Origin of the sequence: Parapontixanthobacter aurantiacus (assembly GCF_009827635.1) — a bacterium.
Classification (GTDB): domain Bacteria; phylum Pseudomonadota; class Alphaproteobacteria; order Sphingomonadales; family Sphingomonadaceae; genus Parapontixanthobacter; species Parapontixanthobacter aurantiacus.
Genome location: NZ_WTYW01000003.1, coordinates 56,665 through 287,350, shown reverse-complemented (window position 1 = coordinate 287,350; position 230,686 = coordinate 56,665). Strand labels below are relative to the sequence as shown.

Here is a 230,686-nt window from a genome sequence, read left to right as displayed (position 1 = left end):
TCGGTTCGTTGATCGTGGGAAGTGCGGTCGGCGGACGCATTGCTATGAACGGTCTGACGACGACGGCGCTGCTCCTCGCCTGTATTGGCGCGGTGGCACTCGTGACGACAGCGAATTACGTGGGGAAACACGCGCTGGACTGATTTCGGGTTCGATAATTGGGGCTTATCATTAATCAAGGCTCATGGTATCCGGGCCGCTCGTTGAAAGGGGAATGCAATGAAAAAGATCTTTACTCTCGCATCCGTTGCCGTTCTCGGCCTGTCGATCGCTGCATGCGATGGCCCGACCGAAGAAGCCATGGAAGATGAAGGCGAAGCCATGGAAGCTCAGATGGACGAGCAGGCAGAAGCTCTCGACGCGCAGGGCATGGAAGCTGAATCGGACATGATGGAAGATCGTGCCGACGCCGTCGAAGATACGATGGAAGAGCAGGCCGATACCGTTGGCGAGGAAATGGACGGCAACGAAATCTGATTTCGTCTACGTTTACGAACAATCGAAGCGGCCTCGGAGCAATCCGGGGCCGTTTTGTTCTGGCGTTTTATGGAGCGGTGCGCGTCCGATCTACGCGCTTAGGGGCGGCTTGCTATTCAGACAGGTTTCGCGCCACTCCCGCGACCACCCCGCAGCAAATATTCCTGCGTGCCCAGATGGACGACATTGTCCACGTCGATCACTGCGGAATTTGCGTAGGTGAAGGATGGCGACAAGCTGCGATAGAGGCGGTCGAAGTCCCGCTCCACGGTCTTGCGGTAGAGGTCTTCGTAGCTTTCGATCACGAAATAGGTCGGTTGCAGATCGCTGATTACGTAGTCCGTCCGCATGACGCGATCGACATTCAGCATGATGCGATTGGGGCTTTCCGCCTCGGTTGCGAAAACCGCCTCGGTCGGCCCTGAAAGGATACCAGCTCCATAAGCGCGAATTTCGCCCTCTTCCTGAATGAGGCCGAATTCGACCGTGTACCAGTAGAGCGCGCCAAGGGCTTTCAGACGGTTGTAGCGCATCGCCTTCCACCCGGCTTTCCCGTATTCCTGCATGTAGTCGGCGTAGACCGGATCGGTCAGCATCGGCACATGGCCGAACACGTCATGAAAAACGTCGGGTTCCTGGATGTAATCGAAAGTCTCGCGCGTCCGGATGAAGTTGCCCGCAGGGAAACGACGATTGGCAAGATGCCAGAAGAACACGTGATCCGGTATCAGCATCGGGACTGGAACGACGCTCCAGCCCGTCATCCGGTCGAGCTCTTCGGATATCGCCTTAAATTCCGGCACGCCGCCACGCCCGAGGTCGAGTTTTTCCAGCCCTGCGAGAAACGCGCTCGCCGCTCGGCCAGGCAGGACGCCCATCTGCCGGGCGAAGAGATCGTCCCAGATGGCGTCATCCTCGGTGTCGTAATGCGTCTGCTCGGGTTCGAGCCAGTCGTCACCCAGATGATCGGGCTTCTTGAGAGGGGCCGTAAAGACGTCGGCGGGCATGTCCGGCAGGACGGTAAAATCCTGCGTCGATGCTTCGAAAATGGTTTGATCGTGTGTATTCATATGCTTGGCGAAGATGATACCACGCGCGACCGCTTCTTCCAAATGGCGTCAGCGTTTGGCGGAGAAGCGAGATGGAAAAGTTGAAGCGCAAGCAATACGAGCGGTTGCTTGAACCGATGAACATCGGACTGATGGCTATGGCCCGCTGGGTAAGAGAAACCGGCGCAAGAGTCTGCGTCCTTTTCGAGGGGCGCGACACGGCAGGCAAGGGCGGTGCAATTCGGACTGTCTCGCGATACCTCAATCCGCGCGAATGTCGCATCGTCGCCTTGCCCAAACCAACCGATCGCGAGCGCACGCAATGGTATTTCCAGCGTTATGCCGCGCATCTTCCTGCAGCCGGAGAAATCGTGCTGTTCGATCGCAGCTGGTATAATCGCGCCGGTGTCGAGGCGGTGATGGGCTATGCAAGCGAGGATGAGGTGGGCAGGTTCCTGGAAGAAGCGCCGGTCTTCGAGAAGATGCTGACCGATGACGGGATGCTGCTCGTCAAATACTGGCTGACGACCGATCAGAAGCAGCAGGAAGATCGTCTGAAAGAGCGAAGCGAAGACCCGCTCAAGCGATGGAAGCTGTCGCCGATCGATCTGGCCGCGCGCGAGCAATACGATGCGTACACGCACGCGCGGGAGCGGATGCTGCGCGCCACCGACACGCCGCACGCGCCATGGACGCTGGTCGATTTCAACGATCAGAAGCGCGGACGACTGACCCTCGTTCGCGATTTGCTGGACCGCATCCCGGCTACGCGGGTCGCGACGCCGCAGTTCGATCTTCCGCCGCTGGATCATGTGCCCGCAGCCGAGAGCTACTCCGTCAAACGGCCGATATCCGACTTTCCGGTCGAATAATCGTTCGCGAATAGCCCGACTTATATCATGAGGCGCGCTTCGGCCTTCGTCACTTGTCGTCCGTCCCCGGCGAAGGCCGCGAGCTCGATGGTATCCTCACCTGTTCGCCGTAACACCAAGTGAAGTTCTTCCCCGGCGATCGCCGGGGACAATCCCCGGAATGAAAATTCGGAAAGCGTGTTATCGCCGAATTTTGACTGCGCGAGATCGAGCAGCATTGTCGCAATCAGGGGACCGTGCACGACGAGCCCGCGATAACGCTCGACGTCCTCGGCATAGGGCCTGTCATAGTGAATGCGATGTGTATTGAAGGTCAGTGCAGAATAGCGAAACAGCAAACGCTCGTCGGGAGTGATGACATGATGCGCGTCCCAGACCGCTTCATCGAAGTTAGCGTCGTTGACTATCGCAGGCGACAAGGGGGCATCGGATGGCGCAGCCTCGCGATAGACGAGCGTTTGTCTCTCTCTCACGGCAAGTTCGGCATCGGCGAGCGTGTCATGCTCGATTTCGACGAAAACAAGAGGTCCAGTCGCACCGGACTTTTTCTCGATCGAAACAATGTGTGAAACGCGTTCGATCTGCGCTCCGATGGTCAGGGGCGAATGAAATTGAAACCGGCTGCCGGCCCACATCCTGCGCGGCATCGGAATCGCCGGCAGAAACGAGCTACCATCCTCAGTCCGACGCGGATGCCCGTCATCGCCAAGTTCCGCCGTCCTGGCGTCCGGCGTCGCAAGACACAGGTGAATGCCTTGGGGCATCGTGCCCTCGCTACGAGCATCCTTGTCGAATGTCGCGAGCCAGCGCGCTGCCAGTTCCGTCGTCAAACGGTCGCGGCGAACTTCCCTGCGGCCGATCCAGTCTTTCCAACCGGGCATGGCGCTTGTCAGACGGCGCGCTCGAAGACGGCGGCCATGCCCTGACCACCGCCGATGCACATGGTTTCGAGCCCGAAGCGAACGTCGCGCCGCTTCATCTCATGCGCCATGTCGGCAAGAATACGAATGCCAGTGGCACCGATCGGATGGCCGAGGGAAATTCCCGACCCGTTCACGTTCAGCATCTCGCGACGGCTATCGTCATCCGACCAGCCCCAGCCTTTCAGCACGGCAAGAACCTGCGGCGCGAAGGCCTCGTTCAGTTCGACGAGCCCGATATCGTCCCAGCTCATTCCGCTGCGATGGAACAGGCGGTCGACAGCGGGTACGGGACCGATTCCCATGCGCGAAGGATCGCAACCGGCCGCTGCCCAGCCATTGAGCCACAGCATGGGTTCGAGGCCGAACTCCGCCAGCTTGTCCTCGGCCACGATCAGGCAGGCTGCCGCGGCATCGTTCTGCTGGCTGGCATTGCCGGCGGTGACGACCGCATCGGGATTGTCCTTGCCCTCGATCGCGCGAAGGCTGCTCAGGGTCTCCATGCTCGCATCCTCGCGGAACCCTTCGTCCTTTGCGAACATCAGGGGATCGCCCTTGCGCTGCGGGACGGGGACCGGAACGATATGCTCGTCGAACTTCCCTGCTTCCCAGGCCGCCGCGGCGTTGCGGTGCGAGCGGACGGCGTAGGCATCGCTCGCTTCCCGGCTGATGCCGTAATCGCGCGCAAGGTTCTCGGCCGTTTCGATCATTCCGCTGATGACGCCGAACCGCTCGATGGGCTGGCTCATCAGCCGTCCACGCGTAAGCCGGTCATGCAATACGAGATCGCCGAAGCGCGCTCCCTTGCGAATGTCGGTAGAGTAATGCTCGACATTCGACATGGACTCGACGCCGCCCGCCAGCACCATGTCCGCCGCGCCCGTCTGGACCATCATCGCCGCGCTCGCGACGGCCTGCAGGCCCGAACCGCACCGCCGATCGAGCTGGTAGCCCGGTACCGAAATCGGCATTCCCGCGGCCAGCCATGACCAGCGCCCGATAGCCGGCGCTTCACCGCTGCCGTAACCTTGGCTGAAAACGACGTCGTCGACGCGTTCGGGATGGATACCCGTCCTCTCCACCAGAGCCTTGATGATGATCGCACCGAGCTCGCCTGCTTCGAGCGGGGCGAGCGTCCCCAGGAACTTGCCTACCGGGGTACGCAGGGGAGAAACGATTGCAGCGCGGCGTAGATTCATCGATTGTCCTCGAAATTATGCTCGTCGCTCTTCGCGACCAGTTTCCTGTCGATCAGTCGGGCGATTTCTCCCGACGCCAGTCCCAGACGCTCTGCGAGAACTTCCTCGCTGTGCTGGCCAAGGAAGGGCGCTGGCTCGGGCGGTTGGCGTTCCTGCGAAGGCAGGTTCGCCATCGATCCGGCGGCGGGATATTCGAACCCGCTCGGATTTCGGGGCGAGGGACCGAAAAGCGGGTTGTCTTCGACCAGCCGCTTGTCGCTCGCAGCTTCATGCATCGTGCGATACTTCTCGAAGGTCGCACCCGCTTTTGTGAGGCGGTGAGCCAGCTCGGCATAATCGAAGCGATCGGCGGCGTTCTGAAATATCGCGAACAGGGCATCGCGATTGCTGAACCGGTTATGGTCGCTCTTCGCGAAGGATACGCCGCGTTCCGCCTCGAGCGCCGCAATATCGTCCGCGACGTCGAACGCCTCGATCATGGCGCGCCATTGCTTGTTCGTCAGCGCCGCGACCATCATGCGCTCGCCGTCGCGCGTTTTGAAATCGCGGCCCAGCGCGCCCCAGATCGAATTGCCGAGCCGTTCGCGGTTCTCCCCACGGTAGAGCATCTCGGCCATCGCGCCGCTATTCGCGACCGTTGCCATCATGACGTCGCCGAGCGGGACACGTACGTGATTGCCCTCGCCCGTCCTTTCGCGATGCCGCAGCGCCGTCATCAGCGCGAATGCGCTATAAGCGCCCGTCAGGAAGTCCCAGGCCGGCAGGATCTGGTTGACCGGCGGCGCGGTGTCGCGATCCCACTCGTCAGGACCGGTCATGAGGGGATAGCCACTCGCCGCGTGCACGGTGAAGTCCATCGCCTGCCGCCCGTCATACCAGCCCATAACGCGCAAGGTGATCATGTCCGGTCGCCCTTCGACAATACGCTCATGCGAGAGAAAACTCTTTTCGGGGACATTGGTGATAAGCTGGCCGGTTTTGCGCGCCAGTTCGACGACGAGTTCGCGCCCCTCTTCGCTGCGCATGTCAATCGCGACCGACTTCTTCGCGCGATTGAGATTCTCCCAGGTGAGCGAACGGCCTTCCTCCGTCACCTGATAGCGATTGTAGTCGAGCCCCCCGCCAATCTGGTCGATGCGGATGACCTCGGCTCCCATCTGCGCACAATAAAGGCCGGCAGTCGGCGACGCGATGAAACTCGGCACCTCGATGATCGAGAGATCGGGCAGCAGATTATACATTCAGCAGCACCCGTACGCGCACTGCCGGTCCCGAGCGGCGTCCGCGATCGCCATTACATATTGGCATATTCGCGCAACATCCGCTTGGCGATCTGCAACTGCAGGATCTGCGTCGTGCCTTCGTAGATGCGATAGATGCGGGCATCGCGGAAGAAGCGTTCCGCATCATATTCGGCAAGATAGCCGGCCCCACCATAAATTTGGACGACGCGGTCCACGACCCGCCCGCACATTTCAGAAGCGAACGCCTTGAATGCCGCGGCGTGCTTGATCGTATCCTCGCCCCGGTCCACGCGGGCTGTGACGTCCGCCATCATCGCTTCGGCAGCGTAGATTTCGGTCCAGCTTTCCGCCAGCATTTGCTGGATAAGCTGGAAGTTGGCGATCGGCTCTCCGAAAGCCTGCCGCTCGTTCGCATATTTAAGCGCGCTGTCGAGGGCGCGGCGCGCATAGCCGGTCGACGCTGCGCCGACCGAAATGCGGCCGTTATCGAGGCTCTGCATCGCAAAGCGGAAACCCTGCCCCGTCTCCCCGCCGAGCAGGGCATCGCCCGGAACGTGGACGTCGTCGAGCATGACGTCGGCCACGTGGCTGCCCGCCTGGCCCATCTTCTCATCGGCGCTGCCGACCGAGACGCCGGGCGTGTCCATCGGCACGATGAAGGCGCTGACATGCGCGTTTTTGGGTAGCGCGTCCTTTTCGGTGCGTGCCATGATGAGCCCGACATCGGCATGAGGCGCATTGGTGATGTAACGCTTCGTACCGTTCAAGATCCAGCCATTGCCGTCCGGGTCGGGCTTGGCGAAAGTCTGCATCGCCGCGCTGTCGGAACCGCTGCCAGGTTCGGTCAAACCGAAACACGCGACTTCGCCTGCCGCGATGCGCGGCCACCATTCCGCCTTCTGTTCGTCCGTCCCGCCATTCTTGATGGCGGAATTGAACATGCCGACATTGATCGAGAAGATCGAACGGAAGGCAGGCGCTGCATAGGCAATCGTCCTGACGACTTGCGCATATTGCCGCGTATTGAGGCCCGCGCCTCCGTAGTCTTCCGGCACGGTCAGGCCGAACAGACCCATATCCTTCATTTCCGAGAGAATATCCTCGGGCACCCGATCGTTTGCGATGACTTCCTTTTCCGCGGGCAGGAGACGCTCGCGCACATAGCGTTCGAGCTGGTCGATGAACTGGTCGAAAGTCTCGCTGTCCATGCCGTTCGCGCTGACGGTCTCGCTCATGCGGGGTGCACCTTCTTCTTGCTACTCGGTTTCTTCGTCGCCTGCCGTAGCAGGGGCGGCTTCTGCGGCTTCGTCGGCGGCGTCGCTCGCTTCGGCGTCGGTGGCTTCTGCGCCCTCTTCGCCTTCTTCGACTTCGCCCTCGTCGACACCTAGATCGGTGTTTGCCTCAGGGTCCGCGACCGGTAATTCATCCACGTTCGACAGCGCGTCGAAGGCGGGAATTTCGACCGTATCGGCTTCGGCCTCCGTGGAAGCGTCTTCCGAATTGGCGCAGGCACCCAAGGCGAGGACCAGCGGCAGCGAAAGCGCAGGGATCATGTTGAAACGCATTAATATTGCTCCGTCGAACGGGACTACCTGAAAACTGGGTATGCAGGCAATCCTCTAGGTGAGGGGGATAGCGGCTGCGCAAGGCACGTGCAATGCGCCGCCGGGTTGAAAGTTGCTTCGAACAGACGGCATGGTCCACTTGTCATCGCGAAGCCTCATTGGTGCCGAAAGCTGCCGGAAAGGAAACTTTCCCACGGGGTGGTTCGCCCGACAGGACGAGGCACTGAAAATAACGCGGCTCAGGTCCAGGATAGCGAAGTTCGGGATCGTGCTCGAAACCGAAGCGCGCATAATAGTCGGGGTCGCCGAGGAGCACGATACCGTTCGCCCCATCCTGTCGCATACGCGCGATCCCGCGCAGGATAAGCGCGTTGCCGATGCCCGTGCGTTGGAGATCGGGCTTGACCGAAACCGGACCGAGCGCGAACCACCGCTTGCTTCCGTCGCTGATCGTCACCGGAGAAAAGGCGATATGACCGACGATCCGCTCCGCATCCTCCGCAACGAGCGAAAGCACGAGGTCGCCACTTTCCCGCAGTTCGTCGACGATCCGCGGTTCGTTGCCATCGCTTTGCGGCTGTCCGGCGAAGGCCTTCGCCGTCAGCGCGTGAATTGCCGCGTGGTCGGCAGTATCTTCCGGGCGGATCGTAAAGGCGCTCATGTCAGCAAATGTCCCGCTCTGTCGCGTTTCGTCGCCAGATACCGTTCGTTGTGCGGATTTGCAGGCAACTGGTGCGCGATGCGTTCTATCACGCGGATGCCGCATTCTTCCAGCGCGACGACCTTCGCCAGGTTGTTGGTCAGGAGACGAACGGACGACACGCCGAGCAGGTCGAGCATCCGGGCGGCAACCGGAAAGTCGCGCGATTCGTCCGGCAGACCGAGGCGGTTGTTCGCATCCACGGTGTCGAAGCCCTGATCCTGCAGGCGATAGGCGCGCATCTTGTTGATCAGCCCGATGCCGCGACCCTCCTGCCGCAAATACAAAAGGATGCCCCACCCGTTTTGAGCTCCGGCTTCGCTGGCCATTGCGTGAAGCGCCGCGTCGAGCTGCGGCCCGCAATCGCATTTGAGACTGCCCAGGATGTCGCCGGTCAGACATTCCGAATGAACCCTGACGAGCGGCGGGCGGTTCGCATTGCGCTCTCCGATGACGAGCGCGACATGCTCGCGCAGGTCATGCGCGCTGCGAAACGCGATGATTTCAGCATTGTCGGTCGCCGCTATGGGAAGGTGCGCACGAGCCGCGATCCGAAGCGTATCGAGGTTGTGCCAGGCGGCAAGGTCCGATGCCGATAGCGATACCGCTTCACCTTCCGGTTCCGGTTCGATCAGAAAGGCCGGGAGGATGCCGGCAATGCGTGCAAGTTCGAGGGCCGCCTGCGCCTCTTCAGCCCAGTCGATGGAAAGCGCCTTGAACGGACCTTTCAGCGGATTGGCAAGGTCAGCGGAAGGGTCGGCAATGGCGAGCGCCTGCGCCAGCAACAGCGGTTCGGCGGCGCGCATGGCGACGGGCGCCTCCGGGACCGCGGCGGCGCTCTGATTGGCGAGTTTGAGAGTTACGCCGCGCGCATGCGAAATGAGCATTCGATCGGCGCGTACGTCGCCGGAGGCCGTCTCTGCCGCGAGCAGGGGCGGCGCCCGCCCGATCCGGATCGGCCAACCGTGCCGCAGGGCATCGACGCCCTGTGCCGCCCGGCGGGCGGGGGAGGGCGGTGCTTCGCTCAGAGCGAGAACTCCGTCGTCAGCGGAATATGGTCGCTCGGCTTCTCCCAGCTTCGAGGGTTCTCGTGAATGTGGTGGCCGGTTACCTGCCGCGCGAGTTCGGGCGATGCCCACATGTGATCGAGCCGCCGCCCGCGATCGCCCTTCGTCCAGTCCTTGGCGCGATAGCTCCACCAGCTGTAGTAGCGTTCCGGTGCCGGAACTTGTTCGCGCCCGATGTCGCTCCATCCGTGCGCGTCCATGAACCGCTGGAGGCTGTCCACCTCGACCGGAGTGTGGCTGACGACCTTCAGGAGTTGCTTATGGCTCCACACGTCGCTTTCCAAGGGAGCGATATTGAAATCGCCGACGATCAGCGAAGGTCGATCAACGGTCTCGGCCCACCGCGTCATGCGCTCGATGAAATCGAGCTTCTGCCCGAATTTCAGGTTCTGCTCACGGTCGGGAATGTCTCCCCCGGCAGGCACATAGACGTTCTCGACGATCATTCCCCTGCCCGGTCCGAGCAGTTCGACACCGATATGACGGGCCTCGCCATTGTCCTGCCAATCGTGGCGCGAGAATTCGCGAAACGGTATGCGGCTGACCGTCGCGACCCCGTGATAGCCCTTCTGCCCGTGCACCGCGATATGCTCGTAACCGAGATCGCGAAACGCCTCGAACGGGAAGAACTTCTCCTCCGTCTTGATCTCCTGCAGGCACAGGACGTCGGGCGACTGCTCCTTCAGGAACCGCTCGACAATGGGCATGCGCAGGCGGACCGAATTGATATTCCAGGTAGTGACAGAAACCATAGGCCGGGCGTTAAAGACTGCACAACGCCCTGTCCATCGAAGGCGTCCATCGAAGGCGCGGCTGCCGAGAGAAATTTGGTCGCCGAACGAAAAAAGCCCCCGCTCCGGGGGCAAGTGGAGCGAGGACTTTCTATCTAGCGTTCGTCACGCTGTACAACTCGGCTGGTGATGAAATCGGATAACAGGGGAACCCGATCCATCGCGTCGTTGCAGGTATCAATCTAGGCATCAATCCCTGTCTGATAAGTGAATGACTCACGTATCTCGTCGCAGGGAAAGCACCGTTTGTGCCCCGTGCGTTTACCTTGGTCGACGAGAGGAACGGCGGGGATCGCGGAAGGTAAAGGCGTTGTCGTTAACGGCGACCCCATAGCGGTGATTGCGCAACCGGACAGTGGTCCTGTGATTCTGCGCATCGAGCGCGACCCAATGAGTCAGCTTGAGGCCGCCCGGTGACTTTGCATCGCGCACGAAGATCATGGTGATGGCGCCGAATTCGGGGCGATCCTTGTCGCGCACTTCGATGCTGACCACGTCCGGATTGCCGGTGCTGACGACCTTCCCGTATTGCTTGACGTCGCGCGAGGGATCTAGCAGCGCGCCGAGCGGAGATTTGCTGATCGGCCAGCGCTGGACCTGATCGACGTCGTAATCGACGAGGTAGAGCGACTTGCCGTTCGATACGACCAGCATGTTCGTGCCGCGTTCGTATTCGAAGCGGATCTTGCCACCGCGTTTCAGGGTCAGGACGCCGTTCACGCTTGCGCCGCTGCGGTCGGTCTGGCTGAAATCGGCCTTCATCGTGGTGATGCCGCGCAGGGCCGTGACAGCGCGATCGAGATCGCTCGACTGCGCATGCACCGCAGTTGCAGGCAGGGCGACGACTGCGGGAGTGCCGAGAACGAGAAGCGCGGCCATCGCCGCGCGCGACGGTTTGAGGAAGATCGAAGGCAAGTGTTTCATGCTCCAATTACTATGGCTGGAGCGTTGAACCATCCGTGAACCGGGCGGGTTCCGACGGTTCATCGAGTGGAAGCGCCGACCGCCCCGATTGGGGGCGATCCGGCGAAGCGATCACTTGATCTTAGCTTCCTTGAACTCGACGTGCTTGCGCGCGACGGGATCGTATTTGCGGAACGTCATCTTCTCGGTGATGTTGCGCGGGTTCTTCTTCGTCGTGTAGAAATAACCCGTATCCGCGGTCGAGACGAGCTTGATCTTGACGGTTGCTGACTTCGCCATGGCGTATTCCCAGATTTGAGCAAATAAGGCGACGAGCGCCGGAAAAAATTCAAGCGGCACAATCGCGCCGCTCCCAAGGTCTGGGCCATTGCGGCAACAGCGCCGCCGAGTCAAGCGGTTTGCAGAAGGCAGGCAGGCTACCAGTCGACCTTGCCGCGCTTCGCCTTGACCTCGCCGCGTGCCTTCTTCTCCTTCAGCCGCTTCGTCTTGCCCAGCCGGTTGATCCGCGTCTTCGCACGGCGCGGAGGTTGCTTGTGCGCTTCCTCGAGCAGTTCCTGCAACTTCTCGCGCGCCTCGGTGCGGTTCGCCTCCTGCGTGCGATGCCGGCTGGCTTTGACCAGCAGGTCCCCGCTCGCAGTCAATTTGCTACCGGCGAGATCGCGAAGTCGCGCGAAGACACGCGGCGGCAGGCGCAGCTTGTAGATGTTGACGCGCAGCTGGACGTTGGTCGCGACCTTGTTGGCGTTCTGTCCGCCCGGACCGCTGCCGGCGGTGAACTGCTCCTCTGCGAGGGCATGGGCACGATCCGTCAGGCTGCGGTCCATCGGTCCATGTCCGTAAGGCCCGCCGCGCGGCATACATTGAGAAAATCGGCGGGAAGCGGAGCGGAAGCATGGATCGGCGGCTTCTTTTCCCGTGTCACGGTGAGCGCACGCGCATGGAGCATGGTTCGCTTCGCCGCCCCTTCCGAAACGCCGTAGACGGGATCGCCGACGAGCCCGGCACCGAACCCTTCGAGCGCATGAATGCGTATCTGGTGGGTGCGTCCGGTCACGGGTCTGAAGGCGAGGGCCGTAATGCCGTCGCCGCGCTCAAGCACTTCCCACCGCGTGACAGACGGTTTGCCACTCGCACTGCCGACCATGCGCCAACCGCGCTCCGCCGTGCTGGTTTTCGCCAACGGTATCTCGACCGAACCGTAATCGTCCTCGACCTCACCGGCGAGCAGGCCGAAGTAAAGCTTCTCGACCCGCCGTTCCTCGAAGGCGAGGGCGAAGCGTTTCAGTGCCTTGGGATTGCGCGCGAGCAAAAGGCAGCCGCTCGTATCGGTGTCGAGCCGATGGACGGGGGCGGGCTGACGCTGAAAACCGAGCCGCAAATGGTCGAGGTGTTCCGCGAGGCTCGGGCCGCCCTTGCGCGGAGGATCGACTGGCAGGCCCGCCGGCTTGTCGATGATCAGCGCCTCTCCATCCTCGAACAGGATGGGCAGTTCGGTTTGCGCGGTCACGATGTCATCAGCCTGGCGCGCATCAAGCCGCGCAGCGCGTTGCCAAGAAAGAAACCGTCCGCCAGATCCTCGATCCGCACTTCTTGTTCTCGCGCTTCGCCCTTTTCGATGAGGCTGCGGCGCAAAATGCCTGGCAGCAGGCCGAGACGGGTGGGCGGCGTACCGAGAACGTCGTCCTCGCCGCGCACGAAAAGGTTCGTGATGCTTCCCTCGGTCAGCAATCCGTCCTCGCGCACGAACAGCGCCTCCTGAGCGCCGCAGTCTTCCGCGATCTGGCGGGCTTCGTCGTAGAAGCCGCGATCGCTCGTCTTGTGACGCAGGCGCCAATCGTTCGGATCGACGGGCAGGGGCAGGACGATGCACTTCACGGGATCGGGCCATTCGCGCGCTTCGCTCAGCGGGCGCGCTTCCAGCGCCATCGTGCCCGGTCGGCCAGCGAGCAGCCGGATGCGGCAGGGTTCGTCGAGATCGAAACTCAGGGCCTGTATCTGGTTGCGTCCCTCGTGGCGGTCGAACGCAATGCCCAGTTGCGTCGCGCTCTCTTTCATGCGGTCGAGGTGCATCTGAAGATTGGCGATGCCGACATCGGGGTCGAACCGCATGGTTTCGATGAGGTCGACGTGCGGGGCGCAGAATTCCGGCGAACTGGCCCGTGCGAACTCGCCCTTTACCAGACACTCACGCCATTCGGTCAGCGGATCGCTGTCCGCAAGGATCGCGGAACCGACGCCGAGGACCGCCTTGCCGCGATGGTTCTCGACCGGGGTGAGACGCAGGGTACGGATCGCGACATTGAAAGCCGCGCTCTGCCCCTTGCCATCTTGCGCAGCGTCGATCCGTCCGATGGCCCCGCAATAAGGGCCGCGGGCGTCCCGTTCCACCTCGGCGATCAATTCCATCGCGCGAATCTTCGGAGCGCCCGTGATCGAGCCACAGGGAAACAGCGCGCGGACGAGGTCGAGGGCGGACGTGCCCTGCTCCAGATCGGCGTGCACGGTCGTCACCATCTGGTGCACCGTGGGATAGCTTTCGACGGAGAAGGCGTCCGTGACCTCTACGCTGCCCGCATGCGCCACCCGAGAGAGATCGTTCCGCAAGAGATCGACGATCATCAGGTTCTCGGCGCGATCCTTCTCGGAAGCGGCTAGCTCCTGCCGCATCGCTTCGTCCGCTTCAGGATCTTGCGAGCGCGGCCGCGTGCCTTTCATCGGCTTCGCCTTGATCTGCCTATCCTTCAAGGAGACGAACAGTTCGGGTGACAAGCTTAGGATCCAGTGCGTTCCGTCGAAGATCAGGCCGCCATAGCCCGCTTCGGAGGGCGGGCGCAGCGCACGGTACAAGGCAACGGGATCGCCGGTATAGCCACCCACGAGGGGGAAGGTCAGGTTGGCCTGATAGATTTCACCCGTGCGGATCGCATCCTGCAATCGGGCGACATTTTCGCGATACGCGCCCATCGAGATTTGCGGCTCGAGCGGTCCGACGCTCGGCAGGATGGCATCGTGATCGCAGCGCGCGAACAGCCAGTCCTGCATCTGCGCGGCTGGTATCCGTTCTGGTTCTGCAAACAGGCCCAGCCACACTAGCGGACCAGCCCCGCCGGTGCGTTTCTCGGCCAGCGGGCGCAGCCGCTCTTCGAGAGCGAGCCCCGCTTCATAGGAGATATAGCCGGCCAGCGAGCCACCCTGTTTCGCCAAGGCCTCGTCCGCTTGCGCCAGTACGGAAGCGACCTCGTCCGGACGACGCGCGACGAAGACCCGTTCGGGATCGCTGTAGAACAGCGCGTCGCTTGCCCTTGCGCTGCGCGCATCGTCGAGCAGGACCATGGGTGTCGTGACCGGCATTGCCCCATGCCATACCGACCATGCGCCGAATTGGAAGCAGGCAATTCCGCAAGCGAAGCGGTCCCGCTTGACCGGTCAGAGGGGCTTGCGCCAAGAGATGCGAGGAGACGAGCGAAGCTGGACGAAGGGGGCTAACGCCGAGATGACGCAGATTTTCCTTGGAGCCGCTGCAAATGGCGAGAGGCAGGTCCTGGACCTTTCGCGCGCGAACCGCCACGGCCTCGTCGCAGGGGCAACCGGAACCGGCAAGACCGTTACCTTGCAGGGGTTGGCCGAGAGCTTCTCCGCAAGCGGCGTTCCCGTATTCGTGGCCGACGTGAAGGGCGATCTGTCGGGTATTGCCATGCCCGGATCGCCGACGTTCAAACACGCCGACAAGCTGGAAGAACGCGCCGCCGAACTCGGCATGGATGACTATGCCTATTCCGACAATCCCGCGATTTTCTGGGATTTGTACGGAGAGCAGGGCCACCCGATCCGCACCACGGTAAGCGAGATGGGACCGCTGCTCCTGTCGCGTCTGCTCGATCTCAACGACACGCAGGAAGGCGTGTTGCAAATCGTCTTTCGCTATGCGGACGAGAACGGCCTGCTGCTGCTGGACTTTGCAGATTTGCAGGCGCTCCTCCTTCATACGGGGCAGAACGCGAAAGAGTTGTCGGCCCAATACGGCAACGTCTCGAAGCAGTCGGTCGGTGCCATCCAGCGGCAATTGCTGTCCTTCGAAGCGCAGGGTGCCGATCGCTTCTTCGGCGAACCGGCGCTCGAGATCGCCGATTTCCTGAAAACGGACGAGCAGGGGCGCGGCTATGTCAACGTCCTTGCGGCAGACAGACTGATGCGCAGTCCCAAGCTCTATGCGACCTTCCTGCTATGGCTGCTCGCCGAATTGTTCGAGAGCCTGCCCGAAGTCGGCGATCCGGAAAAGCCCAAGCTGGTCTTCTTCTTCGACGAGGCGCACCTGCTGTTCGACGACGCGCCCAAGGCGTTGCAGGACAAGATCGAACAGGTTGTCCGCCTCATTCGCTCCAAGGGCGTCGGCGTCTATTTCGTGACGCAGAACCCGATCGACATTCCCGAGGAAGTGGCAGGCCAGCTTGGCAACCGGGTGCAACATGCGCTGCGCGCCTTCACGCCCCGTGACAAGAAGGCGATCCGTGCGGCGGCGGAGACTTTTCGGATCAATCCCGAACTCGACGTCGAGGAAGCGATCACGCAACTGCGCGTCGGGGAAGCGCTGGTTTCGACACTGATGGAGGATGGTGCGCCTTCGATCGTCCAGCGCACCCTCATCAAGCCGCCGCGTTCGCGCCTCGGCCCGGTGACGGCGAAGGAGCGGGCGATCATCCAGTCGATCTCTCCCCTGGAAGGCAAATACGATACGCCGGTCGATCGCGAAAGCGCGGCGGAGGTTCTTGCCGCCAAGGCCGCCGATGCGGAGGCGACCGCGAAGGAGGTCGAGGCGAAGGGCAAGGCCGAAGTGGAAAAGCGCGAGCGAAAATCGCCCTCGCTCTGGGAAAAGGCGGGCAAGGGTGCAGCGCGGGCGGCTGCTGGATCGGTCGCATCGATCGCGGTCGCCGCCGTGCTGGGCAAGAAATCGAGCGCCGACCCCATCCGTACCGGTGCGACGGCGTTCGTTCGCAACCTGCTCGGCGGGCTGATGCGTTAGGCTTCAGGTTCGTCCGGCATCGGCGTTCTGGCAGGCGCCGTGAAGCGGACCGTCAATTGCCCGTCTGGTAGCAGAAGACGTTGAGCTTGTTGCCGTCGCGGTCGCGGAAATAGGCTGCGTAGAAGCCGTCATCGCCGCGTGGTCCAGGTGCTCCTTCGTCGGTCCCGCCCAGTTCCAGCGCCTGGGCATGAACCCGGCGGACCTGCTCGGCGTCCTTGGCCAGAAGCGCGACCATCGTGCCATTGCCCACGCTTGCCTCGCCTCCGTCGAAGGGCTTCGTCAAGGCAAGCCCGGCCTGCTCGCTCGTCATGTCGCCCCAAGCGATGAAACTGTCGAATTCCATCATGCGTCCGAAACCGAGTTCCTTGGCTATGGGATCATAGAATTCGGCCGCGCGTTCGAGGTCGTTCGTTCCGAGCGTGACATATCCGATCATGTTGAAGGCTTCCTTGCTAAACGAATCGCGACCGATGGGAACATTACAGGAACACGCCGTGTCCGCCAAGCTGTCGCTCAGCGGGGGCGGGCTCGCTCATATCGGCGCGCATTGGTCCTTCAGCCAGTCCTTCACCGCGCCGTCCAGCTGCGGCGAAAGGATGTCCCATACCTTGCGATGGTAATCGTCGAGCCAGTTCCGCTCGGCTTCGGTCAGCATTTCTGGCTCGATCAGTCGCCGCTCGATCGGCGCATAGGTCAGCGTCTCGAAGCCGAGGTAATCGCCTTCCGCCCCGTCGATCTCGCGCGGTTCGATCAGCACCAGATTCTCAATCCGGATGCCGAATTCGCCTGCCTTGTAATAGCCCGGCTCGTTGGAGCAGATCATTCCGGCGCGCAGCGGTTCGCCGGTCCCCGCCTGTCCGCCGTTCGGCTTGGCAATGCGCTGCGGTCCTTCATGGACGCAGAGGAACGCGCCGACGCCATGACCCGTGCCGTGGGCGTAATCGACTCCTGCGGCCCATAGGAACTGCCGGGCAAGCGCGTCGATCTGGCCGCCCGTCGTGCGATCCGGGAAGACCGCCTCGGCGAACGCGATATGACCTTTCAGGACGCGGGTGAAGCGGTCCTTGTGCTCGGCGGTGGGCTCGCTCCCCTCGGGCGTGTCGATCCAGACGGTGCGCGTTATGTCGGTCGTTCCGTCGAGATACTGCCCGCCCGAATCGCACAGGAAGATGCTGCCGGGGGGGATCGGGATGTTGCTGTCCTCGTCCACCTTGTAGTGCGGCAGCGCGGCATGTCCCGCCGCGGCGGAAATCGTGTCGAAGGAAGTATTTTCGAGCGCGCCCGTCTCCTCGCGGAATTGCTTCAGCTGCGCGGCAGCGCCCAGTTCGTCGAGTTCGCCCTTCGGTCCCTCGACCGAAAGGAAGTGAAGGAACTTGGCGATGGCGGCCCCGTCGCGGGCCTGTGCGTCGCGATGCCCCTGCTGCTCAACCGGGTTCTTCAGCGCCTTGGGCAGGATGGTCGGATCGGTCTTGCGGGCAATGGTCGCGCCAGCCGCTTCGAGCGCGTGGAAGATGCCGGCAACACTACGTTCGGGATCGACGGCGACGGACTTCCCGCCCAGTTCGCGCAAGGCCGGAATGAAGTCGCCCCGGTCGCGCACCCGCACCGCATTGCCGAGATGCTGCGAGAGTTCGCTCGTCACCTTTTCCGGCGCGATGAACAGGTCGGCCGTTCCGTCCTTGTGCGCGATGGCATAGGCGAGGGCGAGCGGTGTGTTGTCGATATCCGCTCCGCGTATGTTCATCAGCCAAGCAACGGAATCGAGCGCCGCGATGACCGTCGCGTCGTGATCGTTGCGCTTCAGCCAGTCGGCGATCTCGGACCGCTTGTCGGCAGAGGAGCGTCCGGCATAGTCGTCCGGCTGCGGCACGGCGGGGGCCATCGAGGTTTCGGGCCGGTCCTCCCAAACGGCATCGACCGGATTGCTTTCTACCGGAACGACCTTTCCGCCCTTCTTCGCGAGCGCGCGTCCCAGCGCATTGGCGAACGCCTTGGTATGCAGCCAGGGGTCATAGCCGATCCGCGCACCTTGGGCGGCGTGCTGCGCGATCCATTTGGCGGGGCTGCCCGCAGGCGTTCCGACGTAGTCGAACAATGCTTCGTCGACCTGCTCGCGGACCTGCACGGTATAGCGGCCATCGACGAAGACGGCGGCACCCTTGCCTTCGTATTCACCGGCGAGGACGACCGCGCTGCCAGCCGATCCGCCGAAGCCGGTCAGCCATTTGAGGCGCTGCGCATAATTGCCGACATATTCGCTCATGTGCTCGTCCGAGATCGGCACGACGAAGCCGTCGAGTTCGCGGGCCGCCAGTTCGCGGCGCAAGGCGGCGAGGCGGGCTTCGTAAGGTTGCATCAGCATATTCGAATGATCCTGCTATGGTTTTACGTCCGCACTTGTCTTATCGGATGCGGAGCCGTGTTGGCGTGCTCCCTCTACCATAGCAGGGGAACGCCTTGTTCAACAGGGGGCGCCGTCCGCATGAAAATCTCCGCCTACGCCCTGCTCGTCGCAGCAGGCCTTTTCGCGGCGCCGCCGCTCACCGCCCAGCCAGCCGAGGATCAGACCGACTTGACCGAGACCCGCGTTTCGCCGCCCGTCGCAGAAAAGCGACCCCATGAATATACGCGCCACGGGATCACCATTTCCGACCCCTATCACTGGATGAAGGACCAGTCCTATCCCACGATCGACGATGCCGACGTCATCGCGCATCTGGAGAAGGAAAACGCCTATTTCGAAGCGCAGATGGCGCCGCACGAACAGCTCGTCGAGACGATTTACGAGGAACTGAAGGGCCGGATGAAGCAGGACGATTCCTCGGTCCCGCAAAAGGATGGCGACTGGCTCTACTGGTCCAGCGTCGAGGAAGGGAAGGAGTATCGCCTCCACTGGAGGAAGCCCGTCGCGGGCGGTCCCGACGAATTGCTGCTCGATCAGAACCAGCTTGCCGAGGGCAAGGATTATTTCCGCCTCGGCGCATTCTCGGTCAGCGACGACGGACGCTATCTCGCCTATTCCTACGACGATAACGGATCGGAGCGGTTCACCGCACGCATCAAGGATCTGCAAACCGGCGAGCTGTTGGACGACGTCATCCCGGAAACCCTGTCCGGCCTCAACTGGGTCGCGAACGACAGTGCCATCCTCTACGGCAAGGCGAACGAGAACTGGCGCGTCGACAATGCGCGGCTTCACCGGATCGGCACCGACGTAGCCGAGGACATCGAGATCTATCGCGAGGAAGACGAGGGCTTTCGCGTCGGAACCGGCCTGACCGCGCAGGAAGACTGGATCGTTATCGCGACCGGCGACAACGAGACGAGCGAAGTCCGCCTCGTGCGCGCCGACGATCCGACCGGCGAGCAGATCCTCGTAAAACCGCGCCGGAAGGGCATCGAATACGATGTCGACGTGCGCGGCGACACGCTGTTCGTCCATACGAATGACGAGCATGTCAATTTCCGCGTCGCCACCGCCCCCCTCGACAAACCGGGCGAATGGACGACGCTGATCCCCGGCTCGGACGAATTCTACCTGACCGATTTCGACCTGTTCAAGGACTTCTACGTCACGGAAGGCCGCCTTAACGGCCTCGACCAGGTGCAGATCCGATCTTACGACGATGCAGGCCGCTTCATTCCGATCACCTTTCCCGAGGCGAGCTACGTGACCGGGCTCAGCAACAACCCTGAATACGACGTATCGAAGCTGCGTCTGTCCTACGAGAGCATGGTTACGCCCGGTTCGGTCTATGATTACGACATGGCGAGCGGCACGCTCGAATTGCTGAAGCAGGACGAAATACCGAGCGGCTACAATGCAGCGGACTACGTCACGGAGCGCCTGACCATCCGAGCCCGCGACGGGGCAATGATCCCGGTCAGCGTCGTCCGAAGGAAGGACACGCCCGGCCCCGACGCAGGGGGCGCCCCGCTGCACCTCTATGCCTATGGCGCCTATGGCTACGCCGTGCCGCCGGGCTTCTCGACTTCGCGCCTGTCGCTGCTAGATCGCGGCATGTCCTATGCCATCGCGCATATTCGCGGCGGCGACGATCTGGGCCGCAACTGGTATCTGCAGGGCAAGATGAACGCGCGGACCAACACGTTCAACGACTTCGTCGACGTGGCGAAGGGCTTGGTCGAGCAAGGCTACACCGCGAAGGGCCGGATCACCGCAAGCGGCGGCAGCGCGGGCGGCGAACTGATGGGCGTAATCGTCAACACCGATCCCGAACTGTGGGGCGCGGTCGCGGCACACGTGCCCTTCGTCGACGTCCTCAACACGATGCTCGACGAGAGTCTCCCGCTGACGCCGGGCGAATGGCCGGAATGGGGCAATCCGATCGAATCGAAGCAGGCCTTCGCCTACATCCTGTCCTACTCCCCCTACGATCAGGTCGTGGCGCAGGACTATCCGCCGATGCTCGTGACTGCCGGGCTCAACGATCCGCGCGTCACTTATTGGGAGCCGATGAAGTGGGTCGCGAAGCTGCGTGAGGTGAAGACGGACGACAACCTCCTCCTGCTCAAGACCAATATGGGCGCAGGTCATGGGGGCAAGTCGGGCCGCTTCCGCCGCCTCTACGAGCAGGCGGAGGAATTCGCCTTCTTCCTGACGCAACTCGGGCTGGAGAAGTGAGCGCGGCGTATACCCGCAACTTCACTGCAGAAACCCGGCACATTGACGAGCTCGGCCATGTGAACAACACGGTCTGGCTCCAATGGGTGCAGGATATCGCGACCGAGCACTGGAATGCCGTCGCCGACCCCGAACACCGCGACCGCTTCGTCTGGGTCGTGACGCGGCACGAGATCGACTATCGCGGCAATGTGCGCGAGGGCGAGCGCGTTGAGGTGACGACCTACATCCCCGATCCGCCCAAGGGGGCGCGGTTCGACCGCTGCGTCGATTTCCGTGACGAGAGCGGCAAGGTGATCGTCGCCGCGCGCAGCACCTGGGCGATGCTGGAACGCGCCAGCGGGCGGCTCGTGCGGATCCGTCCCGAGGTCGCTGCGCCGTTCATGGCGGAGAGCGACTGAGCGCTCGGCCTCATTCGGCTGCGACGCTATCCTTGTCGGGGAAGGTCTCCAGTTTGAGCACGTCCCAGTTGCGCGCGATCATGCGGTTACGGCCCGACCGCTTGGCTTCGTAGAGAAGCAGGTCAACCCGTGAATAGACGTCCGAAAATTCGAGGCGGTTGTCGGCCTTTTCCGGGAGGGTCACCGTCCCCATGCTCGCCGTTACAGGCATTTCGAGATCGTGCATTTCCTCCGCGACGCGCACGGTGACGCGCCGCCTCAGCAGGTCGGCCCGCGTCACCGCGTCCGAACCGCGCAGCAGGATGAGGAATTCCTCCCCGCCCATGCGAATGGCGATGTTGTCTCGGTCGCCGCGCAGCACCTGGCCGATGATCTTCAGGACCTGGTCGCCGACGATGTGGCCATGCACGTCGTTCACGGTCTTGAAGTGGTCGATGTCGAGAATTGCCACCGTGCGATAGTCGCAGGACTGCAGATCGTGCCAGCGGCTGTCGAGCGCGCGCCGGTTATAGAGGCCGGTCAGCGGATCGCGCTCGCTGCGCCGCGAGAGGACGTCGGCCTCGAGGATGGCGCTGTCGCGTTGCCGCTTCATCACGAAGAATCTATCGGCCACCGCCCAGGAAGAGATGACGACCTGCCAGAGCAGGCTGACATAGAACCACGGAAGGAAGTCCGAATAGGCGTTTGCGCTGCGCATCGCGTTCAATATCTGGAGAAGGAACAGGGAAAGCAGCGGAATCCAAGCGGCGAGCTGGAGGATGACCGAACGGCTCCCGCGCCGATACGCATCGGCCAGCATGGCGCAGACGAGCAGCGCTGCAGGCACCATTCCGATCGTATGGAACGCCGAGCCGAAGGGTTCGAGGAAGGGCGGATCGCCCGCATAGATCACGCTCATCGCGATGGTCCACCCCGCGACATAAGGGGCGATCATACGGAATTGCGGCGTCAGCTTGTCGCGTTCGATGAAGCGGCTGGTTAACATGACGGCGAAGGCGACGACGAGGGCCATGTTGATGATGTTCGCGATGCGCCAGATGTCGACCGGGAGCGGCACGAACACGTTGATGAGGCCACTGCGCAAAAGGACGATGCCGGCAAGGCTGATGCTGAACAGGGCATACCAGATCAGGAAGGTTTCGCTCAGAACGCGGAAGAAGCCGAGATAGATAAGCGCAGGAATGACGACCATTCCCACGAGCGCGGACAACAGCATCAGTTCGATGAGGCGGGTGTCGTATTCCGCCGGATCATTGAGCGTGATGGCGCTTTTGAGGATGGTTGGCGGATGACCGCTTCCCTCGATCGCAGCGATTACCACCCGTGCTTCACCGCCGTCCTGCGGCAGCCCGGCCACCATTTCCGGGCCTTCGTAGCTCGCGGTCAGCTTGTCGCCCGCATAGGTCGTGCGCCGCCATTCCCCCTCGGCATTGCGCGCGGAAACGGCGACGCTATCGACCTTGCCGAGCCGCATCGAAAGATATTCGGCGTTACTGTCCGCCGGGAGCCGGAAGACGACGGTCCAGTCGCCCAGCCCGGAGACTTCCTTCGCCGGTACGCAGTTGCCAGGCTCGGCATCGGCGGCAATGCGCTCGATATCCGCCAGCGATTCGTGCAGTCCGGCAAGAAAACAGTCGGGTTCGACGGTGGCGGCTGAGGCCTGAGTCGCGAACAACCCGCATAGCGCAAGCGCCACGGCAATCGCCGCCTTGCGAAGTGCTGCGGGCACTACTGCAAAACTGTCGAGCGTCGGGCGCATGAGCATTTCATAGCGCCGATTCCCTAGGTTTGAGTTAAATTTCTAAAATTGTATGAATGCGACAAGTTAATCCGTCGGGATTAGAGAAGCGACGCAACGGGAACGTAGTCGTAACCCTGTTCCTGCGCGACCGCTTCATAGGTCACGTGTCCTTCATGGACGTTGAGACCCGCGGCGAGATGCGGATTTTCGCGCATCGCGTCCTTCCAGCCCGACCGCGCAATGTGCAGGGCATGGGGCAGGGTGACGTTGTTCAGGGCATAGGTGCTCGTCCGGGCGACGGCGCCCGGCATGTTCGCGACGCAGTAATGCACGATCTCGTCAACGACATAGGTCGGCTCGGCATGGGTCGTGGGCCTGGAGGTTTCGAAACAACCGCCCTGGTCGATCGCAACGTCGACCAGCACGGCGCCCGGCTTCATCGAGCCGAGCAGTTCGCGCGTGACGAGCTTGGGCGCGGACGCGCCCGGAATGAGGACCGCCCCGATCACGAGGTCGGCTTCCGCGATCGCTTCCTCCAGATTGGCGCGGTTGGAAAAGCGCGTGCTGGCACGGTTCTCGAAAAAGGTGCCGACCTTGTCGAGCACTTCGGGATCGCGGTCCATGATGACGACCTGCGCGCCGAGACCCACGGCCATCTGCGCGGCGTTGAAGCCGACGACCCCGCCGCCGATGACGACGACCTTGCCGGGCATCACTCCCGGAACCCCGCCGAGCAGGACGCCGCGTCCGCCATGCGCCTTTTCCAGCGCGGTTGCGCCTGCCTGCACGCTCATGCGGCCGGCCACCTGGCTCATCGGTTTCAACAGGGGCAGCGTTCCGCCCGGTCCGGTGACGGTCTCGTAGGCGATCGCGGTGACGCCTGAATCGACGAGATCCTTCGTCTGGGGCTCGTCGGGAGCAAGATGGAGGTAGGTATAGAGGATCTGGCCGCGGCGCAGCATGGCGCGCTCCTCGGCCTGAGGTTCCTTCACTTTCACGACCATCTCGCACTCGGCGAAGATGCGCTCCGGACCCTCGACGATCGTCGCACCCGTCGCGCGATATTGAGCGTCGGTCGCCCCGATGCCGAGCCCCGCCCCGCTCTCGATCCAGACATCGCTGCCATTCGCGACAAGTTCGCGCGCGCTTTCCGGGGTCAGCCCGACGCGATATTCGTGGTTCTTGATTTCCTTGGGGCAACCGATCAGCATGACGTCTCTCTTTCGGGGGAGGCCAAGCCGTTACAGGTGAAACGAACCCGCTTCAATGGGCAACATCATCTGTGGCGCAATAGGCGCAGATCGCCCCTAAAGCGCTGGCGTTTACCTTGTCCTTCAATATTCGGGGGAGAAACGACGCGCCAATTTCCGCCATTTCGTCATCTGTTTACTTGGTTGACTCCCGTAATGAAACAGGAAGCCTTCACTATCTCTATTGTCGGTATTGCGAAGTAGAAGTAAACAAATCCTTACGAGAGAACCGTCTCGATGAAGGGAACCAACCTGATGAAAAACCTCAGCCTAGCCTTGCTGAGCGCCCCGGCAGCCATCGCGATGATGGTCCCGGCCAGCGCTGCCAATGCTGCAGAAATCGTCCTGACGGGCGACGACACGCAGCTAAGCGGTAAATTCTCCGGCGTCGTGAAGGGCGCGGGCGAATTCACCCGTGAATTCACGTTCGAATTGCCGACCGACGGAATTACCAGCACTTCGATCACCTCGATCGCCGTCAACATGATGACCAATCTCGACTTCACGTCGGTCCTGCTGAACGGCACGCCGTTCATCATGTCCGCCAACGACACGTTCGAGTTCGGCGGCCTGACGCTTGCCACGCTCGCCGGAACGCAGACGCTGACCGTCAACGGTATCAGCGGCGGCAATGCGAGCTTTGCGGGCACAATCAGCTTCGCATCGACCGCTGCCGTGCCGGAACCGGGCACCTGGGCACTGCTACTCGTCGGCTTCGCAGCCGTGGGCGGAGCGATGCGGCGCCGCAAGCCGACCGTCGTTAATACGGGTCTCGCCTACGCCTGAGGTTGTTTCGAGCCCGATATATAGGGAAAGGGCGCCATCGCGGCGCCCTTTTTCATATCTGCTATCGGTCGCTGGAAGCGTCAGTTGCCGCGCAGTTCAGCCCGGCGCATGAGCAGGCGCTGCACGTCCCGCTCCAGTTCGGCGATGTCCTTCACGGTGCGCGCCATGTCCTCGCGCTCGTCCTCCAGCTTGTCGCGCGCGTCCTCGAAATCCTCTTCGGCTTCCTCGACGTCATGCTCGTCATCGGCCAGCTCCTCGCGGAGTTTCTCGCGCCGCTCGCTCAGCTTGCGCGCCTCGTTGTTGAGCTTTTCCCATTGCCGCAACTGCTTGTCGTCCAGTCCCTTGGGTGCCTTCGCCGTGACGACGATCGCTGTTTCGCCCTCGGCGGGCTGGGCGGCGGTGAGAGCACTCGTCGCGAGGAGCGGGGCAGCAAGAAGATACGTCGAAAGTCGCATGATGTCTCCGGTGAGGTGGTGGGAATGGCCGAGATGGAACCCGGCCGCGTAGCACCCGCGCTGGACGGGGCACTGCCGAAATAGGAACCGAACCCGCCATTTTCAAATTGCAGGCCGGTTTCAAACGCCTCGCCCGGAACGAAGCGGCCCGCGACCCGCTTTGTCTGACGATGATCATCGAAAACGAAGTGCTGGATGCCATGCTGCGCGGCGTAGTGCTCGCCATGGTCGCCCTGTTATGGGTCGTTTGCCTCGTCCGGATCGTCGGCCTGCGCTCCTTGTCCAAGATGACGAGCTTCGATTTCGTCATGACGGTCGCGCTCGGCAGCCTCGTTGCAGGTGCCTCGCAGGCGAGCGACTGGCTGGCCTTCCTTCAGCCCCTGACCGGGATGGTTGGCCTGTTCCTGATGCAGTGGGCGACCGCCTGGGTCCGCAAGCGTTCGGACGGGTTCGAACAATTCATTCAGAACGAGCCCGTCCTGCTGATGCGGAACGGCGAGTTCAATCGCGATGCGCTCAAACGGACTCGCGTCGCCGAAAGCGACTTGCGGGCCAAACTGCGCGAGGCGAACGTGCTCAGGCTGGAAGACGTTCGCGCGGTCGTGCTCGAAACGACGGGTGACGTTTCCGTCCTGCACGGCGACAATCTGGAGGACACCCTGCTCGAAGGGGTCAGGTGCGACGTCTGACAGGCCGGTGCGCGGCCCGCGCGTGCCACGAAAAAGGGGCGGACCAAGCGGCCCGCCCCTTTCGTTGTTCGCAGTGCTGAACGCTCGGCGGCTTACAGCCCGTCGACACTTTTGCTGACGAGGATGTTGACGGCCACGCGGCGGTTCTGCGCCTTGCCTTCCTCGGTCTCGTTATCGGCCATCGGATCGGCCTCGGCCATGCCGGTCGGGGTGAGCATCCGGTAGGGCTCCCACCCGCACGCCTGCTGCAGGTAGTTGACGACCCGCGCCGCGCGTCGCTCGCTCAGCTGCTGGTTGTACTCGTAATCACCAACCGAATCGGTGTAGCCGACGACCAGCATCAGTGCGTTCTCGGTCGCATCGGCTTCCGCAGCGGCGGAGCAAAGATCGGCCTGCGCTTCGCTCGACAGGTTCGCCTTGCCCGTATCGAAGAACACGTTGGTCGTGCCCTTCACGTTGTATTTGTCGATATTGGCGACGCGTCCGCGCAATGCTTCGGTCGCGGCGGTCTGCTCGGCAAAGCCCTGCGCCGTGCCCTGATTGATCATCGCGGCGGTGCGCAGATCCTTGGACTTCAAGTCCACCCGGCTGGCGATGAGACTGCGCGCCCAGGCGACCGTCTCGACTTCGACCGGCAGGCCGTTCATCAACTGGTCGGCGGTGAGCGTGTCGCGGCCAAGACCGAGGAAGCCGCCGCTCGACTTGATTTCCGTGCCGTCGCTCAGCGAAACGACCGCGGTGGAACCATCGGAACTCGTGATCTGGATCTTGTTGTCGTTGCGGGCGGAGATGATGCCCTCGATCGTCGGGCCTTCCGGATAGCCCGACAGGTCGGCAGGAACCGCGCCATAGACGGTTCCGAGCACTTCGCCGTCCTGCGACTGCGCTTCGTAATCGTCTTGCGCGTCGTAACCGTCCTGCTGGGCGGAAAGGCCGGCGGGCAATGCAACCGCGAGCGCGGCCAGCGGAACCAATGCCCGGTGATATTTCGATGTCATTGTCATAAAGCTACTCCTTCAATCGGTCACAGCCGGTCGAGCGAACTCGCACCGTCAGTCCCTTGGCCGCCTCAGGCGTCGCCGACTGTCACCCCTTCTCAAATGACGATGCACGCGACCCCGGCGGGACCGCGTGCGAACAACTCACCGCTCTGCTGTTCAGCTTAACCTGTCGGTCGCATGAACGCTCCCCCGAGGGGGCAATGGGCTCGGTATGTCGGGCAATTCGCGCGGCGAACCGTTCAACACGCTTTCGGGCGGAAATGTGGCAGAAGTGGATTCGCTAGAGGACGTTGCCGTCCTGATCGCGATAGATTTCGCGGCGACCGACATGGTTCGCCGGGCCCACGAGACCTTCTTCCTCCATGCGCTCGATCCATTTTGCCGCCGTGTTGTAGCCGACGCCCATCTGGCGTTGCAGCCACGAACCGCTGGCCTTCTGGTTCTCGATCACGATCTGGCAGGCCTGCCGGTACTTGCGCTCATTGGGATCGTCGGACGCGGTCAGTTCGTCCTCGAAGCCGAGCATTCCGCCATCCTCGGGTTCCTCGGTGACGGCATCGACATATTCGGGCTTGCCCTGAGCCCGCCAGAAATCGGCCACCCGCTCGACTTCCTCGTCGGACACGAACGGACCGTGGACGCGCACGGTTGCGCCGGTGTTGGGCTTGTAGAGCATGTCGCCCTTCCCGAGCAGCTGTTCCGCGCCCTGTTCGCCCAGGATCGTGCGGCTGTCGATGCGGCTCGTCACCTTGAAGCTGATGCGGGTCGGCAGGTTCGCCTTGATGACGCCGGTGATGACATCGACGCTCGGCCGCTGTGTCGCCATGATGAGGTGGATCCCCGCGGCGCGCGATTTCTGGCTGAGCCGCTGGATCAGCACCTCGATCTCCTTGCCGACCGTCACCATGAGGTCGGCGAGTTCGTCGACGATCAGCACAATCTGCGGCAGCGCCTGGTAGTCGAGCTGTTCCTCTTCGTAGAGTTCCTCGCCCGTTTCCGGGTCGAACCCGGTCTGGACCCGGCGTCCCAGCGGCTTGCCCTTGGCCGCGGCGGCCTTCACCTTCTCGTTGAAGGAGTGGAGGTTGCGCGAATTGACGCTCGACATCATCCGATAGCGGCGTTCCATTTCCTCAACCGCCCATTTGAGCGCGCGCACCGATTTCGCAGGTTCGGTGACGACCGGCGAAAGCAGGTGCGGAATGTCGTCATATGTCTTAAGTTCGAGCACCTTCGGGTCGATCAGGATGAGGCGACATTCCTCGGGCGTGAAGCGATAGAGCAGCGAGAGCAGGATGGCATTGAGCCCGACCGACTTGCCCGAGCCGGTGGTCCCGGCAACCAGCAGATGCGGCATGGCGGCAAGATCGGCGATGATCGGCTCGCCCGCGATGTCCTTGCCCAGAATGATCGGCAGGCCGCCCTTCGCCTCGACGAAATCGGCGCAGGCCGCGAGTTCGCGATAGGCGACCGTTTGCCGGTCGGCATTGGGCAGTTCGATGCCCATCACGGTCTTGCCCGGTATGGGGGATACGCGCGCGGATATCGCGCTCATGTTGCGGGCGATGTCCTCGGCCAGCCCGACGACGCGGCTCGCCTTGATGCCGGGGGCAGGCTCCAGTTCGTACATCGTGACGACCGGGCCGGTTCGAACGGCGGTGATCTCCCCCTTCACGTTGAAGTCGTCGAGCACGTTCTCGAGCAGGCGGGCGTTACGCTCCAGCGCCATCTTGTCGAGCTTCTTCGCCGATTGCTTCGGCACTTCGGCCAGCAGATCGAGGCCCGGCAATTCGTAGTCGGCGAACATATCGCGCTTCGTCTGGACCGGTTTGACGGGGGCGCGGGGCGGGGCCGACGGGTCGGAAATTTCCGGCGCGCGGCGCGGCGCGGGCGGGGCGAGCGATGCCTCATCGTCCTTCTCCGCCACTCGCTGCTGTCGCCGGGCGGGGCGGACCGGCGAGCGGTCCTCTGCATCATCCTCGTCGAAAACGGGAAGGCTCTCGCGTTTCAGGAAGCCGGGCAGGGTAAGCCACTGGGCCCAGTCGATGGCGAAGACACGCGTGACGAGGGCGAGTGCGCCGGCAAGGCTCGCAAGGCCCAGACCGCCGATGATCCAGACCCGTGCGCCATCGGGAAAGCGACCGGCGATCGCTTCGAAGCCCGCCGCGCCGAGCAATCCGGTCAATCCGCCGAGACCCGCGGGCAGCCCCCATCCGCTCGCATCGGACAAGAGCGAGAGGACGATGCCGAACAGCGCGACGGCGAGCAGCAGCATGAGGAAGGGGCGCCACCACGAGCCGTGCGTCGCGCTCTCGTCGTCGCCATCCGTCTCGACCGCGCGCCATAGCCGCCGCGCGGCGACATAGATGAGCGGCAACAGGAGGATGGCGGGCCAGCCGAAGACGAGCAGGATGCGCTCTGAGGCCCACGCGCCGCTCGCACCCATCCAGTTCGCGATGGCGGTATCGGCGGCGGCGGTCGATCCGCTCGGGTCCGTCTGGGTGTAGCTGGCGAGCGACAGCGTCAGGAAGGCGAGGAGCAGGGCGAGCAGGCCCGCTCCGATCATCTGCATCGCGCGCGCCGCCGAGCGGCGGAACGCTGCCCGCCAGTCGGTCTGCTTTCGTGTCGTCATCGCCCGCGAGGCCATGTTCAATTTCTCGCCGTCCGTCCTTGTAGTGTCCCCGCCCCGGACAATGCACCGCGGGCGGGCGATGCGTCAAGGAAATGGCACGGCCAGCCCGTCGATCGCGCCCCACCTGCGGCATTTCATCGCGGCTGCCCGCTCTCGCGTCATCCCGCCGAGCGCGATGGCCGGCATCGTGGCCTTTGCCGCCAGTTTTGCGAAGCCCTCGGGACCGAGGACGGTGCTGCCCGGATGCGATCGGGTGGCGAAGACCGGCGAGATGAAAACGGCGGCGGCTCCGTCCGAATTCGCAGCTTCCATTTCGGCCTCGTCATGGGCTGTCGCGAGATAGGGAAAGGCGGGTAGCTTGCCGGTCGCTCGCACACCGTAAACGCCGTCCAGACATCCTTGAGGGGCATCTTGGTGCCATTGTGGATCATCGAGGATCTTCGCGGAAACGGCGATGAAATGACCATGCTTTCGAGCAATTTTCGCCAGTATTTCAAAGCGCTGGCGCCGTGCCTTAGGCTCCAGATGGTAGTGCCGGAAGACGAAGCCGGAGTGGCACGGCAGGTTCGCCAAGGCCTGTTCGAGCGCGGCGTCGTTGCGCTCGTCGGAGAACAGCCAGAGGTCGGGAAGGGTCTGGATTGCCATGGCGTTGCCGCTATAGCCCTCATCCCATGGAAAAGCAGCAAAACCCGCTAGAAACCGTGCATGCGAACATCGCAAAGGCCTGCAAGATTGCGCGCCGCGATCCGGACGAAGTGACGCTCGTTGCCGTGAGCAAGAAGCACGATGCCGCCGCGATCCGCCCTTTGCTCGAGGCGGGGCAGCGCGTCTTCGGCGAGAACCGCGTACAGGAAGCGCAAGCCAAGTGGCCGGAATTACAGGAAAACTTTGCTGACACGAAGCTGCATCTCGTCGGGCAACTGCAGTCGAACAAAGCGGAGGACGCCGTCGATCTGTTCGATTGTATCCATTCGCTTGACCGGATGAGCCTCGTCAAGGCACTGGCCAAGGCCTTCGACAAGAAACACAAGCGAATAGAATGCTTTATCCAGGTCAATATCGGTAGCGAAGAACAGAAAGGCGGCTGCACCATTGCCGATTTGCCGAAGCTCGTCGCAGCCGCGCGCAATTCCGACATTCCCCTCGCCGGGCTGATGTGTATTCCCCCGCAAGATATTGAACCTGCGCCTTTTTTCGCGCTGCTCGACAAGCTGGCCGAGGATAATGGCCTGTCCGGGCGCAGCATGGGGATGAGCGGCGACTACGAAACCGCGATCATGCTCGGCGCGACGCATATCAGGGTCGGCACCGCGCTTTTCGGCCAGCGCGCCTGATTGCACGCCCTGATTGCACGTAAAGAAAAAGGGCGCCCCGAAGAGCGCCCTTTCCCGATTTCTATGTCTCGTCAGATGCTTAGAAGCGTCCGCGAACCGTCACTCCGTAGGTGCGCGGCTCGGCGAGATAGGCCGAGTAGGTTTGCTGCGGGGCGACGAACGGCGTGTTGAACGCGACCTGCGTGTAGTCGACGTCGAACATGTTCTGCACCCAGCCCTCGATCGCGAACCGGTCGGCGATGTTGGTGATGCCAATGCGGCCGTTGACCAGCACGTAACCGTCCTGTTCCTTGCCATAGAGGAGGTCGGAACCGGTGTTGTAGTCGCTCGTCAGGCGGGCGTTCAGATAAACGAGACCGCGCAGACCGCTCGTGCCGATTTCCGGCGTCCAGGTGAAGGACGAGGTACCCACGATTTCCGGCGCGTTCGACAGGTTGTCACCCGGCAGCAGACGCAGGGCCGGATCGAGCGGAACGCCCGTGTCGTTGCCGACCAGATCGTTCTCGTAAGCCGTGTCGGAGTAGGTCAGGCCGAACGTTACCGCGACTGCGCGGACCGGGTTCAGCGTTGCTTCCATTTCGACGCCCTGCGCGATGACGCCGGGAACCGTGTCGTCGGCGGCGCAGGCACCGGTCGTCGGGCTGGCATCTTGGTCGCCGCCACCCAGATCTGTGCCGCAGGCATTGACGTTCTGCACGAGGAAGACCGATCCGTTGAAGGTGTTCAACTGGAAGTTCGAGAATTCCTGCCGGAACGCCGCGACGCTGAGGCCGAATTCACGGGTCGAGTACTTCATCCCGATTTCATAGGCGCTCACCGTTTCCTCTTCGAACTGCAGGTTTGCAGGATCAAGAGCGGCGACGTTGAAGGTGACCGGGTCCGACAGAGCTGAACGGTCGAGGTTGAAACCGCCCGCCTTGTAGCCTCGCGAATAGCTGCCGTAGAAAAGGAGGTCGGGGTTCGGCTTCCAGCTCAGGATACCCGTGCCGGTAAACTCGTCCTCGTCCCGCGTGTCGGACAGCGAAACGCCGTTCAACTCGGAGGTGGAGTTACCCTGGCACGACAGGGAGAGAATGCCCTGGAAGAATGCGGATGCGCTCAGGATCGGGTTCAGCAGCGCGCGGTTCGTGGCGCAAACCGTGTTGTCGTTCCCGAACGTTGCATCGAAGTCCTTGGTTTCGTTGGTGTAACGAAGGCCAAGGGTCAGGTCGACGGTATCGGTAATGTGGAAGATGTTGTGCGTGAAGAACGCGAAGTTCTCGCTCGTTTGGTTGTAGACATCACCCGTGCTGCCTGCATCACTGATCGAGGCAAGGTTGTTCAGCGCCGGAACGACGAGCGGCGTTGCCGCTCCGAAGACGCCACCGGCCTGAATCGCGCCGAAAGCGACCGGATCGAAGCAGTTTGCCTGTGACGGATCGGCGACCGTGCGACCGATTGCAGCGCCCAGCGTGGGCTGAAGTGCGATGGCAAGACGACACGAGACGAACTGTCCATACTGCTCACCGAAGCGCAGATTGTCGCGGACCTGCAGGTCCTCGTTCGCGTAGTATCCGCCGACGAGCCAGTCGAGCCGGTCGTTGAAAGCGGTGCCGTTCAGGCGAACTTCCTGCGTGAAGGTCTTGAACTGGCGCGCTCCTGCGAAATCGCCGGGTGCGCGGTAAAGGATGTCGACCTGCGTGTAGTCGGTATCCGAGCCCTGCGTATTCTCGTATTCGCGATAGCCTGTGATCGAGGTGAGGGTGACGTTTCCGAATTCCCAGTTCAGCTCGCCGGAAATACCGTAATCTTCCGTGCTGCCTTCGTAGGAGCGCCCGGGTGTCACGTAGATGTCGCGGTTGAAGGTCGATTGCGTCAGCGCGCGCTGATCCTGACCGAGGCCGATCAGGACCGGAACGATCGGATTGCTCGTGCTCGTCAGGGCAGGGGCTCCGGGCTGAGGCCGCGTGAAGGGGTCGAGACCCGGCGAAACACGCGCAAGCGGTGCGAATTCCGGCTGCACGAAGGTCGCGGCGCAGCACGCCTCGTCCTTCTTCGAATAGTCGCCGACGAGGCGGAAGGAGAGGTCGTCGGTCGGTTCGAACAGCAACTGTCCGCGAACGAGGTAGCGATCGCGATTATTGATGTCGGTGTCGTTCACGACATCGTTGTAGAAGCCGTCGCGCTTGAAATAGACGCCGTCGATACGCGCGGCCACCGTGTCACCGATCGGAGCGTTGATGCCGGCTTCGGCGCGGATCGCGTCGTAATTGCCGTAGGTGAACGCGCCATAGGCTTCGAAGGAAAATTCGGGCTGCGCGGTATAGACGTTGATAAGACCGGCGGAGGAGTTACGGCCGCCCAGCGTACCCTGCGGGCCGCGCAGGATCTCGACCCGGTCGAGCGGGCCGAGTTCGGATAGCGCATTGCCCGAACGCGAGCGATAAACGCCGTCAACGAACACCGCGACCGAGCTTTCGAGGCCGGGGTTGTCGCCGACCGTGCCGATGCCGCGGATACGGGCCGAACCGTTCGCTTCGTTACCGGTCGAGGAGACGAGCAGCGACGGCGCGACCTGGTTGAGTTCGCGGATGTCGCTCGTGCCTGAATTCTCCAGCGTTTCTGCCGAGACCGCGGAAATGGCGACCGGCACGTCGGCCAGCACCTGTTCGCGGCCCTGTGCGGTCACGACGATGACGTTTTCCGTATTGACGCTCGCATTGTCGACGAGGTTTTCGTCGGCGGCGGGTTCGGCATCCTGCGCGAAAGCAGGGGTGGCGACAAAAGCCATGCCCGCTCCCAGAACGGCGAGCGCACGCAGGAACAAACTGAACGATTCATACTCAAACTCTCCCAAAAAAGTCGTGCGCCCACTAGGCGGTAAAGCGAGGGCTGAACAGGTGGAGTTTGCAGGATTTTCGTGGGGTGTGGCGCTTTTGCGTCAGGCGGATTCCAGCTCTCGCTGACGCTTGTCGCTGGCCGCTTCGAGCAGCGCGGCCTCGATATCGGCAAGGCGTTTCTTGTCGACGATCTTGTCGCCCACGAGATCCGTAACGTAAAACGTATCGACCGCTCGCTCGCCATAGGCTGTGATGTGGGCCGACTGCACGATGAGATTGCCCTCGAACAGCGCGCGGGCAAGGCGGTTGAGAAGCGCGGACCGGTCGCGCGCATTGACTTCGATGACGGTAAAACGACGCGACGCCGTGTTGTCGAAGAAGACCTGTGGGTTCACGTCGAATGCCGCGGCTCGGGTCCGGGGAAGCGGGCGTTGAGCGAGCTTCGGCGCCAGTTCGATGCGATTGGCGAGCGCATCGCCGATGGCCGTCTCGATCCGCTCGAGCTGGTCGTCCTCGCCGAATGGCTGGCCGAGCGGGTCCTGCACGAGGAAATTGTCGATCGCCCAACCCTTGCGCGTCGTATGAATGCGCGCGTCGATGATGTTCGCTCCTGCAAGGTGAATGCCGCCCGCGATCCGGTAGAACAGGCCGGGATGGTCGGCGGCGATGACCGTGACGAGGGTCGCGCCGCGCGCTTCGTAGAATTCGCAATGGACCGACAGCTTGTGTCCCGCTGCCTTCGCCGCATCGAAATGCACGAGGTTGAGGGCGATCACGTCGTCCGGCTCCGCGATCCAGTAGGCATCGTCCAGTTGCGCGGCGGATTGCTCGATAAGGGCGCTGCGATCCCCCAAAATTTCGGCGACTGCCTCCTTTTTCGCATCCACCTGGAGATCGCGCCCGTCGCGCTTGTGGCCGAGGCGGAGCCGCTCCTGCGCGCTGTCGAACAGCTGGCCCAAAAGCTGCCCTTTCCAGCTGTTCCAGGTTCCCGGCCCGACCGCGCGGATATCAACGGAAGTCAAGATCGCCAGCTGACGCAGCCGTTCGATGCCCTGAACCTTCGCAACGAAATCCTCGATCGTCTTGGGATCGGTCAAGTCGCGTTTGAATGCGGTCGCGCTCATCAACAGATGCTCCCGCACGAGCCAGCTGACCAGTTCCGTCTCAGAAGCGGTCAGGCCAAAACGCGGGCATAGCTTTTGCGCCACCTCCGCGCCGAGCACGGAATGATCACCCCCACGCCCCTTGGCGATGTCGTGCAGCAGTACCGCGACGTAGGCCGCACGGCGGGAGCCGACCTTGTGGATGAGCTTCGTGCTGCGCGGGTGATCCTTGCTGAGATCGCCCTTCTCGATGCGGTTCAAAAGACCGATCGCCCGGATCGTGTGCTCGTCGACGGTATAGTGGTGATACATGTCGAACTGCATCTGCGCATTGACCCGGCCAAAATCGGGGACGAAGCGACCGAAGACGCCGGTTTCGTTCATCCAGCGCAAGACGGTTTCTGGATCGTTGCGGCCAGTCAGGAGGTCGATGAAAAGGGCATTGGCGCGCGGGTCCTTGCCCACCTCCTGCTTGATGAGGCCGTTGTCCCGATCGATGAGGCGCATCGTGTCGGGATGAATTTCGAGCCCCTCGGCTTCGGCCAGCTGGAATATCTCGATAAGCCGCACCGGGTCCCTCTCGAACCAGTCGTCGCCCGGTGCCGCGATCCTGCCGCCGAAAACCCGGTAGCCTTTGAGCATTCGCGGCTTGGGACTGAAACCGGCGAGAAGGCCGGTGCGACGCCGCTTCTGCGCGAGTTCGTCGTCGATATGCGCGAGGAAGACGCCCGTCAGGCTGCCCACCCGCTTCGCCTGGAGGAAATAGAATTGCATGAACCGCTCGACCGGTGCCTTGCCGGGGCGTTCCGCGAAATTCATGCGTTCGGCGATCTGCCGCTGGAAATCGAAGGTCAGCCGGTCCTCGGCGCGGCCCGTCAGCGTATGCAGGTGACAGCGTACCGCGAGCAGGAAGTTTTCCGCCCGGCGGAAGCTGCGATATTCCTCGCGCGTGAGCAGCCCGACATCGACCAGTTCGGACGCACTGCGGACGTTATGGATGTATTTGCCGATCCAGTAGAGCGTCTGCAAATCGCGCAGACCGCCCTTGCCGTCCTTCACATTGGGTTCGACGACATAGCGGCTGTCGCCCATGCGCTTGTGCCGTTCGTTGCGCTCTTCCAGCTTTTCCGAGACGAACTGCCGCGCCGTTCCGCGCACCACTTCGCTGCGAAAGCGCCGCGCCCCCTCATCGTAAAGCGCTTGGTCGCCCCACAGATAGCGCCCCTCCAGCATGGCTGTTCGCACCGTAAGGTCCTGCTTCGACATGGTGATCATCTCGTCGACCGTGCGGCTCGAATGTCCGACCTTCAGTCCGAGATCCCACAGCAGATAGAGCATCGTCTCGATGACCTGCTCACACCACGGCGTGCGCCGCTGCGGGGTAACGAAGGCGATGTCCACGTCCGATTGCGGCGCCATCTCCGCCCGCCCGTAACCCCCCACCGCAAGCAGGGTAAGGCGCTCGCCCGGCGTCGGATTGGACTGCGGCAAAAGGTCGCCCGTCACATGATCGTAGATGACCCGGATAAGCTGATCGATGAGGAAGCTATGGCCGCCAGCACATTCGTGCCCCGCCGAAGGCTTGTCCAGCAGCCGCTCGGCCAGTTCCTCGCGCCCCTTTTCCAGCGCTTCCTTCAGCCGTTCGACGATCGCGGGCCGCGCATCCTTGCCGTCCTCCGAGTGGAGGCGACCGATCTCTTCGGCAAGCGCGCGCCGGTCGATGATGCGGCGCTGATTGGGGATGCGAGTACGGTTCATCGTTCTTCAGACAGGGTCAGGTCGGCGCATAACGCTTGCGCACGCTGATCTTGTCGATCTTCTGCGTGCCGAGCCGCGGCAGGGCGCTTTCGGACCGCCAAATCTTCGCAGGCAGTTTGAATTTCGCGATGCGTCCTTCGAGGAAGGCGAGCAACTCGTCGGGCGACAGGTCGCTGCCGTCCGCCGCGTAATAGACCGCCGCCGGGACTTCGCCGAACTTCTCGTCCGGCAGGCCGAAGACCGAACATTCCGCAACGTCCTCGTGCGCGTAGATGGCGTCCTCGACCTCGATGCAGGCGATGTTCTCGCCGCCGCGAATGATGATGTCCTTCTTGCGATCTACGATGAACAGGTAATTGTCCTCGTCTAGATAGCCGAGGTCGCCGGTACGGAAATACATGTCGTCGGTGAACGCTGCTTCGGTTGCCTCCTCGTTATCCCAATAGCCGAGGAAGTTGGCCGTGCTGCGGATGCAGACCTCTCCCACCTTTCCGTGCCCAAGCGGTTTGCCGTCATCGTCCAGGATCGCCAGATCGACGATCGGCCGGCTCGGCTGTCCGGTGCTGCCGGGCTTGGCGAGGTAATTCTCGTTGAGATTGCCGCAGCCCACCGCATTGGTTTCGGTCAGGCCATAGCCCAGCAACGGGAAGCCTTCGGGGAATGCGTTCTTGATCTTCGTCACGTGCTCGGGCGGACGCGGCGAGCCGCCCGCCGCGAACGATTTGCAGGACGACAGATCGAACTGGTCCCGGTCGGGATGGTTCGCCATTTCGTAGCTCATGAGGGGCACGCCGACGAAGTAGCTGATCTGCTCTTCCTCGATCAGCCGCATGGCCTCGCGCGCATCCCATTTCGGCATGAAGACAAGCTTGCGCCCGATCGCGATGCTTTGCAGGAATAGCGGTATCTCGCCGGTCACGTGGAACAGCGGGACGGCGACCAGCGAACTCGGCGGAGAGGTAGGGGCCTCGTCGCGATGTTCGAGCACCTGCAGCATCATTGCCGTCTGCGCGATGTAGCTCATAATGCCGTGCAGCACGCCGCGGTGATCCGAATAGGCTCCCTTGGACGTGCCCGTCGATCCCGAAGTATAAAGGATCGTCGCCAGATCGTCCTGCGTCAGGTCGGGCAGGGCGACCTCGTCCTCGGACCATATTTCCGACAGGCCTTCAGCAGGGGAACCGCCGTGTCCAAGGCTCACGATCTTCGCCGAATGCTCGGTCCCTTCGAGGCGTTCGATCCGCGCGTCGTCCGCGAGGACGATGCTGCATCCGGCGAGCCGTATGCCATAGGCAAGCTCGTCGCCTTCCCAGAACCCGTTGAGAAGGGTCGCGCACCCTCCGGCCATCACGATGCCCATATAGGCGAGCGCCCAGTTTGCGGAATTGCGCGCCGCCAGGCCGATGCGATCCCCCTTGGCGACGCCCTGCTTCGCGACGAGCCCGCGGGCGACCCGCAACGCCGCGCCATAGGCTTCGCCGAAAGTGAGGCGGACATCGCCATCGACAAGGAAGGTCGCGTCCTTGTGCTCGTTGCAGTAATGGGCGAAGTAATGCGCCAGGCTTGGCGGGGCGTTCTTGAAGGACGGCATCGCCACGCCACCGCGCTCGAACGGGACCGTTTCGAAAATCTGCCCCGGTGCGGTCAGTCCGTCGGCGATCCGGTCCATGAGCTGGTCGAGTTCTGTACGCATCGTTCTGGCAATTCCTCTCCGAATTACCGGGCGGCGCGAAACTTCGTGGCTTTCGTCGCTACCCGGCGCAATAAAGGTTTTTTCCCGCGGCGCCCTATGCAATAGGCCGTCAGACCCGATTGCCGCCCCGGCTCGTTACCGACCATCTAGGGATTGAATACCGTGCTGTCACTATTGGCCGACGCTTCCGCCGCGCAGCCCATCATGTGGGAGAATCTCGGTCTGACGAACGGCATCGATCTCGGCTTCTTCACGCTCCGCTTCTATTCGCTGGCCTATCTTGCCGGCATCCTGCTCGGCTACTGGCATCTTTCCAGGATGATCAAGGCACCCGGCGCCCCGATGGCGCAGGTCCATGTCGACGACCTGTTCTTCTATTGCACGCTCGGCATTATCCTTGGTGGCAGGCTCGGCTATGCGGCTTTCTACAAGCCCGAACTGTTCACCGGGTTCACGCAAAGCGAGTTCGTCAGCTGGGATCTCCTGCGCCTTTGGGACGGCGGGATGAGCTTTCACGGCGGGGTCATCGGCGTACTCGTCGCGATTACCTGGGTCGCACTTCGCAACCGGCTCCCGTGGCTGCGCGTCTGCGACTATATCGCGGTGAACGTGCCGTTCGGAATGTTCTTCGGGCGACTGGCGAATTTCGTGAATGGCGAGCTTTATGGCCGTCCTGTCGAGGGCAGCTTGCCCTGGGCGATGATCTTTCCGACCGACCCCGACCAGGTCGCCCGCCATCCCTCGCAGCTTTATCAGGCAGGGCTCGAAGGCCTCCTGCTCATGATCGTAATGCTGCTGGTGTTCTGGAAAACGCGGGCGCGATATCGTCCCGGTCTGCTTGTCGGGCTGTTTACCGTCGGCATCGGCATAGCCCGCTTCATCACCGAGTTCTTCCGCGCGCCCGACGCGCATCTCGTCCAGGTCGTCGAGGAAACGGGGCTATCACGCGGGCAGTGGCTGTCCTTCCCGATGATCGGGGTTGGTCTCGCCGTCATGGTCTTCGCCCTTGCTCGCCCGCCGGTTGCCGGTTCAAGGGTCTCGGGCAAGCCGCGAACGGCATGAGCGAAGACGATCCGCGGGATCTTACACGGCGTTTCGCCCGGCTCATAAGGCGGTCCGGACCGCTCTCTGTCTCGCAATATTTCGGAGAGGCGAACGCGCGCTACTATGCTTCGCGCGATCCGCTGGGGGGCGAAGGCGACTTCATCACGGCCCCGGAGATCAGCCAGATGTTCGGCGAAATGATCGGGCTGTGGTGCGCCGATCTATGGCAACGTAGCGGAAGTCCCGAGAAGATCGCCTATGTCGAGCTCGGACCGGGGCGCGGCACGCTGGCCCGCGATGCGTTGCGAGTGATGGAGCGGTTCGGGCTCGTCCCCGACATTCACCTTGTCGAAGGTTCACCCCATTTTCGAAAAACCCTGCTGGAAAATGTTCCACGGGCAACATTGCACGAGGGTCTGGACGACTTGCCCCATGACCGCCCTATCCTATTGATAGCGAACGAGTTCTTCGACGCTCTGCCCATTCGACAACTGGTGCGCACGCCCAAGGGGTGGCGCGAGCGGATGATCGGCCTCGAAGGCGAGAAGTTCGCCTTCGTCGCCGGGGACCAGCCCCTAGAAGCGGCCATGCCCGAATCCCTGAAAGCCGCAGAAAACGGGGCGATATTGGAGGTTTGCCCCGCAGCGACCTCTTGGATGCGAGAGATCGCGGACCGCCTCGATACGCAAGGGGGCGCGGCTCTCGTCATCGACTACGGCTATGACGCGCCGCAGTTCGGTTCCACCCTGCAAGCGATCCGCAAACACGGGAAAGTCGACCCGCTCGAGGCCCCCGGAACGGCGGATTTGACAGCTTTGGTGGACTTTTCCGCGCTCCGCGAGGCAGTCGGCCACAATGGCACCGAGAAGGGGTCAAGCGATGCCGAGAGCGAGACAAAGGTCAGCAAGCGGTGTTTCACGACCACCCAGGGCGCCTTTCTCGAGCGGCTCGGCATAACTGCGCGGGCAAATGCGCTGGCGAAAGCCGATCCAACACGCGCGCAAACCATCGCTGCCGCCCATCGGCGATTGTGCTCGCCTGACGAGATGGGCGAGCTGTTTAAGGTGATGGCGGTGGTCTCTCGTTGGGAGGAATGGGCCGACCCCGCGGGCTTTGCCTAAAGCCCGATCTTCTGCGCCAGAGCCTGCGCCGCCTCAGCGGGGGTGCGCTTGTCGTCCTGCCGGTCGACCGAGTAGTTCGCCTCCCGCATAGCCGCCACGTCGATCGCCCCGATCAGCGGCTCCAATGCTGCGACCAGCCGCGCATCGTCCCTGCGCTGCGGCGAGAGCAGCACGATCGCGTCGTAATTGGGGAACGCTCCGCGCGGATCGTCGAGAATGACGAGGTTGTCCGCCGCGATCCGCCCGTCCGAGGTGTAGGCGCCGATCACGTCGACATCGCGCGAGCGCAGCGCATTGTACATGAAGGTGGGAGAAAAGGTGCGCTGCTCCATCGGCGGCAAGCCGTAGGCATCGCGCACCGCCACCCATTCGGGCCGCTCGAAGAATTCGGGGTCGCCGCCGATCGCCAGTCCCCTGCCACCCGCGGCGAGATCCGCGATGGAGGTGAAGCCGCGCGCCGCCGCCTCGTCGCTGCGCATCGCGAGGCCATAGGCGTTCTCGAAGCCGAGCCGCCCCAAAACGCGCGTGCCGCTGGTTTCCTCTTCCCACCGGACGATCGCATCGTACATTTCCTCGCGCGGGGGATTGTCCTGCCGCTCCATCATGTTCGCCCAGATCGTCCCGGTATAATCGACCAGCACGTCGATCTCGCCCGATGTGAGCGCGTTGTGCGCGACCGCCGAACCCAGTCCGTCGCGATATTCGACGGCATAGCCCGCTTCCTCTGCCCGGTCGCCGATCAGGCGAGCGAGGATATATTGCTCCGAAAAGCCCTTCGCGCCGATGACGATGCGCCGGTCTCCATCCGAGCCGCCCAAGGGAGCGAATTGCGCGAACAGGGCGAGGGCCACCCCGGCGAGCACGACGGCAAGCCCACCGCCCCACATCGCCCTGCTGCGGCGCGCGAACCCCTTCTCGATGAGGCCGAGCAGCCCGTCCGCCAGCAAAGCGAGACCCGCCGATGCGATACAGCCCGCCAGCACGAGCACCCAGTTCTGCGTCTGCAATCCGGCGAAGATCGGATCGCCGAGGCTCTTCTGCCCGATCGTCGTCGCCAGCGTCGCCGCGCCGATGGTCCAGACCGCGGCGGTGCGGATGCCGCCCATGATGTAGGGCGCGGCCAGCGGTGCCTCGACCAGCCGCAATTTCTGCCAGGCGTTCATGCCCACGCCGTCGGCTGCTTCGACGACGCCCGGATCGAGATTGGCCTGCGCCGTCACTGCATTGCGCAGGATCGGCAGCAGCGCATAAAGCGCGAGCGCCAGCAGTGCCGGCAGGAAGCCCAGCGTCGGCAGACCTTCGCCGAACAGGGCGCGCAGGCTCAGCAGGACGGGAAAGAACAGGGCGAGCAGGGCAAGCGCGGGAATGGTCTGGACGAGGCTTGCGAACCCCAGCGTCACGCGGGAGACGGTGGCGGAGCGGGATGCCCAGACGGCGAGCGGCAAGGCGACCGCTATCCCCGAAGCGAGGGCCGCGGCGCACAGGACGACATGGGCGGCGAACTCGTCGGTCAGGTTGGCGAGGGCATCGAGGATGGCGTTCATCGCGCTATGCTCGTCCCGACAATTCGGCCAGCTGGCGGGCTTGAGCGCGCGGCACGGCGACAAGGGCCTGCGCGATGTCGCCGCCCTCTCCGGCAAGCAGCGCGGCGGGCATTTCGTCGGCCACGATCCGACCGGCATCCATCACGACCACGCGATCTGCGAGCAGCAGGGCTTCCGCCATGTCGTGCGTGACCATCACGCTGGTAAGGCCGAGCCGATCGTGCAGCGCGCGGACCCGTTCGCCCAGCGCGTCGCGCGTGATCGGATCGAGCGCACCGAAGGGTTCGTCCATCAAGAGCAGTTCGGGATCGTTCGCCAGAGCCCGCGCGACGCCCACCCGCTGGCGCTGACCGCCGGACAGCGCGTCGGGCATTCGCTTCGCCATTGCAGGATCGAGTTCGACGAGTTCGAGCAGTTCCCGCGTTCTTTCCGCCCCCAGCCGCTCCCCCGACAGGCGCGGACCGATGCCGATATTCTCGGCAACGCTCATATGCGGGAACAGGCCGATCTGCTGGAAGACATAGCCGATGCGCCGCCGCAGGATCGCCGGCGGCAGCCCGGCGACGTCCTCCCCGGCCAGCAGCACTTCTCCTTCGCCCGGAATAATCAGGCGATTGACGGTTTTGAGAAGCGTGGATTTGCCGGAACCGGATGCACCGACCAGCGCGACGTATTGTCCTTTCGCGATGGCGAGCGAGACGGCATCGACCGCCCGCACCTCACCGAAATCGCGCGTGACGTCCCGCCATTCGAGCACGGGCGGCGGGGCGTCCGGCTCGCTCAGGAGGTTTCCGCCGCTTCGCCGCCGCCGTCCTCCTCGCCCGTATCGGGCGCAGCGTAATCCACCCGTTCGAGTTCGATGCGAAACTCGTCGCGCACGCGTGTCGCGGACAGGGTGTCGCCGCGCAGCGCGCCGGTGTTCCAGCAATCGCCGCGATTGCCCTCTTCCTCGGGGAAAAAACACAGCGTTTCACCATCGCTGAATTCCCAGGTCCCCGTCTGATAAGGGTCGCCGTTCCTCAGGTCGCGATAGGTTCCGTCGGGATCGAAATAGGTCGTGAAACGCGCCCCGTCCTCTGAAATGCTGCGCCATGCCGTATTCTGGAATTGCGTCACGCTTTCCGCTTCCTCGACCGGCGCGGCGTTTTGCCCGGAACCGGCGACGGCTGCTGCCGGGGTTGCGGGCACGGGCGGTTCGCTCGCTTCATCTTCCTCGACCGCGCAGGCACCGATGCTCAGGGACAAGGGCAGCAACAGGGCTGCTGCCGCGCTGCGCAAAGGCTGGCGGGAGTTACTTGGGCGCAATGGACGCTGCCGGAAGCACGAGTTTCACGTCGAGGCCGTTCTCGTCGAAGATGCGGGTCATGCGGCCGCGCAACTGTCCCTCGACCGAGGTCCTCAGCAGCCGAGAGCCGAAGCCTTCGCGCGGGTTATCCTCCGCACCGCCGGGGGCGATGCCCGGTTCGCTCCAGCGCAGGACGACGGCGTCCTCGCGCCCGATCGTCATGCCCTCGACATCGTCGTCCTCGGCGCCGCGCACGTCCAGCGTCACCTTGCCGCCCTCGTTCGACAGGGCGCCGTATTTGGCGGAATTGGTGGCGAGTTCGTGAAAGATGAGGGCGAGCGGCGTTGCGGCTTCCGGCCCGATCGGCAAGTCTTCCTCGCTGGCGAAGACGATCGCCGGTTCGCCCGCGCTTTCGTAGGGGGCGAGCAGGTCGGTCAGCAATTCGCGCAGGCTGTCGCCCTTTCGCCCGGCGACCGGATTGACGTAGTCATGCGCCCGGCCGAGCGACTTGATCGTGCCGGTCAGTTCGCCCGCGAAATCGCCGAGGTCGTCCCGGCCTCGCGTGCGCAGGGCAATAAGGCCGGAGATGACGGCAAAGATGTTCTTGATCCGGTGCGACAATTCGCGGGCGAGCAAATCGCGCTGATCGGATTCGCGCTTGGACGCATCGATGTCCGTCAGCGTCCCGAACCAGCGTTCGGCATGGCCGGCGGAGTTGTAGACGGGAACGCCGCGCACCAGCATCCAGCGATATTCGCCGTCGGCGCGCTTCAGCCGGTATTCTGTCTCGTAAGGTTGGGCCTCGCGCCGTGCCTCTTCCCATTTGTCGAGCCAGGCGTGCTTGTCGTCCGGATGGAACAGGTCGTGGCGCGGGACGTGGCGCGTCTTGTCCGACAGGCCGATGAAATCGTACCAGCGCTGGTTGAAATAGTCGAAGCTGCCATCGGGGCGGGCGGACCAGGCGATGTCAGGGATCGAATCGGCAAGCGTCTGGAGCTGTTTCTCGCTCCGCTTCAGTTCCGCCTGCTGGGCGAGTGCTTCGCGCCGATGACGCAGCCGCCGCATCACGGACGCGGCCATCACGAGCAGTCCTTCCTTCTGAAGGTCGGTAAGGCCCTGCGGACGCGGTTCGGTGTCGATGACGCACAGGCTGCCGAGCGGCGCGCCCTCGTGACTGATGAGCGGCGCCCCGGCATAGAAGCGGATATGCGGATGGCCGGTGACGAGCGGGTTCGTCTCGAAGCGTTCGTCCTCGCGCGCATCGGGCACCACCATCACGTCGGACAGCAGCATTGCATGGGCGCAGAAGGAGGTCGGGCGGGGCGTCTCGTTTTCTTCCAGTCCTTCGCGGGCGAGGAACCGCTGCCGCTCCTCCTCGACGAGGCTGACGAGGCAGATCGGCGCGCCGCACAATCTTGCCGTGAAATGCGTGATCTGGACGAGTTCCGGGTCGTCCTCCAGCGCATCGAGTCCATAGAGCTCGAGCACGGCCTTGCGCTTCGCCTCCACCGTTTGCTCGGGATCGGGCGCCTTGCCCTGGGGCCAGGGTAGGAGGGTTTCGTTCAGCATATAACGCACGGGCGCTTCCATAGCGCCTGCATCGGGCGGCGCAAAGGTTTTGCCGATGCGCACCGCCGCCGCAGGGCACGAGAGGCGGTTCAAGCGAGCCGCGGGCGGGGCGGACCGCATTGCGGGCGGGGCGTAGCGCGCGTCGAACGATGCGAAACATCTCGCTATTTTCCCGCCATGTCCTTAATTGCCGGGGCTTCATGCCGGAACCTGCCGACCCCTCCCGTGACCGTTCGCCGAGCCTCGTCTCGCGGCTTGTAAAGCAAGTCATTCTCGGCCTCTTTCGCCTGAAGGGCTGGCGCGCCGTGGGCAGCGGGCCGAGCGTCGCGAAGGGCGTCATCATCGCGGTGCCGCACACCTCGAACTGGGATTTCGTCTATTATCTCGGGCTTACGCATTCGCTCGGCATCAGGGCGCGCTTCATGGCGAAGGATTCGCTGTTCACCGGCGCGATGGGCGGGTTCATGCGCGATATGGGCGGCGTGCCCGTCGAGCGGGCGAGCAAGCGCAACATGGTCGAGCAGATGGTGGCGGAGTTCGCTGCGCGCGACCGCTTCCTGTTGACGATCGCCCCCGAAGGCACGCGCAGCAGCGTCCTGCAATGGAAGACCGGCTTCTACCATATTGCCGTGCAGGCGGGCGTGCCGCTCATCCCCGGCTTCGTCGATTATCGCCGGCGCGTCGGAGGGCTGGGCGAGCCGATCGCGGTGACCGGCGACTACGCTGCGGACATGGCGAAGGTGCGTGCCTTCTACGAGCGCGAGGTGCCTTACCATCCGCTCTATCCGGGGGATGGACGGTGACGGGTGCACTCGTCGTCACGACCATTTCCCCGCCCAATGTCGTCCTTCGCGCTCTGGCGAAGGGAGCAGGCGACGCAGGCATGCCCTTCATCGCCATCGGAGATGCGAAGAGCCCCGGTGATTTCGCGCTGGAGGGCTGCGACTATCACTCGCTCGAACGGCAGAGGACGCTCGACTTCGCCACCGCGGTGCTCGCCCCGACGGGCCATTATGCGCGCAAGAACATCGGCTATCTCGTGGCGATGGCGGGCGGAGCTGACCACATCGTCGAGACCGACGACGACAATTTCCCCCTCGCTGCCTTTTTCGAACCGCTGCCCGAACATTGCGAGACCGGCGTGCTGGCGGGAACCGGCTGGACGAATATCTACGGCGCATTCGGGCGGAGCGATGTCTGGCCGCGCGGCTTCCCGCTCGATGCACTGGCCGGCTCGCAACCTGTCTGGCCGAAGGACAGCTGCACCGTTCACGCGCCCATTCAGCAGGCGCTGGCGCAGGACAATCCCGATGTCGATGCGATCTATCGCCTGACGCGGGCGCTGCCGGTCGCCTTCGATGAGGGGGAGCGGCGGATCGCCTTGGGCAAGGGTAGCTGGTGCCCCTTCAACAGTCAGGCGACCGTCCATCACCGTCCCGCCTTTCCGCTTCTCTATCTGCCGGCCCATTGCAGTTTTCGCATGACCGACATCTGGCGCAGCTTCGTCGCGCAGCGCATCGCGTGGGAGAACGGTTGGCACGTCCTGTTCCGCGAGCCGACCGTCCGGCAGGAACGCAACGAACACGATCTGATGCGCGATTTTGCCGACGAGATACCGGGCTACCTCGCCAATCGGGCGATCGCGACGATGCTCGAGCAATTGCCGCTCGAACAAGGAGGGGCCGCCATCCCGACAAATCTGCGGCGCTGCTACGGCGCATTGATCGAGGCGGGCCATGTCGGCGAGGCGGAGATGCCGCTGCTCGATGCCTGGCTCGATGATTGTGCAGGGCTGTCGCAAGGATGACGGGCGCAAGCCGGATCTGCCTCATCCACCTGTTCAATCACCGTTTCGAGCGGGTCCTTCCCGTCCTCGACCGGATATATGGTGAGCGTTTCTCCCACCGCCACGCGATCATGCCGTTTGCCCGCGAGCCGAGCGAGAACGTCACGCGTGTCTATGAACTGGGGCGCAATTTCAGCGGACATATCGCGCAGGCCGCCCGTGATTTCATCGAACCCTCCTTCACCCACTATGTCATCATGGGCGACGATTTGCTGCTGAACCCGGTGCTCGACGAAGCCAATCTGCTGGAGCAGTTGGGGCTCGAACCGGGCGAGGGATACATCAAGAATTTGCGCGCCGCCGATGCGCTGCGCAACGAATGGATCTGGCCGGGGGAGGCAGCGGCCAAGTTCCGCCGCAATGCGGTCGCGCTAGACTGGCAGGACCTGCTACCTTCGCCTGCCGAGGCACGTGCGAAGTTCGCGGCGCTCGGCGTAAGCGTGCCGAACGGACCGCCGGGCGGCGTTCTCGACGCAGTGAAGGCTCATGCCCGCTTTGCCGCGAAGAGCAAGTGGGCGATGCTCGAAAGCGCGACCATGCGGCATGGCGCTGCGGATTACCCGCTCCTGTCGGGATATTCCGACTTCATCGTCGTTCCGGCTGAGGCCATGGAGACGTTCGCCCATGTGTGCGGCGTCTTTGCCGCGATGGAGATCTTCGCGGAAATCGCGGTCCCGACCGCGCTCGCCCTCGCTTGCGGAGAAGTCCGCACCGAACTCGTCCCGAATTATCATTTCCATGATCGCAGCGCGCCGTTGCGGCGACCCGATGCGATGAGAGGTGTGGAATTGTGGACCGACGAGGATTCCGCTGGATTCGCGTCTCTGCTATCCGCTCCGCTGGAACGGATTTTGGCCGGGTTTCCAGTGGATTGTCTTTATATCCATCCGGTGAAGCTCAGCCGTTTTGCCTGAAGGCGGGGGGTCGAATACCGCACGGGCGCCGAGGCAGGAGTCGCAGAACAACCCATGTTGTATGATCCGGACATCGCCGCCGCCGCACCGATGCGGCGCGCCGCCCCGCGCCGGAAGCCGGTTTCGCTGCTCGTCTTCGGCCTAAATTACACACCCGAACTGATCGGGATCGGACCCTATACGACGGGCCTCGCCGAAGAGATGGCGCAGCGCGGCCACTGCGTGCGCGTGGTCGCAGGCCAGCCCTACTACCCGCGCTGGCGGGTGGAGCGGCAACTCGACGGCGCCTGGGAAACGAGCGAGCGACGCGGGGTCGAGGTAACGCATTGTCCGCTCTACGTTCCCAACCGGCCCAATGCGGTGCGCCGCCTGCGCCATTATGCGAGCTTCGCCGCCGGTGCCTTCGTGCCGATGATGCGCGCGATCAAGCGGGAACGGCCCGATGCCGTGTTCGCCGTCGCACCGTCGCTCGCGGCCTTCCCCGTCGCCTGGATCGCGGCGCGGCTGCGCGGTGCGTCGCTCTGGCTGCACATTCAGGACTTCGAAGTGGACATGGCCTTTGCCACCGGTCTTCTTCACTATCGCAAACCGCTCGGAAGGATGGCGCGCGCTTTCGAACGCTTCATGATCGGACGCGCCGACGTGGTTTCCTCGATCAGCCCCAAGATGTGCGAGCGGCTCGTCAAGATGGGCCTGCCACAGGACCGGGTCGTCGAACTGAGGAACTGGGCGAACCATGCCGCCGCGATCGAGCGGGCCGACGGCTCGCGCCTGCGCCGCGAATGGCGGCTGGAGGGCAAGACCGTCGCACTCTATTCCGGCAATATCGGCGCGAAGCAGGGGCTGGAACTGGTCGTCGAGGCGGCACGCGCCCTGCAGGACAGGACCGACATCGTCATCCTCGTCTGCGGGGAAGGGCCGAACCGTTCCGCCCTGAAGCAGAAGGCGCATGGCCTTGCGAACATTATCTTCAAGCCGTTGCAGTCGCCCGCAGGCTTTGCGGAAATGATGGCGATGGCGGACATTCACCTTCTGCCGCAGGTGGCCGATGCCGCCGACCTCGTCCTGCCATCGAAGCTGCCCAACATCCTCGCCTCTGGCAGGCCGGTGGTGGCGACCGCGGCGGCGGGGACGGGCCTTGCAAGCGAGACGCTGGGCTGCGGCCTCGTCGTGCCGCCGGGACGCGCGGGCGCGATCGCCGATGCGGTGCGGCGGTTGGCCGACGATCCCGAATTGTCGGAGGCGCTGGGCGCCGAGGGCAAGCGGCGCGCGGGCCTTCGCTGGTCGCTCGGCCATGTCGCGGAGCGGTTCGAAAAGCGCTTGCTGCGCGAGGCGCGCCGCCGCGATCAGGCGAGTGTTTCGGCGAGCAGCGCGGCGATCCCGGCGCAGTAATTGTCGAAGGAATAGCGGCGCGCATCGTCGGGTGCCGCTTTCCGAAGGGATTGGAGGCGCGCGCGGTCATGGACGAGCGAGAGGATGGCTTCGCGCAGCGCGTCCGTATCAGGTTTGTCGAGGACGATGCCGCTGCGCTCGGTCGCGCCGAGACCCGCTGCCCGCGTCTGGATCACGGCGAGGCCGCTCGCCAGCGCTTCGAGGAGGACGATGGCCGACCCTTCGAAATAGCTCGGCAGGACGAGGACATCGTGCCGCTGCATGATGCCGGGGATTTGCGTGCGCGGAAGCGAGGGGATGTGGGTGAAGCGATCCGCATGGCGCGCGACCATGCGCGGCGGCAATTGCATGGCGCCGACCATCGTCAGGCTGGCCTCGGACGCGGGAATGTCGGCCAGCGCCTCGAGGAGGAGATGTGCGCCTTTCCTGACGCCGATCTGTCCGACGAATAGCAGTCTCATGGGCGCGTCAGTGGCTGGGGCGGCAATCGCGGGGGCCGGGGCGAAGAGGTTGCCGTCATAACAATAGGGCAGGAGGCTAGTTTTTGGGGCTATGCCGGGAACGGGGGAATGGCGGGCGAGCGAAGCCGCGACATGGGGGCTACCGCAAAGGATTGCGTCGGCGGCGTCGTATTCGGCATCGTTGCGCGCGATCGTCTCAGGCGAGACAGGCCGGTCGGTAGCCGCGAGCCAATCGCCGTGACGCTCCGCAATCTGGGCAAGGAGCGCATTCCACTCGCGCCAGTCGGCAATCGTGCGATCGAGAATCCGATACGTGGAGCGCGCCGCAGGGCTTGCGAACACTTCCGCAGAGCAACCGTCAAAGCCCCAGACGGCATCGATCGGTTCGCGGGAAAGCCACTCGATAACCGATTCGGCAAATCGCTGATTGCCCCGCCTGTCGATCCGATGCGCCAGTTCCCCCAGCCCTGCCCGCCGCGCTGCACGTTCCGCCCATTCGTGCCAACCGGCGGTTCTGACCAGCGTATCATCGAGTTCGGGATGCTGAAGCCGCGCAAGTTCCGCTTCGAGACGCGATCCAAGGCCGGGCGGCGCAAGGCGAATCATTCGTTCGAGCATGCCGCCCTTCCGCGCATACAGGCCGGTCGCATACCAGGCGAGGGACCCCAGCCGCTGAAGCGCGAGCGCGGTCGTCCTGCTGTGCTGGGTGCCGGGATGGAAAAGGGCAATGCGCGACATCGGGCACGACCATAGTCGGGCGATACGCGCGGACCTATGGCGAAGAATTCGTTTTCCTACACGGCGGTTCCAGATTAACCGGATTGGCTCTTTAGAACGTCAGGAGCCAACCAGATGCTTGATAAAACCCCCGTGAAGGCACCCGGCGGCTTCGCCCCGGCCTTCGCCCTCGGCCAGGCCGATGCTGCCGGCAATCTCGTCCTCATCTCCGCCGACAATCCCCTGCCCGTCGCCGGAGCGAGCGGTCCGGCCGCGACCCCGCCACCGCCCGCACTCGAAGGCGAAACCTCGCAATCGCTGCTCGCCGGACCGTTCGATCCCGCACCCGGTCGCCCGGTCTATCTCCAGCTGGACGGACAGTGGACGGGCACGGTACGCCTGTCGCGTTCGGTTGACGGCGGAGCCAGCCGACACCCGCTCACCCTCGCCGGAGCCGATTGGGGCGTGTTCGTTGACAATGCCTGCGAGCCGGCATGGGAGGAGTATGAGGCAAGTGCCGCCCTTTATCTCGACATTGTGCTCAACAGCGGCGCGCTTGCTTATCGGGTGTCGCAATGAGCGCGCTCGCACTGCCCGCGCTCGGTCTGGCGCAGCGTGCCGTCACCGCGATCCCGGCGCTCTATGCCGATCTGGCCCGGCGAGCGCCCGACGCGTCGATCACCACGCTCGACAGCACCGGGCATAGCGTCGCGGGACGGGGCGCGGCGCGCTACATAGCGGACGCGCTGTGCACCGAAGAGTTGCTGGCTGCGCATCCCCGCTTCGTCTTTCGCACAGCGAATGGGCGCATTTTCCGCCTGCTTCCCGAAATCGGTGGGCTCTCGGTCGAACAAGGGGGTGCAACGGGCGACGGCGTCACCGACGACCAGCCGGCGATCCAGGCAACCATCGCCTATGCCGAAGCAGTGGAAGCAGGCGAAGTCCGGTTCGAAAGCAAGCGTTACGCGGTCCATTGCCCGGTGCGAACCAGCCCGGTTTCCCGAACCCACGCGGCGGACGGCCATCCCTTGGTCGTAAGCCGCTCGCTCGCCCTGCGAGGAGTAGCCGCGCAGCGCAGCGTTCTCGATTTCAAAGGCGTCGATGGCGCGGACCCCGAAACCGCCTGGCAGTCCGTCCCGACCAGCGACGGCGATCCGACCCTTGCCGTGTGGCGGGGCGGCGGCCTGTTCGTGGCGGGCGATGTCGGCTATCCGGCCCCGGCCGAGCGCAAGGTCGCCCGGCTCGAACTTTCGCGCCTCGTCTTTCAGGGAAATCGGCGGCATACCGGGCAGTATGCGTTCCCCGCCGATCCGGCGACGGGCGACGGCTGGGACGTGACCGACCGCGCCGTGTGGGTGCAGGATTGCTACGTCGGTGAGATCATCGCGCGCGATTTCGACTGCATCGGCTGGAAGGGCGAGATGTTCTATCTTGCCGGGGAACTCGATGCAGTGGAACGGGTCGAGCTCGATCGCTGCCGCTTCGTCACCGGCAATGCGAGCGGCTTCAACCCCGGAGTCAACGCGGCCGTCCTGGCGCGCGATTGCGAATTCGGCGACTGCTTTCAGGCGCAGGAGGATACGGGCAAGCTGTCGGCGCGCTATGTCGGATGCGTCTGGCGCGACTGCGACCATATCGGCCTCGGCAGCGGCCCGACGAGCGTAGCGCGCTACAACTACCTCTATCCGACGCGCGACGAGAGCGGCGCGATGCCGCTGACGGTGCTGGACAATTGCGAGTTCCGCAACATCAATCAGGTCATCCTGCGCAGCTGGCTGCATGGCCGCGTGCGCTCGGTCGATACGGGAATAGCCGTCGATGCGAACCAGTCGATGGACGTGTTCGACATCGACCTTGAAGTGGATGCGTGGCTCGACCAGGGCAATATCCTCACCGCCTTCACTCTGATCGGGCTCGACAGCCTGACGCAAGCGGTTCCCGGCGCGCCCGAGGGCACGTTCAGGCAGCCGCCGGCTCATATCCGGGCGAGGGTAAGGCATTTTCGCACGGCGCTCGCCGCGCGCGAAGGCCGCCAGTGGCGCGCGCCCTATTGGTCGGGCTATGTCGGCAAGGCCTGCCGACTGGAAGTGGAAGGCGATTTCGCCAGCCAGACGACGCCCAACGGCGGGCAGGCACCGCTTTCGATGCCTTACGTCGTGCTGCAACCGGGAGAGCCGACGACTGCCTATACCAGCCACGCCTATTTCATCGCCGATCCGATTGCCGCCAATGGCGAGATCGTCCCGTCAGGACCGGTCATTGCGGTTGCTGCCGCCAGCGATGCGACGTTCGAGATGAGCCTTGCGCGTTGGCCGGTCGCGGGGCCGGATTACGGCTATTACGAGGGGCAGAAGCTGCGCCTCGTCAAGAATGACGGGCAGGGCGTCATCCGTTTCCTGAAGGGAGCGGCTCCGGCGAATTTTGCCGTCAATGCGACGCGCGACCTAGTCGCCGCGCATGACTGGATCGAATTCGTCTACAATGCGGGCATCCGCCGGTGGGAGGAAGCGGGCTTCTTCTCCGCAGCCTGAGGCTCGGGTGGGGCGGCTGGCATCGTGCGAGCCGCCCCATTCTCCACCGACCTATTTCATCACCCAGCCATGGCTGACGAGGATGGACTGGCCCGTCAGCGCGTTGCTGTCGAACCCGGCGAGGAAGATCGCGACGTCGGCGACGTCCTTTACCGTCGTGAACTCCTGATCGACCGTGTTGCCGAGCATGATGCGGTTGACGACCTCCTCTTCGGAAATGCCGAGATCCTTCGCCTGCTCGGGTATCTGCTTCTCTACCAGCGGCGTCTTCACGAAACCGGGGCAGATCACGTTGGAGCGAACGCCGTGCTTCGCGCCCTCCTTCGCCATGACACGGGCAAGACCGAGGATGCCGTGCTTCGCCGCGACATAGGCGGATTTGAGCGGGCTCGCCTCGTGACTGTGGACCGAACCCATATAGATGAGCGAGCCCGAGCCCTGCTCGTACATATGGCGAACCGCCGCCTTGGTCGTCAGAAACGAGCCGGTGAGATGAATGTCCACGACCTTGCGGAACTGATCGAGCGGAAAATCCTCAATCGGGTGGACGATCTGGATGCCGGCATTGGATACGAGGCTGTCGAGACGGCCAAAGGTCTCCGCCATCTTGTCGGTCGCTTCGTTCACCTGCGCCTCGTCGATGACGTTCATTTCGAAGGCAGCCGCATCGCCGGCGCCCTCCTGCTTGATCGTCTCGACCGTTTCGGCGGCCCCGTCCATGTCGATGTCGCAAATACCGACCTTCGCGCCTTCGCGGGCCATCGCGCAGGCGATCTCGCGACCGATCCCGGAGCCTGCTCCGGTGACGAGGGCGACGTGCCCGTCCAGTTTCGCGTGATGGCTCATGTGCTTTGGTCTCCTGCCTTGCTGGTTTGCTTGTGGTGGATCGGGATGCCCTCCACCCCGTGCCGGGCCTTTATGCGCCGGGCCCGGTCGAGGTCGTAGATGGCGATCGCCTCATCCTTCGTCGGCGGCTCGCGCCAGTCGTTATTGGCGAGAACCTCGCTCGCATCGTCATGCCCCTGCTGCCAATGGCGCAGCATCGAGGTGCGCGAGAACTCGTAATCCTTCGACGCGCCGATGAACCCCTCGTGCCGGTAGATGAGATGGACGAGGGTGACGCGGTGATCGGCGGCGAACGCTTCCGCCTGCCGTACTTCGGGCGTATCGCGAGCCTCGGGCGGCAGCTTGTCGATGACCTGGCGCAGCACCGTCTTCAACGCGTGCCTTTCGCGAAAGGCATCAGTGTTCATGCGCGTCCGGCTGGAATAGGTGATGTCCTTGCGCCGCTCCTCCACGTCGATGAGCGTCTGCGGCAGCGGACCGCGAGCGGGGAACAGGTCCACTTCGAAGACCAGCGTATCGCCCTCGCATTCGCGCAGGACATGGGCGAGCGGCGTATTGGATACGAGCCCGCCGTCCCAGTATTTGCGTCCCTCGATCTCGATCCAGGGCAGGCCCGGCGGCAAGGCGCCCGATGCCATGATATGCTCAGGCCCGATGGTCATTTCGCGATTGTCGAAATAGGTGAAATTGCCGGTCTCGACATCGACGGCGCCAAGGCTGATCCGCGCGCTGCCGGGTGCATTGAGCAGGTCGAAATCGATATGCTGGCAAAGCGTCTCGACGAGCGGGCCGGTATCGTAGATACTCGTCGCCTCAGCGCTACCGGGAAGGGCGGACAGGTTCAGTGGCCAGCGCGGCGCGAAGAAGCCGGGCGCACCGCCCGTCAGGCTGGCTGCCGTGCCGAGGACGGAGGCGGCCTTGACCCCGAATATGCCGCCGAGACCCATGCCCCAGTCGACATCGCCGTCCGGCGGGCCGCTGGTGATAAGGTTCCAGAAACTGCGCAGCTTGTCGCAGCGTTCCTCGGGCCGGTTGCCCGCGATGATCGCGCAATTGACGGCGCCGATCGAGATACCGGCATACCAGCCGGGTTCGACGTCGAATTCGTGAAAGGCCTCATACGCCCCGGCCTGGAACGCGCCCAGTGCTCCGCCGCCCTGAAAGACGAGCGCAGTCTTGTCGTAGGCGCTGTTGGGATGATGGTGGGGCAAGTCGGTTGTCTCTCCGGCAAGGGGGCTGCAATCGGGTCTGTGTCACCGCGCCGTCGCGCGTGCAAGCGCCTCGCGCCATCCTGCTCCGCCCGCTCGAACGGATGGTGCGCGGTCGGCGTTCCCGAACGGTTCGTCCTTTAGAGCGCCTCCGCCGCCGCCGCGGCGCTCGCCCATGCCCATTGGAAATTATAGCCGCCCAGCCAGCCCGTCACATCGACCGCCTCGCCGATGGCGTAAAGGCCGGGCACACGTTTCGCTTCCATGGTTTGAGAAGACAGTTCCGCCGTGGCGATGCCGCCCGCGGTGACTTCGGCTTTCGCGAACCCTTCGGTCCCGTTCGGGCGGAATTCCCAGCGTGCGAGCCGTTCTTCGGCAGCGCGCAGCACCTTGTCCGGCACGTTGCCGAGTTCGCGCTCGATCCCAAGCCGTTCGGCAAGAATGGCGGCGAGGCGTTCGGGCAGGGCCTCGCGCAGGATCGCCTTCATGCCGACGCGCGGGTTGTCCTGCTTCGCCTCGATCAGCCAGCCGCGTGGCCGGTCGGGCAGGAAATCGACCGCGACGGCTTCGCCGCTGCGCCAATAGGAACTGATCTGCAACATCGCCGGACCGGACAACCCCCGATGCGTGAACAGCGCCGCCTCGCGGAAGCGCACCTTGCCGGACCATGCGTCGATATCGGCGGAGACGCCCGATAATTCGCGGAAGAGAATGTCCTCGCCGCCGAGGGTAAAGGGGACGAGGGCGGGGCGCGGTTCGACCACCTTGAGGCCGAACTGGCGGGCAAGGCCGTAGGCGAAGCCGCTCGCGCCCATCTTCGGTATCGAGGGACCGCCGGTCGCGATGACCAGTGCGCGGCCCGCGTGATGGCCGGCATCGCTTTCGACGAGGAAACCGCCATCCTCGCGCGTGACGCGCTCGATCTGTTGATCGTAGAGTATGTCGACCGAGCCGCCCGCCACCTGGGCTTTCTCGCATTCCGCAAGCAGCATTTCGACGATGGCCTTCGCCGAGCCGTCGCAGAACAGCTGGCCCAGCGTTTTCTCGTGATAGGCGATGCCGTAACGCTCGACCAATGCCACGAAATCGCGCGGGCCGTAGCGCGACAGCGCCGACTTCGCGAAATGCGGGTTGGCGGAAATGAAGCGCTCCGCCCCCTTGGCGCCGCCGGCGTTGAGATTGGTGAAGTTGCACCGCCCGCCACCGGAAATGAGGATCTTGCGGCCCGGCACGCTGGCTCGCTCGAGCACCAGCACGCGCTTTCCGCGCTGCCCGGCGCGCGCCGCACAGAAGAGTCCGGCGGCTCCGGCGCCCAATACGATAGCGTCATAGATCATCGATTTGCCGGGACGACTTCGGAACTAGCCACCTCTTCCGCAATGGTCAGCGGAACGCCCTGATATTGCGCGCGTTCAGCCATGCGGGAGAGGTTAGAAGTCGGTAGAGGTGGAAAATCATGCAACAGGAACAAATCCTCGTCATTGCGGCCGTCATCGCCGTCATCGTGTTAGCCATCGTCATCTGGTATGTCTTGAAGAAACGCCGGACAGAAGCGCTGCGCGACCGGTTCGGAGAAGAATACGACCACGCGGTGCACGATCGCGGACGGCGCGAGGCGGAGGAGAACCTCGCCGAACGCGAACGCCGTGTATCGCAGCTCGACATCCGCCCCCTGACCGCGGACGAGCGCGACCGCTACACGCATGAGTGGAAGGAAACCAAGAGCCTGTTCGTCGACAGTCCGGCCGAAGCGGTACTGCGCGCCGACCGCTCGCTTGCCGACATGATGAAGACGCGGGGCTTCCCGATGGGCGACTTCGATCGCCGTTACGAAGATCTGAGCGTCGATCATCCCGATGTGGCGCGCCACTATCGCGAAGGCCATGCGCTCACGGTCCGGCACAATGAGGGCAATGCCTCGACCGAAGATCTGCGTCAGGCGATCAAGCATTACGAACTCCTGTTCGAGGAACTGGTGCGCGACGCGGGCACGGACCACGATCACGATCATGACCGTCACGCCGTCGAGCATCACGACCACGACCTCGACCATGATGACCGCCCGCGGGAAGGCGTATCGACGCGCGACATGGCGCATGACCGGCACGACGGCGTTTCGCGCCGCGTCGGCGATGGCGTTGACCGGCCGCGCGACCTCGACGAGCCGCGCCCGACCGTGCCGGCACGACCGCGCAACTAAAAAGCAGTGAACGGGACGAGGGGCGGCAAGCGCTGCCCCCTTTCCCTCCGGTTGCGGACACGGTTACTGATGCGGCAGGGGGCGAACCGTCGCGCCGCGTTCCTCCTTCAGGATAGTCCAGCCTGCGATGAACAGGCCGGCCAGTAGCGGCCCGGCGATAATGCCGATAAGGCCCATCGTGGCGATGCCGCCCAATGTCGTGACGAGGATGATCCAGTCGGGGATCCCCGTATCCCTGCCCACAAGTATCGGGCGCAGGATGTTGTCGGACAGGCCGATGACGAAAATGCCCGACCCGATCACGACCAGCCCCTGCCAGATCCCGCCCGTCGCCAGCAGCCATATGGCTACCGGGAGCCAGACGATCGCCGGACCCAGGGCAGGCAGCAGCGAAAAGAGCGCCATCAGAACGCCGAACAGGATGGCCGAGGGCACACCGACGATCCAGAAGGTGATTGCGCCAAGCGCGCCTTGCACCATGCCAACCACGATCGAACCCTTGATGGTCGCGCGCACGATGGTCATGAACTTTTCGAGCAGCCGCAACGCGATATCCTCGTCGATCGGCAGGGCCGCCACCACCTTGGGTGCGATTTCGTGTCCGTCGCGCAGCAGGAAATAGGTAACGTAGAGCCCGACGCCGAAGGCGAGGACGAAGCCGAACGCCCCGCCGCCGATCGCGACCGCATAGCCCGCTATCGCCCCCGCACTGGCGCTGACAAATTCCTGCAACCGCTGTTGCAAGGCCGCGGTATCGCCCCATCCCGAACTGTCGAGCTGAGCCTGGATGCTGGCGGGAAGAGCGCCCTGTATCTGATTGATGAAAGCGAAGACGTCGATATCGCCGCGGCGAAAGGCGAGATAGATGTTCACCGCCTGATCGAGGACGATGCTGCCGATGACAAGCAGCGGCAGCAGGATCGCGAAGAAGATGATCGCCAGCGTCGCCAGTGCCGCCTGGTTCGGCCAGGACGGCCTTTGCCTAAGGATGCGCTGGAACAGGGGTTGAAACATGATCGCCGCCAGCGCCGCCCACAGGATCGCGCCGAGGAACGGCCCGACGACATACAGAAGGCCGACGGTGACCAGCGCCAGAAACAGGAAGAACCCGCCCCGCTCGATCCGCTCGCGTTCCGCCCTCATCTTTCCCCCGGTCGCAGGCCGGATGCAGCAGTCAAATCCATCGCCACCCCTTCTCGCGGCTCTCCATAACGGTTTGCAGCGGGCAAGGGAAAGCAAAGTTGCAGTTGCCGACCGCGAAGGACGGCGACGAAAGCAATCTCAGGCTATACGCTCATAAGTGAACGCAGGGCTGTCGGCTGAAGCCTATTCCCGTGCCGAGCGGCCCTCCGCCCAGGCCGCATACTGCCGCTCGGTCAAGGCGACGAGATCGCCCATCACGACCGGCATGTCGATCAAATGGAGCCCCCAGTCGGGCAGGCGCTGACCAGCGACGATAACGTCTCCGGCAATCGTGTCGGTTCGCGGGTCGGCGGGGTCGGCATTGACGTTCATCGCCAAATAGGAGGCACCGTTCTCGTTCACGCAGCGCGTGCCGACGAGCCCCGGCACGGAAACGAAATTGGTGGTCGGTTGCGGTTCGCCCTCGACCCAGTCCGCCTGCGGGTTGCTGGAACTGCTGATGCCGTTGGCGGCGAGGATCGCGTTCGCACTTTCCGCATGACCGAGCAACGCGGCCGGATTGACGCAAAGGACATTCATTCCTTCGCCCGTAGCACGGCCGAAGCGCGTCTGCGCAGGCGGCGGCATCTCCTCGCGGAACGTGACGTAGCCAATGACGCAACCCGCCTGATCGGCGCTGGTGCAGGCCGGCATCCAGGGATAGTCGCCCCTCGTCCCGTCGGCGCTGCGTTCGACGTTATAACCGATCGGCATGGCCGAGATAATCAGGTCGCGCTGCGCCGGGTCGGTCATCTCATTGAGTAGCTGGCCGAGCATCCGGCTGCCCTGGCTATGGCCGATAAGGACGACACCGGGACCCTCATTGTCGTTGGCGAGGTAATGCTCCCACGCCGCCTTGACGTCGCCATAGGCCATCGCCCCGTCGGCAGTGAGCGGCTTCCCGGCCATCACGTCGCGCAGTGCAGCAAGGGTAACCTGCCGATAGAGCGGAGCGTAGACCTTGCAATGTTGCCGGAAACGGGCGGCCTGCGCATGGGCGACGCTCATTTCCTCCGCGCCGGCGATCATGTCGCTATTGGGTGTCGGATCGAGCGAGACCGTCGGATAGACATAGAAGCAGTCGAAAGCCGGGTCGGCGTCGGGAACCAGCGGCTCGACGCGCGAGGCTCCGTCCGCCTCGATGACCGTGACGCTCTGGTCGCTCGCACAGGCATCGAACCGGTCCGGCAAGCAGAGCCAATTGGCATTATTTGCGTAGTCCACCGGGACGGCAGGCGCTGCAGAGGGTTGCTGCGCATGGGCCGACATGGCCAGTCCGGCCGTCATCAGCATGGACGCCAAGGCATATTTCATCGAACTCTCTCCCGAACCGTTTTGAAAGCGCAGTATGCGCGGAGGTTACGGGGAAATAAAGTCCGAATTCGAAGGACGGTATGGGCGTGCGTCAGACCTCGCCTTAGGCGGCGCACACCCGAATTACCCTGCAATCAGCTGGTCGGTTGGTCCGGCGCGCACTCAGATGTCGAGATTGGCCACGTTCAAAGCGTTGTTCTGGATGAACTCGCGGCGCGGCTCGACCACATCGCCCATCAGGCGGGTGAAGATCTCGTCCGTGACGTCTGCATCCTCCACTTCGACCTGCAACAGCGCGCGGTTCTCCGGATGAAGGGTCGTTTCCCAAAGCTGATCGGGGTTCATCTCGCCCAGACCCTTGTAGCGTTGGACACTGAGACCCTTGCGCCCTGCGGCCAGCACGTTGTCGAGCAGACGCGTCGGGCGCGTGATGGCATCCTCGTCGCTCGCGGCGGAAGCAGCCCCCGTCGGACCGTCGCTTTCCTCGGCGGGCGTCTGGGTGCCCCCGTCTTCGGCCTGTTGCTCGACTTCGCTCGCCTTCACGAGACGTATGGGCTGCGCATAGACATCCGCGAATTCGCTCGCGATCCGGTGCAGCTTGCGCGCCTCCGCGCTGGCGAAGAAGGACGCTTCGATGTCGAAGACGTCGGTGACGCCGCGCCACTTGCGATGAAACTGCACAAGGCCGCTGTCGCGAATGTCGACCGACCATTGCGCGTCGTCATCCGACATGGCGAGCCGCCGCGCTGCCGCTTCGAGCGCGCCACGCCGTCCGTCGTCGGTCAGTTCGGGATCGAAGGCGCCGGCCAGCGCCGTCTGTTCGATGATGGCGGTGTCGTATTTGCGTGGCACGAAGCCGAGGATGCCGCGCATCTGCAGCGCATGATCGACCAGGCCGCGCAATTCGCCTTCGCCGCGGGGTTCGCCGCCCACTTCGAGGATGCGACCCTGTAGCCCCGCATCGACGAGATAGCGGTCGAGCGCCGGGTTGTCCTTCAGATACATCTCGCTGCGGCCCTTGCCGACCTTGTAGAGCGGCGGCTGCGCGATGAAGAGATGACCTGCCTTGACGATCTCCGGCATTTGCCGGTGGAAGAAGGTCAGCAAAAGCGTGCGAATATGCGCGCCGTCGACGTCGGCGTCGGTCATGATGACGATCTTGTGATAGCGCAGCTTCTCGATATCGAACTCGTCGCGAATGCCCGTTCCCATCGCCTGGATGAGCGTGCCGACTTCCTTCGATGAGATGATCCGGTCGAAGCGAGCGCGCTCGACGTTCAAAATCTTGCCCTTGAGCGGCAGGATGGCCTGCGTCTTGCGGTCGCGGCCCTGCTTTGCCGAACCACCAGCCGAATCGCCCTCGACGAGGAACAGTTCGCATTTGGAGGGATCGCGCTCCTGGCAATCGGCCAGCTTGCCGGGCAGGGAAGCGACGCTCATCGCACCTTTGCGGCTCATTTCGCGGGCGCGTTTTGCCGCTTCGCGTGCCGCGGCTGCGTCGATCACCTTCTGCACGATCGTTTTCGCGTCAGCCGGATTTTCTTCCAGCCATTCGGTCATCTTGTCGCTCATCAGGCTTTCGAGCGGCTGGCGCACTTCGGAGGAAACGAGCTTGTCCTTCGTCTGGCTGCCGAACTTGGGGTCGGGCAGCTTGACAGACACGATCGCCGTCAGGCCTTCGCGCATGTCCTCGCCGGAGAGGCTGACCTTCTCCTTCTTCAACAGGCCCGCGCTGTTCGCATAATTGTTGAGCGTGCGGGTCAGCGCGGTGCGGAACGCGGCGAGATGCGTGCCGCCATCGCGCTGCGGAATGTTGTTCGTGAAACACAGCACGTTCTCGTAATAGCTGTCGTTCCATTCGAGCGCGACGTCGATGCCGATCCCGTCCTTCTCGGCAGCAATGGCGATCGGCTCGGCGATCAGCGCTTCCTTGTTGCGATCGAGATAGCGCACGAAGGCCGCGATCCCGCCCTCGTAGAACATGTCGATTTCCTGGACATCCTCGTGCCGCCGGTCGCGCAGCAGTATGTGGACGCCGGAATTCAGGAAGGCGAGTTCGCGATAGCGATGCTCGAGCTTCTCGAAATCGAATTCGATGACGTTCTTGAATGTGTCTTCCGACGCCTTGAAGGTAACGCGCGTGCCTTTCTTGAGGCCGTTCTCGTCGCCATTGTCCGCGACCGGCGGGGCATCGCCAACCACGCGCAGCGATTCGACGGCATTGCCGTGCTCGAAACGCATCCAGTGTTCCTTGCCGTCGCGCCAGATGACGAGTTCGAGCCATTCCGACAGCGCGTTGACGACGCTCACGCCGACCCCGTGCAGGCCGCCCGATACCTTGTAGGCATTGTCGTCGCTCGTATTCTCGAACTTTCCGCCCGCGTGAAGTTGCGTCATGATGACCTCGGCAGCCGAGACGCCTTCTTCCTTGTGCATGTCGACGGGAATGCCGCGGCCATTGTCTTCGACCGACACGCTGCCATCGGCATTGAGTTCGATGAGGACGAGGTCGCAATGCCCGGCCAACGCCTCGTCGATGGCGTTGTCCGAGACCTCGAACACCATGTGGTGCAGGCCCGAACCGTCATCGGTATCGCCGATGTACATACCGGGGCGCTTGCGTACGGCGTCGAGCCCCTTCAGCACCTTGATGGAATCTGCGCCATAAAGGTTGGCGTTCGCCGCTTTTTTCGGCGGCTGTTCGGGGGCAGGTTGCGTGTTCTCGTCCATGTCCACGATATAGGCATTTTTCCGCGAATTCCCAACATAATGCGGGCTTTTTCCACCACCGGACATCGTGCGACTTCGCTTGACGCAAGTGACCCGGTCAGCGCAAGGACATTGTCATGCTTTCGATCCTCGACATCTTCCGCATCGGCATCGGCCCATCGAGTTCGCACACCGTCGGACCCATGCGAATCGCGGCGATGTTCGTACGGTTTCTCAAGAAATCCGGCAGGTTCGACGCGACTGCCCGCATTGCCGTCGAATTGCAGGGCTCGCTTGCATTGACGGGTGCCGGGCACGGCACGATCGGCGCATCAGCGCTCGGCCTGATGGGCCATCGCCCCGACCGGCTCGACCCCGACAAGGGCGAGGCGGACCTTGCGGCAATGAAAGCCAGCGGAAAGCTGATGCTCGGCGGAACGCGCGAGATCGCCTTCGACATGGCGCGCGACATAGACCTGGCCGGACACATCGTGCCGGATCTGCATCCCAATGGCATGCAGCTGCGCGCCTTCGATGAGGCGGGCGAAATTCTTGCCGACCGCCAGTACTTCTCGACCGGGGGCGGGTTCGTCGCCACCGAAAGACAGTTGCGCGAACCTGCCAAGGGCGACCGCATCGCGAGCAAGATCGATGTGCCGTTTCCCTTCGTCTCTGCGGAGAAGCTGCTCTCGCTATGCGCCGAACACGACCTTGCAATCCACGAGATCGTGCTGGCGAACGAGGATGCCTATCGACCGCGCGAAAAGACGATAGCAGGTCTCGATGCGATTGCCCGCGCGATGGAGGACTGCATCGACCGCGGCCTCGAACGGACCGGCATCCTGCCGGGAGGGCTGAAGGTGCATCGCCGTGCTCCCGGCCTGTGGGCGCGTTTGCAGGAAGCACCGCAATCCAACGAGCGCGAGCAACTGTTCGACTGGCTCAATTGCTATGCAATGGCGGTGAACGAGGAGAACGCCGCCGGGGGCAGGGTCGTGACGGCACCGACGAACGGAGCCGCCGGTATTTTGCCGGCGGTCATGCGCTTCTACTGCGTGAACGAGACCGACGGACCCTGCCGCGAGAGCCGTCGCAAGTTCCTTCTGACGGCGGGCGCGATCGCGCTTCTCTACAAGCAGCGAGCGAGCATTTCCGGTGCGGAGATGGGGTGCCAGGGCGAAGTGGGCGTTGCCTGTTCGATGGCGGCCGGCGGGCTGGCGGCGCTGTGGGGCGCGACGCCGACGCAGGTCGCCAGCGCGGCGGAGATCGGCATGGAGCACAATCTCGGCCTGACCTGCGATCCGGTCGGCGGACTGGTGCAGGTGCCGTGCATCGAGCGCAATGCGATCGGCGCTGTGAAGGCGGTGAATGCAGCGCGGCTTGCCCTGCATCGGGAGGAAGCGGAAACCTGCGTCAGCCTCGATCAGGTAATCGAGACGATGCGCCAGACCGGTCTCGACATGTCCACCAAGTACAAGGAGACGAGCCAGGGCGGGCTCGCCGTCAACGTGATCGAATGTTGAGGTGAAAGGGCAGGGTTGAAAGCGGGCGCAGCCGGCGGGATGAGGACTAAATCCGGCTGCGCCTCGCCCTCATTCGCGTGGGGCGGGGGTCGTGCCCCTGACGCGTGTCAGACGATTGCGGGACTGAGCAACGTCAGACTGATCGCAATGGCAGCCGCAGCGGCCAAAGCGTGAATTGCAAGGTTTCGCATCTTGCTTCTCCTGCAAAAATGAAGCGTCCTTCGGGTCGGATCGCTTTTGATGGCGCTGAAATAATGTTGCGTTCTTTTGAACACAAATGACAAAATGGCGACATATGTTGCTAAAAGCGCAATTCACTCCGCGGCCGACTGGATGGCGTTCTCCCCCTCGCAAGTCCGTGCCTTGCTTGTCTCGGCGAAAGGGTCATTCTATCGCGCGGCCATGCAGCAAGAACACCTTCCCGATTCCATCCTGATCGTCGATTTCGGCAGCCAGGTGACGCAGTTGATCGCCCGGCGGGTGCGCGAGGCGGGCGTCTATTCGGAAATCGCGCCGTTCTCCATGGCGGAAGAGGCGTTCGATCGCCTGCAACCCAAGGGCATCATCCTGTCGGGTTCGCCCGCCGGAGTGCCCGATGAGGGGAGCCCGCGCGCGCCGACAAAACTGTTCGAAGCGGGCGTTCCGATCCTCGGCATCTGCTACGGTCAGCAAGTGATGACGCACCAGCTCGGCGGGGAAGTCCGCCCCGGTCACGAAACCGGCGAGGGCGGCGAGTTCGGTCGGGCGTTCCTCACCGTGACGAAGGATTGTGCCCTGTTCGACGGTCTGTGGACGGTCGGCGAGCGACATCAGGTCTGGATGAGCCATGGCGACAAGGTCACGCGCTTTGCTGACGGCTTCGAGATCGTCGCCACCAGCGATGGTGCGCCCTTCGCGGTGATCGCCGACGAGAGCCGCAAGTTCTACGGCACGCAATTCCATCCCGAGGTCGTGCACACACCCGACGGCGCGCGGCTCCTCGGCAATTTCGCGCGCCATGTCTGCGGCCTTGCGGGCGACTGGACGATGGCTGAGTTCCGCGAGACTAAAATTGCCGAAATCCGCGAACAGGTTGGTGACGGGAAGGTCATCTGCGGCCTGTCCGGCGGCGTCGACAGCGCGGTGGCCGCCGTGCTCATTCACGAGGCGATCGGCGACCAGCTCACCTGCGTCTTCGTCGATCACGGGCTGATGCGCATGAACGAGGCGGAACAGGTCGTGACGCTGTTCCGCGACCATTACAACATCCCGCTCGTCCACGTCGACGCCGAGGAGAAGTTTCTTGCCGGCCTCGCAGGCGAAACCGATCCCGAAAAGAAGCGCAAGTTCATCGGGGGGGCTTTCATCGACTTGTTCGAGGAGGAGGCGCGCAAGATCGGCGGGGCGGATTTCCTGGCGCAGGGGACGCTCTATCCCGACGTCATCGAAAGCGTATCCTTTACCGGCGGGCCGAGCGTCACGATCAAGAGCCACCACAATGTCGGCGGGCTACCCGAGCGCATGAACATGAAGCTCGTCGAACCCTTGCGCGAATTGTTCAAGGACGAGGTCCGCGATCTCGGGCGCGAACTCGGCCTGCCCGACATCTTCGTCGGGCGGCATCCGTTCCCCGGTCCCGGTCTTGCCATTCGCATACCGGGCGAGGTGACGAAGGAGCGGTGCGACATATTGCGCAAGGCCGATGCGATCTATCTCGAGGAGATTCGCCGGGCAGGCCTTTACGATGCGATCTGGCAGGCCTTTGCCGTGCTCCTGCCCGTCAAGACGGTGGGCGTGATGGGTGACCACCGCACCTATGACAGCGTCTGCGGATTACGCGCCGTGACCAGCACGGATGGCATGACGGCGGACGTCTATCCGTTCGATGCAGGCTTCCTCTCGAACGTCGCGACCCGCATCGTCAACGAAGTGAAGGGCATCAATCGCGTGGTTTACGACTATACCTCGAAACCGCCCGGAACCATCGAATGGGAATAGGGCGATGACGCCGCGTGCCATCTGCATCCCGGTTAAGATGCCGCGGGAGCTCTGCGCCATCGATGACGAGTTGAAGGCGATCTATCACGGGCCGGACAGCGTTTGCGTGTGGGTGTTCGAAAGCCGCACCGACCGCAACCGCTTCGTCGAGGAAACGGCGGGCATGATGAAAGCCGAACGCGAGGCGCATTTCGAAGGCTTTTACCGTTGAACAAGTGAGTGACTGACTCGTTGGAGCCATAAGTCGCAACAACGGAGCCAGTTTCATGAAAGCCGTCAAAGTCCGCAATCCCGCCTCGCTCGACAGCCTCGAGATCGTCGAACTCGACGATCCCGGCGAACCGGGACCGGGCGAAATTCGGGTGCGGTTGCATGCATCCTCGCTTAACTTTCACGATTACGCCGTCGTATCCGGCAAAATCGAAACCCAGGACGGTCGCATCCCGCTTTCCGACGGTGCCGGGGAAGTAACCGCTGTCGGCGACGGGGTCACGTCGTTCCGACCGGGCGATCGCGTGGTTTCGACCTTCTTCCCGCAATGGGATGACGGCGATCCTCCGATGGGCAGTTTCGAGCAGACGCCGGGCGACGGCATCGACGGCTACGCCCGCGAGCACGTCGTCAAACCGGCGAACGCCTTCGTCCATGCACCGGAGACGCTTGATTACGTGGAGAGCGCGACGCTGACGACGGCCGGCCTTACGGCCTGGCGCGCCTTGGTGGAGGACGGAAAGCTGAAACCCGGCCAGACCGTGCTCGTCCAGGGAACCGGCGGCGTGTCGCTGTTCGCTCTGCTCTTCGCCAAAGTTGCAGGAGCGCGCGTCATCGCCACATCGAGCAGCGACGAGAAGCTCGAAAAGGTCCGCTCGCTCGGCGCCGACCACACCATCAATTACAAATCCTGCGAGACGTGGGGCGATGCAGCGTTCGACTGGACGGACGGTATAGGCGTCGATCATGTCGTCGAGGTCGGCGGACCCGGCACCGTAAACCAGTCGATTGCCGCGATCAGGCCGGGTGGTCATATCCACCTGATCGGGGTGCTTACCGGCAGGTCGGGCGAAGTGCAGACGGCAGCGCTCTTGAAAAAGATGGGCCGGTTGCAGGGACTGACGGTCGGCAGCCATGCGATGATGCGGCGTATGATCGCGGCTATCGATGCGAACGGCATAAAGCCGCAAATAAGCGACCGCTTTTCGCTCGACGATCTGGCCGATGCCTTCCGGCACGAAGAAAGCGGCGGGCATCTCGGCAAGATTGCCATCGAGATCTGATACGCAGGGCGCCATGGAGCTCCCGTTCGGTCCCGATCCGAGCACGGAAGTCCTGCGTCGGCTTCAGCCGCTTCTCGTACAGCGTTTCGGGCGTATCGAACGGGCCGCTGCCGCATGGCGCAAGCCCGAATGGGTATTGGTCCAAGGCGTCATCGGCGCCCGAACGAAGTCGCCCGTCTCCAACGCCGCAACCGACCGCCTCCTCACCCGCTACGGATCGTGGGAAGCGGTGGCTGCCGCTCCGCTCGAGGCATTGCAACGCGAACTATCCACCCAGACCTATCCCAACATCGCGGCGGAACGATTGAAAGCCAGCCTCACCGCGCTGGTCGAACGACGCGGCGCAGTCGACCTGTCGCACCTTGCAGACATGGAGACGAAGGAGGCGATGGACTGGCTCGAACGATTGCCGGGCGTCGGGCGCAAGATTGCCGCGGGGGTGATGAACGCCTCGACCCTCGACCGGCGGGCGATCGTCCTCGATTCGCACCATACCCGCATCCTCCGGCGCATGGGACTGGTCCCGGCAAAGGCTGACACGGCGCGGGCGTTCGATGCAATCATGCCGGTCATGCCGCCCGAATGGAGCGCGGCGGACTTCGACGAACATCATCTGCTGATGAAGAAACTCGGCCAGACATGGTGCCGCCCCGCGACGCCGCATTGTCCTGATTGTCCGGCGCTTGCGCTGTGCGAAACCGGAACCGCGCGGACCGCCGCTCGCTCCTCATAGGATGTTGGACGAAAGCCAGGTCGAGGAAGTCTATCGCCGCCTTGCCAAGGCGATGCCGGGCAGGACCGCGAACGCGAAAGGGCCGAAGGGTCAGCCCGACGCCTTCCGCTCCTGCATATCGTGTATGCTATCGGCGCAATCGCTCGACCGGAACACGGCGAAGGCGGTTAAGGCGCTGTTCGCGCTCGCCCGAACGCCCGAGGCTATGCTGGCACTAAATGACGAGCGGATCGCCGCGGCGATCAAGCCATGCGGTCTTTACAACATGAAGACGCGCAACATTCGCAGTTTCTGCACTGCCTTGCTGGAGGAGCACGGAGGAATCGTGCCGGATACGCGCGAGGGACTGCTTTCCCTTCCCGGTATCGGTCGCAAATGCGCGGATATCGTGCTCAGCTTCACCTTCGGGAAGGACGTCATCGCGGTCGACACGCATGTGCATAGGGTCGCCAACCGCATCGGGCTGACCGAGGCGAAGACCGCCGACAGGACGGCACAACAGCTCGAAGCACGCAGCCCCAACTGGGCCATGCGCGACGGGCATTTCTGGCTGATCCAATTTGGCAAGCGCGTATGCGTGGTGCGTCGTCCGAAATGCGAGGTCTGTCCGGTCTCGGACCTGTGCGAATATTACGCGGCGAACGTGCAGGACGCGGCTACCAACTGAAGCCTTCTTCGATGGCGCGTTTCTCGGCAGGCGTCGAAGTCCGCCCCAGCACGGCATTGCGGTGAGGGAACCGCCCGAAGCGCGCGATCATGGCGTGATGATCGCGGGCGAACGAAAGCTGCCGGGGAAGGTATTGGGCGAAATAGGCGACGCAAAACCGCTGATCCGCGATGTCCTCGCTATGCATGAAGGGCATGACGGCGAACAACCGCTGCTGTTCGGGTAGACCGCGGTCCAGCCCGGCGCCGAGAAATGCTTTCGCGATCGAAAGAGCGAGGGGATCGCTCGCAAATGCCCTAGGGCTGCCGCGAAAGATGTTGCGGGGGACCTGATCGAAGAGGAGGATCGCCGCGCGGGCGGTTGCAGATGACGTCAGGAACGACCCGGCGGGTTCGCTCCGCATGCGCCGCCAATCTGCTTCGAAGCGTCTTGCGAGTTCCGCATCGATCGCATCGCTGCCGCCGAAGCGGTCGCCCGGACCGAGTTTTGCAAACCAGAAATGCAGCAATTCGCGCGCCCAGGGACGCGCGGCGGCGGTCACCGCCTAGCCGTCGAATTCCGTCTCCTCGACCTCGCGATAGGGAATGAAGTCCTCGAGGAAAACATTGCCGGAATAGAAGTTCGAACCGCGGTCGCGTGTCGTCACATTGTCGAGTCGGCAGAGGCGATTCGGGCTCGTACCGAACTTGCGGATCACGAGATAGTCGTTCTCGTCGAGCGAGCGCGGATTGCGCGTGAAGTTCACCCAGATCGTGCCGCCTTCGCGAATGACGAGCGCGGTCTTGTCGATCACTTCGAAACCGCGGCTGGCAAAGGTCCGCACGCAGCTTTGCGGTTCGCCCGGAACGCGGCCTTCCAGCATTTCTGCCAATTCGCGTTCGCCCTCGGTCATTTCGGGCGTGTCGCTATCTTCGTCCTGAGCGATGGCGGGGGCCGCCAGGCCAAGTGTCGCGGCGACGCCGAACGTCGCGGCAAGATGTGCAAATCGTGTCATCGTCTGTCTCCTGCTCCCCCCCAATTGTGATGCCATCTATAGCATATCGAGATGAATGAGCGAAAAACGAATTTGTAGCCCGGTCGCCCGAACGTAGCCGCCGGATGGTCCGCTTACCGGTGGCCGGGATCGGCTCCTTCCGAAATGTCCCGCAAGGCTGCCTGATCGACGCCGTCCGCCGGCCCGCCTACGAGGACGAAGCGGCGGTCGCAGTAACCGCAATCGACGTAACCGTGTTCGTCGATCTCCAGCCAGATGCGCGGGTGGCCGAGCGCAGCCGGACGAAAGGCCGCGCCCCCGCGAATGTTGCTGGCGCCGTCGCAACTGACGCGGCGCTGGTCGGTCCTAATGACTTCGGGTGGCGGTATGTTCATGGGTGAGGGGCGATACTGCGATGCGCGAGGCGAGGCAAGCGGTTCACGCGCCTCGCCAAGACGCTTGATGCCGGGCGGGGCCATGCCTAAGCGCTTCGTTCATGACCGACTCCAAGCTGCACCAGCCCGCAATCCGCATCGACAATCTGGTCAAGCGCTACGCCGGGCAGCAGGGCGAGGAAGGCAAGCTCGCGTTGAAGGGCGTCAGCTTCGACGTTCCGCAGGGCGGTGTCTTCGGGCTGCTCGGCCCGAACGGAGCCGGCAAATCGACGCTCATCAACATCTTGTCCGGTCTCGTGAACAAGACCGGCGGCTCGGCCAGCGTATGGGGTTTCGACATCGACAGCCATACGCGCAATGCGAAACGCTCCATCGGTATCGTCCCGCAGGAAATCGTCTTCGACCCCTTCTTTACGCCCTACGAGGTGCTGGAAAACCAGGCGGGTTTTTACGGCATACCGAAAGCCGATCGGCGCAGCGAGGAACTGCTCGAGGCGGTGCGCCTGTCGGACAAGCGCGATGCCTATGCCCGCACGCTGTCGGGCGGGATGAAGCGTCGCCTGCTCATCGCCAAGGCGATGGTCCACTCGCCGCCCATCCTCGTGCTCGACGAACCGACGGCAGGCGTCGATGTCGAGTTGCGACGGCAATTGTGGGAGCTGGTCAACGATCTCAACGCGCGCGGAGTCACCATCGTCCTTACGACGCATTATCTCGAAGAGGCCGAGCAGCTATGCGACCGCATCGCGATCATCAATCACGGCGAACTCATCGCGAACAAGCCGACGCGCGAGCTCGTCGAGATGGCGCGGGAGAAGATCGTGGTCGTGACGGCAGATAGCGACATTGCGACAACGCCGCAGGACGCAGCCTTTTCGAAGGTCGAGCAGACGACGCCGCGCACGCTTGAGATTACGTACGACAAGGACCGCACGAGCGCCGGGCAGGTGCTCGCGCGCCTGCAGGAAAAAGGGGTCGTGGTCGAGGACGTTACGACCCGCGAGGCGGATCTCGAGGACGTGTTCGTCTCGCTGACCAGCGCGGGCGACAGCGAATGAGCGGGGCGCCGCACGATGTCCTTGTCATCGGCTCGGGCGCCGCGGGGCTGACTGCGGCGCTCGAACTGGCGCAGCACAAGAAGGTTCTCGTGCTTGCCAAGGGCTCCCTTACCGGCGGCAGCACGGCCTGGGCGCAGGGCGGCATCGCGGCGGTGCTCGATGCGGGCGACACGTTCGAAGATCATATCCGCGACACGATGGTCGCCGGGGCGGGTCTCAACCGGCGCGAGACGGTGGAATTCGTCATCGAACACGCGCCCGAGGCAATCGCGCGCCTCATCGAACTGGGTGTCCCGTTCAACGAGGATTCGGGCGATCTACACCTGACCCGCGAAGGGGGCCATTCGCACCGCCGGATCGTCCATGTGAACGATGCGACGGGCTGGGCCGTGCAGGAGGCCCTGCTGAAGGCGGCCGAGGCCAATCCGAACATTACCCTGCTGCCGGGGCGGACCTGCATCGACCTTATCACGGGACGCAACGGCGAGACCTATTCGGGTTCCGGCCGGGTCTGGGGCGCTTATGCGCTCGACGAGGCAAGCGGGAAGGTCGAGGCCCATGTCGCAAAGGCGACAATCCTTGCGGCGGGCGGGGCGGGGCGCTGCTATCTCTTCTCGACCGCGCCGCGCGGCGCGACGGGCGATGGCATCGCGATGGCCTGGCGCGCGGGCTGCCGCGTCTCGAACATGGAGATGATGCAGTTCCACCCGACCTGCCTTTACAATCTCGAGGTCAAGAACTTCCTGATTACGGAGGCCGTGCGCGGTGAGGGCGGGCGGCTCTATCACCCCGAAACGGGGCACCGCTTCATGGCAGATTACGATGCCGAGCGCATGGAACTTGCACCGCGCGACGTCGTCGCCCGCGCGATCGACGACCAGATCAAGCGTTACGGCCTCGATTTCGTGCATCTCGACATCACGCATGAGAGCCCGGAATTCGTGAAGACGCACTTCCCGACAATTCATGAGAAGCTCTCGGGCCTCGGCATAGACATGACGAAGGAGCCGATTCCCGTGGTTCCGGCGCAGCATTATACTTGCGGCGGCGTACTGGTCGGGCTCAATGCACGCACGGACCTGCCCGGCCTGTGGGCGGCTGGGGAGTGCACCGAAAGCGGCTTGCACGGGGCGAACCGGCTCGCTTCCAACTCTCTGCTTGAATGTTTCGTCTTCGGCGAAGCCGCGGCGCAGGACATCCTTTCCTGCTGGGACGAGATGGACGAACCGCCGGCCATCCGTGAGTGGGACGAAAGCCGCGTGACCGATTCCGACGAAGAAGTCGTCATCAAGCAGAACTGGACCGAAATCCGGCGGTTCATGTGGAACTATGTCGGGATCGTGAGGACGACAAAGCGGCTCGAACGGGCGGCGCACCGGATCGAATTGCTGAGCAACGAGATCGAGGATTATTATGGCAGTTTCCGCGTCACGACCGATCTCATCGAATTGCGCAATCTCCTTCAGGCAGCGGACCTGATCGTGAAATCGGCGCTTCGTCGGCATGAAAGCCGCGGACTGCATTTCACGCTCGATTACCCCGAAACCCTGCCGGTTGCCGAGGATACGGTGCTCGTTCCGTAAAACTTTGCGGCGAAATTATGGCTAAAGTTGGAACGCGATGGTTGTCCGCGGGTTTCCTTTTCGATAGCCGTACGAATTCCGGTGCGCTTTCAACACTATGCCGGAACCGCGAAGACCGCGACAACAAGGCGGCCCAACAGGAGAAACATTTTGAAACGTCTGATCACACTTTCCGCCCTTCCCGCGCTTGCCCTCGTTGCCGCGTGTGGCCAGGACAGCGCAGTCGAGGAAACGGGCGATGCGCTCGAAGAACGCGCTGACGCCGTCGAGAACATTGGTGACGACCGTGCAGGTATGCTCGAAGAGCGTGCCGACGAAGCAGCTACCGATGCGCGCGAAGATGCACTGAACGCCCGCGCTGAAGAAATCGACGACATCGGTGACGAGCGCGCCGACGCGATCAACGAAGTCGCCGACGAAATGGAATAAGCAATCGCGCTTCGCGATTATCGCGAAACGTTGATGAGCTGACGGAGGCCTCGCCCGTGATGGGCGGGGCCTTTGCTGTTTGGGGCGCGATACGAGGCGCTAATCGGGACGAGCGAACCCGAGTCGCAAAACGGGACAATTGGCGTTGTTAGTGATGTTGCCAGCGCCGGAACGATTGTTCCTCTCGATTGGCATGACTCCCGACAGGTTCGCAATGGACGTTGCCAAACCGGCTTCGAATGTTGCGAATGTTCGCTCTGCCATCGCAAATTGTTCTAAATTGTGTATTTACTCTGGTCACCGCGAAAGTGTCATCCGACCGCAGCAGGCGAGACCTTTCCCGCAACGATGCGTCTGAAAACGCTTGGGAACAGGAGGATATGCCATGAAGATCTTTGCGCCGCCCGGCTAACGCCAACGAGTTTGCCGTCGCGCTTCTCGAAAAAAATGTGCGAACCATGACGCCCGTCACGGCGGCGGGCACCCAACCAGACTAACAATGCTCCCCGTGCAATGATGCACGAACAAACCAAAGGGATGATGCGCGGTCCGCAGACGTGCGCTGTTCCGATCGGCCTTTACCGGCCTTCGCATTCTTTCGGTCGCATCTCGCGAAGATGCTTTTTGGACAAGGTCGATCATCCACTCAAAGAAGGATGATCAAAATGAAGAATGTACTTACTGCGGCAACCATTTCCGCCATCGCCTTGATTGCTACCCCGCTCGCTGCACAGAACGTGCAGGTAGGAGAGCCGATCGTCGTTTCCTCAAACATGACCCTCGACCAGTGGGCCGAGATCGTGTCGCAGGATCTGGCAGAGCAGCTCGACCGCATGAGCACGCTTCCCTTGCGCGATCAGCCCAACGGCGTCGTCCAGGTGCGCTTTACCTGTGACGAAGACGGCAAGCCTGCCAATATCGCCGTCTATCGCAGCTCGGGCGAGCATGGCATCGAACGGCTTGGCAAGCGCGCCGTGAAGCGCCTGAAGGCATTGCACCCGATGCCGGAGGTAGCGAAGAACGGTCAGCCCTTCCTCGCGAATATCGTGTTCGCCGATAGCTACGAACAGGAACGCGAGCTGTTCGCGAAGCTGGCTGATATGGAAACCGAGCGGCTCGCCTCCAATGGCGAAGCGCGCACTTACATCGCGCTGAAGTAAACCGCCCCTCTTCCGGTCGAACATGACCGGCAAGGGCACGGCGCCGACCGTCTTTCTCGCTGCGGGAGAGGGATGGCGGCGCCGTGTTGCGTTTGAGGGTAGGCGGGTTTTGCCAGCATGGGAAGCGTTAATTCCAGCAAGAACAATCGCTTGCCGCGCCGAGCGCTCAAATCCGTGGTTTCCGGGCGCGTTTCGGCCCTGAAGCGGAACGCAAGGGATGGCGGGGGATTGGTTCGATCGTAACCCCTTGAAAAGAAATGCGCCGCCGACTGCCTGACGTTTCGCGCGCCGCCCGCCCCGGAGACACCGCAAATGCCGAACATTTTCCCCAAGCTCGCCGCTGCTTTCGCTGCGTCCGCCCTCGCTGCAGCGCCGCTGGCCGCACAGGACTACGATTTCGATCGCGATGACGATGATGGTATCGGAGCCGAGGAAGTGATCGCCGGCGCCGTGATCCTCGGCGGTCTGGCCGCGATTCTTGGCGGAGGCGACGACGATGACGATTATCGCGACGACTATTACTATGACGACCGCTATGACGGGCGCTACTACAACAGTGAATATCGCGGCGACTATACGCGCGAGCTGATCGAACGCTGCGTTTATGTAGCCGAGAACGAGGCACGGCGCTGGGGTCCGGCCAACGTCACGCAGATCGAGGACGTCGACCGCGACGGGCGCTATCTCAAGGTAGAGGGTGATATCAGCATCGCCGGCACCTACGATCGGCGCGGCTGGAACGACTATGATTACGACGAGGGTGAAGAGGGCGAGTTCGAATGCATCATCGACCGCCGCGGCCGGGTCACGGACATCGATTTCGATGGCCTCTGATTCTTTGTAAGGGGGAGGGGCGCGCGCGGGTCTCGCCGCGACTTATCCCCCTGTCGAAAATTTTATTTTTTGCCTTGCCTTTTGGGTAAAGCCAGCAGCGTCCACGCGTCGCACCGTCATGCCTTCGCAACACGGCGAGCAGCCTGTCGACATTTATGGTTGAGGCATCGTTCACCCTCTTGCATCCGTTCTCAAGCTGATTCATGATTTAGTGGTGACCTGAGGGGGGTCACACAAATCCTTGTGGTTTGTCGCGGAAATCCTGCATTCTCGCGGCGGTTGCAGGGACAGGTGCGTGTATCGGGACGGGTGGCCGGTCTGACCGGAAGAATATCCTGAACGATGTGCGCGAAGCGGGCACACAGGCGTCGAGACGGCGGCTTGCGCGACGAGAACAAAATTGGAACAAATGGGCTTGGCACGACTCGTCGGCCCGTGTCAGAAGGATGGGGCGACAAGGCATGGATTTCAGAAGCGGGGACGAGGCGAACATGGACGTTGGCAGTGGCGAGGACCTGACGATCCAGGATCGCGGCGATGCGTCCGCGACCCCCCAAAGCGATAAGAAGAAGGCGGCAGTTGGCATGGAAACGGAAGACAGGGGCAGCGAAGAACTGCTCTCGGAAAAGGCGAATGCGGCGCTGGCCGACGCGGTATCTGCCGCAGCCAAGGCGAATGCGGCAAAGGACGACAGCAAGAAGATCAACGATCGCCGCTTCGATGTCACGACCGACGCGTCCCGCGACGACCTGCTCACGGAGTTCGGCAAGGACACGCTGATCGACCGCTATCTCTTGCCGGGCGAATCCTTTCAGGATCTCTTCGCGCGCGTCGCCGATGCCTATGCCGACGATGCCGACCATGCGCAGCGGCTCTACGACTATATCTCGAAGCTGTGGTTCATGCCTGCGACGCCGGTCCTGTCGAATGGCGGCACCAATCGCGGCCTGCCGATCTCCTGCTATCTCAATTCCGTATCCGACAGCCTCGACGGGATCGTCGGCACGTGGAACGAGAATGTCTGGCTCGCTTCCAAGGGCGGCGGCATCGGCACCTATTGGGGCAATGTGCGCGGCATCGGCGAACCCGTCGGTTTGAACGGCAAGACCAGCGGCATCATTCCCTTCGTACGCGTGATGGACAGCCTGACGCTCGCGATTTCGCAAGGCTCGCTCCGGCGCGGTTCGGCCGCGTGTTACCTCGACGTCTCGCATCCCGAGATCGAGGAGTTCCTCGAAATCCGCAAGCCGTCGGGCGATTTCAACCGCAAGGCGCTGAACCTGCATCACGGCGTCCTGCTGACCGACGAATTCATGGAAGCGGTCCGTGCGGGCGAGAAGTTCGACCTCAAATCGCCCAAGACGGGCGAGGTGCGCGGCACGGTCGACGCGCGCAGCCTGTTCCAGAAGCTCGTCGAGACGCGATTGGCGACGGGTGAGCCCTATATCGTCTTTTCCGACACGGTGAACCGCATGATGCCCAAGCATCATCGCGATCTCGGCCTGAAGGTCTCCACCTCGAACCTGTGCAGCGAAATCACGCTGCCGACCGGCATCGACCACCGCGGCGAGGATCGCACGGCGGTCTGCTGTCTCTCCTCGCTCAACCTCGAGAAGTGGGACGAGTGGAACGGCGACAAGCAGTTCGTCGAGGACGTCATGCGCTTTCTCGACAACGTCCTTCAGGATTATATCGACCGCGCTCCCGAAGAGATGGCCCGGGCGAAATATTCCGCCATGCGCGAGCGCAGCGTCGGTCTCGGCGTGATGGGCTTCCATTCCTTCCTGCAATCGAAGAACCTGCCGCTCGAAGGGCCGATGGCGAAGGTGTGGAACCTCAAGATGTTCAAACACATCCAGTCGCGCGCGTCGGAGGCGTCCATGCTGCTCGCGCAGGAGCGCGGCGCCTGTCCCGATGCCGAGGAAATGGGCGCGATGGAGCGGTTCTCCTGCAAGATGGCGATTGCGCCGACGGCCTCGATCTCGATCATTTGCGGCGGCACAAGCGCCTGCATCGAGCCCATTCCGGCGAACATCTATACGCACAAGACGCTGTCGGGCAGCTTCGTCGTGAAGAACCCCTATCTCGAGAAATTGCTGCGCGAGAAATCGAAGGATTCCAACAATGTCTGGAACTCGATCCTCGAAAACGGCGGCAGCGTGGGGCATCTCGACTTCCTCTCGGCAGAGGAAAAGGCGGTCTTCAAGACCAGCTTCGAGATCGATCAGCGTTACCTGCTCGAATTCGCCGCCGACCGCGCGCCCTATATCGATCAGGCGCAGTCGCTGAACCTGTTCATTCCCGCCGATGTCGACAAGTGGGACCTGATGATGCTTCACTTCCAGGCTTGGGAGAAGGGCATCAAGTCGCTCTATTATCTCCGCTCGAAATCGGTGCAGCGCGCCGGGTTCGCCGGCGGGGTCGAGGCCGACAATACGAAGGAAGCCACCAAGTTCGAGCTGGCCGCCGGGGCCGGCGAGCAGACCGATTACGAGGAATGTCTGAGTTGTCAGTAGGGTAGCCGCCCGATGGACTTACGCCTGATCGTAACGATCATCGTGGCCATTGCGGCGCTGGCTTTCGTCGTGCGCGGGGCGCTGTCGATAAAGGCTGGTCATCGCGAGCGGGCGGGCAAATACATGATGCTGGGCGCAAGCCTGCTCATGCTCATGACGGTGATCCTGCTGCTATCGCAGGATTGAATCTACGAACGCGCGGGTCTGGAAGGCAAAAAGGAGAAGAACGCATCATGCTGACAGTTGCCGTCGTCCTCATGCTGGTCGCCGCCGTGCTGATGGGAGCGGCTGCGAAGAAGCAGCCCGATCCGGCGCGCCAGAAAACGTTTCGTCGGCTCTCGCTTGCCCTAGCGATCGGCGGTCTGGCCTTGGCTCTCGTCGATCTGACCGATACGATCGACGACCATTCGGACAACCCGGAAGAAGCAGTCGGCGAACTCGCTCGCTAAGCCGAACTGCAATGCTCCGACCTTCTGGCCGGCAGGCGGCATCTTCCTTTCGGTAACCTGTTCGCCCTATAGCGGCGGGATGACGAATACCCGGTCCCCCGATACGAGCGACATGACGCCTGCGACCGGCGCAGCCGAGGCGACTGACGCGCCGAAGCGCGACATGGTGTTCCCGGTCGATGGGCGAAGCGCCAGGGCGAGCAGCCATCTTGCGATCCTCGACGGGTGGCGCGCGCTCTGCATCCTGCTGGTCATCGCCGGACACCAACTGCCTCTCAACGCAATCCTGCCAGGCGCGAACGACGCCGCCGGGGCGGGCGGCATGGCGATCTTCTTCACCCTTTCCGGTTTTCTCATCACGCGCTTCCTGTGGCAGCGCCCGCAGGTAAAACCGTTCCTCATCCGGCGCGTTTTGCGGATCCTTCCGCTGGCCTATCTCGCGATGGCGATCCTCTATTTCGCGGAAGGCGCCGATCGCAGCGTGTCCGAACTGATCGCCAATCTCCTTTTCTACATGAACCTGCCGCCCTCGCAGCTGATGACGGGCGGGGCACATCTGTGGAGCCTTGCGGTCGAGATGCAGTTCTACGTTGCGGTCGCGCTGATCGCCGCGCTGGCAGGCAAGCGCGGGCTCTACGTGCTCCCCATCCTCGCCCTGTGCGTGACGGGTGCGCGCATTGCCGCCGGGGAGACGACCAGTATCGTCACCTGGCACAGGGTCGACGAGATCCTGGCCGGTGCGACGCTCGCATTGCTATACCTCGGTGCATTCGGCGAACGAGCGCAACGACTCTTTGCGAAGAACAATTTCTACGTGCTGGCGGCGTTCGCATTGGTCTGCACCTTCTTTCACGAGACGCCGCTTGCCTACGCCCGGCCCTATACGGTGGCGGCAATGGTCGGCATCACCCTTTATCACGCACCGCGCTGGCTCGACCGGGTGTTCTCATCCCGCCCGGCCGCCTACATCGCCAAGATATCCTATGCGCTTTACGTGTTTCACGTAATGCTCGATCACACATGGCTGGGTTCGGGCGACGTCACGGAGAAATACCTGAAACGCCCGCTCCTGTTCGCGGCAACCTGGGCGGCGGCGCACCTCTCCACCTTCTATTGGGAGCAACGCTTCATCGATCTGGCCAAGCGTTGGAGCACGCCCGCCAAGCGGAGTTGAAGAACGGCGGCAGGCGCCGAGGATATTCGTTAAATCTCAAGCACGCGCATTAATTGGTTGGCATGATGTTTTCCCGTAATGGAGCAATTACTTATTTACTGACGTCGCGACTTTGATCTACGCTCCCATTCGTGCTTCATCGTCGGACCCGGACAGCAGGCGACGAGGGAGGCGGGGAAACGATGAGCAATGCGCTACGGCAAATGGACACCGTTGAGGATGCGAGGGTAGTCATGCGCCCCAATTCGGCCATGCGGTTCCTGAGGTCGGCACAGACCCATTTCCCGGCCATCCGCACGGCGAAATTCGGGGCCTATAATTTCGGAATGCGGCATTTCGGCTGGCGCATCCCGCCCGAGTTCAAGATCCTGGACCGGCTCGGCCCGATCGGCCTCGCACTCGATATCGGCGGGAATTGGGGACAGAGCATCCTCGCGCTGAAACGATGCGCCCGGCCCGAAAAGATCGTCTCTTTCGAGCCCAATCGCGATCTGGCGATCCGTTTGCAGGTGCAGTTCGAGGCCGATCCTTCGGTCGAAGTGCGCCCCCATGCCCTGTCCGATCGGCCAGGCCGGTTCGAGCTCTATGTCCCGCGCTATCGCAATTACGTCTATGACGGCCTTGCCTCGCTGAAACAGCAGGAAGCGCTCGAATGGCTGAACGAAGAACGCATGATGGGCTTCGATCGTTCTAAATTGTCGGTCGAGAGGCAGGACGTCGTCGTCGAACGGCTCGATGCACTGGACCTCGCGCCCGATGTCGTGAAGATCGACGTGCAGGGGGCGGAAGAACTGGTCGTGCGCGGCGGGATGCAGATGTTCGCCGCATGCCGACCGCTAACCATCATCGAGGCGCCGAGTGCATCGCTCGTCGAAGTCATGGCTGATTTCGGCCTTGCTGCGTTCACCTCCGACGGTCGTAATCTGACCAGCGGCTTCGAGGAAGGCGCGGACGTCGTTTTCGCCAGCGATGAGCATCTTCGCCGCATCCAGGGTGCATGACGACCAGCCGTCAATCGACCGGGCGTTCGGGACACGATTTAAAGGCGCCTGACGAAAAACCCCGCCCCTCGCTTCGCCTGTGACGAGAACGCGGGCCGGGGTTCGAGGTTGTCGCTACGGTTTCTTGCGATCTCGCAGCATGCTTGTCGACTTCGCTTCCATCGCCTGGACAAGTCATCCTTCAACCCGCAGCCTGCCCCGCAGTTCCGAAAGGGGGGCGGACGAGGTCCGAATTTGCAAACGTTGGACAAAAGAAAAGCCCCGAACCGCAATTGGTCCGGGGCTTTCTGGGGCAATTTACGTCAGATCAGGTCGTTGCCTTGTTCCCCAAGCCTTCGGGAATGCGTGCACCCTGCTTGAGATAAATACGGTTGTCGTCGATCTTCTCGACGCTGTCGAGCGGGATCATGTGGTGCATGGAATCCGCGCTATCGGACTTCGTCAGCTTGATTGTGTCGTTCTCGACGCCATCGACAGTTCCGACGTGCTGACCATTGGCATCGGCGACTTCCATGTGTTCCTTGATTCTCATCTTCTCGAACATGCTATTCCTTCCTTTGATTGCGGTTACACATAGTTAACGGCGCAGAAGGGGCAGCGTTCCGGGGTCTTGCGCGTCATGCCGCAGCTATCGCACGGCTTGTGAGAAAGCGGTCCTTCGAGCCATTGCAAGAGGGAAAATGGGAACGATGGGACGGGTCGGAACGCGCGGATTGCGTCGGACACTGAACGCCTCGTTCTGTCGAACTTCGGTGAGCAGCGCAGCTTAGATCGTCTGGTCAGTTTTCGGTCAAAGAACGAACGGTGCGTTAACGACTCCATTGCTGTCATTTGATCAACCCGCCATGCTGTTGTAATGGTGAGTCACTTCACGAACATATTAGCGGAACTGAACGCTGCCCGACCTCCCGCCACAATCGAACTGATGAAGCAAATAGGATGCATGGACTTCGCTTCAGTTTACGCTCAAGAACCGGAACTCGTTCTTGATGTCATTCTCCGGATTACCGCCGATAGCGCTGTGGCAAGCCACGATCTTTGAGATCCGAACCGAGCAAGTTATCTTGAAGCACTAAAGGTGATCTCTCGGAAATTGAACGAATTGAGCGGCAGTGCGTCAATCAATGCCGAACTCAGCAAATACCTGAGAAAGTTCGACCGCCAGCTTGCCGAGTTCGGCTAAAGTTCGCTTTCCTACTCCATGATCCGACATTCGCGGCGTTTGTACTTCCTTCCAATAGCGGACCGGCCTCTTCCGCTCTTCCTGGCCCGAAAGCGGACTGACGGCTAGCGACCCCATTGCGGACAATTGGCCAATCGTGTGATTAATGGCAAAATCATGTCGCGGGCTGGGGGTCGATTGGAAGGCAGGAGATCGAAGGATGGGAAGTTCACCCGAAGACCAATTGGCCACGATGCTGGCAAACATTCCCGATAAAACCGGGAAGTCTCTTCCCGAGTGGATCGAGATTATTGAGGAAAGCGGCCACGAAAAGCATGGAGCCATCCTCAAGTTTCTGAAGGCAGAGCATGGTGTAAGTCATGGCTTCGCTAACCTGATCGCATCGAGAGCGCGAGAGACAGGGGAGGAAGTGGATCTCGTGGCAGCCCAATATTCAGGCGCGAAAGAGTCGCTGCGACCGATCTATGAGGAAGTCATCACATTCGCCCAATCTCTGGGCCCTGATGTCGAAATTGCGCCCAAGAAAGCGAGCGTCAGTCTTCGACGGAAAAAGCAGTTTGCACTCATTACGCCAGCGACGAAGTCGCGGATCGATCTGGGAGTAGCACTGAAGGGCAACGAGCTGACTGATCGCTTGGAGACTTACAATGCGATGTGCAGTCACCGGGTGCGACTTGAGACAATTTCTGACTTTGATGACGAAGCGAAAGACTGGGTGAGGGAAGCCTATTCTCGTTCTGGCTGAACTCGCTAGTTGCGCGTCCGCTTTCCACCCCTATCAGGACGTTCGCAGGCGATGCGCTGCGCCCGAAAGCGGACTGCCCGTGGATGCTCCGACGATACTTAAGATCGAACAGGCGGGTTACGACCCAATCGCGGGCGAACGTTTCAATTCGCCGGGCGGGGCGCGCCATCATATTCGAAAGCTGACGCCTTCATTGCGATCGATCCGCTTTTGCTACAACCTCAGCGAATGCGACCTGCAAAACAAGCGCTCGTCTTCATGACCATTATGGCGGTTGCTTCTTGCGACGAAGCAAGCGGGGACGCATCCGAGGCGTCCTCAGTCGATTTGCCCTACTATGCGGAAGCTCCGATAACTCCAATCCCACAGAATGTCCGTTTCTTCGAGCGCCCGCAAATGCTTGCAGAAATGCGGCGAAGCAAAGGACCCACACCAGAGGTCGTTCTTCTGGAAAGCGACCCATGGGGGAAGGTTTTGGGATCGGAGTCGCCGCGATTTGCGCTCTATAGCGATGGCCAGGTGATCTATCGAACCGAAGCTGGCTTCCACTCGGTCCGCTTGAATGAAACAGACTTACTCTCGATCAGGAACTCTCTTTCAAACTAGATTCCCCCGAACTCTATGGGGAGTACAAAGTGGTTGGATCGACTGATCAACCAGACAACAGCCTGCTTATATATGGCAATCCGCCCGTATTTCTTACTGTCTACGGCTCGCTCGATGACAAGCAAGTCACTTCGCGACTTCCGGCAGCGGTAGTCAAAGCATTTAGCACGATAAGATCTTTCGAGTCCGCGCGATCAGAACCGTGGATGCCAGCAGAGATCGAGGTGATGATCTGGCCATACGAATACGCGCCCGAACCATCGATCCATTGGAAAGAGGACTGGCCCGACTTGTCTGGACCTTCGACTGTGCAGCGCGGAAACACTTATAGTCTGTTCCTGCCTTCCTCGGAGTTAGCCGAGATCGAAAGCTTTCTCGCTTCACGAAACCCGAAAGGAGCCATTGAGATAAACGGTCGAAAGTGGGCTGCTTCCTACCGCATGCCATTCCCACGAGAACGGCTTTGGATGGCCCCAAACCCTGAGGCTGAAGACTGATCAGCAAAAGCGATTGAAAGCCGCCTGTTGCCTTAATCAGACGTTCGCAGGTGAGGCGCTGCGCCTATAGCGGACTGCCTGTGAACGCTCTGCTGAGGCTGATGACATGATCGTATTTCAATAAAGCATCGTTGCATTTCCAGCGCCACTAGTGCCTAGGGCCACGTCGCTTTCTTAGTTCGCGTCCATTATAATCTATGCGGCGGAGCATTACGAAACCGCTTCCTGCCGCTTTCGATTGCGCGTATTCGGAACGGCGTCGGCCAAGGTCTCTATCGGGAGGCCAGCCGCAACAGGGGTCCGCAGATGATTTCGACGCTTTCTCGCTATTTCTCCCGCAATTCTTTCGCTCTGGCGGCGGCAGTGCTGCTCGCTTCCTGCGCCTATGGTCCGGTCGTCGTCGACGACTACGCCGAGGCCGCGTCCTACGAGGAACTCATCGCCGGCGTTCCCGACGATAGCGAGCTCAACGCCGCGATCGACAAGAACGTGCTGCGCGTCATGACTCCCGGCGAGCAGGTCGCCGGCTGGAGCACCAGCGGAACCGACCTCGACACCGTGGTCGAGGCAGCCTCCGGCGGGTGGGACGGCAACGTGCTGCGCTTCACCCGCGCGAACGAAGTGTCCTACGGCTCCGATCGCGACTTCGCGCAATATTTCGGCGACGGATATACGGTCTATCCGGTTCTCGGCCCGCAGACGGCGTTCGATCAAAGAGGTGACGGGCTTGTGTTCGGCCTGATCCGCATCGGCGAAGGGGTCTGGTTCGAGTCGGTGAAACGCGAAGAGAAACAGGGAAATGCCGGGTGTTCTTCTACGGGCGCGCAGTCGGCACGGCTGTTTGCGAACCGTCCCTATGCGAGCCTCAGCAAGCTGGAAAAAAGTTTGCTCGCTGCCTTCGTCGCTGCGGCGGGTCGCGACGACGTGACCGTTTGCTCGCTCGGCGAAGAGGTTGGCGAGGGTCGTTACCGCTCGCGCTATTTCATGCCCGATGGGCGGCGCCTTCCCGTGTTCGACCGTGAAGCCCCGCAGGTCGGTATCGTCGCGCGCAGCGAACTCGCTCGCTCAATCGGCAGCTGATCGCGCGCTCGGTCGCGGAGCCACTCCGATAGCGCGCAAGAAAAACGCCCCGTCCGTCGAAGGGCGGGGCGCCGGGGGTGCGAGGGTTTCCCCGCGAAAAGGGAAGGAAAGCGGGAAGCGCCCCGCAAATCCCCCCTAACCGTTCATCATTCTTCTTCGTCCATTATGACAGGATTGGCATCGGCTATGGCCCGCTTGTCGGGTTGCGAGGAAATCTCGCCGGGGATGGCGCGCTCTTCGTCCGGCATGTCGTGACTGACCTGCGGCGGCGAGGCGCTTTGCGGATCGCGGCGATCGCCGGGTGCCTGCCGCCCCTGCTGCTTCTGCTGTTGCATCTGGGTATAGCCTGACGGGGTTTTCTTGACCTCGTCCTGCTCCTCACGACCGTCCGCATCGCGCGAATTGCCGTAGCCGGACTGGGCAGGGCCGTTCTCGGTCATCGGTTCGCGCGACTTGTCGCCGGATTGCTGCTGTTGCTGCTGCATCGGCTGCGTATCGCTTTGTGCTTCGCCATTGATGCTGCCGGGCTGGTTGACTTCGTACTGGTCATAGACTGGACGCGACACGCCGACATCGTTCTTGATCGCCTGCGGCTCGTTCGTCTGCGTCTGGTCATAGTCCGACTGCTCGGCCTGCCTGGTCTGCTCGCGCCGCTCCTTTTCCTGAGCGTCCTGCTGTGCCTTGCGGCGCACCTCGTCCTCCTTGGGACCGGTGCGTTCGGGCTCAATGCCGCTGCCGCTGCGGTTCGGGTTCTGCGTGACGTTGCGCGAGTCGTTGGGTTCGTATTCGCCCATGATGGGTATCCTTTCCGGGCCATGATGAGGCCCTCTTCATTAACCCAACGGACCGGACGCGAGCATCGTTCCGCCGCGATCAACCGGCGAAGGACGACCCGCCCCGCCCCTGCGGCGAAACCCGTTCGCGTTTTATCCCCGCCAAAAACACGACCCTTGCTATCGAATCGCAGCGATGTTTTCCTATGTTGGACGTTCGCCCGCACGGATCGCCCGGCAATACCAGATTTCGTTGCCCGACCCGGCGGAGGCGGCTAAACCGCCACAATATGTTGATCGCTGCCCACGGGAGTTTCCACCAATGTCGCTGACCGAAGCCCGCAAGACCTACAAGCCCTTCGAATATCCGTGGGCCTACGACTTCTGGAAGCGCCAGCAGCAGATCCACTGGATGCCGGAGGAAGTGCCGCTGGGCGAGGATTGCCGCGACTGGGCGCAGAACCTGTCCGCGCACGAGCGCAACCTGCTCACCCAGATCTTCCGCTTCTTCACCCAGGCCGATGTCGAGGTGCAGGACTGCTATCACGAGAAATACGGCCGCGTCTTCAAGCCTACGGAAGTGAAGATGATGCTGGCTGCCTTCTCCAACATGGAGACCGTGCACATCGCCGCCTATTCGCACCTCCTCGACACGATCGGGATGCCGGAAAGCGAATACGGCATGTTCCTCGAATATGAGGAGATGAAAGCCAAGCACGACTATCTGCAGGATTTCGGCGTCGACACGGACGAGGACATCGCCCGCACGCTCGCCATGTTCGGCGGCTTCACCGAGGGGCTGCAGCTGTTCGCCAGCTTCGCCATGCTGATGAACTTCCCGCGCTTCAACAAGATGAAGGGTATGGGCCAGATCGTCAGCTGGTCAGTGCGCGACGAAAGTCTGCATTGCGAGGGCATCACCCGCCTGTTCCACGCCTTCTGCGAGGAGCGCGGCTGCCTGACCAAGGCGGTGAAGGAAGACATCATGGACGCCTGTCAGAAGACGGTGCGGCTGGAGGATGCCTTCATCGACCTCGCCTTCGAGGACGGGCCCGTGCCCGGCATGACCGCGAAGGAGATCAAGAAATACATCCGCTACATCGCCGACTGGCGGTTGCAGCAGCTGGGCCTGCCCGCGATCTACATGGTGGAGGATCACCCGCTGCCCTGGCTCACCCCGCTGCTGAATGGCGTGGAGCACGCGAACTTCTTCGAGACGCGCGCGACCGAGTATTCCAAGGGCGCGACGAAGGGCAACTGGCAGGATGTCTGGTCGAGCTTCGACAAGCGCCGCAATGTCAAGGCCGCGAACGAGGAAGCCGCCGAGGATGACGGTCCGGGACTGTTTGGGGATGATGCGGGGGCCGTCGCGGCGGAGTAACGGCGTGATGGATTACCGGGCTGCCGCTTTTGAGGACTTAGGATTAAAAATTGTTAGCCAATTTACTAGCGCCAGCTAATCAAAGTTACATTTCACTCGCGTCGTTAATATTGACGCTGCTTGGTTTGCTGGCTGCTTTTTATGGGATTAGGCAAACTTACTTACAAGCAGTAGCTGCGAAAGAAAATTCAAAAGCAGCAACTGATGCTGTCGATACATTTCGACTACAATTAACGCTTTACGATGCCTCACGCGATTTAGCCGAGGCGAACTACGCGTTGGAGACAACAAAGAAGCATATTTATGCTCAATCATGGCGTTATGCAAATGACGCTTACGAAGATGCGCGAATAGCCTTTATACGGATCCACCGAGGCCTTCCTAGAATTTCTGATGAACTAGCAGAAGAGCTAAAAAATTCGATTAAACAGATGGAGTCATTTTGTGACAAGGTAGACGCTGCTCTAATAAATAAGGGAACCTACCCTCAGCAGAACAAGGCAATAGCAGTCATAAGGAAGAACTACAATCTTATCGCGGATCTGCAAAATCAAATAGCGAATGAGGCAAAAGATGTCTGATGAGTCTGACAAATACAATATTTTAGTAGACAAACTTCTAAATAAGACTGAAGAAGGCTCGCTTGATTGGGGCATAGTGCGGGATGAGCAACCTCAGACTAAACTCGGCGATTACATTATTCGCCTCCGCGCCGACGAAACCGCTGAGGGTGAGCCTGTCGAGGTAGTTTTATTATATCGTAACAATAACGAGCTAATTGACCAATTCAACGACAATGATCTGCGGGGTTCGTATTGGGCTAAAATGACGAAGCTAAGAGAGTTGGCTTTGCGAAAAGCCCGCGGTGTAGATAAAATTTTAGATGAAATTCTTAAGAACCTTTAGATCTTATAGTATTTTAATTAAGGTTGACTGCAGAATAGCGTGACGCTCGATGTCTTGGAGATTAAAAGACTGGTATGTTCTGAGCGAGCAAACACTCTCGCGTGAGCGCGATGACAGAACCGTCGCGAAGAGCGAATGGCACGCTTTGTCGGATGCTTGGAGGCAAGTCTTTACTAACAAAGAAGATAAAGCGCTTCACGATATTTGGAACGCCGTTTACGTAATCTGGATAAGCATTCCGCTCACGTTTGACTATGGCGCACTAACGAATCCGACCGCCTATATCGGTAAAGGCATGGCCCATGCCCGTTTCCGCGATCATATTGATAGCAAGCTAATGCCGACGCTCGATCTACTCAAAGGTGCGAAGTTCGACTTTTGGGTGCTCGAATGCGCCAGTGACGATATCGCACGTTCAAGCGAAGCGAAGATGCTCCAGTTCTTCGAAGAGACCTATGGACGGCTGCCGATCTTCAACAAGAGTAGACCTTCGCCCACAGCCGCCAAGCCGCATCCCGATTGTTGGAAGCCGCTCGACAGGCGTCGCGCCGGTCGACAGCGGACTTGGGCGGTTCGGCCTATCTAAATTGCGCTACCTTATCCCCCTCCCCGTGGGTAGGGGTAAGGGGTGGGGGCGGCGGAGCCGTTCCGGGACCAGCCCACACTGCTGCGACTAGCTTCGCCTTCGGCTCGCAAGCCTCGCTTCCCTCCCTGAAGGAAGGGACCGGCGCCGCGCTCAAATCCCCCTCCTGTTTAGGAGGGGTTAGGGGTGGTCCTGCAAATCTTGCAGCCGCTTCACCTCGGCCCAGATCGCGGCGACCACGCCTTCGACATTCCCCAACACCTCTGCATTGGTGAAGCGCAGCACCGTATAGCCTTCCCCGCGCATCCACGCGTCGCGGCGCGCATCGGCCTGCCATGTTCGATCGTGGCTGATGCCGTCGATTTCCACGACCAGCTTCAAACTGCGGCACACGAAATCCGCGAAGAACGGTCCGACCGGCATCTGGCGGTTGAACTTCGCGCCGGTCCGGCTGCCCGCGAGGTAGCGCCAGAGCAAGCGCTCCGCCGGGGTCGCCGCATTGCGCAACGCCCGGGCGCGCTGCGTCGTTCGAGAACGGGGTTGAAGCATTGCGGGGGTTTAGAGGGGGGCAGTTAAAGAAAGTCCCACCCCCAACCCCTCCCTGAAAGAAGGGGAGTTCTAACCCACCCCCGACCCCACCCGTGTGAAGGGAGTTCGCGATCTCAACTAACCATCTGTAAGACAATCATTAACAATGACACCAGGGTGGTGCGCTGTACGCCAATTGTACGAAGGGCCGCCAAAACCATCCTATCATATCACGGCTCGGGTCCACCAACGCTGAAACGAAAAACCGCCGGAAGGGCTGGCACCCTTCCCGGCGGCAAATTTCATAGCGTCACGGCTATTCCTTCTTCCTACGCGATGCTCGAATCGCGTGCAAGGGCAAACCTTGCCGGAGGTGCCAAATGAGCATCCCCCTCACTCACGGAGGCCTGCCTGACGGTGTGACGCCCTTTAAGCTCTGTGACCTCGTCGCTGAGATTGCGCCCGGCACCTGCAAAAAAGAGCGGCTCTCGGCAACGGCAGTTCGCATTCTGCAATACTTCATTCGGGCATGCCGACAATCCGACTTCGAACGCGGCAAGATCTGCGGCACTTGGGAGCAGCCGCAAACAATGGCAGGCGAACTCAGGATCTCGACCAAGGTCCTGCACAATGCCGAAGCGGAACTGCTCGAAGCCGGTTTAATAGAGCGCACTCACACTCCGCATGCCAGACGCAGCGGCAAGCGTCACAATGGTAATATCGTCGCGCTTGCGGGGATCAGTCTTCGCCCGCTGATCGATGGCTGGGCCAAATGGCAGGCACGGCGCGAAGCGATCGAACTGCAGGCTAGTGCGGTATTCTGCCTCAAGCAGGAAGTTGCGGCGCTCAATCGAGAAGTCCGGGCCTCTGATAATCGTGGCGCAATCGAGCGGGCAGGCGAAATCCTGCCGCGCGGCCGCGTCTCACGCATCAACGATGTCGAGAAGCTGGAAGCGTTGAAGGATGCGCTCGAAGCTCTCTTGGTGCTGCTGGAAGTTCCCTCTGGTGCAACGAAATCTTCCGACCAGACGGAAGAAATCGTTCCACCCAATATACCTGAATCAAACTCATCGAAAAACTGTAGCGGCGCTCGTTGCGGCAGAGGTGATGATGATCGTGCGACGGTGGTCACGCCGGCAGCGGTCGCTGGAATTGCTAGTTCTGACTATCAAAGCCTCTTGCCCGAAGGACGCCCGCCAAGCTGGCGCGATCTTGTTGATGCGTCAGAAACGGCACGCCGCTGGCATGGCATTTCAGAGGCTACGTTCGGCGAAGCATGCGAGCGATTGGGGCGCGAGCGTGCAGCGGTCTGCGTCGTGGTCATCGATCGCAATGCCCGATTGCCTGGTGAGCACCGCTATCGAGCACGATCAGGTCGAAGATGCCTGACTGGACTGCTGCGAAATCCTAAGGGCCTTTTGCCGATGTTTAGGGCAGCACAGGGCTATCCAGAGGGGAAAGTGGGCGAAGGTTCGTTCACACCAGAACCGTCGAGCCAAGATAGCCGCGGTAGCTTCGGGAATCTTGCTTCTGCCTCTTTGGCAAAGCTAGCAAGGGAGCGCATCATATGACCCCCGCGATGAGCGAAGGTCTCTGGCATGCCTTGCAAGACGGCAATCGGTGGTGGCCAACATACCATCCCCGGCGAACAGATGTTCTGAGCTGGCGGCATGCTGCGGCGATCCTGCTGCGCGAGGTCGATCCGGAACCGATTTTTGCAGCACTGCCCGATTTGTTCGAGGCGATCTACGATCAAAGTGCTGACGCCATTTGTGATCGGTTGTCAGGCACTGAAAGACTCACTTGGGCGATCTGGTTCGACATCTGGTTAGAGCATTTCGACCATTGGAATGACCCCGTTCGGCAGCTGGTCGAGCAGCATTGCATCGGCCCTGATGCTAAGCATCTGGCTGAAATGCTCACTCGTCTTGATGGAGCATCTTTCTGTGATTTCGTGCTTGATGCCTACGATCAGGACGTCATCAACCGCGCCGCATTCCAAACTGCTTTGAACGGGGAGCAGCTGCCGATCCTCAAACTCAGCGGGACGGGGTGGCCTTTTGAGCGGCTCGCCTTTTCATATTACGAGCGCTTCTGTGTCGAACTCGATCAGGAACCCGACGCGGCGCCTCAGCCGATGTCGGCTCTCGACTTCAATCGAGCAGGTCATCCGAATGTCTATCGCGAGGATGCCGCGTGAGCCTGATCAGCGAAGCCCCACCTCTGTTCCGGCCTTTCGGCCGGTCGCGTCCCACTGGAAATCCAGGAAGACTTCGAAATCCCCCAATCTCGCTCGCCCGGACTCTGGAGGACGAAAATAGAATTTCACACTTCATGCAGGTGGCCTGCTCTCGGTGGAGCGGACAAACCCCCGGAAAACGGTACCATACGGGGCAAGTACCGTTTTGTAGTTGGTTGCGGAAAGCTGGCTCTGTCGCACTTGCGGTCTGTAGGCGGCCTGTAGAACCGCCATATTTCAGAGACTTAAGAACTACGAAGATCTTGCGGTCATCCCTCTCGCCGGGAGGTCGTCATGGCGAAGACTGAACAGCTCCACACCTCTGTTTCCGCTCAAATTTATACCCGCTTCTCCGGAATCGCCGCCGAGCGCAATCTCTCGAACGCGGCTTTACTTCGCGACCTCGCCGAGGAGCTGGTTGAGGCTTATGACGCCGGACGCGCGATCTTCCAGAAGGACGCTGGACCGCGGCTCGACACCACCGTCAGCGGTTTGGTGCACCAGCTCAAAGAGCTCGTAATCGAAATGGACCGGGCACAGGCCGACAACGTCCGGATGCAGCATAAACTTCACGAGAAATGGAACGGTGGTGAAGAAGCCAACCGGCTCGCACAGCAGCGGCTCATTGCCGAGTTTCGAAAGCAGGACGAAGCCAGTCTTTCACCTTTCCTGACAATGACCGAAGAGTTGCTGACCGCATTCGAAACGCTGGAGCCGAAACTTTTCGAAGCGCTTGAAACGCGCCTAGCCCAGATTTCCGAGCAATTGGCCAAGACGATAGAGCTGGCAAGCGAGCCCCGGGAAATGCGGGGACTCTACTTGGGTGACAATCGAATGTTGTCGCTCAAATTTCTCAGCGCATGCGGAGGACTGCTGCTCTCGCTTGGAATACTGACGGGGCTTGTATTGCCCGGGCTGTTTAGTGGGTGGTCCGTCTGGCAGGCTTCAAAGCTGATCGACAGTCCCGCACAAATGTGCCGTTTGATCGAGCGCGAATACGGCCGCGCCGACTGCCACCTTCCTGAACCGGAGCGCGAACTCGGTCTTCGCGTCATCGCTCATGAGGATGAGCGATGATCCATGTAAATGCAGTCACGTCAGGTGCGGGGACCGTCGAGTACCTAACACAGGATAACTATTACACCTCTGACCAGGCGCTCGATTCCTCTGAGTGGTTAGGCAAGGGTGCCGCAGCGCTGGGGCTGAGCGGTTCCGTCGACAAGGACATGTTCGCCGCCGTCATCGAGGGCAAGCTGCCCGACGGTTCGGAGATCCAAGGCAAGGATGGCGTGCGCCGCTTCGGCGATGAACTCCACTTCAGCGTCTCGAAGTCGGTGTCATTGCTGGCGCTGGTTGGAGGCGACAAGCGCCTGATCGAGGCGTTCACGGAGTCGGCGAAAGTGGCCCTGAAATGGGCCGAAAAGAACGTCGTTGAAGCGCGGGTCTGGGACAAGGAATTGGGCACCGCTGTGCCCGAGCGCACGGGCAACCTCCTTGTGGCCAGTTTTCTGCACGATGTGAACCGGAATCTGGAACCCCATCTCCATATTCACGCGGTCGGCATCAATGCGACCCAGACCGCTGATGGCAAATGGCGAGCGGTCCACAATCCAGAATTCTACCGCGCTCAGCACGCGATGAGCGCGGTGCACAACTCCGAAATGCGCGCGCGGGTCGAGGCGCTCGGCTATGAAACTGTCCCGGCTCGGGAGGCGGTCGATGGCGCATTCGAAATCAGAGGTGTTTCCCGCGAGGTGATCGAAGCCTTTTCGACCCGGCGCGCTGAGGTGGTGGCCGAAGCCGCAAAAGATGGACGGAGCAGCGCAAGAGAACTGGAACTTGCCGCTCTCGCGACGCGCAAGGGCAAGGAAATGGACCCGGACATAGCGGGTCAGAAAGAGCGGTGGCAGGAAACAGCAAAGCGTGTGGGCTTTGACCATAAACCTCTGATCGACAAAGCTCTGGCGCGATCCAGCGCCGAGCAGACTGTCTGGACCCGGCTTGTGGCCGGCATTCGCGGGATCGGCGCCAAGGGCATGGCGATTGCCAGCGCCATAGGGCTGACCCCGAAGGATAAAGACCCATTGGTCCCGGAACGCCTCGGCCGTCTGGAACCCAAGGCATTTGCAGCCGCACAAGCGGTCGCCTCCGCTGCGAGAGAACTTGGCGAGCGCGAGGCGGCCTTCAGCCGCAATGATCTCATCCGCCATTCGCTCGAGCGCCAAGGACCATTCACGGTCGAAGCCATTGAGGCGCGTATCGAGCAACTTCAGCAACGGGGACTTCTGATTGGCAGTGGCCCGGCCGATCGCGACCGGATGCTGACCACGCAGCAGGCCGTAGCGATGGAGAACAAGGTCGTTGCTCTGGCGCTTGCAGGAAAGGACAGTGTTGAGCCCATCGCAGAACGGGACGGTGTGGTTGCGCGCCTGCAAGAACAGGCGCGGGCCATAGGCCTGCGGCGCCTCAATCAGGGACAGGAAAAGGCTGGAGCCGACATTCTGACGAGCCGGGACCGCATCCATCTCGTTCAGGGCGGCGCTGGCGTTGGGAAGTCAGCCGCATTGGCCCCGGTGGCTGCCATTGCGCGGGAGGAAGGGCGCAATGTGGTCGCGCTGTCTCACGTCGGGCGCATTGCGCGTGAGTTTGGGGAGAAGACCGCAGCGCCGGCTTCCACGGTGGATGGCTTTCTGGCCCGGTATGCGCGGGTTCTGGGCGGCAGTGCCAGCGCGGAACGGGTGGCTGAGGCGCGGGAAGAGCTCAGCGGCGCGCTGGTGATGGTGGACGAAGCGAGCCAGATCGGAACCGACCGGCTCGCACGTCTGATCGACCTCGCTAACCAGATGCATGTCGGGCGGCTCGTCCTCGCGGGCGATATCAAGCAGCTACCTGCAATCGAGGCGGGCAAGCCGTTTGCCCAGCTTCAGGGCCAGGATCTTGGCAGGAGCGACATCGCTGAAAACCTGCGTGCGCAGACGCCGCAGATGCAAGCGCTCAATCGTGCGCTGGGGGACGGTGACATCGATCAGGCGTTCAAGGAGCTCAAGGCGGCGACCACCGAGGTCGCGCCGGGCGAAATACCGAAGACTGCTGCGAACATATGGGTCGATCTACCGAAGGACCAGCGCGACAGCACTGTCCTCCTTGCCGCAGGTCGAGCGATGCGCAGCGCGGGCAATGCGGAGGCGCAGAAGGCATTGGCTGCGCGGGGCGAGCTCGGTGCGAACAGTATCCGCCTCGATGTACTCGACCGGGTAACCATCACCCGCGAAGGCGCACGCCAACTCAAAGGCTATCACGAAGGTCGCGTGGTCGCATTCCAGACGAACTTGCCGAGCCAAAAGTTCCAGCGCGGTGAGCGCGGCGAGGTCGTCGACGTCTCAGATGGCAAGGTCGAGCTGCATATGGGCGATGGCGAGCTCAGGACACTCGATCCCTCGCGACTTCCGGCTAATCTCAAGCATGATGCCGTCACCATTTTCGAGCGCAAGAGCATCGGCCTCCACGAACAAGACCGGATTCGCTGGACCGCGAAGGACGGCGAACGTGGGTTGCTCAACGGCGATATTGCCCATGTCGAGCGCATCGATGGCGGCAAGGTCACGATAAAGGCGGGCGATGGCAAGCTGCACGAACTGCCGCAAGGCGACTCGATGCTCGAGCGGCTCGATCTCGCCTATGCAATCAACGTGCATGTCGCACAGGGCATGACCGCCAAGGATGGCATCATCATGATGTCGGAGCGCGAACGGGCGCTCAACAGCACCGCCTCTTTTCTGGTCGCTGTCACCCGCATCGCCGAGCACGCCACGTTGGTGACCGACAATCCCGATCGTGTGCAGCGCCAGGTCGAGACCAGGACCGGCGAAAAAACCAGCGCGATGGATGTCTCGCAGGCCAAGACCAAATCGCCCGACCACTATCCCGGCTTCAAGGAAGACCTTCAGAAGCTCTCCGACAAACTCGGCCCCGAATATGCGATGGCCGTCCTCCAGAACCGCGAGCGCGATATCACGCTCGAAAAGCCCGCCTCGCGCAGCGGCATCAGCCGCAGCCAAGACGAGCTGGCACGCGACCGCGAGCGCGACCTGGAGCGCGCCCGCGATTTGGAGCGCGGACGCTGAACATGGCCACATCCCAACATCCCCACACTCTCACATGTGAACATGAGGACCATCGCGCATGAACACGAATCCACATCCCCACACCCGCACCGTCGCGATTGTCAGTCAGAAAGGCGGTGCCGGAAAAACCACGCTTGCGATCCACCTTTCCGCCGCTGCGACCAGAACAGGTCAGATCAGCCTTGTGATCGATACCGACCCGCAGGCCAGCGCCTCGCAATGGGCCGAATGGCGACGCGGCGCGCCACCCGAGGTCATCGACAGCGCGCCGCCGCGCATCGCCGCCAAGATCCAAGCGGCGTCTGCTCAGGGCGCCGAACTGATCGTGATCGACACGCCGCCCCATGCCGACCTTGCGGCCAGCAAAGCGGTCGAATGCGCAGATCTCGTGCTGATCCCCTGTCGCCCGAGCGCGTTTGATCTTGCCGCCATGCGCACAACCATCCGCCTGGTCGAACTGTTCGCCAAGCCGGCCTTCGTTGTGTTCACCGCCGGTCCACCCAACGCTCAGCTGATTTACGCTGACGCGATGGAATTGGTCACCGGGTTTGGTGCGCAGACCTGCCCTGTTATCCTGCCCGACCGCGCAACCTATCGCCATGCAGTTGCAGGCGGGCAGACCATCTTCGATCTTGATCCGGCAAGCAAGGCGGCGTGCGAGATCGAACAGCTTCACATGTGGGCGTGTGAACAGCTAAATATGTCCATACGCGAACAGGAAAGGATGTCCGCATGAACCGCTTCGCTAACCTCGCTGACAAGCAAGCGAAGGACAATGCGACGACCGAACCCATATCGCTTGCAGCTCCCCCACAAACCACGCCAAGCCGTGTGGGTCGTAAAGCGATTTCGGGCTACTTCTCGCCCGAGCTCTCGCTGGCCATGCATACCTGCGCGCGGCGCAATGGTCTCAGTCTGCAGGACCTGATGGCCGAAGCTTTCGACGATGTCCTGCGCAAATATGGCGAAAGCCCGATCGGATCGTGAAAGGAGAGATCATGAGCACCCCTAAAAAATTGCTGTGCGTCGCGCGCATCGAGTTCCTGATGCTCCGATACCAGCTCGCGGCGCTCCTGGTCACCTCGGCCCTTCTGCTCAGCCCACTTGCGATATTGCCATTGATCGGCGGCGCGGCGGCATCGGCTATCTTCGCATCCGGTACGGTTGCCTTGGCGTTCCTTGCCCAATGGCAAATCGCAAAACGTCTGTTTATGGGTCCACCCGCCAGTGCAGCGCTGATTCGTGTAGCGCGTAACATGCTGCCGTTGGCCTGTCGCGCCAAGTTCGACCACGAGGTTGTCGGCGAGCTTGAGAAATGCCGGACGCCGCTTTCGGCCTGGCGGATTGTCGACCTGCATCGATCCGTTCGGCGGAAGTGGTGCAACACGCGCAACAGTGATGTGGATCTTCTCGAGCAACATCTCGCTGCGCAGTTCGCGGAGGTATGTGACTGAAAGTGGGCCGGAAGCCGACCAACCGGTATCTGCGACAATGACCCGAAAGCTGCCCTCATCGCACGGGTGAACGTACCGGTAATAGCAGCGAGGTCAGACGCGCTGCAGAGAATGGCTGTCTAAGGTCAAAACCCTCCTTGTATCTTCCACTGGCCGCGTTGGCAGCACCTTCTGTGGACGAAACCGGAACGAACCTATTGCATTTTCGTCCACTCCGTGGCCTTAATAATCGAAAGAAAATCAAGCACCACGGGGCACAAATGGAAGAAAATGAAAAAATAAGGGAAAATTTCGTCCACTTGGCGCGAATCGCATTGTCTGAGCGCCAGCAAGACGTACACAGCTTTTTGCATCGGATCGTAAGGCGTTCCGATGATGCCAAGCTTTCGCAGGAGCTGGTCGAACTCTTGCGCCAGAAACCAACCCGATCGTCTCCCCTGCGCAAGAAGCAAGAGATGGCGCTACCGGTGGATGCAGACTCCCGGTTTCAACTCCTCCGAGTGGAAGAACATCCGGAGCTCCCACATGAGCCGGTGTATACCGATGCACTCAAGGGCACGATCGACCGCCTTATCGATGAAAGAAAGAACTCCGGCGCGCTTTTCGATGTCGGCCTCGAGCCGACACGAACCATCCTCTTCACCGGCCCACCGGGGGTCGGAAAAACAATGACGGCGCGGTGGATCGCGCGACGCCTCGGAGTACCGCTTCTAACTCTGGACCTGTCGGCGGTGATGAGTAGCTACCTTGGCCGGACCGGCTCAAATCTTCGGCATGTCCTTGATTTTGCGAAATCGATGGAGTGCGTATTGCTCTTGGACGAGCTCGATGCAGTTGCGAAGCGGCGCGACGACAGCGGGGAGATTGGCGAGCTCAAGCGCCTCGTTACCGTACTCCTTCAGCAACTCGATGATTGGCCCTCCTCGGGCATGCTCATCGCTGCCACCAATCACGAAGAGCTTCTCGATCCGGCTGTCTGGAGACGGTTCGAAGAGGTCGTCCATTTCGACGTGCCGAGCGCGGACGCGGCGGAAGCCTTTATTTCATCCCTTCTCAAAGGATTCATGCCGAAGGCTGATGCATGGTCTGAAGTCTTGGCGCTTTCGCTGTTGGAACAATCTTACAGTGATATCGAGCGCAAAATTACCGGGGCCCGCCGTGGGGCGGCACTGAACGGAAAGAAGCTCAGCGATCATCTCGTTCCACTCATCGCGGTCGATTCACAAACCAAGCAGCAAAAGATCGAACTTGCGGTGAAGCTGTATGCCGAAAAGCTGGTGTCGCAACGCCGAGCCCAGGAACTCACAGGCGTTGCGCGCGACACAATACGCGATCGCCTTAATGCGGACAACGAAAGCTAAAACATCATGGCACAGAATTTCCTTCTCGGTCGCGGCGAGCGCCTAACCAAAGACGTTATCGTGCGTTCTGGCGGCGGCCCTAAAGATGCGCCCTATAGCTTCGGCGAAGCACGGCGGCGCCTTACCCCGATGATTTCCGAGACGGTGCAAAAGATCGAGAACCTGCCCGACGATGCATGTCCGAATGATCGCGCGATCATATCTCTCACGCTCAACCCAGAATATATCGCGAAGTCGTATTTCCCGTTCGAACTGATGCGCGATGTTGGGATGGAAGTGGTCGGCAGTCGGCCCGCTAGAGTCAAACCCGAAAAGCGCTCCCGCAATCGGCCGCCTGTAGAAACCATTTCCACACAGCTCTTCGCGCGCGCGACGCGTTCAGCTTTGCGAAGCTGGGAAAATGCGCTGCCCGACTGGCCCGCTACGTCGGGCCGGGAAAAGGAACTTCCTTCGATCGAGGAGATTTCTGCGCCTATTCCGAGCAGCAAGATCAAGGGCGTGCTTCCTGAGACAGGCACGTTCCCGTTGGAAATCGTCCTTCACGCAGGAGAGCTTGAAGGCGAGATGGTGCTGCTGGATCAATTCGGAGATTTTCTCGAGGCTCGCGGCATTGAGCGGAACTTCGGCCGCCGGTTTTACGCGAAAGGTCTGTGTTTTCTCGAACTTGATGCCGAGTCCGAGCGGGCTGAAGAGATCGCTGTGTTCTCAAGCGTGCGCGCGCTGCGCAAGATGCCCGAGCTGAGGGTTCTTCGCCCGACGATTCGTTCGGCGGGCATCCCGACGGCCATGCCCGATCTCCCCGATGAGCCGCCCATATCGCGTGAGACACGCGTCGCCATTTTCGATGGTGGTGTGCCGCCCGGGCACCCTCTCACGGAGTGGGTAACGCCTTACGAGCTTCCCGACATGTTGCCAGCGACACAGGATCTGTACGAGCACGGCGTGGCGGTGACGTCGGCCGCGTTGTTCGGCCACATTGATCCGAAAAAACCAATCCCGCGCCCCTTCGCAGCAATCGATCATTATCGCGTGTTGGACGAGGATCCGGCTCAGAACCTTCACGAGCTATATGAAGTGCTCGAGCGAATCGACGGGGTGCTTTCGGGCCAGCATTACGACTTCATCAACCTCAGCATCGGTCCTTGCCTGCCGATTGAAGACGACGACGTCCATGCATGGACGGCAGTACTTGACGATCGACTCTCGAGAACTTCGACCTTGGCCGGTATCGCCGTGGGCAATGACGGCGAAGGCGATGCGCTAGCAGGCCTCAACCGGGTTCAGGTGCCAGCCGATTGTGTAAATGCGCTTGCGGTCGGTGCCTGCGATACCATGGACGATGACTGGCAACGCGCCTCATATAGTTCGGTCGGGCCGGGGCGAAGCCCCGGGATAATAAAGCCCGATCTGGTCGGATTTGGAGGCTCGGTTGCGCGACCTTTCGTGGTGGTGAGCCATGAAATGAGCCCTCAGCTGAACACGACCGGTGGGACATCGTTTGCGACACCCGCAGTTGTTCGGATGGCTTCGGGAGTTCGCGCGCACTTCGGCGGCAATCTGAACGATCTCGCGATACGCGCGCTGCTAGTTCATACAGCCGAGGGGACCGACATCGACGCCAAGGAGGTTGGTTGGGGTCGCGCGGCGCAGGACATCAATAGCATCGTCCTTTGCGCTGACGATGAGGTGCGGATTGTCTACCAGGGCGAAATTTCTCCGGCAAAGTACATTCGCGCTGCGATCCCGATGCCCGACGAAGAAATCTCTGGCATGGTGAATATGAAAGCGACGGTCTGCTACAAATCGAACACCGATCCGCATCATCCGGGCAATTACACGCAGGCCGGTCTGGAGCTCACCTTCCGTCCGCATGACGGGAAGTTTTCACGAGACAACCAGCTGCATGCTGATACGAGGTCGTTCTTCGGCACATCTCAGGCCGGCGCGACAGAGGAAGAACTGCGCCGCGACGCCTGGAAGTGGGAGAATTGTTTGCACGGCAAGATTCGGATGCAAGGTCGCTCGCTGAGTAACCCTGTGTTCGACATTCACTACAATTCACGGCTTGAAGGGCGTAATTTTTCGCCCGACGAGAAGCTGCGATATGCTTTGGTCGTGTCGGTCCAGGCAAAGGCAATCGCCGATCTTTATAACCAGATCGTCCGACGCTACGCAGCACGCCTTGAGCCGCTGCGGCCTGTGCTGGAGGTGCCAATTCGCACTTGAGTTCAAAATCTGTAGTCGCTTCTTTCGATGCGGTGATGCCGGTCGCCAAAGCTATTTGTCTAGCAGTCCACAACCTGGACGCGTTGTACGCACAAGCAGCGACATTAGCTTGCAGGGTAAGCAACCGGAATATTGGCATCTAGCCGACCTAATACGTCCTCGAACGAATGACTGCTTCAGGCGAACGGAATCAATCGGCGGAATGATCGAGATCAGGGCGCAAAGCTGCCGATAGGAAGGCCCAGTTCCAGCGTACCGCGACCTGCGAAAAGATCTGACAGTTCAAAGATTAGTCGCTCAGTTTCCCGCCCGACTCGGGATCGAGAAACCACGATGCACCGAGTTCGAAATCGGGGTTGGCTGCTGCAATTGGGCCATCAGGCTCATCGCCAATGTATGGCGAGCGAGCGGTTTGCACATTACCGCCATGCCGAAGCAACTCGGCTGAGATTTTGGCCCTTCCGCTAAGGATATGGAGCAGCCACTCCAGATCCGCGAGCATTTGCACCACCCCGCGGCCGGCGAGCGAATAATACAAGCAGCGCTGGAAATCGTCGCAACGGGTCGACAGGATACGCGCCAGCTTCGCTTTAGCATCTGCGTATTCCTCATGAACCGCCTGTAGCGCTTCAAAGAGTTCGAGCGAGGCATAGTAGGCATCGAATGGATCTACACCGATGCAGGCGTTCGCCAATATGCGTCGGGTAGGACGGTTCGCCTCATCCAGCGCCGCCTCTGTGAGCGTGATTTCGAGATCGAAAGGACCGATGTCGAATGACCCAGGATTGAATGATGCAGGCATCGCTTGCCCCTTTCGTGGACAGATTATGGAGAAGGAGCCCTTCGGGCAATCACCACAATCGGTTTGCGCATATAATCGGGAATTGGCCGGGGTAAAAAAGAGGAGGGGGAGGGGCGGCATCGAACGAAGGAGAAGTTCGATGTGCAACAATTCGCTCGAAATTGGTCACGATCTTGAGGACCGGATGAACGAAGTAGCGACGCAATTTGCGCAGGCCGCCGATGGAGCCCCATACGTAGTCTACGCTATTCTCGATCCCACCAAGACCGATCCGAGAAGCCGATACCAAGCGCTACCTTTTTACGTGGGGGAAACGAAAAACCCGCATGGTCGAGCGATCGATCATATTCGTCGAGCTCTTGCGCAAAAGGACAAGTATCAGTCCGCTAGATCAGAAATCTATCGTTTGATGCTGGCCAACCAACTACCGCGATTCATTGTGCTCGAACGATGTTCGACGCGCGCTCAAAGCCTGGAGGCGGAATTGCGCTGGTCGCAACAACTCCTGAAGTGGAGCTACTCTCTGTCCAATTGCCTCCCGGGCCAGTCGCGCATCATCAACAAGCTCCACTATGAAAGGCTCATCGCCAACCGCCTATGGAAACTGACTATGGTTGAAGCCCATGCCGCAGGGATCACTATAACGGAGTCGTGCCCATCTGGATGCTACCGGAAGGTAGTGGAGCTGAGTGCTTGCGCGGCTTCCGAGAACTCGGGGCGAAAACTGGCATCTCTCAAGGAAACGATCACAGCTTGCAGCAGGTGCCAATCAGAGCCGACCATCGCGATTGCGGAGCAGAACGGCTCTCAGACATCCTGGAAACGGCCATCGCACAATGCTATTGATCTACCTCGACTGCTATCACCGCATCGCCAGTGACGAGAAGTGACGACACGATGAAGCCGGCGCCGATCGGCATCGGGGCAAGGCGTACATTCAGAATGGCGTTTGCACCGAGATCTTTCGCACTCTCGCACATTTCCAACATGACTTCTTCGTAGACTTGTCCTGCGTCTTTGCGCGGATCAAGCAGCCCCACCTTGATGTTTCGCGACGATCCGACAATCGCCAGGTGCTTCGAGATCGTCCAACCGGGAAGTGATGGGGCCGAAGTCACCATGTGGGTTGGAATGGCGAGCTCTCTTGTGCCTCCGCCAAAAACATCGCGCATACCCATCAGCGCGGATCTCTTTCAGATACGAAGCGTGCCGGGCCATCGGCGGCGATTTCCAGCGCTCGTTCCATGACGGCGAAAAGTACTCGTCGTTCTTCGACGCTATCTGCTGGGCTCCCGAGCAAAGTCACCGTCTGATGTCCGCCTACAGTCGCGTTGGTCTCGCGATTTGCGAGGGTCACGAGCGCCCACGCATAAGCTCTGTCTTCTAGGATGCCGCTGGTACCTCGCAGATCGACGTATAAATTCTGTGCTTCGAGGAAGGCGCATAATTCCTCGTATTGATCGAGGTTTGAGAGCGCTGACTCAACAGCCTCCTTATACGCAGGGTCGTACTCGATAATGATTTGGCAGGCACTTTGTGGATCGGGTAGCGCGTCGGCCGCAAAGAGCGCGGTGTGCGCGGACCACAAGAAAAACGGTGTTGCCCAGAGATTTCGTGCGGTCTTCACTTTGGCGCCTCCAAATTAACTGAGAGGCGGACCCGAGCCGGGTGTTAGTAACCTGGACTTGCGCACAGGCGCTGCCGCCTTTGGGCAGAACCTTGGACATGCGCGACAGCCACCCGGCCGAAACTGGTTCGACCGGTCGCAAGATTGCGAGGTTACTAAGCCTCACCCGCGGGACTGACCGACGGGCGTGTTCCAATTATCCGAGATCGTCGTTTAGGTGAAGGCTGTTATGCGACGGTAGTATCCGGACAGGTTCCAGTCTGAGTGAGCGCGAAGCGCGATGTCTGAGAGTGGGTTGAATGCAGACTGGCAGCTTTCGAATGGAAACGTCATATTGGCGGACATGAGGTTGTGGCGGCTAACACGATTAGGTCATCAGACGTTGGATGGAAAAGGTGCCGAGCTGTCGGGCGGGCGATACTCTTCTCCGGGTCTGCCAGTAGTCAGCCTTGCCAGTGAAGCCGGGGCTGCGGTCTTGATCGCTCTTAGGTATTGGCTTGATCGCCTCGACGAAGCACCGAACGATCTCACTCTTGGTTGGACGAATATTGACTCAAGACCGGAGCGCGCGCCCGATGGTTTGGCCGAGGGTGAGATTAAGACGCTTGTTGATGATTGGATCGTCAATCGCAACTCACTGCTATTGGCAGTTCGATCCAAAGTTCTCCCCGAAGCAGATGTCGTTCTCCTGAACCCGGCGCATGAGGATGCTAGAAGCGTTTCCCCCTTACAAACTCGACCGTTCCGCTTTGATGAGTGCCTCCATCGGCCCCCGATGCTTGACGCATTCCGCGAAAGAAGAGGCTCAGACTAACCTTGGCAGTCCGATCGTCTCAGGCTTCCTTCTATAACGGCGGCGATTGCTGCAATCGGATCGGAAGCTGAAATATGATCTGATTAGAATACTCCGCACCATGTGTGCCGGACCCGAGCAAGTCCGGCACACCTTTCCGCCAAGTCCTATCGGACTTGTGGTGGGCTTCCTGCGGGTTCGCCGCCATTCCCAACGCCGCGCTCGATCCGCCCCACAGTGCGGCGTCTCCTGCGGTCCCCGCGCTTGTCGGGTCCGGGTCCCCATCGTGCTAGGTCGCACGGCCAGTCGCTGTCGATTGGTCAAGCGAAGTTGCCTGAACAACTGACCTGAAATTCTCCAAGATTTCGGGGTGGCGAGTTTCGAGAAACCGCTCGATCTCGCGCTTGCCAAGCAGGCGTTCGAGGAACCCCGATGCCACGACCAGCACGAGCATGTCGTCGCCGTAGGACATCTCCAGTTCCTTATAGTCGGTACTGAGCTCGGACATTTCCCGCTCCAATCGCTCCATCTGTTCGGTCGATAGGCCCGTCGCCTTGCGCTGTTCGTCAGGATTGAGGAGGTCTTCCGGTTTGGTCGTTGCGAGCAGGGCCTTCGCATAGGAGGAGGTGAAGTTGTTCGCAGAGACCATCAGCTCCGCCACTTCAAGCTGGCGGAGTGGTTTCATCTTGCGCAGCTTCTGGAAAGCGACGTGGCCAACCTGCTTGTCCTTCAGCAACTCGGCGACGTCGTCGCTTATGCCTCGCAAGAGATGGCGCCGGTTGCGGATCACCTTGATGTCGACATTGAGTGCGCGCGCGAGCTTCTCCTCTGAAACACCGCGATCGAGCGCGCGGACGATCATGTAATGCTCCTGGATCACCGCAAGCCGATTGACCCGCTTGTTATAGGTGAAGGATTCGTCGTCATGCGCGATGATGCAGGGCACCTCGCTAATCCCCTGTTCGCGCAAGGCCGCGAGCCGCACGTGTCCGTCGAGAAGGAGATAGGCTCCACCCTTCTGACGCGCGACCGATAACGGCTCGATGATACCGACTTCGCTGATCGAAGCGGAAATACGGCTGTATTTGACGCTCTGCTGAAGTGTCTTCGGCAGCGCCTTTGTTGGCAACAGCTTCTCGATCGGAAGGGTGATCACATCCTGATCGAATGCGATCTTGATCGGCTTGGTCATGGGGAAATCCCTGTACCAACACGCTCGGCCAGTGCTTCGGGCAACGAGGTGATGCCTTCTGCTCGCATCAGGGTCACGAAGTGCTCATCCGCAAGCAGGCGGCGAAGAGCATTGGACACGAACAGCAGGCGGCTGCGTGCCAGCAAAGCGCGCTTGATCAGGAGCTTCTGGCGTTCGGTTTCGCGCTGGTAGGAGCGGATCAGGGTTTCCGAACTGACCCGCCGCGTTCGCACATCCTTGCCCGAGCCGCGATGGACCTGCTTGCCGCTCACCTTACGCTGCTCGATGATCTGCCGGATCGCGAGGACCTGATTTCCAGGCAACTTGTTCTGCTCGTAGGCTTCGGCGAGCGCCTTCTGGACCTCGCCTTCCTTGGCTCTCGCGATCTCCATCGCGATCGAATGCGGAATGGTGCCGCGCTCGACCGCGTTGATCAGTTTTTCTTCACCTTGCTCGAGCAGAACACAGATGGCAGCGACATAGTCGACCGAGAACCCGACTTTCTTGGCAATTTCTGCGTGCGAATAGCCGCGCTGAGACAGCTCTCCGATCCCGTGGACCAGTTCGAGCGGGCTGTGCTGGCGCCGTGCCAAATTCTCGACCAAGCTCATGACAAAGCAATCCTCTTCGCTCGCTTCGACGATCATGGCCGGGATTTCCGAGGCGCCGAGGGCGATGAATGCTTCGAGCCTGCCTTGACCACAGACCAGATCGTAGCGGTTCTTTCCGGGTCGCTGGCTGACGGTGATTGGCTTCTTGAGGCCAAGAGAGGCGATGGAGTCGACCAGTTCCTGAAACACGCGCTTGTTGCGCACACGTGGATTGAGCACGGTGATGAGGTCGATCGGAACTTGACGAATTTCGGTGCTTGCGTCGCTCATGCCGCCTTCCTCAGCGATGTGCGACGAGTCAGTTCGACGAAAGCGTCGAGGCTATCGTAGCGGAAAGCATCGAGAAGGATGCCATTGTCGGGCGCGAGGCGTAGCTTCGGGGTTCGGTTGAGGTCCAGCCACGGGAATAGATAATAATCGCGCACCGTCTGGTTGTCGTCCTCCATCCGGATGGCGATAGTAAGATCGGGACGAAGACCGCTATCGAAACGAACCTGCCAGCGCATACCGCCTGACGGTGAGACGTGGCAGCGGGCGATAACGAGTGCGACGGTGAACTCCTCGTTGATCCGCAGGAGATCCGATACGGGATCGTGGTCGACAATGCCGCCCTGCTTCTCGATCTCACCGATCACCGACGCGACAATTTCGGGGTGCATGGCACGCAGCGCTCGATTGATCTCGATGTAGCTGTAATCGCGCGATGGTGTGTAGCCGACGAGTTCATAGGCGCGGGTCAGGCTTCCAAAGCGATGCCGGAATGTCGAGCTCGACGGCATGTCCTCCATCTCGTCGATAACCACGCCCGACAGCCACCCCTTGTCGGCAAACAATTGTGACAGGCGGTCGAGCAATTCCTGATCGGTGAACCGGCGCGAGCGCTCCTGAATGATGCGTTGGGCTGCGTCGAAGAAATCCTGCTCGACGATCGGCTCGAAAGCGCCATCCTGCCGCACCCACATGTCGGGCGGATTGGCGACACGCTTTGCTTTCAGCTTGTAGGAAATACGGTTGTAGACATTGTTGCCGATGTATTTCTCGTTGGTCAGGATCTGGTGGACGGTCCCGCGTGTCCATTCTCTCCCAAGGTCGGTCCGGAGTCCCTCGGCGTTGAGTACATCGGCGATCTCGCTTTCACTACGCTGCTGCACGACGAACATGCGGTATAGACGACGCACCGTCTCGACCTCCTCCGGCGGTCCGGGTTGAAGAATCACCCGGTCGGTCTGCAGGCTCTTGTGCTCGCCGCGAGCGAGTTCGGCCTTCACCCGGCCATGCTCGTCGACCAGTACGCGTCTGAGGCCGAAGCCGGCCGGGCCACCCTGTCGATAGCCAAGCCGTATTAACCGGCATTGTCCGGTAAAGACCTTGGCGGACAGCTCCCGGCTGTATTCGCCGGCCATCGCGCGCTTCATGCTCTTGATGATGGTAGCACTAAGGCTTCCGTCATTCTCGAACTGTTCCGCGCAATAGTGAACTGTAATCCCGCCCTCACGGCAGATGAACTCATAATAGGCGCTTTCGTCGGCGTCCTGAAACCGGCCCCAGCGGCTCACATCATAAACGAGCACAGCCTCGAAATCGGCTGCCCCGCATCGGACATCCTCGATCAGTTGCTGCAGCGCCAAACGCCCTTCGAGCTTCAGCCCGCTTTTGCCGGAATCCTCATAGGTCTTGACGATCTCAAAGCCGCGCCGCGCGGCATATTGCGCAATGATCTCTGCCTGGTTCTCGGTCGAGTATTTCTGATGCTCGGTCGACATGCGCACATATTGCGCGGCTCGAACTAGCGATCCTTCGTGGTCTTTGTCTTGTCCTTCTTCGGCCGCCTGCATCTGCCAGATACTTTCATTTTCTCACGGAATGACACCCTTCGATTCCCTCGAATATCTATTGGGAGTTCAGTGGTATGTCGTTCACGAAGAAGGACCGAAGTCTTCAGTCGAAATCAGGAAAGACTTTTCCGGAATTGTCGCCATCGGCATTGAGCGGGGCGCTTGCACTTGCGCTCAAACAGGAATTTGGTGAGCTGCCATCGTCGGTCAAAACCGTCGCGAAGCTGACCAACTCCAACGAGCGGGCGGTGCGAAACTGGTTCGATGGAAAGAACAGCCCAAGCGCGGACAATCTTGTCATCCTGATGAGGCATTCCGACCAGATTTTGCGGACCGTGCTTGAACTGGCGGATCGGCGCGATCTTATGCTTGCAGTTGGCCTTTCGAGCCTTCGCGCTCAACTCGTGGACGTACTATCGGCGATCGATGAGGTGCAGGGTAGTTGATCTGGCATGAGCCAACGATCGCCTAGTCGTTAAGTTCGATCGGAAGCTGGCGCGCCGAATTATGCTAGATCCCACCATTAGCTTCGATGTGGGGCCTTACGCCAATCCAGTGTATCGAGGTTAGCTCGAACCCATTGGTCTGCCTACTAGTTTTGCCGCATCCGGATCGTAGGAAAATTGAGTGATCGAGCCGTCTTTGATCTTCTCTACGGCCTCATCGATGACGAAGAGCGGGACAAGAAACCATTCGCGCGGGGTGACCTGATGGCCGAAGCGATCCTGAATCTCGATGTTCAGCCTGGCTCGACCGAACAGTCGGTGGATCAGCTTTTCCAGCTTTGAGCGGTTGATGTTGAACAGCTCATAGGTGGCGATGATTTCGACATCGGCCATCAGGAATGTCGGATCCAGCTTTGCATTGGCGATCCGCTTATCGACCTGGCCACCAGTCACCCCAATCTTGTGAAGCACGTTCCGATGCTGTGCGACGCGAGGGTCGTCTGATTTGCTCCGCAGAACGTAGATTGTCCCGCTGGCTAAATCCTCCTCGTCGTTTTCGCTGGCGAAAAGCGGGCCGGCAGTTGGTTCGGTGATGCGGCGACCAGCTTCGTCCTTGTAAAGTGCCCGCTGCAGTGAACGAAGTAGCAGGTCGCTCTCGGTCTCGTTGGAATAGATCACACGCAACCGCGCATCGGCCTCACCATTGGGAGCTTTGATAGGCTCACCGACGTTGGCGACATAGGCAATCTGGCCGCCGAGGATGAAGAACTGCCCCTGGCCGATATCTGCCTTCAGGAACCCGGAATCCTTGACGAAGGGGCGCGTGGTTCTGGTCCCGGAATCAAGATCGGCCTGCACAGCATCGAATAGCGGCTTGAACTGGTCGAAGTCTTCGCACCGTTCGCGGTTGGCAATCTCCTCGGCGGCGCGTTTTTCTGTCGCGGAGCGGACATGGCGTAGCTGTGTGATATCGGAGCTGCCCGCCGCGCCATCGAGTTCGGCAAGCAGTTCATCATCGTCCATGTCTTCTGCTGGAGCCGATGGGGTGGGTTCTGCTGCCGCCAAAAGACCCTGATGATCGAGGGGCGTCAGGAGGTCGTGATATTCGCACAGGCCGCGCAGGCGATCCAGGCGGACCGCGTAGAGCCGCTCGAAAATATCCCGCTGCTCGCCATGCTGCGGTGCGCGGCCGTTCTGATCGACGAAACGCTGGATCTCCTCGAAACCCGCGATGACTCGCTCTTCCTTGGCTGAACGCTGAACCTTCTTTTCGGGCTGGGCAAAATCCGCCAACTCATTGCGCAGGTCGTTGAGATCGAGGTCACTCATAGCGGCCCTCATCCTTGAACCGGACAAATGCTGCTGCGCCTTCGGCCATTCGCTTTTCCCAGGCGTCGGCCGAGCTGATCGACGGCAGGCGCCCGCGTTCCTTCTTGAAGCGGACCGCACGCACTGCCAATTCCTTCGCCTCTTCAGGCGTCAGGCTGGTGCGCTTGGCGGAAATGGCTGCGGCGACCTGCTTCAGGCTGTCCTCGCTCATGGTTTTGGCGAGGATGGCGTAGGCTTCGCCGAACGGGTTGATCCGGTCGATCAGATCGATGTCGAGCTCACGCACATCCATCGCGAATTTGCGCACACCGTCGATCAGGGCGGTATTGGCTCCCTGTTCCTTGTCATCGCCAGCGGCAATACGCGCTGCCTGCTGAGTGAGATTCAGAGCAGCGATGGCGTGCTGGCGTACCGCTTCCTGATCTTCGTCATCCAGCTCCGGGTACTTGTCCTTGATGATCTTGCCCAAACGCACCTGCGTGAGTTCCTCAGGAACCAGCTCCTCATCGAACAGGCCACGCTCGATCGAGCGTTTGTCATGCACGAAGGTGGCGATCACCTCATTCAGATCCTCCCGGCAAATGCGTTCTGCTTCGGGGCTCTTGGGTTCGGCCAGCCCCTTGATTTCGATCTGGTAAGTGCCGCGCTCCTCGTTGAAGCCGACATTGCAGCGATCCTTGTCGTATCCGGCTTCGCCATAGTCGAAATCGGGGTCTGCCTGGCTGGTCGGGGTCTTGGGCTTGAACTCGAAACGCGGGGCAAGAACCTGTTCCATCAGCAGGCTGGCAGCGATGGCTTTCAGTGTGTCGTTGATCGCCTCAGTCACCACGGATTCCGCAGCATCAGGTTCGGCGATCAGGTTTGTGAAGCGGGCGCGCGCCTTGCCCGGCGCATCGCGGGTGGCGCGGCCGATGATCTGGACGATTTCGGTCAGGCTGGCCCGATAGCCAACAGTCAGAGCGTGCTGGCACCAGATCCAGTCGAAACCCTCCTTAGCCATGCCCAGCGCGATGATGATGTCGACATGATCGCGGTTGTTCTTCTGGCTGGCGTCCTTCAGCGCCGCCGATACGCGATCGCGCTTGCCCGGATCGTCGTCGACTAGGTCGGCAATCCGCAAGGTGCGCCCGTCTGCCGTCCTGACCAGCTGGAACCCGGTCGCATCGTCGGTGCCCAGCCAATCGCCCAACTCCTCGATGATATGCTCCACTTCCCGATGCTTGTCCTTAGTGCTTTCGCGCGAAGTGACGCTGGGGATGTGGATGATGGTCTTTTCCGCCGGGTCGAGCACCTCCAGGATGCTGTCGGAATAGGGGCCGGAATAGAAGAAATAGCCGATATCGAGGCTTTTCAGATGCTCATAGCCGTTGAGCTGCTCGTAATAGGTGTAGGTCACGCTGTCGAAACGCGCCTCGTCCTGCGGGGCCAGCACGGCTTCTGCGTCGCCGCGAAAGTACGAGCCGGTCATGGCGACGATATGCACCTTGTCGCGCGCAATCAGTTCGCCCAGATGCGTGCCCAGCCTGTTGTCCGGATTGGCGGAGACGTGGTGGAATTCGTCCACTGCGATCAGGCGATTGTCGAAGGCTTCCACCCCGAATTTATCGACAGCAAACCGGAAGGTCGCATGGGTGCAGACCAGCACCTTGTCATCGCTTTCCAGAAAGCTGCCCAGCGCATTGACCTTGCCGCCATCGGTGCCCGGCGCGTTGCACAGGTTCCAGCGGGGTTCCACATGCCAGTCCGTCCAGAAGCCATACTGCCTGAGCGGTTCGTCATTGAAGCTGGAGCCGATGCTTTTTTCCGGCACCACGATGATTGCTTGGCGCAGATCCTGATTGGTCAGCTTGTCGAGCGCGATGAACATGAGCGCGCGGCTCTTGCCCGATGCCGGCGGCGACTTAATCAGCAGATATTGCTCGCCCCGCTTCTCGAAGGCGCGTTCCTGCATCGGGCGCATGCCCAGTTCGTTCGATTTGGTGGAGGCACCATTCTGCGCATAGCTGACAGAAACGGAAGGGACGGTCTTGGTCATTTATCGGGCATCCCTTTTGATCTTTCTGCCATCGCACGGGCCAGATCGCGCGCGCCGTGGAAGACGGCGAGCACGGTCACCGTCTCGGCGGAAACTTCATAGACGACGATATAGGGCAGGCCCGTCACGGAAAGCTCGCGCGTATCGGGGATCCGGCCGACATGGCCCATGTTGGGGTAATCCCCCAGTCTGTCGACGCTATCGGAAATCGCATGGAAAACCCGTTCGGCCGCAGCCCGGTCTTCAAGCGAGATGTAGTCGATAATCGCATCAAGATCGCGCCGCGCGGCACTCGCATAAGTGACCCGCATCAGCGGCCAAAGCCGTGTTTCGCGGCGATTTCAGCATGGACATCATCGGCGGGGTGGACGCGGCCAGCGCGCGCGTCCGCAATCCCTTCCTTGATCCGCTCCACCTGCCAGGCATTGGCTTCCAGATATTGCTGCAGCGCCTGATTGATGACGTAATTGCGCGACCGGTCTAGCGCATGGGCGATGGAATCGATCTCGCTCACCATCTCCTTCGCCGCGCGAATGGTGATGGGGGAAGTGGCCGGTTCATGTCCCATAGCTGGCTCCTGATGCAGATGTAATCACCTGTAATCATAATTCGCAGTCGTCCGGCATACAAGCCAATTCCATGATGGCGTTTTACGTCCTTCAACCTCCGAATTCGGTGGCCGCCGATTTCCCCCGCTTCCATGCCTTATTGAGGTGGTCGTCATTGGCGAGGAAGAATTCCCCGCCCATTGAATCTGCCTTCTTGTGAAGGAACCGAACCATTTCCTGCTCGCCGCTTTTGGCATGATGAGACGATGGGAAAGGCGGGAGGCCTTCGACGAAGGTGGACTTTAAAATGCGCCATTCAAACTGCTTGCCTGGCAAGGCGCTGTTGAAGCTTTTGCAGCGCACTTCGGGGCTTTTGGAAAAACCCACCTTCACGATTCTACGCTTCCTTATTGGGCCACGCACGAAAGAACCAATGTCGTCACCGACAAGTTCAAGCATATAAAGGTGCTTCGGACCTTCGCTTTCGGACACATGAAAGCCGCTCTGAGAAACGGGTCCCGGCCGACTTGGTCGCATCAGGTCTTGCCCATCAGCGAACTCCGCGTGCTCGATCTCTCGCCCTCCAAAAACAGGGCCTTCGTACATTTGGAGGGCGAGAACCTTTCTCGCTTCTGCGCTGGTCAGTCGTTTGCAATACCTGCCGATGGAACGCCCAGCTCCAGCTGACCACGTTTCATCAGCAAAGTCTTCCACCCTTGGGCGATCCTCAGGGACCACGTGCCAGGCCCGCGTTGATTGTACTCCAAACAGCCATCGGCTCCTGTTTCGCGGGCTGGCTTGCTTCTCGGCCCATGCCTGCGGTGAGATGAATTGTTCGGACGGTCCGGCCAGATGTGACACTTGCTGCACACCGAGTACTCGGCCGGCCAGATCGGAGCGGAGACTTTTTGTGCCGTAGACGACGACAAGTGCGCCCGGCTCGCTTTCACGCAGGAACTTCGCTCTGTCGCTTTCGGATCCAAAGGCGAGCAAGCCCCAATTTTCCGGATCGTATCCGTAATAGCTAGTCAGCCACACGTTTGGCGGATCGGAATTGATCGCAGCCATGGGATCAACCAGACCATTGCCTGCAAGGCCATTTTCATGAGCTCGCTCAAAGGCAGCAACGCTTCCGTAAGTTGCCTTCACATGGGAAGGAGCGATCTGGCCAAAAGTCCGGTCAAGTTTATACCAGCCATGGGCGTCAAACATCTCAGCAAGCCCGCCATAATGTTTTTTAGCGATCCCATTGACTGCTTGTTTATCCCAACCACGCGGACGTTTCGCCATCACGCGGCCTTCTTGCCGGTCATCTTAGTGTAGAGCTCGAACAGTTTTTCGAGGCGTTCGGTGTCGTTCTTGAAGCGGCGGCCGATGTAGATGCGTTCCAGCACCTCGTCATTGGCGGCATGAGCATCACGCAATTCCGGGAACTGCTCATCCATCTTCTCGGCATCGTAGAGTTCGGCGATTGTGGCCGGGAAATACGCTTCCCTCGCCAGCAAGATTTTCTCCGCGCAATAGCTGAGATCGGCCTTGTTCTTCTCGGTGAGCGGGGGAACCGGAAGGGTGTTCCAACCCAAGGTGTTCGAGAATCGATAGTCAGTCTTAATCTTACCGCAAACCGTTGCGATCCAAGACAGTGCGACCTTTGAAACGAGCACTGCTATGTTCCACAATGGTGGATCGAAGAACGCAAAACCCCCATCACCAACAATCGCGCCTTTCGGCAAGGTGGCCACTGGGAAGAATTCTCTTTCCTCCGAAGAGTGCCGGGGGATCTGGAAGACAGTCTCATTGCCGCGCTGTCGAACTTGTTGGAATGCGTACGGGCTATCGGCACCAGCCTTCGTCAGCTCTTTGTCGCTTTCGTTTCTCATCTCCGCGACAATGTCGAAACGCTTTTGAAAGCCCGGTAGATCCTTGAGGGCCTCGTACTGCGCCTTTGAAGCCCAAATGCAGTAACGCCCTTCACCGTGCGTTGCGTCGTGTGCCCCAAAGAATGGCCGAATTACCTGAAATTCTTCGCCAGCCTCCGAGCGCAATTGGTGTGCAATATCGGCATCAAAAATCAGCCCGCCCCCGTCAGCCGGTTTGCTGCCATTCACAACGGCTTGAAGCCCTTGAATGGGCTTGGACTTATTCTCGACGTAGACGTCGTGATACGGCACTAGATAAGCGTTGATGTTTGGGACATCACGGACCGTGTCGTCTTTGCCGCTATACAGCTTCGCCATCCCTGACTGTCGCGAAATCCCGACAATGCAAACTGTGACACCGGCATTCTTGGCGGCAAGGTTTTTCCAGCTGAAGGACGTGACAGCGAAATTGATCCTCAGCTGATCTTTGATGATGCTTGGCCAAAACCGAAATACCTGCTCGCCTTGGCAGATGGAGTTTGTCGAAACGAACGCTGCTGCGGAATTCTCCACCTTCCCGTAATCGGCAGCTTTCATTAGCCAACCGCAAACGTAGTCCAGCGACTTCCATGCGTCGATCCTGCCGCGAAACACTGCTTCCAAATCGGCTTTGCGCATTTCGGCTTCGCGCTTGAGACGTGCCTTCGTTTCCTTGCTCGCACCTTTTGGAGCCTTGGTCGTTGCGCCAATATATGGCGGGTTCCCGCAGATATATGTCTCACCACCTTCGTTCTCGAAGTCGATCTTGGCCTGATCCAGCGGCGCGCCATAAAGATCGTCGGCGAAGATCTTCCCGCCGCCTTTCCCGGTCGGCTCACAGACCGTCAGCCAGTCGAGCCGCAGGGCATTGCCCTGGACGATCCAGTTCTGTGCATCGAGCGGCAGAAATTCCGCCAGAGCCAGCTTCTGCCCGCGATAGAGCACGTCGGACTGAAATTCCGCAATGATGAGCGCGAGCCGGGCGATCTCCGCCGGAAAATCGCGCAGTTCGATCCCGCGAAAATTGGTCAGCGGAATGTCCGATGCGCGATCGGTCTCATCGCGGCGCTGATTGATCTCCGCCTCGATCTTGCGCATTTCCTTGTAAGCGATGACGAGGAAATTGCCCGATCCACAGGCCGGATCGAACACGCGGATTTTCGCCATCCGCTTGCGCAGGTTGAGCAGCTTTACCTTGTTGTCGCCCGCTTCCTCCAGCTTGGCGCGCAGGTCGTCGAGGAACAGCGGGTTCAGCACCTTCAGGATGTTGGGCACGCTGGTGTAATGCATGCCCAGCGCGCCGCGCTCCTCATCATCGGCTACGGCCTGGATCATGCTGCCGAAAATATCGGGGTTGATCTTCGTCCAGTTCAGCCCGCCGATATGGATCAGGTAATTGCGCGCCGACTTGTTGAAGCGCGGCACATCCAGCGATCCACCAAACAGCCCGCCATTCACATAGGGGAAGGGCCGCGCCCAGCTCTTGATGCCTTGCGCCTCGTGGTTCTCCTTGCGCGTATTCATCGCGCGGAACAGTTCGGCAATCACCTCATGCGTGTTCGAACTGTCCCGCTCGCTCATCTTCTCGACCGTCCCGGTGAAGGGATAGCTGGGGTGGAAGATGCTGGTATCCTCCGCATAAAAGCAGAAGATCAGCCGGGCCATGAAATGGTTCATATCCGCGCGGCGGGCGGCGGTATCCCAATCGGGATTGTCCTGCAGCAGCTCCAGATAAAGCTTGTTGAACAGGCGGGTGGCGCGAATGTCGAACGAACTTTCGCGCAGCTGGGGAATGGTGGTGATGCCCGCCAGCGGCAGGAAGAAGCCGAACTTTTCGGCAAATTCAGGATAGGGGCAGGAAAGGATGTCCCCGCTCGCCAGATCCTGTGCTTCGAGCATGTCGCCATCGGTGGCGAGGATGAACTTGGCCTTGGCCTTTGCGGTAGCCGGGCTGTCGCGCAGGGCGGTGAGGGTATGCGTGACCTCACCCGGCGCCGTGACGGCGATGTGGATGTGGTTGCGCTGAAGAACGCCGCCCAGATCGGACTTGTTGGTGTTGCCAGAACGCAGCCGCTTGATCTCGGTGGGCTTGCGCCCAAAAGCCTCCAGAAAGGCGTAGGGGAATTCGGCAGCGTCAAACGGCTGCTCCGCCAGTATCTCTATGGCTTCAGCTATTTCGGTGGCGTTCATTCAGACCTCTCGCGGGATGCCCGACGGTCGTGCGAGTAGCGGTGAATTTGCGGATTGAAATCAATCATCGATCTGGTTGAGCGAAATGGGAGTCGATTTCACATCACCCAATAGAAGTAACCGTGCGACACGGTGTCCGGCATATCCCAAGGCCACGCCTGAAGCTGCCAAACAGCCCAAGACAAGATGATAGAGTCCTAGATCGCCGCCAAGTACACTGCGATCCGTCGCGGCAGCAATAATCGCAATTCCCAGGAAACTTATGGCCGTGACACGGAGGAAATTCGCCAATCGACTAAGCTGCCTCTCGAGTTCCTCATGATCCGATAGACGCGCCATCAATCCTCTCCCATCAGTTCAAATACCGCCGCGACTTCCTGGTTGGGTGAGGTCCGGTTCGTGTGACATGTCTTGAAGATGTAAGCACCGATCTTGCCAGCCTGCGTGGGGGTCAGTTGCAAACCTCTTTTTGAGGACTCGGCGAAGATCTCCGAAACCAGTTCGCCGACGGCCACGCCGACATCGTCAGGATGAAGGCAATCCGTTCCTGTGACGAGCCATGAGAATGAAATGCCGAAACGTTCGCAGAAAGCCAGAGCGACGGAGAGCGGTATCTCGCGTTTGCCGGTCTCATAATTTTTGTATCCGCGATCTGAGATATGCAGCAACGCCGCTACCTTACTCTGCGGAAGATCGTGATCTTTCCGGGTCTCCAACATTCGACCACCGATGGCAGCTGCATTTATCAACTGGACAAATGTTCCCTTTTTATGCACAAATGTTCACTAATGACGATTCGCGTTCCTATTTATACCGCTTTGTGCACCAGGAGGTCCAAATGTCTACGCTTGACGCTGTTGAACTGATCAGTCCGCGGCAACTGGCGCGACGGACCGGATGGGCCGAGAAACGCATCCGAACCCTAATCGACAACCGGCACCTCAGGTACATTCGGATCGGCACCAGGTACCTCCTCCCGGTGAATGCCGTGGACGAATACATTGCTCGCGAGATGGTCGAACCAGTCTCTGAAGTGAAAGCGCGGGGCGAGGGCGATGATTGAATCCTGCCCAAATTTGAGCCGCGCGCTTACCGCCGAAGAATGGGTGGAAAAACTCGCCGAGCGAGGCATCAAGATATCGGCTCGGTGGCTGAGGGAGCGAGCCGTCGAGCTTGGTACCTTCCGGAAGATGGGCCGGACTGTCTTGATCACACCGGAAAATTTGGATCTTATCTCTGAAAGTTCAAACCGATGCCGCTCGAGGTCTATAAGCGTAAAGGGAAATGGTGGGTCCGGGGAACGATCGAATACGGTGGTACCGCGATCTCAGGCTACTACCGCAAAAGCACTAGAGCATCTGAAGAGGCAGGCGCGTGGGAATGGTGTCGTGAGGAAGAAAAACGAGTCCTGAACCGCCATCTGAATGGCGAAACCGCTGGGGAAGAGGAGCTTGGTCCGAAGGCGCCCGATCTGACGTTCGCAGATGCAGTCTTAAAATACACTGCGAAGCCAAAGGAAGCGACCTACCTCATCCCCATCCTTACAGAAATTGGCGCGATCCAGATAAAGAACCTAAAACCATCGCTAGTCCGCAAGCTGGGAGAGAAGATCTATCCGATGGCATCGACGGCGACCTGGACGCGCCAGATAATCACGCCCGTGCGCGCTGTCGTTAATAACTTATATGATGACAGCGACGGAACAGTGTATCGGATTCGCGGTTACACTAAGGCTGAGAAGGTCGCCCAGGATAAAAAGCGGGGTAGCACGGGCCGAAAGAAATATCCTCCGGCAGATTGGGATTGGCTGCTTCAATTCCGAGAACATGCCCCACCAAAAATCGCAACTCTTGCGTTGATGATGTTCGCGACCGCCGGGCGGATTTCACAAACAATTTCAATGCATCCACACAAGCATGTGGATGCTGCTGAAGGAAAAGTTTGCATCCCAGCAGCGAAAGGGACCGAAGATCGATGGATTGCCGTTCCGCCCGAATTGATGGAAGAGCTGCTGGCGCTAACTCCAGAATATCCTCGCGGTTGGCCAAGGGTACCAGAAAATCTTCGCCTGTTCGGATACGCGGGCCGGTCAGGCCCCTTGAAATTATGGAGAAAGGCCTGCGCTGATGCGGGAATTCGCTTCATCCCATTTCATACTGCGGGTCGGCATGCATTTGGCCAGGAGATGAATGTTCGAGAAGGTGTAGATGCCAATGCGGCCGCCCATCACGGTGGCTGGGAAGACATCAACCTGATGCGAAAGGCGTACACCCACGTGGAAGAGGCTGAAGACAAGATCAATCGCGCGCTCCGTCGCGGCCAACGGAAGGCTGAACGGCGGACCAAACTCAAGCTGAAAAAGGAGGGCTGACAGTGTACGACATTTGTACGAAGCCAGGTCGCAACGAGCCGCATTTTCCCGCAATGTTCCGCGGGAATGGGTCGCGGACGAAAAATCGGCTCCAAAAATTCCCTATATTTCAAGGACATTTATGGTGGGCGCGGCAAGGATTGAACTTGCGACCCCACCCGTGTGAAGGGTGGGGGAAAGACCGGGTCATAAACCTCGGCCACTCACGTGAGGGAACGGAGCGATCGCGGCTCACGCCCCGTCTCCGACAGCAGCCGCTCTTGATAGATTTTAAGCCGAAGCCCATCTCCAGTGAAAGAGAGATTAAGGAGAGGAATTCCATGCGCAGCCAATCTGAAGTATCCGCCATGCAGTGTCCCGTGTGCAGCGTTCCCCTGGCCATGAGCGACCGGCAGGGGATCGAGATCGACTACTGCCCGCAGTGCCGCGGCGTATGGCTCGACCGCGGCGAACTCGACAAGATTATCGAGCGCAGCGTGCCTGAGCCCGGCCCCCGGCAAGCCGCCGCGCCCAGCCACGCGCAGCAAGGCGGCCACGGTCACTCGGGCTACGGCCATGGCTATCGCAAGCCGCACAAGCGCAAGAAGAGCTTTTTCGAAGAACTGTTCGATTAGGGGGGCGAGTGCCCCGCCGGATCAGTTTATCTGGCCCCCCGCGGGCGGCGGTGCGGCCATTGGCTCGCTTGCATCGAACTCCACCCGGAACAGCCGCGTCGGGTCGTTTCGGCGCGTCAGTTGGTAGGCGAACATTGCTCCCGGCGCACTTGCCGGGGAAACCTCTACGCGCCAGACGTTGGTGAGCGATTGGTCCAGTCCCTCGCGCTCGAACAGGGCGTGCGAGAAGGCGTCCACCGGAAAGTCCCGTATGCGTGCGGTTCCGGTCGAAAGCGTGTCTCCGCCATATCGCGTCACCGCATCCTCGCTGCCGTCCGCGTGGCGATGGTCGTGCTTCAAGCGCAGGCCGTCCGCGCTGCGCGTGATGATCCAGGTGCGGCTGCGATCCCAGCCGCCGGGTGCGTCGTCGTCCTCGACATGGAAGGCAATGGCGACGCGGTTGCCGCTGCACTCCGCCCAATGGGCGAACATCCGCCGCCCTTCGAAATTCACGTCGCGCTGATCGGAACTGGCGAGGCCGCCCGCGTAGGTACTGCCGCAGTGGCTCGTCAGATTGTCCCAGAACGACTCCTGCGAGGCAGGCAGGGTCGGCGAACCGTCCATGGTTGCACAGGCCGAAAGGAGGACGGAGACGAACGCCGCTGATGCGGCGGGAAGGGCGGGTTTGCGCATTGCGCCATTCTTAACATCACGGATGCTGTGCGCTACTCCTTTCCTACACGCCCGGCGCGCGGCATCGTGTTTCGCTTGCCATGAAACGCTATCCGCCCCCGTTGCCGCCGCCCTTTCCGATCCGCCGCCGCCGTATCCCCGCCTTCCATCCGGTCCCGGTGAGCGGGCGCAAGGATGGCTGGACGCATGAGCGGCAGGCCGCCTTTATCGGCTATCTGGCCGAGACGCGCTCGGTCGCGGCAGCGGCGCAGGCGGTCTCGATGGCGCGAGAAGGCGCCTATCGCCTGCGGGCGCGCGAGGGGGCGGCGAGTTTCGCGCGGGCATGGGATGCGGCGCTCGGCAAACGCCCGAAGTCTTGCGATCCTGCGCAGGAGGCGTCACCGAAAGTCACGGACCTGCCTGCCCGCTATCGCGCGGAACACGGGCTGATCGTCACCATCATGTATCGCGGGCGTTACGTGAAGAGCGCGCGAAGACCCGACAATTCCGCGCTTCTCCAGCATCTCGCGCAGCTCGACCGGGCCTTGCGCATGGCGGATGCGGAGGATGGCGGGTGGGACGAAGGTCACAGGTGATAGAGCGCCGTTCTGCGTTCCACCGCAGCGGGGGGCGTCGCGGGAGCTTTGGGGGCGATGGCCGAAAGCTGCAAACAGGTAACGAATTGAAAGAACGAACAAAATATCTTGATATAAGTTATTATATGGGAACGGGGCATGGTGGCTACCCCTTGGTTTGACAGGCGGCATGCATGCGCCGCGACGTCAAAACAGGAGGACATTCGGTGGCGGAAATTCCCGTAGAAAAGAAATCGAACAGCTGGATCTGGTGGCTCTTGCTGCTGGCCGGCATCATTGCGCTCATCTGGTGGCTGGTCTCGGAAGCCGATGAAGAAGAAGTGGAGCCGCTCGAGACGGACATCGTGGCGACCGATACGGTCGACGTGGCCGAAGGACCGCTCGGCATGGCCGCACTGGGTACGCTCGGCACGCGGATCGGCGAGGAAATTCAGCTCGACGGTGTCGAAGTGAACCGTCTCGTGGGCGACATGGGCTTCACCATCGGCGAAGGCGCAGAGGAAACGCTCGTGCGCTTCGACCAGGTACCGACGCCCGATACGCCGACGGAAGGGCGCATCGACGTGAACCCCGGCTCGACCGTGTCGCTGACGGGTGATGTACGCTCGCTCGACCTGTCGGAAATGCCGGAAGGCGTGCGTGAAGATCTCGAAGGCACGAACGAGGCCTATATCTATGCAAGCCGCGTAAGCGTAGCGGACGGAGGAGTTGTATCGTGAAGCACGACAAGAGATTCGAAGAACTGGATTCGCTCGACAAGTGGCATCTCGTCCATGACAATCAGGACATTCGCGGCTGGCCCGTGCGCTCCGCGACCGGCGACGAATATGGCCGGATCGAGGATATGCTGGTCGATCGCGAGGCGGAGCATGTGCTCGCCGTGAGGATGGATGACGGCCGGCTCGTTTCGGTCGACCATCTCGACCTGCAGGACGGTCACGCGATCTATCGCGAGGACCGGGCAGCGTCGTCGACCAACTACACGAAGGTCCATCAACGACGATAGTTCGACGCGGGCAGGCCAAGTGCCTGCCCAGCGCCCGTGGGCCGGTCAGGGTTTTTGCGAGAGGCCCTGCCGGCCCGTTTGCGCCTCCGCGATCGGGGGAAGCGGAACGGGGCGGCTCGCATCGAAGGTAATGCGATAGGGACGACCGGGCGCGTCCGCCAATTCATAGGCGATCTGTGCGTCGTCCTTACCTGCCGGATCGACCGCGATGCGCCAGCTATTGGCTGCCCTTTCGGACCAGCCACGCCGCTCGAAAACCGCGGCGTTGCCGGAGGCCTCGGCGGCGTCGAACAGGGTGACGGTATCGCCCGAGCGATCCTGTCGCCGGCGTTCGTAGCGCATGGCGAGGCCGCCCGTCTCGTCGCGGGCGAAGATCCATTGCCGGGCGCGTAGCCAGTCGCCCCTTTCGTCCTGCGTGTAAAACGGCATGACGATCCGGGTATCACTGCATTGCGTGATGCTCATCAGCATGTCGCCTTGCGTGACCGGTGCCTCGATCGTCGGAGACGCCTGCGCCATCTGGCTGGAATAGGTGCGCCCGCAATGGCTGGAAAGTGCTGTCCAGAAGCCCGGCGCGTCGACCTCTTCCTCGGCGGGCATGCCGGTCTCAGCTTGCTCCGCTGGCTCGCTGCACGATGCGGCAAGCAGCAGAAGAGCGGGAGAAAGCAGGGCCGGGGGGATGCGGAACGTCATCGAGGGGTCTCTTGCCCACTTCCTAACGCGAAGCCAAGCCGCTATGCGCCGGGCGCATGACTGGCAAGCCCGAAACCCCGTTGCGCTCGAAGGCCGAAGTGCTGATCGAGGCGCTGCCCTATTTTCAGCGTTATGCGGGGCGCACCTTCGTCGTGAAATATGGCGGCCACGCGATGGGCGATGCGCGGGCGGCGCGCGACTTCGCCGAGGATATCGTGTTGTTGAAAGCGGTCGGCATCAATCCCGTCGTGGTTCATGGCGGAGGACCTCAGATCGGCGCGATGCTGAAGAAGCTCGGCGTCGAAAGCGAGTTCGTCGATGGCTTGCGGGTTACCGACAAGCAGACGGCGGAAATTGCGGAAATGGTCCTGTCGGGGGCGATCAACAAGCAACTGGTTGGCTGGATCGCACAGGCGGGCGGCAAGGCGATCGGCATATCGGGCAAGGATGGCAATCTCGTTCGCGCCGAAAAGGTCGAGCGCACGGTGAAGGACCCGGACAGTCTCATCGAACAGGCGATCGACCTGGGCTTCGTGGGAAAACCTGCCGAAGTCGATACGACACTGCTGGAAACGGCGAGTGCCAGCGGCATGATCCCGGTCGTTGCGCCGATCGGCGCCGATGGCGAAGGACATACCTACAACATCAATGCAGATACGATGGCAGGCGCCATCGCCGGAGCATTGGGGGCTGCGCGCCTGTTCCTGTTGACCGACGTTCCCGGAGTGCTCGACGGGGACGGCAATCTCCTCAGCGATCTGACGCCGAGCGACATCCGCAAGCTGACGGATGACGGCATCGTCAAGGGCGGCATGATCCCGAAGCTCGAAACCTGTATCGAGGCGGTCGATGCGGGTTGTGAGGCTGCGGTCGTGCTCGATGGCCGCGTGGCCCATGCCATGCTGCTCGAGTTCTTTACTTCGCGGGGGGCGGGTACCCTTATCCGGGCGGAAAACACGTAAGGTTCGATTTGGCAAACTTGCGAAAGCGTCTTATATCCTCAACACACCATTTCCCGTACCCCTCCATCGACCGGTCGCCATCGTCACCTGCTGCGACCGGTTCGCAATCATACCAATCGAGGCAAGTCGTTCATGATCGCACTCATCAGTATTCTCAACATGATCATCAACGTGATCGTCATGCTGGTCATCATCCAGTTCGTGATCGGCCTGTTGTTTGCTTTCAACGTCATCAATCGCAGCAACGAGTTTCTTGCGCAGGTCTTCAATTCGATCAACGCGCTGCTGGAGCCGCTATTGAAACCCATAAGGCGGTTCTTGCCCGCAACGGGATCGATCGATTTCTCGCCGCTGGTGCTGATCCTGCTGCTGAATGGTATCGTCATCATCCTCTCGAGCCTGGCGTAGCCGATACATGAGCAAGGCAGAGCGGATCGACGGAAAGGCTTTTGCAGCCGATCTGCGCGAGCGGGTCGGTGCACTCGCCGTGACATTCGAGCAGCAGGCGGGACGCAAGGCCGGGCTGGCCGTCGTTCTCGTGGGTGAGGACCCGGCGAGCGAGGTTTACGTCCGGTCCAAGGGCAAGGCGACGGTAGCCGCCAATATGAACAGCTTCGAGCATCGGCTGCCTGCAGATGTCGATGAGAAGACGCTTCTCGAACTTGTCGAGCGGCTGAACGAGGACGAAGCCGTCGATGGCATCCTCGTCCAGCTTCCCTTGCCGGATCACCTCGACGAGCAGGCGGTCATTGCTGCGATAGATCCGGACAAGGATGTCGACGGGTTTCATGTCATCAATGCCGGGCGGCTGTCCGTCGGGCAGCCGGGCTTCGTACCGTGCACTCCGCTGGGCTGCATGATGATGCTGATCGATCGATTGGGAGACGATCTGTCCGGCCTCGACGCGGTCGTGATCGGTCGGTCGAACATCGTCGGCAAGCCGATGGCGCAAATGCTACTCGATGCGAATGCGACCGTGACGATCGCGCACAGCCGAACCAAAAACCTACCCGAAGTCGTACGCCGGGCGGACATCGTCGTGGCTGCCGTCGGGCGACCCGAGATGGTCAAAGGCGATTGGCTGAAGGAGGGCTCAACCGTGATCGATGTCGGGATCAATCGCCTTGCGCCGGAGCCCGGTATGACGAAGGGACGACTGGTCGGCGACGTCGCCTATGACGAAGCAGCGGAAAAGGTTGCCGCGATCACTCCCGTTCCCGGCGGTGTCGGACCGATGACCATAGCCGTCCTGCTGCGCAACACGCTGGTCGCCGCGCATCGCAATGCCGGTCTGGATGTTCCTGGCGACCTTTGACGACATCGCCTTCGACAAGGTGGGGGCGAGGGGCTAGGGACGGTCCATGATCAAGCACTATTTCGCACTTCTTTCGCTGGCCTTTGCCCTGTCGGCCTGCGCCGGAAGTCGCGAGCCGCGCATACCCGACCGCGTCATCAACCGCGCCCTGGCCGGTGCGACCGGAGAAGCGCAGCCGAGCCGCATTATCGCCCGCGAAATCGCCTTTGCCCGCGCCGCACGCGACGATGGACAGTGGACGGCTTTCCGGGAATTCGCTGCGCCCAATGCCCTTATCCATGGGCGAAACGGACCGATCGTGGCCGAGCCATGGCTAGCCAGTCAGGACGACCCGGACGAAGCGGTGCGGTGGGAGCCGCGCGCGATCTGGATGAGCTGCGACGGATCGCTTGCAGTAAGCCAAGGGCGTTTTCGCGAGCCGGGCGGCATCGTAGGCGACTTCGTCACCGTCTGGGAGCGGCAGCCCAACGGAGAATATCTCTACACCTACGATTTCGGAGCGCCGGACAATCCCCAACCTGTCGCTCCCCCCAAACAGCCGGCCATCGGCGAAAACGACATCGTGGTTACGGCAATGAACATGGTCGAGGGCAATGTCAGCCAATGCGCGACGCGCGGCACGACGATACCTGCGCCGCCCGCGCTGACAACGCCCGCAAACGCGCAAGTCAGCTCTACCCTGTCCGACGACCGGACGCTTCGCTGGACCTGGCAGCACGGACCGGCTCAGCAACGCAGCGTTACCGTCGACTGGATCGTCGATGGCGCATGGCAGCAGGCGCTGTCATTCACCGCGCCAGAGCCGCTTGAGAATTGACGCGATACCCGCAATGCTCGAACTCTTCATCTCCGCTTTCGTCACGCTGTTCGTGGTCATCGATCCGCCCGGCTGCGCGCCAATCTATGCCGGGCTGACCAAGGATGCGAGCGCGGCCGAAGCGCGCAGCATGGCGATCCGCGCCTGCCTTATCGCGAGCGCTATCCTGCTGGGCTTTGCCCTGTTCGGAGAGCAACTCCTGTCGGCATTGCACATCGAACTCGACAGTTTCCGGATTGCGGGCGGCCTCATGCTATTCTTTATCGCGTTCGAAATGGTTTTCGAAAAACGCACGCAGCGGCGGGAAGAACGGGCCGAAAGAGTAGCGGCAACGCCCGAGGTAGAGGACGTTTCGGTCTTTCCGATGGCGATGCCGATGCTGGCCGGTCCTGGCGCGATCGCCGCGATCATGCTGCTGATGAACAATGCCCGCGGGACCGAGCAATCCCTCGCAGTGCTCGGGGCGCTGGCCTCCGTCCTGATCCTGACGATGCTGGCGCTCATTGCTGCCGGACCACTGATGCGGATTTTCGGCGATCGGGTGGAAGCGGTCATCACGCGCCTGCTCGGCGTGCTTCTCGCAGCCTTGGCGGCACAATATGTGATCGATGGTCTGCGGGGCAGTTTCGGCGTCTGACGAGGACGAAATGATGCGAGACGCCGGTCGCTACTGCAAGGTGACGCGGCCCTCGTCGTCACCGTCATGCAGTCCGAAGAATTGCATGAGCTGGACCAGCAACTCGCAACGCGCCGCGAGATCCGGCGCCTCCAGCAGTGCCTGCTTTGACGCGGCATCGAACGGCGCGATCTGCGCGATGCCGTTCACCATTGTCATGTCGTCAAGCCGGGTGACGGAGTCCCAGTCGACACGGTAACCCTGCGCTTCGGCGAAGAGCCGCGCCTCGCTTTCGAGGCCCGCCCGCTCGACGCTGGACAAGGCCTCGTCGTGATCGTCTTCCAGCAGGTCTGCATCGACCTGCCGGAACGGCGTCGTCACATCGAGCTCACGATTGATGCGAAAGCGGCTCTCTCCCTGTAGGACGATATTGTACCTGCCGTCGTCCATTGCCTCGAACTCGCCGATCCGCCCGACGCATCCCACGGAATAGAGGGGCGCGCCTTCCTGCCGTGCCTGCGGCTGGATCATCGCAATTCGCCGGTCGCGCGCAAGGGCATCGCTGACGAGAGCGCGATAGCGCGGTTCGAACAGATGAAGCGGCAATTGCAATCCGGGAAACAGGATCGCGCCCGTGAGTGGGAAGATCGACAGTCGCACCGCTTATCCGAACAGGATGCGCGACAGCCGACGCCGGTTCTCCACCGTCCAGGGGTCTTCCAGCCCAGCGGCCTCGAAGAACTGCAACAGCTTCGCCTTGGCGGCTCCCTCGTTCCACTCGCGGTCGGCCCGGATCATGGAGAGAAGCTTGTCGGCGGCCTCGTTGCGCTTGCCCGCTGCGAAGGCGGCCTCGGCGTAGGCTAGGCCTTTATCCATGTCGTCCGGATTGGCTTCGGCTTCTTCGCGGAGCCGGGCAAACTCGCCTTCGTCGGGCTTGTTGTCGGCGAACTCGAGCGCGGTGCGGGCCTGCTGGATGGCCGGATCGGTCGCAACCGCCGGGTTCGTCTCTGCCTGTTCGAGAATCGCGCGGGCTTCATCGAGACGCTCGGCAAGGACCAGCGCCCGAATGAGGCCGGCATGGGCAGAAGCGTTGTCTGCCGCCATGTCGACCACTTGGGCGAAGATGCCTGCGGCCCGCTCGGCATCGCCATCGGCCAGGACCTGCTCGCCCATGGTGACGAAGCGGTCGATATCTTCCTTGCTCGGTTGTCCGGGTGCTGCGCCGTTGCCCGAGCCGCCGTCGATGGGCAGCTTTTCGAGCAACTGATCGAGCACTTGCTTCAGTTGCGATTCGGACCGCGCCTGCGTCAGGTCGGCGACGGGCTGGCCCTGGAACATCGCGTAGATCGTCGGGATGGATTGAACCTGGAACTGCGAAGCGATGAACTGTTCGGCATCGACGTCGATCTTCTTGAGGACCACGCCCTTGTCGGCGTAGTCGGTCGCGACCTTTTCGAGCATCGGCGCGATCGCTTTGCACGGGCCGCACCAGTCGGCATAGAAGTCGAGGATGACGAGGTTCGTCATCGAGGGTTCGACCACCTCGGTCTTGAACTTCTCTACCGCCTTTTGCTCGTCGAGATTGAGGCCCATGCTTGCCAAGTGCTGCTCCTGTCGTGTCTTTGTCCGGATGCGTCCTATGTGGGCGTTCGGGCGGATATGTGAAGGGCGCGGATAGCATGCATGGCGGCGCGCGCGAAAAGCCAATTTTGTCCTTGCCGCATATACGCCTCGCTGCTAATTGCCCGCTTCCTCACCGGGACTTCGCCGATTCATAGCGGCCCGGTTGCGTCAGTGAGCGGGCGTAGCTCAGGGGTAGAGCACAACCTTGCCAAGGTTGGGGTCGGGCGTTCGAATCGCCTCGCCCGCTCCATTTTTCTTTAGAAAATTGAACCGCTTAAGCGGATCGCAAGTTGGCGAATTCTGCTTCCCCGCTCTGTCGGTTGCTCCGGGGAAGCGCGGGGGAAGCACAAATCGGAGTTTCGTGGCGCACTCTGGCGTTTGCATTGCGACACACTGAACCTCCCGATTCCAAGGTGCAAGGATTGGTTTGGCGTGTGTCCAGCTTGGAGTGCGATCAGTGAAGGTGTCCAATCTGATTACCCAATTCGCTTGTAATTTGAAGCGGCGGAATTGGGGCCGATTTCGGACTGACCGGTTTTGGCAGCGGAATGGACTTAGCGGACGTTCATTTGCGGCATCGCGCTGAATGTGATCGCCCTTATGTCCGTGATTGCAGTGACCTCCGCGCCGGTTCTAAGCGCAGTGCGGGTTGCCGACACTGAACCCCCGTTTTCAAAATGCATGGTCGGCGCGCGGGCCCCTTTCGACCTACTTGTTCGTTATAGCGTTGGCCGACTTACCCGGCCGCACCATCTAGGAGGTGATCATGCCCAAACTAGCTCTTTACGTGCCTTTGAAGGCCAAACCCGGCAGGGAGAGTGACATCGCTGCTTTCCTCAAGTCGGCACTCCCGCTCGTGCAAGACGAGCCCGGCACGCTGACATGGTATGCGATCGAAGAAGGCCCCGGCGCTTACGCCATCTTCGATACCTTTGACACTGAGGAGGATCGACAGGCTCATCTCGACGGTAAAGTGGCTGCTGCACTAATGGAAAAGGCGGAAGATTTGTTCGCCGAGCCGCCTCAGATCCATAAGCTCACGCTTCTAGCCGCGAAATAGGGCGCGCCCGCCGGTCCTGTCATTTCGATTTGATGTCGAAGCAACGGCTGCTTGTGGGTTTAACCGCTTCTGCCGAGTGTAACTGCTGTAAAGGCACGTTGATGGCCAGCCATTTTTGGGCCGTTTCCGGAATGTCGGCTGTGAAGCTCCGGACAGGGCAAAGCTGACGGTCCGTTGGGTTTCTGCCTCGGCCAGTAGCCTCTCTTATTTTACACCAGACATGCCCCGCCACATTGCCGGCAAAATTCGCCGGTCATTTGTGCGGCGTCGATGCGATTTACACGGATGCCCTTCTGCAATATCCAGCAGTATATGAGCAAACGCGACCCTAACCTTGTCACTTCCGGCCTATCGGGTAGCCAATCGAAAGATGGGGTTTCTGTCGAGGTGAACATTTTTCGTCTGGAGGACGAAGGTCAATGGACCCTCGAAGTCGTCAATGAGAAGGGTACCTCGATCGTTTGGGATGCCCAGTTCGCAGATGATGACGCGGCATTCAGGGCGTTCGAGCAGGTAGTCGCTGATGAAGGTATGGCGACCTTTCTTGATAGCGCCAATGTCATCCCATTTCCCGGCCAGTGAAAGTGACCAGAATTCCCGTGAACCAATCCGACGTATGAATCGTCTGACCGGCTTGGTTTCGGGCGCCGGTAGTTTAGCTGCCATATCGTGGCGAGTTCTGGGCCGCTTCGAGACAGTCTGGTTTCGGGAGCTTTCCTAAGAAAACGGACAATCCGGTCGCGATTCAAATCGCGGCGCCGTGTCCCATCCACATCGCATTCAAAGACAAGCCCACCAGCTAGCGACATAACTCACGTTCCCTGCCATTTCGAAGACAATGCCTGTCGCAATGAGGTGCAAGCGATCGCTGCCTTACTGATTTTTATCGGAATGGTTGCGCCTATCCGGTTTCGGCCTGTGCGTTACGGGCAGCAGCAATCGCCGCTGCAAGCTCTTTTGCTGGACCCACTCCCCAGTAGTGGAGGAAGTAAAACATCGGTTCACCGCCGATCATGTGGTTATGCAATGCTACGATATGGATATCCCGCTCGCGCAGTGCGCGGAGCACGGGCTGGACTTCGTCCTCGGTCATGATGAAGTCACCATCCACGGCGGCAAGGTCGTTGGTGCCCGAGAACGCCGCCCAGGTCGTAAGCCCCATCGAACCACCGATCTCAACGCCGTGCATGCGGCCTTGGCGAGCGAAGGTGTATTTCACGACACCATCGGCGATGCTTGGCTCGGTGCCCAAGATTTCGCTCAGCGCCAGGGCTTCGATCGTGCCGTTTGCATCCGGCGTCATGCCACCGAAACTGCGCTGCGGCGTCGGCGAGGCGGCGCGCACTTCCTTGATGGCATCCCAGACGGCTTTTACACCCGCTGCCATCTTGGCGGTTTCCCCATGCCCGCCGATATGCATAAAATAGACCGGCGGATCGTCGAATATGAAATGATTGTGCAGCGCGGTGACGGTCAACCCGTTGGCGAGGGCAGCGTCCATCGCGGCTGTTATCTCATCCTCGAATACGACCGTGTCGCCCATGACCATCACTCCGCCATCGACGGGTTTGAAGGCAGCCCATGAGCCGAGACCTGCCGGGGGATCGAGGCGCATGCCGTCGACCATCACCGGCACGTCGGCGCGCGTCCAACCGATGCGTGCGACCCCATCGTCGGTCATGGTGACCTCCGAGTGCGATGCCTCGAAAATCAGTGCCTCGAGATTGCCGAGATTATCCTGCGCGTGAAGAGCCGCCGACATCGCTGATAGCGATAGAGCCAAGCCGCCGACGAACAATGTTCTGCGTAATTGCTTCATCTTAGTTCTCCTTGGATGTGATTTCAGGTGCCAGCCATCATTGCGAGGTAATACAGCGACCCAATGAGTGCGCTCACGAAGAGAACGAGCAACATCCCGATCTTGAAGCGCAGCATGGCGATCAGGGCCGCAGCGGCAATGACGACGGAGGCGACGTCGATCGTGGCGAAGTCCGGCACGAGCAGGCGTGCGCCGTAACCTCGAACCTCGTCAAGCCGTGCGAAGGCAACGTGCAGCGCAAACCAGATGGCAAGGTTTAGGATCACACCGACGACTGCTGCCGTCACCGCCGAAAGCGCCGCTGTCAGAAGCTTCACGCCGCGCAGTTTTTCGATAAATGGCGCACCAAGGAAAATCCATAGGAAGCACGGCACGAACGTGACCCACGTGACGATGACCGAAGCCGCGATGCCCGAAACCACCGGGCCTAACATGTCTGCTTCGCGATATCCCCCCATGAACCCCACGAATTGGACGACCTGGATCAGTGGACCCGGCGTGGTCTCCGCCATGCCCAACCCATCGAGCATTTCACCGGGGGCAAGCCAGCCATGCGTCTGCACGGCTTCCTGCGCCATATAGGCCAGCACGGCATACGCGCCCCCGAATGTCACGACCGCGAGCTTGGAGAAGAAAACCGCCAGTTCCGTGAACACGTGATTTGGGCCAACAAGAAGGATCAGCGCAATTATGGGAGCTGCCCAGATGCTGCCCCAGATCAAGGCCGTGCGGACTGCTCCGCGCCATGTAGGCTGCGCTTTCGCCATACCGCCTGTATGAAGCACGGCTTCCGGCTCGCTCTCCCCGTCCTCGGTCGTTTCACGGGCGCGAATGACCAGAAACCGTGCAGGATCGAAATGCCCTCCAAGAAAACCGACCAGCGCGGCGGCCGCGATAATCAGCGGGAAAGGTGCATTGAATGCGAATATCGCCACGAAGGCTGCGGCGGCAATCAGATACATGGGCCAAGTTTTCAATGCCCTTTTCCCGATGCGCAGCAGGGCCTCGATGACTATGGCGAGCACCGCCGCCTTAATGCCGAAGAAAATCGCCTGGACGAAGCTGGCCTCCTGAAAACTGGCATAGAGCACGCTAAGCGCCATAATGCTGAGGAAGCCGGGAAGGACGAACAGGCATCCTGCGACGAGGCCACCGCGAACGCCGTGGAGCAACCAGCCAATATAGGTGGCAAGCTGCATGGCTTCCGGTCCGGGCAGGAGCATGCAGTAATTGAGCGCATGCAGGAACCGGTTCTCCCCGATCCAGCGCTTTTCATCGACTAGAATGCGGTGCATCACCGCGATCTGGCCCGCTGGTCCACCAAAGCTCAACGCGGCCACGCGCGCCCAGACACGCACCCCTTCGGAAAACGGGATCGGAGTTTGTTCTACGGAACCTGAATTAGCGGGAGAATTCATCAACGCGTCCTTCGCACACAGCTCATCGAGCCGGACTTGGGCGCATTGCCTTACCGGGCGCCGGAATAAGTGCCCGAAGTCAAACTGCTAGATCATTGATCTGGTGTTGTCAAAAGCCTTACGCGAACAGTCTGCCTTGCACTTGGAGAATGTCGGCTTTCGAGATCGGCATTTGTATCTCCGATTTCCGAATTGAGGGCACGAAGCCGCCCTCAGCTACTACCTAGTCCAGTGGCAGGTTTCAGGATCGCGACGAGACCGATCAAATGTCCAATATTGGGGCGCGTAGCTGCCATAGCCAGAGAGCCTAGGATCGCTGCGAAAGCGCAATCACCAATCTGGCGGCCAGCGCTTCTTCTGCGTTTGCACGCCGCGCTTTGATCTTCGAGACCAGCTGACGTTTGGAATGATCTGGCATGCTCACGATTGCGGCAAGCACCACAGCTTTCAGCAAGTCAGGATGCGCCGTAATCATATAGCGGTCCCCGGTACCTGATCGGCAGGACGACGTAGCCGCTCAACCAGCGAGCGCAGGCTGGCTGTGAGCACGAGGGTTGCGCTCCCCATCTTGATGATCTCGATCTCGTCTCTGGAAATGAGCACATAGAGTGTGCTGCGTCCGATCCCGAGATAGCGAAAGGCTTCGGGTACGCGCATGGCGATCGGTTCGATGGCCTGGGGCCCGCATTGCTCGCAAGGATGCTCTGTCGTGCTCGCAGATGGCATAGCCGTCGATCCTTTCATCTTTCGGGTGATGACGGACCGACCTTGGGAAGCATGGAGGGAACAGGCCGGCCCGCCATCAGCACTGAGTATCGATCGATTAGGGCACCCTGCGCCACATGACGTTCCTACGCCGCAGCTGTCGTTCTTTCGCCGCAGCGCAGAGGCGTGGGGGCAAGCACTCCAGTCAAATGCACCGATGCTCATCGGGACGGCGAAGGACGTCCGGGCGAAAGCGGGTTACCGAACGAAAACAGCGCAGAACGCCAAGCGCCGTCGCCAATCTGTTTGATAGCAAAGAACTTTTTGAAATGAGCGCCGCAGGGGCAATATGGGTGCCGTCGCATATTACTGAACGAAACCAACCACCTGCGCCCCGACCGACGGCGGCGCTTTTATCTCGCCCTCATTTTCTTTCTTCAAATCAGACGCTTACGGACAAATACCCCACGCCGATTACGCCTGCAAGCGGAGTGCATCGCGACTGTATCCGGCGCTGCCAGCGACCTGCAGTGATAGCGTTGCGAGTGTGCTTCTGATTAGCAACCAAGCTGCAAAGTTTCTGTAGCGGCAGTGTCTAAGAGCGTCGCTAAATGATGCAACGCCAAGGCAGCGCAACGACGCGATCATCGCACACCAAGCGCCAGATATTCGGATTACGAGCGCACACGGGATACTCGACGATTGGTTGCAGCCACGCTCGTGGACGGCCTATGTGTCAGCTTCTGGGTCAATAATGTTGACGCTTTAATGTCGTGGTTTAGGGTGGGTGTGCGACGGTCGGCTTTTAGGCCGCGCATTCAATATAGAGGACATTGAACCGGCGACGAAGTTGGACCGTATGCGATCTGTCCGGCTTGCGCATTAGAAACTAAAATGCTGCCGTACGGCTTCCGACACCATTCGCGATATTTAAGAAAGGGTTGAGAATCGATCTCAGACGAAAGCGAAAGCTGGTGCCAATCCAAAGGTCGACGGATCAACATCTGGGCATTTCAGTTGGTGACCTAAACAGATACGATGGATTAAGTTCACCTACCCCCTAAAACGGCGACCATCGTCTTGCTGCGTTGCTCTGGAACTGCGCGCTTGCCGCTCATTCGACCAAAGTCTATGAGACGAGCGTCGGCAGAATCAAATGTCGATAAAGCGTGCCGGTAACGGGAACGCAGTGAGGTCTCGATAGGCCAATTCTGCGGCTGTCCCTGCAACTGTAAGCGGCGAGCGCGTAACATGGGTGGGGTTGGCTCCACAACCACTGGGCGGCAATTGTCGTCTGGGAAGGTATGTTTCGTGCGACAACCCGTGAGCCAGGAGACCGACCGGCGCGTGTCGCTCTTGCCGGGCTCATGGGATTGGCCAGGCGCGAAACGAATTTCGTCCGGGCGACGAGTAGCGGTTGGAGCCGCATCGGCAGGACTGCCGGGGGATGCACGCGTCCGTCCCTAGCAGTCTCGTCGACCGCACTCGTGCGGACGCTCCGGCCAAGTCGCCCGGCGCCCCGGAAATTCGTTCTCATGAAATACATTCACCTGTCGCTTCTGTCTTCCGTGCTTCTGCCGGCTCCATCGCTCGCTCAGACCATCGATCCCGCTGCCGATCCAGAGACATCCAACACCTCGATCGTCGTCACCGGGAACCGCGCCACCGATCCCATGCCGCTCGACCGGATCGGCGGATCGGTCACCGTCCTCGACGAGCAAATCCTCGACCGGAGGCAAGTCCGCGAGGTGTCCGACGTGCTCCGCGACGTCCCAGGGGTCGCGGTCGGACGGGTTCCCGGTCAGACACAGCTTCGGTTGCGCGGTGCTGAAGCCAACCATACGCTCGTCCTCGTTGACGGGATCGAGGTGTCGGATCCCTATGCCGGCGAGTTCGATTTCGGAACGCTTATCGCCGACGAGGCTTCGCGGATCGAGGTGCTGCGCGGACAGCAGAGCGCGATCTACGGGTCGGACGCGATCGGCGGCGTCATCCAGTACATCACTCTCGACGGCCGCGATGCGCCCGGGGCGGTCGCGCGGATCGAAGCCGGTTCGTTCGGCATGGTGAACGGTGCTGCCCGGATCGCTGGATATAGTGGCGATCTCGACTACGCGCTGTCCGCCACACTCAATACCACCGATGGCACGCCAGGCGCCCGGAACGGCACGCGCGATCTTGCGAACGACAGTGGTGCGGTGTCGCTGAAGACGACGTTCGCGCCATCAACCAATGCACGCCTCACTGGTGTATTACGCTACGCGCGCACCAATGCCGAATTCAACGACAGCGATTCCGATCCGGGAAGTCCGACCTTCGGATTCCAGGTCGATAGCCCCGGCAACCGCTTCGAGAACGAGGCTATCTATGTGCTCATCAGGGGCGAGCTAGACTTGCTCGACGATCGCTGGACCCAAGCGTTTTCGGCCCAGATCGCGGATACCCGGCGCGACGGTTTCGCTTCGACTGGACGCAGCTATGGCAGCGAGGGCCAGAGGTTGAAAGGGTCCTACGATACGACGTTGCGTATCGAGGCTGGCGGTCTGACCCACCGGGTCACGGCGGCTCTCGATGTCGAACGCGAACGCTTCCGTAACACCGATCCGACCGGCTTCGCATTCACCGGTCGCCGACAGATCGACAATGTCGGTCTCGTCGGCCAGTATGCGATCGATCTCGGAGACCGAGCGAGCGCGTCCGCATCCATCCGCAGGGACTGGAACGACCAGTTCGCCGATACAACCACGTACAGGCTTCAGGCGAGCTATCGGATCGCTGCGGCTACGCGAGTGCGCGGGGCCGTCGGATCGGGGGTGAAGAACCCCTCGTTCTACGAACTATATGGGTTCGTGGACGGCCGTTTCATCGGCAATCCCGACCTCAGGCCCGAGAAGTCGAGCGGATGGGAGATCGGGATCGACCAGTCGCTGTTCGGTGAGCGCGCTTCAATCGGGGTCACCTATTTCGAGAGCGAACTGGACGAAGAGATCTTCACTTCTTTTCCGCCCCCGAACTTCGTCGCCAGCCCTGGCAATCGCGATACCGTATCCAAGAGAAACGGCGTCGAAGTGTTCGGCGAGGCGCGCTTCGCGGAAGCTTGGCGCGTCAATGGAGCCTACACCTATCTGCGTTCCCACGAGGATGGCGCGCGCGAAGTGCGGCGGCCCTCCCATACCGCCAGCCTGGCTGTCGACTGGCGCGCTCCCAAGGATGCCGGAGGGGTCACGCTCGTTGCGCGCTACAATGGAGAGACGATCGACAGCGCTTTCATCGATCCCTCGTTCGTGCCGGTTCGCGTGCAACTGGACGACTACTTTCTGCTGAACGTCAACGCCGACGTGAGGGTGATGGATAATGTCGAGCTGTTCGGCCGAGTCGAGAATTTGACGGCCGCCGATTACGAGGATGTCTTCAGTTTCGCGACGCCCGGACGCTCGTTCGCCATTGGCGCGCGCGCGCGTTTCTAAGGAGAATTTCGATGACGGATGAAATGATAGCAAAGTCCGACATTGCGAGGTTCGCATGGCCTGTCACACTTGCCTTGGCGACGGTGGGCGGATCGCTGGTTGCCGCCTGCATGATGCCGTTCGTGGCTGTTACGATCGTGACCGCCGCGACCATGCGCCGCTCGCTCGCGTTAACGACGATCCTCGCGATCTGGGCGACCAACCAGTTGCTGGGGTTCACCGTCCTCGGCTACCCGCACACGGGATATGCGTTCGCCTGGGGCGGTGCGCTGGGCATCGCATCTATTCTCGCCATGCTCGCCGGTGCCATCATCATGGGAGAACAAAACGAGCTGAGCACCCTTCGGACATTTGGCGCCTTTCTGATCGGCTTCGCTGTTTACGAGGCTGCGCTATTCGGGTTTGCTTTGGTGGTAGGCGGGACAGAGACTTTCACGATGGCGATCGTGGGACAGATCTTCGCGAACGATGCATTATGGTTCGCAGGACTGTTGTTGGCGTCCTGGCTCCTCGCCAGAGCCGCTCCCACGCTATTCGGACCTTCTCCGCGAATACGGTTCGCCTGACATGGCGCAGCCGCGCATCGTGTCCCTCCTGCCGAGCGCGACCGAAATCGCCGTCGCACTCGGATTGGGAGAGAGCCTCGTCGGTCGCTCGCACGAATGCGATTATCCGCTTTTCGTAAAGGCATTGCCGGTCGTCACGTCGACCAGACTCGAGAAAGGACTGACGTCGCGGCAGATCGACGACCGGATCCAGGAAATCGTGAGGCAAGGACTGTCGGTATACGAAGTCGATACCGCGCTTCTGCGGGACTTGCGGCCCGACCTCATCTTGACCCAATCGCAATGCGCGGTCTGCGCGGTCACCCCTGCCGATCTGGAAGAAGCACTCGGCGACTGGATCGGAACCGCCCCGACGCTGCTGTCGCTGGCACCCGATACATTGGAAGATGTATGGAGCGATTTCGCTAAGGTCGCCGAAGCGGCGGGAATTCCCGAGCGTGCATCATCGGTCGTCGGTGACTTGAAGGAGCGGATGTCAGGGCTATCCCGAAGTAGCGCGGAGAGGATGGATCGCCCGCGTGTCGCCGCGATCGAATGGATCGATCCGCTGATGGCCGCAGGAAACTGGGTACCCGAACTAATCGAGGCGGCCGGCGGTCACCCATTGTTCGCGCGAGCCGGAGAACATTCCTCGTGGCTGAATTGGGACGACTTGATTGCCGCCGATCCCGATCTGATCGTTGCGATGCCCTGCGGATATCTGTTGCCACAAACGCTCGCCGATCTGGGGTCGCTCGTCGACCACTTCGGTTGGAAAGACCTTACCGCGGTTCGCAAAGGGAAGGTCTTTGCCGTTGATGGCCACCATCTTTTCAATCGTCCTGGCCCACGACTCGTCGAGTCGGCTGAACTGATCGCGCAGTTGGTTGGGGCGACGCCAACACAGGCATTGGAGATGGGACGGGATTGGATCTCCATCGATGGGGTTTGACGATGTTTTTCGCGCTATTCGACGCGAAACGAGCGCATCAGCCCTTGTTTTCAAAGCTGCGTACCGATACTCAAAATCAGCTGCATGCAAAGTTGCGCGCATTCAGCTTCAAGTTCGCACCGGTAACGGGAACACAGTGAGGCCCTCCAAGGTCAAATCTGCGGCTGTCCCTGCAACTGTAAGCGGCGAGCGAGAAATACTGGCGGGTCACTCCGCAACCACTGGACTGATTGTTTGGTTCGGGAAGGTGTATTTCAAGTGATGACCCGCGAGCCAGGAGACCGACCGGAGCGAGTCGCTCTTGCCTGATTCATGGGATTGGTCGGGCGCGGAATCATTTTCATCGGAGCGACGATAAGCGGCTTGGATTGCTCCGAGCACGCCCGGTCGGCGTATCGCGTCCGTTGACCAGGCTGCTCGGCCGAGGTCCGGAGATCCAAGCCACTATATCGGCGTGAAGGGCTCAGAGCCCACGGAGAAAATGCCATGTTCAAAACTAGGGTCCGGACTCATTAGAGCCACCATGTGACGAATGCTGCGATGGCGATGGTGGCCATGAAGGTCTTGATATTGCGGTCGAAGCGGGTGGCGACGCGGCGCCAGTCCTTGAAGCGGCAGAACATGCGTTCGACGACATTGCGCTGGCGGTATATCTGCCGGTCATGCTCGATCTGCACCTTGCGGTTGGACTTCGACGGGATGACCGGGGTGGTGCCGCGTTCGATCAGCCAGGAACGCAAAGCGTTGCTGTCATAGCCCTTGTCGGCGACCAGATAGTCGGATGGCGGTACGGCATTGATCGTCTGGATAGCGACCTTGGCATCGTGCGTGTTGCCCGGCGTCAGCAGGAGGACGTGCGGGCGGCCCTTCTCGTCGCAGACGGCATGGAGCTTGGTGTTGCGTCCGCCTTTGGTGATGCCGATACCATGAGCCAAGGCCCCCCTTTTGCGCCGCCGGCGGTGCGGTGGAACTTGATGCAGCTGCTGTCGATGAAGAGCCTTTCAGGGACGCCATCGACCCCGGCGAGCTGGGCGAAGATCCGTTCCCACACGCCGCGTTCGGCCCAGCGCCGGAAGCGGTTGTAGAGCGTCTTCTTCGGACCGTAGACATGTTCCGGGCAATCGCCCCAGCGACCGCCGCTCTTCAGAGCATGGACAATCCCGGAGAGCACCCGACGGTCATCGACCCTCGGCATACCACGCGTATCCTGCGGCAGAAGCGGTTCAATCCGCGCCCACTGCTCATCCGAAAACCAGAAGAAATCCGCCATCCACCACACCTCCTCACTGGAGGCAGGTGAATCACATCTCGATGCTGCTGTGAATCCCGTTTATGGGTCCGGACCCTAAAACGAAGGTTCTGGCACTCTCGGCTGCAATCGCATTTGGCTCTTCTGCCGCGGTTGCTCAGCAAACGGATATCGGGCCATTTCTACCCGAAGTGGGACAGGCCATAGCTGCGGCCGAGCAAGGTGCGCAAAACATCTGTGCTTCGAATGGCGGTCTGGCATCTTTCAACGTCATTCGCATAATCCAGAACGCCGGTTATTTCGCGGCGCAATTTGAGTATTCATGCAACGGTTGATTCTCAGGCCACTTCGCATTGAATGAGAACGATGAACGGCGCTGGCTTAAACCCGGCGCCGTTTTCGACTGCGGTTCGCGACCGCCCTTTTGTCGACCGCTGACATTCTGAATTTTTCGCGACGATTTGTTGTGTCTCGGAGAGTGTAGCGCGTAGCTGCCGCTATACGATCAACTGTTTTTGGGCGTTCAGATCTCGTACCAGAATGGCTGGGATTGAGGCGCGTTACCAACGACAACCGGTTCTTCATGAACGACCGCTTTTGGCGATAGGTCGAATGCGCTGCTACCACCGAAATGGGGTCGATAGCCGAAGGTCTGCTTCCGGCAAGCCAGATCGATAAGCTGCCGGCCAATCAAATCGGCGTCTACTGCTTATCCGGGCACGATTTGGCATCGGCTTGAAGCTTTTCGAGGCGTTCTGTGCATACATCGTGGACGACGCGACCCAGCTCTTCGACTTGCTCACCGAGCCAATCGAGTTCTTCCTTGTTGATGCGGTAGTGCTTCGAGTAGCGCGCCTTCACGTAAGCTTCCTTGAGCTTCTCGAAGCGTGCGCGATCACGCTTCGTTTCACGCGGCCAGACGTAAGTAAGACGCGGGTCGATCCGTTCAGCCTGGGTGCGCAGGAATGCAAGATTGTGGTTATGCGGCGTATAGAAGGTGCAAACGAGCAGAACGCAGTGATAAAGGCGCTCAGCCGCTTGGTGCAGTTCAAACGCTGCTTTCTTGTTCCAGCCTCTTTTCGTGGCCTCGTTCCCCTGGATGAGAAACTGCTCGGCTGACGGCATCCACTCGTCAAAATACTCCTGAGCCATCGCCAGCGCCTGTTCCAGCGTCTTCGGCTTGGGCGTATGCAGGTCGGTGTCGTCGGATTGGTAGAGCGCAACCCCGTCCTCCTTCACATCCATGAAGAAGTAGCGCCCATGTGCCAGCCCGTTATTCACCTCTTGCAGGGTATGCACGATAAAATTGACCGGCGTCTGGAGCGTACCGGTAACGCCATATTCGCGCATTAGCCGGTCATCGAGCTTCGCCCAGTACTTCACCCTGTCAGTGAGTCGCTTGTCGTTGACGATGATCAGAAGATCAAAGTCGGAGCGGTATCCCTTGGCCGTGTGAGGCTCGTCGACCCAGGTCCCGCGAGCATAGCTGCCGTAAAGAATGACCTTAAGTATCCGCCCGGCCTTCTTCCACTCATGCTTAGCGAGCGCGAAGGCATCGTCGAATTCTTCGAAGATAAGCTGCACGACGCGCTCGATCTCGCGCTGCTTTTGCGGGGGAAGATGATCGAGGTCGGTCTTCATCGTTTAATCTCTAGCAAGCAGCCGCGAAGCTTGCACCTGCCGAGTGCATAAGGCGCGCAGTGACGGCGCACCCCAAAGCGCTGAGGAGCCGCGCGCCGCTGTGCCTAGTGTTAGCAACAATCCGAGAAGGATTGTCGTTAGCATTGTTAAGGGATGCTGGAGCCAAGCATTTCTGCGGGTTTGAGGCCTGTTTCGGTTCCTGATAGTCCGAGCTTTGGGTTCCTGATAGTCCGTGAATCCCGGTTCCTGATAGTCCGAACAGACCACAGGCTTATCCACAAGGCCCATCCCCATTTCTGGAGACGGGCTTTGATTTGGAGCGCTATCCACGAGCTACCGCAGTTTTTCAATCTGACTTTTGGGCAATCTTAGCCAAGTAGGCGTCATGCAACTGCACGCAAAGCTGCCAGTGTGCGCGCTTGCTTGATCTCCCGCACGCTCCGCAACTCGCCACCGTCCAATAGTCGCGCAATCTCTGCCGCCACTTGATCCGCCGCGATGATGAGCGCGGTATCCAGGTGCACATAGCGCTGGGTTACGCCGCGCGGGGCGTGACCGAGTAGGCCCGAGATGGTCAGTTCACTGAAACCTTGCGCCGCTGCCATGCTGGCAAAGCTGTGGCGCAGGGTGTGCGGTGTCACTTTGTCCAGGCCTGCACGCGCGCAGACTCGGCCCAGCACCCGAACGACGCCTACGAAATGCCCATCGCCCCAATCCGCCGGGAAGATGAAGGGCGAATGACTGGACAAAGCCTGAGCCTCCAGCACGTGCATTGCTGAGTCTCCGGCCACGCGGATCTGCGGACCGGACTTGGTATCCGGAAAACGGACGAGATTGTCGTCGGGCTGAACCCATGCCTTGCGCATTGCCAGCACTTCCGTGCGGCGAAAACCGGTGAGAAGCATGACGCGGATCGCAGCGAGGCCGGCCGGGTGTTCGCCCTCGCGTTCCATCTGCGTCATCACCTTGCCAAGGTGACGGATTTCGCCAGCGCTCAGATATCGCTTCACCTTCTGCGAGGCCATGATGCGCACGCCTGTTGCCGGACTAACCTCAATAATGCCGAGGCGGCGGGCGTGATTGAGTAGAGCGCGAAGCGTGCTGATGGCGCGGGCAGCAACGCCTGAGCCGCCGGCCGTTTGCCCACCTCGGCTTGTGCGCCTCGCTCGGGCGGTTCGACCAGCCGCAATATCACCTTGCAAGCGTTCAATATCTGCCAATTTCAATTGGCTGACCACGCGATTGCCGATCAGCGGCTTAATGTGGAGTTCAATACGGCTTCGATCACCTGCGACCGATGACGCCTTGATGGGGCGGCGGTTTCGTCCGATCAGCCGACCGGATTCGGCCTCGGCAAGATACCAATCGCAAACTGCTGCGATTGTCAGCCCCGTACGGACCGAGTGCCGTTCGGCGGATGGGTCGGCCCCGTCGATCACAGCGGCGAGCTTCTTTTGGGCGAGGTCGCGGGCTTGCTCGACAGTCAGAACACCATATTGGCCTATAACACAGCGACGGGTCCTCGCCTCTTGGTTTCGATATTGGATGATAAATGTTTTGGTGCCGCTGGGTTTAACGCGAACGCCAAAACCGCGCAGTTCGCTGTCCCAAAGAAAGGTGTCGCGCTCTCGGTTGGATTTGAGCGCCTCGACGGTGCGTTTAGTTAGTCTGGTCATGCGATTTGTCCTTGATTTGAGTTGTCATTCCTTTCGAAGTTGCTCCTGCGCTCCGGTGGCCCACGCGCTTGATATTTGCTTCCCCACACAGGTGCAGCATGGCCGGGGAAGCAGGGGGGAAGCAGTAGGAGGGAAACCGCCGGAAATCGCAGCGTACCAATGGGGACTCGATGTGAGAAACAAGCAATTGATATTGCCTGGAATATCGTAGATTTTACTGAATACGAAAACGATAGCGAAAATGCCGAGAGGCAGTTGCCAAGGTTGGGGTCGGGCGTTCGAATCGCCTCGCCCGCTCCAGACATTCTTCGATACCATCGGTTTGTCGTTCCGTCTGTTGCAGCACATCAGATCGTGCCTGCGATTTGCCGCGCGATGTCGGCGTTTGATCGATTTCCAAGTCTTTTATCAGAAAACTGCTGTTGCGCGGCCGGCAAAGATCGGTATGAGGCGCGTTATGTTGTATCATCATTTCACATTCAAGGTCGCCCTTCTCGCCGCAGTCTCGGCAGCCAGCATGGCATTCGCCGGACCTGCCCAAGCCCAGGAAACTGAGGAGCCCATCAGCACTCCCTCCGAGGATGCAGGCGATGAAGAGCCGCTCGACGATGACTTTCACAACCGGCGCATCGATCCCTTGAACCGGATCGTCGTGACCGCCGCGGGTCTGCGCCAACTCGACCTTCTTGCCGGTACGACCGTCGTCGAAGGCGAAGAATTGCAACGCAATCTCGACGGTCAGCTCGGCGAAGTCCTTGCCAGCCAGCCCGGCGTTTCCGCATCCGGTTTCGCACCCGGTGCCTCGCGACCGATCCTGCGCGGGTTCTCGGGCGAGCGCGTCAAGGTTCTGATTGACGGGATCGGCGCGATCGATGCCTCCAACACTTCGGACGACCACGCCGTATCCATCGATCCCCTAACAACCGAAGCGATCGAGGTTCTTCGTGGTCCCGCCGTCCTTCTATACGGCAGCCAGGCCATCGGCGGCGCAGTGAACGTCATCGACAAGCGCATTCCCCGCCGCTTCACGGACGAACCCTTTCACGTAGATTTCCTTGCGGGAACTGATTCCGCCACCGATCTGCGCGAATTCGGCGGCTCGGTCGATGCGATCCTGGGCGGCGGTTTCATCGGCCATGTCGATGGCTCATGGCGCAAGACCGACGACCTTGAGGTTCCCGGTTTTACAGTGGCGCCGGAGTTGCGGGCGGATCTGCTCGCCGACGCTGCCGAGGAACAAGAGGAAGGCAATTTCGAAGAGGCCGACGAGCTGCGCGAGGCAGCCGACCAGCGCGGTTTCCTGCCGAACAGCGCGACCGAAACCTGGAGCGCGAACGGCGGCATCGCCTTCTTCCGCGGCGATAGCAACATGGGCGTTTCGTTCGGAGTCTATGACACGATGTACGGCGTTCCGGGTCGACCGGGAGCGGGGCATCATCATGGCGAGGAAGAGGGCGAAGAGGAAGAAACCGGCGAAGAGGAAGGTGAAGAGCGCGTAAGCATAGGTCTTCGCCAGTATCGCGCCGATTTTCGCGGCGACATTGCGCTAGGAAACGGGCTGTTCGACCGGCTGAAGCTGAGGGCGGGATATTCCGACTACACGCATACGGAATTCGAAGGCGACGAGGTGGGCACGGTGTTCGATGTCAGCGGCATCGAGGCCCGGGCGGAACTGGTGCAGAACCCGTTCGGCGCGTTGCGAGGTTCGCTGGGCTTCCAATACTATACCCGCGATTTCGAAGCGATCGGCGAGGAGGCATTCGTCGCCCCGAACGAGACCGAGCAATTCGCACTGTTCGCCTTGCAGGAATATGGGAATGGACCAATCCAGCTCGAAGGGTCGGTCCGTTACGAGAACACTTCGGTCGACAGCATGACTTTGGGTATCGAACGCGATTTCGATACGATATCCGGGGCAATCGGCGTCGCCTACGAAGCGGACGATGCCTTCCGGACCGGCGTCAATGTCTCTCGCGTGGCGCGCGCGCCCGCCGGGGAAGAGCTGTTCGCCAACGGCCCCCACATCGCCACGCAGGCCTTCGAAATAGGCGATCCCGATCTCGAAAGCGAAAAGGCATGGGGCGTCGAACTGTTCGCCCGTGGTCGTCGGGGCGATGCCGAATTCAGCGTCGCTGCCTTTCGTAACTGGTTCGACGATTACATCTATCTCGCCCAGACCGGGGAAGAGGAAGACGATCTGCCCGTCTATGCCTTTCTTCAGCAGGGTGCGACCTATACCGGGATAGAGGGGCAGTTGATCTACGACTTCGTCGATACGGACGATCTGCGTCTCGGTACCGATCTGAGGGCGGAATATGTCCGCGCCGAACTGGACGACGATACCGACGTCCCGCGCATCCCCCCGCTCGGCCTGTCCGCCGCGCTGTTCGCGGAGATGGGGCAATTCGATGCGCGCGGCGAAGTCGAATGGTATGAAGATCAGACGCGAGTCGCGCCGTTCGAAACGACGACCGACGGATATACGTTCGTCAATGCCTCGCTCGCATGGCGTCCGTTCGAAGATAACGACGCGATCCGCCTGCTGGTGTCCGTCGACAATATCTTCGACGTCACCGGTCGGCGGGCGACGAGCTTTACCAAGGATTTCGTGCCGCTCGCCGGACGCAATTTCAAGGCGAGCATTCGGGCAAGTTTCTAGCTGGCCCGGCGGAGAGTTCGAAGGAGTACCTTTTTGCTCCTCAGCTCTCCGCTTCGAAAGTCAGGGCAGCATGCTCGCGCAACCGCTCGACCAGCGCCTCGCCGAGGAACGCTCCGGGTGTGCCGATCCCGCCCTCGGCATCGCAGTCGAGCAGCGCCATTCCGGTCTCGGCAAGCATTCGGCTGGTCGAACCATATCCCGGATCGTAGCGTCCCTTGACCGCATAGCGTAGCTTTTGCCCATCGGGCATCTCGCCGATGAAGAGTACGTCGTAGTAGCCGTTCTCTCGCTGCTCCGGCGTCGGACCTTCGCCCGGCTTTGGCCCGCCTTCGCCCGAAACCATGCTCTTCAGACCCGAAGCGATCGTTTCGGCCGCTTTCTTTCCCATCTCGCCCGGCGAAGTCAGCACCATTTCGTCATAGCGAAAATCTTTGCCGTAAGGATGGCCGCGCAGGAAGTTGGTGCGGTGGACGTTCTTCGTGTTGATGCCCGCCATGACGAAGGGGGCGGCCCATTTGCCCAGATCCTCCTCGTGCCGCGGGATCATGCCGCCGGGCTGTTCCGGCCCTTCGAAGCCGGGCGTCAGAGCGAACGGATTGCTCATCAGCTTGAAGAGCTTCGGGTTCTTCATCATGGTCTGCATGACGACCTTCATGCTCGCCGCAGTCCCGCCCGACCAGGTCCCCTCCATCGCGCGGACCCGTCCGCGAACCCTCGGGGCAGGCGCGCCGAACCGCTCCTTAGCTTCCTTCTGCAGCATGAGGACGCCGAGATCGAATGGAATGGAATCGAAGCCGGACGAGAAGCAGATGCGCGCACCGGTCGCCTTGGCCAGCGCGTCGTACTTGCCGATCATGTCGTAGATCCAGGTAGGCTCGCCTGTCAGATCGGCATAATCCGTGCCCGCGTCGCAGCAGGCTTTCACAAGCGGTTCGCCGTAGAGCGTATAGGGCCCGACGGTGGTGAGGACGACGCGAGTGCGTTCGCACATCGCGGCAAGCGTGTCGGGCTCGTCGGCATCGGCTACGATCAGCGGGACGGTCGCGGGCGCGCCGATTTCCTCGCGGACGGCTTCGAGTTTGCTGAGGGTCCGTCCCGCCATCGCCCATTTGGGGCCGTTGGCGGCCTCGCCATATTCGCGCACGAAATGCTCGGCGACGAGCCGCCCTGTATAACCGGTGGCGCCATAGACGACGATATCGAATTCCCGCGAGGATGCGTTGCCCATCAGTTCCTACTCCTTTGTGAGGAGGAATGTGCGCCTGGCAGGTCGCGAAGTCAAAGCCGCTACGGAACGGGGAAGCCGCTTACTGGCAGCCTAGAGGCGCGGCAGGGTGACGCCCTTTTGGCCCATATATTTGCCTGCCCGGTCGGCATAGGTGACTTCAGGTCGCTCGTTGCCTTGCAGGAACAGGAACTGGCACGCGCCTTCATTGGCGTAGATTTTCGCTGGCAAGGGTGTCGTATTCGAAAATTCGAGCGTGACGTGCCCCTCCCAACCCGGCTCCAGCGGAGTGACGTTCACGATGATGCCGCAGCGGGCATACGTCGACTTGCCGAGGCAGATGACGAGCACGTCCTCGGGCACGCGGAAATATTCGACGGTGCGCGCAAGGGCGAAGGAATTGGGCGGAATGACGCAGACATCCGTCTGGCGATCGACGAAGCTGGTCGCGGCGAAATCCTTGGGATCGACCACGGCATTGTCGACATTGGTGAAGATCTTGAACTCGTCGGCGACGCGCGCGTCATACCCGTAGGAGGAGAGGCCGTAGGAAATGCAGCCGTCGCGCCGCTGCGCTTCCACGAACGGTTCGATCATGCCGCGGTTCTGCGCCGCTTCGCGAATCCACTTGTCGCTCAGTATCGCCATGCAAGCCGTGATTCCCGAGCGTCGGGCTTCGCGCAAGATGCGTGGCGACAATGTTCCCCCGTTAGTCGATCGTCCTCGCGCCGAGCGAGGGATTGAGCATCGTCACGTGATTGAGCCATTTCTTGGGTCGACGCAGCATGTCGTCGGGATATTCGACGCTCAGTCCGACGATCTCGGCTATCCGCCCGACGAAGTGGATGCAGTTGCGAGTGTCGAGATCGTAATACTTGCCCGGCGCATCACGCCATGCGCGCATTTCCGCGACGATCGCGCGATATTGCGCATCGCTGATCGGAACGGAGAAATGGCGGTTCGTCTTGTCGATATATTTCGGCTCCTCGATCATGATGTCGTGCACGACCGGACCGCGCAAAACCGCCATCGTGGCGCGCTTGGCAGTGAAACCGTAATTCTCGTCGATTGCCTCGCCCGTTTCATCTAGCGTGCCGCGCATGACGATGAAAGTGTGCGGGTAGCGCCCGAACAGGACCGAGCCGTTAAAGCTGTGAAAGCTCAGCGTGACTTCGGCGCTCGCCGCCTGCGCCCAGAGGCAGGCGAGTAGAAGCACCGTCAATCTGGCAAGGCGTCTCATCGCGCTAGTTTCTAGCGAATCAGACCATCGGTGCAACGTCTTCCTAGCTGGCGAGGAGGCTGGCATTGCCACCCGCCGCCGTCGTATCGACGCAGACAACCTTTTCGGTGGCGAAGCGCGCGACGTAATGCGGACCCCCGGCCTTGGGGCCCGTGCCAGACAATCCATGGCCGCCGAAGGGCTGGCTTTCGACGACCGCGCCGATCTGATTGCGGTTGACGTAGAAATTGCCGACCTTGATGCGGCTTTCCACGAAGCGGCGCACATCGTCGATCCGGCTGTGCAGACCGCAGGTGAGGCCATAGCCGGTTGCATTGATATCCTCGACGACCTGTCCGAGTTCTTCGGCCTTGAAGCGGACGAAATGCAGGATCGGTCCGAAATTTTCGCGCTTCAGGTCGAGGATCGAGTTCATCTCGATAATAGTGGGTGCGACGAAGCATCCTTTCGACAAGCCATCGGGCAGTTCGCGCCGCCACATCGTGCGACCGTTCTTCCGCCGCCTTGCGACGTGCCGTTCGAGTGCCGCCTTCGCATCGGGATCGATGACCGGACCCACATCGACCGAAAGGTCAGCCGGGTCGCCGATGTTGAGCGTCTCGAACGCGCCGCGGATCATCGTCAGCAATTCATCTGCGACGTCGTCCTGCACGTAAAGGACGCGCAATGCGGAGCAGCGCTGCCCGGCGCTCTGGAACGCGCCAGCGACGACGTCCCGCGTGACCTGCTCGGGCAGGGCGGAACTGTCGACAATCATCGCGTTCTGCCCGCCCGTTTCCGCAATTAGCGTGGCGATAGGCGCATCGCGTGCAGCGAGGCTCTGGTTTATCCGGCGGGCCGTATCGCTGGAACCGGTAAAGGCAACGCCAGCGATGCGCGGGTCGGAGGTGATCGCTTCGCCGACATCGCCTGCCCCCGGCAAGAGCTGGAACACCTCTTCGGGAATGCCTGCCGCGTGACAAAGCTCGACCGCGAGGGCAGCAATGAGCGGCGTCTGCTCGGCAGGTTTTGCGACGACGGTATTGCCTGCCGCAAGGGCAGCTGCAGCAGGACCGATGAAGATTGCGAGCGGGAAGTTCCACGGACTGATCGTGGCGAAAACGCCGCGTCCACCGAGAGTGAGGTAGTTCTCTTCGCCGGTCGGTCCGGGCAGCATCGTCGGGCTCGTAAACTGCCGCCGTGCCTCGGCTGCATAATAGCGCAGGAAGTCGACCGCCTCACGCAGTTCGAGAACCGCATCGGCCAGGGTCTTGCCCGCTTCGCGCTGGCAGAGTGAAAGAAATTCGTCGCTGTGTTCCTCGAAAAGATCGGCCGCCGCCTCAAGCAGCAAGGCCCGCTTTTCTCCGCCCAACCGGTCCCAACCCGGCTGGATCGCCGCGGCACGGCCGATGGCCTCCGCCACTTCTTCGGGCAGGGTATCGCGGCGCGTGCCGACTTCGCGAGTAAGGTCGTGAGGCTTCGTGATCGGCGCCGTCTCGCCTTCCTCGTCGGAGCGGAAGGTCGGCTCGGCATGCCAGTGGCGGCTGCGCAAGGCGTCGAGCCGCTCGAGCAGCGGTTCACGGACCAGCGGGTCGGACAAGTCTATGCCTGCGCTGTTGCAACGTCCGGGAAAGATATCGCGGGGCAGCGGGATGTTCGGATTGCGCTTTGGCTCGAGCGCCGTCAGTTCGGCCACCGGATCGCCGGTCAGTTCGGCAACCGGGACTTCGGCATCGGCCATGCGGTTGACGAAGGAACTGTTTGCGCCGTTCTCAAGCAGGCGCCGCACGAGGTAGGCGAGGAGGTCCTTGTGTACGCCGACAGGCGCGTAGATGCGTACCGGGGTCTTGCGATTGCCTTCGCTTGCGGCGAGTTCCGCGTAGATTTCCTCGCCCATGCCGTGCAGTCGCTGAAATTCGAAGTCCGGCCCGTTATTCTCGGCTGCCAGTGCCTTGATCGCGCCGATGGTCTGCGCGTTATGTGTGGCGAAGGCAGGATAGACCGCATCGCCTGCCGCCAGCAGCTTCGCGGCACATGCAAGATAGGACACATCGGTCGCTACCTTGCGCGTAAAGACGGGATAATCGCTGAAGCCGCCGACCTGGCTCGCCTTAATCTCGGTGTCCCAATAGGCGCCCTTGACGAGCCGGACGAACAGCTTGCGGTCGTGTCTGCGCGCCAGTTTCACGACCCAGTCGCACAATGGCGCGGCACGCTTCTGATAGGCCTGGACGGCGAGGCCGAACCCTTCCCAACCCTGACCGGTACCGTTCTCGAACAGGCTGTCGTCGCTGCAGAGTGCTTCGAGAATGTCGAGCGACAATTCGAGGCGATCCGCTTCCTCGGCGTCGATGGTAAAGTGAATGTTCCCGTCGCGCGCCTTTCCGGCCAGATCGCGCAGCATCGGGACGAGCGCCGCCTTCGCCTCTTCGGCGTGCAAGAAGTTGTATTGCGGATAGAGTGCGGACAGCTTGACCGAGATGCCCGGCGCCTGTGCCATGTCGCGCGCTTTCTCGCGGGTCAGCCGCTCGATGGCACGCTCGTAAGCCGTGCGGTAGCGTTCGGCATCGGCGAACGTCATCGCCGCTTCGCCCAGCATGTCGAAGGAATGGGTAAGACCGCGGGCGCGTTCGGGCGCGGCGCGTTTCAAGGCTTCGTCGATCGTCCGGCCGAAGACGAACTGGCCGCCGAGGATACGCATCGCCTGCAAGGTCGCCTTGCGGATGACGGGCTCGCCTAACCGGTTGACCGTGCGCTTCAGCGTCTTTCCCATGCCGCGCTGATGTTCTTCGGGGCGTTCCAGCACTTCGCCCGTCAGCATGAGCGAGAAGGTCGCGGCGTTGACGAAGGTCGAACTGGATTCGCCCAGATGCTCGCTCCACTCGATATGGCCGAGCTTGTCCCTGATAAGGGCATCCGCCGTGCGCGCGTCGGGAACGCGCAGCAAAGCCTCGGCAAGGCACATCAGCGCGATGCCTTCCTCGGTGTCGAGCCCGAATTGCTGAAGGAACGCATCGATCCCGCTGGCTTTACGCCGGCGTGCGCCGGCGATCAGCCGCCCGGCAATGTCCGCCGCCGGTTCGTGAAGACGCGAAGTAATGGCAGCTTGCGCGATCCGCTCCTCGCAGCAGCTTTCCTCTTCCTGCCGATAGGCGATGCGAATTTTCGAGCGGTCGAGAAGTTTGGGACGCGTGCCCTCGGTCGCATGGGATGCGGGGCGCGGCGGGAATGCGATAGTTGCCATTGACGGCAATTACGCCTCGGCGGTTTCCGATGCAACCAGACCGTGAGGTCGTCCGTCGGAAGATGCGCTATCCCCCCGTCAGCAACCGTCCGGCCACCGCGTCGAGCCTGTCGAGCAGCGCCTTGTCGTGCTTGTCGGGCGCAGTGATGACTGCATCGTCGAGGGCGAAATCGATCGGCGAGGGCGTGCGATGTTCGGGCAGCGTGCGCACGAATTGCTCGATGGTCTTGCGCGCCATGTCGCTGTTCTTCTGCAACTGCTCGACGACCTGATCGACGCTGACCGGCTCCTCGTCCTCTCGCCAGCCATCGAAGTCGGTGACCAGCGTCATCAGCGCATAGGGCAGTTCCGCCTCACGTGCGAGCCGCGCCTCCGGCATCGCGGTCATGCCGATGACATCCGCGCCCCATTGCCGATAAAGGCGGCTTTCGGCGCGGGTCGAGAATTGCGGACCCTCGATCGCGATATAGGTCGCCCCGACGCTGACGTCGCTTCCAGCCATCTCAACCGCGTCGGCGCACCATTGCGACAGACGCGCGCAGGTTGGGTCGGCCATCGAGACATGCGCAACCAGTCCGCTGCCGAAGAAGCTCGCTGGTCGACCCTTCGTGTGATCGATGAACTGTTCCACCATGACCGCACGGCCCGGCGGCAATTCCTCGTTAAGCGAACCCACGGCGGAAACGGCGAGGATGTCAGTGCAGCCAGCCCGTTTCAGTGCGTCGATATTGGCGCGCGCATCGACCTCGCCGGGCGCAATGCGGTGACCGCGACCGTGGCGGGGAAGGAAGCGGACCTTCACGTTGCCGATCCGCCCGCACAGGATTTCGTCCGACACCTTGCCCCATGGCGAGCCGACCTCGATCCACTGCCGGTCTTCGATCGAATCCATCTGATAGAGACCCGATCCGCCGATGATGCCGATCACCCATTCGCCGCTCATTTGCCGTAAGTTCCCGTTCCGCCACGCCGTTTCAGCTTCAATGCCATAGCGCGAAGCGACTATCGAGCGGTTAATGACGACGAGTGCGATGCTCGCCCGGCCAGACGCAGCCGATAGAGGCTCGTTTGTCGTTTGTCGGAACGCTTGCTGACACGCGAGGGAAGCGCGGGTTAGGACTTGGCAGGATGTCGTGCATCGATAATACTGCATGGCAGGGACAGGGGGGGAAATTCAATGCTGGTTCTCGAAGGCGTAAGCCACGTCTATCCGAACGGAACGCGCGCGCTCGACGATGTCGGCCTGACCATTCCGACGGGAATGTTCGGCCTGCTCGGGCCCAATGGCGCGGGCAAGTCGACCCTCATGCGGACCATCGCCACCCTCCAGACCCCGACGCAGGGGCAGATCCGCTTCGGCGAGATCGACGTCATCGCGCAGCCCGAGCGGCTGCGGGAGAAGCTGGGTTACCTGCCGCAGGATTTCGGCGTCTACCCGCGCGTTTCCGCCTATGACATGCTCGACCACATGGCGGTGCTGAAGGGCATCGCGCGCAAGGGCGAGCGTAAGACCGTAGTCGAGACTCTGCTCAATCAGGTCAATTTGTGGGATGCGCGCAAGAAGGCCATCGCCGGGTTCTCGGGCGGGATGCGGCAACGCTTCGGCATCGCGCAGGCCCTGATCGGACAGCCCGAACTCATCATCGTCGACGAACCGACCGCCGGGCTCGACCCGGAAGAGCGCAATCGCTTCCTGAACCTGCTCGCCGCGATCGGAGAGAACGTGGTCGTCATCCTCTCGACGCATATCGTCGACGACGTGACCGACCTCTGCCCCCGCATGGCTATCCTCGCCGATGGCCGGATCATGCGCGAAGGCGCGCCGACCGACCTCATAGGCGAAACGCAGGGCGAGGTCTGGGCCAAGACCGTGGCGAGCGACGAGGTGGACGATCTGCGCGCGGCGCATCAGGTCATTTCGACGCGCCTGTCCGCGGGACGGACCATCGTGCACGTCCTCTCGCCCGACGATCCGGGCAATGGCTTCCGCCTCGCCACCGCCGATCTAGAGGACGTCTATTTCGCGACGCTTGCCCGCTCGCGCAACGCGGCTGCCACCCAGCGGGCGGCGGCTTAAATGTTCGCCAAGATCGCGCAGTTCGAGGCGCGTTACCAGCTCGGCGGCCCGGTCTTCTGGGTCGTAGCCATCCTGTTCTTCCTGCTGACCTTCGGCGCGACGAGCATCGATGAAATCCAGATCGGCGGGGGCGGCAACGTCAACGTCAATTCGCCGAGCGCGATCCACCTCGTCACCCTCGTCATGTCGATCTTCTTCGTGATGGTGACGACGGCGTTCGTCGCCAACGTCATCGTACGGGACGACGAAAGCGGCTTTGGCCCGATGGTCCGTTCGACAAGGGTGGGCAAGGTATCCTACCTGATGGGGCGCTTCACCGGAGCGTTCCTGGCGGCAGCGATAGCCTTTATCTTCGTGCCGCTCGGAATCTTCCTCGGCTCGATCATGCCGTGGCTCGACAGCGAGACTGTGGGGCCGAACCGCCTCGCCTATTACGCCAACGCCTACTTCCTGTTCGGCCTCGTCAACGTGTTCATCACCTCAGCCCTGTTCTTCGCCGTGGCGACCTTCACCCGCTCGATGATGCTGACCTATGTGGCAGTGCTCGCTTTCCTCGTCCTCTATTTCGTGAGCCAGGGCATCATCGGCAGCGATCCGGAATTGCGCGACCTCGGCGCGTGGATGGACCCGTTCGGCATCGGCGCCCTGGGCGAATCGATGCGCTACTGGACGGCCGCGGACAGCAACACGCGCCTGCCGCCGATCTCCGACCTCTTGCTCGGCAACCGCCTGTTGTGGATCGGCATCAGCATCGCCGCGCTCGCGCTCGCCGTCTGGCGGTTCAGCTTCACGCAGAAGGGCGCGTCGAAGCGGCAGGTCAGAAAGCAGCAGAAGCGCGCCGCGAAACTCGCCGCCGTCGAACCGCAGATCGCGGAAACGCTGGCCGCTCCCGATCCCTCGGGCGCGAAGTGGGCTAGGTTCTGGAGCCGGATGAAGTTCGAGGCGCGCCAAATCATGCGCAGCCCCGCTTTCTTCGTCCTGCTGATCATCGGCCTGCTCAATTCGCTGGGCGGCCTCTATGGCGCCAACCAGACCTACGGCACGGCCTCTTTGCCGACGACTTTCGTCGTCGTGCCGGTCCTGTTTGGTGCCTTCGCCCTCATCCCCATCATCATCGCCATCTATTATGCCGGCGAGCTCGTCTGGCGGGACAAGGACTTGAAGTTCGGGGAAATCGTCGATGCGACGTCCTTACCCAACTGGGCGTTTCTGTTGCCCAAGATGATCGCACTTTCGGTCGTGCTGATCGCGACGCTGACCGTCGGGATGCTCGGCGCGATCCTTATCCAGCTGGTGCGCGGCTACACCGAAATTGCCCTCGGCGACTACTTTGCCTGGTATGTCCTGCCCCTGTCGGTGGACATGATCATCCTCGCCGCGCTCGCCATTCTCGTGCAGGCGATCTCGCCGCACAAATATGTCGGGTGGGGCATCATGCTCGTTTACACCATCGCGACGATCACGCTGACGACCATCGGGTTCGAGCATCCGCTCTACAATTACGGTTCGACCGGCACGCCGCTGATCTCCGGCATGAACAGCGATGCGGTCGGCGCGGACAAGGCGTGGTGGCTGCGTCTTTACTGGGGCGGGGTGGCGCTCATCCTAGCCGTGCTGGCGCATCTTCTGTGGCGAAGGGGAAGCGATACGCGCCTCATGCCCCGGCTGAAGCGGATGCCGCGACGCCTCGTCGGAATGCCCGGCATCGTCGCGCTCGGCGGGCTGATCGTATCGGGCATCACCGGCATCTGGCTGTATCAGAACATGAACGTCGCCAACGTCTATCTCACGAGCGACCAGCAGGAAGAGCGACTGGCCGACTTCGAGAAGAAGTATCTGCGTTACGAGAACCTTCCGCAACCGGCGCTGTCGCATGTCGAACTGAACGTCGATCTCGATCCCGACCGCCTCGGCGTCGTCGTCGATGGCCGCTACGAACTCGTCAACGATACCGACGCGCCGATCGAGACGCTCCACGTCATCATGGCGAATTACGTGACGGAACTGACCGATGTCGATGTAGAAGGCGCGCGTCTCGAGACCGACGACGAAGAGTTCAACTATCGCATCTTCCGCTTCGCCGAACCGTTGCAGCCCGGCGAGCGGACGCAGATGACCTGGCGGACCGTGCGCGAGCGCAAGGGAATTACCGCGGGCACGGGCGATACGCGCCTCGTCGAGAACGGCACCTTCCTCAACAATAGCGAGTTCGCGCCAACCATCGGAATGAGCCAGGCGTTCCTGCTGACCGACCGGCAGACGCGCCGCGAATACGACCTGCCGCCTGAATTGCGTCCCGCCAAGCTAGGCGACGAGGACGCGCAGGATGCCAATTACGTCGGCGTGGACTGGGTGACGTCGGACATCACGATGACGACGAGCGCGGACCAGACCCCGATCGCTCCGGGCAGCCGTGTGTCCGACGTGACCGAGAATGGCCGGCGCACCGCGCGCTTCGTCGCGGACGAGCCGATCCTCGCCTTCTTCTCCATTCAGTCGGCTGATTACGAGGTGGCTCGCTCGACCAGCGACGGGGTGACGCTCGAAGTCTATTACGATGCCGATCACGCCTACAACGTCGAACGGATGCTCACGGCGATGGACATCTCGCTCGACTATTACCGCGAGAATTTCGGACCGTATCAGTTCGATTACGCGCGCATCGTCGAGTTCCCCGCCTACGCGACCTTTGCGCAGGCCTTCGCGGGAACGATGCCCTATTCCGAAAGCATCGGCTTCATCGCCGACTTCTCGGAAGAGATGGACATCGATTACGTCACCTATGTCGTGGCGCATGAAATGGCGCATCAGTACTGGGCGCACCAGCTCGTCGGCGCGAACATGCAGGGTGCGACCGCGCTTTCGGAAACGCTGGCCCAATACAGCGCGCTGATGGTGATGAAGGAGCTGTATGGCGAGGACAAGATCAGGCGCTTCCTGAAATACGAACTCGACAACTATCTGTCCGCGCGCGGCAGCGAGGCGCTGGAGGAACTGCCGCTGATGACCAATGAGGGGCAGGGCTACATCCATTACCGCAAGGGTTCGCTCGTCATGTATCTGATGCAGGACCGGTTCGGAGAGGATCGGGTCAATGCCGCCCTGTCCGACATGCTGGAACGCTGGCGCTTTGCCGGACCGCTCTATCCGATGGCGACCGAACTGACTTCGCGGATGCTGCGTCTCGCCGAAACCGACGCCGATCGTGAACTCGTGAAGGATCTATTCGCGCGCATCACTTTGTGGGATCTGAAAGTCGAAGACGCCGAAACCCGCAAATTGCCCGACGGGCAGTTCGAGACCACGGTGACGACGCAATCCGCGAAATACTATGCCGATGGCGAGGGGGCGGAGCGTGAGGCGCCGCTCGATGATCGGATTGGCATCGGCCTCTTCACCGAGCGACCCGGCTATGGCGAGTTCGATGCGGAAGACGTCATCGGCATCGCCCGGCGCGACATCGAAAGCGGCACGCAGACGTTCACTTTCGTGACCCGCGAGCGGCCCGCCTTCGTCGGGATCGACCCCTACAACAAATATATCGATCGCAATTCGGAGGACAACGTCTTCGCCCTCGAAACCAGCTGAGGGGGCAGCGTGGCCGGGCGATAGGTTTCCCTGCCGGGACCGATATTGTCATCGCTTGCCTCGCATGGCATTATTGCCTGCGGGCAACGAGGGGTCGCTGCCATTCAGGGCACGGGGCGGGCGATGGATCGCAAATACAGCGCATTTATCAGCTACAGCCATGCCGATGCGTCCTTCGCGCGCTGGCTGCATGGCAAGCTCGAGACCTTCCGCTTTCCGCCGCGGCTCGTCGGCCGGACGACCGAAGCCGGGACGGTCCCGCGCAAGCTCGGCCCCGTCTTCCGCGATCGCGAGGAACTGGCCGCCAGTCCCAGCCTGCCCGACCGGGTGCGCGAGGCGCTTGCCTCGTCCGACGCGCTGATCGTCATCTGTTCGCCCCGGGCGGCCGCCTCTCCGTGGGTCAACCGCGAAATCGAGGAGTTCCGCAAGCTCCGCCCGGATGCGCCGATCCTTCCCGCCCTGATCGAGGGAACGCCCGCCGATGCCTTTCCGCCGGCCCTGAAACTGGCGAGCGACACGCGCGAGGAAGCCGAGCCACTGGCCGCCGACTTCGCGAAGCACGCCGACGGGCGGCGCCTCGGCCTCCTCAAACTGCTCGCCGGTTTGTCAGGGGTTGCGCTCGCCGATCTCGTACAGCGCGATGCCCAGCGACGGATGCGCCGCGTGATGGCCGTCACGGCGGGCTCTATCCTCGTCATGCTAGGGCTGGGCGCAATGGCATATCTCGCAATTCAGAGTCGCAACGAGGCAGAGCGGCAGCGCAACCAGGCTGAGGGTCTCGTCGAATTCATGCTGACCGACCTTCGCGAGGAATTGCGCGGCGTCGGACGGCTCGACGTCATGACCGACGTCAACCGCCGGGCGATGGCCTATTACCGGGCACAGGGCGATCTCGAGCGCCTCTCGCCGGAAAGCCTGGAACGGCGCGCGCGCATCCTGCTCGCGATGGGGGAGGACGACAACAAGCGCCAGAACCGGGAGCTCGCGCGCCAGCGTTTTGCCGAGGCGCACCGCACCACGCAGGAGCAACTGCGGCGCGATCCGACCAATCCCGACCGGATGTTCGCTCATGGCCAGAGCGAGTACTGGCTCGGCTATTTCGCCTATGAGGACGAGGATTTTGAGACGGCGGAAGATCACTGGCGCGTCTATGCCGCATTGTCCGACAGGCTCGCCGAACTTGCCCCCGACAACGCGGAATACATGACCGAGGCGGGATACGCGCAGGGCAATCTGTGCACCATCTTCCTCGCACAGGACAAGCCGGCCCTGCCCGCCTGCGAAGCGGCCCTTGCACGAATGGAGGCGGTTGCCGCGCGCAATCCCGCCGACGCCAAAGCTAAGGAAAACGTCGCCAACCGGCACGCCTGGCTCGCCGATGCATGGGAAGCGGCAGGCAATCCGGAAAAGCGCGTCGCACACCGCTTGCGGCAGGCTGCGATCGTAGAGAGCCTGACCCGCGCGGAACCGGAAAACATCGATTACCGCGAGTTCTGGATGCTGACGCTCATCGGGCTGTCGGAAACGCTTCTGGAAACGGGCGACAGGCAAGAAGCGCAGCGGCGCGTCGCACAAGCACTGGCAATCGCGAACGATCTCCTCGCGCACGATCCCGCGAACAGTTTCTGGGAAGGCAAAAGGGTCGACATTCTGGCGCTGTCGCGGCGCATCGAGAGGGAAGGAAACGTCTCATGACCATTGACTTGAAGCGCGCGGGCCTCGCCGTTCCGACGGGCGATTTCGCCGCCGTCGAACCGCAATATGCCAGCTATCGCCGGCTCGAACGCAATGCGGCGACGGGCGCGTGGTATCTCGTCGCGCCGTTCAAGAACCGCAAGCTCGAAGAATGCGACTGGAAGGATGTCGTCGCCAGTTTCGCGAGCGACCCGGTCGAAGAGGTCTGCCGCACGGGCGACTTCGACTTCACCATCGAGAAAGGGCAGCCGCCGCTCAACCCCCTGTCGATCAACCTTTCCCGCCCGCAGATCCTCGTCCTGCATCTGCACGACAGCAGCGCCCTCCAATTCAGCGCAGCGGGCTCGGGCATCACCGTCAGCGAAAGCGATGCCGAACTGACCGCCTTGTCCGGCAAGCTCGTCACCTCGCAAGGGGAAACCCGGATCGTCCTGACGCCGGAACTGCCGGGCGAGGGAAGCGCATCGTTCGAAGGCTGTCGCATCGCCTTCTTCGCGGTCAAGCCGCCCAGCTCGGGCGCGCCCTTCGTCGTTCCGTTCAACCTCCATGTGGAACAGGCGGGCGAGATTGACGGTGCACCCTACAGTTTCCCCATTGTCATCGATCCGGACGTGCGCCACCCCGGCGGAAGCATGGCGCTGAGTTCCTGAGCCAAGGGACTTAGCGCCCGACCCCGTCAACGATCATCGTGACCAAGGACATGCGACGATCATCCAACCGCTCCGCCATTCTCTCGGTCGTCGCACTGGCGCGGGCCGGGGCGCTCGATCATGCGTGGGCGACGTTCGAGGAAGCGGGCCTCGACGAGGTGCGCGACGATCCCCGCGTGCTGACGGTGAAGGGGCGCCTGCTGAAGGACCGCGCGCGGATGCTCGAAGCGCATGGGCAAACGGACGACGCAAGACAGACTTTCTCGCAAGCCGCCGATGCCTACCAGATGGCCGCTTCGCTCGACCCGGCGACTTATCCGCTGATCAACGCCGCGACCCTGCGGCTCCTTGCCGGCGACGAGGCCCAGTCGCGCGAGCTTGCGCGGACGGTGCTCGACCGGATTGCGGACAACCCTGACGAGCCGGAAACCCCGTTCTACAAATCCGCCACGCGGGCCGAGGCGCGGCTGCTCGTCGGGGATACGTCGGCGGCGCTCGATGATCTGAGCGAAGCCGTCTCGCTTGCGCCGAGGGCATGGGAAGATCATGCCGTCACGCTGCGCCAGTTCGAGATGATCATGGCGATGCGCGGAGAGGATACCGGCCCGCTCGACCCACTTAAGCCGCCGCGCACGCTTCATTTCGCGGGGCATATCCGGTTCGGCGGGGCGATCGACGAGGATGCGCTCTGCAAGCAGGTACGCGCCTATCTGGAACGCGCGAATATCGGCTTCGCCTTCGGCGCGCTCGCGGCAGGGGCGGACATCATCATTGCAGAGCAGGTCGTGGCGCATGGCGCGGAGCTTCATGCGGTCCTGCCCGGTGGTCGGCGGGCCTTTGGCGAGATGTCGGTCGTACCGTCCGATGAGGACTGGGAGGACCGCTTCGAAAGGCTTCTCTCCAAAGCGGATACGGTGCGCGAGATCGAGCCGGTCGGCGATCCGCCCGATGCGGCGATGATCGCACTCGGCAATCTCGTCGCGATGGGCTGCGCCACGATGCTGGCCGAACGCTATGCAACGCAAAGCTGCCAATTGCTGCTGATGCGCGACGGAAATCACGAAGCGGTGCAGGCCGCAAGTGCAACGGGCGAGGCGGGGGCAATCTGGCGCGGCGGCGGGCGACCTCAGGAAATCATCACCGTAGATGCCCCTGCCGCCGTCACGGCCCCGTGCGAGGAGACGCGCGACCACCGGATGCAGCATCCGGTCGTCTGCCTCGCCGTCGCGCCTGCCGACGAGGATGCGAGGCTCGCTGCCCGACCCGACCTGCTCGACGCGCTGCATCGGGCATGCGGCAGCCACAGCTACAAACTTCCGCCGCGGTGGTCTGACGGAAAAATCGTCTTGTCTTTCGGCGACGTCGAGGAAGCGCTGGCGCTGGGAATGACGCTGGCCGGGGAAGGATGGCGGATCGGGGGCGATCTCGTGGCGGCGCAACCCTTTGCCGATCCGTTCACCGGGACGAGAATGCTGGGGGATGCCCCGCTGGCTCCGCTCGCCGGAACCGTTCGTTCCGCCCTTTCGCGCCAGTTCATCGCGACGGAGAACCTCGCGGCGGCGGCCCGCGCCCTTGCGCCACATGCGGCGCGGATGGAACCGATCGGCGAACTCGAAGAGCGACCCGGTGCGACCCCGCTGGCGCTTTACTCCGTACGCGCGGCCTGACTAGTAGATCGCTTCCTCCAGGCGGCGCGGCGCCAGGATCGTCCAGCTTCCATCGGAGCGTTCGATGATGCCGCGTCTTTCCAGCGCGTTGATTGCGCGCGAGGCGGTTTCGCGGGTCGTGCCGACGCGTACGGCCAGATCGGTTACGATGGGCGGCGGCCTGATCGAGAGGGTGTCGCCATCGGCAAGGCGGCGCAGTTCGGCATAGACGCGCCCCTGCGCGCTGAGTGCGGTGCGCTCGTACAGGCGGACGGTTGCCTCGCGCAGCCGCGTCATCAGCATCCGCGACAGGGCAAGACCGATTTCCCCGTGCCGCTGGGCGATCGTCGCCAGCGCTGCGGCCTCGATGATGAGCGAGGACACCTTGCGCACGGCCACAATGTCGGCTTCCTGTTCGGCCGGACCATCGCCTCCCAGAGCTCCGAAGAGGTCGCCCGGTCGGTATTCCTGCGCCACGACCAGCGCGCCCTCGCGCGAATAGACGACGCCGCGTGCCTGTCCCATGACCATGAAGAATGCATCGGCAATGTGGTCGCCGCGATGGACGATGACCGCTTCCTCGTCGAAGTCGCGGGCGCGGGCCGCGGCGATGATCTTGTGGGCGACCGCGCCGTCGCAGCCGAAGGTCCGGCACAACAGGGATTCGACTCCGCCAGATGCTGTCGCGATATCGGCCATGTTATGGTTGTTAAACTTCCGCCCTGTCTCTGCGCAATGAACAAATGATAGTTTGCGGTGTGGGTGAAATAATAGAAACCAGTGCCATCACCGCGCATTAGGTGAAGGATCGGCCTTTTACCGGCTGCCGCGAAAGACTACGAACGGCCTCCATGACCTCCGAACCTGAACGCGACATCAGCGCGCTGGCCAAGCGTTTCGAGCGCTGGATGTACGAGAAGTCGCTGCCCTTCTGGGCCGATCACGCGCCTGATCCCGAAGGTGGCTTTTACGAGCGGCTGGACCTCGATGGCCAACCGATCCTCGGCGAGGACAGCCGCGTCCGGGTCCAGGCGCGCATGGGCTATTGCTTTGCACTAGGGGCGGAGAATGGCTGGGAACCGGAGCGAGCGCGGCAACTGGCGAACCGGTCTCTCGATACGTTGCTCAACGATTGCCGCCGCGCCGACGGGCTGTACGGCAAGATGGTCGATACCGGGCGGGGCCGCACCGACGATACGCCCGAACTGTACGACAATGCTTTCGCCCTTCTGGCCTTCGCAACGATCGGCCGCGTGTTCGGCGATGTGCGAGCCTTGACAGCGGCGGGCGAACTGCACGAGGCGATCGAGCGGTTGATGCGCCGCAACGCAGGCGAAGGGTCTCAGGCGGGCGGCTATCGGGAGCGACTGCCCGCCCCTGACCGACGTGAACAGAACCCGCACATGCATCTGACTGAAGCCTCGCTCGCTTGGTACGAGGCGTCGGGCGACCGCACTGCGCTGCAGCGGGCCGAACGCATCGCGCATTTCGTTGCGGAGAGGTTCTTCGATGCGGATGCGGGGCTGCTCCTCGAATTCGCCGGCGTCGGTACGGAGGCGAACCATGTCGAGGCGGGGCACCAGTTCGAATGGGTCTGGCTGCTCGACCGGCTCGCTCAGAACGGCGGCGCCGTGCTAAAAGGATTGGCGGGCACGTTGCATGATGGCGGGATGCGGCTTCTCGAAGGGCTCGATTACCTGCCGCTCTCGCAGGAGGTGGACGGTAGCATTCGGCAGGCGAAGCAGCGCACCTGGACCCTGACCGAAAAGATGAAGGGTCATATCGCTCTTTACCGGATGCAGTCGCGGGACGATCTTCTGCCCTTGATCCTGGCAACCGGCAACTCGCTGTGGAACGATCACATCGCACCGGGCTTGCCGGGGGCATGGATCGACGCCATCGACCCCGACGGTCGCTCGCTCGTCGAGGACATCACGCCCGCGACGGGCTATCACCTCTACCTCGCGCTCGACGAATTGAGCAGCTTCGCCAAGAGCCTTGACCAATGGTCGAAAGTGCCGCGCTAAAGCCCGGCAGAGCGGGTCTCGGCATCCTTGAGGGCCTCCTAGACATCATTGTGCGTTGCCAATGTGCAACGATAAAAAGCCAGTGAATCCAGACGTTTTTTCTAGACAAGGCAGAATCTACCATTCAAAACAGGAACTTAATCTTTGTGTAAAAGATTGGCTAACGGAGCGGGTCTTTTTTAAGTAGATCTTGATGGAACCCGACTAAAACTCGAACGTCGTTTCCAAACGGAAAGAGAGGACCCCGGATTGTCTAAACTCGTACTGGTAGTGGATGACGAGGCGCTGATTGCGCTTGATATAGCAGACACGGTGGAGTCGTCGGGTTGCCGCGTGCTGGGTCCGGCCTTCTCTCTGAACGAGGCGGGCGCCCTGATCGACGCGGAAACGCCCGAAGTCGCGCTGCTAGATATCGACGTTGCCGGAATGCTGGTCTGGCCGCTTGCCCGCCGGCTCAAGCAGATGGGATGCCGCCCGGTTTTCGTCAGCGCAAACCATACGCACGAGGAACTGCGAAGCGAATTTGCCGATTGCCTCTCCGTCGACAAGCCCGCATCGGGGGCCGACATCCTTCAGGTTCTCAACGTAGGCGTGGCCGCCTAACCTGCTGACTTATCGACTGAATTGACGGGGAAGACGAAGGTTCTCTCATATCCGTCGGCAGTTGCTCCGCCTTCGATTTCGCCTCTCAATTGTTGCGCCGTCGCCGAGACCAGCTTCGTTCCGAAGCCGGCCTCGTTCTCGATATCCTGGCTTTTTCCGGTCTCTTTCCACTTCAGCGCCAACCGGCCGTCAGCCACGGCCCAGGTCACGTCGATCCGGCCCCCATCTACCGATAGCGCGCCGTATTTGGCCGAATTGGTCGCCCATTCGTGCAGGATCAGCGCGAGCGAAGTGAGCTGGCTTTCCGCAATCGCGACGTCCTCTCCTTCGACATGGATGGTCTGACCCGCTTTCGATGGCGCAGTCACTGTTTCGACGAGCGCTCTCAAATCGGTGCCTTGCGAGCCGGGATTGTTGTGCGAGAGGGCATGGCTTCGCGCCAGGGCATGGATGCGAGAACGCAGGTTTTCCGCAAAATCGTCGACCCCGTCCGCACTTCGGCGACAGATCGAGACCATTGCGGCGATGACCGCGAAGAGGTTTTTGATGCGGTGGTTCATCTCGCGAACCATCAGTTCGCGTTGCTCGATAATGCGCTGTTCCGAGGTCACGTCATAGGTCACGCCGATGAACTTGCGTTCGTTCCCGGTGACGATCCGCCGACCGAGCCCGTGCAGCCAGCGCTCGCTGCCGTCGCGCAAGGGAATGCGGAACGTCTCGTCGAAATTATGTTCGCCATCCATCGCCCGGCGCAGCGAATTGTTGATCCTGTCGCGATCTTCGGCTGGCATCTTGGCCAGAATGGGTTCGAGACGCGCGCCGTCCTCATCCTCGTCCATGTCGAACAGTCGTCGTTCGGTCTCGTCGAGCCGCGTCCTGTCGGTCGTCGGTTCGTATTCCCAGATGCCGATCTTCGCGACTTCCAGCGCGAGACGCAATCGCTCGCGCTCTTCGCGCAATTCGCGCTCGAGTTGAAGGGCGTCGGTCACGTCGGTGAAGACGAGTGTCGCGCCGTCGACAGAACCGTCCATCCGCCGATAAGGGATCACGCGGCCGATATACTCGCGCCCGGTTTCCTTAGAATAGGCGCGATATTCGCTGGAGCTACCGTTTTCCGCGGCCTTGCGTGCGAGGTCGACGAAAGTCGCGTCTTCGAGGCTATGCGGCAAGCTGCTCAGCGGTCGGCCGACATCGCGTTCGGATATGGGGAAGAGGGCCTGCGCCGCCTCGGTAAAGCTGCGAAGCTGTAGATTGCCCTCGACCACCAGTACGATCAATTCGGTCGTGTCGAAGAAGTTCTTGAGATCGGAGTGTGCGACAGTGACCTGATCGACCTTCGTCTTCAGCTCGTCATTGACCGTGGTCAATTCCTCGTTCGTCGACTGAAGCTCCTCGTTCATCGACATCATTTCTTCGTTGCTGCTTTTCAGCTCTTCGTTCGTCGTCTCCAGTTCTTCGACAGTCGTGCGAAGCCGGTATCGTGTTTCCTGCAACTCTTCTTCGAGAAAATGGAGTTGCCCGTCAGCCGCATCGAATTCTTCGTAATCCTCTTCGGAAAACTGCTGAAGCGCGCCGTTTTCGCGCACGATTATAAGGTAGTTCGCCGTATCGATCGGCTCGCAAATGACGGTGCAGGGCAGTATCCCGAACTCCGTCTGCACGCCGACATCGCGGGTGATGTTGCGATCGCCGCTTTCGATTGTCTTGCGCAGGATCGGTCCGATGACTTCCCGCAGTCCCGGTAAAGCAAGACTGGGCGCATGAAGATTGCGCTCCTTCCGGTCGGGGAAGGTCAGGAATTTGCCCGTGCTGCCCCACCTGTCGAGGAGAAATCCCTCGTCATCCACCAGCAGCGTCGCCGGAGCGTAGCGATTGGCAATCCGGTTCAGCACGGCTTCGCGCGTATCCGGTCTTTGCGGCTTGCTTTTGCCCGACGCGTTACCCGAACGCCGATTGACCGGCTGTTTGGGTCTGATCGCCTCGATATTGGGCGTGTAACGGCTCTTCACTTCATTGCGCATGAAGATCCGGTGTTTCTGATCGACTGTCTTAAATAGATCCTCGAAGCGCCCGATGGTCTCGGACGATCCGAGAAACAAATAACCCCCCTTGGTCAGTGCGAAGTGGAACAGGGGAAGGACGTGCTTCTGCAACGTATCGTCGAAATAGATCAGCAGGTTGCGGCAGGAGATTAGGTTGATCTTGGCGAAGGGCGGATCGCGCACGAGGTTGTGCAGACTGAACCGCACCATGTCGCGGATTTGCGGCACGACGATGAAGTGATCGCTGCTGCCGATGGTGTAGCGATCCTGCAGGCCCTGCGGAATGTCCTTCAGAGCCGACAACGGATAGACCGCCTCCCTCGCGATCGCGAGCATCTTGTCATCGATGTCGGTCGCGAACACGTTCACGTAGGGGCGTTTCTTGTGCCGACGCATGGCCTCGGCGAACATCATAGCGATGGTATAGGCCTCTTCGCCACTCGAGCATCCCGGCACCCAGACACGGATTTCCTCGGAATCCTGACTGTGCGAGACGAGTCGGTCGATGACCTGCTCGTCCAGCGCCTCGAACTCGTCGACATCGCGATAGAAGCGCGTGACGTTGATCAGCAGATCGCGAAATAGCGCCTCGCATTCGTCCGAATCCGAACGGATACGCTCGACATACTCACCGGCATCCTCGATCGAGAGAACCTGCATCCGGCGAGAGATGCGGCGAATGAGTGTCGCCCGCTTGTAGCGCGAGAAATCGTGGCCGACCGCTTCCTTCATCGCATCGCATAAATTGTCGATGTGGTCGGTGACGTTCTCCGCTTCCTGGCTGAACTCTTCCGATTTGATCCGCCGGTCGAAGAAATTGCCGAGCGCCTCGATAATTTCGGATGGAGCAAGGACAAGATCGACAAGGCCCGTTCCGACGGCGGAAACCGGCATCCCGTCATAGCGGGCCGTCTCCGGCTCCTGAGCGATGGCGAGCCCCCCGAACTCCTTCACCGCCCGTAAGCCGCGACTTCCGTCGGCGCCGGTTCCGGAAAGGATCACGCATGAACTGAGCGATTGCCGGTCGTGTGCAAGGCTCTCGAAGAAGTCGTCGATCGGGCGGCGCATCCCGCGCGGATCGGCAAATTCCGTCAGTTCGAGATAATTGTCCGTGACCGCGATGCCGTGCCCTGGCGGGATGACGTAGATATGGTCCGGTTCGAGAGCTTCGCCGCCCTCGATCTGCTTGACCTTCATCGTCGTGTATCGCTCGATGAGTTGCGCCATGAGCGATTCATGCGTCGGATCAAGGTGCTGAACGACGACGAAAGCCATTCCGGTGCGCCCGTCATGACCCGCAAACATCTCGCGAATTGCTTCCAGACCGCCCGCCGACGCACCCACGCCGATGACTGGAACGCTTCCCTCATCCATGAGCCGGTTCGCTAAAGAATTACGGCTGTTCGTCAAGTCGCAACTGGGCGATCAGAGTATGGCTCGAAGCGAGCTGATCGTAGGTACCGATCAATACGAGGCCGTTTTCTTGTGCTGCGAACCGAAGTTGGCGAATATCTTCTTTCAAAGCCTGTTCGTAGACTTCCAGGTTGTCCGTCGTGCTCTTCGTAATATCGAACTGCGAACCCATGATGAAGGCGACCTCATCGTTACGGGTGAGTTTCGACATATAGACGAGATTGATGAATTCTTCCCCGTTGGACCGCACGTTGGGAACCACGAAGCGACTGTTCGTGTCGCTATCGTCATGAATGAAGGCGTGCATCCGTTCGCGCACCGGCCCCGCCCCGCCCGAGGGCTGGAGGAAACGGCAATTCTTTCCGAGAACCGCTTCGTTGGTATAGCCGGTCATCTTGGTGAAGGCGTCGTTGATGGCGATCAGCGGACAATCGGGAGCCTGCGCATCTGCGATCGAAAGCGAGATATTGCTCGACTTCATCAGTCGCAAAATCCCATCGGGCAGTTTGGCTCTTTCGGGGTACGTATTCACCGCCCGCTCTTAGACCCGCCACCGGCCCGGCGGCAAGCATAGTCTCCCCTTCAGTCGCTCGTTTCGGCGAGTGGTCGGCAAGCCTGTTGTAGCTTAGGGAAAACCTTTGACCGGCTTCCTTCGCCTACTATGCTGAGAAACCGAAAGAAACGTGCGTCGGCATGGTAAGGCCGGACCACGGCAGAAGAGGAAGCAGCGATGAACGGATTTGTCCAACGCATTGAGCAGAACCGCGAGACGCACTGCTCCGCCGAGGAATACCAGCACCTCTATCGCCGCTCGCTCGAACAGCCGGACGCTTTCTGGCTTGACCAGGCGCAGCGCCTCGACTGGTTCGAGGCTCCGACGAAAGCGGGCGAATGGTCCTTCGATCCGGTCGACATCCGCTGGTTCGCAGATGGCACGCTCAACCTGTGCCACAACGCAGTGGACCGCCATCTGGCCGAGCGAGGAGATACGACCGCGCTCATTTTCGAGCCGGACGACCCTGCCGACGACGGGCGAAAGCTGACCTACAGCGAGTTGCATTCCGAAGTCGTCGGGATGGCAAATGCATTGAAGGCGATGGGCGTTCGGAAGGGCGACCGTGTCACCATTTATATGCCGATGATCGTCGAGGGTGTGCTCGCCATGCTGGCCTGTGCGCGGATCGGCGCGGTTCACTCGGTCGTGTTCGGCGGGTTCAGTCCCGAAGCGCTCGCTGGCAGGCTCGTAGATTGCGAAAGCCGCTTCGTCGTCACTGCCGATGGCGGGAAGCGCGGGACGAAACCGATCCCCCTCAAGACGAATGTCGATGCCGCCCTGGAGCTGGAGGGGGTAACGGTCGAAAAGGTGTTGGTCGTTCGTCATACCGCCGAAGATACGGCGATGAAGGAGGGGCGGGACGTCTGGTATCACGAGGCTGTTTCGGACGCCGACTGCCCGTGCGAACCGATGAAGGCGGAGGATCCGCTTTTCATTCTCTACACCTCAGGCTCGACCGGCAAGCCCAAGGGCGTGCTGCACGCGACCGGCGGCTACGGCGTGTGGACGGCCACGACCTTCCATTACGTATTCGATTACGAGCCCGGCGAAATCTACTGGTGCACGGCCGATATCGGTTGGGTGACGGGTCACAGCTACATCGTTTACGGCCCGCTCATCAACGGCGCGACGAGCCTCGTCTTCGAAGGCGTGCCCAACTATCCCGATCACGGGCGCCTGTGGGATGTCGTGGACAAGCATGGCGTCAACATCCTCTACACCGCGCCCACGGCGATCCGGGCATTGATGCGCGAGGGCAATGGCTTCGTGACGAGCCGCGACAGGTCTTCCCTGCGTCTGCTCGGGACGGTCGGCGAGCCGATCAACCCGGAGGCCTGGCGCTGGTATTTCGACGTGGTGGGCGAGGAACGTGCGCCGGTCGTGGATACGTGGTGGCAGACCGAGACGGGCGGTGTGATGATCACGACGCTGCCCGCCGCCCACGACATGAAGCCGGGCAGCGCCGGCAAGCCCTTCTTCGGAGTGGTCCTTGAGCTCGTGGACAATGACGGCGAAGTGCTGGACGGTGAAGCTGCCGGAAACCTCTGCATCACGCAGAGCTGGCCCGGACAGGCGCGCACCGTCTATGGCGACCACGACCGGTTCGTGCAGACCTATTTCAGCACTTACAGGGGCAAGTACTTCACCGGAGATGGCTGCCGCCGCGACGAGGACGGCTATTACTGGATCACGGGCCGGGTGGACGACGTCATCAACGTCTCGGGCCATCGCATGGGCACGGCGGAAGTGGAGAGCGCGCTAGTCCTGCACGACAAGGTCGCGGAGGCGGCTGTCGTCGGCTACCCGCACGACATCAAGGGGCAGGGCATATATTGCTATGTCACCCTCAATGCGGGCGAAGAAGGCTCTGATGCCTTGCATGACGAGCTGCGCGTTCACGTGCGCAAGGAGATCGGACCAATCGCGACCCCGGATCACATCCAGTTCACCGGTGGACTGCCCAAGACCCGCTCCGGCAAGATCATGCGCCGCATTCTGAGAAAGATTGCGGAGAACGACTTCGGCGCGCTCGGCGATACCTCGACGCTGGCCGACCCGTCTCTCGTCGATCGCCTGATCGAGGGACGGCAGAACCGCTAGTTTTCCGGCCGGTCTGGCCTGCTTACACCGCTCGCACGATACCGGCGACGTTTCGCAGGTCGCCGTCGCAGGCCATTGACGAGTCCGCTTTCGCACGCCTAAAAATGGAACAAACAAAGAACATAAGCGTAGCGGATTTCATGGATGAGCCTCGTTTCAAACACGATATATCACTGGTATCGAACGATAATTTTCGCGATGCGCGCGATCTTGTCGACGACTCGATTGGCGACTCGACCGCTCGACCGATTCTTCCGTTCAAGCCGCAACTGGTCGAATTGTTCGGCCATTTTCGCGATGCCGGCGTGGCAGGTTTCGCCCTTGCGCAAATCCCTGCCGGAGGGCGCGTCCTCTGGGTGCAGGAGCGTATGGTCGCGCTCGAAACCGGACGTCCGTTCGGTCAGGCGTTTGCGCGCTTTCGCGGCGATCCCGACAACCTCGTGCTCGCCTGTTCGCGCAACACGACCGACCTCTTGTGGACGATGGAAGAGGGGCTGAAAAATTGTTCGCTCTCGGCCATCATCGGAGAAATATGGGGCGACCCGCGGGTCCTCGACTTCACGGCGACGAAGCGTCTCGCCATGCGGGCCGAGCGGCGCGGCGTGCGCGTTTTCCTGATCCGGTTCCAGGGGCATCCCGATCTGTCGGCCGCCCGGCAGAGGTGGAACATTCACTCGCTTCCCTCCGCTCCACATCCCTACGATGCAAAGGCGCCCGGCGCCCCGCGCTGGAACGCCGAACTGTTTCGGGCACGAACCATCAGGCCGAGCACCTGGCAGGCGCAATATGACCGGGCGGCGCATCGCCTCGATCTGGTTCCCGCATTTCCCGATGGAGCGATGGACCCGTCGCAACCGGCGGCCCTTCGCCGGTGGCGCGGACGATAAAGACGATGGTTCACCTGATCCGATAGTGCTCGCCATCGAAGGACGGCATGGCCCCGTCATTCACGATGCCAACGAGGCCGCCTTGCGGATCGGAATGAAGCGCGGCGCGCGCATAGTCGATATGCGGGCGCTGGTTCCCTCCCTGCGCGTGGAACAGGCTTCTCCCGCAAACGACGCCGCCGACCTGGCGATGCTGGCCGACTGGTCCCGGCGCTGGTGCCCGTGGACGCAGGTGGACGGGATCGACGGATTGCTGCTCGATACCACGGGCAGCGACCATCTCCACGGCAGCGAGCAGGCGTTGCTCAAGGAAATGCAGGACGCCTTTCGCAAGCTCGACCTTACTCCGCGTCTCGCCATTGCGCCGACGATCGGGGCGGCCTGGGCACTCGCCCGTTACGGGGCCGAGGATACCGACAGTTGCACGCCCGGCAAGTTGACGGCGAAGCTCGATCCCCTGCCGGTGGCGGCGCTGCGGCTGGAGCGCGATACCGTGCAACTGCTCAACCGTCTGGGCATCAAGACCATCGCCGAACTTGCCGGTCTGCCCCGCGAGGCACTCGTCCGGCGCTTCCGCAAGATCGAGGAGAAGAATGCCAATCCCGTCATCCGGCTGGATCAGGCGGTGGGCCGGCAACCGGAATTGCTGATCGCGCGGCAGGCGAGGCCGCCCTTGCGCGTCATGCGCAGGCTGGCCGAACCGCTGCTCGACATTACCGGTCTGACGCAGATCCTGCGCGATCTGTGCGGCGACCTGAAACCCGTTCTGGAAAGGGCGCATAAAGGGGCGCGGGGGCTGGCTTTCACAGTCTATCGGGTGGATGGGCGCACCTGCTCCAGTGAAGCGAGGACAAGCCGGGCAACCCGCGACCCGGACCATCTCGCATCGCTGTTCGACGGCAAGCTCGAGCGGATCGATCCCGGTTTCGGCATAGAAGCGGCAACGCTCGAAACCGTCGATGGCGAGGAACTAGGCGCCATGCAGGACGGCCTTACGGAGCAGGCCGAGGACGAACTCGCTTTCAGTCAGTTAATCGACCGGCTGGTCGCCCGGCTCGGCATGACCTCGGTCCTGCGACCCGCGAGGCGGGGCAGTTACCTTCCCGAACGGGGGGAGGCCTGGGTTCCGGCCAGCGAGGAAGATGCGCCCGTCGCCCATGCCGTCGATCGGTCGGCTGCTACGCCGCTGCGCCTGCTCGAGCGCCCCGAGGAAGCCGAAGTCGTCCACGCCGTACCCGACGGTCCGCCAGCACTGTTTCGGTGGCGCCACCAGCAGCACGATGTCGCGCGCAGCCAGGGACCGGAAAGGATCGCGCCGGAATGGTGGCGGGAAAAATCGACCGCTCGCCTGCGCGACTATTATCACATCGAGGACAGCCAGGGCCGTCGCTTCTGGCTGTTCCGGGAAGGTCTTGCCGATGACGGGCGGGGCAGCAATCCGCGCTGGTTCGTCCACGGGCTGGATGCGTGAGGGGCGCTCGCAATGCCCGAAGCCCCTCTCACGCCGGACAAGCGAACGCTCGCCAATCCTGAGGATTACCGGCCCAACCCGCCCGCACCCTATGTCGAACTGGGCGTGACGACCTGTTACAGTTTCCTGCACGGAGCCTCGCAGCCCATCGATCTCGTCACGACGGCTCATGAACTGGGGCACCACGCGCTGGGCATAGCCGATCGCAATACGCTGGCAGGTATCGTGAGGCTGCACACGGAAGCGACGAAGGCGAAGCTGACGCCGGTCATCGGTTGCCGGCTCGATCTTCTGGATGCGCCCTCGCTCTACGCCTACCCTCGCACGCGAAATGCCTATGGCGAATTATGCACCCTGCTTTCGGCGGGAAAGATGGAGGATGCCGAAGGCAAGTGGCAGGCGAAGGGCGCGTGTCACCTGACGCTAGCCGATGTCGCGCGCACCCTCGGCGAGGAATTCTTTCTCATCGCCATACCGCAAGCGGACATTGCCGCCTTCTCCGCAAAGCTAAAAGACATGGCGCGAATGCTTCCGGCGCTTAGCCATGTCGCGGTATCGCGGCTTTATCGTGGTGATGACCGGGCGCGGATCAACCGGTTGCAGGAACTGGCGAAGCGGCACGATCTCGCCCTCCTCGCCACCAATGACGTGCATTACCATGCTCCGACGCATCGTCCCTTGCAGGACGTGATGACTTGCATCCGGGAGAAGACCACGATCTTCGATGCTGGCGGGCTGCTCGATGCGAATGCGGAAAGGCATCTGAAATCACCGGCAGAAATGCAGCGCCTGTTTGCCGACTGGCCCGACGCCATCGCGCAGACGCGGATCGTCGCCGATGCGTGTTCCTTCTCGCTCGACGAACTGCGTTACGAATACCCCCATGAGACCGTGCCAGAGGGCAAGGATGCCGACGAATATCTGGCTGAATTGACGTGGCAGGGTGCGAAGGAGCGCTATCCGGACGGCATACCGGACCGCATCCACGCGGTCTTGCACAAGGAACTCGCGCTGATCGCGAAGATGGAGTTCGCGCGCTACTTCCTCACCATTCACGGCATCGTCCGCTTCGCTCGCAGTCAGGATATCCTGTGTCAGGGGCGGGGCTCTGCGGCGAACAGCGCGGTCTGCTACTGTCTGCAGATCACCGCGGTCGATCCGGCGACCTGCGACCTGTTGTTCGAGCGCTTCATCTCCGAGGAGCGCAAGGAGCCGCCGGACATCGACGTCGATTTCGAGCATGAGCGGCGCGAGGAAGTCATTCAGCATATCTACGCCAAATATGGCCGCGCCCGTGCCGGCCTGTGCGCGACGGTGGTTCATTACCGCCCCCGCATGGCAGTGCGCGAGGTGGGCAAGGCGATGGGGCTGTCGGAAGACGTGACGAGCGCGCTCGCCAAGACGGTGTGGGGTAGCTGGGGTTCCGAAGTCGACGATCTCAACATCCATGAGGCCGGTCTAGACCTCACTGACGCCCATCTGCGCCGCGTCATAACCATCGCAAATCAGCTGATCGGCCTGCCGCGCCATCTCTCGCAGCATGTCGGCGGTTTCATCCTGACGCAGCGTCCGCTTACGGAAACCGTGCCGGTAGGGAATGGCGCGATGCCCGAGCGCAGCTTCATAGAATGGGACAAGGACGATATCGAGGCTCTGGGTATCCTTAAGGTCGACGTTCTGGCGCTGGGAATGCTCACCTGTATCCGCAAATGCTTTGCACTCGTCGAGGCGCATTGCGAACGCCGACTGACGCTCGCCAATATCGAGCAGGAGGATCCGGCAGTTTACGCGATGCTGCAGAAAGGGGATTCGCTGGGCGTCTTCCAGGTCGAAAGCCGGGCGCAGATGAACATGCTGCCGCGTCTGAAACCCAAGACCTTCTACGATCTCGTCATCCAGGTCGCGATCGTTCGGCCCGGCCCGATCCAGGGCGACATGGTCCACCCCTATCTGAAGCGGCGACAAGGGCGCGAGGCTCCTTTTTATCCTTCGCCAGGACCGGAACACGGGCCGCCGGACGAATTGAAAAAAATTCTGAAACGAACGCTCGGCGTTCCGATATTTCAGGAGCAGGCGATGAAGATCGCCATGGTGGCGGCCCGCTTCTCGCCTTCCGAAGCGAACAAATTGCGCAAGGCAATGGCCACTTTCCGCTCGCGCGGGATGGTTTCCGAACACAAGGAAAAGATGGTCGGCCGGATGGTCGAGCGCGGCTACGATCCGGAGTTCTCGGCCCGCTGTTTCAGCCAGATCGAAGGGTTCGGGGAATACGGCTTTCCCGAAAGCCATGCGGCAAGTTTTGCCCATCTCGTTTACGTGTCCAGCTGGATCAAGCATTACTATCCGGCCATTTTTGCTGCCGGGCTTCTCAATTCGCAGCCTATGGGCTTCTATGCCCCGGCGCAAATCGTGCGCGATGCCCGCGAGCACGGCGTGAGCGTCTATCCGCCGGACGTGAATTACAGCGAGTGGGACAATACCGTCGAATGGCAGGTAATCGACGGTAAGCGGCAACTCGCCCTGCGCCTAGGGCTAAGACAGGTGGATGGGCTGTTGCAGGAGGATGCGGCGCGGCTCCTCGCCCGACGCGACGAGCCCTATCAGACGGTCGAGGATTTGCGCAGCCGGGCGAAGGTCGGCGCACGATCGATCCAGATACTTGCCGCTGCCGACGCCTATCGCTCGATGGGGAAGGATCGCCGGGCGGCCCTGTGGGATGCCCGCGCAATCAAGAATGCGCCCGACCTGCCCCTTTTCACCTACGCCCGGGAGCGCGACGAGGGGTCCGACGTCCCGGCCATATTGCCGGCCATGCCGCTCAGCGAACACGTCGTTGCGGATTACCAGACCTTGCGGTTCTCGTTGAAGGAGCATCCCATGAGCTTTCTTCGCGGCAGTTATCAAAGCCGAAGCTTCACGAAAGCGGCTGATCTCAGGGGATGCCGCTTCAATCAGCGCGTCTCGGTTGCCGGACTGGTACTCATCCGACAGAGGCCGGGAAGCGCTAAGGGGGTCGTTTTCATCACGCTGGAAGATGAGAGCGGAGTAGCCAATCTCGTCATCTGGCCCGATGTGCTGAAACGCTTTCGCAAGACGATCATGAGCGCGCGTCTGATGGCGGTGGAAGGGACCGTGCAGATGGACGACGACGTCATCCATGTCGTGGCGCAGCGTATTCATGACGACAGCGACCGGCTGTCCTTCCTGTCGGACGACCTCCTGAGGCACGATGTCGCACGCGCCGATCACGTCAATTCACCGCTCCCTTCCAAACTAGGAACGGGCAGTCACGCACATCATCCACGCAATGTCAGCGTGATACCGAAATCGCGTGATTTTCACTGATACCAGCAAACATAAACTAAGTTTAACATTCGATTGATTTGAAACGAATGACCGCCCGAAGGATTGGTTTTTGCGGAGTAGGAAACAGAAAGGCTTCGATTTGCATATCCTGTCGATCGCCTTGGGTGGGTGCATTCGAGGCGAACCAGTACAATACGGGATTACCGAGGATACCGGCGGGCACATAACCTACATACTCGGAGAGATGGAGGCATTGTCCCGGCGGGACGATGTCGATCGTGCCGAAATCGTCACCCGACTGTTCGATGACGAGAGGCTGGGCAGGGAACATGCAATCGCCGAGGAATATCTCAATCCAAAGCTGGCCATAACCCGGATCGACAGCGGCAATCGCAAATATCTCGCCAAGGAACAACTGGCCGCTGACCGGGCCGCTTTCGTTGCAGCGCTAATAAAGAATCTGCGCCAGCGAGATCGGTTGCCCGACATCGTGCATGCACATTTCGCCGATGCCGCGGATGTCGCAAGGCAGATCAAGGACGCGCTCTCCATCCCCTTTATCTATACTCCCCATTCGCTCGGCCTCGACAAGCTCGAAGCCGGGGCGGAGCGCAATATCGGCCTCGTCGACAGGATTGCTGAGGAAGACGCGGCGATCGGGCATGCCGCCGGAATAATCGCCTCGTCGCGCGATGAATGCGAACGCCAACTGACCGCCTATCCCTCTGTCCGGATAGACCGCATTCATCGGATCACGCCGGGTGTCTGCGCTGAGCCTGCGACCCGTTCGGATATCGATGCGGCACGACAACTTGTTGCGCCCTTCCTGAAAGATGAAGCCAAACCCGTGATCCTCGCCGTTGCGCGAGCAGTTCGCAAAAAGAACCTCATCGGCCTCGTCGAAGCCTTCGGTCGCAGCGAAGAACTACGCGGCAGGGCGAACCTGGTACTTCTCGCCGGCCAGCGGAAAGGTTTGCTTGAGGGCGAAGCCGAGCAAAACGAGGTCATTAGCGAAATTATCGACGCAATCGACCAGCACGAACTCTACGGCTCGATTGCCTACCCGCCACACCATTCGCGCAGGGAAGTCCGCGGCCTTTACGCGCTTGCGGCAGAGGGCCGGGGCGTGTTCGTCAATCCGGCGCTGATCGAGCCTTACGGCCTTACTCTAGTCGAGGCTGCATTTTACGGCGTGCCGGTCGTCGCGACCAAAGTTGGTGGGCCGTGCGATATCGTTAGAGAACTGCAACACGGAACGCTCGTCGATCCGACAAACATAGGCGAGATCGAAGCGGCTATCATCGATTTGCTTGACGATAAGGATAAGTGGAACGCGGCTGCTATTAACGGTCACTCGGGCGCGCATAGCATGACCTGGGATCGGTACGCGGAGAAGTTCATGATGCTGGCCGAGGAAGTCGTCGATCCACAAATGCGATCAAAGCTATCGCAAAGTTACCACCATCTCGTCGTCAGCGATCTTGATAATACCTTGACCGGGTGCCGCGAGGGCGCACGCCGCATTGCACGGTTCTTCGCTCGCCGAGACGATGATGCTTTTGCGATCGCGACCGGGCGCTCCATCATCGAAGCGCAGCGCATCGTTCGCGAGTGGAATTTGCCGCAGCCGACCGTCTGGATCACCTCCGTCGGATCGGAAATCTATTGGTCTGGCAACGATGGACTGACCCTTGACACCGACTTCGCCGACCAGATCGAACGAGATTGGCGGCCCCAGGAAGTCGAACGGGCTCTCGACGACGTGCCCGGGTTGGAGCCGCAAGCTAATTACGAGCAACGTCGGTTCAAGCGCAGCTATTTCGTCGGAGAGGAGGGCGTCGTCGACGAGGTTCGTCGGCGTCTCGAAGAGGACAAGCTGGAAGCGCGCGTGATCCTGAGCCACGGACACCTGCTCGACGTGTTGCCAGCGAGTGCCGGCAAGGGAGCTGCCATGCTTCACGTCGCCAGACGGCTCCGCGTTCCCGTCGAACGATTGATAGCCATCGGCGACAGCGGGAACGATCACGACATGCTCAGTATCTGTGAGAATTCCGTTATGGTCGCCAATTATTCGGGTGAACTTTCCGATCTCGTGGGACAGCGCGGGCTGTACGTCGCGCAGCGAAGGCACGCTGCCGGTGCTCTCGAAGGGATCGTGGCGTATCATGCCCGTTCGCGCCGCAACTCGTCAGAACGCAAGGCAGCGTGAGCGTGGCCGGACCCGTCGGATATTTCGTCCATCATCAGGGGCGGGGCCATGCGGAACGCGCTGCCGCCATCGCCAACGAACTCGTATCGCGCAGGCCGGTAACGCTCTTCTCTGCTCGGACCGACATCTTTCCGGCTCTGGACGAGCGCATAGAACTGACGCTCATACCGTCGCTCTTCGAGCCAACGGGAGATGAGAACGATCGCCTCGCTGATCTGTCGACGCCCGAAACGATGCATTGCGCGCCATGTGGATGGCCGAGCATTCGCAGCGCCATGGCAATTCTCGCTGGGTGGTTCGACGAAGCGAAGCCCAGCCTCTTCGTAACGGATGTCTCTGCTGAGCTCGGACAATTCGCCAGGCTCTGTTCGGTGCCTCACGTCGCGGTTCTGCAACATGGCGAGCGCGGGGATGCGGGGCATATGGCAAGTTATGAGGCGGCCATCGGACTGCTGGCGCCTTATCATCGATCGCTTGAACAGTCAGACAGGCCGGACTGGATGCTGCGTAAGACCTTCCATGCTGCCGGTGTGGGACTAGATGTAGCGAACCTGCCTTCACGCGACGAAGCGCGCAGGCGGTTGGATATTCCTACCCACGAAGATGTCGTGGTCGTCATTGGCGGAGGGGGCGGAAGCGGCTTGCCGACGGCCCCATTGACGCTCGGTGCGAGAGGCGAACCGGAAACTCGATGGTTCACCATCGGCAAGGTTACGAGCGAGTGGCACGAGACGCCCCCGGTCAACCTCGAACATAAAGGCTGGGTCGATAACCCCCGCGAGTGGATAGCGGCTGCCGACCGGATCGTGTCCTCGTGCGGGAATACGACGGTGCATGAGATACTTGCCGCCCGCAAACCGTGGATCGTCGTTCCCGAATGGCGTTATTTCGACGAGCAACAATGCAAGGCTGAGGTTCTAGAGCGTGAAGGACTGGCTGCAGTATCGCGGACCTGGCCGTCGCACCGCGGCGCCTGGACAGGTCTGTGGGTCAGGGCCCGTTCGCTCGAATTGAAACATCGACCGGTCATCATCGACGAAAATGCCGCCTCGCATGCCGCCGAGTGGTTGAACGGTCTTGCCCTCAGGGGAGATACCTCTTCCCGACCGGGCATGGAACGACTGGAGGTCGTCGGTTGAAGATTTCAGTTTGTACGCTCGGTCACGGTAGAGCGGACCATCTGCGCAATCTGGTGCGAGGGCTCCAAGCGCAAACCGAGCAGCCGCACGAACTCGTCATCGGTGTGATGCAGGACGAGCGATACGACGTGCCTCAGACGGAATTTCCCGTTCGTCAGATCCTACTCGAAGGAAGCGACATGCCGCTTGCCGCTGCCCGCAATGCAGCAGGGTCGCAAGCTTCGGGCGAACTTCTGATCTTCCTCGACATCGACTGCATCCCGAGCCCGTCGCTGGTAGCGGATTACCGGCGCGGTGCATCCACGGCGGGAGGGCTGCTGATGGGTGAAGTCGGCTATCTTCCGAAAGGGATAGCAGGAAGCTGTCTGGACTTCGACCTCTTCGAACGCGTCGCGGTTCGTCATTCGGAGCGTCCGGGGCCGCCGGCGGGTCCGATTGGCGCGTGCAGCGACTACCGGTGCTTCTGGTCGCTCAATTTCGCATTACCGAAAGCTGTCTTCACGTCACTTGGCGGCTTCGACGAGCGTTATCGGGGCTATGGCGGAGAAGACACGGATTTCGGACGCATGCTCTGGGAGGCCGGGACCGACCTATGGTGGGTAAGAGGGGCAAAGGCGTTTCATCAATATCATCCGCATCATATGCCCCCCGTCCATCATCTCGACAGCATCCTTGCCAATACGAAGGTATTTCAGGAGAAGTGGGGCGAGCCGACCATGCAGCATTGGCTGCGTGCGTTTCGCCTGATGGGCTTGATCGACAGGGACGGCGACGACTGGATAAAATTGCGCGACCCAACGCCCGCGCATCTGCAACTCACCCGCCAGCAGGAGCACGAACCTTACGCGAGCAGTTCCGCCGTGCTGGAAACGCTCGAACGCGAGGCCGACGCTTTTGCTTCGGCGGAACGATCGACCCGTTTGCCCGAGAAAACCGAAGCGTAGCAGTCCTCGTAGCCTTCGATCATCGCGTCGATCGAAAGGTGTCGCTCCGCATGACGGCGACACTCCTGACGTGAGATCGTTTCGATCGAAGCCATAGCCCGAGCCATCGCGCCGACATCGCCGCGGGGTACGACAGTGCCGCAGGATGCGACGACTTCTCGCATGGCACCGCGATCGAAAGCAATGACGGGCGTCCCGCAAGCGAGCGCTTCCGCCGCGACGAGCCCGAATGGTTCGTCCCACATCGGCGTCAGGAGCATGCCCTTCGCGCGCGCGAATTCTCGAGCGAGCAAATCCCGGTCCCGATGACCGCAATAGGCGATTGCGTCGGTCAGGTTCGGTGCGATCATGGTGTTGTAGTAAGTTTTGTCCTCGATCGGGCCGAAGATGCGTAACTGCGCATTCGCTTCTCCGGCGGCGGCCACTGCTTCGGCCAACCCTTTGTTCGGCGTAATCCTGCCGGCCCAAACGAAGTGGTTACCGACTTCGCTTGCAGGCTTCCAGAACGCGCAGTCCACGCCGTTAGCAACGACACGGATCTTGTCGAGGCAATCCGCCGGCCAGAGCGGCCTCTGACTTTGGGAGGTCACAGTGAAGAGCGAAGTAGGCGAGCGAGCGGCGCAGACCTGCTCGCTCATCAATCGAAACGGCGGAACGTGCTGCGACGTAACGCAAGGGAAGCCGGTGCGGTCGGCCCATTCGATGACTTCGACGAACAACGAGTTGTTGTGAACTACATCGAAGTCTCCGGCCTCGATTTCTCGCCATGCATTGGCAAACGCTTTCGCCTGATAATCGTATAGTTCCGGTGTTCCGCGAAACTCATCCCAGGGAAGGACGTCGTCGTAGGGGAAATCGCAGATCGGGAATAAGTGCGGATCTTCAGAACCGGAGCTTGCGAAGAGGACGACATCATGTCCCTTTCGGCGCAAGCCGTCGCATAACGAACGGCAGTGCGCTTCCATCCCTCCCTTAAACGGCTCCGATATTGGATTTCGAATATGTGCCAATACGGCAATACGCATGGAAGGGCTTTCTCGTACTGGAACTTATTGTGAAGCGCAGAGAAAACCTGACCGTTCCATCATTCGGGAAATAAGGTGCTCAGTGTGGCATTGATCGATGCGAACTTCTTTATGCAAAAAGGTAGGGATGTGAATGACGGTAGCCGGGGATGAGATGAAAACAAGACGGTCGGCTGCTAAAGCGAAACTGCCTCACCGTTACTTGTTCGTCGGCGGGCTCCATCGCAGCGGCACGAGCCTGCTAGCACGAAGCATAGCCGCCCATCCCGACATTGCTGCAATAAAGGGCGCCCCGGTTCCGGAAAACGAGGGGTGCTATCTTCAGGGCGCCATTCCCCACACTGCCAAACATGGCGTTCCCGGCGAGTTTGGCTGCAATCCTCACGAACATCTTACCGAAGACAGTTTTCTCAATTCCCTCGAAACGCAGATGCGGATCGAACGGGACTGGGCACATTGGTTCGACAAATCCCATCAGTGGCGGATCGAAAAATCGCCAGTCAATCTCGTGCACGCCAGATTGCTGCAGGCGTTGTTTCCGCTCGCAAACTTCGTAATCCTGGTCCGACACCCGCAAATCGTCGCCGCTGCGACCGAAAAGTGGTCGAGCAAGTCGCAGTCCGCGCTTACCAAATATGTGTGCAATTCGTACCGACAGATGCTCGGCGATCTGCCGTACCTCCATCGCGTCATGGTGTTGCGCTACGAAGATTTCGTAGAGGATCCGAAGCGATGTTTGAGCGCCGTGTGGCGATTTTGCGAATTGCCTGAAGTTGCCGTCGAAATGGAAGTACGGGACGGGAATAGAGATTACGTGCGTCCTGCCACGACATTCGACGATAAGCACGATGTTGCAAAGCGCCTCGGTTATTCTGCGGAGGGCGTAACACTTTCCTATCGGCCGCTTGTCAGCCACGCATTGCGATCGGTGAGGGAAGAAGTCGAAGGCATTCTGGAAGGTCGGTAAAGCGCAACCGAAAAATTTCTGCTAATATAACATAGGTTTATAGACGACGGACGGTCCGATTGCTTTAGCGACTCACGCTTTATGATTGCAGTGGATTGGTACTGATGGACTTTCCGTTGACCGGAAAATTTCTGGCCGGACGTCGTCGCGAAGTACTGCAAGACGAGGACTGGCATCTTCTCGAAGAGGCCTTTGACCAGGTTCTCGAATTTCCTGACGCGACAAAGATTCAATCAGGGGCAGGGAATGAAAACCGATGCTGCCTTGTCGTCGAAGGGTTCGTCTTCAAGATTAGATGGACGGGCCAGCAGCGCTGTATCGTTGGAGTTGCGGTACCCGGCGACTTCATCGACTTGCCGAATTACACTCTCGCTTATCTCGACTACGAAGTAGTTGCAGCCGGCCCGGTAAAGCTCGCTACCCTGCCGCATTACGAAATTGATCGGATCGCGCAAACCTCGCCGCCGATCGCACGTGCGCTCTGGCTGGCCACGCTCATCGACGCAAGCATCCATCGGCAATGGATCGAAATCCTGGAGCGGCTCGACGCGCCGCGCCGCATCATCCATATCTACACTGAACTTTCTTCTCGCCTCGGGCTCGACGATTGCGGCATCATCCACTGCCTGCGGACGCCATTCAAGCAAAGGGATTTGGCTGACATGTGCGGCCTGAGCGCCATTCACGTCAATCGCGCGATCGCCAAACTCCGAGCCGACGAAATAGCCGATATCAGGCGCGGCGATCTTTATACGAGCGACTGGGACAAGCTGCGCAAGTTCGCGCGGTTCGATCCACGCTATCTGTATATGTCGGAAAACATCCTGCGAGACGGCGTGCTGGGTGGCTCGCAAGCGTAGAGTTGAAGCGGTCAAAGGCCTGTTCTTATTCAGGACGGTGTAGCGATTACCGGAACCCGTTCGCCGATGCCGGGTTGCACTGTCCGGCGCGCACCATTCGCTCGCCCGGCGGCCTGCCCGTCGCAACCAGTCGAGGGAATGACATGGTAGAAGAACGCAGAACGGTTCACGAAGCACCGGCCGACGGTGTGGAGCGCACTACGATCGTCGAACGGCGTAGCAGCTCGAGCGCATGGGTGTGGCTTATCATCGCACTGATTGTCGTTGGGGCGGCGGTTTATTTCCTGACGCAGATGTCAGGCGCGGAGGTAGCCAAGGATAACGCTATCGCAGAAGCAGCGAACGATGTCGGCGAAGCTGCCCAAGATGTCGGCAACGCGGCGCAGGATGCAGCCGATAACATTCAGCAGTAGATGAAACTAAGCTCCTGAAAGTCATGTAGCCCCGGAAGCACCCGGTCCGGTTCGTCAGCGCTTCTCCTTGGGAAGCGAAGGCGCGAGCTGTTCTGTTGGCGTAGCTTTCGGCTGTGCCTCAGTCGCTTCGAGTTCGGCATCGATTAACTGCGCCTTGGTCTCGATTTCCTCGCGCGCGGCCTCGTAGCGTTCATCGAAATCGGGTTCGTCGCTGCAACCGCCGAGCAGAAGAAGTGGCGCGGCAATGGCGAACCCGTATCTCCTCATCAGTAATTGATCCGGTAACGCACATTCACATCCGTTCCGTTTGCCCCGCCCGCCTGACTGAGGATCGACAAGGCCGGCGTCAGACTTACCTCGATCTGCGTTGCCGTGAAGCCACGCGCGTCGGTCACGAGTTCGATATAGATGTCGTCGGTCAGATACTGCCCGGCTGCCAGTGCCGTCCCGCGACCGCTCGCCTCGTCCGCCCCCAAAATCCGCAGCCGATCAACGCCAGTCGCCGAACGCAATTTACCAAGTGGATTGAGGCCTCCGCCGCTTCCGCGCAGCGAGTTGAGCGAGGTCGCAAGCTGTACGGCCTGGATGGCTGACAGGTTGCCGACCGAATTTCCAAAGAGGATGCGCGAGACGATTTCGTCCTGCGGCAATCCGGGAGTGCTCGAGAAGGTTATTTGCGGATTCATCGCGCGACCACCGACATTCACATTGACGGTCACGTCATCGATATCTTCCTGAGCGACCAGATCGATGACCGGATTGATCGTTTGCCCGCCCGTGAACTGAATGCGTCCTTCTACCAGTTCGAAACTACGTCCGGCAAAGCCCAGCGTACCCCGGATGAGTTCCACTTCTCCCGACATGCTTGGGTTTGAGCTGGTCCCGGACACGTTCAGATCCGCGCTCCACTCGGATTCGAGACCCATTCCCGAGACGTAGAGGCGTTCCGGCGCCTGAAGATCTATGTCGAGGCGAAGCTGTCCGAGGATGCCGGGCTGCGGCTCGGCGACCTCGTCCCCGCTGATCCTTGCAGGGCCGCGCGGCGGCTTGAAGCGGACGCCGGTCAGTTCGGGAACTTCGGCTGCCCCTTCGCGCACGATTTCGTAGCGGGTCTCTGGCAGCAGGATGCGACCGGACAATTCGGCAATGCTGCCGGCGGTCTTTCTCAATCGCAATTCGCCGGTAGCAGTCGCATCGAGCCCGTCGCTTCGGGCAAGGCGCGCATCGTCGAGGTCGACCTGTATGTCGATCGGATATCCACTATCGGCTGCGAGCGAAACGAAGCCCGAAGCTGAGACCGATCCATCGCCTGCGGTTGCCTCCAGTTGCTGAATTTCCAACCGGTCATCGTCGAACCGACCGTTCAGCGTCATGTTGGAAAGTCGCGTGCCGTAAGTCTGGTTTTCGTATGTAAGGTTACGTCCACGCACGATTCCGGACAGGCAGGGCTGCGATACGCGGCAGGAAAAATCGGCGGCGACGCCAATCGGGCCGGAGAGCCGCTGATCGGGTTGTCCTGCAAGGGAGAACAGCGTGTCGGCAGGCCCGTTATACCTGATCCCTCCGCCAAGCGGTGCTTCGAGCAGCCGCTCCGTCCAAGGTCCGGCGCCGGGCGGAAGTGGATTGAGGCTCGCACGCATCCGGCCGATCACGCTTCCGCGCCGACGAATGACGGCGCGCGCTTCGCCGCCGTCTGCCAGTAGCTTGCCGACGAAATTGACGTCGACGGACTGGCTGACCGATGCCGCGGTGGTGCGGGTAAGATTACGCAGGCGCAGCCTGGCATCGGCCCGGGGAAATGCGTCTGGCGAGCTTTGTGCAAAATCAAGGCTGCCGCTGGCGCTACCATTGATGCCGAGGCCGGGGACAAAGGTGTTGACGAGGGCAAGGTCCACGCCCTCCAAGCGGCTTTGCAGCTTGAGTGTGTCCCCGTAAGTGCCGGCGAGACGGATGTTGCCGCGCCCGAAATCGATCGTCGTCGGAAGAAGCCGATATCCCGCATCACCCGGAACGATCCTTGCAGGGCTTTCGGTCCGGAACTCGATGCCGCGAACCCTGCCGTTCAGGGCGGCCCGCCACAATTCCGGTTCGAGCTGGGCATTCGCGGCAATGCGGAACGGCACGCCGCTCGTTCCTTCGGCGACGATCCGCGCAGAGCCGCTTCCGTCGCGATAGTTGATCTTGGCGCGTGCCGCCGTTAGATCGAGGCTTCCCAATCGGGCGCGGGTCAGTTCGGCATCCGCAACGACATAGGGGGTATCGTAAAGTACGATGCGAGCATCGACGATTGCCGAGCCGATGGTAAGCTGCGCCGGACCGGGCAGTGAGGCATCTCGCGCGCGAAGGTTGATCAGAGCCTGCTGGTACTGGCCCTCCGCCCCGAGCCGAACAATCCCGTCGATCCCGCGACCATTTGCATCCAGCCTGCCGGCGAAGGGCCCGGCGGGCGTCTGGCGCAAGGAACCGGAGAAATCTATTCCGCCGAGGTTGGCGCTATTGATGTCGAGCGAGAGGACGTCTCCCGTTCCCAGAACGACGTCCGCGGTCAGTGGCCCGTAATCCGTATCGCCGGAGGCGTCGAGGCGATAGCCGTTCGGCGCCCCGGTAATGTCAGCCTCCAGATTAGCCAGACCAATCCCCAGGTCGGGCCGTTCGGCCGTGATCGAGGCCCGCGGGTCGGCAATCGTCCCGGCGAGCCTGACACCCACTGCGCCGTATTGATCGGTGATTGCGTCGGCATTGAAGACAATTCTGCCGTCTGGCGAATAGCTGCCGCTACCGCCGGTGACGCGAACTTGCGGCGAGCGCAAAGTGAGATTGCGGAACTGCACCAACCCGTTCGAACCGTAGCGTATGTCGGCGCCTGCCACGGCATTCCCGCCGAGGAAGTCACGAACGCTCTCGTTTTCGATCTGTTGCGAGCGCACGCCGACCCGTCCTGCAAGGGCGAACCCTTGGTTCTCGGTCTGGAGATCGATGTCGGTGGTGATGTCGAAGATGCCGACGCTTTCCACGCGATAATTGTCGATGCGACCATCGATTGCACCCGTGTAAAGACCGGTCGACGTATCTGCGAGCAGTACCACTTCGGCATCGATGCGATCAGAGTTGATCCTCATATTGTCCGAGAGGATGCGCGGACCTTCGATTGCGACATCCCCGGCCAGCGTCACGTTGGTCAGAGTGCCGCCAGCGACGCTGTCGAGGCCGGTGATGCGACCGACGCGGGCGGAAACAGGAATGAGGATGCGATCCGCATTGATTTCCGCTTCGCCTTCGGCGGTGAAGTTCACAAGGCCCATGTCGTTCATCACGAGCCGATTGGCGTTGATCGCATAATCCACGACCGGCGTAGCGAATGGCCCGGTTAGCGCCACGCTGCCTCGTAAGCCGCTGCCGGAGAGGTTTTCGGCCAGCGCAGAGGGCCGCAACAGGACGAAAGAGGCGCGAAAATCATCGAAGGCGCTTTCCCCCAGATCGATGATGCCGTTGGTGTTGAGGCGGAATGCGTCGCTCGTGATATTGCCGGCAAGATCGACCCGCCGTTCTTCCGCCGTCGCGGTCAGGTCGATATTCATGACGGGGCCGAGCAGGGCTGCCGTTGGTCCTTCTACAAGTCGGGCCACTCTCGTCGGTCCCTGGACGCGGAAGGTGCCGTCTCGTGCGGTTATGTCGAGGCGTGCGAATTCGCTTCCGGCCAGATCGGCGTTCAGACGACCGTTCCAGGATGCCCAGTCGCCGCTTCCGCCCGCATCGATCGAAAGGGGGTCTTCAAGTCCCGCAAGGGCGAGGATGACCCCGCCGGCAGGAGCTTGCAGATCGAGATCGAAATCGAGCTGGTTCTCTTCAGGAACTGCATCGAGAACGAGTGCGAGCCTGTCGCCTCCGCCGCTATCCTGCGTACCGATGGTCACGCCGTTGAACGCCACTTGCGCACGGCCGTCGGAGATATGGGCTTCGCCGGCAAGGCTTGCGACACGGCGCGTACCGGTAACCGGCTCTTCCACGACGAAGCGGTCTATTCGCAATTCGCCAATATCAATGTCGAGGTCGGGCAGTAATGGCTCGTCGGAAGGCGGCGTTTCGTTGAATTCCGGCAAGCGAAGCAGAGTCATTCGCTCCGCCGTCGCACTGCGAATGTCGACATGGTTGTTGACGAAGGCGAACGGTCGCCAATCGATATCGATCTGCGGCGATGTCAGGAAAACGCCCTGCGGGTCGCTCACGGCAAGGTCGTGCAGGACCATCTCGCCATAGATCGATCCGTCGATCCGACCGATGTCGATCTCCATGCCGTTTTCGAATTCGAGTCCGGCGATCTGGTCTGCGATGAACCGCTTGCCGGGCCCGGTATTGAGCCCGAGCAGCAGCAGGGCGACCAGTGCAACGAGCGAAAGCAGTACGATGCCGACCCATTTTGCGATTGTCTTCGGATAGGAGCGGCGCTGCGGTTCGTCGGCCGCGCGTTCCTGCTCTTCCTCAACCATGGGTTCGGCAGCTTCGACCATCAGAACGCCTGTCCGATCGAGACGTAGACGTTGATCAGGGACTCGCCTTCCTGTCGATTGATAGGCGTTGCGATGTCGATGCGAAGCGGACCGAAATTGGTGTAATAGCGTCCGCCGATACCGGCGCCGAAGCGCAGATCGTCGAATTCCGGAAACTCGCTTTCATAGACCTGCCCGACATCGACAAAACCGACGACGCCGAAATTCCCGAACCGGTAGCGCACTTCCGCTGCGGCCTCGTTGAGGCTGCGACCGCCGATCGGGCGAGAGATGAACGGATCGTCCTCCTCGTCGGGATCGTCCGGATCGAAGTTCGGATTGGGCTCGACGGTCTGGGGGCCGAGCGCCTGGAAACTGAAACCACGCACCGATCCCCCGCCGCCAGCATAGAACCGACGCGACGGTGCGAGGTCGAAGCGCTCGATTCCCTGGATCGTGCCGAGGCGGACACGTCCGGCGAGAACGATGGAATCCCCAACAGGATAATAGCCGGACGCATCCACGCGCGCGCGGACATAAGGGGTGAACCCGTCCTGCAACGAGCCCTCCGGTTCCACGAGCGCCGTCACGCGGAAACCTTTGGTCGGATCGAGCAGGCTTTCGGTAAAATCAAGTCCGAACTGCGAAGTCAGCCCGCCAATGAAGAACGTTCTGTTCTGGCGTTCCTGAAACTCGGGGAAGTAATCGTCCTCGACCGTGCCGATCAGCTGCGCGCCGTATGCGTAAGTGATCCGCTTTTGCCAGATCGGCGTCGAATCGTAGCTGACGCGAGCAGACAGCCGTCCGGTAAACGCCTCGAACGCGTCGTAATCCGTGTGCAACGCCTCTGCGACGGCTTCGAAGCTGCGATCGCGCCTCCCAGCATTGGAGCGTCGAAACGTGCCGCTCAATCCTTGTTCGCGTGTTCCGAGTGTCGCGCTCGCAATGACGGCACCCTCGGGTGGGAACAGGTTGCGGTGGCTCCAGCTTCCCGAAACCCGCAGACCCTGCCCGGTGCCGTAACCGGCACTGGCAGCCAATGTCCGCGGCGGGCCGGCCTGCTGCTCGACCAGCATCGTGACGAACTCGGTTCCTTCCCCCGCATCCTCTCCGGTACGTTCCGGCTCGACCGTAACGGTATTGAAAAGGCCGGTGGCAATCAGCGCCTGCCGCAGATCGTCCACTAGGCGGCTGTCGTAGAGTTCACCGCGCTCGAACCGGGCAAGAAGGGCGACGTGTTCTGCATCGAAGGCCAGATCGCCGGTAGTTACGATCCCGCCAAAGCGCGAACGGGGGCCGGTTTCCACGGGAAGGGTATAGACCCCATCCTCCGTTTCCGGGTCGAGCAGAATGTCACGTTGTCCCACATCGACGAACGGATAGCCTTCTTGCGGTAACGTGACGGCAATGAGGGCTTCCGCGGCCTGAACACGAGTGGCGATGATGGGTTCGCCGACTTCGAGCGGAAAGTTGTCGCGGATGAGGTCGGGAGGTTCGGTCGGGCCGGCTTCTATGTTGATCTCGGCAAAGCTGTAGCGCGGCCCCGGAGCGACATCGAGCACAGCCGTCAGTGGCTGTCCGTTGGGCTCCTCTGACCGGTCGATACGTGCCTCGACGGTTGCCCCGTACCAGCCTTCCGCCGCAAGGATGCGTTCGATGAGGCGGCTGTCTTCCTCGAGCCGCGCCGATACTTGTGCGACGTTGGCGGCATCACCGTCCCCATCGCGCAAGGCGGAGAGGTCGTTGAACATGTCCCGAATGTTCGCATCTGTCGCTTCGTCGATTTCGTCGATGCCGTTGAGTTCAACTTCGTAGGCGATCTCGACCACTTCTTCGTCGCTTTCCGCTTCGGCGAATTCGACGGGCTCGACCTCGAAACTATCGATCGGCGGAAGCGGGGCGACGAGCTCGGCATCGCGGATAGGAGCATCGCCGATCTCTTCGCTCGTATCGCCATCCGCAAGCGCAGGCTCATTGAGAGGCGCTTCGCTTGCCAGAACTTCTTCGCCGTCTTCTGCCGCTTCCTCCGCGGCGAGGCGACGCTCGAAGTCCTCGATGGATTCCAGTTCTCGATCGAGTTCGGCATCATCGTCGACACCGAGATCGGGGACGCGCTCGGCAAATTCCTCGTCGGTAATGACGCGTTCGATTTCGGGCAGGCTGGCGCCAGCAGGTGGCGGCGGAACGGGCAAAGCGTCCTGCTCGTCGGCAGGCTGATCTGCCTGTTCCTCGGTCGTATCGGCAGGCTGTTCGGCCTCCTGCGAGAATGCGGGAGACGATACGAGGGCAAACGTCGCTGCGCCGACGAGCAAGGCGTATCGCGCCTTTCTGACCCCGCTGCTCGTTCGCCAAGCCTGCATTGAAAACGACCCTTACTCGTGTAACGAAGCCTGATGCACGATAACGACCAGCCTTCGGCGTCCGAAACGCAATTCAATCCTTCGCCCACTCCGGATCAGGACACTTCCTCGCTGATCGAAGCGCCCGGCGCAAGAGCGAAGTCGCCCTGGTCCATGCCTCGCAAGGCTTGGGTGCAGGTATTCAAGCGTGTCTGGGCAATGATCGGCTTCCATAATTTGAACCTGCTGGCGGCGGGCGTCGCCTTCTTCACGTTCCTCGCCATCACGCCCCTCTTGGCCGCGACGGTCATGACCTACGGTCTTGTCGGCGATATCGAGACGGTCCAGTCACAGATGCAGACCGTCTCCGAATTGCTTCCCGCCGATGCAGCAAGCATAGTCGAGGAACAGCTATTGGCCGTGGTTTCCACGAGCGCCGGTGTGAAAGGCGTATCGCTTGCTCTCGCCCTGTCGTTTGCAATTTACGGGGCGATGCGCGCAGCAAACGGGATGCTGGCTGCTCTCAATGTCATCTATGAAGAGCATGAGAGCCGGAACATCCTGCAGACGAGCCTTCAGGCCTTATGGCTGACCTTGGCTGCGATCGGCATTGCGCTGACCGGCGTTCTTACGAGCACCGTCTTCGCGTGGTTGCAGACCGCATCCTCTGACGTTCTAGGCCCGACGGCAGACCGCCTCGTTTCGGTACTGACCTGGGCGGTTGCCTTTCTGCTGGCGAGCATCGGCTTCGCGATGATCATGCGGTTCGGACCGGATCGCCGCGCCGCACGCTGGCTCTGGCTGACGCCGGGAGCGGTCATGGCGACCACCTTGTTCGTCCTGATTTCCTTCGGTTTTTCGGGCTATGTCGCCTACATATCGGATTATAGCGCCACTTACGGGTCGCTTGCGGCCATCGTGGTCTTCCTTATGTGGCTCTTTCTCTCGGCTTACAGCGTGCTGCTCGGAGCGGTCGTCAATGCCGAGATCGAACGCCAGACACTCGAAGATTCGACGGTCGGGCCGGAGCGACCACTGGGCGAGCGAGGGGCCGTCATGGCCGACAGTACCCTTGCAAAAGGCCACAGCCTCGAATTACAGGAAAAGCGCCGTCGTCAAGGCGCGGAACGGCTGGCGCGCAAGTCGAGCCAGTAAGCCTGTCGAAAAGACTTCGGCGCGGAGCGAAGTCTAACCTCCGATCGGCTCCATGTCTTGGCGTTCGAGCGCTTTCCTCACCCCCTCATCCTGCTCCATGCGTTCGCGATGCTTCTGCAGGTTCGGGTAGTCCGCGATATCGAGCGGGGTCTGTGCGATCCACCTGGTGAGCACATAGAGGAAAGCGTCGGCGAACGAGCGCTCTCCGAGGTACCATTCGCCGCCGGCGTCGCCCAGGATGCCGTCCATTCGTTCGAACTGCTTGCCAAGGTTCTCATACGCCTTTTCCTTGACCGCATCCTGACAATCCTCGTCATCGACCGAGCGTTCGACGGCGAAGTGCGGTCCGAACGTCGCGTGAACTTCCGACGTCATGTAGGACAGCGCCTCCGCCTCGCGATAGCCGAGCATCTTGTCGCGGGCATATGCTTCTCCGCCATAGGTCGCGCCGAGCCATGTGAGAATGGCGGCCGCTTCCGTGAGGCTCGAACCGTCGTCGAGCTTTACTGCGGGCACTTTCGCCTTGTCGTTAATTTGGCGAAATGCGTCTTTCTTGTGATCGCCATAGGCCATGTTGACGATTTCGACGGGTGCGTCGATCCATGCGACCGCGATATTGCATGCGAGCGAGCAGGTTCCGGGCATCGTGTAAAGCTGGGGCAAGGGGGATCTCCTGATTGAATTGCAACGTTCGTCGTCGTTTCGAACGTCGCAAGGCTGCGATCTTTCCCGAAGCGGTCAGCGCGTTAGGGTCGCCGTTAACCGAGCAACCAACTGCGCAGGATGAAGGCGACGGTTCCGAGAACGGCCACGCTGCCCGCCCAGATGAGCGCCATCCAGCCTAGCCGATTCCACAAGGGGCGTTCTTCGGGAGACTTGCTCAATGATAGCCCTCGTGCCCGACCTTGCCGCGGAATACCCAATAGGCCCACGCGGTATAGGCAATGATGAGCGGCATCGTGATCGCGACGCCGACGAGCATGAAGATCTGGCTGCGCTCGGGCGCGGCAGCGTCCCAGATCGTGAGATCGGGCGGAACGATGAAGGGCCACATGGTCACGCCGAGGCCTGCCATTCCGAAAAAGAAGAGCGCGAGGCTCAGCCAGAAGGGTTTGCTGTGCCGCTCGACCGACAGCGCACGCAACAATGCGACCGCCACGAGCGCGGTCAGAACGGGGACGGGCGCCGCATAGTAGATTTCCGGCTCGGTCAGCCATCTGGCTGCATATTCCGCATTGAGGAAGATATTGTAGAGACTGACCCCGCCCATCAGCACCAGTGTCGCCCACGCTGCTCGCTTGCCGAGATTGCGCGCATGATGCTGGCTTTCCCCATCGAGTTTCCACACAAGCCACGTCGCACCGAGGAGCGCGTAGCCCGCTACGGTGCCGAGGCCGGTCAACAGCGTGTAGGGCGTAAGCCAGTCGAACCAGCTTCCTGAATAAGCGCGACCGGTCACTTCGATGCCCTGCAACAATGCACCCAGCGTCATGCCCTGCGCCATGGCAGCGACGAAGCTGCCGCCCGTGAATGCTGCGTCCCAGTACCGGCGATGCGCGGGGTCGCGCCAGCGATACTCGAAGGCAACGCCGCGGAATACGAGGCCGAGCAGCATGGCGATGATGAGCGGGTAGGTCGCTGGCAGAATGACGGCATAGGCGAGCGGAAAGGCCGCAAACAGGCCGCCGCCGCCAAGGACGAGCCATGTCTCGTTCCCGTCCCATACCGGTGCGATCGAGTTCATGGCCCGATCGCGCTCCGGGCCGACCTCGAAAGTCGGGAAGAGAATGCCGATGCCGAGATCAAAGCCGTCCATCACGACATATGCGAAGACGGCGAAGGCGATGATGAAGGCCCAGATCGTCGTGAGATCGTAAGCAATCGTCATGACAGCGTCTCCGGCTCGCGCTTGTCGCGGGACAGGTTCCTGCGGCTCTCGTCGGTCGGGTCCTGCGTCGGCCCCGGCGTAATCCCGGCGGTGCGGATCGGACCCTTGTCGCCCCGTTTTACGCCGTATTCGCCGGGATGCGGGGGTTTGTGCATCAGGTGCAAAATGTACCATACCCCTGCGCCGAAGACGGCGAAATAGACGATGACGAACGCAAGCAGCGAGGCCCCCACCGCCGGGGCATCGAGCGGACTGGCGGCATCCGCTGTCCGCATCAAATTGTAGATCACATAGGGCTGACGACCGACTTCGGTCGTGATCCAGCCAGCGATGACCGCGACGAAACCGGACGGAGCCATGACCAGCGCCGCCTTGTGCAGCCACGGCCAGTCGTAGAGCCGACCGCGCCAGCGAGCGAGCAGGCTCCACAGGCCGACCCCGAGCATCGCAAAGCCGAGCCCGACCATGACGCGAAACGACCAGAAGACCACGGCGACCGGTGGCTGTTCGTCGTCCGGGATGGTGTCGAGACCGGCCAGCGGCGCGTCGAGATCGTGCTTCAGGATAAGCGAAGAGACCTTGGGTATGCCGATCGCGTAGTCGAGGCGTTGCTCTTCGTCGTTGGGAATGCCGAAGATATAGAGCGGCGCGCCATCCGGGTGACTTTCGTAATGCCCCTCCATCGCCATGACCTTTTGCGGCTGATGCTCAAGGGTGTTGAGCCCATGCAAGTCGCCTGCGAAAATCTGAACCGGAACGACGAGAGCCGCCATCCACATCGCCATCGAGAACATCTTCCGGGCGTGCGCATTCGTGCGGTCCTTCAGCAGGTGCCACGCTCCGACCCCGCCGACGACGAAGGCCGTGGTGATGTAGGCGGCAAGCACCGTATGGACGAGCCGATAGGGGAAGCTGGGGTTGAAGATAATCGCCAGCCAGCTGTCGCCCGGCAGATACTGCCCGTTCGCACCAATTTCGTAGCCGGTCGGGGTGTGCATCCAGCTGTTCACGCTCAAGATCCAGAAGGCGCTGATGAATGTTCCGACCGCGACCATGAGGGTTGCCGCGAAATGCAGCTTCCTGCCGACGCGCTCCATCCCGAACAGCATGACGCCGAGGAAGCCGGCTTCGAGGAAGAAGGCCGTCAGCACCTCGTAAGCCATCAGCGGACCGATGACGGGACCGGCGACGTCGGAGAAAACCGACCAGTTCGTTCCGAACTGATAGCTCATGACGATGCCTGACACGACACCCATAGCAAAGGCGATCGCGAAGATCTTGAGCCAGTATTTGAAAAGATCGAGATACAGCGGCTTGCCGGTCTTAAGCCACAGCCCTTCCAGCACTGCCAGATAGCTTGCCAGCCCGATCGAGAAGGCCGGAAAGATGAAATGGAAGCTCACCGTAAAGGCGAACTGGATGCGAGCGAGCAACAGGGCGTCGAACTGGTCGAACATGATGTTGACCAAGCTAGCTCTCTTCGCCGCTTCGTTCCAATGTCTTTATTGCAAGACCACTTGCAGGGACGCAGTTCTGCGGAAGAGCAACTATTCGATGATCCTGGCGGGCGGGGCAGTCTCTTCGTGCGGAACCTTCGCCCGGTCGATCACTCTGCTCAATGTAGCGCGTTGCACGAGAACGCTGAACAGGACGGCTGCGAATGTCGCCGCCAGGAGCAGGTTGCGCGTCTCGCCTTCGGGCAGGGAAAGGGCAAGCGCGATGGAAATGCCTCCGCGAAGTCCGCCCCACCACAGGACGCTCCACGCGCCCTTCGCCTTGGGCCGGGCGGCAGGTACGACCTTGGTTGACACTGTCACGGCAACGGCACGGACCGCCAGGACGACCGGGATTGCGGCAAGCCCGAGAAGGGCATGGGGAATGCCGGGGACAAGTGCGATCATTTCCAGCCCTATCAGCAGGAACAGGACCGAATTCAGAAGCTCGTCCAGCACTTCCCAGAACTTGATGACATAGTCCCGTGTAATGTCGCTCATGGCGAAGGTGACGCCGTGATTGCCGATCAGGAGGCCTGCGACCGCCATCGCCAGCGGACCCGAGATGTGAAGTGCCGTACAAAGGGCATATCCGCCCATGACGACCGCGAGCGTGATCGTAACTTCGAGAGCGTATTCGTCCATCGAACGCATCGCGCGAAAGCCGAGCCAGCCGAACAGCAGACCGACGATCAGGCCTCCGCCCGCCTCGATGACGAACAGGCGGGCACCTTCGCTAACGGAAAAGTCCGTGCCCGTAACGGCTGCTCCGAGGAGGATGGTGAAAACGACGATGCCGACGCCGTCGTTGAACAGGCTTTCGCCCGCTACGGCGGCTTGCAAACTTTCCTCGACCTGCTCCTCCTTCAGCACACCGAGGACGGAAACGGGATCGGTCGGCGCAATCAGGGCACCGAAGACGAAATACCAGATCGGGGCAATGACAACGCCGATGAGCGAACCGACGCCCCACATCGCGAGGCCCGTGAGTACGGTCGATAATACGACGCCTACCGTCGACAAGAGCAGCACCGGCAGCCAGTCGGACTTCAACCGGTCGAGATCGACATGGAGCGCTCCGGCGAAGAGGAGAAAGCTCAGCATCCCTTCGAGCAGCGTATCGGTAAAGTTCATCTCTTCCAGCAATCGGGCGACCGTATCGTCGAGCGTGATTGCAGGGACGAAGGCGTCGGCGAGCAACAGGACGATGGCGGCCACGGCACCCATTACGGTCAGGCCGATGACGTGCGGCAGCTTGATGAAGTGATGATTGACCCAGCCAAGGAACGCGGATGCCACCACGAGCATGGCGGCGATGTCGAAGGGTGAAAGTCCGGCCTGGGCTGCGGGCATGAACAGGCGATAGCTTTCGCGGGAGGAATAGCAAAGCGTCTTGTCGCGATGGCATTGCTCGGCAAAGCAGTTGAATAACCATTGCAAATAGGCTGAAAGGCGACCCGAACCGGGGAGCATTCATGAACGACAGGTCGGCAAATCCGCTCGAGAACCGGCTCGGCCAGTATCTCGACCTGACCTATTCGGAACGTGATGCGCTTCGGATGCTCGAACGGCACGAACGGGTCTATCCGGCCGGGACCGCCGTCATACGGGAAGGGGAGCCGACGTCGGACGTCCACCTCGTTCGTTCAGGCTGGCTGCATGGTTCGACCAGCCTGCGCGACGGTGGGCGGCAAATTCTCCGCTTCTATTTCGTCGGCGATCTGACCACGACCTTCTCGATCGCATGGGGGATGAGCGCGGCGACGCTGACCGCAGTCAGCGAGTGCTCGCTTTACCACTTTCCGAGAGAAGCCCTCGGGCGCCTGTTCGCTAGCCAACCGCGACTGGGAGCGCTTCTTTACGGGGTCGCTGCGTCCGAGCATGTCGCGATGGCGGATCGCCTGACCTCCGTCGGCAGGACCGACGGCATGACGCGGATCGCGACGCTATTGCTCGACATCCGGTCGCGCCTGCGAATTATCGACGGGGTCGAAGGCGCGACCTTCGAACTGCCGCTGACCCAGCAGGATCTGGGCGATGCGGTCGGGCTCACAAAAGCGCATGTGAACAGGACGCTGAAAGCGCTGGAAAATACGGGCCTTGTCGAGCGCGACGGAAAGGTGATCCGCATCACCGATGTCGAGCGCCTCGGCAAGATGGTCGATTTTCGCGATCGCCATAGCCACGTCGCGATCGATTGGCTCCCCGAGGGCGGTAAGTGATATAAGTCACTGAAATATCCGCCGCGATGCATCTATGTAACGCGGCCTGCTATTATAAATTAGTTTGTCGCGAAATAAGCGAACCTCCGGAACGACCTCCCGTTGAGCTTCAAGCCGCCGCGCATGTCTGCCGGTGGACGAGGAGATAATCATGGCAGAGCGTTTGGGAGTAGCTGTAATCGGAGTGGGGGGCGCTGTTTCGACTACCGCGATTGCCGGGATAGAAATGATCAAGGCGGGGTCGAACGATCTATCGGGACTGCCGCTTGCTGACCGGGACATTTCCGGTATGGCCTCCTACCGCGACATCGAGTTTGGCGGCTGGGACCTCTCGGACGATGACCTTGGCACCTGTGCGACTCGCCACGGAGTGATCGGCGAAAAGGAATTGTCGAACGGCGCATCGGCGCTGAAGGATATGAAGCCGTGGCCTGCCGTCGGCAGCACGGCTCATTGCGCCAATATCGACGGAAGTAACAAGATGGCGAACGGTCACCGCGCCGCCATCGGACAAATTCAGGACGACCTCGAACAATTTCGCGAAGAGAGGAACCTGGACCGCGTCGTGGTTCTCAACCTCGCCTCGACCGAAAGAACGCCCAGCGCAGATGCCGAGTGCATGAAGGATCGCGGTTCGTTCGAGAAGGGGCTCGACGGAGACGACCCCGAAATCAGCCCCGCCATGCTTTATGCCTATGCGGCCATCGACGCCGATACGCCCTATGGCAACTTCACGCCTTCCGTCGCAGCGGATGTCGCTCCGCTTGCCGAATTCGCTGCCGAGCGGGGCGTGCCGATTGCCGGGAAGGACGGCAAGACGGGCCAGACTTTCATGAAAACGGTCATCGCACCGGCGCTTCGCGATCGCTCGCTTCACGTAGATGGCTGGTTCTCGACGAACATTCTCGGCAACTCAGACGGCCTCGCGCTCGACGATCCGCAGTCCTTGCAATCGAAACTCGGAACGAAGGGCAGCGTGCTCGACCAGATCCTCGGCTACAAGGTCGAGAACCACATCATCATGATCCATTACTATCCCCCGCGCGGCGACGACAAGGAGGCTTGGGACAACGTCGATCTCACGGGGTTTATGGGGCAGAAGATGCAGCTTAAGCTGAATTTCCTCTGCAAGGACTCCATCCTCGCCGCGCCTCTCGCCATCGAGATTGCCCGCTGCCTCGATCTTGCAGCCAAGCGCGGCGATGGCGGAGTGCGCGAGGAACTCGGCCTTTTCTTCAAGCTTCCGCAGACAAGCAACGGCACAATGCCCATTCACGGCTTTGCAGAACAGCAGGCGCAACTCGATCGCTGGCTCGAAGAAACCGTCCCGTCATGAGTTTGTCCTCTGAGGCGCTCCCGCTTTTCCGAGAGCTGGGCGATCTCAAACGCATTCATTCCGCCGACCGCTCCGGCTCGATAGCAGAGCGACTATTTGTCTCGGTCTGGTCGGGGCTGGTGTCGGGAATGGCTGCCGAGGAAGTCTGCAACCGGGTCACGGCGGCAGCCCTTGCGGCCGCTCGCCTCGGCGATCTCGACCTGCGAAAGCTTCGCCAGCTGGGCCTTGAGGAACCTGAAGCGGTAGCGGTCCTCGAAAAGTCGTTCGATGAGATAGCCGGGCCAATCGACGATGGGCTTGCAGCGGAATTGCGCGAGCATCTGGCGAGGGGCGCTCCGACGATCGGGAACGTGCCGCCCTTCGTCGATGCCCTGGTCCGGCAGCCCCGCGCCGGTGTCACCTGTCCCGGCAAGCCGCGGATCATGTTGGCCCCGACGGAAAACCATGCAGAGCATAGTCTCGTCGTCGCCGTCTATGGCGTCATCGCAGCGGGATGGGAGGATGCGGACCACGTCCCGGTCTTCCTCGCCGGAATGGCCCATCACCTGCACAGTGCCGCCATGCCCGACAGTGGTTATTCGGGTGAGATCTTGCTCGGCGACGCGCTCGACAGGGTGATCGAACATTCACGCGAAATGGCGTTCGCGCAGCTTGGTGACGGGTTGCAGGGACAGATGCGTGAGGCAATCGAACCGATCGGCGGCAGCGAAACCGCCGAAGCCCACGCCTTCCACGTGGGAGACGTCATCGACCGCGTGCTGGAGATCGAACAGCACGTAATTAGCGCGCAAGTCACGATGGACACAGTCATCGAGGAATATGGCCTCGTTCATGACGGTCCGGTCAAACCGCTGCACGACGAGATCCTGACGCAGGCGGGTCTCGCATGAACCTGCTGTCTCCGACGAGCGGAACCTTCCTGGCGCAAGATACGCCGCACTCGCTCGCTGCATCGGGAGAACGCTGGCCGATTGTCGGCGGAATTCCCTATCTTCGCCGTGACCGGCAGGAGCTCGTCGGAAAGGTTCTCGCATCACTCGACGCCGGTGATGCTGATGAAGCGACTGCGCAGCTTCTGACCGATCAGGACGAATGGTGGACCGGTCCTGTCGCCAGCATCGAGGACTGTCGACAACTGGTTCGCATGCGGGACGAACTGACGCTGCGCGAGGCGATGGCACTTCTCAAGCTCGGACCGGTGGCTGATTACTTCGCCTATCGCTGGAGCGATCCGACCTATCTTGCCGGGCTGGCGCTAATCGAGGCGCACTGGAACTCGCCCGACACGGCTTTCGAACTCGCCTGCGGAATCGGTCATTACTTGCGCGAACTCGGACGGCTGGGTGTGCATTGCACGGGAGCCGACATCGTGTTCGCGAAATGCTGGCTCGCAAAGCAATGGATTGCGCCCGAAGCCAGTTACCTCGTTTTCGATGCTGCTAGCGAGTGGCCGGTTTGCGACGAGCGCTACGACCTCGTGATGTGCCACGATGCCTTCTACTTCCTGCCGGAGCAGGAGAAGGTCGCTGCTGCGATGCGGGCAATTACGGCGGACGAAGGCGTGCTGACGGTCGGCCACCTGCACAATGCCGACGTAGCTGGCGGGGCGCTGGGACCGGCCCGATCGGCCGAAGAATGGCAGCAGCTTTTCAGCGATGCACGGGTCTATGACGAGCGGGAACTTTTGCGGGCTTTCCATACCGCAGAGGCTCCTGCAAACTGCGACTGGGCGGAAGACGGCAGGCTCGAAGCATGGTCGGTCGTCGAGGGCTACTCCGGCGATGATGCCAGGTCTCTTGCAAATGGCCTGACGATGCCGCCGAACGATGCTCAACTTGTGGCCAACCCATTGCTGTCGGAAACAGAGGGGAAGGCGAACTGGCCTTCGTCGCGTTACGAGCAGGAATATGCCCGTGCTTCCTTGTGGGCGAAGCGGGACGAGGACGTTCCGTACAGCGATCCCGTACGGCTCCGTCGGCTCGTCGATTTGCCGGAGCGGTGGTAATGCGTTGGGGTATCGTCGGCTATGGCTGGGTCGCACGGGACTTCATGGTCCCGGCTATCCGGGAGGCCGGCGGAACGCTGGTCGCGGTCGCCGACCCGGCGATGACGGGCGATGAAGCGTCCGAAGACGATGGCATATCCGTTTATTCGAATGTCGAGCAACTCCTCGAAGCCGAGGAATGCGACATCATTTACGTCGCTACTCCGAACGATGCTCACGCGGATGCGGTTATCGCCGCTGCGGAGGCGGGGGTGGCGGTGTTATGCGAGAAACCCATCGCCGCCAGCCTTGAGGATGCAGAGCGCATGGCGGAGGCGGTCGAGAGGTCGGGCATCGTCTACGGCACGGCGTTCGATCAACGCCATCATCCTGCTCATAAATGTATCGCCGAACTCGTCGAAAAGGGGGAACTCGGTCGCCCCATTGCCATCCGTATCCTTTACGCCTGCTGGGTCGATCCGCTGTGGAATGCAAACGGGCGAGCAGCCGAGAACTGGCGAGCCGATCCCGCTCGCGCTGGCGGAGGGGCGGTCATCGACCTGGCGCTTCATGGCCTTGACCCGCTATCGCGAAGTCGTCGCATCGCTCGATTTCGAAGCGGTCCTGACGCCGTTCGAGCATGCCCCCGAAATCGGTACGGCGAAGGCCGTCGAGATACTGGACGAGGCCTTGTCGCGCCCGCCCGAGGTAAGGAGACACCCCCTATGAACCGTAATGGCCTGCCCGCAGACCTGCCGGACGCCGCCCGCGCCTATCTCGATGCCTTTCCGAAGGGAGAGATCGTCGCCTTTCCCATCGACCCCATCGATCGCGTTGGAATACCTGTCTGGATCGTCGCTCTCTTCCCCGAAAACGAGCCGCTGCTCGATGGCATCATGCCATACGGCGTTGGGTACGGAGTGGATGAGGGGCAGGCGATCCTCGGCGCGATGGGCGAGATCGCGGAGATGGCGTTCCCCGCCCTTTCGCTTTCGCAGCGCAAGAAGACACGCGGTTCCTATAACGAGATACTCGTTTCGGTGGGTGAGCGGGCTATCGCCGATCCGCTGACACTATGCCTGCCCGCAGGCTCGCCCGTCGATCGCGATACGAGGCTCGAATGGGTCGAGGCCATCCGTCACGCAGACGGGACGGGCGTGCTCGTTCCGATCGACCTCGCAGCCTATAATTCGACTGAGCTATCGGATGGTTACAAGCCCTTCACGACGATCATCTCGAACGGGATGGGGGCAGGGCCGGACCGCGATTTCGCCGTTGGTCATGGGCTGTGCGAAATCCTTCAGCGGGATGGAAACGGATTGCTCTTCCGCGCGCTCGACCGCGGCATAGCCCTCGATCTTCCCGATGAGCTTTCCGACGATGCTGCGAACCTCCTGGCGAAATACGAAGCGGCGGGTATTCGTCCGATCCCCAAATTCGCGACGGACGAATTCGGGCTTACGAACATCTACTGCGTCGGCGTGGACGAAGGCGGTGAACCGGCGGAACCGATCATGGTTTCGAGTTGCGGCGAAGCCTGCCACCCGGACCGCATGGCGGCGCTGGAAAAGGCGCTGGCCGAATATGCGGCCAGTCGTGCTCGCAAGGCCTATGCACATGGGAACGATGCGAATACGCGCAGCCTCAGTCCCAAGGGCTATGTCGACCGCTTCCTTGGCCAAAGCGGCGGAGCGGCAAAGAGTTCGGACCGCCGCGCGCTCGACGCGATGATCGACTGGCAATCGCGCGAAGCAGCGGACATTCGCGGCTGGCTGTCGGACAACATGCTATCCGAGAACAGGCGCAAGCCGTTCGACACGCTTCCGAACACCCCGTGCGAGGGTTTTCGCGACCGTGGGGAAATCGCGATAGAGAAGGTGCAGGATGCGGGCTTCGACGTTCTGTATGTCGACATGACGCCTAGCGAATGCCCGGTCGCGACAGTCAAGCTGATCGTTCCGGGCATGGAAGTCGAGACGATGAGCTACTACCGGATAGGCGAACGCGGCACGCGCAAGCTGATGGAAATGGACAGCCCGCTCATTCGTTTTGACGGCGATGGCGAGGGGTTGGAGCCGGTTCGCCTGACACCCGAAGCCCTCGACCGGTTCGGCGGCCAGCCCATGTTCGATACAGAACTAGCCGACAGGCTCGTCGGACCGCTCTATCCGCTCTACCGTGAACCAGAAGCGCATCATGCTGCGGCAGCCTCGGAAAGGAAGGCGGCGTGACCCTGCGCTTTGCCTACAACACCAATGGTGCAGCCAATCACCGGCTCGACGATGCCATCAGGCTGATCGCGGATAGCGGCTATGATGGCGTCGCCATAACGCTCGACCATCATCACTGTGACCCGTTCGCAGCGAACTGGCAGGGCGAAGCGGAACGCGTGGGGCGGCTGCTCGACGATTTGCAACTGGGCGCTATCATCGAGACGGGCGCGCGTTTCCTGCTCGACCCTCGCGACAAGCATGAACCGACCCTGTTGTCTCCGGACGCAGAAGGGCGAGGCCGACGGATCGCATTTCTTAAGCGCGCCTTGGACATCGCTGCAATCTGGGATGCCGAGGCGGTAAGTTTCTGGACCGGTGTTCTCAAAGAGCAGGTTTCGAAGGAGCAGGCGTTCGATTGGCTGCACGAGGCGCTGAGCGAGGTTCTGGATCACGCGGAAGATGTCGGTGTCGATGCCGCGTTCGAGCCGGAGCCGGGAATGCTCGTCGAGACTTGCGGCGAATGGGAGGCGGTGCAGGCCCGGCACCCCCGGCTCAAGCTCGCCCTCGATACCGGCCATTGCATCGTCAGTCAGGATATCGATCCCGCCGACGCGGTGCGCCAATATTCCGAACATCTGGGCACCGTCGCGATCGAGGATATGAAGACGGGCGTTCACGTCCATTTGCCGTTCGGCGAAGGCGACATGGATGTGCGAAGCGTCCTTCATGCACTGGAAGAGGTCGGCTTCGATCGTCTCGTATCCGTCGAATTGTCGCGGGAAAGCCCCCGGGCCCATCAAGCGGTTCCGGAAAGCATCGCCTTTCTGAAGGAGCTTGTCCCGGCATGAGGGTATGTTTCGTCAGCCGCCGTTTCTTCCCGGCAATCAGTGGCATGTCGATCTACGCCATCAATCTCTTGCGGCAACTCGTCGCGCAAGAACACGACGTGACGATGATCAGCCAGTATCGCAGCGATGCTTTCGGAAAAGGCGTTTACGGGGGCGGTCCGCCTCCGGAGGTGCTAGGCGTGCGCGTCATCGGCCTCGAGCAGACCGGCGAGCAGGAGAACGGGGACTTCGAGCGCGACATCGTCACGATGGTCGATACGATCGTGGTGGAACACGAGCGAACGCCCTTCGACGTGATCCACGCCCAATATGGCTATCCGACGGGTTGGGCTGCCCTGCTGGCGGGTCGGAAGCTGGGCTTGCCGGTCGTCGTCTCCATTCAGGGCGGCGACGGTCACTGGGTCGGCTCGTGCTGCGAAACGCATCGGCAGGCGATGATTCGCGTTCTCGATCATGCCGATGCGGTGCTGATCGGAGGGCAATCGTTCGCGGAAGAAGTGCATGAGCGCCTCGGTACCTCGCTCGATCGCTTTACCTTCGTGCCGGGGGCCGTCGACACGACCCGCTTCACGCCCGGAACTCTGGGCGAAGGGAAAACCGTCCGTATCCTTTACCACGGACGCGTCGACAGCCGGAAGGGCGTGCTGGACTTCATCGAGGCCGCCAGCGGGCTGACCGGCTCTTGGAGCGCAACGATCTCCGGCATCGGGCCGGATCTCCAGCCAGCCAAGGATTTGGTCCGCGAAAAGGGTTTGTCGGACCACATCGTCTTTACCGGCTATGCAGAATATGAGGACGTGCCGCAGATCTACCGGGAGCATCAAATCTTCGTTTCGCCGACATACGCCGAAGGGTTTTCCAACACGATCCTCGAAGCGATGGCGAGCGGACTTGCGATCGTCTCCTGCCACGCCGTCGGCGTATCCGACTGCCTGCGCGACGGTGAGAACGGACTTCTGGTCGAGCCCGGCGATGTCGCGGCGCAGGCGCGGGCGCTCCAAAAGCTGATCGATGATCGCGGCGCGCGCCAGCATCTCGCCGACGCGGCGCTTGCCGAATGCCGCGCGACCTATAGTTGGACCGTTGTCGGCCGGATGATTACAGAGATTTATGCGGAGGTCTCCGGCTCCCGTGCGCCCGAACCGTTCGACCCCGATCTGCCAATCTACGACAATTGCCGTTTTCGGACAGAGCCGCACCTCCTGTGACGCGTGTCCTGGCGATCTCTCCGCATCTCGACGACGCGGTCTTTTCGGCAGGCGGATGCCTCTACTGTCATAGCGAAGCAGGCGACGCCGTTGCAGTGGCGACATGCTTTACCGGGAATACCGCCGAGCCGAGAGGCTTCGCTCTCGCATGCCAACTGGACAAGGGGCTGGGTCCGGAGATCGACTACATGGCGCTACGCCGTGCGGAGGACCAAGCCGCCTGCGCAATCCTGAACGTCAAAGCCATCCATCTCGATTTCCTCGAAGCGCCCCATCGTGGGTACGAAAGCGCCGAAGCTCTGTTCGACGGGCGCCTCCTGACAGACGACGTCGTCATGCCGCTTGTAAAGGAACTGGCCGCACTGGTCGCGTCCTACAGGCCCGACCTCGTATATGGTCCCATCGGAATAGGCGGGCATGTCGATCATCTCGTTGTGCGCGAGGCACTGGAGGCGATTTCAACGAACCAGACGCTCATTCTGTGGGAGGATTATCCCTACGCGCAGAAAGAGAAGAAAGCGCCTCCCTGCGTCCATCGGGTCGCGCTGGACGAGGAAGCTCATGCACGCAAGCTGGAAGCTACCCTCGCCTATGAAAGCCAGATCGGCTTTCAGTTCGGAGGGGTAGAGGCGGCGCGCAACGCGCTATCCTCCTGGCGTCACGAGGGGTTTGTTCGCGAGACCTCTTGAGAACCGCGCCTAAACGTCAGCCGCCATTCTGTTCGACGAGCCCCAGGTTCAATTCCTCGGCATCGGCATTGGTGAATTGCGGCGTCGGACGTTCCATCGCTCCCGGCCCTTCATAGCTTATCCGGTAGATTATCCCGTTATCGTCGTCGGATAGATACATTGCACCATCAGGCCCCTGCGCGAGTCCGGCAAGGCGGCCCATATGGCCCCAGCCGGTCGGGCTCTCTTCGTCTTCCATCAGGAAGCCGGTAAGGAACGGCTCCATGCCGACCGGTCGACCGGTCTCGAAATCGACGCGCAGCACTTCGTAGCCCGACGGAGGCTGCCGGTTCCACGATCCGCGCAATGCGATAAAGGCGTCGCCCTGATATTGCGCGGGCAAAGCGCGCCTGTTGTCGAACGCCAGCTGCATCGGCGCAGAATGCGGCGTATGCAGACCGATCGGCTCGACGCTGCCCGCTGCGTATTCCGAAAAGCTGCTGTCGGGCGGAGTGTCCTGCGGGTTGAATCGGGAGAGCGCATAGACATAGGGCCAGCCATAACGCTCGCCGTCCATCAGCCGGTTGAATTCCTCGTGCTGCTCGTTGTCGCCTAGCCAGTCGATCCCGTGATCAAAGCCATAGGCCGCGCCGGTCGTTGGCTCGAAGCCATAGCCGATGGTATTGCGCAGGCCCGATGCGAAGATGCGCCGGTCCGAGCCATCAGGGTTCATCGATACGATGGTGGCGTTCTCCTTGTCGGTCTCGCCGCACGCATTGCACGTCGAACCGACCGAGATGTAAAGCCTTCCGTCCGGTCCCATGACGACCATCCGGTTGGGATGCTGGCCGGCTTCGGGGAAACCATCGGCGACGAGTTCGAGCTCGCCCAGCGTGCCATCGTCCATGCGCGTCGCACGGTACAGCTCGTTCACCGTCATCAGGTAGACCGCATCGCCTGCGATCTCGATGCCGTGCATCCCCTCCTTCTGCGCGACGACCTGACGCTTGTCCGCTATCCCGTCGCCATCGGTGTCGCGGAGCATCATCACGTCGCCCTGCGCCCGGCGCGTCAGATAGACCGTTCCGTCGTCGGCGACTCGCATCATGCGGGCATTCTGAAGGTCCTTGGCAAAGACGTTCATCGCGAAGCCCGCGGGCAGCGCCAGGCTGTCCATGCGCTCCTGCGTCCAATCAAGCGGTGTCGGTTTAAGGACGTGACCGACGATCTCGACGCCCTTTCGCCCACGATCCTCCTCGGCAGAAGGTTCGCTGCTGCCCGCACCCGCTTGGGCGAGGGCCGCGGCGGGCGTGAGCAGGGCAAGAAGCGCGAGGGTGATGCGCATGGGGAACTCTCCGGACATTGGGACTGTTACCTTGCTCGAACAACGCCGCGCCGGGGCTTGTTCCGGCAAAGCAAGGACCGTTAACAAGAGTTAGCGCGATTGGCCGAGCACACCGGTTTCGACGTCAGGCGATCTCGCCGAACTTGCCTGCCTGATAATCGCGAATGGCTTCCATAATTTCGTCGCGCGTGTTCATCACGAACGGCCCGTGCGAGACGACCGGCTCGTCGATCGGCTTTGCATGACCAAAAAGGATCAGGCAGCCGTTTTCGCTCGAAATTTCGATTGTTTCGCCGTCGTCAAAGCGCGCAAGATGATGTTCCGGGATGGTGCCGCCGCCCGCATCTAACGAACCTCGCACGACGTAGAAGAAGACGGTGTGCCCACCAGGCGCATTAAGCGACGCGTTGCTGCCGGCCTCCATAGCCACGGTCGCCAGCGTTATGTCCATGAGCGACCGGATTGGCGCGCCTTCCGTTCCGGAAACCGGTCGCATAACGACGCCCGAAGATATGTGCTTCTCCGGTATCTCCGTCGCTTCGATGCCCTGATAGCGGGGTTCCGTCATCTTGAGCCGCGAAGGCAGGTTCACCCAGAGTTGCAGGATTTCGAGCGGCCCGCCCGAGCTTTTGAAACTGTCGGGTGAGATCTCTGCATGAACGAGGCCGCGCCCCGCCGTCATCCATTGCACGCCGCCCGCCTCGATGACGCTTTCGCCGCCGCTGCTGTCGAGATGCGCGAGATTGCCGTCCAGAATGAACGTGACGGTTTCGAACCCGCGATGCGGATGAGGGCCGAACGGCAATCCGTTATTGTTCGGCGGATAGGTCTGCGGGCCGTGGTGGTTGAGGAACAGGAACGGGTCGATCTGCTCTAGGCCTGGTCCGGGCAAGGGGCGGCGCGTCACGAGATCGCCGATGTCCTCGCGATAGGCCTTATGCACCGATAGCAGCCGTCGTTCGCTCATTGAGCCGGCTCCGGCACGAGGGGTTCCGGCCCCGCCGGCACGATGCCGTTCGGATTGAGCTGCTTGTGGCTTTCGTAATAATGGCGCCGGATATGTTCGAAATTGACGGTTTCCTCGACCCCGTCGAGAGCCAGTAGACGCTGTGTGAAGGCAGCGAGGTTCGGGTAATCCCGGATGCGCCGGACATTGCACTTGAAATGGACGTAATAGACCGGGTCGAACCGGATCAGGGTCGTCCATAGCCTTATATCCGCTTCCGTCAGCCGGTCGCCGACCAGCCATTCCTTTCCGTTCAGCCGTCCTTCCAGTTCGTCGAGCATATCAAAGAGCGGACCCACCGCCTCGTCATAGGCCTCCTGCGTGGTCGCGAAGCCAGCCTTGTAGACACCGTTATTCACCGTGTCGTACACGCGCTCGTTCAGACGATCGATCTCGTCACGCAGACCTTCAGGGTACAGGTCGAGATCGTTTGCCCCGCAATCGTCGAAGGCGCTTCCGAACATCCGCAGAATGTCCGCGCTTTCGTTGTTGACGATCGTTTTGCGCTTCGTGTCCCAAAGGACGGGGACGGTCACATGACCCGAATAGTCGGGTTTGGCATGGGTATAGAGCTGATGCAGAAAATCTGCGTCGATTTCCGGCTCTTTCGTCACGCAACTGCCGTCCCGGAACGACCAGCCTCCATCGACCATCAGCCAGTGAACGACGGCGAGATCGATGATGCCGGTCAGCCCTTTCAGATGGCGGGCGACGTTCGCGCGGTGCGCCCACGGACAGGCGAGGCTGATATATAGACGATACCGGCCCGGCTCCGCGCGAAAATCTCCATCGCCCGTCGGACCCGCCGAACCATCGGGCGTCACCCAGTTGCGAAAGGCGCTTTCGTCCCGCTCGAACGCGCCCGTGTCCTCGTCATTGTGATCCCATTCGTCGTGCCAGACGCCGTCTTTCAAGAAACCCATTTCCGGTTATCTCCTCACAAATCGTCGGCGCTGAAGGGGAATTTCCGCTGCTCGTGCTGCGTCGAGATCCAGCGCGTCGTCGTGAATGCCTCGATCGCCCAGCGTCCGTTGAACCTGCCGATACCGGAGTTCTTTACACCGCCGAACGGCGAGAACGGACTGTCGTTCACCGGCTGATCGTTGATGTGGGTGACGCCCGCCTGCATCCGTTTGGCAAAGGCCAGCGCCCGCCCTTCGTCCTGCGAAAAGACCGAGCTGGAGAGGCCATAAGTCGTCGCATTGGCAAATTCGAGCGCCTGTTCCTCGTCCTTCGCGCGCTGGATCGGTGCGACCGGCCCGAAGATTTCCGTCGTCAGCAAGCAATTGTCCGGATCGAGATCGGTAAAAACATGCGGCGGAACGACCAGGCCGTCAGGTTCTCCGCCGAGGGCGCAGTTCGCGCCCTGCTGCTTCGCTTGCTCGATCAGTCGCGTGACCTTTTCGAACTGGTCGCGATTGACGATCGGACCGATGAAGCAAGCCGGATCGTCGCGCTTGCCTACAGGCAGTTGCCGGGTTCGTTCGACGAAGGCCTCGACGAAATCGTCGTACATGGCATCCTCGACGATGATGCGGTTCGCGATCATGCAGATCTCGCCCTGATGCATGAACTTGCCCCAGACACTTGCCTCGACGGCATATTCGAGATCGGCGTCCGACAGCACCACGATGGGGCTGTTGCCGCCGAGTTCGAGCTCGACGGGCTTGATGATGTTCGCATCGAGCGCCGACTTTCCTACGCCCCGGCCGACTTCGGTCGAACCTGTAAATGATACGACAGAAGTAAGGTCGTGTTCGATAAGAGCGGTACCGATTTCCGAGCCCGAGCCGGGCAGGACGCTGACGAGGCCGGGCGGTATGCCGGCCTCTTCGCAAATGGCAGCGAAGATGGTGCCGCCCGTCACGATGGAATCGCTGGCAGGCTTGATGACGACGGCGTTCCCGATACTGAGGGCCGGGAAGAGCGTTCGCGCAGTAAGTTGCAGCGGGAAATTCCAGGGGCTGATCAAGCCAACGACCCCGACCGGCGTACGATAGACGCGAGATTCTTTGCCCGGAATGTCTTCCGGCAAGATCGCGCCTTCCACCATGAACGGCCAGACCGCTCCCTTCCGCGCGAAGTCGGTCGCCAGTTGCAATTCGAGCGCCGCCTTCACCTGCGTGCCGCCGACTTCCCGGACGATCCAGTCGGCGATTTCTTCGCGCCTTTCGTCGAGGATTTCGGCAATGCGGCTCATCTTGGCCGCGCGGGCGGACGGCGGCAGGGCGCCCCATTCGCGCTGGGCCTCGGCCGCGGCGGCGAGCGCTTCGTCGACATCGTCCTTCGTCGCTGCCGCCATCTCGAAAATGGTGCTTTCGTCCCATGGGGAGATGTTCTTCAGAGCGTCTCCGTTGCCGTCCTTCCAGGATCCGGCAACGAACACGCGATCGAGCTTGCTGTATGTTGTCGGCATAATCTTCGAACGTAGATAAGCCGCGTTCGTTTCACCGGTCATCGTGCGCGCGTGGCATGGGCCCGCCTTCCGAACTGGTTCCTCGACGATGTTGCGAGACCATCCTGAATAATGGACAATTAGCAATTTCGGGTTTCCGGTCTGGACTTTGTCTCGCGTCGAACCCAGTAGGAAGGCGCTTGGCGGCGGGTCCATGGAACGACCGGTACGTCGATGTAACGATAATTGATGAAGGGAGGGCATCGCATGGACGCAGAAACGAACGACGCTTCTGGTAACAGGAACGAGGAGCAGAACGTCCGTGAATTCGTCGATCTCCTGAGCGTTGAGCGGATCGACGCGAACCTGTTCGAGGGGCGTCGCCTGTCCGTTAAGATCGGCCGGGTTTTCGGCGGGCAGGTCGTGGCGCAAGCGCTGTCGGCAACGGAAGGGACGGTCGAGGACGATCGTATTCCGCATTCCATGCATGCCTATTTCATGCGGCCCGGCGATGAGAACAAACCGATCCTCTACCGTGTGGAGCGGGAGCGGGACGGCCGCAGTTTCTCGACCCGCCGCGTTGTCGCGGAGCAGCACGGCAAGCCGATCCTCAGCGCCAGCATCAACTTTCAGGTCCCGGAAGAAGGCTTATCGCACCAGATCGAAATGCCTGATGTCCCCCCTCCTGAAGACGTTGCGCCCATTCCGCGCGGTTCCTTCCCGAGGCCGATCGAAATGCGCCCCATATTCGGGTTCGGCGATGTCAGGGGAGGCGAGAAGGGGGACCCTGCCATGCAGTTATGGTTCAAGCCTACCGCACCTCTGCCCGACGATGCTGCCATTCATCGCTGGGTGTTGGGACACACTTCGGACTCGAACCTGCTCGGCCCGGCCATGCGACCGCATGGCGTCAGCTGGCAGACGCCGGGCTATCAGAACACGAGCCTCGATCACTCGCTGTGGTTCCACCACGATTTCCGCGTCGATGACTGGCTACTCTATGTCGCGGAGAGCCCATGGTCGGGAAGCGCCCGGGGGCTGTCGTTCGGACGGTTTTTTACGCGGGACGGAAAGCTGATCGCGAGTGCAGCGCAGGAAGGGCTGATCCGACAGGTCGGCCAAAAGGGCTGACCGGGTCCCGCGTCTTGTAAATGGTGAGCCCTGCTGGGTTCGAACCAGCGACCTACTGATTAAAAGTCAATTCTATCGCGCTTCTACGACTTGCTCTGAATTTACCCGTCGCTCTACATCTCATTATAATTACAGGCAAAAAAACGGAGTCAGGATCGACTATCGTACTCTAGCCTTCTACTGAATTCTATCTGTTGTGGTTGCTACCTGGTTGCCAGAATGGTACCGGAAGGACATAGGATTGAAGGAGATGTGGCATGCCGAAGCTTACGAAAACTCAGGTCGAGAAGGTCATGGCTCCATCGCAATCTCCGTTATATCTTTGGGATGATCGCATTGCAGGGTTTGGACTAAAGGTGCTTCCATCTGGCAAACGTAAATATGTATTCAAATATAGGTTCGGACATGGGCCCAATCGCATACAAAAATGGATGCAGCTAGGAAGTCATGGCGTCCTTTCGACTGATGATGCTCGCAGATTGGCGCAGCAAGCCACGGCATGTTTAGCGCGAGGCGTCGATCCAAGGGCGGCCAACGGTAAAAGCGAGCAGCCACCATCATTGTCCGAAGCTTGGGATCGGTTCGCCAGTGACTACCTGCCGCAAAAGAAGAGTACGACCAAGCGGGACTATCAAGCTGCCTGGGAAACTCTGATTAAACCGCGGCTCGGTACTTCACTCGTTGACGAAATTACGACAGATGATGTTGAGAAACTGCACAAATCCCTTAGTCAGACACCTTATCGAGCGAACCGAACGCTTGCATTACTTTCTCGCATATTCAATTTGGCGGAACGGTGGGGTTGGAGATCGTCAGGGACAAACCCATGTAAAGCGGTCGAAAAGTTTAAGGAAATTGCACGCCAGCGCTTTCTTTCGAAAGAAGAGTTAGGAAGACTTTACGCGTCGTTAAATGAACTACAAAGCCGCCAACTTATTTCGGTGAGCGCGGCAAACGCAATTCAACTCCTACTCCATACAGGCGCTAGATCGAGAGAAATTACGACTGCGGAATGGTCGTGGTTAAGCGAAGAACGGAAGACGCTCGCTTTACCTGATAGCAAGTCCGGAGCTAAGTTAATTTATTTATCTGAAGCAGCTTTGGAGATCTGTCGTTCGCAGCGAAAGTCTACTGGTAAAACGCGGTTTATGTTCCCTGGTAGCGATCTTGATAAGCCCATCGTTAATTTACGTAAGCCTTGGCTACGCGTTTGCGAGCACGCCCGTCTAGATGGTGTGCGCATTCATGATTTACGACACACTGCTGCAAGCATAGCGATAGGTGCGGGAGCTTCGCTGACTATTGTCGGAAAATTGCTTGGCCATACGCAAGCTCAAACAACGCTTCGCTACGCTCACTTGGAAGCAGATCCTGCTCTTGTTGCAGCGAATTTGCTTGGTGCCGCGATCGAATCGTCAAGCGGTAAAGTGTGAGCTTGCAAGAAAAGCCTATTCGTTGTCGTTAGGTAAAAGCCTGCATCGTCCATCACTATTCGACTGCATCAAGACAGCTTTTGAGAAAGCTGAATGTAAGCTAAATGATTTCAATCGGCCGAAGCCGGAGTGTCTACTATTGCATACCCCGAGTTGGAACCGGATTGGAAGTGGGTTCTCGACTTCCGCAGCAATTCTCGAGCTTTTCCCTGTATTCCCGAGCCTTTTCCTACGACGCCGTAATGGCGAACCGCTATTGCCTCACATTCTTCCGCACAGGCGAGTTCGGTTCGTTCTTCAACAGCAGGTCTTCCGCGACGACCTGCTCGAACATCTCTCCGATACGCGCGCAGCCATCGCACCCTAGATCGACAGCTTAATACGGCGAGCCAGTGCGAGCGGCTGATATTCAAACCGGACAGCTTCTAATTTATTGCTTCACGAATTTCATGACCGGATTGATCTCCGATGACTTCGGCCTTGTCACCAGACAATCTAACGATTGCCTTCCACCCATATTAGGACACTTGCGACGGTTAGCACTGTCCACTAGCGAATCGGCTGCTTCCGCTATTGCGAGCTCAAACGCGGGTTAGTCAGTAACGACTCTAGTGCTGTCGTGTAGCCTTCTATAGAATTCTGGTATGTGGGCAAATGGAGCACCGGTCTTGTTAATGATTTGCAAAAGAATGACTTGGGATTCAGCGGAGCGACAAGCTTGGACTTGCGCGAAGCAAGGTTGCCTCCCGGATCCGACCGCGGTGTGAGAAACGTCCTTCTAGGAAGAGACTGAAATTCTAGCGCCCGCACTAAATCGGTTTAAGGGCGCGCTCGGGCATGGTAGCAGCCCGAGTATTCCTAGTATCGTTGCCAAGCCATTTCTGGACTTGCTTGTTGGTGCGCCAGAACCGCTGGCCATGGCAACCATTCGTACGGTACTGGAAGAGGTGGGCTATAAGCATGCGATAAGGGCTGGCGCGCCAGAACATGAGTTGTTCGACAAAGGCGAGCCTCTTACCGGCCATCCGTGTAAGGGTCGGCTTATCGAGAGGGGGGGGGAAGCCCCCCCCTCCCGCCCTAATCAGAGTTTCGCCCTGATGCCGGCAGTGTAACGACGACCGAAAAGATCGAAATCAGGTGCGGTCTCCAAGCCAGTTGGCGTACCGAAAGGAGTCCCTGGCAGGTACTGCGGCTTTGTATCGAAAATATTATCCACATTAAAATAGAATGTTATGTTCTCGTTCGGATCGAACGAGATCTGCGCATTGTGCAAGAAATAATCATCGATATCATTGAGCGCAACCACGTCCGGATTGTTACTTATGAAGTTGTCCGGATTAATATACGGCGCTCCGCTCAAGAAAGTGGTTTGCCAGCTCAAGCTGATACCTTCTACTCCATACGTAGCCCGGGCAGACGCGCGATGCGTAGAGAATGACGCGCCGAATGTACCTGCATTATCGACCGGGTCCGAAGATGGATCACTTTGCGTGATGAAATCGATCAGGTATGTGTAATTAATATTAGCCGAAAAGAAATCGTCGTCAGCGAAACCAGGAGCGGTTTGATAGCGCAGTTGCGCATCGACACCGCGAACATCAAAACCAGCGATGTTGATGAGCTGCGAATTCACAGTCTGCAATCTTCCAGTAGGAAAGCGAATAACCTGGTCGCAGAAGACGGGTTCATTGGTAAGCAAACACTCTTGAATCGTAAAGTTGCGTCCGACCGTACTAACGGCGTCTTCGATACTGATATCGAAGTAATCGACGCTCAGCGACAGACCACGTACGAGATTCGGAGCAACCACGACGCCAGCTGTGATCGTTGTGCTGGTTTCTTCTTGGAGATTGATGTTACCCCCGATGAAACCGTTCACGCCTTGCGTATCGGCAAGCGTGTAGGTGAATGCCTGCCCCGGGTTCGCTGCTAAGAACGAGTTGATCGCTGGGATTGCGCGGCACGCGGCATCAAATTCGCCGGTGGAAGTTGCCGTCACACCGTCGCAGGGATCAATTACGGAAGCGAAGGTTTCCGACGGCTGGCTGAACAGTTCGGAATTGTTAGGCGCCCGGTTGGATACTGCATAGCGTCCCCGGAACTTAAGGCCAGATACTGGCTCCCATTCAGCGCCGGCATTCCAGCTGAAAACACTGCCGATAGTGGAGTAGTCGGAATATCTCGCTGCACCGTTCAGTCCCAAGTAGTGAAAGAACGGAGCATCGCTGATGAGGGGAACGCTTACCTCACCAAAGACTTCGAAAACATCTTGGCTGCCGACAAGGTCGGGCAGGGTGTTTCCGGAATTCCCGCCGGTATTGGTGAGAATGTCCAGATCATCCACCGTCGAATCGTAGCGGTATTCGATCCCTAAGGCCGCGCCGACTCCCCCAGCACCCCACAAATCGAACAAATCTGCAGAAGAAAGCACCGCCGTTGCGACATGTTGCTCGTTAGTAATCTCCTGAGACTTGGGCACCACAGCCTGGACGTAGGCTGCCGCGGCGGGATCGACCGTGTTGAAACCGAACAAATCGATTGGAACGCAGCCTTCCGCGCGCGCTTCCTCGCTCCGGCAGACAATGTCAACGCCAACGACATCGCCGGAGCCTAACCGGATCGAGTCGAGGGCATTGCGGTAGCGATTGTTGTCAATGTCTTCGCTAGCGTTGAAGTCAACGAGATGACCGTACACATAGCTGACGTCGAAACCGATCCGGTCGGTAAAATCGCCGCGTATTCCGAGGACGGCCCTCCACGTCTCGCGCTTCACGGTATTGCTACGGTCAAATACATCGTTTTGACGCCGCCGGCCGCCAATCGCGTCTACGTCGTTCGAAGGATCGGCGTCCGAATTGGCCGCTTCAATTGCCGCGGCAATATCGTCGGGTATAAACGCATTCGTAATCGGAATACCAAATGGATCTTGCGGTCTGAAGTAAATGTCGCCGAGCAGATCGAGCGCGAACGGTTCGAGACGCGAGTTGGACAACACCCGCGCATAGGTCGCTTCGCCGTAAAGCTCGGCCGCGTTTCCAAGGTCGTAATTGGCAACAGCGTAGGCGAGGTACCGTTCAATTGGCACGGAAATGTAGCGCTCGTTGTTCCGATTGAATCCGTAACCCGGTGCGCCCAGATTGGAGATGTAGGCAAGGCTGTTATCGCGGTTGAATGAGAAGGTACTGACGTCGCCGGGTAATATCGGGACCGGCGTGCCGCCGGCATCAACCAGCTGGAACTGACCCTGCGGCGCGAACGAACTGTATGAGGCAGGTCCGCAAATTAGATTGGCGCAATCCTCATCCGAAATATCGCGGTTCCTTGAACGCAGTCCTTCGTCTTGGTCATATTGAAAATTGAGTATGATATTGCCTTGGCTATCGTTGCCCCAGGTCGTCCCCCCCATAGCGCTGAGTAGATAGCGAGGATTATCGCCGGCCTCGGTTATTCCCGCTTGAGCGCGAACCTGGAAGCCGTCGAATTCATCGCGCAAAATGAAATTGACGACGCCGGCCACTGCATCGGACCCATAAACTGCGGAAGATCCGCCCGTAACGACCTCGAAACGTTCAATCAGATCGATTGGGATGTTGTTGAGATCCACAGCGGAATCGCCAGCGAATCCGCTGATGAAGCGCCGGCCATTGACGAGCGTTAAGGTGCGGCTGGATCCGAGGGCACGGAGGTTCACGGTCGCAATTCCGGTGCCAGACGTAAGGAAGTTCGTGTTAGTCCGCGTCGATCCGATTCCGACTTGGGGCAATTCGTTAATTACGTCAGAGACGTTGCCCGCCGCGTCTCGCAGGATCTGCTCGCTATCGACGATCGCAACCGGCACTTCCGATTCGACCTCTGGCCGGGGAATGCGAGAACCGGTCACCACGATCGGCGCCCCTTCTACCTCACTACCGGTCTGTTCTTCGGGCAGCTCCTGCGCCGTTAGCGAAGATGCTTGAACGGCTATCGCCAGCGCTGTCCCGGCCAATAGTCCAGGACGGCCGAATATCTTGCGAATATACATAAGTCTGAGAATCCTTACCTGTTGAGTGGTCAAGGTCCTATCTCAAACTCGCAAAGAGCCAAACCCCCTTATAGTTCGATTCGTACTAATGCGAGGAAAGGTGTGGCTTCTTGGTTACACGCGCGTTTACGGTTTATCCGGATTTTGGTTAGGTTCATCCGTCAAGGTGCGCGCTATTAAACGATCGATCCAGATCGTGCGAGCATCGCTCGTTAACCGAGCGTTCTCCAGGGCATCCAATTCGAACCGGTCGGTTGCAATCTCTATTCGGGCCAGAATGCGGTCTAGTTCGACCGCGACGGCAGAACGCATCGCCAGCAGCCAAAGCCGCCGGTCATGAAGCGTCAGACCTTCTGACAGGAGTACTCGGGTGCGCCAGGGATCTTCGGGCAGGAGATCAGAATGAACAATAGTCGTGATCCAAGTTTGCGCCGCTTCCTCGCCTTGTGCCGTACAGGAGAGCAGTTCTGACTTCCGTGCGTTTTCTGGCCCCGGTTCGGTATCGATAAGCTCCCTTTTCTTCAGCCGTTCGATCGCGGGATAAATGCTTCCCGGACTGTCAGAAAAAGTCGTTGCCAAACTGCGAGGAATTGCCTTGCGCACGAAATAAGCGGTTACCGGCTGCCACTTACGAATGATCGCCAGAATATGGCTTTCATGATGAGTGAGCGGACTAGGCATTCACGAGAACTCCCTGGCTTGATGCGGCCTCTGCGCTGCGGGCATGCACTCTCGCTAAGCGTATGTCTCTCGAAACATTTGCGCGATCGCGAACGCACCCGTCGAAATCCCCGAAACTAACACCGATAAATAGCCTTGCGTAGTACGTTGCGTACTATTAAATGTGGTTTATGACGTTGATGCATAGGATTTTGGATAGCCGGGCTGTACTTCCGAGTTCCGATGCACGGGTATCCCGTAGAGACGCCGTGCGCTTGGCCGCATGTCCGCTGCGCTACGTTCTTGATATTGACGCGTCGCTGCAGTGCGCTGACCTCATCCGGGACTGTCCGGAGTTGATGTCTCTCGAGAAAGACGTGCTCCGTTTGCCGGCGTCGGATTTTTGGCTGGAATGGTTTTGCGAACCGGAAGAGCCAGGATCTGAAATCAGCGGGCTTAGATTAGGCTGCCTCGCTCGCGCTACCGAGGATGGGCGTAGCGGTACATTGGTGCCATTTTACGCTGCGGCCGATGGTGCAGCGAAACGGCTCCCAGGGACCATCGAATTCGATCTCGATCGCGACGTACCGCGATCGGCGTTGGGTAGTCGAAACTTCACCCACCGGCTGTTTCCCCATCTCGACCACATTCTGCGACATGCCTTCATCGTAATGGACGAGCGATGGGTCGCGAAGGCGTCTAAAAAAGGTCTGGCGACGCTGCAAAACATGCTGACGCTCGAGGCCGAAGGTACGTGGTTTTACCTTCCTTATCTGCTTACGTTTTCGCTGTTGCTGAACAGTCCTAATGTTGTGCAAACCCGAAATGGCGTATCAGCCTCTGTCGGTTCTGGCGCGCCAATCAAAGCGGTTACCGATCATATTGAAGTCAGTATGCATCTTGGCGAGACTCGACGACAAAGCAACGCCGGTGAATGGGCTAGTTCGCGCGCCAGCCGCGAGACGCCAAGGCTACATCTGGTTCGCGGCCATTACGTATCGAGAGGGGAAAAGACTTTTTGGCGCACGTCCCATCTACGTGGTAACGGCGAATGGGCGGGCTTCTACAAGACCGTGAACGTCAAGGCCGGTCGCGCTTTGCCGTGATATCTGTGTCTATGGCCGCAGAACCGAAACCCGAACGCCGCTTATTGCTCGATTGCAAATTATCGGCACCGTCTGGCTCGGTTTTGTAATAGGCCTGAGCGGGCCCCGTACCCACGGCTCGAACTTTATTGAGGAGTTATACGCGCAGGATACATGCCAAGTGTAAAGCGCCCGACCTGTGAACATCAACTTAGGGCAATAACATGCACAACATATCTGCCGTAAGACGGCGCGCAGAATCGTAGTCTCGACGTTCGAACCAAACGGCAATCTGTTGGCTAAGGCGCTTTCTCTCCTCTCTGGACGAACTACGCGTAGCTCCAACGCACTCCACAAAGCGGTCGAGCTCGCTATTGATTCCAAGGACCGTGTCCCCGGAGTTCAAGATGGCCTGCGTTATCCGCTGGATCGTATTTTTGATACAAGTTCGCTGGTATAAGGAATCATGCTTATAGGAAGGGCTTCCTAGCTCATGCGCATTGGCAGCCGAAAGCAAGTTTGATCGCCGTACAGCTTCTTCTTTCCGGTCGGCCGCCATCAGGATCACAGACATTTTTTATAAGAGCGCGGTGCAAGGCACAGCGAGCGGTCAATTTGGGATTTAGCAAAAACTAGGTCCGCGTTTGTCTGAAGCGCAGTCCGCTTACGGTCTTCTCTGACGTTGCTGGCACGAGTAACGTTACGCATCTGGCGAGGTCTCGAACATGCGGTCGACGCTGTATCGTCCCGCCCCGCGAACGCCGAAATAGAGGCCCAGAAACACAAGAATTGCCGCCGGCCAAATCTGGGGCACATCCTGCCCCCAATGCACCATGAAAACAGCAACGGAAAAATTAAACGCGGTAATCAGACCGAGCCAGCGGGTTAGAGCCCCGACAATGAAGCAAATTCCGGCAATGAATTGAGCGTACACCGATAACGGTGCCAAGACTGCCGTGTTCGAAAATCCGAATTGATCCATGAACGACTCAAATTCGGCCATTCGCTCTGTGCTGAAAATGTTGTCATGACTCTGATAGATCAGGAAGCTTCCCACCGCGCAGCGCAGCACCAGAAGCCCGAAATCGGAATAGTCTTCGAGGCCGCTTAATAATATGAGGCGCCTCTTGAATGTGGTGTCGTTGGGCATCGTACTTCTCCCGCAACGCCCAAATAACGCGGATGCGTCCTGGTCAATACGGGCAGAAAGACGAATGACCCGTGAGAACGATGAACGTCCCCAAACGCACAATTATCTGAAGTTTAAAGGCGCTCCCTTAGTTCGCGCAGTCCGCGAGAATAGCTTCGGCCTACCGCGACATCCGATCCGTTTTTCAAAGTGAGGCTGATGGATCCACTCGGCCGCCTGACAACAGAAGCGATAGCCGCACGGCGAACAAGCGCGGAACGATGGACCCGGATAAAAGCCGAGCCGAGATCGCCTTCCAGTTTCGCCAAAGTGCTCCGTATCATCCCGCCGATATCGTCGGTGTGAAGGACGACGTAGTCACCGTTGGCCTGAACCCATTGAATGTCGCTGGCCTCGATCTTGACGTGCTTCGTGCCGTTTGCCGCCCAAAATGTTAGTCGCTCGCGATCCTCCTCAGCCTCGACCTTGCATGTGTCGCCTGTATCCAAGGTCCTTGCGTGAAAGTCGCTCCGGCGCAGGGCCAGGCGTACGTCGGACAACTCCTTATGATTGGCCAAGGCAAAATGCGCTGCAATCCATGCAGCGAAATAACCCGTCATTATGAGCGCTTGCACGACGCATTCGCTCCAACTCATAGGTGCCACGCCTTCGATAGGCGCCACCGAACAGCTCAGCTTGAGAAAAAAAGAATGCGCAAACGGCATGATGGCAAGCGCGAGCAATGCATAAATGATGCGTGTTCGCGAACCGCTTGCCCTGGCCAAAATTTCAGCAAGCAAAAACGACATCAGTCCCGCGAAACTGAAGGCCGCTATCCTGTGACCCCCAGCCAGATGGAATGGAAGTTCGTCCATTGCGTAGGCACGGATGGAATTTATAACGAAGGCAACGATCCAGAAAAGGATCATCGCTTTCACGTCGACGCGCTGAAACAGGCTTACTTCGTGCCTAGACCGAAACATATTCGCGTCGTGACTCAGGTTCACGTCTGATCCTTAATTGTTCTAACCTCCGGCACACGCCTTATGCGACAGCAGCGTGCCGATTGCCAAGGGCGGTCTTCGAAAGAAGGATTATACCGTTCAGACATTCGATTTTTCGAGCCAAAATACACTGTACGCACCCTTAGACCAACCGGGGACGGGTTGCGCCGGATCATCATTTCGAAACCTGCGTTCGAGCAGTGGGAGGGCGACTGAACGTTGTTCAGGCTTTACCTAGTTGTATATACTCGGTTGAGATCGGGCGCCACCAGTGAAACACGCGCCGATTGTAGCGGTGGATGACCTGCGGTTTCTGGCCGGCGCGGGTCAAGCAAGCGGGTGCGCCACAACTTGCCGCTGGACCGAAAGCGACACAACTCAACCGTAAGTTCACCGTGAAATATGCCATGGATAAAAACGCTGAACTCCTTCAAGGTTGCTTGGTCGATCCCTTCGAGAGACATCTCTTCGTACTTCAGGACCTCGCTAAAAATCCAAAGCAGATGTTCAGCCTCGCCGCCTTCCCATCCCACACTGATGTCCCAAGGTATTCCCGGCTGTTCCCGAAGCGTCACGAAGATCATAAGGTCACGGCGATCTACCGTATATCGCAACTGTGCCGGCAACGCTTCAACGATCGCCTGCTCGACGGCCTGGGGTGTAACCTTTGTCAAGACGCAGTTCCCGATACGAGAGGTGTTCGGAGCGACCCGCTGGCAAGCGTTAGCGTTTATTTGTTCAAGCAGCAAAGCCGATATAGGCGATTAAACCTTCAACGGTGGCTGGCAGAATTCCGCTTGCTTCGGTCTCACCAAGGAGAATTTTGCCCGATTGGGCCTTGTGACGCCGCGCAGTCAGGATAGCTTGAGCAGAATACTGGAGCCACCGAAGGACAATTGCACGACCGTCCGGAAAGTCTTCGTACCTCCTTACGATTACGTCCCGGCCGTCGATACCCAAAGTCACTTTTTGCCCGTCCGCCGTGAGCACAAACCCCTGGTCTTCCTTTACCCACCACGGTTCTACGTATCTGCAGGCCTCACCGGCACTACGAAACAAGGTAACATCCCCAGCATTGGCAATCCCTCGGCTGTCATTGATCACAATGATGTCGCGAAGCCACTTGCAATCTGCCATTTGGTCTTGTTATCACGGCCGCGGCAGGACCTGCAATATTAATGCTGGCGTGTCGGCTCGCGTTCTGCAACTTATTCGCGACGCGTGCGCTGTTCAAACTGCACAGAAATGAATTGGGTCGTTCAGCTCACCGTTGGAACTGTTCACTGCGAGGGCAGGCGGCGCATGACGGAGATCAAGCTCAGAATTAGGGCAACAGCTGCACTCGCATTCCCGACGCAGGCGGTGGGAAGCCGCCCTGCCGCAACGCATCGCTCGATATTTGGTTGCATACATCACGCCCAGCGCCATTATGCTTTCAATCCGGCATCCGCGAAATGTTCATAAGCCTGCAAGGCCGCCGTTCAGGCCCGGCCTGCCCTCGTCTAAGCGACATCAAGATCTCTAAATCAATCCGCCATACTCGGTTTCGTATCTGACCGTGGCGCGCGCTTCCGCTGCCGCAACAGCATCACGCATTTGACTTAGAATGAACGTATAAAAGGGATGAGCAGGATACTTGATTAGCGCGCGGGGACCCTTGTGCTACACGAGTAAAGTGTGTGACCATGCGCGCAGCATGTAGACGAACAGCAGCCTTGGCGCGCATAAGACGTGTCGAGCAAATGACCAATCCATTACTGCTTTTCGTTGACAATGACATGCAGGACACTCAATCATGCGCAGCTTGATACTCGTAGTCCTGAGCGGTCTCCTTGCTACGCTGACTTCAACTGCGCTCTCTACTAAAGCGACTGCTATCTATCCTGAAATAATGGGATGCGAGGGGGGTGCGACGTAGCCGGGGCGGGGTGGCCTTTTCCTTACATCGTCGATTATCCGGGAGTTTCCGTAGCTGGTGCGGCTGGTTTGATTGGCCTACTTGTCGGAGAGGACCAATTCCGATGGCTACCCTTTGTCCTCACGACGCTGTTCTGGACGCTCTTAACCACGATAACGGCGCTGTGCTGGCGGCGTTTTCGGACGCGGTGAGAGAGCTAGAACCTTTGCGTCATTCTCATCGATTCCGCACCGACTTCGATCACGAACGAACTTCTCTTCTCGCAGACCGGCAAGTTTGCTTATTCCAGATGCCCTTGCTGCAGCGCTTTTAGAGCAGCACGAGTTCGATCGCGGGCATCAAGCTTAAGCAGAAGATTGGAAACGTGGTTCTTAACGGTCCCCTCTGCCAGCACCAGCAGATCTGCGATCTCTTTGTTGCTATAGCCTCCGCAGATCAGCTGAAGTACTTCGCGTTCGCGAACGGTCAGCGTATCGGCGACTATTTCGTCCGGCATGGGCGCAGGACCCCGGCGGATCGCGGCCATCAAACTATCGGTCATGGCAGGCTGAAATGCCGTTCCGTTATTGGCCAGCGACCGAATGGCATCCGCCAAATCCTCAAGTGAAACGTCCTTGAGCATCAAGCCCTTCGCGCCTGCCTTGATCGCTGCAACGGCGGCGTCGCCGTCATCGAAAGTCGTCAAGACCAATGTTGGCGGTAACGCGTTCGCTGCGTTAAGTGCCGTCAATACCGCGACGCCGTCCATTCGGGGCATGCGAATGTCCAAAAGAAGCACGTCCGGTGCCAAGTCCGGGATCTTGTCCAATGCCTCTTTTCCGTCGCTCGCCTCTCCCACGACTTCGATGTCTGGTAAAAGCTCGAGCAGTCCACGCACGCCCTGGCGAACCAGCGTCTGGTCATCGACTATCATAACCCTGATCATGCGAGCTGAGGTGTCACGGACGGTAGCCACGCGTCGACTATGAAGCCCAGTTCGCTTCCCGGCCTTATCGCCAGCTGTCCGCCGAGACTCTCAAGCCGCTCACGCATACCGAGGAGCCCCGAGCCGGGATCGGACGTCACGGGTCTCCTGAGACCGTCATTCCTAGCTACCAGCCGCACGCCTTCCTCATCGGCGGTTACCTGGAGCCACAGATTGGATCCCTGGGAATGCCGGATCGCATTGGTAACGGCTTCCTGCGCACAACGCATCAAGGCATGGGCCTGCTCGGGACTTACCTGAACATCGGGATCAAAGGCCACGTGGACGGTTGGTCTAGGGATGGCGCGCGCCAGCGTCTCCAAGGCCTCCTTCAGGCCGGATCGTTCAACCTCATGCAGTGTAGCGACGACATCGCGCACTTTGCCGAGGAGGTCGCGAGCCAAGTTTTTCGCCTGCATGACATGGTGCTTCGCGCGATCGGCATCGGAAACATGGCTCGCGATCTCGAGTTGCAGGCCAAGGGCGGTCAGTTCGTGGCCCCAGGCATCATGCAATTCGCGCGAGACCCGCAACCGTTCCGCATTGCGGGCATTCTTTGAAATTATCGCTTGTGCGAAACGCAGCTCCCGGTTCGCTTGCGCAAAAGCTCGAGCCGTTTCTTCCTCTCTTCGCAGAGTTTGTGCCGCAAAGACGAGTAGCAGCTGCAGTGCAAGCGCCTTGCCGATCACCCAGCACAAATCGGGAAAAGGCGTTAGAGCGAGCGCTCCGACAACCGTCAGCGTCTGAAATGCGACCCAGCTCAGCGCTATCGTAGGGCCCGTCGTCACCGCAACTTGCCACGCTACGATGATGAGGAACGCCGTCATCATGGGCGCCGACGAGGTAAAAGCCATTGCTGCGACCGAAGCGACCTGGATGCACAATAGGCCCCACCGGATGCTCGAGCAAACCTTCAGGACTGTCGCACCGATTGTGGCTGCGACAAAAACGATGAACGCGACGATCCAGGCTTCTGAGACTGCGGACTGGCCGGATAGCAACCTCTGAAGCACCGGCCAGCCCAGGGTCAGCGCCACAGCCAGCGCTGCCCCGGTAAAAACCCACTTGTGCCGTTCGCCCTCATAGCCGTCTTGATGAAGCGAAAGAGCACCGGCCTGGCGGGATGGGGCGCCCTGATAATCGTCGCAGAAACTGTTGTTTTCCTTGCCACACTCGGCCTCCCGCAGAGTGGCGACGACGTCGCGCACCTTGTTCAGAAGAACCCGCGAGATGGCTTTCGCCTTCATGACGTGATCCATGGCTCGTCGCGGCTCGCCGACATTGTTGGCGATCTCTAGCTGCAGCGCAAGCGCCGTCAGTTCGTGGCCCCATGCGTCGTTCAATTCGTTCGAGATGCGCAGGCGCTCGGTATCCCGAACCCTGTTGGCGATAATGGCTTGTGCGGACCTTAGTTCCTCGTTCGCGCTTGCCATCGCTCGCGCCGTTTCCGACTCCCTCTTGAGCGCCTGTACCGTGAGAACACAGCAGAGCTGCAGCACGAAGGACAAAACCATTATGTAGGACAAGCGGGTATCGGAAGCCTGAGAGATCACCCCGATGATCGCCAGCGTCTGCAAAGCTATCCAGCCAAGCGTTTTGGCAGGTGTAGTTACGATCGCCACCTGCCAGGCGATTATAACGAGGAATATTGACATCAGATCCTTCGGATGCATCGCGGTCATGGCCACGACCGCTGCGAATTGCGCACACATCAATGTCCATGGCGCTCTCGTCCGCGAACTCCGCGTCGCTGAGCCGACGACAGTCACTCCGAATATGGCGTAGGGCACCAGCCAGAGGGGCGGCACGGGAAAAGAGCCCCGCATCTTTCCTGTCGTCAGTTCCTCCAGGAACGGCCAACCCATCGCGAGCCAGACCGCGAGTGCCGCGGCGGCGAAGATCCAGTAACGCTGGTTGCTGCAGTAGCCTGCCATGGACCAGATTTTGCCACAGCTTGAGGCCTCTTACTATAGGTCAAAAGTCATGGTCGGCGCATGTGACCTACGGCACTTATGCAAAGGGCAGAAGAACGGCATCAAGTTAGGACCCATTGGAGGGAATTGCCATGATCAAGTTCGCCAGCCTTACCGCTGCTCTGCTTGCCTCGGCTGCGCATGCTCAAGTGACCCCACCCGGTACGCAGCCACCTGTCGTTACACCGCCGACAGCCACCCCAACGCAGCGGACCACCGTGTACGAAGCGGCTTTCTTCGAAACCTTCGCTCCAAGCACGGCGCTCGACATCGTACGTCGCGTGCCGGGCTTTTCTTTAGAGGAGGGTGATGCCGATGTTCGCGGCTTCGCTGGCGCGGCGGGAAACGTGGTCATCAACGGCGTCAGGCCAAGCTCGAAGGCTGCGACTCTCGAAACCACTCTAGCGCGGATCCCGGCAAACAGCGTCCTCCGGGTGGAGGTTGGTCCAGGTGATCTTTTCGGCGCCGAGTATTCTGGTAAGAGCCAGGTTATTAACGTGATTCTGTCCGGGGTTGGTGGAACCAGCGGCAACGTCACCTTGTCGGCCCGTCGTGTGTATACCGGGCGCATCACCCCCAATGCAGCCGGTTCGGTGATAATCCAGCGGGGAGCATCGACTATCAACCTGGCAGTGGCCAGCGAACGCAATTACATCGCGGACGCAGGGACCGACGAGCTTAGCAATTTCGTCACAGGCGATCTTCGCGAATCCCGCCGCAAGTTCATTATATACCATGACAACGATACCTACGTGTCCGGTAGCTGGGCCATCGAGCATGCCGCCGACAAGGCGATCCGCCTTAATGCCCGGTGGGAGCCGAGTATCTACGAGGTAGAACAGGATGTGCGCGTCGTTCCAGTCAGCGGCGCGCCGCGCGATGAACGGCTGCTTCAGTACAATGACGAACCGTCCTATGAGATTGGCGGCGACATCACCCGGCCTCTCGCCGGCGGGGCCATCAAGCTGGTCGCGCTCGCTACCCATGCGAAAAAGGACAATTTTTCCGCCTCGCAGCGATACGACGGGCTGCTGAGCGAGGATGCGGAGCTGATCGGCGGCTTCGAACAAACGCAGCAGGCCCAGTTCGACGAACGGATCGGCCGCATAAGCTGGTCGCATCAGGACCTTGCCGGACTCTCTTTCGAAGCGGGCGCGGAAGCCGTAGTGAATACGCTCGACAGTAACGTCGAATTGTTCGTCCTTAATCCGGCTGGCGGGCGGACGCGGATCGATTTGCCGATCGACAACGCAATCGTGAAAGAAACCAGAGGCGAAGCTTTCGTCAACGTCGGCCGCTCGATCAGCCCCGCCTTGCGCGTCGATGCCGGCTTGAACTACGAATATTCGCGGTTGAAGGTGCGCGGCGATGCGATCGCCGACCGGACGCTGCGCTTCCTGAAGCCGAATGCGACCATCGACTGGAAGCCGGGCGGCGATTGGCACACTCAGCTTACCGTACGGCGCAACGTGGCGCAACTGGACTTCTACGACTTCATCAGTGCGGCCGAACTGTCGAATGACCGGGTCAATGCGGGCAACGAGAATCTCTTGCCGCAACGTACTTGGGAATTTCGCCTCACGGTCGATCGGCCAATCCTGGAAGAGGGCATTGTCAGGCTGGATGCCGGCCACGATCTTGTCAGCCTGCTTCAGGACCGGGTGCTCGTTTTCGACGATGAAGGCGAAGGCTTTGACGCTCCGGGCAATATCGGCACGGGCAAGCGCTATTTCGCCAAACTCACTCTGGATGCACCACTCGTCAAGCTTTGGAGCGGTTTGCGCGTTAAGTTCACCGGACAGATACAGCGAACCCGCGTTGAAGATCCGATTAGCGGCGAACTGCGCAACTTCAGCGGGGGTTTTCGGGACTGGGAATGGAGCCTCGACGTTCGGCGGGATGCCGGCGCGTTCTCTTACGGTCTGGAGGTCGCTGACGGGGACGAGTTCACTTTCTTCCGCACGGACGAATTTGACTCCAGCTTCAACGGCGGACCGTTTGGAGAGGCTTTCGTCGAATACCGGGCAGATGCGCGTACGGCCATAGCATTGGAGGTCGACAATCTGTTTAATACGGGGAGCAAGCGTGAGCGGCTAATATTTTCTCCTAATCGGGCTGTACCGCAGTCATCCTTCAGAGAGTTTCGCGAACGAAACCGCCATCTGAACTTCGGGCTCACACTGAAGCGCAGCTTTGGCGGGGTCACTGCCGGCAGCTAAGAAAGGCTGCCTGGCACTAGAGCTCCCGGAAGGATTGTCCGATAATCGGGACCCGCATTAGAGCGTGATGTAGATTCGAAGCGACCATTGTGGGATAATATGCTGAACAAACACCGAAACGGTAGAATGCCAATTGTAACGGGCGAGAAGACTTGCATGAATTCAGACAAATCTCATACAATTTTTTGAGACGCCTTGCATATCGGCGAACCAGACAGACGATTGATTGGCTGCCATCAGCTTCATGCAGCGGGCGCGCCGGAATTGGAGCTTGCTAATCTCGATGTTACCGATCCCAAAATTTGCTCTGAGTCAAAAGCGCATCAGCTTAGCAAGCTGCAGTTTCACAAAAACCTGCAAAAGTAGACGCTAACTTTAATTCAGCGACTTCTTAGGCGGCTCGGCAGACGCATGCAGGTGGACGATCTTCCACCCATTGCCTTCTCTGTGCAGGATAAGGGTTCGTCGCCCTAAATTATCGCCGGCTTTAAGGTGGAAGGTAACTACTGCGATCGTGTCATAGTCGTGAACCTTAAGGTCGGCGGGTTCTATATTGAGGTTCCCGGTGCGCTCGCGCATCGCGTCGAAGAATTTGCCGAACCAAGCGAGCACCGCCGGCTTGCCCTCTACGCGCTGAATGTCAAAAGGTGCACTCGGGAAGAACACCGTCACGTCATCGGCAAATAGTGGATCGAAGCGGGTACGATCCAGCGCATTGAACGCGCTTACGAATTCAGCCGCTGCGGCTTCAGCACTCGGGGCGCTGATCGATTGCGAAGATGCTGATGCGGGTAGAGCAAACGTAGCGAGCATAAGAGCGGCACCACAACAAGCGAACGGAACCAATTTCATTGGTGAAATCCTTGGGTAAAGGGCAAGCCTGAAAGCAGGCGCCAAGGACTTTATGTAATAGTTAAAGCTCCGATGCAAGCAATTTAGGTTTCTTTTGAAGATTCAGGGGGCGGCAAGTCACCGGTATCCGGTTGATAGTCGAGCAAGTCGCCCGGTAGGCAGCGTAGAACGGCGCACATCCGAGCAAGGGTTGAGAACCGCAGCCCCCGCACTTTGCCTGAGCGAAACAGGCTCATTTGCGTCTCGCTGATGCCTATTCGGGAAGCGACTTCCCGCGCCGTCATTTTGCGGTGAGCAAGCACGGCATCAAGGGTAATCTTGATCGGCATCAGAGAAATTCGCCCAACTCCGTTTCCAGGCGATTAGCGCGCTCATGTTCGTTTGCTGCAGCCGCAATAAGCCTTGAAAGCAGGAGCAGTGCGAGTGCGGTCAGGATCAGCATAATATAGGCCGGATCAAACTTTAACCCCCGGAATGCGTGCGTTTCGCCCGTCGAGAATCCGTCGGGAACGTAAGCGCTTTGGACAACATGGATGATAATTGAATTGATGGTTCCGCCCATCAACAACGCCCAACCGACGTGGCGCAGACCGCGGGCAATGGTCGACCCGAACAGCGAGCCTTGTCCGATATCGCGGAAGGTTTTCCTAATGGCTGTCAGCGCCCACAGGTAAAAGAGAGTTGGAAACCAGTATACTAAGTACAAGACCGGCAATTCAGGTCGGTCGGCGGCCGGTCCGGTGAAGGCGCTCGCCATTGTAATCGCGAACGCCGCGATAATGATCAGCGCCAGTCCGGCGGTGATTACTGCAAACTGGCGGCTTCGGCGCTGTATTTCGATGTTGGCTAAGGGCGCCAAAGTTCTGCTCCTGCTTGAAGTGTAAACTAATGAAGCAGACCCGAAAATCTGTCTAGTATTATGGCGTTAGCGGCAGCGCGAATTTCGACTTACGCGACGTTCGCGTTAGGATGGCGCTCTGGGAGATGCACGCCTTGCGATTTGCGAGCCTTTGCCTGCCGCTGAGCGGCGGACCATCGACCCTCAACCCGAAAGCCAAACGCAGCGTTACCATATTCGAAGCCCTAAAAGGGCGGGGCGCGGTTCTGTGCAGTAGTAAGAACATCCCGGCTGGAGCGGGTTCGCGATGGTGTAATGCTAAACGCTTTATCCGCCAGACCCACGCCAGCCAGGCTTTGCATTTGACCTAGTAGCGTGTTTCTAAAATCGTGATGCGAACGAGCAACCGCTGGCTGCTTGAACCGGCGTTATGGACATATGACATTTCGCCACTTTCCTCATGACTGACTTTCGCGTGCTCGAATGAAACTGTATCATTTCCGTCGAAGCCGTCGAGCCTAGCGTTTGTATTGCTACGCTGGACGGCCACGCTCCGCGAACAGTGATGCCCATTGTCGCTTGGCGTCGCAGCTCGTTCGATAAGTCAAACCAAGCGTCCTATTCGCAGCCTATCCCATCGCGGTCGCGATCGAGATGGACGCCATATCCTGGCTGACCGCGCTTGACCGGAGCCGCCCCGGCTTTTCGCGCAGCATCGCAATTGCGAAAGTACACTCCGCCTTGACTTGCAGTGGCGGCCAGCTGGCTAGCTGGCGGGGCCCGATGACAATGTCGTCCGCCATTCTTTCGATCATTATGGCACCCGTCTTTGGCCAGTCCGCCTGGATGCGCGTTCGCCGGTGCGGACACCATGCCATGGACTATTCCGCCCAGCACCAGCATGTATAGCACCAAGAGCACACCAAACTCGATACGCATGCTGAGCGCTGATCGGTGGCGACTGTTCCGAAGTCTCAAGTCTTTCCTCCACGTTGGTTGGCGCTGCGATCTTGAACGACGCAATCGTTCGCGAAACCTTGTCAATATGACCGGCGTCCGCCGATGTTCGTAGCGCATGAATAGCATGATGGCGTGTGCGCTGTGCTATGGAACATCGTTAAGAAATTGGTTTCCGCCAGTTTCTGTCAGTCCCGCTTCGCGTCTCGTCGTATCGACCAGATCAGTGAGGAAAGCGCAGTAACCAGGGCGGCAAGAGCGGCAATGAAAGCAGAATCGATAGGCATGGGGAAATGTCCTTTCGCTAGCACTGAACCAAATAGGTTCGCCGTAGGAAAGTTTTTTGTAAGCCGTTCCGGCTCACGGCCTATTCCGAAACAAACCCCACAGGCTGCATTGAAGCTTAGCCGCTGGACATTTTAACCCTGTCATCTAGCGGGTAACAGGTATTCGCTGCATCAAGGATTCCTATGCGACGTCATTTTGCAATACTCGCGACCATCGTGGTTCTTGGCACTCCGTCGGTAGCCCATGCTTGGGGGCAGACCGGCCATCGGGTCATCGGAGAAATCGCGCAACAGAATGTCAGCGGCAAGACACGCGCCGAGATCGAACTGATACTTGGCAACGAAGACCTCGCCGAAGCTTCGACCTGGGCCGATGAGGAACGTTCGAACCCTGACGTCTTTTGGCAGCGGGAAGCAGGGCCCTATCATTATGTCACCGTGCCAACGGGCAAAGCCTATACCGACGTCGAAACACCGGATGAGGGCGATGCCCTAAGCGCCCTCGAGCGGTTCACGCAAGTGTTGCGCGACCCCGCTGCTACGCGCGAAGACAAAGCGCTCGCATTGCGGTTCGTTGTCCATATCGTGGGAGATGTCCACCAACCGCTCCATGCAGGCAATGGCGATGACCGCGGCGGCAATGACGTTACTGTCTCATGGTTCGGCGAAGAGACGAACTTGCATTCTGTCTGGGATAGTAAACTGATCGATAGTCGCAATTTATCCTACACAGAATACGCCAATTGGCTCATGCGCAGCATTGAGCCAGCCCAAACCATCACATGGTGGACGGCTGACCCGCTTGTCTGGATTGCGGAAAGCACGCGCATTCGCGACGACATCTATCCGAGCGAGGAAGCTGTCAATTTGGGCTATGCGTATCAGTACGAGCATTTGAACACGGCTGAAGCCAGGCTCCAGCAAGGCGGCATCAGGCTCGCAGCCTATCTCGACTACGTGTTCGCGAATGACGCCTTATGATGCCGTATTTGCAGTTATAGTGCCTTTCACGACCCGTTGCTTGCTGTCGGCTCGTCTCACCACAGCGCGCGAATATAATGCATTTCGCTTACGAGTGTCCGGAACTCGCTGGGATAGGTGATGTCGGAGTAGGCAACGAACCCGCTATAGCTTAACGCGTCATCGATCAGGCATGTCTCCAACTCCCTCGGAAGCTCCTCGACCCGGAACATCGACAAGTTGGGAACGGGCAGGAACGTAAATTCCCTGACCACTTCGACATTGCCATCGAGCCTGCGCGCAAGTTCGCGCCAAGGCAGTTTGGGGCTGTCGTAGATCCCGAAAAATTCACCGCGCGCGCCCAAGGCGTGGGCCATTGCCGCGAGTTCCGGTTCGTAATTATCATCGATGGTCGAGGGCGGAAGCTGCATGTGGTCGATGAACAGCAGCAATTCGCACTCGCTGCGCGTCGCGCGATAGTTACCGTCGTGATCGATGGTGAAGCTTGCCGGATCGTCCAGGTCCATCACCGCCCCTTTCGGTTGTCGAGTGCGTAAATATGGTATCGCATGCCGTCGCTATCATCGACATAGTCGAGGCGCTTTTCGTGTCGCATTCCCAGCTTCCGGGCGAGCCGCCAGCTAGCACGATTATCTGCCGCGATGCGCGCTACGAGCCTTTCTTCGGCAAGCGTCGCGCGCGCAAGCTGTATCACACCCGTCGCCGCTTCAAACGCGTAGCCACGCCGCCACATATCGCTCCGGATACGCCAGCCTATTTCGAGTTCGCCATACACCGCGCTGCCTTGGTCCGGCACGCGAATGATGCCGCAAAAGCCGAGCAGCGCTTTATCCCGCTTCCGCTCGACGACCCAGAACGTGAAGCCGCGTGAGCGTTGATGCCAGCGGAACCAGGCGACTTCGTCGCGCACGTGCCGCTTCGATGTCGGACCGCCCAAATAGTGAAGGACGGCGTCCGTGTTGCAATGTCGGTGATAGGCGGTGACGTCGCTCATGCGCCATTCGCGCAAGCGTAATCTTCGGGTTGTTAGAATGGTTTGTCGTGTCATGATAGGACTCGCTGTAGAAGGGCGGCAGTCGCTTCGATCGCTGGCGGCAGCGAAACGAAAAACGCCGCGGCAAGGAATAAGCGGGGGGTGCCGAGAGCGGCGAAGATCAGGCTTCCATATTGCGCCGCCGATCCGTCGACGAAGATGCGTTACTTTAGAACCGGGGCAAGCGGGGCATTCGGGGCGCGGGCTCTCTGATCGTCCGGAACGAGACCGCATCGCTCGTCATCCACTGCTCTATAATAGCGGGGCTATCGGGGCGCACGGGGCGCGCCGCCGATGCTTGATCATCAATATTCGCTGGGGAGCATCACTGTGAGGACGCGCTGCGTCACCGCATTGTCGCTTGGATCCGGCGACGCGTACAGCATGTCCGCATCATAATAGTCGATCTTCCATAAGAGTTCGGCGCCAGAATATCGAACGTCGCCAAAGTCATGTTCGCCGTAGGGATCGTTGTCGTCATCGAACGCGTCATAGCGCGCCAGCGCGGCCATCAACGATATGCCTGCGTTTCTCTACCTGTTCGATCACTCCTATCCCGCTGCCGACAAGCTCGGCCTGCCCGCCTTCCATGGCGCCGAACTGCCCTACATGTTCGGGACGATCGAACAGACGGCCCGCAACTGGCCTCGCATTCCCCGCAACCGGGACGAGCGGGCTTTCTCTGACGCGATGGTCGATTACTGGGCCTCATTTGCGCACTCCGGTCAGCCCATTTCCGCCGGTAACCCGGCTTGGCCGGAGTATTCAAACGAACAAAGCTGGATGGTGTTCGGCGACACGCCGCAGGTGGTCGAAGATGTCCTTAGCTACCGATACGACCTTGTCGAACATGTTGTCTGTCGCCGACGTGCGGCGGGGAACCAGCAATGGAACTGGAACGTCGGTCTTGGCGCGCCGGTTCTCCCTCAGCGTGAGAGCGATTGCCAATGATCGACGGAACGATGCAGGATTTCACGCTGACGCTGGACAAATTCCTCGATCACGCGGCGAAATGGCACCCGAACGCAGAGGTCGTCACGGCGAGAGAAGCGGGCGAGACTTCGCGCATTGGCTACGCGGCGCTTAACGACCGTGCCCGT

Annotated in this window: 206 protein-coding genes, 2 tRNA genes and 2 riboswitches (2 of these 210 running past the window's edge); of the genes, 104 read left to right on the top strand and 104 right to left on the bottom strand. The window is 60.8% G+C overall.

Annotated elements, in window-relative coordinates; all coding sequences use genetic code 11:
* Together GRI38_RS11755 and GRI38_RS11750 are read left to right on the top strand one after the other, a co-directional pair.
* Window positions 1–143 carry the 3' portion of a GlsB/YeaQ/YmgE family stress response membrane protein gene (locus GRI38_RS11755; RefSeq protein ID WP_160684130.1) on the top strand. The gene continues 112 nt to the left of window position 1, outside the view, so only the last 143 of its 255 coding nucleotides appear in the window; its start codon lies beyond the left edge, outside the window; it ends in the stop codon at window positions 141–143.
* 76 nt (window positions 144–219) lie between these two features.
* Entirely contained in the window at window positions 220–477 is a 258-nt protein-coding gene (locus GRI38_RS11750) for a hypothetical protein (protein WP_160684127.1), read from the top strand.
* 116 nt (window positions 478–593) lie between these two features.
* Here the strand turns inward: GRI38_RS11750 and phhA are convergent, their stop codons facing one another.
* Complete coding sequence (gene phhA / locus GRI38_RS11745) at window positions 594–1,484, bottom strand: phenylalanine 4-monooxygenase (protein WP_160684368.1); 891 nt, start codon at window positions 1,482–1,484, stop codon at window positions 594–596.
* A gap of 134 nt (window positions 1,485–1,618) precedes the next feature.
* Here phhA and ppk2 point away from each other — a divergent pair, with 134 nt between their 5' ends.
* Window positions 1,619–2,398, top strand: coding sequence for a polyphosphate kinase 2 (ppk2, locus tag GRI38_RS11740; protein ID WP_160684124.1), 780 nt, complete (start codon window positions 1,619–1,621; stop codon window positions 2,396–2,398).
* 20 nt (window positions 2,399–2,418) lie between these two features.
* On the opposite strand, the gene GRI38_RS11735 is transcribed toward ppk2, so the two are convergent.
* The 13 genes from GRI38_RS11735 to pabB form a co-directional block, all read right to left on the bottom strand.
* On the bottom strand, window positions 2,419–3,279 hold the full coding sequence (locus GRI38_RS11735) for an HTD2 family dehydratase (protein WP_160684121.1): 861 nt from the start codon (window positions 3,277–3,279) through the stop codon (window positions 2,419–2,421).
* Window positions 3,280–3,287: 8 nt separating this feature from the next.
* Window positions 3,288–4,517: an acetyl-CoA C-acetyltransferase gene (locus GRI38_RS11730; protein ID WP_160684118.1), complete on the bottom strand. Its 1,230-nt coding sequence runs from the start codon at window positions 4,515–4,517 to the stop codon at window positions 3,288–3,290.
* The gene (locus GRI38_RS11725) at window positions 4,514–5,758 is read right to left on the bottom strand and encodes a CoA transferase (protein ID WP_160684115.1); all 1,245 of its coding nucleotides are present in this window, start codon (window positions 5,756–5,758) and stop codon (window positions 4,514–4,516) included. Before GRI38_RS11725 ends, GRI38_RS11730 begins: the two co-directional genes overlap by 4 nt.
* A 53-nt stretch (window positions 5,759–5,811) precedes the next feature.
* Window positions 5,812–6,996: an acyl-CoA dehydrogenase family protein gene (locus GRI38_RS11720; protein WP_237487518.1), complete on the bottom strand. Its 1,185-nt coding sequence runs from the start codon at window positions 6,994–6,996 to the stop codon at window positions 5,812–5,814.
* Window positions 6,997–7,017: 21 nt separating this feature from the next.
* On the bottom strand, window positions 7,018–7,326 hold the full coding sequence (locus GRI38_RS11715) for a hypothetical protein (RefSeq protein WP_160684112.1): 309 nt from the start codon (window positions 7,324–7,326) through the stop codon (window positions 7,018–7,020).
* Between the two features lie 142 nt (window positions 7,327–7,468).
* The gene (locus GRI38_RS11710) at window positions 7,469–7,987 is read right to left on the bottom strand and encodes a GNAT family N-acetyltransferase (RefSeq protein ID WP_160684109.1); all 519 of its coding nucleotides are present in this window, start codon (window positions 7,985–7,987) and stop codon (window positions 7,469–7,471) included.
* A complete protein-coding gene (ribA, locus tag GRI38_RS11705; protein WP_160684362.1) occupies window positions 7,984–9,102 on the bottom strand; it encodes a GTP cyclohydrolase II in 1,119 nt (372 codons plus the stop codon). Before ribA ends, GRI38_RS11710 begins: the two co-directional genes overlap by 4 nt.
* Window positions 9,051–9,845 (bottom strand): exodeoxyribonuclease III, encoded by a 795-nt coding sequence (gene xth / locus GRI38_RS11700; protein WP_160684106.1) that lies wholly within the window; start codon window positions 9,843–9,845, stop codon window positions 9,051–9,053. Before xth ends, ribA begins: the two co-directional genes overlap by 52 nt.
* 300 nt (window positions 9,846–10,145) lie before the next feature.
* Complete coding sequence (locus tag GRI38_RS11695) at window positions 10,146–10,808, bottom strand: LolA family protein (RefSeq protein ID WP_237487517.1); 663 nt, start codon at window positions 10,806–10,808, stop codon at window positions 10,146–10,148.
* 111 nt (window positions 10,809–10,919) lie between these two features.
* Complete coding sequence (gene rpmG / locus GRI38_RS11690) at window positions 10,920–11,087, bottom strand: 50S ribosomal protein L33 (RefSeq protein ID WP_160684103.1); 168 nt, start codon at window positions 11,085–11,087, stop codon at window positions 10,920–10,922.
* Window positions 11,088–11,224: 137 nt separating this feature from the next.
* Complete coding sequence (gene arfB / locus GRI38_RS11685) at window positions 11,225–11,632, bottom strand: alternative ribosome rescue aminoacyl-tRNA hydrolase ArfB (RefSeq protein WP_160684098.1); 408 nt, start codon at window positions 11,630–11,632, stop codon at window positions 11,225–11,227.
* Window positions 11,617–12,315, bottom strand: coding sequence for a pseudouridine synthase (locus tag GRI38_RS11680; protein ID WP_160684094.1), 699 nt, complete (start codon window positions 12,313–12,315; stop codon window positions 11,617–11,619). Before GRI38_RS11680 ends, arfB begins: the two co-directional genes overlap by 16 nt.
* Window positions 12,312–14,159 carry an aminodeoxychorismate synthase component I gene (gene pabB, locus GRI38_RS11675; RefSeq protein WP_160684087.1) on the bottom strand — a complete coding sequence of 616 codons (1,848 nt, stop codon included), beginning with the start codon at window positions 14,157–14,159 and terminating at the stop codon, window positions 12,312–12,314. The genes GRI38_RS11680 and pabB overlap by 4 nt, the downstream gene beginning before the upstream one ends.
* A gap of 142 nt (window positions 14,160–14,301) precedes the next feature.
* Here pabB and GRI38_RS11670 point away from each other — a divergent pair, with 142 nt between their 5' ends.
* Window positions 14,302–15,828, top strand: coding sequence for a helicase HerA-like domain-containing protein (locus GRI38_RS11670; protein WP_160684082.1), 1,527 nt, complete (start codon window positions 14,302–14,304; stop codon window positions 15,826–15,828).
* A 52-nt stretch (window positions 15,829–15,880) separates the two neighbouring features.
* Here GRI38_RS11670 and GRI38_RS11665 read toward each other — a convergent pair whose 3' ends face one another.
* Entirely contained in the window at window positions 15,881–16,264 is a 384-nt protein-coding gene (locus tag GRI38_RS11665; protein WP_160684079.1) for a VOC family protein, read from the bottom strand.
* Between the two features lie 96 nt (window positions 16,265–16,360).
* Window positions 16,361–18,190, bottom strand: a complete 1,830-nt coding sequence (locus GRI38_RS11660; protein ID WP_160684076.1) for an aminopeptidase P family protein — start codon at window positions 18,188–18,190, stop codon at window positions 16,361–16,363.
* 120 nt (window positions 18,191–18,310) lie between these two features.
* Between GRI38_RS11660 and GRI38_RS11655 the strand changes: the two genes are divergently transcribed.
* Both GRI38_RS11655 and GRI38_RS11650 read left to right on the top strand, forming a co-directional pair.
* The gene (locus tag GRI38_RS11655; protein WP_160684073.1) at window positions 18,311–20,473 is read left to right on the top strand and encodes a S9 family peptidase; all 2,163 of its coding nucleotides are present in this window, start codon (window positions 18,311–18,313) and stop codon (window positions 20,471–20,473) included.
* Window positions 20,470–20,874, top strand: coding sequence for an acyl-ACP thioesterase domain-containing protein (locus GRI38_RS11650; protein ID WP_160684070.1), 405 nt, complete (start codon window positions 20,470–20,472; stop codon window positions 20,872–20,874). The genes GRI38_RS11655 and GRI38_RS11650 overlap by 4 nt, the downstream gene beginning before the upstream one ends.
* 10 nt (window positions 20,875–20,884) lie before the next feature.
* Here the strand turns inward: GRI38_RS11650 and GRI38_RS11645 are convergent, their stop codons facing one another.
* Together GRI38_RS11645 and ald are read right to left on the bottom strand one after the other, a co-directional pair.
* Window positions 20,885–22,639 (bottom strand): GGDEF domain-containing protein, encoded by a 1,755-nt coding sequence (locus GRI38_RS11645; RefSeq protein ID WP_160684067.1) that lies wholly within the window; start codon window positions 22,637–22,639, stop codon window positions 20,885–20,887.
* 74 nt (window positions 22,640–22,713) lie between these two features.
* Window positions 22,714–23,826 carry an alanine dehydrogenase gene (gene ald / locus GRI38_RS11640; RefSeq protein WP_160684064.1) on the bottom strand — a complete coding sequence of 371 codons (1,113 nt, stop codon included), beginning with the start codon at window positions 23,824–23,826 and terminating at the stop codon, window positions 22,714–22,716.
* Window positions 23,827–24,120: 294 nt separating this feature from the next.
* Here ald and GRI38_RS11635 point away from each other — a divergent pair, with 294 nt between their 5' ends.
* Window positions 24,121–24,651 carry an FxDxF family PEP-CTERM protein gene (locus tag GRI38_RS11635; RefSeq protein ID WP_160684061.1) on the top strand — a complete coding sequence of 177 codons (531 nt, stop codon included), beginning with the start codon at window positions 24,121–24,123 and terminating at the stop codon, window positions 24,649–24,651.
* A gap of 80 nt (window positions 24,652–24,731) precedes the next feature.
* Here the strand turns inward: GRI38_RS11635 and GRI38_RS11630 are convergent, their stop codons facing one another.
* Window positions 24,732–25,106, bottom strand: coding sequence for a hypothetical protein (locus tag GRI38_RS11630; protein ID WP_160684058.1), 375 nt, complete (start codon window positions 25,104–25,106; stop codon window positions 24,732–24,734).
* A gap of 170 nt (window positions 25,107–25,276) precedes the next feature.
* On the opposite strand from GRI38_RS11630, the gene GRI38_RS11625 reads away from it, so the two are divergent.
* Window positions 25,277–25,795 carry a DUF421 domain-containing protein gene (locus tag GRI38_RS11625; RefSeq protein ID WP_160684055.1) on the top strand — a complete coding sequence of 173 codons (519 nt, stop codon included), beginning with the start codon at window positions 25,277–25,279 and terminating at the stop codon, window positions 25,793–25,795.
* A 92-nt stretch (window positions 25,796–25,887) separates the two neighbouring features.
* On the opposite strand, the gene GRI38_RS11620 is transcribed toward GRI38_RS11625, so the two are convergent.
* The 3 genes from GRI38_RS11620 to GRI38_RS11610 all read right to left on the bottom strand — a co-directional run bounded on the left by GRI38_RS11620 (window position 25,888) and on the right by GRI38_RS11610 (window position 30,070).
* Window positions 25,888–26,799 carry an OmpA family protein gene (locus tag GRI38_RS11620; RefSeq protein ID WP_160684052.1) on the bottom strand — a complete coding sequence of 304 codons (912 nt, stop codon included), beginning with the start codon at window positions 26,797–26,799 and terminating at the stop codon, window positions 25,888–25,890.
* A gap of 277 nt (window positions 26,800–27,076) precedes the next feature.
* Window positions 27,077–29,440, bottom strand: coding sequence for an FtsK/SpoIIIE family DNA translocase (locus GRI38_RS11615; RefSeq protein WP_160684356.1), 2,364 nt, complete (start codon window positions 29,438–29,440; stop codon window positions 27,077–27,079).
* Between the two features lie 69 nt (window positions 29,441–29,509).
* A complete protein-coding gene (locus GRI38_RS11610; RefSeq protein ID WP_160684049.1) occupies window positions 29,510–30,070 on the bottom strand; it encodes a thiamine phosphate synthase in 561 nt (186 codons plus the stop codon).
* 26 nt (window positions 30,071–30,096) lie between these two features.
* Here GRI38_RS11610 and GRI38_RS11605 point away from each other — a divergent pair, with 26 nt between their 5' ends.
* Window positions 30,097–30,759: a YggS family pyridoxal phosphate-dependent enzyme gene (locus tag GRI38_RS11605; protein WP_160684046.1), complete on the top strand. Its 663-nt coding sequence runs from the start codon at window positions 30,097–30,099 to the stop codon at window positions 30,757–30,759.
* 79 nt (window positions 30,760–30,838) lie between these two features.
* On the opposite strand, the gene GRI38_RS11600 is transcribed toward GRI38_RS11605, so the two are convergent.
* The 3 genes from GRI38_RS11600 to GRI38_RS11590 form a co-directional block, all read right to left on the bottom strand.
* Window positions 30,839–33,529: a TonB-dependent receptor gene (locus GRI38_RS11600; protein WP_160684043.1), complete on the bottom strand. Its 2,691-nt coding sequence runs from the start codon at window positions 33,527–33,529 to the stop codon at window positions 30,839–30,841.
* Window positions 33,530–33,679: 150 nt separating this feature from the next.
* On the bottom strand, window positions 33,680–36,439 hold the full coding sequence (locus GRI38_RS11595; protein ID WP_160684040.1) for a [protein-PII] uridylyltransferase: 2,760 nt from the start codon (window positions 36,437–36,439) through the stop codon (window positions 33,680–33,682).
* A 16-nt stretch (window positions 36,440–36,455) separates the two neighbouring features.
* Entirely contained in the window at window positions 36,456–38,132 is a 1,677-nt protein-coding gene (locus GRI38_RS11590) for a class I adenylate-forming enzyme family protein (protein WP_160684037.1), read from the bottom strand.
* A 162-nt stretch (window positions 38,133–38,294) separates the two neighbouring features.
* Here GRI38_RS11590 and lgt point away from each other — a divergent pair, with 162 nt between their 5' ends.
* Window positions 38,295–39,194 (top strand): prolipoprotein diacylglyceryl transferase, encoded by a 900-nt coding sequence (gene lgt / locus GRI38_RS11585; protein WP_337191286.1) that lies wholly within the window; start codon window positions 38,295–38,297, stop codon window positions 39,192–39,194.
* Entirely contained in the window at window positions 39,191–40,297 is a 1,107-nt protein-coding gene (locus GRI38_RS11580) for a class I SAM-dependent methyltransferase (RefSeq protein ID WP_160684034.1), read from the top strand. Before lgt ends, GRI38_RS11580 begins: the two co-directional genes overlap by 4 nt.
* Here GRI38_RS11580 and GRI38_RS11575 read toward each other — a convergent pair.
* Genes GRI38_RS11575 through GRI38_RS11560 form a run of 4 tightly spaced genes read right to left on the bottom strand, consistent with a single transcriptional unit; the run spans window position 40,294 to window position 44,695 of the window.
* Window positions 40,294–41,841 (bottom strand): ABC transporter permease/substrate-binding protein, encoded by a 1,548-nt coding sequence (locus GRI38_RS11575; protein WP_160684031.1) that lies wholly within the window; start codon window positions 41,839–41,841, stop codon window positions 40,294–40,296. The genes GRI38_RS11580 and GRI38_RS11575 overlap by 4 nt on opposite strands.
* 4 nt (window positions 41,842–41,845) lie before the next feature.
* A complete protein-coding gene (locus tag GRI38_RS11570; protein WP_337191285.1) occupies window positions 41,846–42,598 on the bottom strand; it encodes an ATP-binding cassette domain-containing protein in 753 nt (250 codons plus the stop codon).
* A gap of 23 nt (window positions 42,599–42,621) precedes the next feature.
* On the bottom strand, window positions 42,622–43,095 hold the full coding sequence (locus GRI38_RS11565) for a hypothetical protein (protein ID WP_160684028.1): 474 nt from the start codon (window positions 43,093–43,095) through the stop codon (window positions 42,622–42,624).
* A 37-nt stretch (window positions 43,096–43,132) separates the two neighbouring features.
* Window positions 43,133–44,695, bottom strand: a complete 1,563-nt coding sequence (locus GRI38_RS11560) for a PAS domain-containing protein (RefSeq protein WP_160684347.1) — start codon at window positions 44,693–44,695, stop codon at window positions 43,133–43,135.
* A 200-nt stretch (window positions 44,696–44,895) separates the two neighbouring features.
* Between GRI38_RS11560 and GRI38_RS11555 the strand changes: the two genes are divergently transcribed.
* Genes GRI38_RS11555 through GRI38_RS11540 form a run of 4 tightly spaced genes read left to right on the top strand, consistent with a single transcriptional unit; the run spans window position 44,896 to window position 48,847 of the window.
* Entirely contained in the window at window positions 44,896–45,498 is a 603-nt protein-coding gene (locus tag GRI38_RS11555) for a lysophospholipid acyltransferase family protein (RefSeq protein ID WP_160684025.1), read from the top strand.
* Window positions 45,495–46,502 (top strand): STELLO glycosyltransferase family protein, encoded by a 1,008-nt coding sequence (locus GRI38_RS14300; protein WP_202389969.1) that lies wholly within the window; start codon window positions 45,495–45,497, stop codon window positions 46,500–46,502. The genes GRI38_RS11555 and GRI38_RS14300 overlap by 4 nt, the downstream gene beginning before the upstream one ends.
* Window positions 46,499–47,455 (top strand): hypothetical protein, encoded by a 957-nt coding sequence (locus GRI38_RS11545; RefSeq protein ID WP_160684022.1) that lies wholly within the window; start codon window positions 46,499–46,501, stop codon window positions 47,453–47,455. The genes GRI38_RS14300 and GRI38_RS11545 overlap by 4 nt, the downstream gene beginning before the upstream one ends.
* A gap of 54 nt (window positions 47,456–47,509) precedes the next feature.
* Window positions 47,510–48,847, top strand: coding sequence for a WcaI family glycosyltransferase (locus tag GRI38_RS11540; protein ID WP_160684019.1), 1,338 nt, complete (start codon window positions 47,510–47,512; stop codon window positions 48,845–48,847).
* On the opposite strand, the gene GRI38_RS11535 is transcribed toward GRI38_RS11540, so the two are convergent.
* Entirely contained in the window at window positions 48,802–50,046 is a 1,245-nt protein-coding gene (locus GRI38_RS11535; RefSeq protein WP_237487516.1) for a glycosyltransferase family 4 protein, read from the bottom strand. The genes GRI38_RS11540 and GRI38_RS11535 overlap by 46 nt on opposite strands.
* Window positions 50,047–50,160: 114 nt before the next feature.
* Between GRI38_RS11535 and GRI38_RS11530 the strand changes: the two genes are divergently transcribed.
* Both GRI38_RS11530 and GRI38_RS11525 read left to right on the top strand, forming a co-directional pair.
* A complete protein-coding gene (locus tag GRI38_RS11530) occupies window positions 50,161–50,604 on the top strand; it encodes a hypothetical protein (protein ID WP_160684013.1) in 444 nt (147 codons plus the stop codon).
* Window positions 50,601–52,556 carry a hypothetical protein gene (locus GRI38_RS11525; RefSeq protein WP_160684010.1) on the top strand — a complete coding sequence of 652 codons (1,956 nt, stop codon included), beginning with the start codon at window positions 50,601–50,603 and terminating at the stop codon, window positions 52,554–52,556. Before GRI38_RS11530 ends, GRI38_RS11525 begins: the two co-directional genes overlap by 4 nt.
* A gap of 51 nt (window positions 52,557–52,607) precedes the next feature.
* Here GRI38_RS11525 and GRI38_RS11520 read toward each other — a convergent pair whose 3' ends face one another.
* The 3 genes from GRI38_RS11520 to GRI38_RS11510 form a co-directional block, all read right to left on the bottom strand.
* Entirely contained in the window at window positions 52,608–53,402 is a 795-nt protein-coding gene (locus GRI38_RS11520) for a 3-hydroxybutyrate dehydrogenase (RefSeq protein WP_160684007.1), read from the bottom strand.
* On the bottom strand, window positions 53,399–54,613 hold the full coding sequence (locus tag GRI38_RS11515; RefSeq protein WP_160684005.1) for a DUF3734 domain-containing protein: 1,215 nt from the start codon (window positions 54,611–54,613) through the stop codon (window positions 53,399–53,401). The genes GRI38_RS11520 and GRI38_RS11515 overlap by 4 nt, the downstream gene beginning before the upstream one ends.
* A 137-nt stretch (window positions 54,614–54,750) precedes the next feature.
* Window positions 54,751–55,947: a BaiN/RdsA family NAD(P)/FAD-dependent oxidoreductase gene (locus tag GRI38_RS11510; RefSeq protein ID WP_160684002.1), complete on the bottom strand. Its 1,197-nt coding sequence runs from the start codon at window positions 55,945–55,947 to the stop codon at window positions 54,751–54,753.
* A gap of 119 nt (window positions 55,948–56,066) precedes the next feature.
* On the opposite strand from GRI38_RS11510, the gene GRI38_RS11505 reads away from it, so the two are divergent.
* Entirely contained in the window at window positions 56,067–56,810 is a 744-nt protein-coding gene (locus tag GRI38_RS11505; protein ID WP_202389968.1) for a hypothetical protein, read from the top strand.
* 63 nt (window positions 56,811–56,873) lie between these two features.
* Here the strand turns inward: GRI38_RS11505 and GRI38_RS11500 are convergent, their stop codons facing one another.
* The 3 genes from GRI38_RS11500 to gyrB all read right to left on the bottom strand — a co-directional run bounded on the left by GRI38_RS11500 (window position 56,874) and on the right by gyrB (window position 62,036).
* The gene (locus GRI38_RS11500) at window positions 56,874–57,953 is read right to left on the bottom strand and encodes an AI-2E family transporter (protein WP_160683999.1); all 1,080 of its coding nucleotides are present in this window, start codon (window positions 57,951–57,953) and stop codon (window positions 56,874–56,876) included.
* Between the two features lie 183 nt (window positions 57,954–58,136).
* On the bottom strand, window positions 58,137–59,306 hold the full coding sequence (locus GRI38_RS11495; RefSeq protein ID WP_160683996.1) for a DUF3089 domain-containing protein: 1,170 nt from the start codon (window positions 59,304–59,306) through the stop codon (window positions 58,137–58,139).
* A gap of 162 nt (window positions 59,307–59,468) precedes the next feature.
* Window positions 59,469–62,036: a DNA topoisomerase (ATP-hydrolyzing) subunit B gene (gyrB, locus tag GRI38_RS11490; RefSeq protein ID WP_160683993.1), complete on the bottom strand. Its 2,568-nt coding sequence runs from the start codon at window positions 62,034–62,036 to the stop codon at window positions 59,469–59,471.
* Between the two features lie 116 nt (window positions 62,037–62,152).
* Between gyrB and GRI38_RS11485 the strand changes: the two genes are divergently transcribed.
* The 6 genes from GRI38_RS11485 (at window position 62,153) to GRI38_RS11460 (ending at window position 68,189) form a co-directional block, all read left to right on the top strand.
* Complete coding sequence (locus tag GRI38_RS11485) at window positions 62,153–63,538, top strand: L-serine ammonia-lyase (protein WP_160683990.1); 1,386 nt, start codon at window positions 62,153–62,155, stop codon at window positions 63,536–63,538.
* Between the two features lie 402 nt (window positions 63,539–63,940).
* Complete coding sequence (guaA, locus tag GRI38_RS11480; protein WP_160683987.1) at window positions 63,941–65,515, top strand: glutamine-hydrolyzing GMP synthase; 1,575 nt, start codon at window positions 63,941–63,943, stop codon at window positions 65,513–65,515.
* 4 nt (window positions 65,516–65,519) lie between these two features.
* Window positions 65,520–65,726: a hypothetical protein gene (locus tag GRI38_RS11475; protein WP_160683984.1), complete on the top strand. Its 207-nt coding sequence runs from the start codon at window positions 65,520–65,522 to the stop codon at window positions 65,724–65,726.
* A 55-nt stretch (window positions 65,727–65,781) separates the two neighbouring features.
* Window positions 65,782–66,789: a zinc-dependent alcohol dehydrogenase family protein gene (locus GRI38_RS11470; protein WP_160683981.1), complete on the top strand. Its 1,008-nt coding sequence runs from the start codon at window positions 65,782–65,784 to the stop codon at window positions 66,787–66,789.
* Window positions 66,790–66,802: 13 nt separating this feature from the next.
* Window positions 66,803–67,522 (top strand): endonuclease III domain-containing protein, encoded by a 720-nt coding sequence (locus GRI38_RS11465; protein ID WP_160683978.1) that lies wholly within the window; start codon window positions 66,803–66,805, stop codon window positions 67,520–67,522.
* 1 nt (window position 67,523) lies between these two features.
* Window positions 67,524–68,189: an endonuclease III domain-containing protein gene (locus GRI38_RS11460; protein WP_160683975.1), complete on the top strand. Its 666-nt coding sequence runs from the start codon at window positions 67,524–67,526 to the stop codon at window positions 68,187–68,189.
* On the opposite strand, the gene GRI38_RS11455 is transcribed toward GRI38_RS11460, so the two are convergent.
* From GRI38_RS11455 to GRI38_RS11445, 3 genes are all read right to left on the bottom strand, one after another.
* Entirely contained in the window at window positions 68,179–68,730 is a 552-nt protein-coding gene (locus tag GRI38_RS11455; protein WP_160683972.1) for a DUF924 family protein, read from the bottom strand. The two genes, GRI38_RS11460 and GRI38_RS11455, sit on opposite strands and share 11 nt — an antisense overlap.
* Window positions 68,731–68,733: 3 nt before the next feature.
* Window positions 68,734–69,183: a hypothetical protein gene (locus GRI38_RS11450; protein WP_237487515.1), complete on the bottom strand. Its 450-nt coding sequence runs from the start codon at window positions 69,181–69,183 to the stop codon at window positions 68,734–68,736.
* A 113-nt stretch (window positions 69,184–69,296) separates the two neighbouring features.
* Window positions 69,297–69,557 carry a zinc-finger domain-containing protein gene (locus GRI38_RS11445; RefSeq protein ID WP_160684338.1) on the bottom strand — a complete coding sequence of 87 codons (261 nt, stop codon included), beginning with the start codon at window positions 69,555–69,557 and terminating at the stop codon, window positions 69,297–69,299.
* 101 nt (window positions 69,558–69,658) lie between these two features.
* Here GRI38_RS11445 and GRI38_RS11440 point away from each other — a divergent pair, with 101 nt between their 5' ends.
* The 10 genes from GRI38_RS11440 to GRI38_RS11395 all read left to right on the top strand — a co-directional run bounded on the left by GRI38_RS11440 (window position 69,659) and on the right by GRI38_RS11395 (window position 79,761).
* Window positions 69,659–70,615: an ABC transporter ATP-binding protein gene (locus tag GRI38_RS11440; protein WP_160683969.1), complete on the top strand. Its 957-nt coding sequence runs from the start codon at window positions 69,659–69,661 to the stop codon at window positions 70,613–70,615.
* On the top strand, window positions 70,612–72,198 hold the full coding sequence (gene nadB, locus GRI38_RS11435) for an L-aspartate oxidase (RefSeq protein WP_160683966.1): 1,587 nt from the start codon (window positions 70,612–70,614) through the stop codon (window positions 72,196–72,198). The genes GRI38_RS11440 and nadB overlap by 4 nt, the downstream gene beginning before the upstream one ends.
* 150 nt (window positions 72,199–72,348) lie before the next feature.
* A complete protein-coding gene (locus tag GRI38_RS11430) occupies window positions 72,349–72,627 on the top strand; it encodes a hypothetical protein (RefSeq protein WP_160683962.1) in 279 nt (92 codons plus the stop codon).
* A 665-nt stretch (window positions 72,628–73,292) separates the two neighbouring features.
* The gene (locus GRI38_RS11425) at window positions 73,293–73,787 is read left to right on the top strand and encodes a TonB family protein (protein WP_160683959.1); all 495 of its coding nucleotides are present in this window, start codon (window positions 73,293–73,295) and stop codon (window positions 73,785–73,787) included.
* A gap of 312 nt (window positions 73,788–74,099) precedes the next feature.
* Complete coding sequence (locus GRI38_RS11420; RefSeq protein ID WP_160683956.1) at window positions 74,100–74,621, top strand: hypothetical protein; 522 nt, start codon at window positions 74,100–74,102, stop codon at window positions 74,619–74,621.
* 461 nt (window positions 74,622–75,082) lie between these two features.
* Window positions 75,083–77,137, top strand: coding sequence for a ribonucleoside-diphosphate reductase subunit alpha (locus GRI38_RS11415; protein WP_160683953.1), 2,055 nt, complete (start codon window positions 75,083–75,085; stop codon window positions 77,135–77,137).
* Window positions 77,138–77,149: 12 nt separating this feature from the next.
* A complete protein-coding gene (locus GRI38_RS11410) occupies window positions 77,150–77,323 on the top strand; it encodes a hypothetical protein (RefSeq protein ID WP_160683950.1) in 174 nt (57 codons plus the stop codon).
* A gap of 47 nt (window positions 77,324–77,370) precedes the next feature.
* Window positions 77,371–77,586 (top strand): hypothetical protein, encoded by a 216-nt coding sequence (locus GRI38_RS11405; protein WP_160683947.1) that lies wholly within the window; start codon window positions 77,371–77,373, stop codon window positions 77,584–77,586.
* Between the two features lie 79 nt (window positions 77,587–77,665).
* Window positions 77,666–78,760 (top strand): acyltransferase family protein, encoded by a 1,095-nt coding sequence (locus tag GRI38_RS11400; RefSeq protein WP_160683944.1) that lies wholly within the window; start codon window positions 77,666–77,668, stop codon window positions 78,758–78,760.
* Window positions 78,761–78,942: 182 nt separating this feature from the next.
* A complete protein-coding gene (locus GRI38_RS11395; protein WP_237487514.1) occupies window positions 78,943–79,761 on the top strand; it encodes an FkbM family methyltransferase in 819 nt (272 codons plus the stop codon).
* A 307-nt stretch (window positions 79,762–80,068) separates the two neighbouring features.
* On the opposite strand, the gene GRI38_RS11390 is transcribed toward GRI38_RS11395, so the two are convergent.
* Window positions 80,069–80,305, bottom strand: coding sequence for a DUF2171 domain-containing protein (locus tag GRI38_RS11390; protein WP_160683941.1), 237 nt, complete (start codon window positions 80,303–80,305; stop codon window positions 80,069–80,071).
* Between the two features lie 838 nt (window positions 80,306–81,143).
* Between GRI38_RS11390 and GRI38_RS11385 the strand changes: the two genes are divergently transcribed.
* Complete coding sequence (locus tag GRI38_RS11385; RefSeq protein WP_160683938.1) at window positions 81,144–81,689, top strand: DUF4287 domain-containing protein; 546 nt, start codon at window positions 81,144–81,146, stop codon at window positions 81,687–81,689.
* A gap of 1,409 nt (window positions 81,690–83,098) precedes the next feature.
* A complete protein-coding gene (locus GRI38_RS11380; RefSeq protein ID WP_160683935.1) occupies window positions 83,099–83,872 on the top strand; it encodes a hypothetical protein in 774 nt (257 codons plus the stop codon).
* 146 nt (window positions 83,873–84,018) lie between these two features.
* Here GRI38_RS11380 and GRI38_RS11375 read toward each other — a convergent pair whose 3' ends face one another.
* Window positions 84,019–84,666, bottom strand: a complete 648-nt coding sequence (locus GRI38_RS11375) for a hypothetical protein (RefSeq protein ID WP_160683932.1) — start codon at window positions 84,664–84,666, stop codon at window positions 84,019–84,021.
* A 301-nt stretch (window positions 84,667–84,967) separates the two neighbouring features.
* Here GRI38_RS11375 and GRI38_RS11370 point away from each other — a divergent pair, with 301 nt between their 5' ends.
* From GRI38_RS11370 to GRI38_RS11355, 4 genes are read left to right on the top strand one after another with little or no spacing between them, the layout of a single operon-like run.
* Window positions 84,968–86,026 (top strand): ribonucleotide-diphosphate reductase subunit beta, encoded by a 1,059-nt coding sequence (locus GRI38_RS11370; protein WP_160683929.1) that lies wholly within the window; start codon window positions 84,968–84,970, stop codon window positions 86,024–86,026.
* Between the two features lie 50 nt (window positions 86,027–86,076).
* Window positions 86,077–86,607 carry a hypothetical protein gene (locus tag GRI38_RS11365; RefSeq protein WP_160683926.1) on the top strand — a complete coding sequence of 177 codons (531 nt, stop codon included), beginning with the start codon at window positions 86,077–86,079 and terminating at the stop codon, window positions 86,605–86,607.
* Window positions 86,600–86,932, top strand: a complete 333-nt coding sequence (locus tag GRI38_RS11360) for a hypothetical protein (RefSeq protein ID WP_160683923.1) — start codon at window positions 86,600–86,602, stop codon at window positions 86,930–86,932. The genes GRI38_RS11365 and GRI38_RS11360 overlap by 8 nt, the downstream gene beginning before the upstream one ends.
* A 49-nt stretch (window positions 86,933–86,981) precedes the next feature.
* On the top strand, window positions 86,982–87,518 hold the full coding sequence (locus tag GRI38_RS11355; protein ID WP_160683920.1) for a hypothetical protein: 537 nt from the start codon (window positions 86,982–86,984) through the stop codon (window positions 87,516–87,518).
* Between the two features lie 177 nt (window positions 87,519–87,695).
* On the opposite strand, the gene GRI38_RS11350 is transcribed toward GRI38_RS11355, so the two are convergent.
* Window positions 87,696–88,064, bottom strand: coding sequence for an endonuclease domain-containing protein (locus GRI38_RS11350; protein ID WP_160683917.1), 369 nt, complete (start codon window positions 88,062–88,064; stop codon window positions 87,696–87,698).
* Window positions 88,065–88,423: 359 nt separating this feature from the next.
* Between GRI38_RS11350 and repC the strand changes: the two genes are divergently transcribed.
* The 9 genes from repC (at window position 88,424) to GRI38_RS11305 (ending at window position 99,447) form a co-directional block, all read left to right on the top strand.
* On the top strand, window positions 88,424–89,614 hold the full coding sequence (gene repC / locus GRI38_RS11345; protein ID WP_160683914.1) for a replication initiation protein RepC: 1,191 nt from the start codon (window positions 88,424–88,426) through the stop codon (window positions 89,612–89,614).
* Complete coding sequence (locus GRI38_RS11340) at window positions 89,611–90,243, top strand: hypothetical protein (protein WP_160683911.1); 633 nt, start codon at window positions 89,611–89,613, stop codon at window positions 90,241–90,243. The genes repC and GRI38_RS11340 overlap by 4 nt, the downstream gene beginning before the upstream one ends.
* A gap of 333 nt (window positions 90,244–90,576) precedes the next feature.
* A complete protein-coding gene (locus tag GRI38_RS11335; protein ID WP_160683908.1) occupies window positions 90,577–91,359 on the top strand; it encodes a hypothetical protein in 783 nt (260 codons plus the stop codon).
* Window positions 91,356–94,406: a MobF family relaxase gene (gene mobF, locus GRI38_RS11330; RefSeq protein WP_160683905.1), complete on the top strand. Its 3,051-nt coding sequence runs from the start codon at window positions 91,356–91,358 to the stop codon at window positions 94,404–94,406. The genes GRI38_RS11335 and mobF overlap by 4 nt, the downstream gene beginning before the upstream one ends.
* A gap of 58 nt (window positions 94,407–94,464) precedes the next feature.
* Window positions 94,465–95,142, top strand: a complete 678-nt coding sequence (gene parA / locus GRI38_RS11325) for a ParA family partition ATPase (protein WP_160683902.1) — start codon at window positions 94,465–94,467, stop codon at window positions 95,140–95,142.
* Window positions 95,139–95,393: a ribbon-helix-helix domain-containing protein gene (locus GRI38_RS11320; RefSeq protein WP_160683899.1), complete on the top strand. Its 255-nt coding sequence runs from the start codon at window positions 95,139–95,141 to the stop codon at window positions 95,391–95,393. The genes parA and GRI38_RS11320 overlap by 4 nt, the downstream gene beginning before the upstream one ends.
* An 11-nt stretch (window positions 95,394–95,404) precedes the next feature.
* The gene (locus GRI38_RS11315) at window positions 95,405–95,860 is read left to right on the top strand and encodes a hypothetical protein (RefSeq protein WP_160683896.1); all 456 of its coding nucleotides are present in this window, start codon (window positions 95,405–95,407) and stop codon (window positions 95,858–95,860) included.
* Between the two features lie 173 nt (window positions 95,861–96,033).
* On the top strand, window positions 96,034–97,221 hold the full coding sequence (locus tag GRI38_RS14155) for an AAA family ATPase (protein ID WP_202389967.1): 1,188 nt from the start codon (window positions 96,034–96,036) through the stop codon (window positions 97,219–97,221).
* Window positions 97,222–97,227: 6 nt separating this feature from the next.
* Complete coding sequence (locus GRI38_RS11305; protein ID WP_202389966.1) at window positions 97,228–99,447, top strand: S8 family peptidase; 2,220 nt, start codon at window positions 97,228–97,230, stop codon at window positions 99,445–99,447.
* Window positions 99,448–99,736: 289 nt separating this feature from the next.
* On the opposite strand, the gene GRI38_RS11300 is transcribed toward GRI38_RS11305, so the two are convergent.
* Complete coding sequence (locus GRI38_RS11300) at window positions 99,737–100,249, bottom strand: hypothetical protein (protein ID WP_160683893.1); 513 nt, start codon at window positions 100,247–100,249, stop codon at window positions 99,737–99,739.
* Between the two features lie 139 nt (window positions 100,250–100,388).
* Here GRI38_RS11300 and GRI38_RS11295 point away from each other — a divergent pair, with 139 nt between their 5' ends.
* Window positions 100,389–101,129, top strand: coding sequence for a GIY-YIG nuclease family protein (locus tag GRI38_RS11295; protein ID WP_160683890.1), 741 nt, complete (start codon window positions 100,389–100,391; stop codon window positions 101,127–101,129).
* Here GRI38_RS11295 and GRI38_RS11290 read toward each other — a convergent pair.
* Both GRI38_RS11290 and GRI38_RS11285 read right to left on the bottom strand, forming a co-directional pair.
* Window positions 101,089–101,427: a heavy metal-binding domain-containing protein gene (locus tag GRI38_RS11290; RefSeq protein ID WP_160683887.1), complete on the bottom strand. Its 339-nt coding sequence runs from the start codon at window positions 101,425–101,427 to the stop codon at window positions 101,089–101,091. The two genes, GRI38_RS11295 and GRI38_RS11290, sit on opposite strands and share 41 nt — an antisense overlap.
* Window positions 101,427–101,876, bottom strand: coding sequence for a hypothetical protein (locus GRI38_RS11285; RefSeq protein ID WP_160683884.1), 450 nt, complete (start codon window positions 101,874–101,876; stop codon window positions 101,427–101,429). The genes GRI38_RS11290 and GRI38_RS11285 overlap by 1 nt, the downstream gene beginning before the upstream one ends.
* 280 nt (window positions 101,877–102,156) lie before the next feature.
* Between GRI38_RS11285 and GRI38_RS14370 the strand changes: the two genes are divergently transcribed.
* Window positions 102,157–102,690: an RES family NAD+ phosphorylase gene (locus tag GRI38_RS14370; RefSeq protein WP_419880272.1), complete on the top strand. Its 534-nt coding sequence runs from the start codon at window positions 102,157–102,159 to the stop codon at window positions 102,688–102,690.
* A 268-nt stretch (window positions 102,691–102,958) separates the two neighbouring features.
* On the opposite strand, the gene GRI38_RS11280 is transcribed toward GRI38_RS14370, so the two are convergent.
* From GRI38_RS11280 to GRI38_RS11270, 3 genes are read right to left on the bottom strand one after another with little or no spacing between them, the layout of a single operon-like run.
* On the bottom strand, window positions 102,959–103,861 hold the full coding sequence (locus GRI38_RS11280; RefSeq protein ID WP_160683881.1) for a plasmid partitioning protein RepB C-terminal domain-containing protein: 903 nt from the start codon (window positions 103,859–103,861) through the stop codon (window positions 102,959–102,961).
* Complete coding sequence (locus tag GRI38_RS11275) at window positions 103,858–104,742, bottom strand: plasmid partitioning protein RepB C-terminal domain-containing protein (RefSeq protein WP_160683878.1); 885 nt, start codon at window positions 104,740–104,742, stop codon at window positions 103,858–103,860. Before GRI38_RS11275 ends, GRI38_RS11280 begins: the two co-directional genes overlap by 4 nt.
* Complete coding sequence (locus GRI38_RS11270; RefSeq protein ID WP_160683875.1) at window positions 104,739–106,307, bottom strand: recombinase family protein; 1,569 nt, start codon at window positions 106,305–106,307, stop codon at window positions 104,739–104,741. Before GRI38_RS11270 ends, GRI38_RS11275 begins: the two co-directional genes overlap by 4 nt.
* 74 nt (window positions 106,308–106,381) lie before the next feature.
* On the opposite strand from GRI38_RS11270, the gene GRI38_RS11265 reads away from it, so the two are divergent.
* Entirely contained in the window at window positions 106,382–106,753 is a 372-nt protein-coding gene (locus GRI38_RS11265) for a hypothetical protein (protein ID WP_160683872.1), read from the top strand.
* 120 nt (window positions 106,754–106,873) lie between these two features.
* Here GRI38_RS11265 and GRI38_RS11260 read toward each other — a convergent pair whose 3' ends face one another.
* From GRI38_RS11260 to GRI38_RS11230, 8 genes are all read right to left on the bottom strand, one after another.
* Window positions 106,874–108,082: a GIY-YIG nuclease family protein gene (locus GRI38_RS11260; RefSeq protein ID WP_160683869.1), complete on the bottom strand. Its 1,209-nt coding sequence runs from the start codon at window positions 108,080–108,082 to the stop codon at window positions 106,874–106,876.
* Entirely contained in the window at window positions 108,075–110,117 is a 2,043-nt protein-coding gene (locus tag GRI38_RS11255) for a DEAD/DEAH box helicase (RefSeq protein WP_160683866.1), read from the bottom strand. The genes GRI38_RS11260 and GRI38_RS11255 overlap by 8 nt, the downstream gene beginning before the upstream one ends.
* Window positions 110,114–110,428, bottom strand: coding sequence for a type II toxin-antitoxin system RelE/ParE family toxin (locus tag GRI38_RS11250; protein WP_160683863.1), 315 nt, complete (start codon window positions 110,426–110,428; stop codon window positions 110,114–110,116). The genes GRI38_RS11255 and GRI38_RS11250 overlap by 4 nt, the downstream gene beginning before the upstream one ends.
* Window positions 110,428–110,685, bottom strand: coding sequence for a CopG family ribbon-helix-helix protein (locus tag GRI38_RS11245; protein ID WP_160683860.1), 258 nt, complete (start codon window positions 110,683–110,685; stop codon window positions 110,428–110,430). The genes GRI38_RS11250 and GRI38_RS11245 overlap by 1 nt, the downstream gene beginning before the upstream one ends.
* Window positions 110,686–110,776: 91 nt before the next feature.
* The gene (locus GRI38_RS11240) at window positions 110,777–111,955 is read right to left on the bottom strand and encodes a hypothetical protein (protein ID WP_160683857.1); all 1,179 of its coding nucleotides are present in this window, start codon (window positions 111,953–111,955) and stop codon (window positions 110,777–110,779) included.
* Window positions 111,955–114,753 (bottom strand): class I SAM-dependent DNA methyltransferase, encoded by a 2,799-nt coding sequence (locus GRI38_RS11235; protein WP_160683854.1) that lies wholly within the window; start codon window positions 114,751–114,753, stop codon window positions 111,955–111,957. The genes GRI38_RS11240 and GRI38_RS11235 overlap by 1 nt, the downstream gene beginning before the upstream one ends.
* A 60-nt stretch (window positions 114,754–114,813) precedes the next feature.
* Window positions 114,814–115,044: a hypothetical protein gene (locus tag GRI38_RS14150; RefSeq protein WP_237487513.1), complete on the bottom strand. Its 231-nt coding sequence runs from the start codon at window positions 115,042–115,044 to the stop codon at window positions 114,814–114,816.
* Between the two features lie 47 nt (window positions 115,045–115,091).
* On the bottom strand, window positions 115,092–115,529 hold the full coding sequence (locus GRI38_RS11230; RefSeq protein WP_160683851.1) for a helix-turn-helix domain-containing protein: 438 nt from the start codon (window positions 115,527–115,529) through the stop codon (window positions 115,092–115,094).
* Here GRI38_RS11230 and GRI38_RS14365 point away from each other — a divergent pair.
* The 3 genes from GRI38_RS14365 to GRI38_RS11215 all read left to right on the top strand — a co-directional run bounded on the left by GRI38_RS14365 (window position 115,511) and on the right by GRI38_RS11215 (window position 117,738).
* Window positions 115,511–115,816 carry an excisionase family DNA-binding protein gene (locus GRI38_RS14365; RefSeq protein WP_419880271.1) on the top strand — a complete coding sequence of 102 codons (306 nt, stop codon included), beginning with the start codon at window positions 115,511–115,513 and terminating at the stop codon, window positions 115,814–115,816. The genes GRI38_RS11230 and GRI38_RS14365 overlap by 19 nt on opposite strands.
* A 189-nt stretch (window positions 115,817–116,005) precedes the next feature.
* Complete coding sequence (locus GRI38_RS11220; protein ID WP_160683845.1) at window positions 116,006–117,124, top strand: tyrosine-type recombinase/integrase; 1,119 nt, start codon at window positions 116,006–116,008, stop codon at window positions 117,122–117,124.
* 320 nt (window positions 117,125–117,444) lie between these two features.
* Entirely contained in the window at window positions 117,445–117,738 is a 294-nt protein-coding gene (locus tag GRI38_RS11215) for a TFIIB-type zinc ribbon-containing protein (protein WP_160683842.1), read from the top strand.
* A 21-nt stretch (window positions 117,739–117,759) separates the two neighbouring features.
* Here GRI38_RS11215 and GRI38_RS11210 read toward each other — a convergent pair whose 3' ends face one another.
* The gene (locus GRI38_RS11210) at window positions 117,760–118,410 is read right to left on the bottom strand and encodes a hypothetical protein (protein ID WP_160683839.1); all 651 of its coding nucleotides are present in this window, start codon (window positions 118,408–118,410) and stop codon (window positions 117,760–117,762) included.
* 80 nt (window positions 118,411–118,490) lie between these two features.
* On the opposite strand from GRI38_RS11210, the gene GRI38_RS11205 reads away from it, so the two are divergent.
* The 3 genes from GRI38_RS11205 (at window position 118,491) to GRI38_RS11195 (ending at window position 119,991) form a co-directional block, all read left to right on the top strand.
* The gene (locus tag GRI38_RS11205) at window positions 118,491–118,985 is read left to right on the top strand and encodes a hypothetical protein (protein ID WP_160683835.1); all 495 of its coding nucleotides are present in this window, start codon (window positions 118,491–118,493) and stop codon (window positions 118,983–118,985) included.
* A 173-nt stretch (window positions 118,986–119,158) separates the two neighbouring features.
* Window positions 119,159–119,704 (top strand): hypothetical protein, encoded by a 546-nt coding sequence (locus tag GRI38_RS11200; protein WP_160683832.1) that lies wholly within the window; start codon window positions 119,159–119,161, stop codon window positions 119,702–119,704.
* Complete coding sequence (locus tag GRI38_RS11195; RefSeq protein WP_160683829.1) at window positions 119,701–119,991, top strand: PRC-barrel domain-containing protein; 291 nt, start codon at window positions 119,701–119,703, stop codon at window positions 119,989–119,991. Before GRI38_RS11200 ends, GRI38_RS11195 begins: the two co-directional genes overlap by 4 nt.
* A gap of 45 nt (window positions 119,992–120,036) precedes the next feature.
* Here the strand turns inward: GRI38_RS11195 and GRI38_RS11190 are convergent, their stop codons facing one another.
* Window positions 120,037–120,684 carry a hypothetical protein gene (locus tag GRI38_RS11190; protein ID WP_160683826.1) on the bottom strand — a complete coding sequence of 216 codons (648 nt, stop codon included), beginning with the start codon at window positions 120,682–120,684 and terminating at the stop codon, window positions 120,037–120,039.
* Between the two features lie 56 nt (window positions 120,685–120,740).
* Between GRI38_RS11190 and argB the strand changes: the two genes are divergently transcribed.
* The 5 genes from argB to GRI38_RS11165 all read left to right on the top strand — a co-directional run bounded on the left by argB (window position 120,741) and on the right by GRI38_RS11165 (window position 124,415).
* On the top strand, window positions 120,741–121,646 hold the full coding sequence (argB, locus tag GRI38_RS11185; protein ID WP_160683823.1) for an acetylglutamate kinase: 906 nt from the start codon (window positions 120,741–120,743) through the stop codon (window positions 121,644–121,646).
* A 132-nt stretch (window positions 121,647–121,778) separates the two neighbouring features.
* Entirely contained in the window at window positions 121,779–122,054 is a 276-nt protein-coding gene (locus GRI38_RS11180; protein ID WP_160683820.1) for a YggT family protein, read from the top strand.
* A gap of 7 nt (window positions 122,055–122,061) precedes the next feature.
* Window positions 122,062–122,961 carry a bifunctional methylenetetrahydrofolate dehydrogenase/methenyltetrahydrofolate cyclohydrolase FolD gene (gene folD / locus GRI38_RS11175; protein ID WP_160683817.1) on the top strand — a complete coding sequence of 300 codons (900 nt, stop codon included), beginning with the start codon at window positions 122,062–122,064 and terminating at the stop codon, window positions 122,959–122,961.
* A 46-nt stretch (window positions 122,962–123,007) separates the two neighbouring features.
* Window positions 123,008–123,778 carry a hypothetical protein gene (locus tag GRI38_RS11170; RefSeq protein ID WP_160683814.1) on the top strand — a complete coding sequence of 257 codons (771 nt, stop codon included), beginning with the start codon at window positions 123,008–123,010 and terminating at the stop codon, window positions 123,776–123,778.
* Window positions 123,779–123,791: 13 nt separating this feature from the next.
* Entirely contained in the window at window positions 123,792–124,415 is a 624-nt protein-coding gene (locus GRI38_RS11165; RefSeq protein WP_160683811.1) for a MarC family protein, read from the top strand.
* A gap of 30 nt (window positions 124,416–124,445) precedes the next feature.
* Here GRI38_RS11165 and GRI38_RS11160 read toward each other — a convergent pair whose 3' ends face one another.
* Both GRI38_RS11160 and GRI38_RS11155 read right to left on the bottom strand, forming a co-directional pair.
* A complete protein-coding gene (locus tag GRI38_RS11160) occupies window positions 124,446–125,054 on the bottom strand; it encodes an LON peptidase substrate-binding domain-containing protein (RefSeq protein WP_160683808.1) in 609 nt (202 codons plus the stop codon).
* Between the two features lie 3 nt (window positions 125,055–125,057).
* The gene (locus GRI38_RS11155; protein ID WP_160684326.1) at window positions 125,058–125,987 is read right to left on the bottom strand and encodes a tetratricopeptide repeat protein; all 930 of its coding nucleotides are present in this window, start codon (window positions 125,985–125,987) and stop codon (window positions 125,058–125,060) included.
* Between the two features lie 205 nt (window positions 125,988–126,192).
* On the opposite strand from GRI38_RS11155, the gene GRI38_RS11150 reads away from it, so the two are divergent.
* The 3 genes from GRI38_RS11150 (at window position 126,193) to GRI38_RS11140 (ending at window position 127,659) form a co-directional block, all read left to right on the top strand.
* A tRNA-Gly gene (locus tag GRI38_RS11150) sits at window positions 126,193–126,267 on the top strand.
* Between the two features lie 516 nt (window positions 126,268–126,783).
* Window positions 126,784–127,077 carry a putative quinol monooxygenase gene (locus GRI38_RS11145; protein ID WP_160683805.1) on the top strand — a complete coding sequence of 98 codons (294 nt, stop codon included), beginning with the start codon at window positions 126,784–126,786 and terminating at the stop codon, window positions 127,075–127,077.
* A 312-nt stretch (window positions 127,078–127,389) separates the two neighbouring features.
* Complete coding sequence (locus GRI38_RS11140; protein WP_160683802.1) at window positions 127,390–127,659, top strand: hypothetical protein; 270 nt, start codon at window positions 127,390–127,392, stop codon at window positions 127,657–127,659.
* A gap of 319 nt (window positions 127,660–127,978) precedes the next feature.
* On the opposite strand, the gene GRI38_RS11135 is transcribed toward GRI38_RS11140, so the two are convergent.
* The 4 genes from GRI38_RS11135 to GRI38_RS11120 all read right to left on the bottom strand — a co-directional run bounded on the left by GRI38_RS11135 (window position 127,979) and on the right by GRI38_RS11120 (window position 131,040).
* The gene (locus GRI38_RS11135) at window positions 127,979–128,875 is read right to left on the bottom strand and encodes a DUF1259 domain-containing protein (protein ID WP_237487512.1); all 897 of its coding nucleotides are present in this window, start codon (window positions 128,873–128,875) and stop codon (window positions 127,979–127,981) included.
* A 44-nt stretch (window positions 128,876–128,919) separates the two neighbouring features.
* A complete protein-coding gene (gene chrA / locus GRI38_RS11130; protein ID WP_202389964.1) occupies window positions 128,920–130,314 on the bottom strand; it encodes a chromate efflux transporter in 1,395 nt (464 codons plus the stop codon).
* Window positions 130,315–130,621: 307 nt separating this feature from the next.
* Window positions 130,622–130,789 (bottom strand): hypothetical protein, encoded by a 168-nt coding sequence (locus tag GRI38_RS11125; RefSeq protein ID WP_158586864.1) that lies wholly within the window; start codon window positions 130,787–130,789, stop codon window positions 130,622–130,624.
* Window positions 130,786–131,040 (bottom strand): helix-turn-helix domain-containing protein, encoded by a 255-nt coding sequence (locus GRI38_RS11120; RefSeq protein ID WP_160683799.1) that lies wholly within the window; start codon window positions 131,038–131,040, stop codon window positions 130,786–130,788. Before GRI38_RS11120 ends, GRI38_RS11125 begins: the two co-directional genes overlap by 4 nt.
* Window positions 131,041–132,146: 1,106 nt before the next feature.
* Window positions 132,147–132,378, top strand: a riboswitch (cobalamin riboswitch).
* A 176-nt stretch (window positions 132,379–132,554) separates the two neighbouring features.
* Here GRI38_RS11120 and GRI38_RS11115 point away from each other — a divergent pair.
* The 3 genes from GRI38_RS11115 to GRI38_RS11105 are packed head-to-tail and all read left to right on the top strand — an operon-like array spanning window position 132,555 to window position 135,983.
* A complete protein-coding gene (locus tag GRI38_RS11115; RefSeq protein ID WP_037447551.1) occupies window positions 132,555–134,486 on the top strand; it encodes a TonB-dependent receptor plug domain-containing protein in 1,932 nt (643 codons plus the stop codon).
* 11 nt (window positions 134,487–134,497) lie between these two features.
* Entirely contained in the window at window positions 134,498–135,052 is a 555-nt protein-coding gene (locus GRI38_RS11110; protein WP_051749615.1) for a hypothetical protein, read from the top strand.
* 1 nt (window position 135,053) lies between these two features.
* On the top strand, window positions 135,054–135,983 hold the full coding sequence (locus GRI38_RS11105) for a cobalamin-binding protein (protein WP_037447548.1): 930 nt from the start codon (window positions 135,054–135,056) through the stop codon (window positions 135,981–135,983).
* Window positions 135,984–136,086: 103 nt separating this feature from the next.
* Window positions 136,087–136,287: riboswitch (cobalamin riboswitch) on the top strand.
* Window positions 136,288–136,495: 208 nt separating this feature from the next.
* Here GRI38_RS11105 and GRI38_RS11100 read toward each other — a convergent pair.
* The 3 genes from GRI38_RS11100 to GRI38_RS11090 all read right to left on the bottom strand — a co-directional run bounded on the left by GRI38_RS11100 (window position 136,496) and on the right by GRI38_RS11090 (window position 140,549).
* A protein-coding gene (locus tag GRI38_RS11100) for an IS5 family transposase (protein ID WP_160683796.1) occupies window positions 136,496–137,253 on the bottom strand; the annotation gives its coding sequence in 2 pieces (ribosomal slippage) (window positions 136,496–136,917 and window positions 136,917–137,253; 759 coding nt in all).
* Window positions 137,254–137,934: 681 nt separating this feature from the next.
* Complete coding sequence (locus GRI38_RS11095; RefSeq protein WP_119587875.1) at window positions 137,935–138,873, bottom strand: HEPN domain-containing protein; 939 nt, start codon at window positions 138,871–138,873, stop codon at window positions 137,935–137,937.
* Window positions 138,874–139,256: 383 nt separating this feature from the next.
* A complete protein-coding gene (locus tag GRI38_RS11090; protein WP_160683793.1) occupies window positions 139,257–140,549 on the bottom strand; it encodes a tyrosine-type recombinase/integrase in 1,293 nt (430 codons plus the stop codon).
* Between the two features lie 445 nt (window positions 140,550–140,994).
* Between GRI38_RS11090 and GRI38_RS11085 the strand changes: the two genes are divergently transcribed.
* A complete protein-coding gene (locus tag GRI38_RS11085) occupies window positions 140,995–143,208 on the top strand; it encodes a TonB-dependent receptor (protein WP_237487511.1) in 2,214 nt (737 codons plus the stop codon).
* A 40-nt stretch (window positions 143,209–143,248) separates the two neighbouring features.
* Here the strand turns inward: GRI38_RS11085 and GRI38_RS11080 are convergent, their stop codons facing one another.
* The 5 genes from GRI38_RS11080 to GRI38_RS11060 form a co-directional block, all read right to left on the bottom strand.
* Window positions 143,249–144,436, bottom strand: a complete 1,188-nt coding sequence (locus GRI38_RS11080) for a saccharopine dehydrogenase family protein (protein ID WP_160683790.1) — start codon at window positions 144,434–144,436, stop codon at window positions 143,249–143,251.
* Between the two features lie 90 nt (window positions 144,437–144,526).
* Complete coding sequence (dcd, locus tag GRI38_RS11075) at window positions 144,527–145,081, bottom strand: dCTP deaminase (RefSeq protein WP_160683787.1); 555 nt, start codon at window positions 145,079–145,081, stop codon at window positions 144,527–144,529.
* A gap of 61 nt (window positions 145,082–145,142) precedes the next feature.
* Entirely contained in the window at window positions 145,143–145,673 is a 531-nt protein-coding gene (locus tag GRI38_RS11070) for a hypothetical protein (RefSeq protein ID WP_160683784.1), read from the bottom strand.
* A 43-nt stretch (window positions 145,674–145,716) separates the two neighbouring features.
* Window positions 145,717–148,896: a bifunctional proline dehydrogenase/L-glutamate gamma-semialdehyde dehydrogenase PutA gene (gene putA / locus GRI38_RS11065; protein WP_160683781.1), complete on the bottom strand. Its 3,180-nt coding sequence runs from the start codon at window positions 148,894–148,896 to the stop codon at window positions 145,717–145,719.
* 67 nt (window positions 148,897–148,963) lie between these two features.
* Window positions 148,964–149,839: a phosphorylase family protein gene (locus GRI38_RS11060; RefSeq protein ID WP_160683778.1), complete on the bottom strand. Its 876-nt coding sequence runs from the start codon at window positions 149,837–149,839 to the stop codon at window positions 148,964–148,966.
* Window positions 149,840–150,073: 234 nt separating this feature from the next.
* Here GRI38_RS11060 and GRI38_RS11055 point away from each other — a divergent pair, with 234 nt between their 5' ends.
* From GRI38_RS11055 to GRI38_RS11035, 5 genes are all read left to right on the top strand, one after another.
* Window positions 150,074–150,973, top strand: a complete 900-nt coding sequence (locus GRI38_RS11055) for an ABC transporter ATP-binding protein (protein ID WP_160683775.1) — start codon at window positions 150,074–150,076, stop codon at window positions 150,971–150,973.
* Window positions 150,974–154,561 carry an ABC transporter permease/M1 family aminopeptidase gene (locus GRI38_RS11050; protein ID WP_160683772.1) on the top strand — a complete coding sequence of 1,196 codons (3,588 nt, stop codon included), beginning with the start codon at window positions 150,974–150,976 and terminating at the stop codon, window positions 154,559–154,561.
* A gap of 123 nt (window positions 154,562–154,684) precedes the next feature.
* Window positions 154,685–156,256, top strand: a complete 1,572-nt coding sequence (locus tag GRI38_RS11045; protein WP_160683769.1) for a toll/interleukin-1 receptor domain-containing protein — start codon at window positions 154,685–154,687, stop codon at window positions 156,254–156,256.
* Complete coding sequence (locus GRI38_RS11040; RefSeq protein WP_160683766.1) at window positions 156,253–156,906, top strand: nucleotide synthetase; 654 nt, start codon at window positions 156,253–156,255, stop codon at window positions 156,904–156,906. The genes GRI38_RS11045 and GRI38_RS11040 overlap by 4 nt, the downstream gene beginning before the upstream one ends.
* Window positions 156,907–156,944: 38 nt before the next feature.
* Entirely contained in the window at window positions 156,945–158,573 is a 1,629-nt protein-coding gene (locus GRI38_RS11035) for a TRAFs-binding domain-containing protein (RefSeq protein ID WP_160683763.1), read from the top strand.
* Here the strand turns inward: GRI38_RS11035 and GRI38_RS11030 are convergent, their stop codons facing one another.
* Window positions 158,574–159,251, bottom strand: coding sequence for a Crp/Fnr family transcriptional regulator (locus GRI38_RS11030; RefSeq protein WP_160683760.1), 678 nt, complete (start codon window positions 159,249–159,251; stop codon window positions 158,574–158,576).
* 152 nt (window positions 159,252–159,403) lie between these two features.
* On the opposite strand from GRI38_RS11030, the gene GRI38_RS11025 reads away from it, so the two are divergent.
* Window positions 159,404–160,579, top strand: coding sequence for an AGE family epimerase/isomerase (locus tag GRI38_RS11025; RefSeq protein WP_160683757.1), 1,176 nt, complete (start codon window positions 159,404–159,406; stop codon window positions 160,577–160,579).
* A 249-nt stretch (window positions 160,580–160,828) separates the two neighbouring features.
* Entirely contained in the window at window positions 160,829–161,182 is a 354-nt protein-coding gene (locus tag GRI38_RS11020; protein WP_160683754.1) for a response regulator, read from the top strand.
* Here the strand turns inward: GRI38_RS11020 and GRI38_RS11015 are convergent.
* Entirely contained in the window at window positions 161,179–164,598 is a 3,420-nt protein-coding gene (locus GRI38_RS11015) for a CheR family methyltransferase (protein WP_160683751.1), read from the bottom strand. The genes GRI38_RS11020 and GRI38_RS11015 overlap by 4 nt on opposite strands.
* 19 nt (window positions 164,599–164,617) lie before the next feature.
* A complete protein-coding gene (locus GRI38_RS11010) occupies window positions 164,618–165,169 on the bottom strand; it encodes a PAS domain-containing protein (RefSeq protein WP_160683748.1) in 552 nt (183 codons plus the stop codon).
* A gap of 198 nt (window positions 165,170–165,367) precedes the next feature.
* On the opposite strand from GRI38_RS11010, the gene acs reads away from it, so the two are divergent.
* From acs to GRI38_RS10975, 7 genes are all read left to right on the top strand, one after another.
* The gene (acs, locus tag GRI38_RS11005) at window positions 165,368–167,293 is read left to right on the top strand and encodes an acetate--CoA ligase (protein WP_160683745.1); all 1,926 of its coding nucleotides are present in this window, start codon (window positions 165,368–165,370) and stop codon (window positions 167,291–167,293) included.
* Window positions 167,294–167,433: 140 nt separating this feature from the next.
* A complete protein-coding gene (locus tag GRI38_RS11000) occupies window positions 167,434–168,180 on the top strand; it encodes an ImuA family protein (protein ID WP_160683741.1) in 747 nt (248 codons plus the stop codon).
* Window positions 168,080–169,651, top strand: coding sequence for a Y-family DNA polymerase (locus tag GRI38_RS10995; RefSeq protein WP_202389963.1), 1,572 nt, complete (start codon window positions 168,080–168,082; stop codon window positions 169,649–169,651). Before GRI38_RS11000 ends, GRI38_RS10995 begins: the two co-directional genes overlap by 101 nt.
* 12 nt (window positions 169,652–169,663) lie before the next feature.
* Window positions 169,664–172,996, top strand: coding sequence for an error-prone DNA polymerase (locus tag GRI38_RS10990; protein ID WP_160683737.1), 3,333 nt, complete (start codon window positions 169,664–169,666; stop codon window positions 172,994–172,996).
* Window positions 172,997–173,066: 70 nt separating this feature from the next.
* The gene (locus GRI38_RS10985; RefSeq protein ID WP_160683732.1) at window positions 173,067–175,166 is read left to right on the top strand and encodes an HAD-IIB family hydrolase; all 2,100 of its coding nucleotides are present in this window, start codon (window positions 173,067–173,069) and stop codon (window positions 175,164–175,166) included.
* A 2-nt stretch (window positions 175,167–175,168) separates the two neighbouring features.
* Window positions 175,169–176,305 carry a glycosyltransferase gene (locus tag GRI38_RS14295; protein WP_337191284.1) on the top strand — a complete coding sequence of 379 codons (1,137 nt, stop codon included), beginning with the start codon at window positions 175,169–175,171 and terminating at the stop codon, window positions 176,303–176,305.
* Window positions 176,302–177,249 (top strand): glycosyltransferase family 2 protein, encoded by a 948-nt coding sequence (locus GRI38_RS10975; RefSeq protein ID WP_160683725.1) that lies wholly within the window; start codon window positions 176,302–176,304, stop codon window positions 177,247–177,249. The genes GRI38_RS14295 and GRI38_RS10975 overlap by 4 nt, the downstream gene beginning before the upstream one ends.
* Here GRI38_RS10975 and GRI38_RS10970 read toward each other — a convergent pair.
* The gene (locus tag GRI38_RS10970) at window positions 177,147–178,214 is read right to left on the bottom strand and encodes a glycosyltransferase (RefSeq protein ID WP_160683722.1); all 1,068 of its coding nucleotides are present in this window, start codon (window positions 178,212–178,214) and stop codon (window positions 177,147–177,149) included. The genes GRI38_RS10975 and GRI38_RS10970 overlap by 103 nt on opposite strands.
* 214 nt (window positions 178,215–178,428) lie before the next feature.
* Between GRI38_RS10970 and GRI38_RS10965 the strand changes: the two genes are divergently transcribed.
* From GRI38_RS10965 to GRI38_RS10955, 3 genes are all read left to right on the top strand, one after another.
* On the top strand, window positions 178,429–179,241 hold the full coding sequence (locus GRI38_RS10965) for a sulfotransferase family protein (RefSeq protein ID WP_160683718.1): 813 nt from the start codon (window positions 178,429–178,431) through the stop codon (window positions 179,239–179,241).
* 104 nt (window positions 179,242–179,345) lie between these two features.
* The gene (locus GRI38_RS10960) at window positions 179,346–180,101 is read left to right on the top strand and encodes a Crp/Fnr family transcriptional regulator (RefSeq protein WP_160683715.1); all 756 of its coding nucleotides are present in this window, start codon (window positions 179,346–179,348) and stop codon (window positions 180,099–180,101) included.
* Window positions 180,102–180,244: 143 nt separating this feature from the next.
* Window positions 180,245–180,514, top strand: a complete 270-nt coding sequence (locus GRI38_RS10955) for a PLD nuclease N-terminal domain-containing protein (protein WP_160683709.1) — start codon at window positions 180,245–180,247, stop codon at window positions 180,512–180,514.
* 54 nt (window positions 180,515–180,568) lie between these two features.
* Here the strand turns inward: GRI38_RS10955 and GRI38_RS10950 are convergent, their stop codons facing one another.
* From GRI38_RS10950 to GRI38_RS10940, 3 genes are read right to left on the bottom strand one after another with little or no spacing between them, the layout of a single operon-like run.
* Window positions 180,569–180,781, bottom strand: coding sequence for a hypothetical protein (locus GRI38_RS10950; protein WP_160683704.1), 213 nt, complete (start codon window positions 180,779–180,781; stop codon window positions 180,569–180,571).
* Window positions 180,781–185,022: a translocation/assembly module TamB domain-containing protein gene (locus tag GRI38_RS10945; RefSeq protein ID WP_160683701.1), complete on the bottom strand. Its 4,242-nt coding sequence runs from the start codon at window positions 185,020–185,022 to the stop codon at window positions 180,781–180,783. The genes GRI38_RS10950 and GRI38_RS10945 overlap by 1 nt, the downstream gene beginning before the upstream one ends.
* On the bottom strand, window positions 185,022–187,361 hold the full coding sequence (locus GRI38_RS10940) for an autotransporter assembly complex protein TamA (RefSeq protein WP_160683698.1): 2,340 nt from the start codon (window positions 187,359–187,361) through the stop codon (window positions 185,022–185,024). The genes GRI38_RS10945 and GRI38_RS10940 overlap by 1 nt, the downstream gene beginning before the upstream one ends.
* A 33-nt stretch (window positions 187,362–187,394) precedes the next feature.
* Here GRI38_RS10940 and GRI38_RS10935 point away from each other — a divergent pair, with 33 nt between their 5' ends.
* Window positions 187,395–188,495, top strand: coding sequence for a YihY/virulence factor BrkB family protein (locus GRI38_RS10935; RefSeq protein WP_160683695.1), 1,101 nt, complete (start codon window positions 187,395–187,397; stop codon window positions 188,493–188,495).
* 33 nt (window positions 188,496–188,528) lie between these two features.
* On the opposite strand, the gene GRI38_RS10930 is transcribed toward GRI38_RS10935, so the two are convergent.
* The 5 genes from GRI38_RS10930 to GRI38_RS10910 all read right to left on the bottom strand — a co-directional run bounded on the left by GRI38_RS10930 (window position 188,529) and on the right by GRI38_RS10910 (window position 193,229).
* Window positions 188,529–189,158: a glutathione S-transferase family protein gene (locus GRI38_RS10930; RefSeq protein WP_160683692.1), complete on the bottom strand. Its 630-nt coding sequence runs from the start codon at window positions 189,156–189,158 to the stop codon at window positions 188,529–188,531.
* Window positions 189,159–189,253: 95 nt separating this feature from the next.
* Entirely contained in the window at window positions 189,254–189,379 is a 126-nt protein-coding gene (locus GRI38_RS10925) for a DUF2474 domain-containing protein (RefSeq protein WP_160683689.1), read from the bottom strand.
* Window positions 189,376–190,383: a cytochrome d ubiquinol oxidase subunit II gene (gene cydB, locus GRI38_RS10920; RefSeq protein WP_160683686.1), complete on the bottom strand. Its 1,008-nt coding sequence runs from the start codon at window positions 190,381–190,383 to the stop codon at window positions 189,376–189,378. Before cydB ends, GRI38_RS10925 begins: the two co-directional genes overlap by 4 nt.
* A complete protein-coding gene (locus GRI38_RS10915; protein ID WP_160684314.1) occupies window positions 190,380–191,840 on the bottom strand; it encodes a cytochrome ubiquinol oxidase subunit I in 1,461 nt (486 codons plus the stop codon). Before GRI38_RS10915 ends, cydB begins: the two co-directional genes overlap by 4 nt.
* Before the next feature lie 90 nt (window positions 191,841–191,930).
* Window positions 191,931–193,229: a cation:proton antiporter gene (locus GRI38_RS10910; protein ID WP_160683683.1), complete on the bottom strand. Its 1,299-nt coding sequence runs from the start codon at window positions 193,227–193,229 to the stop codon at window positions 191,931–191,933.
* 122 nt (window positions 193,230–193,351) lie between these two features.
* Here GRI38_RS10910 and GRI38_RS10905 point away from each other — a divergent pair, with 122 nt between their 5' ends.
* The 8 genes from GRI38_RS10905 (at window position 193,352) to GRI38_RS10865 (ending at window position 202,376) form a co-directional block, all read left to right on the top strand.
* Window positions 193,352–194,098, top strand: a complete 747-nt coding sequence (locus GRI38_RS10905; RefSeq protein WP_160683680.1) for a Crp/Fnr family transcriptional regulator — start codon at window positions 193,352–193,354, stop codon at window positions 194,096–194,098.
* Window positions 194,099–194,249: 151 nt separating this feature from the next.
* Window positions 194,250–195,434: an inositol-3-phosphate synthase gene (locus GRI38_RS10900; RefSeq protein ID WP_160683677.1), complete on the top strand. Its 1,185-nt coding sequence runs from the start codon at window positions 194,250–194,252 to the stop codon at window positions 195,432–195,434.
* A complete protein-coding gene (locus GRI38_RS10895) occupies window positions 195,431–196,324 on the top strand; it encodes a hypothetical protein (protein ID WP_160683674.1) in 894 nt (297 codons plus the stop codon). Before GRI38_RS10900 ends, GRI38_RS10895 begins: the two co-directional genes overlap by 4 nt.
* Window positions 196,321–197,439, top strand: a complete 1,119-nt coding sequence (locus tag GRI38_RS10890) for a class I SAM-dependent methyltransferase (RefSeq protein WP_160683671.1) — start codon at window positions 196,321–196,323, stop codon at window positions 197,437–197,439. Before GRI38_RS10895 ends, GRI38_RS10890 begins: the two co-directional genes overlap by 4 nt.
* Window positions 197,439–199,649, top strand: a complete 2,211-nt coding sequence (locus GRI38_RS10880) for a YcaO-like family protein (RefSeq protein WP_237487510.1) — start codon at window positions 197,439–197,441, stop codon at window positions 199,647–199,649. Before GRI38_RS10890 ends, GRI38_RS10880 begins: the two co-directional genes overlap by 1 nt.
* Entirely contained in the window at window positions 199,646–200,479 is an 834-nt protein-coding gene (locus GRI38_RS10875; protein WP_160683668.1) for a TIM barrel protein, read from the top strand. Before GRI38_RS10880 ends, GRI38_RS10875 begins: the two co-directional genes overlap by 4 nt.
* On the top strand, window positions 200,476–201,687 hold the full coding sequence (locus GRI38_RS10870) for a glycosyltransferase family 4 protein (RefSeq protein WP_160683665.1): 1,212 nt from the start codon (window positions 200,476–200,478) through the stop codon (window positions 201,685–201,687). The genes GRI38_RS10875 and GRI38_RS10870 overlap by 4 nt, the downstream gene beginning before the upstream one ends.
* Window positions 201,684–202,376, top strand: a complete 693-nt coding sequence (locus GRI38_RS10865; RefSeq protein ID WP_160683662.1) for a PIG-L family deacetylase — start codon at window positions 201,684–201,686, stop codon at window positions 202,374–202,376. Before GRI38_RS10870 ends, GRI38_RS10865 begins: the two co-directional genes overlap by 4 nt.
* A 16-nt stretch (window positions 202,377–202,392) precedes the next feature.
* Here the strand turns inward: GRI38_RS10865 and GRI38_RS10860 are convergent, their stop codons facing one another.
* From GRI38_RS10860 to GRI38_RS10845, 4 genes are all read right to left on the bottom strand, one after another.
* A complete protein-coding gene (locus GRI38_RS10860; protein ID WP_160683659.1) occupies window positions 202,393–203,700 on the bottom strand; it encodes a PQQ-dependent sugar dehydrogenase in 1,308 nt (435 codons plus the stop codon).
* A gap of 124 nt (window positions 203,701–203,824) precedes the next feature.
* Complete coding sequence (locus GRI38_RS10855) at window positions 203,825–204,667, bottom strand: pirin family protein (protein ID WP_160683656.1); 843 nt, start codon at window positions 204,665–204,667, stop codon at window positions 203,825–203,827.
* A complete protein-coding gene (locus tag GRI38_RS10850) occupies window positions 204,664–205,629 on the bottom strand; it encodes a glutathione S-transferase family protein (RefSeq protein WP_160683653.1) in 966 nt (321 codons plus the stop codon). Before GRI38_RS10850 ends, GRI38_RS10855 begins: the two co-directional genes overlap by 4 nt.
* A 14-nt stretch (window positions 205,630–205,643) precedes the next feature.
* Complete coding sequence (locus GRI38_RS10845; RefSeq protein ID WP_237487508.1) at window positions 205,644–207,164, bottom strand: aldehyde dehydrogenase family protein; 1,521 nt, start codon at window positions 207,162–207,164, stop codon at window positions 205,644–205,646.
* A 204-nt stretch (window positions 207,165–207,368) separates the two neighbouring features.
* On the opposite strand from GRI38_RS10845, the gene GRI38_RS10840 reads away from it, so the two are divergent.
* Window positions 207,369–208,232 carry an acyl-CoA thioesterase gene (locus tag GRI38_RS10840; protein WP_160683650.1) on the top strand — a complete coding sequence of 288 codons (864 nt, stop codon included), beginning with the start codon at window positions 207,369–207,371 and terminating at the stop codon, window positions 208,230–208,232.
* A gap of 21 nt (window positions 208,233–208,253) precedes the next feature.
* Here GRI38_RS10840 and GRI38_RS10835 read toward each other — a convergent pair.
* Window positions 208,254–208,354: transfer RNA gene (locus GRI38_RS10835), tRNA-Lys, on the bottom strand.
* Between the two features lie 135 nt (window positions 208,355–208,489).
* Between GRI38_RS10835 and GRI38_RS10830 the strand changes: the two genes are divergently transcribed.
* Both GRI38_RS10830 and GRI38_RS14360 read left to right on the top strand, forming a co-directional pair.
* Window positions 208,490–209,665 (top strand): tyrosine-type recombinase/integrase, encoded by a 1,176-nt coding sequence (locus tag GRI38_RS10830; protein ID WP_160683647.1) that lies wholly within the window; start codon window positions 208,490–208,492, stop codon window positions 209,663–209,665.
* Between the two features lie 794 nt (window positions 209,666–210,459).
* A complete protein-coding gene (locus GRI38_RS14360; protein WP_160684305.1) occupies window positions 210,460–210,777 on the top strand; it encodes a GrpB family protein in 318 nt (105 codons plus the stop codon).
* On the opposite strand, the gene GRI38_RS10820 is transcribed toward GRI38_RS14360, so the two are convergent.
* Window positions 210,747–213,686, bottom strand: a complete 2,940-nt coding sequence (locus GRI38_RS10820) for a TonB-dependent receptor plug domain-containing protein (RefSeq protein ID WP_160683644.1) — start codon at window positions 213,684–213,686, stop codon at window positions 210,747–210,749. The two genes, GRI38_RS14360 and GRI38_RS10820, sit on opposite strands and share 31 nt — an antisense overlap.
* Window positions 213,687–213,812: 126 nt before the next feature.
* Window positions 213,813–214,367 carry a PadR family transcriptional regulator gene (locus GRI38_RS10815; RefSeq protein WP_160683641.1) on the bottom strand — a complete coding sequence of 185 codons (555 nt, stop codon included), beginning with the start codon at window positions 214,365–214,367 and terminating at the stop codon, window positions 213,813–213,815.
* A 254-nt stretch (window positions 214,368–214,621) separates the two neighbouring features.
* On the opposite strand from GRI38_RS10815, the gene GRI38_RS10810 reads away from it, so the two are divergent.
* On the top strand, window positions 214,622–215,452 hold the full coding sequence (locus tag GRI38_RS10810) for a hypothetical protein (protein ID WP_160683638.1): 831 nt from the start codon (window positions 214,622–214,624) through the stop codon (window positions 215,450–215,452).
* Between the two features lie 679 nt (window positions 215,453–216,131).
* On the opposite strand, the gene GRI38_RS10805 is transcribed toward GRI38_RS10810, so the two are convergent.
* The 6 genes from GRI38_RS10805 to GRI38_RS10780 form a co-directional block, all read right to left on the bottom strand.
* Entirely contained in the window at window positions 216,132–216,581 is a 450-nt protein-coding gene (locus GRI38_RS10805; protein WP_160683635.1) for a DoxX family protein, read from the bottom strand.
* Window positions 216,582–216,694: 113 nt separating this feature from the next.
* Window positions 216,695–217,567, bottom strand: coding sequence for a LytTR family transcriptional regulator DNA-binding domain-containing protein (locus GRI38_RS10800; RefSeq protein WP_160683632.1), 873 nt, complete (start codon window positions 217,565–217,567; stop codon window positions 216,695–216,697).
* A gap of 227 nt (window positions 217,568–217,794) precedes the next feature.
* Window positions 217,795–218,238: a hypothetical protein gene (locus tag GRI38_RS10795; protein ID WP_160683629.1), complete on the bottom strand. Its 444-nt coding sequence runs from the start codon at window positions 218,236–218,238 to the stop codon at window positions 217,795–217,797.
* Window positions 218,239–218,302: 64 nt separating this feature from the next.
* The gene (locus GRI38_RS10790) at window positions 218,303–218,701 is read right to left on the bottom strand and encodes a hypothetical protein (RefSeq protein WP_160683626.1); all 399 of its coding nucleotides are present in this window, start codon (window positions 218,699–218,701) and stop codon (window positions 218,303–218,305) included.
* A 1,061-nt stretch (window positions 218,702–219,762) separates the two neighbouring features.
* Window positions 219,763–220,395: a response regulator gene (locus GRI38_RS10785; RefSeq protein ID WP_237487507.1), complete on the bottom strand. Its 633-nt coding sequence runs from the start codon at window positions 220,393–220,395 to the stop codon at window positions 219,763–219,765.
* 8 nt (window positions 220,396–220,403) lie between these two features.
* Entirely contained in the window at window positions 220,404–222,380 is a 1,977-nt protein-coding gene (locus tag GRI38_RS10780; RefSeq protein ID WP_160683620.1) for a sensor histidine kinase, read from the bottom strand.
* Between the two features lie 131 nt (window positions 222,381–222,511).
* Between GRI38_RS10780 and GRI38_RS10775 the strand changes: the two genes are divergently transcribed.
* On the top strand, window positions 222,512–224,638 hold the full coding sequence (locus GRI38_RS10775; protein WP_160683617.1) for an outer membrane beta-barrel protein: 2,127 nt from the start codon (window positions 222,512–222,514) through the stop codon (window positions 224,636–224,638).
* 375 nt (window positions 224,639–225,013) lie between these two features.
* Here the strand turns inward: GRI38_RS10775 and GRI38_RS10770 are convergent, their stop codons facing one another.
* The 4 genes from GRI38_RS10770 to GRI38_RS14140 all read right to left on the bottom strand — a co-directional run bounded on the left by GRI38_RS10770 (window position 225,014) and on the right by GRI38_RS14140 (window position 227,201).
* The gene (locus tag GRI38_RS10770) at window positions 225,014–225,490 is read right to left on the bottom strand and encodes a YybH family protein (RefSeq protein WP_160683614.1); all 477 of its coding nucleotides are present in this window, start codon (window positions 225,488–225,490) and stop codon (window positions 225,014–225,016) included.
* Window positions 225,491–225,573: 83 nt separating this feature from the next.
* Entirely contained in the window at window positions 225,574–225,819 is a 246-nt protein-coding gene (locus GRI38_RS10765) for a helix-turn-helix domain-containing protein (RefSeq protein WP_160683611.1), read from the bottom strand.
* A complete protein-coding gene (locus GRI38_RS10760) occupies window positions 225,819–226,349 on the bottom strand; it encodes a DUF2975 domain-containing protein (RefSeq protein ID WP_160683608.1) in 531 nt (176 codons plus the stop codon). Before GRI38_RS10760 ends, GRI38_RS10765 begins: the two co-directional genes overlap by 1 nt.
* A 597-nt stretch (window positions 226,350–226,946) precedes the next feature.
* A complete protein-coding gene (locus tag GRI38_RS14140; RefSeq protein WP_237487523.1) occupies window positions 226,947–227,201 on the bottom strand; it encodes an excalibur calcium-binding domain-containing protein in 255 nt (84 codons plus the stop codon).
* Window positions 227,202–227,755: 554 nt separating this feature from the next.
* Here GRI38_RS14140 and GRI38_RS10750 point away from each other — a divergent pair.
* Complete coding sequence (locus GRI38_RS10750) at window positions 227,756–228,553, top strand: S1/P1 nuclease (RefSeq protein WP_160683602.1); 798 nt, start codon at window positions 227,756–227,758, stop codon at window positions 228,551–228,553.
* A 56-nt stretch (window positions 228,554–228,609) separates the two neighbouring features.
* On the opposite strand, the gene GRI38_RS10745 is transcribed toward GRI38_RS10750, so the two are convergent.
* The 3 genes from GRI38_RS10745 to GRI38_RS10735 all read right to left on the bottom strand — a co-directional run bounded on the left by GRI38_RS10745 (window position 228,610) and on the right by GRI38_RS10735 (window position 230,098).
* A complete protein-coding gene (locus tag GRI38_RS10745) occupies window positions 228,610–229,059 on the bottom strand; it encodes a hypothetical protein (RefSeq protein WP_160683599.1) in 450 nt (149 codons plus the stop codon).
* Window positions 229,059–229,601: a GNAT family N-acetyltransferase gene (locus GRI38_RS10740; RefSeq protein WP_272916443.1), complete on the bottom strand. Its 543-nt coding sequence runs from the start codon at window positions 229,599–229,601 to the stop codon at window positions 229,059–229,061. The genes GRI38_RS10745 and GRI38_RS10740 overlap by 1 nt, the downstream gene beginning before the upstream one ends.
* 290 nt (window positions 229,602–229,891) lie before the next feature.
* Window positions 229,892–230,098 (bottom strand): DUF3768 domain-containing protein, encoded by a 207-nt coding sequence (locus GRI38_RS10735; protein ID WP_160683593.1) that lies wholly within the window; start codon window positions 230,096–230,098, stop codon window positions 229,892–229,894.
* 7 nt (window positions 230,099–230,105) lie between these two features.
* Between GRI38_RS10735 and GRI38_RS10730 the strand changes: the two genes are divergently transcribed.
* Window positions 230,106–230,537 carry a carboxylesterase family protein gene (locus tag GRI38_RS10730; RefSeq protein WP_160683590.1) on the top strand — a complete coding sequence of 144 codons (432 nt, stop codon included), beginning with the start codon at window positions 230,106–230,108 and terminating at the stop codon, window positions 230,535–230,537.
* Window positions 230,534–230,686 carry the start of a long-chain-fatty-acid--CoA ligase gene (locus tag GRI38_RS10725; protein WP_160683587.1) on the top strand. 1,410 nt of this gene lie beyond the right edge of the window, so the window shows 153 of its 1,563 coding nt (coding positions 1–153); the start codon lies at window positions 230,534–230,536; its stop codon lies off the right edge, out of view. The genes GRI38_RS10730 and GRI38_RS10725 overlap by 4 nt, the downstream gene beginning before the upstream one ends.

Coding starts and splice junctions, on each gene's coding strand:
- GRI38_RS11450 (WP_237487515.1), bottom strand. CDS start 69,183: ATGACACGATTTGCACATCTTGCCGCGACGTTCGGCGTCGCCGCGACA.
- GRI38_RS11715 (WP_160684112.1), bottom strand. CDS start 7,326: ATGCGTTTCAACATGATCCCTGCGCTTTCGCTGCCGCTGGTCCTCGCC.
- GRI38_RS11140 (WP_160683802.1), top strand. CDS start 127,390: ATGAGCAAACGCGACCCTAACCTTGTCACTTCCGGCCTATCGGGTAGC.
- GRI38_RS11055 (WP_160683775.1), top strand. CDS start 150,074: ATGCTGGTTCTCGAAGGCGTAAGCCACGTCTATCCGAACGGAACGCGC.
- GRI38_RS11500 (WP_160683999.1), bottom strand. CDS start 57,953: ATGAGGGCGGAACGCGAGCGGATCGAGCGGGGCGGGTTCTTCCTGTTT.
- GRI38_RS11410 (WP_160683950.1), top strand. CDS start 77,150: ATGGACTTACGCCTGATCGTAACGATCATCGTGGCCATTGCGGCGCTG.
- GRI38_RS11015 (WP_160683751.1), bottom strand. CDS start 164,598: ATGGATGAGGGAAGCGTTCCAGTCATCGGCGTGGGTGCGTCGGCGGGC.
- GRI38_RS11440 (WP_160683969.1), top strand. CDS start 69,659: ATGACCGACTCCAAGCTGCACCAGCCCGCAATCCGCATCGACAATCTG.
- GRI38_RS11625 (WP_160684055.1), top strand. CDS start 25,277: ATGATCATCGAAAACGAAGTGCTGGATGCCATGCTGCGCGGCGTAGTG.
- GRI38_RS11095 (WP_119587875.1), bottom strand. CDS start 138,873: ATGAAGACCGACCTCGATCATCTTCCCCCGCAAAAGCAGCGCGAGATC.
- GRI38_RS11315 (WP_160683896.1), top strand. CDS start 95,405: ATGAGCACCCCTAAAAAATTGCTGTGCGTCGCGCGCATCGAGTTCCTG.
- GRI38_RS10880 (WP_237487510.1), top strand. CDS start 197,439: ATGCGTTGGGGTATCGTCGGCTATGGCTGGGTCGCACGGGACTTCATG.
- cydB (WP_160683686.1), bottom strand. CDS start 190,383: ATGACGATTGCTTACGATCTCACGACGATCTGGGCCTTCATCATCGCC.
- ald (WP_160684064.1), bottom strand. CDS start 23,826: ATGCTGATCGGTTGCCCCAAGGAAATCAAGAACCACGAATATCGCGTC.
- GRI38_RS11425 (WP_160683959.1), top strand. CDS start 73,293: ATGAAGAATGTACTTACTGCGGCAACCATTTCCGCCATCGCCTTGATT.
- GRI38_RS10765 (WP_160683611.1), bottom strand. CDS start 225,819: ATGCCGATCAAGATTACCCTTGATGCCGTGCTTGCTCACCGCAAAATG.
- GRI38_RS11590 (WP_160684037.1), bottom strand. CDS start 38,132: ATGCGTACAGAACTCGACCAGCTCATGGACCGGATCGCCGACGGACTG.
- GRI38_RS10850 (WP_160683653.1), bottom strand. CDS start 205,629: ATGGGTTTCTTGAAAGACGGCGTCTGGCACGACGAATGGGATCACAAT.
- GRI38_RS10840 (WP_160683650.1), top strand. CDS start 207,369: ATGGACGCAGAAACGAACGACGCTTCTGGTAACAGGAACGAGGAGCAG.
- GRI38_RS11475 (WP_160683984.1), top strand. CDS start 65,520: ATGACGCCGCGTGCCATCTGCATCCCGGTTAAGATGCCGCGGGAGCTC.
- GRI38_RS11245 (WP_160683860.1), bottom strand. CDS start 110,685: ATGGGACATGAACCGGCCACTTCCCCCATCACCATTCGCGCGGCGAAG.
- GRI38_RS11535 (WP_237487516.1), bottom strand. CDS start 50,046: ATGTCGCGCATTGCCCTTTTCCATCCCGGCACCCAGCACAGCAGGACG.
- GRI38_RS11220 (WP_160683845.1), top strand. CDS start 116,006: ATGCCGCTCGAGGTCTATAAGCGTAAAGGGAAATGGTGGGTCCGGGGA.
- pabB (WP_160684087.1), bottom strand. CDS start 14,159: ATGCCGGTCACGACACCCATGGTCCTGCTCGACGATGCGCGCAGCGCA.
- GRI38_RS10735 (WP_160683593.1), bottom strand. CDS start 230,098: ATGGCCGCGCTGGCGCGCTATGACGCGTTCGATGACGACAACGATCCC.
- GRI38_RS11025 (WP_160683757.1), top strand. CDS start 159,404: ATGACCTCCGAACCTGAACGCGACATCAGCGCGCTGGCCAAGCGTTTC.
- dcd (WP_160683787.1), bottom strand. CDS start 145,081: ATGGCGATACTGAGCGACAAGTGGATTCGCGAAGCGGCGCAGAACCGC.
- argB (WP_160683823.1), top strand. CDS start 120,741: ATGACTGGCAAGCCCGAAACCCCGTTGCGCTCGAAGGCCGAAGTGCTG.
- GRI38_RS10750 (WP_160683602.1), top strand. CDS start 227,756: ATGCGACGTCATTTTGCAATACTCGCGACCATCGTGGTTCTTGGCACT.
- GRI38_RS11460 (WP_160683975.1), top strand. CDS start 67,524: ATGTTGGACGAAAGCCAGGTCGAGGAAGTCTATCGCCGCCTTGCCAAG.
- GRI38_RS11200 (WP_160683832.1), top strand. CDS start 119,159: ATGCGCCGCGACGTCAAAACAGGAGGACATTCGGTGGCGGAAATTCCC.
- GRI38_RS11695 (WP_237487517.1), bottom strand. CDS start 10,808: ATGAAACACTTGCCTTCGATCTTCCTCAAACCGTCGCGCGCGGCGATG.
- mobF (WP_160683905.1), top strand. CDS start 91,356: ATGATCCATGTAAATGCAGTCACGTCAGGTGCGGGGACCGTCGAGTAC.
- GRI38_RS11250 (WP_160683863.1), bottom strand. CDS start 110,428: ATGCGGGTCACTTATGCGAGTGCCGCGCGGCGCGATCTTGATGCGATT.
- GRI38_RS11070 (WP_160683784.1), bottom strand. CDS start 145,673: ATGAGACGCCTTGCCAGATTGACGGTGCTTCTACTCGCCTGCCTCTGG.
- GRI38_RS11545 (WP_160684022.1), top strand. CDS start 46,499: ATGACGGGCGCAAGCCGGATCTGCCTCATCCACCTGTTCAATCACCGT.
- GRI38_RS11235 (WP_160683854.1), bottom strand. CDS start 114,753: ATGAACGCCACCGAAATAGCTGAAGCCATAGAGATACTGGCGGAGCAG.
- GRI38_RS10995 (WP_202389963.1), top strand. CDS start 168,080: ATGACCGGGCGGCGCATCGCCTCGATCTGGTTCCCGCATTTCCCGATG.
- GRI38_RS11165 (WP_160683811.1), top strand. CDS start 123,792: ATGCTCGAACTCTTCATCTCCGCTTTCGTCACGCTGTTCGTGGTCATC.
- GRI38_RS11720 (WP_237487518.1), bottom strand. CDS start 6,996: ATGAGCGAGACCGTCAGCGCGAACGGCATGGACAGCGAGACTTTCGAC.
- GRI38_RS10905 (WP_160683680.1), top strand. CDS start 193,352: ATGAACGACAGGTCGGCAAATCCGCTCGAGAACCGGCTCGGCCAGTAT.
- GRI38_RS11370 (WP_160683929.1), top strand. CDS start 84,968: ATGTCGCTGACCGAAGCCCGCAAGACCTACAAGCCCTTCGAATATCCG.
- GRI38_RS11120 (WP_160683799.1), bottom strand. CDS start 131,040: ATGCCATCTGCGAGCACGACAGAGCATCCTTGCGAGCAATGCGGGCCC.
- GRI38_RS11560 (WP_160684347.1), bottom strand. CDS start 44,695: ATGCTGAACGAAACCCTCCTACCCTGGCCCCAGGGCAAGGCGCCCGAT.
- GRI38_RS11090 (WP_160683793.1), bottom strand. CDS start 140,549: ATGACCAGACTAACTAAACGCACCGTCGAGGCGCTCAAATCCAACCGA.
- rpmG (WP_160684103.1), bottom strand. CDS start 11,087: ATGGCGAAGTCAGCAACCGTCAAGATCAAGCTCGTCTCGACCGCGGAT.
- gyrB (WP_160683993.1), bottom strand. CDS start 62,036: ATGGACGAGAACACGCAACCTGCCCCCGAACAGCCGCCGAAAAAAGCG.
- GRI38_RS11180 (WP_160683820.1), top strand. CDS start 121,779: ATGATCGCACTCATCAGTATTCTCAACATGATCATCAACGTGATCGTC.
- GRI38_RS11045 (WP_160683769.1), top strand. CDS start 154,685: ATGGATCGCAAATACAGCGCATTTATCAGCTACAGCCATGCCGATGCG.
- GRI38_RS10730 (WP_160683590.1), top strand. CDS start 230,106: ATGCCTGCGTTTCTCTACCTGTTCGATCACTCCTATCCCGCTGCCGAC.
- folD (WP_160683817.1), top strand. CDS start 122,062: ATGAGCAAGGCAGAGCGGATCGACGGAAAGGCTTTTGCAGCCGATCTG.
- GRI38_RS11595 (WP_160684040.1), bottom strand. CDS start 36,439: ATGAACCGTACTCGCATCCCCAATCAGCGCCGCATCATCGACCGGCGC.
- GRI38_RS14370 (WP_419880272.1), top strand. CDS start 102,157: ATGTCTGAGAGTGGGTTGAATGCAGACTGGCAGCTTTCGAATGGAAAC.
- GRI38_RS10895 (WP_160683674.1), top strand. CDS start 195,431: ATGAGTTTGTCCTCTGAGGCGCTCCCGCTTTTCCGAGAGCTGGGCGAT.
- GRI38_RS10745 (WP_160683599.1), bottom strand. CDS start 229,059: ATGGACCTGGACGATCCGGCAAGCTTCACCATCGATCACGACGGTAAC.
- GRI38_RS11105 (WP_037447548.1), top strand. CDS start 135,054: ATGGCGCAGCCGCGCATCGTGTCCCTCCTGCCGAGCGCGACCGAAATC.
- GRI38_RS10805 (WP_160683635.1), bottom strand. CDS start 216,581: ATGCCCAACGACACCACATTCAAGAGGCGCCTCATATTATTAAGCGGC.
- parA (WP_160683902.1), top strand. CDS start 94,465: ATGAACACGAATCCACATCCCCACACCCGCACCGTCGCGATTGTCAGT.
- GRI38_RS11615 (WP_160684356.1), bottom strand. CDS start 29,440: ATGGCCTCGCGGGCGATGACGACACGAAAGCAGACCGACTGGCGGGCA.
- GRI38_RS11145 (WP_160683805.1), top strand. CDS start 126,784: ATGCCCAAACTAGCTCTTTACGTGCCTTTGAAGGCCAAACCCGGCAGG.
- GRI38_RS11050 (WP_160683772.1), top strand. CDS start 150,974: ATGTTCGCCAAGATCGCGCAGTTCGAGGCGCGTTACCAGCTCGGCGGC.
- GRI38_RS11660 (WP_160684076.1), bottom strand. CDS start 18,190: ATGCTGATGCAACCTTACGAAGCCCGCCTCGCCGCCTTGCGCCGCGAA.
- GRI38_RS14140 (WP_237487523.1), bottom strand. CDS start 227,201: ATGGTGTCCGCACCGGCGAACGCGCATCCAGGCGGACTGGCCAAAGAC.
- GRI38_RS11320 (WP_160683899.1), top strand. CDS start 95,139: ATGAACCGCTTCGCTAACCTCGCTGACAAGCAAGCGAAGGACAATGCG.
- GRI38_RS11360 (WP_160683923.1), top strand. CDS start 86,600: ATGTCTGATGAGTCTGACAAATACAATATTTTAGTAGACAAACTTCTA.
- GRI38_RS11375 (WP_160683932.1), bottom strand. CDS start 84,666: ATGGGCGAATACGAACCCAACGACTCGCGCAACGTCACGCAGAACCCG.
- GRI38_RS11605 (WP_160684046.1), top strand. CDS start 30,097: ATGGAAAAGCAGCAAAACCCGCTAGAAACCGTGCATGCGAACATCGCA.
- GRI38_RS11730 (WP_160684118.1), bottom strand. CDS start 4,517: ATGAATCTACGCCGCGCTGCAATCGTTTCTCCCCTGCGTACCCCGGTA.
- GRI38_RS10790 (WP_160683626.1), bottom strand. CDS start 218,701: ATGGCAGATTGCAAGTGGCTTCGCGACATCATTGTGATCAATGACAGC.
- GRI38_RS11110 (WP_051749615.1), top strand. CDS start 134,498: ATGACGGATGAAATGATAGCAAAGTCCGACATTGCGAGGTTCGCATGG.
- chrA (WP_202389964.1), bottom strand. CDS start 130,314: ATGAATTCTCCCGCTAATTCAGGTTCCGTAGAACAAACTCCGATCCCG.
- GRI38_RS11525 (WP_160684010.1), top strand. CDS start 50,601: ATGAGCGCGCTCGCACTGCCCGCGCTCGGTCTGGCGCAGCGTGCCGTC.
- GRI38_RS11655 (WP_160684073.1), top strand. CDS start 18,311: ATGAAAATCTCCGCCTACGCCCTGCTCGTCGCAGCAGGCCTTTTCGCG.
- GRI38_RS11190 (WP_160683826.1), bottom strand. CDS start 120,684: ATGACGTTCCGCATCCCCCCGGCCCTGCTTTCTCCCGCTCTTCTGCTG.
- GRI38_RS11610 (WP_160684049.1), bottom strand. CDS start 30,070: ATGGCAATCCAGACCCTTCCCGACCTCTGGCTGTTCTCCGACGAGCGC.
- GRI38_RS11390 (WP_160683941.1), bottom strand. CDS start 80,305: ATGTTCGAGAAGATGAGAATCAAGGAACACATGGAAGTCGCCGATGCC.
- GRI38_RS11170 (WP_160683814.1), top strand. CDS start 123,008: ATGATCAAGCACTATTTCGCACTTCTTTCGCTGGCCTTTGCCCTGTCG.
- GRI38_RS11670 (WP_160684082.1), top strand. CDS start 14,302: ATGACGCAGATTTTCCTTGGAGCCGCTGCAAATGGCGAGAGGCAGGTC.
- GRI38_RS11620 (WP_160684052.1), bottom strand. CDS start 26,799: ATGACAATGACATCGAAATATCACCGGGCATTGGTTCCGCTGGCCGCG.
- GRI38_RS11300 (WP_160683893.1), bottom strand. CDS start 100,249: ATGCCTGCATCATTCAATCCTGGGTCATTCGACATCGGTCCTTTCGAT.
- GRI38_RS11575 (WP_160684031.1), bottom strand. CDS start 41,841: ATGAACGCCATCCTCGATGCCCTCGCCAACCTGACCGACGAGTTCGCC.
- GRI38_RS10965 (WP_160683718.1), top strand. CDS start 178,429: ATGAAAACAAGACGGTCGGCTGCTAAAGCGAAACTGCCTCACCGTTAC.
- GRI38_RS10870 (WP_160683665.1), top strand. CDS start 200,476: ATGAGGGTATGTTTCGTCAGCCGCCGTTTCTTCCCGGCAATCAGTGGC.
- GRI38_RS11465 (WP_160683978.1), top strand. CDS start 66,803: ATGGAGCTCCCGTTCGGTCCCGATCCGAGCACGGAAGTCCTGCGTCGG.
- GRI38_RS10775 (WP_160683617.1), top strand. CDS start 222,512: ATGATCAAGTTCGCCAGCCTTACCGCTGCTCTGCTTGCCTCGGCTGCG.
- GRI38_RS11555 (WP_160684025.1), top strand. CDS start 44,896: ATGCCGGAACCTGCCGACCCCTCCCGTGACCGTTCGCCGAGCCTCGTC.
- GRI38_RS11385 (WP_160683938.1), top strand. CDS start 81,144: ATGGGAAGTTCACCCGAAGACCAATTGGCCACGATGCTGGCAAACATT.
- GRI38_RS11485 (WP_160683990.1), top strand. CDS start 62,153: ATGCTTTCGATCCTCGACATCTTCCGCATCGGCATCGGCCCATCGAGT.
- GRI38_RS11335 (WP_160683908.1), top strand. CDS start 90,577: ATGGCGAAGACTGAACAGCTCCACACCTCTGTTTCCGCTCAAATTTAT.
- acs (WP_160683745.1), top strand. CDS start 165,368: ATGAACGGATTTGTCCAACGCATTGAGCAGAACCGCGAGACGCACTGC.
- GRI38_RS10910 (WP_160683683.1), bottom strand. CDS start 193,229: ATGCCCGCAGCCCAGGCCGGACTTTCACCCTTCGACATCGCCGCCATG.
- GRI38_RS11210 (WP_160683839.1), bottom strand. CDS start 118,410: ATGCGCAAACCCGCCCTTCCCGCCGCATCAGCGGCGTTCGTCTCCGTC.
- GRI38_RS11085 (WP_237487511.1), top strand. CDS start 140,995: ATGAGGCGCGTTATGTTGTATCATCATTTCACATTCAAGGTCGCCCTT.
- GRI38_RS11270 (WP_160683875.1), bottom strand. CDS start 106,307: ATGCAGGCGGCCGAAGAAGGACAAGACAAAGACCACGAAGGATCGCTA.
- GRI38_RS10945 (WP_160683701.1), bottom strand. CDS start 185,022: ATGGTCGAAGCTGCCGAACCCATGGTTGAGGAAGAGCAGGAACGCGCG.
- GRI38_RS10960 (WP_160683715.1), top strand. CDS start 179,346: ATGGACTTTCCGTTGACCGGAAAATTTCTGGCCGGACGTCGTCGCGAA.
- phhA (WP_160684368.1), bottom strand. CDS start 1,484: ATGCCCGCCGACGTCTTTACGGCCCCTCTCAAGAAGCCCGATCATCTG.
- GRI38_RS11530 (WP_160684013.1), top strand. CDS start 50,161: ATGCTTGATAAAACCCCCGTGAAGGCACCCGGCGGCTTCGCCCCGGCC.
- GRI38_RS11255 (WP_160683866.1), bottom strand. CDS start 110,117: ATGACCAAGACCGTCCCTTCCGTTTCTGTCAGCTATGCGCAGAATGGT.
- GRI38_RS11215 (WP_160683842.1), top strand. CDS start 117,445: ATGCGCAGCCAATCTGAAGTATCCGCCATGCAGTGTCCCGTGTGCAGC.
- GRI38_RS10780 (WP_160683620.1), bottom strand. CDS start 222,380: ATGGCAGGCTACTGCAGCAACCAGCGTTACTGGATCTTCGCCGCCGCG.
- GRI38_RS11540 (WP_160684019.1), top strand. CDS start 47,510: ATGTTGTATGATCCGGACATCGCCGCCGCCGCACCGATGCGGCGCGCC.
- GRI38_RS11260 (WP_160683869.1), bottom strand. CDS start 108,082: ATGAGTGACCTCGATCTCAACGACCTGCGCAATGAGTTGGCGGATTTT.
- GRI38_RS11275 (WP_160683878.1), bottom strand. CDS start 104,742: ATGAGCGACGCAAGCACCGAAATTCGTCAAGTTCCGATCGACCTCATC.
- GRI38_RS11445 (WP_160684338.1), bottom strand. CDS start 69,557: ATGAACATACCGCCACCCGAAGTCATTAGGACCGACCAGCGCCGCGTC.
- GRI38_RS10855 (WP_160683656.1), bottom strand. CDS start 204,667: ATGAGCGAACGACGGCTGCTATCGGTGCATAAGGCCTATCGCGAGGAC.
- GRI38_RS10860 (WP_160683659.1), bottom strand. CDS start 203,700: ATGCGCATCACCCTCGCGCTTCTTGCCCTGCTCACGCCCGCCGCGGCC.
- GRI38_RS11155 (WP_160684326.1), bottom strand. CDS start 125,987: ATGGGCCTCAATCTCGACGAGCAAAAGGCGGTAGAGAAGTTCAAGACC.
- GRI38_RS10845 (WP_237487508.1), bottom strand. CDS start 207,164: ATGACCGGTGAAACGAACGCGGCTTATCTACGTTCGAAGATTATGCCG.
- GRI38_RS10915 (WP_160684314.1), bottom strand. CDS start 191,840: ATGTTCGACCAGTTCGACGCCCTGTTGCTCGCTCGCATCCAGTTCGCC.
- GRI38_RS11710 (WP_160684109.1), bottom strand. CDS start 7,987: ATGAGCGCCTTTACGATCCGCCCGGAAGATACTGCCGACCACGCGGCA.
- GRI38_RS11750 (WP_160684127.1), top strand. CDS start 220: ATGAAAAAGATCTTTACTCTCGCATCCGTTGCCGTTCTCGGCCTGTCG.
- GRI38_RS11355 (WP_160683920.1), top strand. CDS start 86,982: ATGTCTTGGAGATTAAAAGACTGGTATGTTCTGAGCGAGCAAACACTC.
- putA (WP_160683781.1), bottom strand. CDS start 148,896: ATGGCAACTATCGCATTCCCGCCGCGCCCCGCATCCCATGCGACCGAG.
- GRI38_RS10890 (WP_160683671.1), top strand. CDS start 196,321: ATGAACCTGCTGTCTCCGACGAGCGGAACCTTCCTGGCGCAAGATACG.
- GRI38_RS11635 (WP_160684061.1), top strand. CDS start 24,121: ATGAAAAACCTCAGCCTAGCCTTGCTGAGCGCCCCGGCAGCCATCGCG.
- GRI38_RS11115 (WP_037447551.1), top strand. CDS start 132,555: ATGAAATACATTCACCTGTCGCTTCTGTCTTCCGTGCTTCTGCCGGCT.
- GRI38_RS11290 (WP_160683887.1), bottom strand. CDS start 101,427: ATGGGTATGCGCGATGTTTTTGGCGGAGGCACAAGAGAGCTCGCCATT.
- GRI38_RS10785 (WP_237487507.1), bottom strand. CDS start 220,395: ATGATAGTCGATGACCAGACGCTGGTTCGCCAGGGCGTGCGTGGACTG.
- GRI38_RS11665 (WP_160684079.1), bottom strand. CDS start 16,264: ATGATCGGATATGTCACGCTCGGAACGAACGACCTCGAACGCGCGGCC.
- GRI38_RS11040 (WP_160683766.1), top strand. CDS start 156,253: ATGACCATTGACTTGAAGCGCGCGGGCCTCGCCGTTCCGACGGGCGAT.
- nadB (WP_160683966.1), top strand. CDS start 70,612: ATGAGCGGGGCGCCGCACGATGTCCTTGTCATCGGCTCGGGCGCCGCG.
- GRI38_RS11395 (WP_237487514.1), top strand. CDS start 78,943: ATGAGCAATGCGCTACGGCAAATGGACACCGTTGAGGATGCGAGGGTA.
- GRI38_RS11280 (WP_160683881.1), bottom strand. CDS start 103,861: ATGACCAAGCCGATCAAGATCGCATTCGATCAGGATGTGATCACCCTT.
- GRI38_RS10815 (WP_160683641.1), bottom strand. CDS start 214,367: ATGCCTAGTCCGCTCACTCATCATGAAAGCCATATTCTGGCGATCATT.
- GRI38_RS11350 (WP_160683917.1), bottom strand. CDS start 88,064: ATGCTTCAACCCCGTTCTCGAACGACGCAGCGCGCCCGGGCGTTGCGC.
- GRI38_RS11000 (WP_160683741.1), top strand. CDS start 167,434: ATGGATGAGCCTCGTTTCAAACACGATATATCACTGGTATCGAACGAT.
- GRI38_RS14365 (WP_419880271.1), top strand. CDS start 115,511: ATGTTCCCTTTTTATGCACAAATGTTCACTAATGACGATTCGCGTTCC.
- GRI38_RS11415 (WP_160683953.1), top strand. CDS start 75,083: ATGGATTTCAGAAGCGGGGACGAGGCGAACATGGACGTTGGCAGTGGC.
- GRI38_RS11080 (WP_160683790.1), bottom strand. CDS start 144,436: ATGGGCAACGCATCCTCGCGGGAATTCGATATCGTCGTCTATGGCGCC.
- GRI38_RS11205 (WP_160683835.1), top strand. CDS start 118,491: ATGAAACGCTATCCGCCCCCGTTGCCGCCGCCCTTTCCGATCCGCCGC.
- GRI38_RS11470 (WP_160683981.1), top strand. CDS start 65,782: ATGAAAGCCGTCAAAGTCCGCAATCCCGCCTCGCTCGACAGCCTCGAG.
- GRI38_RS11725 (WP_160684115.1), bottom strand. CDS start 5,758: ATGTATAATCTGCTGCCCGATCTCTCGATCATCGAGGTGCCGAGTTTC.
- GRI38_RS11380 (WP_160683935.1), top strand. CDS start 83,099: ATGATTTCGACGCTTTCTCGCTATTTCTCCCGCAATTCTTTCGCTCTG.
- GRI38_RS11305 (WP_202389966.1), top strand. CDS start 97,228: ATGGCACAGAATTTCCTTCTCGGTCGCGGCGAGCGCCTAACCAAAGAC.
- GRI38_RS10970 (WP_160683722.1), bottom strand. CDS start 178,214: ATGGAAGCGCACTGCCGTTCGTTATGCGACGGCTTGCGCCGAAAGGGA.
- arfB (WP_160684098.1), bottom strand. CDS start 11,632: ATGGACCGCAGCCTGACGGATCGTGCCCATGCCCTCGCAGAGGAGCAG.
- GRI38_RS11735 (WP_160684121.1), bottom strand. CDS start 3,279: ATGCCCGGTTGGAAAGACTGGATCGGCCGCAGGGAAGTTCGCCGCGAC.
- GRI38_RS11630 (WP_160684058.1), bottom strand. CDS start 25,106: ATGCGACTTTCGACGTATCTTCTTGCTGCCCCGCTCCTCGCGACGAGT.
- GRI38_RS11340 (WP_160683911.1), top strand. CDS start 89,611: ATGACCCCCGCGATGAGCGAAGGTCTCTGGCATGCCTTGCAAGACGGC.
- GRI38_RS11265 (WP_160683872.1), top strand. CDS start 106,382: ATGTCGTTCACGAAGAAGGACCGAAGTCTTCAGTCGAAATCAGGAAAG.
- GRI38_RS11030 (WP_160683760.1), bottom strand. CDS start 159,251: ATGGCCGATATCGCGACAGCATCTGGCGGAGTCGAATCCCTGTTGTGC.
- GRI38_RS10830 (WP_160683647.1), top strand. CDS start 208,490: ATGCCGAAGCTTACGAAAACTCAGGTCGAGAAGGTCATGGCTCCATCG.
- GRI38_RS10820 (WP_160683644.1), bottom strand. CDS start 213,686: ATGTATATTCGCAAGATATTCGGCCGTCCTGGACTATTGGCCGGGACA.
- GRI38_RS10740 (WP_272916443.1), bottom strand. CDS start 229,601: ATGACACGACAAACCATTCTAACAACCCGAAGATTACGCTTGCGCGAA.
- GRI38_RS10990 (WP_160683737.1), top strand. CDS start 169,664: ATGCCCGAAGCCCCTCTCACGCCGGACAAGCGAACGCTCGCCAATCCT.
- GRI38_RS10935 (WP_160683695.1), top strand. CDS start 187,395: ATGCACGATAACGACCAGCCTTCGGCGTCCGAAACGCAATTCAATCCT.
- GRI38_RS11125 (WP_158586864.1), bottom strand. CDS start 130,789: ATGATTACGGCGCATCCTGACTTGCTGAAAGCTGTGGTGCTTGCCGCA.
- GRI38_RS11505 (WP_202389968.1), top strand. CDS start 56,067: ATGCAACAGGAACAAATCCTCGTCATTGCGGCCGTCATCGCCGTCATC.
- GRI38_RS11405 (WP_160683947.1), top strand. CDS start 77,371: ATGCTGACAGTTGCCGTCGTCCTCATGCTGGTCGCCGCCGTGCTGATG.
- GRI38_RS11580 (WP_160684034.1), top strand. CDS start 39,191: ATGAGCGAAGACGATCCGCGGGATCTTACACGGCGTTTCGCCCGGCTC.
- GRI38_RS10950 (WP_160683704.1), bottom strand. CDS start 180,781: ATGAGGAGATACGGGTTCGCCATTGCCGCGCCACTTCTTCTGCTCGGC.
- GRI38_RS11520 (WP_160684007.1), bottom strand. CDS start 53,402: ATGAGCCATCACGCGAAACTGGACGGGCACGTCGCCCTCGTCACCGGA.
- GRI38_RS11510 (WP_160684002.1), bottom strand. CDS start 55,947: ATGATCTATGACGCTATCGTATTGGGCGCCGGAGCCGCCGGACTCTTC.
- ppk2 (WP_160684124.1), top strand. CDS start 1,619: ATGGAAAAGTTGAAGCGCAAGCAATACGAGCGGTTGCTTGAACCGATG.
- GRI38_RS11295 (WP_160683890.1), top strand. CDS start 100,389: ATGTGCAACAATTCGCTCGAAATTGGTCACGATCTTGAGGACCGGATG.
- GRI38_RS10940 (WP_160683698.1), bottom strand. CDS start 187,361: ATGCAGGCTTGGCGAACGAGCAGCGGGGTCAGAAAGGCGCGATACGCC.
- GRI38_RS11240 (WP_160683857.1), bottom strand. CDS start 111,955: ATGGCGAAACGTCCGCGTGGTTGGGATAAACAAGCAGTCAATGGGATC.
- GRI38_RS10770 (WP_160683614.1), bottom strand. CDS start 225,490: ATGAAATTGGTTCCGTTCGCTTGTTGTGGTGCCGCTCTTATGCTCGCT.
- GRI38_RS11400 (WP_160683944.1), top strand. CDS start 77,666: ATGACGAATACCCGGTCCCCCGATACGAGCGACATGACGCCTGCGACC.
- GRI38_RS11420 (WP_160683956.1), top strand. CDS start 74,100: ATGCCGAACATTTTCCCCAAGCTCGCCGCTGCTTTCGCTGCGTCCGCC.
- xth (WP_160684106.1), bottom strand. CDS start 9,845: ATGGTTTCTGTCACTACCTGGAATATCAATTCGGTCCGCCTGCGCATG.
- GRI38_RS11600 (WP_160684043.1), bottom strand. CDS start 33,529: ATGGCTTTTGTCGCCACCCCTGCTTTCGCGCAGGATGCCGAACCCGCC.
- GRI38_RS11645 (WP_160684067.1), bottom strand. CDS start 22,639: ATGCTCATGCGCCCGACGCTCGACAGTTTTGCAGTAGTGCCCGCAGCA.
- guaA (WP_160683987.1), top strand. CDS start 63,941: ATGCAGCAAGAACACCTTCCCGATTCCATCCTGATCGTCGATTTCGGC.
- GRI38_RS11495 (WP_160683996.1), bottom strand. CDS start 59,306: ATGAAATATGCCTTGGCGTCCATGCTGATGACGGCCGGACTGGCCATG.
- repC (WP_160683914.1), top strand. CDS start 88,424: ATGAGCATCCCCCTCACTCACGGAGGCCTGCCTGACGGTGTGACGCCC.
- GRI38_RS10955 (WP_160683709.1), top strand. CDS start 180,245: ATGGTAGAAGAACGCAGAACGGTTCACGAAGCACCGGCCGACGGTGTG.
- GRI38_RS10900 (WP_160683677.1), top strand. CDS start 194,250: ATGGCAGAGCGTTTGGGAGTAGCTGTAATCGGAGTGGGGGGCGCTGTT.
- GRI38_RS11060 (WP_160683778.1), bottom strand. CDS start 149,839: ATGAGCGGCGAATGGGTGATCGGCATCATCGGCGGATCGGGTCTCTAT.